The sequence below is a fragment of the Microbacterium sulfonylureivorans genome (genome assembly GCF_003999995.1).
Taxonomy (GTDB): Bacteria; Actinomycetota; Actinomycetes; order Actinomycetales; family Microbacteriaceae; genus Microbacterium; species Microbacterium sulfonylureivorans.
In genome coordinates this window covers 679,980-910,665 of record NZ_RJAD01000001.1, presented here as the reverse complement: position 1 = coordinate 910,665, position 230,686 = coordinate 679,980, and the positions used below count along the sequence as shown (strand labels likewise).

Below are 230,686 nucleotides of genomic sequence, written 5' to 3'. Positions count from 1 at the left end.
CCGCCCATGACGGGTTGGAGAGGAACGCCGACACGATGAAGGCGATGGCCATGAGGGCGACGATCGCGACGAGGACCTTCTCGACGACCCGGTAGACGTTGCGCAGGAGCAGCAGCGATGCCACTGCGACCGTGCAGATGATCGTCCACATGACCGGGTTTCCGCCGAACAGCATCGACAGGCCGAGGCCCGACCCGACGGCGTTGCCGACGGAGAAGCAGAGGGTGATCAGGAAGATGCCGATTCCGGCGAGGACGCCGACCCACTTCCCGAGGTGGTCCTTGATCGAGGCGATGAGCGAGACCGGGGACTTGATGCCGAGCCTGACGCTCATGTCGGTGAGGAAGATCATGAGGATCGTCGAGACGACGATGACCCAGATCAAGGCGTACTGGTAGCCGCTCCCCGCCTGGACGGCCGTGGTGAGGTTGCCGGGGCCGAACTGCCATGCGCCGGCGACGAAGGCGGGCCCGATGAGGGCCAGCTGCTGCCAGAAGCTCCGGCGTGTTCTGCGTGTGTCGACGATGCTCTTCATCGTCTCAGTCGAGATGCGGCCGTAGCCAGTGCCGGGCGTGGTGGATGTGTGACGGGTGGTGGTGCGCTCGCTCATGGTGGTCTCCTTCATTGGAGGGCGGCAGGGCCGCGAGTCGTCGTTGACTGGGCGCCACTCGAGTGGCGGGGTGGTTCGGAGGTTGGGGCGGCGACCTTCGCGGCCGCCGCCCCGTCGACGTGTCAGGCCGGGACGGCGACGGTGCCGAGGCCGGCGGAGGCGAACGCGGCCGCGATCTCGGCGGGCGCGCCGTCGGGCAGCGGGAGCAGCGGCGTGCGGACGGTGGCGTGGTCGAGGATGCCGCGGTTGACCAGGCCCCACTTGAGCGCCACGGTGCCCTCCATGTGCGACCCGCGGTGGTAGACGTTCTTCGTCACGGGCAGCAGGCGCTCGTGGATCGCGTGAGCCGCTGCGTAGTCCTTGGCCTTGCCGGCGGCGATGAGCTCGATGAGCGGCTCGGGTGCGATGTTGCCGTACCCGACCAGGAGCCCATCGACGTCGAACATCGTGGGGAGAAGGTACTCGTCGTGGCACGAGAGGATCTGCAGGTCGGGGTACGCGGCGCGAAGCGCGGGGATCTCGGTGTACCAGCGGCGCATGTTGCGGACGCCGTTCTTCGTGGCGAAAACGCCCTCCTGCCCGGCGATCTCGAGCTGTGTGTCGAGGTCGTAGCTGGCCTTGGTGTTGTCCGGGTACTGGAACAGGATGAGCGGCAATCCTGACTCCTCGTAGATCTCCTGGTAGCGGGTCTGCGGGGCGCCCTTCTGATAGCCGAATCGGAGCCAGCCGTGCGAGGGGTAGACGAGACCTGCGGCGGCTCCGGCATCGACGGCGGCCTTCGCCTCGAGCGCCGCGGTCTTGTTCCCCTCCTTGGTGATGCCGGCGATGACCGGCACGCGGCCGTCGGTCGAGGCGACGAACGCGCGGATGACGTCGAGCTGCTCTTCGTCGGTGAGGAACGTGCCCTCACCCGCGTGGCCGAGGACGACGAGACTCTTGACGCCGTCGATCGAACCCAGCCAGGAGCCGAGGCGCTCGATGGCCGCGTAGTCGACGTCGCCGTCTTCGGTGAACGGGGTGATCGGTGCGGGGTTCAGTCCGCGGATGTCGAGGGTCATGATCTGCCTTCCTTGTTTCTCTTCGTCGAGGCCCGGTAGCGTGAGAACGTTATCGGGAACGTTTGCAGGAACGATTGCAATTATGCGAGTAGGATGCCGTCATGTCAACTCCTCCCGCGGAATTCGTTCTGGGCGGCTCCCGCGGTCCGCGGCGGGGTGGCGCAATAGACTCGCCACAGCGATCGGAGGTGGCAGTGACGGGGAGGCGCGCGGTGACCCTTCGCGATGTCGCGGAAGCGGCCGGAGTGAGCATCTCGACCGTCAGCCGGATCCTCGACGACCGCACGCCGAACTCCCGCTCGGCGACGGCCGATCGCGTGAGGCAGACCGCCGACTCGCTCGGCTACCGTCGCAACGCCGCCGCCTCCGGCCTCCGCCGGGGTGCGACCGGCACGATCGGCGTGCTCGTACCCCGGCTGACGGACACGGTCATGGCGCTGATGTTCGAGGCGATCGAGCGCGTCGCTCGATCCCGCGGATACTTCGCCGTCGTCGCAACCGCGGGCGACGAGCCGGACGACGAGCGCCGTGCGACGGAGACCCTCCTCGACCGGGGAGTGGACGCCGTCATGCTCGCCACCGCCCGCCTGGACGACATGCTTCCCGCGTCGCTGCGGGCACGCGGCATCCCTCATGTGCTCGTCCTCCGCACGGACGGGGTGAGCCCCTCGTCGCTCGGAGACGACGAGATGGGCGGCTACCTCGCCGTGCGCCACCTCGTCGATCTCGGCCACCGTGAAATCGCCGTCGTCACCGGTCCGGACTTCACCTCCAGTGCACGGTCGCGCCTGGCCGGCGCTCGCCGCGCCGCAGCCGAGGCAGGCCTCCAGCTCGAACCGGGCCGGATCGTCTCGGGCGGCTACGGTGTTGACGACGGCGTGGTAGCCGGTGAGCACCTCTTCGCTCAGGCGAACCCGCCCACCGCCGTCTTCGCAGCGAACGACAACATCGCGCTCGGGGTCGTCAGCGCGGCAGGCAACGCGGGGCTGACGATCGGCGCAGACGTCTCCATCGTCGGCTACAACGACATCCCTCTCGCCAGCCGACTCTCCGTCCCGTTGACCTCGGTCCGGGTGCCCTTCGACCAGATCGCCGCGACGGCCTTCGACCTCCTCCACGACCCGACGAGCGCGGACGCCGCGGTGCGGCTCGCATTCCCCAGCCTGGTTCCCCGCGCGTCGACGGCACGCTTGCGCTGAGCGCGGCGCGCCCACATATTGCCCACAACCTGCGCAAACAGGTCAACCCAGGTACTTCCGGGCACCCCAACGACTGGCGATCCGTCGACGTGTCGACCGATCAGACCGGGTGCGATCGGTTGGTGAACCCGCGTGCTTCTGCGGTTGGCTGCCCGGAAACGTCGCGGACTTCGGCGGTGTCAAAGACCCGCCGGCCGGGAACTGCACAAGCCACGCGAGGGGTTCAAGTCCCTCCGTCTCCGCCCCAAGAAGGCCCCGCAATCCCTTGAAAACACTGGGATCGCAGGGCCTTCAGCATTGCGAGCAGGGTGCATTGCCCACATTAGGCCGACATTCGCCCCGCACGCGGCATCGATGGGTGAGTTCGGGCTCAAGGTGCGGGAGCGCGCCTGCCCCCCACGTCAATGGCGGGGCCACGCGGCGGTGACTAAGTCCTGACAGCAGCCTGCCCCGGCGGGGGCCGTCGGCGCATGGGAGTCGGCGCGACCCTGACGGCTGGGCGAGAATCGATGATCATGACACAACGCTGGCCGGAATTGCGGCTCGTGCTCACGCTGATCGCGGCTCAGTTCGCGGTGATGCTCGACTCGAGCATCCTGAATGTGGCGCTGCCCTCCATTGCGACCGACCTCGGACTCACGCCGGTCGGAACCGCCTGGGTACTGAACGCCTACTTCCTGACATTCGGCGGCCTGCTGCTCATCTCGGGACGTGCCGCGGACGTCTTCGGCCGACGTCGGCTGTTCCTCCTCGGAGCCGGTGTGCTGGTCCTTGGCTCGGTTCTCGGCGGGTTTGCGACGACCGAGATGGTCCTCATCGGCGCCCGGCTGATCCAGGGCGCGGGTGCGGCGATGCTGAGCCCCGCCGCCATGTCGGTGATCTTGGCCCGGTTCACCGGCCCGGGACGCGCTCGAGCCATGAGTGGCTGGGGCGCCGCATCCACCGTCGGCGGAGCCGCCGGTGTGACGCTCGGCGGCATCCTCACCGCGGCCTTCTCCTGGCAGAGCGTCCTCTTCGTCACCGGTGCGGTCGCTGCCGTCGTCGGCGTGGCCGGATGGATGCTCCTCCCGGCGGAGAAGGCTACGACGAGACGTCCATTCGACGCGGCCGGCGCGGCCCTCCTGACAGGGGCGGCAGTCGCGGTCGTCTTCGGTGTGCTGTCCGCACCGCATCGCGGACTCCTCTCTCTTGAGGTCGTCGGTGCGGCAATCCTCGCGGTCACCTGCGTGACCGGTTTCGTCCTCGTCGAGCGGCGAGCGGCGGACCCCGTCCTGCCCACCGGGGTGCTTCGCGACCCCCGTGTGAGCGGTGGCATCTCGGTGAACCTGCTCGGCGGGGCCGCCCGCATCGCCTGCTTCGTGCTCGTCGCACTGCTGCTGCAGCAGGTCCTCGAGTACGGTCCGGGCCTGGCCGGCCTCGCCATGCTCCCGACATCCCTGGCAGGGTTCCTGATCAGCGTCATCGTGCTGCCCAGGGCGCTCAACAGACTGGGCCCCGAGCGGGTGGCGCTCATCGGGCTCCTCCTTCTCGCACTGGCGCATCTCATCTTCGCGACCGTCGACAGTGGGGACTCGTATCTGCTGCGCGTCCTGCCGGCGCTCGTGATCGCTGCCGCAGGCGTTGCGTTCAGCTTCACCCCGACGACCCTCGTCATCTCCGAAGGCATCGCCGCCCAGAACTCCGGAGTCAGCTCAGGCCTCGCGTCCGCGACCGCGCAATTGGGAGGAGCCATCGGAATCGCCGTCTTCGGCGCACTCGACGCCGCGGGCCGAGCAGCCGTACTCGAGGCAGGTGGTACATCTCTGGCGGCTGCGGAAGCCGGACTTCAGGCTGCCAACCTGGCCGCGGCCGTCGCCGCTGGGCTGGCTGCGGTGATCGCACTGACCACCTTCCCTGCACTGACGACGGCGCGCACGAGTACCTGATCCTCGAGCCGGCGGAGCGATGGATGCGCCGGGCCCGAGAACATGTCCTGTGAGGCATATGCTTCGCGACGTGCAAGATGCGCGGCGACGGCCCGCTCGGGTGCCAGAATGTGCGCATGCCCAAGGACGCGCCCGACGCTCGCCCATCGGCCATTGCCCGGGATGCGCGGTACATCCCGACTCTCAACGACGTGGCTCGGGTCGCCGGCGTCTCCAAAGGCACCGTCTCCAAGGTGCTCAACGGTCGTGCAGGTCTGCGAGCCGAAACGCGCGAGAAGGTCGAGTCCGCTGCTCGGCAGTTGGGCTACCGTCCGAACCTGCAGGCTGTCAGCCTGATGGAGGGTCGCACCCGCACCGTAGGCCTCCTCACTCACGACCTCGAGGGCCGGTTCTGCCTGCCCATCCTGGTCGGAGCTGAGGACGCGCTTGGCGCGGGAAAGCTGTCGGTTCTCCTCTGCGATTCACGCGGTGACGCGATTCGCGAGCGATACCATCTTGAGGCGTTGCTCGCCCGACGCGTCGACGGGCTGATCGCCGTGGGTGATAAAGCGGCGGCGCGGCCATCCTTGGGGATTCTTCCTGTCCCGGTCGTCTACGCCCTCGGTCCTTCCCTCGAGCCGAACGACACTTCGGTTGTGACCGACGATGTGCAGGCGGGCCGCATCGGCGCGGAGCACCTCGTGAACATCGGGCGAACTCGCATCGCCTACATCGGTGGAGATGCGTCATACCGGGGTGCGCACGAGCGGGTCGAGGGTGTCGAGGGCTTCCTCCGTGAGAAGGGGATGGCGCTGATCACGCCTCCGATCTTCGGGGCATGGTCGGAGACCTGGGGGTTCGAGGCTGCGCGTCAGATTGTGACGCGCTCCCCCGACGTCGACGCGATCATGTGTGGAAACGACCAGATCGCGCGTGGCGCCATCGACTCCCTCCGTGAACACGGCCGTCGTGTACCCACAGATGTCGCGGTCCTCGGTCATGACAACTGGGAGACCCTTGCCCTTGCCGCTCGGCCCCCTCTGTCTTCGGTCGACGCGAACTACCAGGGGGTCGGCAGAAAGGCTGCCGAACTGCTGTTCCGCCTGATGGCTGGCGACTCCGTTCCTGGAGTCCATCCCGTTCTGAGTCGGGTCGTGCCACGCGGATCCACCATCTGAGACTCCACATCACGGAAACAGCGTTTCCAAGATGTAGAGACTTGTTGGTTGACACAGCGCTGGAATGGCTTCTACGGTGTTCGGAAACGCGTTGCCAAGAACGATCAAGGAGGATCATGTTCGCGAAACACAGAAGGGTGACTGGCGGCTTCGTTGCTGTCGCGACCGCAGCAGCACTGTTGACCGCGTGCTCGGGTGGCGAGGCCGCCCCCGACGCGTCCATCGACGACCCAAACCCGACGGGAACAGTCCAGTTCTGGACGCGATCGGTGCTCGATGAGTGGGCACAGAAGGTCGTTGCCGAGTTCAACGCGACCCATGAGGTTCAGGTGGAGATCACCTCGATCACGGACGATCAGATTCCTACGAAGTTGTCCGCGGCATTCCGCACCGACAACGTGCCGGATGTGATCGCCGCTGATCCGGGCCAAGCACTGCCGTACATCACGAGCGGCAACTACATGGACATCACCGAGCAGGTCGAGGCCTACGCCGGCGGTGCATCCATCACGGGGCCGCAGCTCGAGAGCACCAAGTGGGACGACAAGTACTGGGGGACACCCGCGTTCCTGGATGCGTCGGTCCTGCTCTACAACAAGGATCTCTTCGAGCAGGCAGGCATCAGCGGTCCGCCGACGAATCTCGACGAGATGCTCGACTCCGCGCGCAAGGTGAGCGCCCTCGGCGACGAGTACTACGGCCTCACTCTCGGCGGCTCGTGCGCGGGATGTCTCGCCTTCAGCACGATGCCGAACTTCTGGAGCTCGACGGGCGGGGCGCTGATCATCGGCGCCGACCTCGACGATCAGAAGGCCGGCGCCGCCGACAACCCCGGGCTCAAGGCCATGCTCGAGATGTACAAAGCAGCGTGGGCCGAGGGGCTCATCCCGCAGGCCGCGCAGGCCGAGACCGGTGCCACCTGGAACAAGGACTTCCAGGCGGGGAACATCGGCATCGCCACCGGCGGCCTCGGCAGCTACACCTCGGCTCCGGCCGAGGTCAAGGACTCCATCGGAGTGGCGCCGCTGCCGACCGCCGAGGGGGGCATCAGCACCTACCTCGGAGGCGGGAACTTCGGCATCACGGCGAAGGCGAAGAACCCTGCGGGGGCGTGGCAATTCATCCAGTTCGCTTTGGCCAAGGAACAGCAGGCCACGCTGCCTGAGGCCGGGTTCTCCCCGGTGCGCTCCGACCTGCTCGACGACGCGGCCTTCACCGCGCAGTACCCCTACGTGGTGCCGGCGATCGAGGCGGCCCAGACCGGATTCGGAGTCCAGACGAACTACCAGGCGGCGATCATGAACGACGCCACGGGTCCCTGGCTGACGATGTTCCAGAAGGCGGTGTTCCAGGGAGAGGTCGACGCCGCGATAGCGGAAGGACAGGTCGGAATCCAGACGATCCTGGACGGGAACTGACCGGGATGGCTTCATCCATCATGACGCTCCGGTCCTCGGAGGACGCCGTGACCTCGTCGGGCGGGCACCGCACATCGGTGCTCGCCCGGCGGCGGGCCCGAACCGGGTTCCTTCTTACAGTCCCGGCGCTTGTCCTGGTCGTGGGTGTCGTCGTCATCCCGATCGGATTCGCACTGTGGATCTCTGCGAATCGCTGGCCGCTGTTCGGCGAGATCAGCTTCGTCGGTCTCGACAACTACATCCGTGTCTTTCAGGATGCTCAGTTCTGGCAGTCGGTCGGTTTCACTCTGCTCTACACCGCAGTGGTCACCGGGCCGGTCCTGATCTTCGGCTACCTGCTGGCCGCCTTCGTGCGCGGAGAACGACCCGGCACGCGACTCTTCCGCACCCTACTGTTCCTCCCCACGGTCGTCGGTCTGTCCACGCTCTCGTTCCTGTGGTACGTGGAGCTGCGGCCCAACTTCGGACTCGTGAACGTCACGCTCAAAGCGCTGGGCATCACGAACGGGCAGACCGGCTGGTCGCTGCACTGGGTGACCGGACTCGCCGCGGTGAGTGTGCTCGTGATCTGGTTCGCCGTCGGCACGACGATGGTTCTGCTGCTGGGCGGGATGCAGTCGATCCCGGCCGAGATCTACGAAGCCGCGCGCATCGACGGGGTCAACGGGTGGCAGCGGGAGATGCTGATCACGGTTCCCCTCGTGCGGCGCAATCTCGCGATGGCGACCGTCCTCTCGGTCATCGCGTCCTTCCTCGCCTTCCAGCAGTTCGTGATCCTCACCAACGGAGGGCCGGGTCGGGAGACCACGACGGTCGTGATGTCGATCTTCCACGAGTCGTTCTACGCGCAGCAGCTCGGGAGTGCGACCGCGATGGGAGTGGTCGTGATGCTGATCGTCGCTGCACTCACCGCAATCCAGCTGATCCTCATGAGAGAGAGGGACGCATGAGCGCCGAGGAGAGCCTCGCCCCGCCCACGCGACGTTCCGCGGGACAACGGCGGGCAAACGTCATCTACGTCGCCGTAGGGTGCGTCCTTTCGCTCCTGTTCGTCGGCCCCCTCGTGTTGGCGGTCATCAGATCTCTGCAGACCGAGGCGCAGATCGTCCAGCCGCCGAACGCCAACAGCTTCGACGGCCTCAGCCTCGAGAACTATCTCGGCATCTTCACGAGGCTGCCCTTCCTCGAGATGCTCGGCAACAGCCTGATCGTGTCGCTGGGCAGCGCCGTGGTGACAGCGGTCATCGCCACACTGGCCGGCTACGGCCTCGGCCGATTCACATTCCGCGGTCAGAGCGTCGTGTTCGGCGTCATCCTCCTTGCCCTGATGGTGCCCTTCCAGGTGCTGTTCACCCCGATCTATCTGCAGTTCAACGCGCTCGGGCTCACCGACAGCAGGATCGGTCTGATCATCTTCTACGTCACCTTCAACCTGCCGTTCGCCGTGTTCATCATGCGCAACACCTTCGCCGCGATGCCCCGCGAGCTCGAGGAAGCGGCCTACGTGGACGGGGCCTCCACGATGGGGACCCTCATCCACGTGCTGCGTCCGCTGGCGCTGCCCGGTGTCGCGACGGTGGTGATCTTCACCTTCCTCGCGTGCTGGACCGAGTTCCTTGGAGCGTTCCTGTTCCTCACCTCCCAGGACAAGCAGACCCTTCCGGTCGGCTTGCTCACCCTGATCCAGGGCGGGTTCGGGGGAATCAGCTTCGGATACGTGATCGCCGGCAGCGTCATCTCCCTCATCCCCTGCGTCATCCTCTTCATCGCGCTGCAGCGCTACTACGTGCAGGGCCTCGCCGCAGGCTCTGTCAAGAACTGACCCACGCCCAGCCCGCACCAGAACGGATCTCATGACACACCCAGTGCCCGCCGTCTACCCGCGCGACGTGAACGAATGATCCGTCTTCGCGCGTCCGAGCAGGACGGCTCCTACCCCCGCCCGCTCCTCGTCCGCGATCAGTGGGCGGATCTGAACGGCGACTGGGGCTTCACGACCGACGACGGCGACGCGGGACTGCTCGCGGGATGGCACGCCGGGGCCGCCGGCATCTTCGATCGCACGATCCGCGTGCCCTTCACTCTGGAGGCGCCCCTGTCGGGAATCGGCGACCCCGCCCCGCACCCGGTCGTGTGGTATCGGCGTGCCTTCTCGACGGACATCCGCAACGGAGAACGCGCCATCCTGCACTTCGGGGCGGTCGACTACCGGGCGCAGGTGTGGGTCGACGGCGCTCTCGTGGCCGACCACTCCGGGGGGCAGGCGTCCTTCTCCGCCGACATCACCGCGGCGCTGTCCGATGGCAGCGATCACGTCGTCGTCGTCCGCGCCGAGGATCCGCTCGACGACCCTGACCGCCCGCGCGGCAAGCAGGACTGGCGCCGCGATGCCCACGCCATCTGGTACCGCCGCGCCACCGGGGTCTGGGGATCGGTGTGGCTGGAGTCGGTTCCCGCCCTCCACATCGACGACGTCGACTGGCGGTTCGATCCCGCGACCCGTCGGCTCGGCGTATCCGTCTGGCTGAGCGAGGCCCCGGCGCGAGAGACGAGCATCTCGGTCAGACTCGAGCACGACCATCGAGCCCTCGGACTGATCACCGCCGCAGCGGTTTCGCGACGCGTCGAGCTCAGCGTGGAGCTTCCCGCCCTTCGCAACGCGCAAGAGGCAAAGTCACTGCTCTGGTCGCCCGAGCGGCCGACACTGATCGACGCCGAGCTCGAGCTGTGCGAAGGCCCGACCGTGATCGACACCGTCTGGAGCTACACCGGCCTGCGGTCGGTGGGCACCGGCGGGGGCGCCTTCCTCGTCAACGGCATGCCGACGTACATGCGTTCTGTGCTCGAACAGGGATACTGGCCGGACGGCATCTGGACGGCGCCGTCCCCTGGCCACCTGAAGTCCGAGGTCGAGGCGATCGTCGCGCTCGGATTCAATGCGGTCCGCATCCATCAGAAGGTGGAGGATCCGCGATTCCTCTACTGGTGCGATCGACTCGGGGTCATGGTCTGGGGCGAGATCGGCGCCGCCTATGGTTTCTCGCCAGATGCCGTGGAGCTCTTCACCACCGAGTGGATGCGGTCGGTGCGGCAACGTCGCTCGCACCCCTCTCTCGTGGCCTGGGTGCCCTTCAACGAGAGCTGGGGAGTCCACGACATCGAACTGTCCACGCCCCAGCAGGACTTCGTCCGGGGCGTCACACAGCTCACGCGGGCACTCGATCCCACGCGTCCGGTCATTTCGAACGACGGCTGGGAGCACGTCGGCAGCGACATCCTCTCGATCCATGACTACGCGACCGACCCTGCCGTGCTCTCACAGCGGTACGCCACACCGGACGCAGTGGCGTTGGTCATGGCGGGTCCGGGGCCCTTCGGGAGGCGTGTCGCGCTTCCCGGTCAGCCGCTGGGGCCGAACGACGCCCCGGTCATGCTGACCGAGTTCGGGGGGATCGCCTTCAGCAACGACGACACGTGGGGATACTCCGTCGTCTCCGACGACGAGGAATTCAGCCACGACCTGCAGGAGCTGTTCGCCGCCGTGCACGGCTCGCCGATCCTGACCGGCTTCTGCTACACCCAGCTCACCGACACTGCACAGGAGGCCAACGGACTCCTCCGAGAGGACCGCACGCCCAAGCTGCCTGTCGAGATGATCCGACGCATGGTGCTCGGCGTGCACGATCCCGCACAGAAGGCCGCCGCGCCGATCGTCGCCCCGCACGCCGATGCGACGCTGGCGGGAGGGTCGGTCTGATGGCGCAGCTCGCCGCCGCACCAGCCGGGTCCGTCACGCTCGGGTCGAGTCACTGGCAGAAGCAGTACGCCGAGGCGATGGAGGTCTACTCGGGCTTCGATGACGACTCGCTTCTTCACGGCTTCCGGCTGCGGGCAGGGCTGCCCGCCCCGGGTCGGCCGTTGACCGGGTGGTGCGCGCGGGACTCGTCCATGGTGCTGGGACAGTTCCTCAGCACGCTGGCGATGTTCGGCGCGGCCCAGGGAGACGATGACGCGATCCGGCAGAAGGCCGCGCGCCTGACCGAGGGGTGGGCCCAGACGTTCGGGCTGAGCGGGTTCAGCGACCTGGACCACAGGATGTCGCCGGGCGGCCACTACGCCTTCGACAAGTTCGTCGGCGGGTTCACCGATGTCGGCTCGCTGCTCGGCGTCGACACCGCTTACGACGCGCTTCGCGAGCTCACCACGGCGGGGGAGCGGTACCTCGACTGTTCGAACGTGCCCGCCAGCCCCGTGCCTGCGCTGCACTCCGGGCGTGCGGGCGAGTGGTACACGCTGTCCGAGAACCTTTATCGGGCTGCGGTCGCGACCGGAGACGACCGGTATCGGGCCTTCGGCGACGTCTGGAACTATGACCACTACTGGGACGGGTTCCGAGACACGGACCGGCCGGCAGACGTGTGGGGCGTGCACGCGTACAGCCATCTGAACACGTTCGGAGGCGCCATCACGTCCTTCGGGATCACGGGTGATGCCGACCGGCTGGCGATCGCCCGCAACGCCTACGACTTCTTCACACAGACGCAGTGCTATGCCACCGGAGGCTTCGGGCCCGCCGAGCGGATCCAGCCATACGGATCACTGCCCGCGTCGCTGGATCGACGCATGGACGGCTTCGAGGCGCCGTGCGGATCGTGGGCCGCGTTCAAGCTCGCCCGAGAGCTCATCCTGCAGACGGGCGACGGTCGCTACGGAGCATGGATCGAGCGCCTGTTCTACAACGGGATCGGCGCGGCGCTTCCCACCAGGCCGGACGGCTCGCACTTCTACTACGCCGACTACCGCCCGACTGGCGCGGTGAAGGCGCGGGCGCGAGACACGTTCTGCTGCTGTGCGGGCACCTATGGCCAGGCCGTCGCCTCGTACCCGGGTCTCGTCTTCTTCGTCGACGACCGGTCGGTGTACGTCAACCTGTTCACGCCGGCCCAGATCGTGCACGCGGCGGGAGGCGACGAGGTCAGGGTTCGCATCGAGACCGAGTATCCGCTTCGCCCCGCTGTCCGGGTGCACGTGTCGATCCCGCGGCCGATGCGCTTCCGCCTCGCACTGCGCATCCCGACGGGAACCGGATCGATCGGTCCTGTTCGCGTCGGTGGCGATGAGGTCGTCGCCACGACGCAGGAGCGCGGCTGGCTGATCGTCGACCGCGAGTGGACAGCGGGCGCGCACGTCGTCGACTTCGAGGTCGCGCTCGATTGGCACGAGGAGCCGATCGACGAAGACCATCCGGACCGGTACGCACTCATGCGCGGCCCTGCGGTCTACGTGCTCGACGCCTGGCGTCACGAGCCGCTGCCGGGCGCGCCCTGGCCAGACGACGACACCGCCGACGGGCGCGAGGACCGAGGCGGCGTCGCGCACGCCGTCGAGCAGCGCGGCGGGCCGTACGAGGCCGCGCTGCGGCCGTACTTCGAGATACCGGAGGGCTGGTCGTATCGCATGTACTTCGATCGCTCGCCCCATGCGCATCCCATCTACTGATCGACGAACTGGAAAGAGTCCCACATTGTCGCGCTCACACGAGACCACTTCCCCCCTGGACGAACTCGCCCACTCACGGCTCCCCGTGGCCGCGCGGGGCAGCGTCAGGCCGCTCTCGATGGACGAGGTCTCGCTCTCCGAAGACGGCTACTGGGGGGTCTGGCAGGCGGTGAACGCGGCGTCCATCCTTCCGCACTGCGCATCGTGGATGGAGAGCGAGGGCTGGGTCGACAACTTCCGGGCCGCAGCCGAGGGAACCCTGCCCGAGACCCGCCGGGGGCGCGAGTTCACCGACTCCGACGTCTACAAGCTCATCGAGGCGATGAGCTGGGAGAACGGCCGACTCCCGACGCCTGCTCTCGAGGCCGAGATCCGGCAGTTGATCGACATCGTCGGGGATGCGCAGGAGCCGGACGGGTACATCAACACGAACTTCGGCCGACCCGGCCAGGTCGCCCGGTATGCCGACCTCGAGTGGGGCAGTGAGCTCTACGGCGACGGTCATCTGCTCCAGGCAGCGGTCGCGCGAGCGCGGACCAGCGGACGGGACCGCCTCTTCGAGATCGCCACGCGCCTCGCCGACCACATCTGCGACACCTTCGGCCCCGAGGGTATCCAGTCGGTCTGCGGGCACCCCGAGATCGAACTGGGGCTCATCGAGTTCGCACGCCTGACCGGCGTGGAGCGCTACCGGCGCCAGGCCGAGCTCTTCCTCGAACGCCGCGGCCACCATGTTCTCGAGGACATCGAGTTCGGCCGGGCTTACTACCAGGACGACGTGCCCATCCGGGATGCGGCGGTCTTCCGAGGGCACGCCGTGCGCGCCACCTACCTCGCGGCGGCTGCGGTCGACGTCGGGATCGATCGCAACGACACGTCACTCGTCGAGGCGATCCGGGCCCAGCTGAACCGCACCCTCGCGCGCCGCACCTATGTGACGGGCGGAATGGGATCGCGATTCCGCGACGAGGCCTTCGGAGCCGACTTCGAACTCCCCGCCGACGGAGCGTACTCCGAGACCTGCGCAGGAGTTGGCGCCTTCATGCTCGCCTGGCGTCTGCTGCTCGCTACGGATGATGCCGCCTACGGCGACCTCATGGAACGCGTTCTCTACAACGTCATCACGGCATCCCCGAGCCCCGACGGTCGCGCGTTCTTCTACGTCAACACGCTGCACCAGCGGGCCATCGACGATCGGTCCGACGGGGCACAGTCGAGCCTCCAGGTGGGACTCGGAGAGCGAGCGCCGTGGTTCCGCGTCTCGTGCTGCCCGACCAACGTCTCCCGCACATTCGCCACCCTCGAGGCGTATGTGGGCGTCGCCGATTCTCGCGGCCTCGCGGTGTCGCTGTTCGCTCGCGGACGCATCACCGCCCGGCTCGACGACGGAAGCACCGCAGAGGCCGAGATCGACACCGACTACCCGCACGACGGCCGGATCGTCGTGCGCGTCCCCGCCCGCGATGCCGGAGGCTGGCGTCTCCGGCTGCGTGTTCCTGCGTGGGCCCAGGGCGCCACCATCCGACGCGACGGAACCGCCCCGATCGTCGTTGCGCCGGGATGGGTCGACGTCGACGACGTCGGCATCCGCGAGGAGGAGATCGAGCTGCTGCTCCCGCTCGAGCCCCGGTTCGTCTTCGGAGACCCGCGGATCGACTCGGCACGAGGGGCGGTCGCGGTCGAGCGCGGGCCCCGCGTCTACTGCGTCGAGTCGCCGGACATCGCCGGTGCCCATGTCGACGGCGTGATCGTCGATACGGCCTCGCCCCCGTGGATGGCGGGGACGGACGAGGTCACCGTGTCGGCGCACGTCGAGCAGTTGGAGTCCAGCTCGTGGCCGTACGCCGCGCGGCCGGCGGCAGCCGGATCGCCGGTTGCGCGCGATGTGCGACTCACTCCCTACAACGAATGGGCACGACGCGGGCCGTCCACGATGCGCGTCTGGATGCGCACAGAATGACCCGACCCCTCCCTCCCGTCACGGTGCGCCGGCTGGGCCAGGCGGGCTATGTGCTCGCCGCAGCCGGGGCTCGCATGGTTCTCGATCCGTTCCTGAGCGACCACCCCGGTCGGCTGGTCGAACCGCCGCTGACGCCGAGCGATCTCAGCGAAGCGGATGCGATCCTCGTCACCCACGAACACCTCGACCATCTCGACCTCCCCGCGCTGGCGGCGATGCCCGCCTCTGCTGCGCGCGTGTTCGTCCCGGCACCGCTCGCCGAACGGGTGGGCGCCGCCCTCCCGGGCAGAGAGGTGATCGCGGTGCGGGCGTGGATGCCGATCGAGGTCGGCGGCGCGGTCGTCGTCCCGGTACCCGCCCTGCACGGCGTGCACATGAGCGATGCGTACAGCTTCGGCACCGAGCCCGATGGCGACCACCCCTACGTCGGCTACGTGGTCCGGATCGGGGGTCTCACCGTCTTCCACGCGGGCGATGGGCTCGACTACCCCGACCTCGCCCCTTCGCTGCGGCGACTCGGCGTGGATGTCGCGCTCCTGCCGATCAACGGCCGGGACGCCATTCGGGAGGCGGCGGACATCGTCGGCAACATGTCGGCCGAAGAGGCCGTCGACGTGGCGGTTCGGGCGGGCGTGTCGACCGTCATCCCCATGCACTACGACATGTTCGCGAACAACCCGGGACAGGTCGGCGCCTTTGTCGACCTGATGCGGGACGCCGCCCCGCAGATCCATGTGCTCGTACCGGGCCTCTCCCACGAGGTTCCTCTTCCCGCTCCACAGACGACAGGAAGCCCATCGTGAAGATCACCGCGCTCGAGAGCATTCAGCTCGCGGCCTATCCGAACCTCGTCCATGTGCTGGTCGAGACCGACGAAGGCGTCACCGGCCTGGGCGAGACCTTCCTCGGCGCCGACGCGGTGGCGGCATGGATCCACGAGAATGCCGCGCCCTACCTGCTCGGCAAGGATCCGCTGCACATCGAGCGCCATTGGCAGGCGCTCAAGGGCTTCGTGGGCATGAACAGCTCGAGCACCGAGAACCGCGGACGGTCCGCCATCGACATCGCGCTGTGGGACATCTTCGGCAAGGTCACCGGACAGCCGCTCCACCAGCTGCTGGGCGGCAAGGTGCGCGACTCGATCCCGGTCTACAACACGTGCGCGGGTCCGTTCTACGCGCGGGCGATCCCCGTTGCGGGCGAGGTCTCCACGAACAACTGGCAACTCGGTCAGGGCGACCGTTCACTCGAGGACATGGACGCATTCCTCACCGACCCCGGCCGACTCGCACGGGAGCTGGTAGCCGAGGGCATCGCCGGCATGAAGATGTGGCCGTTCGATCTCCACGTCGGCAAGTCCGACGGCCACCACATCACGGCGGCGGACCTCGAGGCGACGGTCGATCTGTTCCGCCGGATCCGCGATGCCGTGGGGGGTCAGATCGACATCATGGTCGATCTGCACACGCTGTGGGACCTGCCGACGGCGACCAAGATCGCCCGCGCGCTCGAAGAGGTCGAACCCGCGTGGATCGAGGACCCGATCAGGCCCGACGACGTGGGGGCGCTCGCCGAGTTCCGCCGCTCCACACGGATACCGACGACCGCGGGCGAGACGCTCGGCACGCGGTGGTCCTACCGCGACGTCCTCGAGGCTCGGGCCGTGGATGTCGTCATGACGGATCCGGTCTGGGCCGGGGGGGTCTCGGAGGTGCGTCGCATCGCCGCCATGGCGGAGGCGTACCAGCGACCCGTGACCATGCACGACTGCAATGGTCCCGTCCAGTTCACCGTCGGCGTGAATCTGTCGGTGCATCTGCCCAACGCGACGCACCAGGAGAGCGTTCGCGCCTACCACCGCACGTGGTACCGCGATCTCGCTGAGAACGTCGCGCCGATCCAGGACGGTCTGGCCACGCCGCTGGACACCCCCGGGCATGGCGTGGAGCTGCGGCCGGACGCCCTCGACTCGCCCGGCGCGCGACGGCGTCGCAGCACTGCGAAAGGAATGGACTCATGAAGGTGGTGGCATGGAACGCCGGCGGCGAGCGGCGCTACGGCGCGCTCGATGACGGTCGCATCCAGATCCTCGAAGGAGACTGGGGCGGCTTCCGCGCCACCGGCGCGTTCGTCGGTTCCCACGACGTCACGTTGGAGGCTCCGCTGGATCCGCGCAGCATCGTGTGCGTGGGACTGAACTACCGGCTCCACGCCGTGGAGTCGGGGCTGCCGGTGCCGGATCAGCCGGCGCTGTTCACGAAACTCGTGTCATCGGTGCTCGCGCCCGGCGGCCGGATCATCAAACCGGACGCGACGGAGAAGCTGGACTACGAGGTCGAACTCGGCGTCGTCATCGGACGCGAGACGCGCGGAGTCCGCGTCGAGGACGCCCTCGCCCATGTCGCCGGCTACGTCACCGTCAACGACGTCTCGGCCCGCGACTTGCAGAAGGGCGACGGATTCGGCTGGGTGCGCGGCAAGAGCGCAGACACGTTCTGCCCGATCGGGCCGTTCGTCCTCACCGCCGACGACGTTCCGGATCCCCAGGCACTGCGGTTGACGACCACCGTGAACGATGAGATCCGCCAGGACTCGACCACGGCCGACATGATCTTCAGTGTCGCGGAAGTCATCAGCTTCATCTCTCAGGTCGTGACGCTGCATCCCGGAGACCTGATCGCCACGGGTACCCCCAGTGGCGTTGCCGACGGCATGACACCGCCCCGCTACCTTCAGCCCGGCGATCGGGTCGCCGTCGAGATCGAACGACTCGGTCGACTGGAGAACGTGGTCGTGGCCGAGGAGTCGTCGCGTGGCTGAGTCGCTCGCCGGGCGGGTCGCGCTCATCACGGGCGGCGCGCGCGGACTCGGATTCGCATCGGCCCAGCTGCTCGCCGCGAGAGGCGCGGTCGTCACGATCGCGGATCGGGATGCCGCTGCCCTCGAGGCGGCAGGCTCGCGCCTCGACGGCGCGCAGTCCTCGGTCGTGGATGTGACCGATCCCGATGCGTGCGCTGCCACCGTGGCGCAGGTCGTCGACAGCCACGGGCGGCTCGACATCCTCGTGAACTGCGCGGGCATCGCGGGCGTGAACAAGCGGCTGTGGGAGATGAGCCCCGAGGAGTTCCAGTCGGTCGTCGACGTGAACCTCCTCGGCACCTTCCTCATGTGCCGAGCGGCGGTGCCGGCGATGCTCGAGGTCTCCGACCGACGTGGCCGCATCGTCAACGTCGCCTCGATGGCGGGCAAGGACGGCAATCCGCGCGCGGCCCACTACTCCGCGGCCAAGGCAGGCATCATCGCCCTCACCAAGAGTCTCGGCAAAGAGCTGGCGACGCTCGGGATCCTCGTGAACGTCATCGCCCCCGCGGTGATCGAGACCGAGATGGCGTCGGCGGTCACGCCGGAGCAGCTCGAGTACATGACGAGCCTCATTCCGATGGGACGCCTCGGTCAGCCGGAAGAGGTCGCGCGTCTGGTCGCATTCCTCGCGAGCGATGAGGTCTCGTTCTCGACCGGCGCCGTGTACGACATCAGTGGCGGTCGGGCCACCTATTAGAAAGAGGTGCGCCATGACCGGCTTCACCCCACCCTCCGCGATGACGCGCACCGAGGCCCTCGCCGCGATCAGCGCACGTGCTTTCGAGACCGCACGCGCGGAGGCACCCGGATTCCCCCACACCGCGAGCCCCGACGGCGAGTGGACGATGTCGGCGGACGGCGACTGGACGGGCGGTTTCTTCGTCGGGCAGCTGTGGCTCGCCGCGCGCGACGGAGCCGATGCGGAGGCGAAGGCCCTCGCGACCCGGTGGGCGCTGCGCCTCACGCCCCGCGTGGAATCGCAGACGGTGTTCCGCGGCTTCCTGTTCTGGTACGGAGTGGTGATCGGACTCGCCGGCGACGACGATGAGCGGCTCACCGACGCGGCGCTGGCGGGGGCACGGGCGCTGGCGGCTGATCGTAACCCGCACGCCGGGCTCATTCCGCTGGGCCCCGCCGCGGAGGAGGCCTCCGATGTCGGTGCGGGTGAGACGAACATCGACGGAGTTCCCGGCACCGTGCTCCTGCTCGACTGGGCCGCCGCCGCTTCCGGCGACGAGTCGCTGCGTCGCACCGCACTCGAGCACGCGAGCGGCCATCGCCGGATGTGTATCCGCGACGACGGGGGAGTCATCCAGTCCGCCTCGTTCGACCCGTCGACGGGGGCCCTCATCCGTCGATACACCCACAAGGGATACTCCGACGACAGCGTGTGGGGCCGCGCGCAGGCGTGGGGGCTTCTGGGCATGACCCACGCCGCCGTTCTCGATCCGGGCGAATTCCTCGACACCGCGCGCGCGGTCGCGGACTGGTGGATCGAGCGACTCCCCGCCGACCAGGTCGCACGCTGGGACTTCGACGATCCCGATCCGGCGGCCCCGATCGACACCTCGGCGACGGCGATCGCGGCGGCGGCGCTCCTCAAGCTGGCGGCGCTCGACCCGCGAGCGCCGGGCAGGTACCGAGCGACCGCCGAGAGCTCCGTCGACGCGCTGGTGAGAGGTCATGTCGCGCCGCCGGGCGCGGGCCGCGGCGCAGGCATGCTCCGGCACGGGTGCTACAACCGTCGCATCGGCGTGGCCGTCGACGACGAGCTCGTCTGGGGCACCTACTACCTCACCGAGGCACTCGCCTCGCTCAATGGCCGTATCGACATCTCGAGGATCTAATCGTGCTGCGCAGCAATTTCGAAGAGGGAACGACGCGCTGGGCCGTGCGGCGGGCGCAATGGCGTGCGCTGGGGATCAGCGACGACGAGATGCTCCGACCGAAGATCGCGGTGGTGAACTCCTCCTCCAGTCTGTCCAGCTGCTACGGCCATCTCGATGAGACATCCCGGGTCGTGCAGGAGGCGATCCGCGAGGCCGGAGGTCTCGCCTTCGAAGTGCGCACCACCGCACCGAGCGACTTCGTGACCAGCGCCGGCCGCGAAGCGCGGTACCTGCTGCCGACCCGCGACCTCATCGTCAACGAGATCGAAGTGATGGTCGAGGGCGCCCAGCTCGACGGCATCGTATGTCTCTCATCCTGTGACAAGACGACTCCCGCCCACCTCATGGCCCTCGGGCGACTGAACCTGCCTTCGCTGGTCGTCATCGGCGGGTACCAGGGCCACGGCTTCTGTGCGGGTGCGCCGGTGGACATCGACGACGTCTACGAGTCGGTGGGTGCTGTCGCCGCCGGGACGATGACCGTCGACGAGCTCACGGACCTCACCGAGAACGCGATCGTCGGACCGGGCGTCTGCGCCGGACTCGGCACGGCCAACAGCATGCACATGGTCGCCGAGGCGCTCGGGATGGCGCTTCCCGGAAGCGCACCGGTGCTGGCGGCGAGCCCGCGGATGTATGAGCGCGCTGAGGCCGCGGGCAGGAGGATCGTCGAGCTCATCCGCGAGGATGTCCGCGCGCGTGACGTGATCACGGCGGCCGCGATCGACAATGCACTGCGCGTCGTCGTCGCCGTCGGCGGATCCATCAACACCATCCGCCACATCACCGCGATCGCGGCGGAGACGGAGCTGCCCATCGATGTCGTCGCGCGCCTCTCGCAGCTGCAGGGGGAGGTGCCCCTCCTCGCCCGTGTGAGACCCAACGGCGCGCATCGTGTCGCCGACCTCGAGCGCGCAGGCGGCTGCGCGGCCGTCCTCGCGCAGCTCGGCTCGAGCATCGACGGGTCGGCGCTGTCGGTCGCGGGCGGCACGATCGCGGAGCACCTTCCGCCGGCGGACGCGATCGACGCCGCGGTCGTCCGGCCGATCGCTGATCCGGCGGACGTCCGGGGCGGGATCGCAGTGGTGCGCGGCAACCTCGCCCCGGACGGTGCCCTCGTCAAGCTGGCCGCGGTGCCACGCGATCGAGTGCGATTCGAGGGACCCGCACGTGTGTACGAGACGGAGTCCGCGGCCATGGCCGACGTCCGCTCGGGGGCCATTCGATCCGGCGACGTCCTCGTGCTGAGGGGGATGGGACCGCGGGGCGGTCCCGGGACCGTGTTCGCGGCAGGTCTCGTCGCCGCGCTCGTCGGCGCACGCCTCTCGGCGCACGTCGCCGTGGTCACCGACGGCGAGCTGTCGGGACTCAACAGCGGGATGACGGTGGGTCAGGTCATGCCGGAGGCCGCCGAAGGCGGACCGCTCGCGGCGGTCGAGGACGGCGACCGCATCTTCATCGATCTTGCCGAGCTCGCGGTGTCGGTCGATCTGATCGACGAGACGATCGCGGAGCGACTCGCCCGGCTCGCGACCGTTCCGCTTCCGGAAGCGCCGCGTGGGTGGCTGTCGATGTACCGGGAGCTCGTCGCCCCGATCTACCGGGGAGCGGTGCTCGTGCCGCCGCCGGCGGTGACGACGGCGGGTGACTCATGACGACACTCGCACGCGGACTCGTCGTGCGCGAGCCGGGCGACGTCACCCTCGAGGAGATCACGATCGCCGACCCCGCTGCCGGCGAGGTGCTCATCCGCGTGGAGGCGACAGGGATCTGTCATACGGATGTCGCGTGGGCTGCGGGGGCGCTCTACTCGGAGTTCCCTGTCACTCTGGGACATGAGACAAGCGGAACTGTCGTCTCTGTGGGCTCCGCGGTAACTCGGATCGCTGAAGGGGATCGGGTCGTCGTCGCGCTCACGCATCATTGCGGCCACTGCCTCCATTGCGAGTCCGGGCATCCCATGCTGTGCGCCGCACGCACGGTCGCACATCCTCGATTGACGTGGGGTGGCGCTGCGCTCGCGCAGGGATTCGGGGTATCGGGCTTCGCCAGCCATGTGCTCGTCGGCGAGTCGAGCTGCGTGCCGGTGCCCGACAGCGTTCCGCTCGAGGTCGCCGCCCTCGTCGGCTGTGCGATCGCCACGGGAGTCGGGGCGGTTCTCAATGTCGCTCAGGTGACCCCGGGTGCTCGAGTACTCGTGATCGGCGCCGGCGGCATCGGCCTGTCGGTGGTCATGGGAGCGACGGTCTCCGGGGCCGAGCAGATCGTCGTGATCGAGCCGAGCGACGTCCGCCGCGCACACGCGAGGCGACTCGGAGCGACCGATACGCTCGCGGCGCCGTGCGACGAACTCGCCGATCTCGCGGGGGACGGTTTCGACTACGTCTTCGAATCGGCGGGTCTGGTCTCGACGATGGAGCAGGCCATCGCGCTCGCTCGTCGCGGAGGAACGGTCACCCTGCTCGGTGCCCCGCCGCCGGACCAAGAATTCCGCGTCCCGGCGCTGGACTTCGTGGCCAGCCAGAAGCGACTGCTCGGCTGCATCACGGGCGATGTCAGTCCGGTCGTCGACTTCGACCGCTACTTCCGGCTCTACAGTCGCGGACTCCTGCCGCTGGATGCGCTGATCACGTCGTCGATCACGCTGGACCGAGCGGCCGAGATGCTGATAGCCGGAGCACCACCGGGCGAAATCCGTGTGGTCGTCCGCCCTTAGCTCGGGTCGTCAGCACTCGAAGTCCACGCCGCGCGCACCCAGACGGTTCAACATTGAGGGCGTGCTGGGGTTCTCCGATCCGCTCTACCAAGGCTTCCGGACCGGTTTCGCGCCAGCCGAGCTTTTCGGCGTGCGCGTGTCTCACGTCGATGTCACGATGATCGAAGCGGAATCGGCTCACCGCGGCTGGTCGAGCAGCCGTTCGAGCCATCGCACCCGCGCTGTCCGGGCATCCCGCGAGAGCGGTGCTGCGGGCACGAGTGCATCGAACCCATGCGCGCCGCCTGGCCATACGTGCAGCTCGGCATCCCCACCGGCGCGCCAGATGCGCGTCGCGTAGTCGATGTCTTCGTCTCGGAACGTCTCCGCCGACCCGACGTCGATGAACGTCGGAGGAAGGCCCGAGAGATCCACCGCGCGTCCAGGTGCGGCATAGATGGGGACCTCACTGCGCGGGATGTCACCGAGGTACGCAGACCAGCCGGTCTCATTGGCGGTACGGTCCCAAGCTCCGACGCCTGCCATCTGCCAGCCGGACTCGGAGTCGTTGCGGTCGTCGAGCATCGGGCAGATGAGCATCTGTCCCAAGAGGTGAGGGCCACCCCGGTCGCGCGCAAGGAGCGCGGCGGCCGCAGCAAGACCCCCTCCCGCGCTCACGCCGTCGATGACGATCCGATCGGCATCCAGACCAAGGTCGGCCGCACTCGCTGACAGCCACTCAAGACCGGTGTACACATCCTCGACTGCTGCGGGGTAGCGGTGCTCAGGCGCAAGACGGTACTCGACTGCTGCGATCGCCGCGCCGACCTGCACAGCCAGAGGAGCAAGCGACGGCAGCACGTCATAGGCCGTGCCGAGGACCAGGCCTCCACCATGGACGTGATAGATGACAGGAGCCGGCGCGGTTGCTGAGCGCGGGCGGAGAAGCACGATCGTCACCTCACCGTCCAGCCCCATGCTCCGATGCCGACTGAGCTCGAAGGAGCCGTCGAGTGTGATCTCCGACTCGCTGTACGTGATCATCTGCCTGCGCAGTCGGGGGATCTCGTCCGGCCGCATCGTCGTGACGATGTCGTCGCGTGTGGCCAGCGCGTGGGCGACGTCGGGGTCGAACGGCGGACGGGACGGCGTACCCACGGGCCCGAACGTGCTGTTCGTGTGATGCGACTCTGACAACGGTGTCTTCTCCAATGACGATGCTAAATCGGGTTAGCATCCATCATCGTGGGGTAACGGAAGCGCGATGTCAAATAGTCGAGCGAACGCGATCGTGGCAGGCGCGCCATCGGGGGTCGCGAACGGACGCAGTCCGCGATCAGATGGCAGCGACGGTGAGCGGGGTTGCGGAAGTGAGGTCCCGGACGGAACCTCTCCGGCGAACGGGCATGGGCAGGCGCTCGATCACGGGAGCGTGCTGGTCGTCATCCGCCAGGAGAATTTCGAGCGCGCGGCGGCCGAGTTCGTGGTGTGGAATCGCGAAGGTCGTCAGGCCCGGATGGAGCCAGCTCGCGAGCTGATGGTCGTCGAACGACACGATGGAGAAGTCCTCGGGCACGGACAGCCGCGCCTCGGCGATCGCCTGGTAGGCGCCGAAGGCCAACCGGTCGTTGAACGTGATGATCGCACCTCTGCGGATGCCGGAGGAGATCAGCTCGGCGGCGGCTGTCCAACCATCGGCGGGAAGCCAGATATGGCGAACTGTGCCGCTTGCTGCAGTCAACCCGGCGGTGTGCAGTTCGTCGAGGATTCCGGCGAGGCGCTCCCGGGCAGCGACGGTTCCTCGAGGAACATCCGACAGCGCGGGGCCGGCGCCGATGAGGTGGATCTCCGTATGCCCGGCCTCCAGGAGCAGCCGGGCCGCCTCGCGTCCTGCGGTGTACTCGTCCGGGATGACGGCGGGCGCAGTCCGTCGATGATCAGTCGGCAGGGTGTTGAGGAGCACGACCTTCTTGCCCGTCAAGGATTTCGGCAACGAGCGTTCACGGGTGAACATCGACGCCAGGATGAGCCCGTCGACCTGCCGATCGAGCATCGCCTCAATGAGTCGCTCCTGCTCCTGCTCATCGCCTTCGGACTCGCCGATGAAAAGCAGATAACCGTGCCGACGTGCGCCCTCGAGCGCGCCCTTGATCATGTCCGACGCGAGCTGCGAGGTCGCGACAGTGTCGGAGATGAAGCCGATCGTGCGAGTGGTTCCGCTTCGAAGGCTGGCGGAGAGCATGTTGGGGCGATAACCCAGCTCTGCGGCAACCCGGCGAACGCGTTCCTGGGATGCTTCTGCGATACGCAGTTCGTCGCCGCGGTCGGACAGAACGAGTGACGCCGTCGTTCGCGACACGCCCGCTGCCTGTGCGACGTCAGCGAGAGTCACACGGGTTCTGCTCACGGGTCGCCTTCCTTTCTCGCGATACTAGCGAGCCCCTTCGCACACCAGCCTTGAGCGGACGGCACGCGGTTGACAAGGGCTGGCCATGTGCCGCATGATGACCATGCTAACCCGATTTAGCATGTGCTCGACTGCACCGGGCGATCACATAAACGACAACGCGGTTTCTGGAAGGGGACACAGGTGTCTCACATGCAAGAACTCTCAACTCGTCCGCTCGTGCTCTTGGGAGTGATGGCTTTCTCGGCGGCAGCCCTGACCGCATGCGCCCCTCCCGGGGGCACCGCGTCGCCCGAGGCTACGAGCGACACGGACTTCGGCGCGGACGGACCCGACTGCGGTGACGAGGACGTCGTTCTGGACGCCTACTTCGAGACCGGCTTTCCGCTCCCCACCGCGCTCACCGAGGAATTCACCAAGCAGTTCCCCAACGTCACCTTCGACATCCGCGAGGATCAGTTCGCGGTCATCACCCAGAACGCGCCCCGTGTCCTGCAGGATTCTCCGCCGGATCTCATGCGTCTCCCGCAGATGTCCGAGCTGGCATCGGACGGACTGCTGCTCAACCTGGACCCGTACGCCGAGGCGTTCGGATGGACCGATTGGCCGCCTTCGCAGCTGGAGCAGCTTCGCGTCAACGATGAGGGCAGACGCGGCGACGGACCGCTGTACGGGATGGGGCTGAACTACTCCATGACGGGCGTGTTCTACAACAAGGAGCTCGCGGAGCAGATCGGGCTCACCGAGGCGCCGAAGACGCTGGACGAGCTGGACGCGGCCCTGCAGGACGCCAAGGACGCGGGACTGGTCCCGATCGCGCAGTTCAATGGCGGAGCGACCGGCGGCCTCGCGTTCCCGCTGCAGGCGCTGATGGCGTCATACGGAGACCCGGCCGCGATCAACGAATGGATCTTCCAGCAGCCGGACGCCACCATCGATACCGCGGAGAACCTCGCCGCCGCGGAGCATCTCCAGAAGTGGATCGATGCCGGCTTCTTCGCGGAGGACATCAACTCGCTGGACTACGCACAGATGATGAGCAGGTTCATCGGGGGCGAGTCGCTCTTCATCTTCAACGGCGACTGGGAGTCCGGAAACCTGGACAACCAGATGCCGGGTAACGCGGGCTTCTTCCTCATGCCGCCCCTCGAAGAAGGTGGATCGATCGGTGCCATGTCCGCACCGCTGACCTACGGTGTCGCGGCCGCCGCCGAAAACCCGGACTGCGCCGCGTTCTTCCTCGATTGGACCGCCACGAACGACGAGGCGCGAGCAATAGCGGTCGAGGTGGGCGGATCTCACCCGATGGGACCCGCCGACGCGTTCATGCCTCCCGTAGAGGAAGGTTCGACGACCGCGGCGACCCTGGACGCCGGCGCGGCCCTGAGCGAGGCGAACGGCGCGATGGACTTCATCGCGAACGCCACCGGGGCGATCTACGCTCAGAGCTGGACGCCGAACCTTCAGAAGATGGTCGCCGGCGAACAGACTCCGGCGGGGATGCTCGAGTCCGTTCAGGCCGACTACGAGAGCCAGGTCGGGAACTAGTCCGATGGCCGTTGTTCCAGCAGCTGCTGCGCCGGTGATCGTCACCGGCGCAGCAGCACCCTCCCAGAGTTCGCTCGAGCGGATGCGTCGGCGGCGACGAGGCATCCGCAGTCTGAGCGCATATCTGCTCGTCCTGCCAGCCGCGGCCTTCTACTTCTTCTTCGTACTGAGGCCGATCGCGCTTTCTGCCCAGTACTCCTTGTATGAGTGGAACGGGATCGGTCCGGCGACGTGGGTCGGTCTCGAGAACTACGTCGAGGTCTTCAGCAATCCGAAACTCGTCGGCTCCATCCTCAACGCGTTCGAACTCATCCTGTACTTCAGTGTCATTCCGGTCGCCATCGCGTTGTTCGCCGCGAACATGATCCGCGCGATCGCGACGAGCAGGCTCGCCGGAGTCTCGCGCACCGTCTTGTTCCTTCCCCAGGTGATCCCGCTCGTGGCGGCGGGGATCATGTGGAGCTGGCTGCTGTCGACCGACGGCCTCGTCAATCAGCTCTTGCGGCTCGTCGGGCTGGGCGGATTGACGAGAGCATGGCTCGGCGACTTCGACACTGCGCTGCCGGCGGTCGGCATGATCGGCGCGTGGGTTCTGGTGGGGTTGTGCCTGGTGCTCATCCTTGCGGGCATGACCAAGGTCGACCCCGCCTTGTACGAAGCAGCCCGCATCGACGGAGCCGGCCCCGTGCGTGAGTTCTTCGCGATCACGCTCCCGGGTGTCCGTCAGGAAGTAGCGGTCTGCGTGACCGTCACGGTGATCGCCGCACTTGCCAGCTTCGACATCATCTACATCACCACCCAAGGCGGGCCTGGCGACAGCACGCTGGTGCCGGGCCTGCAGATCTTCTACCTGGCTTTCTATGAGCGAAACATCGGCACGGCGTCCGCCTTCGCGATTGTGCTGATGTGCCTCGTTCTCATCGTCGTCCTCCCGCTCCAGCGCATCCTCCGAGGTAAAGAGTCGTGATCGTCCCCGCACGCGAAAAGTGGACGGGTCGCATCCTCCTGATCATCCTGATGCTCGTCACGGTGGTGCCTTTCATCAGTCTGTTCGTGACGGCGCTTCACGAACCGGGCACGTATCCGCGCGGCCTCGAGTGGCCAGAGACCCCTCACTGGGACAACTTCGCGGTGGCCTTCCAGGCAGCGAACATGTGGGCGCTCCTCGGTTCGAGCGCACTCATCGAGCTGGCAGTCGTCCCGACCGCTGTCATCATCGCGACGCTCGCAGGGTTTGCGCTCGGCCATCTGAAGCCTCGAGGCGGCCAGATCGTGTTCGTCCTCTTCGTGCTCGGGCTCACGCTGCCCTTCGAGGGCATCATCACTCCGCTCTACTTCCAGATCCGCGAGCTCGGCATTCTGAATACTCGTTGGGCGATCATCCTGCCGCTCATCGGACTGTTCATGCCGTTTGCGGTGATGTGGATGCGCGCTCATTTCGTCACGATGCCGACAGAACTGTCAGAAGCCGCGCGTGTCGACGGCGCTACGACATGGCAGCTGTTCTGGCGGATTCACATGCCTCTCTCTGCGCCGGCATTGTCCTCGCTCGCGATCCTGCTCTTCCTGTGGACGTGGAATCAGTTCCTGCTCGCCATCGTGCTCGTCAACGACCCGGAGAAGCGAACGATGGCGGGAGCTCTCGGGGCGTTCCAGGGGCAGTACGGAACCGACATCCCGCTGCTCTGCGCAGGATCGCTCTTGATCCTCACGCCGACGCTGATCATCTTCCTGATCTTCCAGCGCCAGTTCGTGACAGCACTGATGCAGGGATCGCTCAAAGGCTGAAGCATCCCACGACGGCACGACCGGATAGGACCGAGCCGCCGCTTCACACTTCACCGGGCGAGCGATCGCCGCGAACCGAATTGAGAGACGCACATGGCGTTCAGCCTCGACAACCACTGGGTCTGGGACTTCTGGGTCGCCGATCCAGGGGACTCCTTTCATCTCTTCTACCTCCACGCGCCGAAGTCGCTTGGTGATCCTGAGCTGAGGCATCGGAACGCGCGGATCGGTCACGCGACCTCGACGGACCTGATCGAGTGGACAGACCACGGGGAGGTGCTGGCGCCTGGGCCCGCAGGGAGCTTCGATGCGACTGCCACGTGGACCGGATCGGTCGTGCGTGGTGATGACGGGCTGTGGCGGATGTTCTACACGGGGGCGGTGTTCCCCTCGGCGACAGGCATGGCCAACGTGGAGTCGATCGGCGTCGCCACCTCCACTGACCTGCACACCTGGACGAAACAGGAGTTCGTCCTGCGCGCCGATGAGGCTCACTACGAGAAGCTCGGCGACAGCGCGTGGCCAGAGGAGGCCTGGCGTGACCCCTGGGTGTTCCAGGATCAGCGGGACGGCAGTTGGCACATGCTGATCACGGCGCGGGCAAAGGGCAGCGGCGTCGCCGGCGGAGGCGTGATCGGCTACGCCCAGTCGACAGACCTGGAGCGATGGACCGTGCGCCCACCGTTGTCGCCCCCATCAGCCGTCTTCCCTCACCTCGAGGTGCTGCAGGTCGTGGACGTCGGAGGAAAGTCCGTCGTCGTGTTCTGCGGCGCGCGCACAGCGGACGAGAATCGCACCTCGGATGCTCCTGCCGAGGGGGTGTGGGCGGTCGAGGCACCCGGCTTCCCTGCCGCGGTTCGGGTGGACGATGCTCGTCTCATCGCGCCGGCGCCCTACTACGCCGGACGCATTGTTCACGATCGCTCGGGCGCCCCGGTTCTCCTGGCTTTCATCGGGTCGCCAGGTTCGGACACACTCCTCGGCATCGCCGACCCGATTCCCATGGCAGGCGTGTGGCCATGACCACACACGCAGCGGAACCGGCGGCGGGGCACAGAAGCGAGGTTCTGGTCGTCGGGGGAGGCACGCTTAGCCTCGTTCAAGATTGCCGACAGACCCGCGCGCTTGGGTGAGGCACCTGGGCACGTGACACTGGACGCGCGTATCGGAGAGCAGGCATCGAGAGCATGATCGACGGCCGATCCGGTGATCGCTCAGAGGTGTCCGCGGCGGACGTGGCTGCGCGCGTGTTCTATGGCGGTGGGCAGGTCGGTGAACAGGTGGTTCTGGTGACGGAGCGAGGAGATGACGCCGACGCGGGTTGCGACGCGGATGTGGCGGTCCTGAACTCCTTTGATGAGTACGGTGATGTTCCTACGTTCCAAGGATTGGACGAGTTCGGTGATCACGCGGGCGCCGGTCGCGTCGAGGACTTGTAGTTGGGATAGGCGGAGGATCACGACGGAGACGTTGGTGATGTGGTTGATCTCGTCCATCATCCGGTCGGCGGCGCCGAAGAACAGAGCCCCGTCGAGGCGGAACACGGCGATCTCGGCGTCTTCGAGCTCCGCGGGTTCGGAGATTTCTTCGCGGTGGACGCCTCCTGAGGCGGCAAGCGAGCGGAGTGCGAAGAAGCCCGCGCCTGCGATTCCGATCCCGACCGCGACGATGAGGTCGAATGACACGGTGACGATGGCGGTGGTGACGAATACGATCGCGTCCGATCTGCTTGCGGAGATCACGCTGCGCACCGTGGAGGGGGAGATCATGCGCGTCGCGGTGACCATGAGCACCCCGGCGAGGGCGGCCAGCGGGATTTGTGACACCGCGGTCGTGGCCAGGTAGACGACGGCAAGAAGGATCAGCGAGTGCGTGATCGCGGCAAGTCGGGTGTGAGCGCCGGAGCGGACGTTCACGGCGGTCCGGGCGATCGCGCCGGTCGCCGGCATCCCCCCGAACACCCCGGACGCGACAGAGGCGAGGCCCTGTCCGACGAGTTCGCGGTCGGCGTCGTAGGGGCCGGTGTCCGAGATGGAGGCCGCGACTCGGGCGGACAGCAGCGACTCGATGGCGGCGAGAGCGGCGACGGTGAGCGCGGGCCCGGTGAGCGCAGTGAGCAACTCGACGCTGACAGGAGGAATCGCGGGCGCGGGCAGCGCGGACGGCAGTTCCCCGATCCGATCGATAGGCAGGCTCGCGACCGCCGCCGCGATCGTCACGATGATGATGGCGATGAGCGATCCCGGGAGGTGCCGGCTCAGGCGGGGAACGAGGATCATCGTGACCATGACGGTCGCTGTGATGGCGATCGCCCAGCCTGCCTCGGGCAATGTCATCGTGGGGAGCGCTTGGAGCGTTGCGACGAGCGCATTGCTGCTCGGCCCGGGAGCGGTGCCGAGCGCGGCGGGGACCTGCTGCAGAAAGATGATCACCGCGATCCCCAGGGTGAATCCTTCGATCACCGGCCACGGGATGTAGGAGACGATGCGACCGATTTTGAGGACGCCGGCGGCGACCACGAACACGCCTGCGAGCACGCTCAGCAGAGGTACGACCCCGGGGCCGTGGAGCGCGACGATCGGTCCGAGCACCACCACCATGGCTCCGGTGGGGCCCGAGACCTGCACGTTGGACCCGCCGAACACCGCGGCGACCACACCAGCGATGATCGCGGTGACCAAGCCGGCCTCGGGGCCGACACCGGAACTCACTCCGAACGCCAGCGCCAACGGCAGCGCGACGATCCCCACGGTGACCCCCGCGACGAGGTCGCCGCGCCAGGTCCGCGGCAGACTACGGTAGTCCGCGGTCCCCGGCAGGAGCGGTGCGAGGTAGCTTCTCAGGTTCACCGCGGTTCATTCGCCCACGAAGCGAGCGTGGGGAGGCTGTTGGTGTCCTGCAGCTGCCGCTTTGTCTGGGTGAGGATATCCACCAGCAGGCTCCGTGCGGCCCGGAGAAGGTCTGCGACCTCGGGGAACGCGGGTCGGTAGAACACCTGGCTGCCCCTGCGCTCCGACACGACGAGGTGGTGCTTGCGTAGTACTGCCAGATGTTGAGAGAGATGCGACGCCTCGATGTGGAGTTCCTCCATCAGGGCGCTGACGGCCACCTCGTCACTCGCCGTGAGGATCTCCAGGATGCGTACCCGAACCGGATGCGCCAGGCCTTTGAAGAGGTTTGCCTTTACCTCGTACAGGGGACGGTCTTCGCCCAGCAAGCTCTCCACCTCAGTCTCCCTCCGCGCGGCCTCCGCCTCGTGCAACGATGGCGGGTCAATGATTTGATAAAGTCATCATGTCACGCCAACGACGCGTGAACCAGACGCCGACGTAGTCGACGTCTCCTGGGGCCCTCTCTACCGCACTGTGAGGAAGACATGGCAATCGCTGCGCAGTTCCTGCTGTTCCTGGTGCTCTTGGTTGGAGGAATCGTCCTTGTCGGATTGGCTCAGGGTGCGCCCGTGCTGCCTGGACTGATCTTCGTCGCGGGGATCGTCTCGTTCTCCCTGGCGTTCATCGTCCCGATCGCCATCGGACGACGCGGCATGTGACAGCCGTTGGGGGCGGCCCGGTAGGCGATACGGCCCTGATATCCCGTCCCCCGCTCGTCGATCGGCGGCCACGGGTCGTTCACGCTGGATCCTCGTGGGAACGGTTCAGGAAGGCGTGAGGCGGACCACGCACATCAAGGATCGCTGTCGAAATCTCGAATCGCGCCGGGGTATGGACTCGGACCGACACAGTCCGGCCCTCCAGGCGTATCACCGACGCCTCTGGACCATGGCGCTTCCGAGTGGTGACGGACCTGAGCCGCTTTTCGGACACTCTGGTCTTGGTCGGATCGCCCGTCTTTGCGACGGCTGTCGCCGCACGCGATGAAGACGGACGGCGTCGCGATAGGTGGGCCGCCCGATCCGTGGTGTTGTCGAGTGCGGCGACGCTGCAATGGCGCCGCTATATCAAGGCGAGCACTGCGGCGCCGAGTGCGCCGAAGCTCGAAGCCGCGATAGCGGTATTGAGCGTCGTCTGGCCGATGTGTGCGGCGAAGCGGGGAGAAGCCCCGCTGATGGCCGCGAGGTTCGTGGCATGTCTGCGCGCGGATGCACGGAACATGTAGAAGGACGTGACGATGCCGATGCTCACCGAGGTGGCTGCGAGCAAGGATGTGGGTTCAGCCGCTCGGGCGGTGATGAGCGAGCACCCGAGTACAACGAGCGCGGTCCGACGCCAGGAGAGCAGCGTGCGCTCGGCTTGTCGTCCGCGGTCGGCGGCGGGTCGTGGCGTCATGGCCAGACACTCGCTGCGAGCGTGAGGGCACCGGCCGCGACGATCGCGACCGCGATCGCGACGCTCATGGTTCCGGGTCGCAGCGGTCGCTCGCGACGGAGTGCTCGTTCGTTGGCGGCCCAGTCATGCCACGCGAGGAGGGGGATGCTTGTGCCGGCCGCGATGAGTATGGTCGCAGCGATGGCTCGGAGGATGGGGTTCAGGTCGCCGCCGAGGAGTTCGAGGGCGACTCCGCCGGCGGTGAGCGCCAGCGCCGTTCGTATCCATGCGAGATAGGTGCGTTCGTTTGCGAGGCTGAAGCGAGGGTCGGGTTCCGAGCCGTGATCGAAGACGAAACGGGGGAACCTCCGCGGCGGCTGCGTGCTTCCTGTCATGCGACGGAGCCGTGCGGGGCGCGTCGGTGCTGCGCCTGCTGAGCGTGGAGGTAGTAGTCGCGATGCTGAAGCCGTGAGGCAGCGGCGTCGTCCACGATCACGGTCACGTGCGGGTGCAGCTGTACGGCAGACGCGGGGACGCGGGCGGTGACCCCGCCCTCGATCGCTTCGGCGATCGCGTTCGCCTTCTGCTCCCCGAACGCCATCAGTATGAGGTGACGTGCTTCGAGGATGGTCCCGATCCCTTGCGTGATCGCGTGGTGGGGCACGTCGTCGGGAGAAGCGAAGTAACGGGCGTTGTCATCCCGCGTTCGCGCGCTCAGCGTCTTGATGCGCGTGCGGGAGCTGAGGGATGACCCTGGCTCGTTGAAGCCGATGTGTCCGGTCGAGCCGATGCCGAGGATCTGGACATCGATGCCGCCCGCCGCCCGGATGGATGCCTCGAACGCGCGCCCTGCGTCGGTGGGGTCGGACGGATGAGGTTCGGGCACGAGGATGTGCTCGGCTGCGACTCCCAGCGCGGGTGCGATCTCGCTGTCCACGGTCGCGCGATAGCTCGAGGGATGCCCGGGCTCGAGCCCGAGGTACTCGTCCAGTGCGAATCCCCGGACGCGGTCGAGCGCGACACTGTCGCGGTCCGCCAGCTGTCCGATGAGGCGATAAGCCAGGAGCGGGGTTGCCCCGGTTGCGACCCCGAGAACGAGGTCGGGCTTCGCGTGCGCGGCCCTCAACACCAGATCGGCGACGACCGCAGCAGCGTCTCCCGGGTCTGCGAAGATGTTCACGTCTGCCATGAAACTCCCTTTCATCACGTTGCTGGTTGAAATTTTCACACAAAGTGTTGACCCATGGAAGAGAATTTCATAAGCTCCCCACATCCCGATCCCTCCACGAAGGAGCACTGAGAGATGACCCGTCCATCGTCCGGAGCACAGCGTGCTGTGCGGTGGGTGCGAGGAGCCGCGATCGCCACCGCCGTCGCGGTCGTGCTCACCGGCTGCGCCGTCGCCCAAGCCAACCCCGGCGGTTCCGCCGCCCCGTCCGCCGAGCCCGTGGAAGGCGGCACACTGCAGGTCGCCGCCGCGGCAGACGCCCAGCCCCAGTTCGTCATGGCCAACCGCGCCGGCAACTGGTCGTGGCGTCGACTGGTCTTCGATTCGCTCATCCAGCTGGACAGCGACTCGCAGCCCCAGGCCGTACTCGCAACCGACTGGTCGTACGACGACGACCGCACCCAGCTGACCCTGACGCTTCGGGACGGTGTCACGTTCCACTCCGGTCGTCCGTTCACCGCCGACGACGTCGTCTACTCCCTCGACCAGGTCAAACTCCCCGCCAACGCCTCGCAGCTGGCGGGTGTCGCCAAGAACATCGAGACCGTCACGGCGACGAGCGACACGGAAGTCGTCATCGACCTCGCCGCGCCGAGCGACAGCCTGTTCGACCTGCTCGACCTGACTCCGATCGTGGACAGCGAGACGTGGGCATCCATCGCCGATGGCAAGGAAGTCATCGGAACCGGTCCATTCACCTGGGACGAGTGGGTTCCGGGCGCATCCCTGACGCTTCAGAAGAACGACGAGTATTGGGCCGACGGTGGCCCGCACCTGGACGAGGTCGACATCTCGATCATCTCCGACCCGACCGCGCTGCAGTCTGCGATCAAGGGCGGCGCGGCCGACGTTGCGATCGGCATGGCGCAAAGCGACGTGATGCGACTCGCCGACGACCCCGCCTACGTGCTCGAGAACGCCGGCGGCGTGTTCTACCCCTTCGGCCTCGACGTCGAGCAGGCACCGTTCGACACGGCCGAGGCCCGCCAGGCTCTCGGTTATGCGATCGACCGAGAGCGCATCAGCGACCAGGTCTTCGGCGGGGATGCCCTCCTCACCGACCTGTGGTGGACTCCCGGAAGCCCCGGCTACCCGGCCGACCTGGAACAGCACTTCCGCTACGACCCCGAGAAGGCGCGAGAACTGCTCGAGTCCGCAGGCGCGGCCGGCGCCGACCTCACGATCACCTACGCCAACCTGCCGGTCATGAAGAGCCTGTTCGAGATCGTGCAGAACAACCTGGCAGAGGTCGGGTTGAACGTCACGGGCGAGGCGCTCGATCTCCCCGACTACGACAAGCGTCAGGTCGAAGGGAGCATCGGCCAGTCGTTCCTGCTCCTGCACGGCATGGTGGGCTTCTCGTCGGCGACCCTCATCGACGCGATGCCGTCGATCCGCACGGGGAATCCGTCGCACTTCGACACCCCGGAGTACAACGCGTTCAAGGATGCCGTTCGCGGCGCCGACGACTCCACCCGCGAGGCGGCACTGACCGAACTGAGCGAGTACATGCTCGACCAGTCCTTCAGCCACATCATCGCCGTCGCCCCGCAGTACCACGTCCACGCCGCCGACCTGCAGGGCCTGCAGGTCGTCTCGCTCGGAAGCCTCGTCGCAACCGACGCGTACCTCTCGGAGTAACCCATGCTGACGTATCTGGTCCGGCGGCTTCCGTCCGTCGTGTTCCTCCTGGTCGCCACGTCGATCGTCGCGTTCGCGCTGCCTCGACTGACGCCGGGAGACCCGGCGATCGCCGTCGCCGGACCGGATGCGTCACCCGAGGCGCTCGAACTCATTCGACAGGAGATGGGTCTCGATCAGCCTCCCGTCGCCCAGTACTTCGCGTGGGTGGGAGGTGTCCTCACGGGAAACCTCGGACTGTCGTTCACCACGAACCGACCGGTCGCGGAACTGATCGGCTCCCGGCTGACGAGCACCCTCGAGCTGGCGATCGTCGCCGGCATCCTGATGGTCGTCATCGGCATCGCCTTGGGCGTGGCCACCGCGACGACCCGTCGCCCCCTAGTGCGGGCAGTCCTCGACGGTGCGAACTCCGCGCTGCTCGCGGCGCCGCCATTCCTGACGGGGCTGTTCCTCATCCTGGTGCTGGGCATCCTGGTACCGATCCTCCCGATCTCGGGCGAGGTGAGCCTTCTCGAAGACCCCGTCATCGGCATCCAGTATCTGATCCTTCCTGCCCTCGCCCTCGCCCTCCCGCAGGCGGCGAGCATCGGGCGCCTGGTGGCAACATCGATGCGCACGACCGCTGAGGAGGACTTCGTCGACCTCGCGGCCGCGAAAGGCGTCTCCCGTTCACGCATCGTCAGCCGCCACATCCTCCGCAACAGCATGGGTCCCGCCCTCGTCACCATCGGTCTGCGGTTCGGCGAGCTGCTCGCCGGTGCGATCGTGATCGAAGCGATCTTCGCTCGCCACGGCCTCGGATCGCTCGCCGTGACGAGCGTGCAGACGCGCGACTACCTCGTGATCCAGGTCCTCATCCTCGGAGCGGTCGCCATCGCCGTCCTGATGCAGGTGCTGACCGATATCGGCGTCGCCTCCCTTGATCCGCGCATCCGACTGGGGGCCTCCGCATGACCGCCATCTCCGAGAAGCCGTCCAGTCCGCCGGCGATGTCGCCGATGCCCGGCGGACGTGCTGTCTTCGCCCGCTACTCCCGGGCCTTGCGCTCTCCCCGAGGTCTGGTCGGCGCGATCCTGCTCCTCCTGCTGGTCTCCCTCGCCGTGACCGCCCCGCTGCTCTTTCCCGCCGGCTACGACGTCCAGAGCCGTGACGCCCTGGCGCTGCCGACGTCGACGGCACCGTTCGGCACCGACGAGGTGGGCCGCAACGTCTTCATCCGCGCGATCTACGGCACGCGCACCGACTTGTCGCTGGTGGCGATCGCGGTCCCCATCGCCGCGGTCCTCGGCACCCTGCTCGGCCTGCTCGGCATCATCAACCGCACGGCGGGCAACCTCGCCCAGCGGTTCCTCGACCTCATCATGGGGTTCCCGTCGCTGATCCTCGGAATCTGCGTCACCCTGGTGCTGGGGCCAGGCTGGCTGGCGCTCGTCCTCGCCATGACGATCTACGCCCTGCCCGCGTTCGGGCGCCTCTCCCGCGCAACGCTGCTCTCCCAGGAGAATCGCGACTACGTTTCGGCGGCGCGGATGCTCGGGGTGAGCCGACCGCGCATCATGGGGCGCCACATCCTGCCGCACACGCTCGACACGATGATCGCGCAGATGGTGGTGGCGGCCGTCGCATCGATCTACCTCGAGTCCTCGCTCAGCATCGTCGGCCTCGGGGTGCAACCCCCCGAGCCGTCGCTCGGCGTCCTGCTGAACAACGGCGCCCGGTACATGGAGGAGCAGCCGTTCTACGTCGTCGGGCCCGCTCTGGTCCTCTTCCTCCTCGTGCTCGGATTCAGCCTTCTCGCCGACGCCGTGACCGACAAGGGAAACAAGGCATGACCACGCTGGCCCACTCATCGCAGCCCATGACACCAGACCGCCCCGCCCCCGCCGGACCGCTCCTCTCCATCCGCGATCTCCGCATCGCCTTCGGTGCGACCGAGGTCGTCCACGGCATCGACCTGGATGTCCGCCCTCGGCAGGTGATGGGCCTGGTCGGAGAATCCGGGTCGGGAAAGACCGTCACCAGTCGCGCCGTCATGAACCTCCTCCGCCCGCCCGGACGCGTGACGGGCGGATCGATCGACTTCGACGGCCACGACCTGCTCGCGCTGACCGCGAAGCAGTGGGAGTCGGTGCGCGGAAATCGCATCGCGATGATCTTCCAGGACCCGCTGTCCGCTCTGAACCCGTCGATGCGGATCGGCGACCAGGTTGCCGAGACACTCGAAGTCCACGGTGCCAGCCGTGACCGTGCCCGTGCGCGAGCGATCGAGCTGCTCGACCGGGTGGGCATCCCGCAGGCGAAGAGCCGCTACCGCTCGTACCCGCACGAGTTCTCAGGCGGACAGCGCCAGCGCGTGGTGATCGCGGCGGCGCTGGCGAACAATCCGTCCCTGCTCATCGCCGACGAGCCGACCACCGCTCTGGATGTCACAGTCCAGGCGCAGATCCTCTCGCTGCTGCGTGAGCTCAGAGATGAGTTCGAACTCGCCACGCTCTTCATCACCCACGATCTGGGAGTCGTCGCCGAGCTGTGCGACGCCGTCACGGTCATGCGTCATGGGGCGGTCGTCGAACGGGGAACCGCCTCCCAGATCTTCACTGCGCCGGCACATGACTACACGCGGCTTCTGCTGTCCGCCGTGCCGCGCATCGACGCGACCCCCGTCGTCCGGTTGAACCCCGCTCGCAGCGAGCCCGCAGCGCTCGAGCTTCGCGGGGTTCGTGTCGATGTAACCCCGCAGAAGGGCATATTCGGACGGCATCGGCCGACCTTCGCTGTCGACGGAGTCAGCCTGGAGATCCGCGGCGGAGAGACGCTCGGGCTGGTCGGTGAGTCCGGGTGCGGCAAGTCGACGCTGTCCCGGACGATCGCCGGACTCCTTCCCGTCGCCGCCGGGTCCATCCTCGTGGACGGAGCGGACGTCACAGCAACGAGAGTCGGCGACCCTGCACGCAGGTCGCTCCAGTACGTGTTCCAGGACGCTGCCGCGGCGCTCAACCCGCTGCGCAGCATCCGGCAGTCGCTCGAAGAAGCGCGTGCGGCGGCACCGGCCCAGAACCCTGCGCCAGCGTCGGCGGAACTGATGGAACTCGTCGGTCTTCCCGCGGAGTGGCTCGAACGTCGCCCCGGAACCCTCTCGGGCGGTCAGCGTCAGCGCGTCGGGATCGCGCGGGCTCTCGCGGCGCGCCCGCGGGTCCTGCTGTGCGACGAGCCGGTCTCGGCTCTCGACGTGTCCATCCAGGCGCAGATCATCTCGTTGCTCGCTCGGCTGCGAGACGAACTGGGTGTGGGCATCCTCTTCATCGCCCACGACCTCGCCGTGGTGAAGCAGCTGAGCGACCGGGTGGCCGTCATGCAGAGGGGACGCATCGTCGAGACCGGACCCGTCGCCGAGGTGTACGACCACCCCTCCCACCCCTATACGCGGCAGCTCCTCGCTGCCTCCCCCCTCCCCGAGGTGGATGCGGGTGGCGCCGAGGCGCAGACGGAAGGGACGGACCGGTGATGGCCGACGCCCCGCTCACCCGCTCCGCGTTCCTGCGCCCGGCGATCCTCGCCATCTGGTCACGCGGCCAGCTCGCGCAATGGGCATCGCGTGCGGCCGCAAGTGGGATCACCGCCGCGATCACGAAGCTCGAGGTGATCGCCCCGGAGCTGCGCGCGGTCCTGGCCGACCACGGCATCACCACCGTGGGCGCCTTCGCGTGCTACTCGGATCACGCTCGGCAGGCTCCCCTGCCCGGCACCGTGCGTCCCGTCGGTGCCGATGGTCGGCTGCTGAGCGGAATCGAGTGGTACCGCGGCATCGTCCCCGGCAACGACGAGTACGACGATGCGCTCGTCGACCGGCTGCGCGCGGAAGCAGAGCGGGCCGAGGTGGGCACGATCCTCCTCGACTTCGCGCGATGGCCCGGGCACTGGGAGCTCGAATCCCGTGCGGACGGGCATCCTCGCGCCGCATCGTTCGACCCCCAGACGATGGCCCGCTTCGCCGACCGCATCGGCCGCAGCGCACTCACGCCGCACGACATCCTCACCGAGCACCGCTCCGAATGGGCGGACTTCCGCGTCGACATCATCTCGGCGATCACCGCCCGCTTGGCCCGCGAGATCCGCGCGGCAGGGGCCGAGCCCGGGGTGTTCCTCGTGCCGGTCAGACACCGTCAGCGCCGCGCAGACTACGGCCAGGACGCCGTCGAGTTGGCCGGCTCGGTGTCGGTGTTCGCGATCATGGCGTATCAGCAGATGCTCGCGCTGAGCAGCGCCGACGTGCTCGCCATGGCGGATGAGGTCACCAGCACGACGGATGCGCGAGTGATCGCCATGACGCAGATCACGGCAGACCCGGCCTACGCAGGTCGCTGGGACTGGGGGCCACCCATCGATGCCGATGAGCTGACCGCACATCTCGCCGTTCTCGACGCCGCCACCCGCGAGGGTCGGCTGCACGGACTCTCCTACTTCCCGGGTGAAGCACCGCTGCCCAGGACCGATTTCGACGCAATGCCCCGCTTGGAAGGAACTCTTCGATGACGATCGACACCGCCGCCCCCGACCTGGTAGAGCTGATCGCGATTCGGTTGGACTCCCTCTCAGCGGCCGAGCGCGCCATCGCCGAGAGCATCCTGCAGGACCCGGCCGCCGCATCCGAGAAGTCGATCGGCCAGCTCGCGATCGCCTCGGGGAGCTCGGAGGCGACTGTCACCCGCTTCTGTCGCAGCATGGGCCTGCGGGGATACTCGCACCTCCGGCTGCGCCTCGCCGTCTCCGCGGAACGCCGCCGCGGCGGCGACGAGCCGGAAGCGGGAATGGCGATGCTAGGAGACATCGATCCCGGCGACCCTATCCCGGAGATCATCCGCAAGATCTCGTACGCCGACACCCGCGCCGTAGAGCTGACGCTCGCCCAGCTGGACATCGAGGTTCTCACCGACGTCGTCGGCAAGCTCGCCGCCGCGCGCCGCATCCTGACCTTCGGTGTCGCGGCGTCGGCCACCGCGGCGATCGACGCCGCCGCGAAGCTCACGCTCTCCGACTGCGCCGCGACGGTCGTCCATGACATCCACGGTGCTCTTATGACGACGTCGCTGTTCGGCGATCGGGATGTCGTGCTCGCCTTCAGCCACTCCGGACGTGCCAAGGAAGTCGTCGACGTTCTCACGGCTGCTCGGCTTCGCGGCGCATACACCGTTGCCGTCACGAGCGACCCGGCGTCTCCCGCTGCGCGCAACGCCGACGCGGTTCTGCTCACCGCGGCGCGGGAACTCCGGTTCAGAAGCGGCGGCGTGGCGTCGCGGATGGCGCAGCTCGCCGTCGTCGACGCGCTGTTCGTCATGCTCGCGCACGGTCGCTTCGACGCCGCCGTGGACGCCGCAGACAAGATGCACGATGCCGTCTCGGGCCACGTCATCGGCTCGGAGCGAGTGAAATGACAGTGGATCGGCTCTCTTCGACGCCCGTCCCGCCGCCGACCGAGCGGCGATCCACGCGGTCGACCCACATCGACCGAATGTCGACCCTGCAACTGCTCACACTCATCAATCAGGAGGACGCCACTGTGCCGGGGGCTGTCGGAGCACTTCTGCCGCAGCTCGCCGAGGTCGTCGACATCGCAGCCGCAGCGATCGACCGGGGTGGGCGCGTGCACTACTTCGGTGCGGGCACCTCGGGGCGCTTCGGCGTGCTCGATGCTGCGGAGGTCCCGCCGACGTACGGGGTATCGACCGACCTGTTCACCGCTCACCTCGCAGGTGGGGAGCGCGCGATGCTGGCCGCCGTCGAAGACGCGGAGGACAGCGAAACCGCCGGCGCCGCAGAAGCGGCCGCCAGCGTTTCGGCCGCCGACATCGTCTTCGGCCTCGCAGCCTCAGGTCGCACCCCCTACATCGCCGCGGCGCTCGCGAAGGCCAAGGAGATCGGCGCCTACACGATCGCGGTCACCTCGAACCCTGACGCGCCCATCGCGCGACACGCAGACACCCATCTCTGCGTGAACACAGCGGAGGAGGTCGTGACTGGCTCCACCCGTATGAAGGCGGGCACGGCGCAGAAGCTCGTCCTGCACTCCTTCTCCACTGCTCTCATGGTCAAACTCGGCCGCACGTTCTCGAACCTGATGATCGATGTCGTCCCGACGAACGAGAAGCTGCGCAGACGCGTCGTGCGCCTGCTCAGCGAGGCTTCCGGTGCCAGCAACGACGATGCGGCCGCCGCGTTGAACGAGACCCGAGGCGATACCAAGACCGCCCTGGTCATGCTGCTCGCCGGTCTCGACGCCGCCGCCGCACGCCAAGAACTGGTCGAGGGGGCAGGCGACGTGCGTGCCGCCATCGCGCACGCGGAAACCCGCGCACGCCGAGCCGCAGCCGGTACGCACTGGCTCGGCCTCGACATCGGAGCGAGCGGGTTCCGCATCGCGCTGATGGACGCAGCCCGGACGATCGCGCACGAGCGCGGCGCGTCCCGGCCCGCCATCGTCGGCGACGGGGTTCGCGTGGATGCCGTCGTGCGAGAGCTGGCTGGCGCGCTTCGGGCGATCGAGGCACGGCACGAAGCGGTCGACATCGACGGGATCGTCGTGGGCCTGGCGGGAGTAGCCCACTTCCCGGCTTTCACCGCCGCTCTGGCTCGTGACCTTCGCACGCTGACCGGAGCCCGCTCGATCTCCGTCGCGTCGGACATCGTCCCCTCCTTCGTCGGCGCGGTCGGATTCTCACCCGGCGCGGTGTTGGCGGCCGGGACGGGCGCGATCGCGGTCGGAACCGACATGCGGGACATCTATCGACGAGTCGATGGTCTCGGTCACCTCCTCGGAGACCGCGGTGCGGGAGCCTGGATCGGCCGTCACGCACTCGATGCGGCCACCGGTTCGATGACGAGCCGGCCCGGTTCGTCCGAGGCTCTCATGGATGCGCTGCGCATCCGGTTCGGCGACCTCGACGAGCTCGTGCGGGAACTGTATGGATCGACCGATCGCTCCGCGATCCTCGCATCGTTTGTGCCCTCCGTGATCGATGTCGCATCCGCCGGTGACGCGACCGCCGATCAGATCCTCCAGGACGCCGCCGCCGAACTCGCCCACACGCTGCGCGCCGCCGGCGCGGGCATCGCCGGACCAACGGTTGCCACCGGGGGTCTCGTCGCTGCGGACAGTCCGATGCGAGAGCGTCTCGCACGTCTGATCGAACTCACGCCGGCTGCAGCCCCCGCTGAGGTCGGGTCTGCGCTCGTCGCTCGAGCCCTGCGTGAGGACACGCTGCCCGCTGTGATCAACGCCCACCTGGAAACTCTCAACGAGGAGAACGACCTCTGACCCGCCGCTGCACCATGCTGCTCGCCCTGATCGCTGCGAGCGTCACCCTCTCCCCGATGTTCGTCGCAACCGCCGCGGTCGCCGCCAACGCGGCACGACTGGTCGGTCCCCGGGATCCAGGGAGTGGATGGGCGGGACCGGCTCGCTCACCCTCTCCGGCTCGTCGCGAATCGTCGTGGACCCGTCGACCGCGGACTCTGCCGCCGCCGCCGTCTCGCTGCTCGGCTCCGCACAGACCCTGAGTGAGACTGCCGAGCGCATCCGTTCTGCGACTGATTGTCGGCGGGGTTGAACCCCTGCCCATTCCATCCCGGCTGGCGACCGGGTGGTTGGGAGCGAAGATCCAGCCGTCGCCATGCGGGGTGCCGACGGAGTCGACGAGGCTGAGCTTCCAGTAGCCGGGGTAGTGGTTTGCGGTCGACGGCGTGTTCGTGCCGCGGAAGTCGTACGGGTGGATGGGTTCGCCGTCGGTCGTCGGTCGTCGGTCGTCGGCTGGTCGGAGCCACGCACGAGCGGCGATGTGGTGGTGATGCACGACGCCCCGTGGAGCGCCATCCATCAACGAACGCGCGTGCAGTTGCAGTCGGAGCTACGGCAGGCGTGCTTGCCGATCTCTCCGCCAACACCACAGGGGCCGCATGTCCCGACGACATGGAGCGCGCACGCGAAAGCTGGGCGCGATCATCGTTCCTTCGGCTGGCCGCGGCCCGGCGCGTAGTCTGAGATCCGTGGCATCGGAGACGGCTGGGCGCCGGTCGCGCGCTCGTGTGAGCGACGTGGCGGCGGCTGCTGGTGTGTCACAGACCACCGTGTCGCACGCGCTCAGCGGCGCGCGCGCCGTCAACGCCGAGACCCGCGAGCGCATCCTCTCTGTCGCCCGCGAACTCGGCTACGTCCCCGACCGCGTCGCGAGCGGTCTCCGCCGACGTCGCACCGGCGTCGTGGGGCTCATCGGCGACGATCTCGCCACGACGCCGTTCGCTGGTCGGATCATCGAGGGTGCTCGTCGTGCAGGGCTCGAGCATGACGTGCTGCTGATGGTCGCGGAGAGCGGTGGAGACGCGAATGCCGAGCGAGACCTCGTCGAGCGCTTCCTCGCTCAGCGCGTTGACGGCCTGCTCATCGCACGCATGTACCACCAGCGCGTGGACCGACCGGCGGTCCCCGAGGACTTCCCGGTCGTCCTCGTCGATGCCGCACCCGAGCGCGGATGGAATGTCGACGCCGTGGTGCCCGACGAGGCTCAGATCGCCACGCTCGCATGCGATCGCCTTGCCCGGGAGGGCCACCGCGAGATCGCCTATGTCGGCACCGTCGACGAATCGCGCGCGGCGCGCGGGCGTCTCATCGGAGTCCGCTCCGCGCTCGGCGACGTCGGTATCGCCCTCGGCGAAGGCCGCCTCGCGTTCTGCGCATCGGACGCGGTCGGCGGTCGTCAAGCAGGGGCAGAGCTGCTCGACCAGGATGTTCCGCCGACGGCGATCATCTGCTTCAACGACCAGATCGCGATGGGCGTGATGCAAGCGGCTGCGCGGCGCGGGGTCCTCGTTCCGAGCGGGCTCTCGATCATTGGGATCGATGATCTTCACCCCGTAGCCGACGCCCTCGACCCGGCCTTGACCACCATCGCCCTGCCTCACGCCGAGATGGGGCGCTGGGGGATGGATCGGCTGCTCGAGCGCATCGACGGCACGCCGCCACCCGTGGAGGAGGGGCCGCACCTGCTGCGCGGATGGCTCGTCGAGCGCGAGTCGGTGGCGCCGCCGCCCGGCCGCTAACCGCCTCGCTGATCAGGCGAGATCCGCTCCACCGGGGCGACTCGCAGCGGGGTCACGCTCGCCGCTGTCACAGCAACCGGGCCGCGAACGGCCTCGATCTGCAGCCCCCGCCTGCCCGTGGTACCGAAGGTGGCTGTGGTGAGCGCGGCCTCTCCGTCGCCGGCGAAGACCTCGATCGACGCGACGTCGACGAGGACGTCGAGACGCACCCGTCCGGCGGATGCGGAGACCGGCGCGGTGCGCACTTCCCGGTACTCCTCGGGCATCCCCGCAGCGACGGCGTCGGCATCCCGCGTCACGAACGCGACCCCCGCGTCGAAGTCGTACCCGACCGTCGCGAAGCGGCCGCCGCCCGTGTCGATCTTCAGCCGGACCTCGCCGGCCGACGCATCGCCGGCCGAGACTTCGAGCCGCAGCCGGTAGGCGTCGGCTGTCGGCGTGGCGATGTCGACGACGCTTCCGGGATCGAGGCGCATGTCATCGATGGGCTGCGGGTCGCCCTCGAGCGCGCGCAGCTCCGCCGCCGGGGTCGAGCGAAGTGCCACGCGGCCGTCGCCGGAGACGAGCCGGATGCTGCGGACGATCGAGTCGGATCCGCCCTGCCAGTCCTCGGTCGGGAAGCTTGCGGCGTAAGCCCAGTTGTTCATCCAGCCGATGCCGTAGCGCTCGGAGAGGCGCTCGTCTTCCGGGAGTCGAGGGTCGTCCCACGTCACGGCGGCGTAATAGTCGGAGCCGTGGTCGAGCCACCGGTGATCCGTCCCGTCGGCCGTGAAGCGCTCGCCGTCCCAGTCGCCGATCCAGTAGACGGTTCCGGTGGTCATCCCTTCGGCCGTCCCGTTGGCGCCGGCAGCGAGCACCCACCTGACATCTTCGGGGTCGCCGTCGACGGCCAGTGGAAAGAGGTCGGGGCACTCGAGCACGCCGAGGTCGGTGGTGATGAAGTCAGATCGGTACGTCCACTTCTTGAGGTCGGGGGAGGTGTAGAAGCCGATGCGATCGTGTTCGGCAAGGGCCATCACCCACTGCGTGGACGCCTCGTCCCAGAAGACCCGCGGGTCGCGCCAGTCCGCGACGCCGGGGTTGTCCATGACCGGGTTGCCTTCATACGACTCGAAGTCGTACCCGCCGTCACGTGACACGAAGAGCGACTGGCGCTGGACCCCATCGGTCTGCTGCGTGACCAGTGCGATCACGGCGCCCGCTCCGAATCCGGCCGTGTCGTCGTGGTCGACCACTGCGGTGCCCGTCCAGATGTCGCCGAGCCCGTTGGCGTACTTGTCGATCGCGACGCCCTGATCCTTCCAGTGGATCAGGTCGGAGGATGTCGAGTGATACCAGGCAGTGCCGTTGCCGTCGGGATGGTCGGCGTTGTACAGGTAGTAGTAATGCCAGAGCCCGTCGAGGAAGAAGGGCTTCTGCGGGTCGTTCATCCAGTTCTCGGCGGGGGTGAAGTGGATAGCCGGTCGGTTCGGTTCCCAGTCCGAGGGGCGCTCGAACGCCGTGGGTGGCGCGGAGGTCGCACTCGGCGAAGGGGCGCCGCGCCCGTCGTCACCGCGTGGAGCCAGCGCGAACACCGCGGCCAGCAGCGCCAGCGTGATGATTGCTCCCACGGTGATGATGACGAGGCTGCGTCGGCGGAAGGCCGGCGGAGAGGTCTGCGAGTCGGAGATCATGCCATCCTTCGGGGGTTCGGATTCGGGTAGGGCAGAGTCGTTCGGAGCGCGGCGGGGAACAAGCGAGCGGGTGCCGGACCTGCCCCACAGGGTCGCTGGAGATCGTCGTGCGCCAGGCGAGCGATCCGCCTGGCGCACGACGAGCGAGTTACTTGATCTTTCCGCCGCTGTTCACATTGACGTTCGCCGGGATGTCGGCGTAGCCGCCGAGTCCGTCCGTCCCGTAGGTGTAGTCCACCGCCGAGGAGGCGCCGTCGATGTCGATCTTCACGGTCGGAGCGAGCGTGCCGCCGCGGCGGAAGTCGCCCTCGGTGCCGACCGTGTCGATGAAGGACTGCACGAGGCCGCCGGGCATGACGTAGTGCGAGTACGCCTGGAAGTGTCCGATCGGCTGGTTGTAGTCCGGAGCGAACGGCTGGCCGCCGGCGAAGTTGAGGTTCGTCGGGTTTCCGAGCGCGAGGCCGGAGCCGGAGTTCATCGGCTGATAGTCGCTGCGCACACCGTCGCCGACGAAGCCGTAGACCCCCTCAGGGCCGTCGATGCCAGACGCGAAGGTGCCGCGGTGACTGATGGTGAAGAGGTAGTACTTGCCGTCCTTCTGGTAGATCTGCGGACGCTCGGTCTGGTCCGTGACGCAGTTCGCCGAGAGGATCGGGGGCAGGAACTCCCATTCCGTGAGCTCCTTGTTCTTCGCCTTCGCGAGGCCGACATTGCCGATCTGGTAGGTCGCGCCCGAGGCGTTGACCTGCTCGACGGTCTCGGCGTACGGGTCGCCATCGCGGTAGCCCAGATCCTCCGAGGTGCACGCCGCAGATTCGCGCGGCATGGCCGAGTTCCCTTCGAAGACCATGTACGTCTCACCCGGGTGCGCCGGGTCCTCGAACGTGAACGGGTCGCGGAAGTTGAAGAACTCGTTCTGCGCCCCGGTCTGGTAGTAGGTGCCGTCGGCCTGGAGGAGGTCGATCACCTTGTTGAAGCCCGTGAAGCTCACGCCCTTCTTGTTGGCGTGCACTTTGCCGACGCTGAGCGCGATGCGCGGGTCGTAGGGCTTGCGGTTGCTGCCGTCCTCGTTGCGGTAGAACGCGACATCCGTGAAGAACAGCTTGATCTTGCCGCCCTTCGAGATGCGCGCCGAACCCGACCACTGGGTCTGGTGGCTGTACGACTGGTCGGGGAAGATCTGACCGGTCACCCCCTCGTCGAAGACCAGGCCGCCGTATGTCCAGCCGCCGTTTTGCGGACGCTCGTCGGCGGGGATGCCGGCCGGGCGGTAGAAGTAGCCGATCTTCGCGAACACGTGGCGCTCGTCGAACACGAGGTCGCGGTCGGCGACGAGGGAGAAGATGATCTCCTGGCCGTTGACGCTGTACTGGTTGGCGTCCGCATCCGTCAGCGGCCAGGAATCCCAGACCCAGACCTCCTCGTTGCTCATATCCGGGAAGTCCTGCGGAATCGCGGGCATCGTGAGCTCGGCAGGCATCGAGTTCTGCTTCGATCCCGCAGCGGGGTCGGACAGACGCTTGAGCTGACGGGCGTCGGCCCGCGTCCACTTCGCGGTGAAGTCCGCCTCTGGGGCGAACGCTTCCTGGGTGTGGACGGTGGGCTCGGGGCCGTCCTGGAGATCAGGCGCGGCCGCCGCAGTCGGTGCTGCACCGGCGGCGGAGGGCAGGCCGATCAGTGCGGTGGCCACCAGGGCCGCCGCGGTCAGCCCACCTGCCAGGAGGCGGCGTGGACGCTTCGGGGGCGTGTTCATGGTCGTTGCTCCTTGTTGTGAGAGTGTGATGCAAATCGATTTGCATCACACGACCATCGTGACATGCGAGTTGAGTTCGCGCACGTCGGCCGTTCGGGGGACAGGGCTCGACGACGTGTGCCCAAGATCCCGTGCTTGACGGATGGAGCGGGGTCCGTCCATAATCGACGCAGTTGTTCAATCGATTTAGCACAAGGATGTGGGTCGGTGCCCAGGGCCAGGATCTCAGATGTCGCAGCGGCGGCAGGCGTGTCGGCATCGACCGTCTCCCTCGTCATGAACGACGTCGAGGCGCGGATCCCCGAGCAGACCCGCCAGCGCGTTCGCGACGCTGCCCGCGCTGTCGGCTACGCCCCGAGCTCGGTGGCACGCGGTCTCCGGATGCAGCAGACGCACACGGTCGGACTCATCTCCGACCAGATCGCGACCACTCCGTTCGCGGGTCGCATGCTGGCCGGCGCGCAGGACGCAGCGCGCGAGAGCGGGCACCTCGTCTTCCTCGTCGACACCGATGGCGATGCCGGGATCGAGCGTGACGCGATCAGGGCTCTGATGGCTCAGCAGGTCGATGCGATGATCTACGCCTGCATGTGGCATCGCGTTGTGGATGCTCCTGCGGGCCTCCCGGCCTCGACGGTCTTCCTCGACTGCCGCCCTGTGGCGGGCGGATATCGCAGTGTCGTTCCCGACGACCGTGCCGGGGGTCTTGCCGCGGCGCGCGAGCTCGTTGCGGCCGGTCACCGCAGGATCGCCTATCTCGACACCGATGACTCCCCGATCGCGTCGAGCCTGCGGCACGCCGGCTATGTCGAGGCGCTCACTGAAGCGGGCATCCCCGTGGATCCTGCGCTCCACGTGAACGGTGACACCTCGGCGCACGGGGGTCGTCTGGCCACCGAGAGGCTGCTCGATCTTCCGGAGCGCCGACGGCCCACCGCGATCTTCTGCTTCAACGACCGCATGGCCGTCGGCGTCTACACCGCCGCCCACCATCGCGGACTCGAGATTCCGCGCGATCTGTCCGTCGTCGGCTATGACGACCAGCAGCTCATCGCAGCGGAGCAGGATCCCCCATTGACCACCGTCGCTCTGCCCCATTACGCCATGGGGCGATGGGCGATGGAGGTCGCGCTCGGCGTCCGCGCAGAAGGGGATGAGGACGCCACGCACCTGATGGAGTGCCCCGTCATCCGACGAGACTCCGTAGGCCCGCCGCCGGCGCAAGTCGCCAAACCGAACCGGCGACGGGCTTCACTCACCGAACGGCTGCCGTAGGCAGCCTCCGATCAGTGGCCGACGCGCGCGCCGGCCACCAACAAAAGGAAACCACAACTATGCGCAGAACGACGCCGATCTTCGTATCGGTCGGGTTGGTCGGGGCGATCGTCCTGACCGGATGCGGGCAGGCGGGTCAAGGCGATGCCACGACAGAGGATGGCCGCACCGAGCTCACCATGTGGACGCATTCCGCCGGGAACCCGGCTGAGCTCGAGGTCTACGAGCGGATCATCTCCGACTTCAACGACTCGCAGGATCAGTACGAGGTCGTCCACGAGTCCTTCCCTCAAGGTGCCTACAACGACGCGATCGTCGCGGCTGCGGCATCCGGGGACCTGCCCTGCCTCCTCGACCTGGACGGCCCGATCATGCCCAACTGGGCGTGGGCGGGCTACCTGCAGCCGCTGGAGCTGCCGAGCGAGCTCACCGATTCGCTGCTGCCGACCGCCGTCGGCGTGTGGGACGACCAGATCTATTCGGCGGGCTATTGGGATGCCGCGCTCGCGATCTTCGCTCGTGAATCCGTGCTCACGGAGAACGGCATCCGAGTCCCGACGATGGAGGAGCCCTGGACCGCGGATGAGTTCGACGAAGCTCTGGCGACGCTGAAGGCCGGCGGATACGAGACGCCGATCGACATCGGCGCCGAGGACACCGGGGAATGGTGGCCCTACGCTTACTCGCCGTTCCTTCAGAGCTTCGGCGGCGACCTCATCGACCGCTCGACCATGCTCAGTTCGGACGGCGCCTTGAACGGCCCTGAGGCGCTGGCATGGGGCGAGTGGTTCGCAGGCCTGTTCGCGGACGGCTATGCCGGCAACGGCGGCACCGTCGGAAACCAGGAGTTCATCGACGACGAGGTTGCGCTGAGCTACACCGGCGTGTGGAATGCCGTCGCAGCGCTCGACGCGGTCGGCGACGACCTGCTCATCCTGCCCCCGCCGGACCTTGGCGCCGGGCCGAAGATCGGCGGCGGCTCGTGGCAGTGGGCGATCTCATCGGAGTGCAATGACGCCGACGGTGCCCGGGAGTACCTCGAGTTCAGCTTCCAGGACGAGTACATCACCGAGTTCGCCGACAAGCAGGTCGTCATCCCCGCCACCGAAGCCGCCGCCCAGGCGTCGCAGTACTTCGGTGACGACGGCGCCCTCCGCCCGTTCGTCGAATTCTCGCAGGAGTACGCGGTCCTTCGCCCGGAGACGCCCGCCTACGCCGTCATCTCATCGACGTTCGAAACGGCTGCCAAGGACATCATGAACGGCGCCGACGTGCAGGACACGCTCGATCGAGCGGTCTCCGAAATCGACGCGAACATCGCGTCGAACGACGGGTACGGCTTCCAGTGATCCGCTGCGCCGGCGGGGGCGTCGCGCCCCCGCCGGCGCACACTCAGAGAGACCCCTCATGACTGTCACACCCCCGACGGTCGCGGCCGAGCTGCCTCGGCGCGCCACCCGTCGCCTCCGCTCCATCAAGAGCCGCGAGACGTGGGCGGGGCTCGGAATGATCGCCCCCGCCGGCATCCTCCTGGTCCTGTTCCTCATCGTCCCGGTGATCCTCGCGTTCACGCTGTCGTTCACGAACGCGCGCCTCATCTCGCCGAACCCGCCGCGCTTCGTGGGATTCGACAACTTCATCCGCGCCTTCACGGCTGACCCGGTGTTCATCCAGTCCGTGGGGAACACCGCCGTGTTCGCGCTGGTGGTCGTGCCGGTTCAGGCGGGGCTCGGGCTGCTGCTGGCTGTGCTGGTGAACCGTCGGATGCGCGGAGTCACGGCGTTCCGCGTGATCTTCTTCATCCCGGTCGTCACGTCGATCGTCGTGGTGTCGATCCTCTGGAAGTTCATGTACCAGCAGGACGGTCTGATCAACTCGATGATCGACGCACTGACCTTCGGGGCGTGGTCGGGCGTCGATTGGCTCAACGATCCCCACACGGCCCTGGGCGCCATCATCGTGCTTTCGATCTGGCAGGCCGTCGGCTTCCACATGATCATCTGGCTGTCGGGGCTGCAGACGATCCCCGAAGAGCTCTACGAAGCCGCGAAGATGGACGGCGCCAGCCCCTGGCGTCAGTTCACGAACGTCACGTGGCCGGGCCTGCGTCCCACGATGGTCTTCGTGCTCGTGACCATCACGATCGCTGCGCTCGGTCTGTTCGTGCAGGTGGACGTGATGACACAGGGCGGTCCGGTGAACTCCACCTCGACGATCGTCTACTACGCGGTGCGCAAGGGCTACGAGCAGCAGGAGATCGGCTACGCCGCCGCGATCTCGCTGATCTTCTTCGTCGCCGTGCTCATCATCGCGCTCATTCAGCGCCGCCTGACGCGAGAGAAGGACTGACCGATGTCCGCCACCAGAACCCTCACCACAGCGCGGCCGCGCACGGGACGCTCGGCACGGATGCCCGTCGCCAGCGAGAAGTCGCACCGTCTGCGGGGCAAGATCCTGCTGTACGTGGCGATGTCGCTCTTCGGCGTCATCTTCCTGTTCCCGCTCGTGTTCATGTTCGTCTCGAGCCTCAAGCCGGACAGCCAGATCCTCCAGGACATCGACTCCGTGAACGCGTTCCTGCCGGTGGGCGACATCAGCCTCGACAACTACTTCGGCGTCTTCGACCGGGTCCCCGTGGCGCAGTTCATGTTCAACTCGGTGCTCGTCACGGTCCTCACCGTCGGGCTGGGCCTGATCGTGAACTCCATGGCGGGGTTCGCCCTGTCGAGGCTGGAGTGGAAGGGACGACTGGTCGTGCTGGCGCTCGTGATCGCCACGCTCATCGTGCCGTTCGAGACGATCGCGGTGCCCATGGTCTATTGGGTGGCGCAGCTTCCGACGCTCGTGGTCGAAGGCGGCGTGCCGAAGTACGACTTCGGCTGGCTGAACACCTACGAAGTGCAGATCGTGCCGTTCATCGCGAATGCGTTCTCGATCTTCCTCTTCACGCAGTACTTCTCCACGATCCCGAAATCGCTCGACGAGGCTGCGCGGATCGACGGCGCCAGCTGGTTCACGATCTACCGCCGCATCCTCGTGCCCCTCTCCGGTCCGGCGTTCGCGACCGTGGCGATCCTCACGTTCCTGCCCGCCTGGAACCAGTACCTGTGGCCGCTGATGGTCGTCCAGAAGGAGGAGCTCCGCCCGGTCATGGTCGGCATGCAGTACTTCTTCCAGCTCAACACCGCCTGGGGCGAGGTCATGGCCTACACGTCGCTCATCACCCTCCCCGTGCTGATCGTCTTCCTCATCTTCCAGCGTGCGTTCGTGAGCAGCATCGCAGCCAGCGGAGTGAAGGGATGACGGGCGAGGACGCCGCCCGAATCGTCGTGATCGGAGAGGCGCTCGTCGACGTCGTGCACCGCCAGTCGGGTGACGTCGACGAGGCTCCCGGCGGCAGTCCGGCGAACGTGGCGCTCACGCTCGGGCGACTCGGCCGTGCCCCCACGCTCGTCACCAGGCTGGCAGACGACGATCGCGGTTCCCGGATACTGGCGTGGCTGGACGAATCGGACGTCACCGTGGTGGCGGTCGCGTCGCTCCGCACCTCCGCCGCCGAGGCTCATCTCGACGAGGCAGGAGCCGCCGACTACCGGTTCGATCTGGACTGGGACCTCGACGGACTCGATGCTGCGATCGTGATGTCGGCTGATCTCGTGCATGTCGGCTCCGTCGCCGCAGTGCTCGAGCCGGGAGCGACTCAGGTGCTGGAACTGGTCCGCGCCGTGCGTGAGCGGGCATCGATCACCTACGACCCCAACATCCGCGCCGTCCTCGTGAGTGATCCGGCGTCGGTGAGGAGGCGGGTCGGTGAGCTCATCGGCCTGGCGGACATCGTCAAGGCGAGCGACGACGACGTGCGGTGGCTCGAGCCTGGGCGCGATCTCGACGAAGTGGCTCTCGAGTGGCTGGCCCGCGGTCCCTCGCTGGTGGTCGTGACTCTCGGGCCCGACGGCGCACTCGCCGTGACACGGGATGGTGTCACGCGGATTCCCGGCGAGCATGCCGTGGTCGTCGACACCGTCGGTGCCGGAGACACGTTCATGGGGGCGCTCATCGACGGGGTGGCGGCTCTTGACGGAGTCGGGGCAGCCCTGCGACGGCCGGGGGGCGGCATCCCACCGGCAACCCTCGAGGCGATCCTCACCCGCGCTGCCCGCGCGGCGGCGATCACAGTGTCGCGACCCGGCGCCGATCCTCCCCACTTCGCCGAACTGGCGGGTGCAGCGCGCTGAGCCGATCCGCCGCGCGGCGCGAACCCGCCCGCCACCACTGACCCACCGACACGGACAACCGTGCCGACGAGATGAAGGAACACTCTTGTTCGACCTCCCCGGCTCCTGGGTATGGGACTTCTGGTTCACCGACGACGGCGACCGCTACCACCTCTACTTCCTCTACGCCTCCCGAGCGCTGCACGATCCGGAGGCGCGCCACTATCGTGCGTCCGTCGGCCACGCCGTGTCGGCCGACCTCGTCGAATGGACGCAGGTCGCCGACGCTCTCGTTCGGAGCGACGCTCCATCGTTCGACGATCTCGCCACGTGGACGGGGTCGGTGGTGCGGCATCCCGACGGCACGTGGTTCCTCTTCTACACGGGTTCGTCGCTCGCGCCGGACGGGAAGAACATCCAGCGGATCGGGTACGCCACGTCGACGGACCTCGAGACCTGGACGAAGTCCGGCACGCCCGTGCTCGAAGCGCGCGGCCCGTGGTACGAGACACTGGACAGCGGCGCGTGGCATGACGAGGCCTTCCGTGATCCTTGGGTGTTCGCCGACCCGGACGGCCGTGGCTGGCACATGCTGATCACCGCGCGCGCGCCCGAGGGCCCAGTCGACGGGCGCGGTGTCATCGGCCACGCGTGGTCGGCCGACCTCCGGAACTGGGAGCTGCGCGAACCGCTCACCGCACCGAGTGCCGAGGGCTTCGGCCAGCTCGAGGTGATTCAGGTGGAAGTGGTCGACGGAAGACCCGTTCTGATCTTCTCGTGCCTCGACGAGCACGCGACCGAGGGCCGGAAGGGGCAGGCGGGCGGCACGTGGGCGATGCCGGCCCAGTCCCTGCTCGGGCCCTTCGATGTCGCCGCCGCGTACCCGTTGACCGACGAGAGTCTCTACGTCGGTCGGCTCCTCCGACGGCGGGACGACGGACGGTGGCTGCTCTTCGCGTTCCGCAACATCGGCGAGGACGGGACGTTCGTCGGGGGAGTCACCGACCCGATGCCGGTCAGGTGGGAGGGGGACCGGCTCATCGTGGATCACGACGAATAGTCGCCGGGCTCAGCGAACCCGGGCTCGTGATGGCGCGAGCCCGGCACAGACAGACAGCCAGCAGATTGGATGACGATGACGTCAGCTATCCCTCTGAAGTACGTGCGCTCCCTGATCGGCGCCTCCGCAATGGCAGCGATCGGCCTGTCCGCCGGCGTGGCGGGCGGCGCAGTCTCGCCCGTTTCGGCTGACGCCTCGGCGGTCGGGTCACCGGACGAGTACCGCGCCCAGTATCACTTCACCGTGCCCGACGACTGGAAGAACGATCCCCAGCGCCCTGTCCACGTCGACGGGAAGTTCAACTACTACTACCTCTACAACGGCGACTACGACGCTGACCCGTCCGCGAACTTCGGCACGGCATGGCGGCTGGCGACGAGCTACGACGGTGTGCTCTTCGCCGACCAGGGCATCGCCGCACCCAAGAACACGAACGCGAACTACGACCTCTGGTCGGGCTCGGCAGTCGTCGACCACACCGACACCGCCGGGTTCGGGGCCGGTGCCGTGGTCATGCTCGTCACCCAGATGGATCACCCGACGCTCGCGCAGCAGGCGACGGCATCCGGTCCTCAGGCCCAGTTCCTCTGGTACTCGACCGACGGCGGGCGCAACTTCCGACCGCATGGCGACCAGCCCGTGATCCCCAACGACGGCCGGAGGGACTTTCGCGACCCGAAGGTGGTGTGGGACGCCGACCGTGGCCAGTGGATCGCCCTGATCGCCGAACGCGATCGGGTGAGCTTCTACACCTCACCGGACCTCAAGACCTGGACGCGGACATGGGAGTACGTCAACACCGGGATCGGCACGATCGAGTGCCCCGACCTGTTTCAGATCCGCGCCGATGACGGAACGGTCAAATGGGTGTTCGGGGTCAGTGCGAACGGGTACGCCACCAACGAGCCGGCCACTTTCGCATACTGGACGGGCTCCTTCGACGGCACCGCGTTCTCGCCCGACCACGCCGCACCCCAGTGGCTGGACCATGGATTCGACTGGTATGGCGCCGTGACATGGGAGGATCCTGCCTCGCCGCTCGATCGGCGGTACGCCGTCGGGTGGATGAACAACTGGGACTATGCGCATTCGACGCCGACCTGGGATGCGGACGGCTTCAACGGCACCGACTCGATCACTCGAGAGATCCGATTGAAGAGGTACGGGTCGACGTTCAGTCTCGTCTCTCAACCGCTCGACGCGCTGCAGGACATCCGGACGAGCCGCGTGGATCTGGGCGACGTGACGGTCGACGGATTCCTGCCACTCGCCTACGAAGGCGACGCATACCAGCTCGAGACCACGGTGACATGGGACACCGCCACCAACGTCGGGCTTCAGCTGCGTCGATCGGCAGATGGATCGCGCCACGCGGACGCCGGTGCGACCGCGGGCTACGCGTACCTCAATCGGGGTCAGACCGGCTACCCCGCCGGAACGTGGAAGACGGAGAGCCGGACCCCGCGTGATGGCGCGGCCGGGACGGTGCGACTGAGGATCCTCGTCGACCGCACCACCATCGAGCTCTTCGTCGACGACGGCAGGTTCGTCCACTCGAGCCAGGTGTTCGCGCCACCGGGCGACGAGGGGATCGCGCTCTACACTTCCGACGGGGCGGCGACGTTCCACGACCTCTCGATCACCGAATACGGCAGCGTCGTGCAGCGCCCCGCGAGGATCCTCGGCGACTTCGAAGGCACGACGTGGGGAGACGGCTGGACAGCGACCGGGAGCCTCGCGGCGGCAGCTCCCTCGTCGTCCGCGCTCCCGGGCCAGGTCGGATCGCGGACGGCGGACACCTTCGCCGGTGGCGGGGATGCCGCAACAGGGGCGATCACCTCGCCGCCATTCGCGATCGACCGCAACTTCGTCCACTTCCTTATCGGCGGCGGCGAACACGCGCTCGGCGTGGAGCCGGCGACATCCGTCCAACTGCTCATCGATGGAATCCCGGTGCGGACGGCGACCGGGGCCGACTCGGCTTCGCTGCGGCACGTGGAATGGGACGTGCGCGAATTCGCCGGGCGCACCGCGCACTTCCAGATCCTTGACGACGCGACGGGGGACTGGGGTCATCTGATGGTCGATCATGTCACCCTCAGCGACTGATCTGGCATGGGCTGAGCAGATGCTTGCGGAAAAGAGGTCGACAGAAGCAGTGCGTCGCAGCCCAGCCTCGAGAGGTCGGCCGGGTCAGCTCTGCGCGGCCGACGAGTCGTCGTCGACAGACAGCGTGTGCCACGTATCGAAGGTCAGGTCTGACGCCCCTTGGACGTCACCGCTGATCAGCAGCGCGATGAGCTGCTCGTGCCGTTCGCGGGATGCCTGCCCGTCCGCGGCGAAGCGGGCGCGCTCCGCACGGCGGATCACGGGCCCGAACTGATCGAGCACCGACGCGATCGCGCCATTCCCGAGTGCCGTCACCGGAACCCGGTGGAACTCTTCGTCGGCGTCGATCGCCGCGCCGATGTCGCCCGCGCTCAGCGCCGCCGCGAACCGGCGATTCGCATCCTTCATGCGCTCCACCTCAGCGTCCGTGAGGTTCCCTGCCATCTCCCGAACAGCCAACACATGCATTGCGGCCACGACATCACGGGCATCGCGGACTGCCTTCGGATCGATGGTGCTCACCGTCGTTGATCGGCCTGGTCTGGCGACCACCAGCCCGCTCGTGCCAAGACGCAGCAGGGCTTCTCGCACCGGCGTCCGACTCACCCCGAGCCACGCGGCGAGATCCGCGTCTCTCAGCTGCTCGCCGGGGAGGAAGGTGCCGTCGACGATGGCATCGCGCAGTCGGCGGAAGACGTCATCCCGCAGCAGTGAGCGGTCCACCCCTGGAGCATTCTGTGGAATCGGCATGCAATATATTCGGCTTCCGCGAGGGGCTGATGGCAAGTCGACACGCGTACTGCGGCTTGAAATCTAATGTGCAATATATTGCGTATCACCGGTGTTACACCTCCTAACGCAACCCGCGCGGCTCTGCGGAGCCGAATCTGGAAGGAAGAGTCATGTCCACCGAAGAGATCAAGAACGTCGTCCTCGTGCACGGTGCCTTTGCGGACGGATCCGGCTGGCGCCGGGTATACGAGCTGCTGACGGCGCGCGGCTACCGCGTCTCGATCGTGCAGAACCCGCTCACTTCTCTCGAGGCCGATGTCGCCGCGACCACCCGCGTCCTCGACCTCCAGGACGGCCCCGCCATCCTGGTCGGCCACTCGTGGGGTGGCACGGTCATCACCGAAGCAGGTGTGCACCCCAAGGTCGCCGGCCTCGTCTACGTGTCTGCGCTCGCCCCCGACGCCGGCGAGACCACCGCTCAGCAGTACGAGGGATTCGCGCCAACCCCCGATTTCGTCATCGACGTCGGCGACGACGGGTACGGCTACATCAACCGCGACGCCTTCCAGGCAGGGTTCGCCGCCGATGTCAGCGACGCCGACGCGGCCTTCATGGCCGACAGTCAGGTTCCGATCGACATGGCCGTCTTCGGCACAGCGGTCAGCGCGGCCGCGTGGCGCGACAAGCCGAGCTGGGCCGTCATCGCCACCGAGGACAGGGCCTTCGATCAGGCGATGCTGCAGCACATGGCCAGCCGCATCGGCGCCGACATCACCAACGTGCCCGGCAGTCATGCCCTGTTCATCACGCAGGCCCGCACCGTCGCCGACGTGATCGTCACCGCCGCGAGCTCCGCAGCCCCTGTGGCCCTCGGCGCCGGCACACGCTGACGTCTTGCCGTCAGCCGGGGGTCATCGCACGCCCACTCAGCGAGGTGACCCCCGGCGCGAATCCTGTGACCTCGACCCGCTCGCTGGGTGCTGCCGCCGGCGGGGTCCGGACGATCCCGACCGGCGCCATGCCGGTCCAGTTCGCGGTCGAGGTCGTGCAGGTCTGACGCAGCGTCAGGGTCAACCCGGCTCACATACGATCGTGTAGCGCCAGGCCAGGACCTTCGGCCTCAGCCTCCAGGGTCTGGGGGCCGAGGATCGTGGCATGGGCTCCACGCCATCCCGCCGCGCAGGTGCTGGACTGCGCCCGGGAACGAGGCTCGCCGCCGCCGACGAGGCGAATCTGACCCTTGACCATGCCGGCCAGGTGAATGTCTTCCTCATCGCCGGGCTGCTCGGGCCCGGTGGGTTCCTCAGTGCCCGCGGCATCCCGGATATGGATCTGTTGCGTCGCGCCGTGAGCACCCGCATCGCGACTCTCCCCGCACTGCGGCGCGTGGCTGTCCCTGTGGGCCGCAGGCACATGTGGACGGACGTCGCCCCCGACCTCGACCACCACGTCCGGCTCGCTCCCGCGGTGGAGGGTCTCGCCGGACTCGAGCGCGTCTGCGCCGCGCTCATGGACACGCCCCTCCCTATGGATCGACCGCTGTGGGAGCTGCTGATCGTCCCGGGTGCGAGCGCGGACAGGAACGGGATGGTGCTTCGCATCCATCACGCGATCGCCGACGGGATCGCGGCTGTCGCGATCGTCCGGCAGCTCTTCGAGGAGAGCGCGCCGGTGCCGTCCGTCCCCCGACCCGAGCACGGCAGATCACCGGAGACATCGCTCGGCACCCCACTCAGCGCTGCCCGTCGATGGCGCGGGAATCTGCACCGCATCCGTGTGACCTTCATCCATCGCCGTGCGGGGCGGACCGTCCTTCTCGGGCGCCGCAGCGCCACTCACGGCGTCGAGTTGGTCGATTGCGATCTCGCGAATCTGGCATCGCACGCACGCACGGTCGGCGCCACGGTGAACGATGCCCTCCTCTGCGCGGTCGCAGCCGGGTATCGGGCGCTGCTGCCGGCCGTGGGTGAGCCGGTTCCGGACTGGCTGACGGTCTCGGTCCCGGTCGGACTCAGGCGGCGCGATCGGTCGGCGAACCAGGTCGGAGTGATGCTCGTGCGTCTGCCGCTCAGTGAGCCCGACACCGACCGACGCCTACGGCTCATCGCCCTCCAGACGACGCGGGACAAGCCCCAGGCGAGGGCGCTCGGAACGCTGGAGCTCATGCGCGGCCCGATCGGCGCGCGCATCATGGACGGCTTCGGCAGGCACCAGCGACTCGTCGCGGGATTCGTCACGGACGTGCCCGGACCGAGCGGCATGCTCCGCCTGGGCGGCGCTCCGGTGGCGGCGATCTGGCCCGTTGCGGTGCTCGCGGCCAACGTCCGGTGCGGCGTGGCGGCGGTCTCCTACGCGGGGCGGCTGTCGTGCGGCATCCATTTCGATGCCGCTCACATTCCGGGCGCGGCGTTCGCCACCGGCATGAGACAGGCGTTCGCCGAACTGAGCGCGTGACCGGCAAGACGGCAGATCGTCTTCGGCCATGCCCGAATGAAGGCTGAGCGCATCAGTCCCGCAGTCTTTCCTCGGAGTACTCGCAGCGGTCGGGGATGCGGGGGCGCATCGAGGTGGGACCTTCGTCCTCTTGCCTCACCGGCCGCACCGCCACGCTGGTGGCAACACGAAGGAGACGGTCGTGGCCAGGGCGCTCAGAATCCGCGACATCCGAATGCCCGACCTGCCCCGGAACCGCACGACGTCTCGCTCGGTTGAACTGCGGGAGCACTCCGCATCGGTCGGCTAGGACGAGCTCATGAGAATCCTGGTCTTCGGCGCGGGCGTGCTGGGCAGCCTTTACGCCGCCCGCCTTCACGAGGCGGGTCACGACGTCACCCTGTTCGCCAGGGGAAACCGGCTTGCGGTGCTGACCGCGGACGGCGTCCAGCTTGAGCGTGCCTCGACCGGAGTGAAGGAGACGGTACGGGTTCCGGTGATCGGGGTGGTAGGCGCCGAAACCCCCTACGATCTGGTGCTCGTGTTCGTCCGAGGCGACCAGTTGGCGGAAGCCGCCCGCCACCTCGCCGAGCATCGAGCAAGCGGAAGCCTCCTGTTCATGGTCAACAATCCTGCGGGCTACCAGCCGCTCTCGCGAACGGTTGGGGCGGGGCGGCTGATGCTGGGCTTTGCCGGCGCGGGCGGGTACAGGGAGGGGGACACCGTGAAGTACGTCGTCCTGCCGAGGTTGCTTCAACCCACGACAATCGGCGAACCCGGTGGTTCCGAGACCCCCAGGATTCGCGCAGCCCGCGCCGCGCTTCGATCGGCGGGGTTCCCTGTGGCGGTCGAGCGGAACATGGACGCCTGGTACAAGTACCACGCCGCTTGGGTGACACCTGTCGCCTACGCCATCTATTCGGCGCGGGCTTCGGGGTCATCGCTCGCCGAGCGCCCGGACCTGGTGCGCGAGTTGGTGGATGCGGCGCGGGAACTCTGGCGAGCTCTGCAGGACCGGGGCCACAGGCTCACACCCACCCGACTTCTCCTCGTCCGCTTTCTGCCTCGGTGGATTCTCGTCCCGGTCGTCAGACGCCTGTTGCGCACGCGACTCGCAGAGACCGCGGCCATCCGGCACGCCGTGACAGCGCCGCAGGAGATGGGCCTGCTCGCGGAACAGATCTCCGACGTCACGCGGGCGGCGAGAAGCCCGACGCCGACGTGGTGCAGGCTGTTCCGAGCCGGCGAAGCGACCCGGTTAGCGCTCGTCATCGATGCAGCCGTATGACGGCGCCGTCGCCGTGCTCGCTCAGCTCGGTCGTCGCACGCGCGAGCAGTCCTCCGGTTACCGCGTGACTGCGTCAGCCGCCGATGCCTTCGCCGCCGACTGCTGTTCCCGAGCCACCGCGACCATATCGCGCGCATTCTTGAGGCTGTGCGCGAAGTCGGGCCGCTGCGGCGTTCCCCTTCCTCCGCGAGGCGGATTCCGGTCGAGCTTGTCCTTCCTCACTTTCGCCTGCTGGAACACGGCGACCGCGGCGTGCGCCTTGTGCTGATCGATCGTCCCGTCCGCGACGGTCAGGTCGAGAAGGAGCCCGAGCGCCTGGCCGTACAGGCCCGCCAACTCCTGTCCGCGTTCGGCCATCTCGGTGTACCGATTGACCTTGAGCACGAGTGCGCAGATCGCCGATGCGAACGCGATGGCCGATACGAGCCCCGCAGCGACGAGAGGGGGTGTCTGCTCGTTGATCAGCGGCCAGACGGCGAGGCCGGTCAGCGCTGCGAGAGCCCCCGACGAGATGGCCCAGCCGTTGCCTTTCCGCTTCTCGCGGGCTGCGTACTTCGGCATCTCCTCGGCCCAGTGCGCTGCGCTCTCCAGGCACACGAGGAGCCGCGCCATCGTGACATCCGTCTCCTGTTCGGCCTTGGCGATCAGTGCCGTCGCCTCTCGCACGAGCTTCTCGGTCTCGTCTTTTGCGCTTTCCGCGTGGGCTGCTGATTCCGCCGCCTGAGCCGCTGCGTCCGCCGCCGTCTTCGCCGCGATGGTCGCATTCTCCGTTGTCGTCATGGCGAGCCGCCTTCCGATGGTGCGTCGATGGAGCACGCTTGGGTGATCCCCCATGTTCAGTTGAGGCCCACTCGAGCGGGCCGGGTAGTGCCGAAGGTCCCGAGCCAACGCTCTCGCTTTCGCTGTCGAGCCGGGCAAGAACGGTGTACCATGTCGAATCGTATGTCCTATAGGAAAGGATTCGCGATGCAGCGATTCGCCTCCGTCATCGGGCTGCCGCCCGAGAACCGCGCCGAGTACGAGCGGCTCCACGCCGATGCGTGGCCCGCAGTGCTCGAGCGCCTCACGGCCAGCAACGTCGTGAACTACTCGATCTATCGCCACGGCGATCTTCTGTTCTCCTACATGGAGTACGCGGGAGACGACTTCGAGGGCGACATGGCCGCGATGGCCGCCGATCCGATCACCCAGCAGTGGTGGGATGCCTGCAAGCCGCTGCAGCGGCCGCTCGACGACCGTGCCGAGGGCGAGTGGTGGAAGGCGATCCCCGAGGTCTTCCACCTCGACTGAGGGCGAGCACGGCGATGTCTGGGCGGAGCAACATGAGTGGAGCGGCCATGAGGCCCCTGGGCAGAGCGGGTTTGACGGTCGGATCGCACTCCTTCGGAGTCGCGGCGCTGGGCAATCTCTACCGCGCCGTGTCGGCCGCCGACGCGGCCGAGTCGGTCGATGCCGCGTGGCAGGCGGGCGTCCGCTATTTCGACACGGCGCCCCACTACGGCCTCGGGCTCGCCGAGGAGCGGCTCGGCGCCGCGCTCGCCGAGCGGCCACGTGACGAGTTCATCGTGTCGACGAAGGTCGGCCGGCTCATCGTCGACACCGACGCCTTTCCCGGCGAGACGGACGACCAGGGCTTCGACGTGCCGAAGGACCGCATCCGCGTCCTGGACTACTCGCGCGACGGCGTGCTCCGATCGATCGAGGACTCGCTCGGCCGGTCCGGGCTCGACCGGATCGACATCGTGCTGGTGCACGATCCCGACGATCACTACCGGGAGGCGATGGACGGAGCCTTCCCCGCCCTCGAGGAACTGCGTGCGGCCGGGGTGATCCGGTCGTATGGGGCCGGGATGAACCAGTCCGAGATGCTCGCCGACTTCATCCGCAACACCGACCTCGACGTCGTCATGGCAGCAGGGTGCTACTCCCTGCTCGACCAGCCGGCGCTCGACGATCTGCTGCCCGTCGCGCTCGAGCGCGGTGTCTCGGTCATCGCGGCGGGCGTGTTCAACTCGGGCATCCTCGCCTCCGAACGGGCCACCGCCGCGTCGCACTACCGCTACCAGCCTGCCGCCCCGGAGATCGTCGAGCGCGTGAACAGAATCGCGGAGATCTGCGAGGCCCATGGGGTGACGCTGCCGGTCGCGGCTGCGCAGTTCGTGCGGGGGCATCCGGCGATCGCCACCGTCTGCCTCGGCGCCCGTTCGCGCGCGCAGGTCGAGCGCAATGCCTCGCTGTTCGAGAAGGCCGTCCCGGACGCGCTCTGGGCGGAGCTGGTGAGCGAGGGCTATCTGGATGCCGCAGCCCCGCTCCCGCAGTTCGCCTAGCTCGCGATGGCGTTCAGCGTCGGCGAGAAGCGCCGGCGTGAGGACTGGATGTGGTCGAGCATCAGCGCCGAGGCCGCGTTGGCCTGGCCGGACAGGACCGCGTCGGCGATCGCGGCGTGCTCCCGAACGGCGAGGAATCCGCCCTCGGGCTCGTAGTACGCGCTGAACAGCGTGTCGACGAACTCGGAGTCGGGGGAGTCGCGCACCTCTGCCTGACCCGCCTGGTACAGGCGGAAGAGGTGAAGGTGGCAGTGGGTGCGGATGAACGCCTCTTCGACGAACTCGCTGCCCGACATGCGCGCGATGAGCTTGTGGAACCGCTCGTCGTGCTCCGCCATCGCCGCGTACGCCTCGGTCAGCTCGAGCTTGCTGGTGCCGCGCCCCGTCTCGATCTCCGCCGAGAGCGCGGCGGCGTCTTCGTCGGAATGCCGCTCGGCCGCCTGGGCTGCGGACCAGGGCTCGATCAGAGCGCGGAACTGGAAGAGGTCGTCGATCTGGTCGACCGTGAGGAGTTCGGTCGCGCTGTACCCGCGCAGCGCTCGCTTGACGACGAGGCCGTCGGATTCGAGGCGTGCGAGGGCTTCGCGCACCGGCGTCTGCGACACGTCGAGCTGCCGGGCGAGGGCATCGATGTTGATGTGCTCGCCGGGCTGGATGCTGTGATCGAGAAGCATCCCGCGGATCGCTTCGTGGGTCTCGTCCGACAGAACGGAGCGGGAGGGTCGGCGAACTCCACCGGTGGCTGCTGCATTGTTCGTCATCGTCGCATCACTCCTGAGGCTCGTCGCCCCGGTGGGGCCTGCGGTCAGCCTTACCACACTGGCGCATTTCCTATTGTATTCGCGTGACTGAACGCGCGGGCCGCGAGAATCGAGTTCAGGCGGGGAGGCGCAGCCCGTTCATTCCGCCGTCGACGGCCAGAGCGATGCCCGTCGTGGACGCCTGGGCCGGGTTCGCGAGGTAGGCGACGGCCGATGCGACCTCGTCCGCCGTGATCAGGCGCCCGATGGGCTGCCGGGCGGAGAGCCGCGCCTTCTCGGCAGCAGGGTCGGCGGCCTGATCGAGGAGTCGGTTCACCCAAGGGGTGTCGGCAGTGCCCGGATTGACGCAGTTGACGCGGATCCCCTCACGGGCATGGTCGGCGGCCATCGCCATGGTCATCGACTGGATCGCGCCCTTGCTGGCGCTGTAGACCGCACGGTCGGGAAGTCCGACGGTCGCGGCGATCGAGCAGATGTTGACGATGGACGCGTGTGAGCTCTTGCGCAGCAGGGGGAGCGCGGCCCGCGAGACGCGCGCGACGCCCATGACGTTGACGTTGAAGACACGCACCCAGTCGTCCTCGACGGCCGACTCGACGTCTCCCACGGCGCCGATGCCCGCGTTGTTCACCAGGATGTCGATGCGCTCGACGTGGTCGGCGACCTCGCGGAACGTCTTCTCGACCTCTTCGGCCGAGCCGACGTCGCAGCGGATCCAGGTCGCGAACGTGTCGACGGCGCCGGGCACCAGGTCGAGTCCGATCACTCGCGCGCCCTCGCTGTGGAGGCGTCGTGCGGTGGCGAGGCCGATTCCGGAAGCCGCGCCGGTCACCACCGCGATCAAGCCCTGCAGTCCGTCAGTCATCGAAGCATTCCTTCCTCGCGCGGAGGGGGAGTAGCCGCAGCGATTTCAAATAGGATACAGGATTCGGAGCACAATATGCGGGAAACCTTGTTTGGTAAACCGTTTTAATATAGGATTTCGAATCATGAGTGACAACGTAGACGCCCAGACGACACCGATCGTCCTGCAGGGCATGACCTGGGATCACCCGCGGGGAGTCGATGGCCTCCGCGCATCGGACGAACTCGTCACCGAGCTCCACGGTGTCCGTGTGGAATGGGAGGCCCGGTCGCTCCTGGCCTTCGGCGACCAGCTCATCGGCGAGTTCGCCTCCGATTACGACGTCATGGTGATCGACCACCCGCACGTCCCCGACGCCGTCCACAGCGATGCGATCATCCCGCTCGACGAGCTCCTCGACGCCGAGACCCTGGCGACGCTGCAGCGCGAGAGCGTCGGCGGGTCGCACGATTCCTATCTCTATCGAGGTCGGCAGTGGGCGCTCGCCGTCGACGCCGCCGCGCAGGTCTCGGCCTTCCGGCCCGACCTCGCCGATGGCGCAGCCGTCTACTGGGACGACGTGTTCGAGATCGCGCGTCGAGGCAGGATGCTGTGGCCGTACAAGCCCGTCGACGCCTTCAGCACCTTCGCCACCCTGCTGGCGCAGCTGGGTGCCCCGCTCGCCGAGCCCGATCGCTTCCTGGACGGTGATGCCGCGGCCGTCGCTCTCGACACGATGATCGAACTCGCGGCTGTCGTCCCCTCCTGGTGCAAGGACGCCAACCCGATCGATGTCGCAGAGGTGCTCTCGACCGAGTCCGACTTCAGCCACGCGGTGGCGCTGTACGGCTACACGAACTATTCGCGTCCGGGCTTCCGGCCGCACGAGCTGGCGTACGACGACATCGCGTCCTACGACGGGCGCGCCACCGGCGCCACTCTCGGCGGCGCCGGCGTCGCGGTGTCGTCGGCCACGAAGCATCCCGAGCTCGCCGCAGCGGTCGCGGTCACGCTCGCCGGCGCGGGCGCCCAGGTCGGCTCGTACACGGTGGGCGGGGGTCAGCCGGGAAACCTCCGAGCATGGAAGAGCGCGGCGCTCAACGACCTCACCCGAAACTTCTTCGGCAACACGCTGCGCACTCTGGAAGGGGCGTGGATCCGGCCGCGCCGGCTCGGCTGGCCCGAGATGCAGTTGGCGATGTCGCACATCGTCCACGACTGCCTCGTCGAGCGCCGGGTCGCGCCCGGGGCCATCGACCGACTCGAGGCGCTCGCGGACCTCCACCTGAGAGAGCCCGTCGCATGACGTACTTCGAGGAGTATGTCGTCGGAACCGAGCGGACGAGCTTCGGCCGGACCGTGACCGAGGCCGACATCGTCGCCCACGCCGGCCAGACCGGCGACTTCTACCCCCACCACGTCGACGCCGAGTTCGCGAAGTCCCTCCCGTCCGGTCAGCGGATCGCCCACGGCACGCTCATCCTCTCGATGGCGGTCGGAATGCTCGCCGGCGAGATCAATGAGAAGGCGATGAGCTACGGCTACGACCGGGTGCGGTTCGTCCGTCCCGTGCTCATCGGCGACACGATCCGCGGGCGCGCCACCATCGTCGCCACGCGCGATCACGCCAAGCGCGCCGACGCCGGGATCGTCGAGGAGAGCCTCGACGTCGTGAACCAGCGCGGCGAGACTGTGCTCGCACTGGTGAAGCTCTACATCGTCGACCGGCGAACAGTCGCCGCATCGCCCTCACAAGAAGGAGAACTCCGATGACCGATCCGAACCAGGCGACCCGAGTGGTCGACACCCACCAGCACCTGTGGATGATGTCGGAGCGAGCGTACGACTGGATCGTGCCGGCGTACGGCCCGCTGTACGCCGACTTCGGTCCGGAGGACATCGCGGACGAGGCCGACGCGGTCGGCATCAGCGCCACGGTGCTCGTCCAGGCGGCGGACACATACGAGGACACGTTCTACATGCTGAGCGTCGCCGCCCGCGAGGAGCGCGTGAAGGGCGTCGTCGGCTGGGTTCCGCTCGACCGCCCCGGTGAGGCCGAGGCAGCCCTCGACCTCTACGCGCCGTCGCCGTACGTCAAGGGCGTGCGCGCGCTCACCCACACCTACGAAGACCCCCGGTGGATCCTCCGGGACGACGTCGCCGAGTCGATCTCGCTCCTGGCGCCCCGGGGTCTCGCACTCGACTATGTGGCCACGACCGCGGAGCACCTCGAGCTCGTGCCGGAGCTCGCGGGCAGGCATCCCGATCTCAAGATCGTGATCGACCACATGGCCAAGCCCGACATCGCCTCCGGCGCGTGGGAGCCATGGGCGACCCAGATCCGCGCCGCCGCCGCCCTCCCGAACGTCTTCATCAAGATCTCGGGCCTGAACACGGCGTCCGGCGCCGAGTGGACCGCCGCCGACTGGCAGCCGTACGTCGACCACGTGCTCGAGGTCTTCACGGCCGACCGAACGATGCTGGGCAGCGACTGGCCTGTCATCATCCTCGCCGGCGACCTCACGCGCGTCTGGAACGCGCAGCTCGAGGTGATCTCGGGCCGCACCGAGGCTGAGCGGGAGGCTGTCCGCTGGGGCACGGCGGCCTCGGTCTACGGCCTGGAGTTCTGATGAGCACGCACGAGCGATCCCTGCCGCTCGACGGCATCCTGGTCCTCGACTTCACCCAGTTCCTCGCCGGCCCGCTGTCGACGACCAGACTGGCGGACCTCGGCGCACGCGTGATCAAGATCGAGCGCCCCCAGGGCGGCGACATCGGCCGACGGCTCGCGTTCGGCGGTATCGAGCGCGACGGCGACACGCTCTCGTTCCACATCGCCAACCGCGACAAGGAGAGCTTCACCGCCGACCTCAAGGTCGCCGACGATCGCGACGAGGTGCGCGCCCTCATCGAACGGGCCGACGTGATCGTGCAGAACTTCCGCCCCGGCGTCATGGAGCGACTCGGCTTCGGATACGAGCAGGTGCGCGAGATCAACCCCGGCATCGTCTACGCCAGCGCGACCGGCTACGGCGCGACGGGCCCGATGAAGGATCGCCCCGGGCAGGACCTCCTCGCTCAGTCGATCTCGGGACTCCCGTGGCTCAACGGGTCGTCGGAGGATCCCCCGATCCCGGTGGGCATCGCACTGGCGGACATCATCACCTCGATCCACATCGCGCACGGCGTGACCGCGGCGCTGCTGCGCCGCGAGCGAACCGGTGAGGGCGGCCGGGTGGACGTGAGCCTGCTCGAGTCCATGCTCGACCTGCAGTTCGAGCTGGTCAGCGCGCATCTCACCGACCCGTCGGTGGTGGTCAAGCGCGGACCCCGCAACGCCGCCCACGCATTCCTCCAGGCGCCGTACGGCACGTATCCGACGAGCGACGGGTACCTGGCCATCGCGATGACGTCGGTTCCCGACCTCGGCCGCCTGATCGGACTCGACCTCGAGCAGTACGTCGATCCCGACACGTGGTGGACCGCGCAGGCCGAGATCACGGCATCCCTCGCGGCGCATCTCGCCACTGAGACGACCGGGCACTGGCTCGAGATCCTGGATGCCGCCGACGTGTGGTGCGCCCCCGTCTTCAGCCTCCCCGAGCTCGTGCAGCACGAAGGCTTCACCGCGCTCGACATGGCCCAGCGGGTCGATCGGGATGCGCTGGACGGCGGCGATCCGGTGTCGATCTACACGACGCGCTCGCCGCTGCGATTCGACGGCGAGCCGATCAAGAACCCCACGGGCGCGCCCCGGCTGGGCGAGCACACCGATGCGCTGCGGCGCGAGTTCATCGTGAAGGCAGGATGAGGATGAAGAACCAGAACACCGACCCGCAGGCCCGCTACGCCGTGCCGGTGTGGAACCAGGAAGTCAATCTGTACGAGGACTTCGTCGTCGGCGACGTCGACCGCTCGATCCGGCGCACGATCTCCGAGGGCGAGAGCATGCTCTTCAGCAGCCTGCTCATGGACCTCCACCCCTATGTCGCCGACGACATCTTCGCTCGTGAAGAGGGGCTTTTCGGCAAGCGGCTCGTCCCCGGCGCGCTGGTCTTCACGTTCGGGATGGGCCTCTTCGCCCACAACAACGTGAACACCTTCAGCTACGGCTACGACAGGCTCCGCTTCATCAAGCCGGTGTTCCTCGGCGACACGATCTACGCCATGCGGACCCTCCTCGAGAAGACGCCGAAGTACGACGACCTGGGTCTCATCAGGGTGTCGTACGAGGTCTTCCGGGCCGACGATGAGGAGCTCGTGCTGTACTGCGAGCACCTGCAGACCGTGAAGTACCGGGATGCCGCGACCGCTCGCCTCGAGATCCCCGGGGAGTCCTCGTGATCGACCAGTTCCGCGAGATCTCCGACTACTGCCGGCTCGAGATCCCCGAAGCGCAGCGCCGGCCGATCGCGATCGTCGGCGCCGGCGGCATCGTCGACGGCGCCCATCTCCCGGCCTACGCGCTGGCGGGGCTGAGCGTCGTCGGGATCACCGATGTCGACCTCGACCGTGCGCGTGCCGTCGCCGAACGACACGGCATCCCGAGGGTCTACGGGTCGCTCGAGGAACTGCTCGCGGACGCCGACGTCGAGGTGGTCGACATCGCCGTCCCGGCGAGCGAGCAGCCCGCGATCTTCCGCGCGGCGATCGCCGCGGGCAAGCACATCCTCGCGCAGAAGCCCTTCGCGGTCTCGCCCGAGATCGCGAAGGAGCTCGCGGACCTGGCCGAGGAGGCGGGCCTCGTCGCCGGCGTCAACCAGCAGCTGCGGTTCGACGAGGGCATCGCCGCGGCGCATCGCATGGTCCAGCTCGGGTGGATCGGCGAGGTCACCTCGTTCTCGCTCACCGTGAACATCGCGACGCAGTGGGAGCTGTGGGAGTGGGCGAGGCAGCTCGAGCGACTCGAGATCATGGTGCACTCGATCCACTACCACGACATCGTCCGGTGGTTCCTGGGTGAGCCGACGTCGGTGTACGCCATGGCGGGGAGGACTCCCGGTCAGTTCCCGATCGGGGAGACCCGCACGGTGAGCTCGTACCGGTTCGCCGACGCGACCGCCGTCGTGCACGTGAACCACGTCAATCGCGGTGGCGACAACTCGGCCGAGTTCCGCATCGACGGCGTCGCCGGCGCCATCCGCGGCACGCTGGGTCTCCTCTACGACTACCCCGACGGCCGGACCGATACGCTCGAGGTCTTCAGCTCTTCGCTGCCGACGGACGGCTGGGTGCCCTACCCGGTCACCCAGCGGTGGTTCCCCCACGCATTCATCGGCACGATGGGCTCGGTGCTCGACGCGATCGCGACGGGCTCCACCCCGCGGAGTTCTGCGCGGGACAACGTGAAGACGGTGGAGCTCGTGGAGGCGCTCTACCGTTCGATGGACACGAATCAGGTGGTGCGGCTCGAATAGTGGCGAACATACGTGACGTGGCTGCGCTCGCCGGCGTCTCGGTGGGCGCGGTCTCCCGGGTGCTCTCGCGCGATCCCACGCTGCGAGTGGGAGACGAGACCCGCCGTCGTGTCGAGGAGGCGGCGGCATCCCTCAACTACGTGCCCAGCCACGCGGCGCGCGCGCTGCGCACCTCACGGGCGAGCGCCCTCGCGCTGGTCCTGCCCGAGGTGACCAGCGCCGTCGTCGCGGAGCTCGCGCGGGGTGTGGAGTCGGCGGCGGGGGAGCGGAGCGTCAACCTCGTGCTCGCCCGCGCCGCGCGACTCCAAGAGGACGAGACGTGGCTCCGGAGCGTCGTCGCCTCGGGGCGCGTCGACGGTGTGATCCTCCAGCTGCCGGACGGAGTCGCGCCGGAGCGGATCCTCGAGATGATCGGCGAACCGCTTCCGATCGTGCTCATCAACTCCGCGGACACCGGGCCGATCACGACAGTCGTGCTCGATGACGCGCTGAGCATGCGTCCCGCGGTGGCGCACCTGCACGATCTCGGCCATCGCTCCATCGGCTTCATCGGCGGTACGGCGGGCACACCGACCGCCGATCGCCGGCGGGAGGGGTTCCGCGCGGCGATGGCCGAGCGGGGCCTCGACGTTCCCGGCGATCTGCTTCTCGAGCTCGGCTTCTCCGGCGCGGACGGACGCCGAGCCGCAGAGGTCCTCGTCGAGCGCGGCGAGTTGCCGACGGCACTGGTGGTCGCGAACGTGGATGCCGCACTCGGGGTGCTCGCGGAGCTGCACAAGCGCGGGTTCCGGGTGCCCGACGACGTATCGCTGGTCGCCCTGCACGACGTCTGGTACGCGGACGCGACCTGGCCGCCGATCACGACCGTGAAAGCACCGCTCGCCGAGCTCGGCGCGACGGCGGTGGCCCTCCTGCTCGATCAGGGAGTCGACGGCGATGTGGTGCACCACGTCGTCAGCGAACCGCCGTTCGCGCTGACGATCCGAGCGTCGACGGCGCCCCCGCGCTGACTCGGGGGCGCCGTCGGTGGGCCGGACGTCAGCGCGGCGCGATGACGGTCTGGCGCTGCACGCCGAGACCCTGGATGCCGAGCTCCATCACGTCGCCGGGGGCGAGGTAGACGGGGGGCTTCATGCCCAGCCCGACGCCGGGCGGAGTCCCGGTGTTGATCAGGTCGCCCGGCTCGAGCACGAGGAACCGGCTCAGGTATCGCACGATGAAGTACGGATCGAAGATCATGGTGGAGGTGGACCCGGTCTGTCGCCGCTGACCGTTCACGTCCAGCCACATGCCCAGGTCGAGGACATCGTCGATCTCGTCGGGCGTGGCCAGCCACGGGCCGGTGGGGTTGAACGTCTCGGCGGACTTGCCCTTGGACCACTGGCCGCCGCGCTCGATCTGGAACTCGCGCTCGCTGACGTCGTTGACCAGCACGAAGCCGGCGACGGCATCGCGGGCCTCTTCCTCCGAGTCGAGGTAGCTCGCTCGCCGTCCGATGACGATGCCGAGCTCGACCTCCCAATCGGTCTTGGACGATCCGCGGGGGATGCGCACGTCGTCGTTCGGGCCGATCATCGTGTTCGGCGACTTCGTGAAGAGGATCGGCTCGGCGGGGACCTCCGCGCCGGTCTCTGCGGCGTGGTCGCTGTAGTTGAGGCCGATGCACAGGATCTGGTGGGGACGGGCGATGGGGGAGCCGATGCGCTCGTCGGCGAGCCGACGCACCTGGCCGGCGGCTGCGCGCTCGTCGGCGAGCGCCTCCAGCTCGTCGATGCGACCGCTGCCGAAGAACGCCTCGTCGAAGTCATCGACGACATCGGAGACGTCGACGTAGCCGTCGTCGCCGACCGCGACGGCCGGCTTCTCGGCACCGGCGGCGCCAATTCGCATGAGACGCATGGGTTCCCCTCACCCCGACGAATCGGGAACAGAAATGTGGTTGGATCCTATACTATAGGACGGTGAAGATCATCGCCGTCGAGGTCGTTCGTGTCCGCATCCCCGCCTACAGCCCCGCATTCGTGTGGCGAGACGGGCTTCCCGGCTCGGAGCCGGAACTCGACGGCGCGTGGCTCGTGGTCCGCACCGACGAGGGGATCGACGGTCTCAGCTTCACGCTGCGCGGCGCGATCCTCCAGGACATCGTGGATCGGCGACTGCGTGCCGAGCTCCTCGGCCAGGATCCGCTGGCCCGCGAATACCTGTGGCATCGCCTGTGGGAGATCGATCGCATCGACCGCTTCCCGGTGCACATCATCGGGGTCGTCGACATCGCGATCTGGGACATCGGCGCGAAGGCCGCGAAGCTCCCGCTCGCACAGCTGCTCGGCTCGTTCCGCACATCGATCCCCGCCTACGCGTCGACCGTCACGTTCGGGTCGATCGAGGAGTACCTCGATGTGGCCGATCAGTGCCTCGAGCTGGGCTTTCCCGCGATCAAGCTGCACGCGTGGGGGGACGCGCGGCGTGACGCCGAGCTCAGCCTCGCCCTGCGCGAGCACGTCGGCCCCGACGTTCCGCTGATGTACGACGGATCGGCCGCCTTCGACCTGCTCGATGCGACGTATCTCGGCCGTGCGCTGAGCGAGGCGGACTACCTCTGGTACGAGGAGCCGATGAAGGAGTTCAGCGTCACGGCGTACCAGAGGCTCGCCGAGCGGGTCGATGTGCCGCTTCTCGTGTGCGAGGTCGCCGAAGGCGCCCATATGGCGACGGCCGACTACATCGCCAGCGGCTGCGCGTCCGCCGTGAGGGCCGGCTCGCTGCTGCGTGGGGGAGTCACAGGTGCGATGCGCATCGCCCATCTGGCCGATTCGTTCCACCTGCGTGCGGAGGTCCACGGCGGCGGCCTGGTGAACACGCACCTGTGCATGGCGATCAAGAACACCACCTACTACGAGGCGCTCGTCGACTCGCCGCAGGTCGTGCGCCCGGCCGAAGTCGACGCGAACGGCGACGTTCACGCCCTCACCGCGCCGGGGGTCGGGTGGGAGTCGCAGTGGGCGGTCGGCGGCGCTCCCCAGGAACTCCTGGACATCGGAATCCGCAGCCCCGAAGATGAGAAGTAAACGGATTTACCGAAATAGGATATAGGAAACGCGATTTTGGTGTACAGTCCTTTCCAGTGAGCGAAGGAGCTTTCCTTCGTCCCTGCACAGCACCGCACGAAAGGGAAGCCCATGAACAAACGTCTTGCACTTCTGACGGCCGCCGTCGTGGCCCTCGGGGTCACCGGCTGCGCCCCGTCCGGTGGCCCGGACGCCACCACCGACCCGGGTGCCACGCCCGAGGTCCTGGTGTGGACCGACTCCGTCCGCGAACCGGCCGCGAAGGCGTACAAAGAGGCCGTCAAGGGCGAGGTCGACGTCACGATCGAGGTCGTCGACGTCGCCGATCTCCCGACGAAGATCGCGCTCTTCAACACGACCGGCAGCGGCTGGCCCGATGTGGTCTTCGCGCAGCCCAACGACGTGGCGGCATGGGCCGACCCGTCCAACGGCTACGCGGCCGATCTGACCGACCTGGTCGACCCGGCCGTGTTCGAGGCCTACAACGGCGCCAACGACTGGTGCCTCATCGACGACAAGTTCTACTGCCTCAAGAACGACCTCGCCCAGAGCGTGCTCTGGTACGACGCCCCGCTCATGGAGGAGCTCGGCCTCAGCGTGCCGACGACGATGGACGAGTTCGCGACCGAGGCGATGAAGCTCGAGGGCACCGGCTACGTCGCCGGAGCGATCGGCGACCAGAACTTCTACTCCAGCTACCTGTGGCCCAGCGGCTGCCCGATGGCCGAGACCCTCGACCAGTCGACGGTGCGCATCGCCCCCGAAGCCGTCGAGTGCACGCGCGTGTCGGAGCTCGTCCAGCCGCTCGTCGACGCCAAGGTGCTCGACACCCGTTCGTCCTTCGACGCCGGCTTCCTCGCCGACGTCGCTCAGAAGGGCAAGGTCGTCATGACCCTCGGCCCGTCGTGGTTCGGCGAGTTCGTGCTCAAGCCCGAGAGCTCGTGGGCGATCCCGGCCGGACACGTCGCCGCGGCGCCGATGCCCATCTGGGACGGCAACGACAAGGCGTACTCGGGCGAGTGGGGCGGCGGCATCTGGGTCGTCTCGTCGCACGCGAAGTTCCCTGAGGCGGCCGCCGAGGCAGCGACCTTCCTCTCGACCGACGTCGAGGTGATGGCGGCATCTGTGACGTTCCCCGGCTCGGGTCCGGCCTTCGAGGCCTGGGCCGAGCGCATCAGCGGTGACGAGTACTACGCGTCCGACATCGTGCCGGCGCTCGTCGAGCAGGCGACGCTGATCAACCCGACCGAGCGCCCGGTCCGCTACGCCAACCAGGCGCAGATCGGTGCCGTGCTCCAGACCGAGATCAACGCGGGAGCCCCGATCGCTGACGCGGTCGTGGCCTTCCAGGAGTCGCTGATCCAGCTCGCACCGGGCTCGGGCTACAAGGTGGTCGAGGAGTAAGACCTCGCCAACGACCGGAGAGTCGGCGTAGCCAGGCGCCGACTCTCCGGTCATCAACAGAAAGGACCGGCTGCCGCGATGACGCGCTCCAGAATCCGGCGGATGGGGGCCCTCTCGGGGGCGCTCATGTTCGCCCCGTACTTCATCCTCCTCATCGCATTCGGGCTCGTTCCGGTCGTGCTGGCGTTCTTCACCGCCCTCAAGCCGTCGCTCGCGAACCCGGCGGGCGGCTTCCAGAACTACCTCCTGGTGCTCCAGGACTTCCGGTTCCTCCCGGCTCTCACCAACGTCGCCACGTTCCTCGTGATCTACGTGCCCCTGATGGTGGTCGTGGTGGCGTTCATGTCGCTGCTCCTCGACGCCGTCCGCGCTCGCTGGACCGTCTCGCTCCGCGCCGCGTACATCGTCCCCGCGTCCATCTCGGGCGCCGTCGCGATCCTCGTGTGGTACTTCATGCTCGAGCCGACCTACAGCCCGTTCGCGCCGCTGCTGCATGCGCTCGGCATCACGGAGGGCAGCCAGATCTGGAACACCGGCAACCTCGTGTGGATCTTCGTGCTCATGGCCTTCTTCACCGGAGCGGGCAACTGGATCATCGTGCAGTACGGCTCGCTCCAGTCCATCCCCGACGACATCCTCGAAGCGGCGCGCATCGACGGCGCCAGCAGCTGGCAGATCGGTCTGAAGATCAAGCTGCCGCTCATCCGTCGCTACCTCATCTACATGGCGATCCTGACGTTCGCCGCCGGCCTCCAGATCTTCGTCGAGCCGTACCTGATCTCCTCCACCGTCTATCCGGGACTCGCCGACAACTGGTCGCTCAATCAGCTCAGCTACTCGTTCGCCTTCGAATCGGCCAACCTCGGTGCATCGGCGGCGCTGTCGCTCATGCTCCTCGTCGTCTGCATCATCGCGGCACTCATCGCGATCTTCCGGACCGACTTCTTCGAGGAGGCGCGTTCGGCGAAGACCAAACCCAAGAAGGAAGCCCGACGGGCCGCCATGCAGGCAGGGAGCGCGATATGACCACCTCGACGATGACGCTGCGCACCGTCACAGGGCGCAGCACGCCGGAGCGGACGCGAGGGATCAGCATCCGCCGCGCCCCCGGCCGCATCTTCACGTGGGCGATCCTGCTCGGATTCGCCGTGGTGAGCATCATCCCGATGCTCTGGCTCATCCTCGCGCCGTCCAAGACGGCGGCGGAACTGACCTCGCTGAGCCCGTTCGCTTTCGGCTCGTTCGATCAGTACGTGATCGCGTGGAACAACCTCATGCTGTTCCAGGACGGACGGCTCCTCACCTGGGTGTGGAACTCCGTCTGGTACACCGCGACGATCGTCTTCCTCTCGTGCGCGACGGCGATGCTCGCGGGCTACGCGCTCGCCACCGCACCGCTGCCGTTCCGCCGGGCACTGCTCATGACGACGCTCATCGCGATGATCGTGCCCCCTGTCGCGCTCGTGCTGCCGCTGTTCATCGAGGTGACGGCGATCGGCATCTACAACACGCCCTGGGCGATCATCCTGACCAGCTCGTTCTATCCGTTCGGCGTCTTCCTCGCCTACATCTACTTCGCGACGTCGATCCCGAAGGAGCTGTACGAGGCGGCCCGCATCGATGGATGCGGCGAGTTCTCCACCTTCTGGCGCGTCGCGCTGCCCCTCTCGAAGGGCCTTCTCGGAATGCTCGCATTCTTCAGCTTCACGGGCGCATGGGTGAACTACTTCCTGCCCTACGTGATGGTCAACTCGGGTGAAGTGCTGACGCTGCCCGTCGGGCTCGGCGTGCTCTTCAGCGCGACGCCGGCGCTCAACCCCGGCCTCGGTGCGAGCATCCTCCCGATCCGGCAGCCCGAGATCGCACTCGCGGGTCTCATCGTCGCGCTGCCGATCCTGATCGTGTTCGTCGCCTCGTCGAGGCTGCTGGTGCGAGGCGTCCTCGCCGGATCGGTGAAGAGCTGACCGCTCGCTCCGGGCCTGGCCGCCCCTCGACTCGAAGAATGGACCGTAAGTGAAGATCACAGACATCGAGATCCGCGCCGTGCGCGTGACCGACGACTCGGGCGCCGTCGATCGCGCGAAGCTCCGCGGCGGCAAGACACCGGACGCCGTCGTCCTCTCCATGAAGACCGACGAGGGCGTCACGGGCGTATCGTTCGGGCTCGGCGGGCTCGACTCGCGATTGAACGCGCGCGTGTTCGCGCAGGTGCGGCCCTTCTTCATCGGGCGCGACCCGATGGCGCGCGAGCAGAACGCCCGGGAGTTCCGCCACTTCGACCGGCGGTGGAACCACACCCCGATCTACGCGTACGGGCCGTTCGACGTGGCGACCTGGGACATCGCGGGCAAGAAGGCCGAACTGCCGATCCACCAGCTCCTGGGGTCGAGCGCGGAGAAGCGGGCGGTGTACGTGAGCTCGATGTTCCACGCGGATCCGGCCCAGTATGCCGTCGAGGCGCGCGAGGTGAAGGCGCGCGGCATCCGCGGCTACAAGGTGCACCCGCCGGGGCCGACCGAGGTCGACCTGGAGGTCTACACCGCGGTGCGGGATGCCGTCGGCCCCGACTATCCGCTGATGGCGGACCCTGTCGCCACCCACACCTTCGAAGAGGCGCTTCGCGTCGGGCGTCACCTCGAGTCGCTCGGCTACCTCTGGTTCGAGGAGCCCGTCTACGACTACGACGTCGCGACGCTGATCAAGCTGACCCGAGAGCTCGACATCCCGATCGCGGGCACCGAGACGATCGTGGGCGGCAGCCAGCTGACCGCCCAGTACATCGCGAGCGGCGCGGTCGACATCGTGCGCACCGATGCCTCGTGGCGTGGCGGGATCACGTCCGCGCTCAAGACGGCGCACCTCGCCGAGGCGTTCGGGATGTCGTGCGAGCTGCACACCACGATCGCCCACCCGCTCGAGCTCGCGAACCTGCACGTCGCGCTCTCGATCTCGAACACCGAATGGTTCGAGCTTCTCTATCCGCTCGAGGACTTCTCCTTCGGCCTAGCCGAGCCGCTCGACATCCGAGACGGCTACGCGTACGCCCCCGAGTCCGCGGGACTCGGTGCGGTCTACGACTGGGACGCCATCGACGACGCCACCGTGGAGGTGCTGTGAACATCCATCCGTCACTGACGACCGCGATTCTCTCCGATTCGCTCGACAAGGTCGGTCGACGCGACCAGGTGCTCTCGCACCGCCTCACGTGCGTCGTCCCCGGGACGCGGATCGTCGGGCGCGCGCGCACCGCGCAGTTCGTGCCGACGCTCGAGGTCGATCCCGCGCATCCGTATGACGCCGCGATCGACTTCATCGACGCGACGGCCCCGGGTGACCTGATCGTGATCGCCACTGCGGAGTCGAATGCCTCGGCGTTCTGGGGCGAGCTGTTCAGCGCCGCGGCTCGCGGCCGCGGTGCGGTCGGGATGATCACGGACGGCAACCTCCGTGACGGCGACAAGATCCAGGCACTCGGCTTCGGAGCCTTCGCGCGCAGCGCGCGCCCGATCGACTACCGCGGGCGCATGGTGATCTCGGCGACGCAGGAACCGGTGACCATCGGCGGCGTCGTGATCTCGCCGGGCGACCTCGTCATGGCCGACGACGACGGTGCCGTGGTGGTTCCCCAGGCCGTCGAAGAAGAGGTCCTCGCGATCGCGAACGCTCGCGCCGCGGGGGAGTCTCAGGTGCTCGGTGACCTCCTGTCCGGCGTGACCCTCCGGCAGGTATGGGAGCAGTACGGCCTACTCTGACGGCGCGCGAGCGGACGCGAGCGCCGGCGGTCACACCATCGCCGGGACGGGGCGATCGGGATAGAGCTCCCGCATCGCCCGGTTGTACCGGCGCTTCATGAGAAGCAGATACAGCACCCGGATCGGTGCGGGAACGTTCGCGCGGAACCAGTCCTCCCGGTCGGCCTCGGGAACGCTCGCGAGCAGCAGGCCGAGCTGAAGCGACATCACGTCCTTCGGCAGCTCCTTCCGACGCGCCATCAGCGTGGCGCGCGTGTGTGCCTCCAGCTGGTCCCACTCCTGTTGTGAGAGGACGGAACCGGCGACCGGGAGGATGTCCTGCTCCTCCTGCCCGAGATGCCCGAACAGGGTGTCGCGGAGCACCTCGATGTCGCCGGCGAACGCATCGCGAAGCCCGGCATCCGCCGATGCGACCCAGGGGGCGAGCTGCGGCTCGATGCGGGCGAGCTGCCTGCCGACCTCGGCGTGCTGTGCGCGCATCTGGTCGACGTGCGCGACGCACGCGGGATCGCGCGCGGCCAGCCGATCCCACAGCACGGTGTCCTCCGTCTCGTGATGGAGGTGGAGCGCGAAGAAGTCGAGCCTCGCGTAGTCGCCGACGATCGCGGCACGGTCGAGGTCTCCGGCCCTGACCTCGCGGACGAGCTGCGGGAGCTGGCCGTACAGCCAGCGGAAGATGCGATGAACGAGGATCATGCCGGACGTGTCGCAGCCGGGGATCTGACCTTCGGGCACCGACCCGGATGACGGCAGCTTCGTGGCCATGTCGGATCCCCCGATCTCGCCGGGGGCATCGACACAGACGCCCCGTACGTCGCGGACAGCGGCATCCTACGCCCGTGGCCTCGCCGCCGCATCAGCCGGAGCGTCAGGCGACGGTGTGCGGCCGCCGCGCCGACCTTGCCCGTCAGGCGGAGTGCGCCGTACGCTCTCGACCGTGGAGAACCACGCTCCTGGGGGGCGAGACCTCGATCGACGGTCGGCGACCGTCCGGTTGCGCGTGAGAGCGACCGAGAGCCGCTGGGCCCGCCGCGTGGTCGTCGACGCGACGGTCCCCCATCGGACAGAGGCGGTCTTCCCCTATTTGGCCGACCCCGATAAGTGGCACGACTTCGCGCCCGCCGTGGTCTTCCGGAGGCGGATCGACACCGGGCCCATCCGGGTCGGCGCAACGTGGATGGCGACCGACCGCATCGGCCCGTTCCGGATCCACTTCATCGACCGCCTCGAGGCGCTGGACGAGAACCGGCGCGTGGTCTGGCTGTCGTCGGCACCCTGGAACTCGCGCGTCGAGTACGCCTGCGGACCGTCCGCCGACGGCACGCGCATCCGCGCGGACTACGCCGGGGAGCTCAGCGATTCGCTCCGCTGGCAGCTCGGCTGGGTCCCGGGGCGGGTGATGCAGAGGATCCTGGCGCGGGACTTCGTCCGGCTCGATCGGCTGCTGACGCACGATGCCCGTGCGGCCGGCCGCTGGGAGCTGGGGCACCCCGCTTCTGCGGACGCCGCCGGACGCTGACACGTCACGGCACGGCCGGTGCCCTCGCCGATCCGCCCGCCGTTGTCAACCCTTGCCTCCCGCAGCAGGGCCCGGCGTAGTGTGGGCGCCGCGGCGAACCAGTGCACCGGGCATCGACTGGGATCATCACGATCGCACCCGCACGCTGTTGACCGCCGCGACGTCGCATCGACGAGACGGAGCCCCCGCCGTGTCCGGCGTGGGTGCCGAGGATGCGCGCTCGCTCTCCCGATGTGAGGTGAAGTGATGTCGAAGAAGAAACCCGCGAAGTCGTCCGTCAAGCGCATCCCCAAAGGTCCGTACAAGGACGAGCTGCAACGGCTCCAGGTCGAGCTCGTCGACATGCAGCAGTGGGTGGTCTCCTCCGGCGCTCGGGTGCTCGTGATCTTCGAGGGCCGGGATGCCGCGGGCAAGGGCGGCGCGATCAAGCGGGTGCGGCAATACCTGAACCCTCGTCATGCCAGGGTGGTCGCGCTCCCGAAGCCTTCGAAGGAGGAGCGCGGGCAGTGGTATTACCAGCGATACATCGCGCGGCTCCCCGCCGCCGGCGAGATCGTCCTGATGGATCGCTCGTGGTACAACCGGGCGGGCGTCGAGCGCGTCCTGGGCTTCTGCACGGACGCGGAGTATCAGACATTCCTCCGCCAGACGCCGATCGTGGAGCACCTCCTCATCGAGGACGGCATCATCCTGATCAAGTACTGGTTCTCGGTCTCCGACGACGAGCAGCAGGCCCGCTTCGCGTCGCGGCTGGAAGATCCGCTGCGCCGGTGGAAGCTGTCTCCGACGGATCTCGAGTCGATCCTCCGGTGGGAGGACTATTCCCGCGCGAAGGATGCGATGTTCGCCGCGACCGACACCACGGAGTCGCCGTGGTGGACGGTCGAGAGCGACGACAAGCGCAGCGCGCGCCTCAACGTGATCAGTCACCTGCTGAGCAGCATCCCGTACCAGAGCCTCGAATCGGACGACGTCGAGATCCCCGACCGGCCCGGCGCGGACGACTACGAGCGCCCGCCCGTCGATCAGTTCCGCTACGTCCCCGACATCGCCGCCGACCTGGGCGGCACGAAGAAGCAGAAGGGGTCCTGATGCGGATCGCGATCGTCTGGAATCCGTCGAAGACCGAGAAGGGCGCGCTCGAGGCGGGACTCGCCGACGCCGTCGGCGAGTCGCCGGTCGAGGTGGCGTGGTGGGAGACCACCGAGGAGGATCCGGGGCAGGGCGTCGCCGCGGCGGCGCTCGCCGGCGGTGCGGAGCTGCTCGTCGTCGCGGGTGGCGACGGCACGGTTCGGGCGGTGGCGGAGCATCTCGCCGACGTGTCGGCCGATGTCAAGATGGCGATCATCCCCCTCGGCACCGGCAACCTCTTCGCCCGGAACCTCGACGTCCCCATCGACGATGTTCCCGCGGCCTTCGTGAGGGCGATCGCCGGCGAGGCACGCACCGTCGACGTCGGGTGGGTCGAGGTGGAGTCGACGGCCGGGTCGGAGCGGCACGGCTTCGTCGTCATGGTCGGGTTCGGCATCGACGCCCACATGATCGCCGAGACCGACGACGCCCTGAAGGACAAGGCGGGGTGGCTCGCCTACGTCGAGTCGCTCGGACGCGCGCTGTCGGCCAGCGACGTCATCCCGTTCACGATCGCCGCGGATGACGAGCCCGCGAGGAACGCCGAGGCGCACACGTTCCTCGTCGCGAACTGCGGAACGCTGCAGGGCGGTGTGACGCTCCTGCCCGAAGCCGACCCGGCGGACGGGGAGCTGGACTACCTCCTGCTGAGCGCCGAGGGGCTCGCCCAGTGGATGGGGACGCTGAAGACGATGATGTGGGACAACGGGCTGAAGCGGCTGATCGGCAAGTCCGACGATGTCACCGACACCGACTCGCTCGAGCACGGCCGGGCATCGAGCGTCACCGTCACGCTGCCCGAGCCGCGCGCGTTCGAGATCGACGGCGAAGAGGTCGGCGAGACCACCGCGTTCACCGTCACGATCCAGCCTTCCGCGATCCGGGTGAGGTGACGGATGCCCGGACAGCTGCGCGGCCCTGACACCGGCGCCGAATCGACCGGAGTCGAGGCACGATGACTGCGAAGATCGCCCGCGTACAGCCTCCCCACGAGCGCCCCGATCTCTCGCGGCTCACGCCGATCATCATCGGCGCGGCCGCCACCATCGCCGCGATCATCGTGCTGTGGGTGGTGACCTCGGTCCGCCGGGACCAGCCGTTCCCGGTCGACCTCTGGTGGCACGAGCTGATGGTGGCGAACCGGACGGATGCCGGACTCGTCCTCGCGTGGATCCCCGGCCACCTCGGCGGCCCCGTCCTTGCCGCCGTCACCGGCCTGGTGATCGTCGGAACCCTCCTGATCCTCCGGTGGTGGTGGGCTGCCATCACCGTCGCCGCGGCCCTGGTGCTGTGCATCGCGATCGCCGCGCCGCTCGCAAGGGTGGTGGCGCGGATCCGGCCGGAGGACTCGCTCGCCGAGGTGGTCCCGACATCGTTCCCTTCGGGTCACGTCGCGTTCGCGGCCGCCATGGCGACGGTGCTCGCGCTGCTGTTCCGCCATTGGCTGTGGTGGTTGCTCGGAGCGGTGTGGGTCCTCTGGATGGCCTGGAGCCGCACCTACCTCGCGGCGCACTGGCTGACCGACGTCATCGGCGGCATCTTCCTGGGCGTGGCTGTGGGGATCCTGGCGTGGGCGGTCGTCGAGACGATCCGCCGGCGCCGTGCCGCGCGCACCGCGACCGCACCGCCGGACTGAGCACCATGCCGCCCGGCGCCCGGGCCCGAGGGCCGCAGCGGCGCCCTCACGCGGGTGCGAGCTCTCCGCGGACGATCGAGTTGCCGGAATGGAGGGGGTCGCCGTCGAGCGGTTCGACGGAGATGTCGACGAGGCTGTACTCGGTCAGGTCGATCCCGGCAGGCACCGTGAAGGACCCGGCATCGCCCTCCAGCACACCGAGGCTGATCAGCGCGGACGCGTCGCCGCGGATGAGCCACACCTCCCGGTAGCCGTCCGGATCGGTGTCGCCGTCGAGGGTCACGGTGAGGCGGACGGTGCCGTCTCGCGACTCCTCCGCGACGGCGGTGCCGGCCGCGCCCTGATGCTCGGGGAAGGCGATGAGGGATGCCGCGGCCACCTCTGTCGGGAGCAGCGTGCGCGACACCGTCCACGCGCCGGCCGCGATCGCCACGACGAACGCCAGGCATGCGGCGAGGACCCAGGCGGTCCGCCGGCGCCGCCGGGGCCGGGCGGCGGGCGTGGGCTCGGCGGCGCTGCCAGGGCCGGGTTCCGGGTCCGGTGCCGTGTGGCGTGCGCCGAGCTCGAGCTCGTCGGCGATGCGGTCCCATACCCGCTCGTGGGGGACTTCGAGGTTCGCGCCGTCGACCGCCGCCCGGCCCACGACGGCGGCGTGGCGCAGCGCGGACAGGTCCGCGGTGCACGAGGGGCACGAGGCGAGGTGCGCGCGATCGGCGTCCGTCTCGACGGGCTCGTCGAGCGCGAGCAGGGCGAGGAGCTCCGGGTCAAGGTGCGACACGGGAGGCCTCCAGACGATTGCGCATACGGGTGAGACTCCGCCGGATGTGACTCTTCACGGTACCCAGCGGCATCCCCAGCCGATGGGCGATCTGCTGGTGGGTGAGGTCGTCGAAGAACGCCAGCCTCATCACCGCCTCCGCGTCGGGCTCGAGATGCTCGAGCTCGCTCGCCAGCAGCAGGGTCTCGGCGAGATCGGGCGGCTCGCGCACGAGGTCGTCGGGGCGGGTGATCCGCTGGATCTCCGCCTGTATCGCGCGGACCTTGGCGCGAGACTCGTGCGTGTCGGCGATGCGGCGCTTCGCGATCGCGATCAACCAGGTCGAGAGGCGCCCCTTGTGCGGGTCGAACGTGGCCCGCGAGGCCCACGCCGACACGAAGGTGCGCTGTGTCACGTCCTCGGCGTCGCCGCGGTCTCCGAGAGAGCGGAGTGCGAGCGTGTAGACCACGGGAGACCACCGCCGGTAGAGCTCCTCCAGAGCGCGCTCGTCGCCGGCGGTGAAGCGCGCGTCGAGAAGCGCCTCGTCGTCGGCGTTCCGGTCCATGCGATCCTCGCTCCCCGATCCACGCTAGCCCTCGGCGGTCGTCCGCACAGTGGTGCCGCCGTGACGCGGTCGGCCGTCGAGAAGGGATTCCGCCGCCGATGACGTGGCGGATGCACCTGGGCCCGATCGATTCCCGAACGTGCTCCTCCGCACGATTCGCCGGAAGGTGCATCCGTGCCGGCCCTCGCGGGGGAATACCCCAGTGCGCCCTCCATCGGGACGGCGTGACGTCATCGCATCGAAGGAGCTGAACGATGAAGAAGACCCGTATCGCCGTGGCGGCGGTCGCCGCACTCGCACTGGTGTTCTCGGCCACCCCCGCGCACGCGACCGGCGGCACGCCGTCGCGAACGATCGTCGACGTCGCGGTGGCCGCGTCCGGAGGCGGCACTCCGGACGGCAATCCGCGGGACTACGACATCCTGGTGCAGGCAGTGCTCGCCACGGGGCTCGACGGCGCCCTTGCGGACACCACGCAGAAGTACACCGTGTTCGCGCCCAACGACCGAGCCTTCCTGCGACTCGTCACCGATCTCACCGGAACCGCCCCGGCCAGCGAGGCGGCGGCTCTCGCGACGATCACCTCGGCCTTCACGACCGAGCAGATCGCCGACATCCTGCTCTACCACGTGGTCGCGGGCAAGAAGCTCGGCCCGGTGAAGGTGCTCATCTCGCGGTCGCTCACCATGGCGAACGGCGGTGTGGTGCAGCCGCGCGGCATCACCCTGCGCGACGAGACAAGCTCACTGCGGGATCCGCGGCTGGTGCTGTGGGCGCTCAACATCCCGGCGTCCAACGGCGTCATCCACACCATCGACCGGGTTCTCGTCCCGGCGCCGTAGTGGTTCGCCCCCAACGGGCCGCACGGCCTCCCTGGGTCCGTCGACGCGCATCCCCGAATGCTGCGTCGGCGGGCCCGTCCCGCGTTCGGCGCTCCGCCTACACTGGACCGGATGCGCGAATTCGCCCGAGGAGCCGTCCTGCTGGGTCGCGGGTTCGCCTACTGGCCTCGCCGGCCGGGCCTCATGGCGCTCGGCCTTCTGCCCGCTGCGATCGTGGCGGCGTTCTTCCTCGCAGGGCTGGTCGCGCTCGGGGTTTCGCTCCCGGGCATCACCGAGGCGGTGACCCCGTTCGCCGACGGATGGCCCGGCCTTTGGGCGACCGTCATCCGCGTCGCGGTCGGCACCGCGCTCATCGGTGGTGCGCTGGTGCTCGTCGCGGTGTCGTTCACCGCGCTCACGCTCCTCATCGGAGAGCCCTTCTACGACCGCATCTGGTCGGCCGTCGAGGCCGATCTCGGCGCCGACGACCTCACCGCCGACGACGGCTTCTGGCGATCGCTCGGCGACGGGCTGCGGCTCCTCGTGCGCGGCCTGGCCGTCGCTCTCGCCGCCGCGTTGATCGGGCTCGTGCCGGTGGTGGGCGGAGTCGTCGCCACGGTGTTCGCCGTCGTCTTCACGGGCTGGCTGCTCGCGTACGAGCTGACCTCGCGTGCGCTCACCGCGCGCGGGCTCGCTCCGGCCGATCGGCGGAGGCTGATGCGCCGCCACCGCGCGCGGGCGCTGGGCTTCGGCGTCGCCACGCAGCTCTGCTTCCTCGTGCCGCTGGGCGCGGTCGCCACCATGCCGGCAGCTGTGGCGGGAGCGACGCTCCTCGCTCGATCGTTCGTCGAGGACTCTCCTGCACACGCACGGTAGCCGGCGACGGGCTCGCCGCCCGGTCACCGGCTACCGCGGTGGGATCCTCCGAGGATCAGGCGCGTGCGGCGCCGCGGCGGGCGAAGAACACGTAGAGGCCGAGCACGATGATCGAGCCCAGAATCGAGCCGATGATGCCGGAGGGCTGCAGGAACCCGCCGTTCGGGTCGCTTCCGAAGATCAGGAATCCGAGGAAGCCCCCGACGAACGAGCCGACGATTCCGAGCACGATGGTGAGCAGGATGCCGAGGCTCTGCTTTCCGGGGATGATCGCGCGCGCGATGAGGCCCGCGATGAGGCCGATGACGATGAGGCCGAGAATCGTCCAGAGCATGATTTCTCCTTCGGGTTGTGCGCGCCGTCTGGGGGGTGCGGCGCACGCACTGAGATGCGGATGACAGGCTAGGGCGGGGTCGCCGAACCTCGATCTGCCCTTCCGCTCAGCCGCTCGGGGCGGTACAGTGCCGTCCTCGCGATGCCCGGTCATCTCGCGTTTCCGGCGATCGGGAGAGTTCTCCGCGCGACCGGCGATCGTGACGCCCGCTGCCGGGCACCGTTGCGCGGGGCTGGTTGACTGGACGAGTGACGATCGGTCGGGAGCCCGCGGAAGCACACACGGATGCCGATGTGGCTGTGCGCGCGGCGCGGGCGGGCGCCGCTGTCGCCCGAGCCCGCTACGGCACCGGCCTGCGACGCGTCGAGCACGGCGGAGTCGACTTCTCGACGGACGCCGACGTCGCCGCGGAGCGGGCCATCCGCGGCGTCCTCGCCGAACTGCGGCCCGGTGACGGGATCGTCGGCGAGGAACTCGGGGCGAGCGGCGGGGCTGCCCGGCGCTGGCTGGTCGACCCGATCTGCGGCACGCTCAACTTCGCCGCAGGGCTGCCGCTGTTCGCCGTGAACGTGGCGCTCGATGTCGACGGCGTCACCGCCGCGGCGGCTGTCGTCGACCCGGTCGCGGAGGAGACGTACTGGGCCGACGGCGCGGGCGCATGGCAGCGGGATGCCTCAGCCGTGGCCGGCGGCGGCACGGACCGGCCCCTCGCGCCGACCCCGGCCTCGCGGCTGGTGACCGTCAACCTCGAGAGCGGCTACCCCGGTCCGGTCGTCACGCGGCTGCTGGTGGACGAGGCGTTCCGCTCCAGGTTCAGCCCGCGATGCCTGTCGAGCACGCTGGCGCTCGCATGGGTGGCCACCGGCCGGCAGGCGGGCTACCTCACCGGCGGCGAACTCCGCGGCAGCGTGCACTGGACCGCCGCGATCGCGCTCTGCCGCGCCGCCGGCGCGGTCGTCACCAACCTCGCCGGTGGAGAGCTGCACACGGGCGGGCACGGACTGATCGCCGCTGCCGATGCCGATACCCACGCGTTCCTGCTCGAGACACTGGAGCGGCTGCGCTAGCCCGCACCGGACGCGGACTGTCGACCCCTGTCGACGCACGCTCCCGGCGGTAGCATCGGACCGGCGGCGCAGGAGGCGCCCGTGCCCTCCGCCGTCATGGGTGAGGGGAGTGCGCGTGAGCGACGTCGAGCTGTGGTGCGTGGGCGAAGCCCTGGGGCTCATCGACCCGTGGTCGATCGGGCCGCTCTCGGCGACGAGCGCGACTCGGATCTCCTTCGGAGGTCCCGAGTCCAACGTGGCGATCGCCGCGACGCGCCTCGGTCTGCGCGCCGGATGGGTGGGCGTGCTCGGGCAGGACCCCTTCGGCCGGATCGTGCGTGACGGCATCCGCGGTGAGGGTGTGACGGTCATCGCCCGGACGACCCATGCCGCGTCGACCGGGCTGATGGTCAAGGAGCGTCGTCTCGAGGACCGCGTGCGGGTGACCTACTACCGCACGGGCAGCGCGGGATCGATGCTGGGCCCGTCCGATGTGGTTGCGCTCCCGCTGCGCCCGTCGAGCGTCGTCCACACGACCGGCGTCACGATGGCGATCTCCGAGTCGGCTCGCAGGGCCGCCGTGCAGGCCGCCGATCTGGTGGAGTCGGTGGGTGCGCGCCTGTCGTTCGACATCGACCACCGGCCGGGGCTGATCAGCCCGGCCGACGCGGCCGAGCTGTATATGACGATGGTCCGACGCGCGCAGGTCGTGTTCGGCAGCCTCGACGAGTTCCGGCTGCTGCTCGGCGGAACGCCGTCGGTCGACGAGGTGATCGCCGCGGTCCTCGCGCTGGGACCGAAGGAAGTGATCATCAAGCAGGGCAAGGACGGCGCGACCACCGGTGCCGCCGAAGGACGGTGGGATGCCGCCGGCCACCCGGTGCGGGTGCTCGACCGGATCGGTGCCGGCGACGCGTTCGTCGCGGGGTACCTCTCCCGCCGCATACGCGGGGGGACGATCGAGACGGCTCTCGAGATGGCGAACTCGTGCGGTGCGCTGACCTGCATGGTCACGGGCGAGTGGGAGGGCGCGCCCACGCTGCAGGACGTCGCGCTGCTCGAGAGCGGCGTTCCGGTCGACCGCTGAGCGGAGCATCCGTCCGCCCTGCGCCGTTCAGGCGCGAGCGCCGCCGTGCGTCGCGATCCGGGCGGCCATGAGCGTGACGAGCTCGTAGACGACGTGACTCGCTGCGATGCCGGTGACCTGGGCGTGGTCGTACGCGGGGGAGACCTCGACCACGTCCGCGCCGACGATGTCGCAGACGCTGAGGCTGCGGAGCATCCGGAGCAGCTCACGGCTCGTCATCCCGCCCGCCTCCGGCGTTCCGGTGCCGGGTGCGTGCGCGGGATCGAGCACGTCGATGTCGATCGAGACGTACACCGGTCGATCGCCGAGGCGGCGCAGCATCCGGTCGATCGCGGCCTCGACTCCCTGCGTCTCGATGTCGACGCTCGAGACGATGGAGAAGCCGAGGCGCTCGTCGTCCTCGAGATCCTGCTTCGAATACAGCGGGCCGCGCGTGCCGACGTGGCAGCTCGCCGTGAGGTCGATGAGCCCCTCCTCGCTCGCGCGGCGGAACGGCGTGCCGTGCGTCACGGGAGCGCCGAAGTAGGTGTCCCACGTGTCGAGGTGCGCGTCGAAGTGCAGCACCGCCACGGGGCCGTGCTGCTTCGCCACTGCGCGCAGGAGGGGCAGGGCGATGGTGTGATCGCCGCCGACGGTGACGATGCGCTGCACCCGCCCGCCGAGGTCGAGTGCCGCACTCTCGATCTCCTCGACGGCCGCGTCGATGTCGAACGGGTTCGCCGGGATGTCGCCGGCGTCGACCACCTGCGCCGCCGAGAACGGCGACACGTCCTGCGCCGGGTTGTAGGGACGCAGCAGGCGCGACGATTCGCGCACGTGCGAAGGCCCGAAGCGTGCGCCCGGGCGATAGCTCACCCCGGCGTCGAACGGGACGCCGACGATCGCGATGTCGGCGCTCGCGACGTCCTCGATGCGGGGCAGTCGTGCGAATGTCGCGATGCCGGAGTAGCGCGGGTTGGCGGATGCATCGACAGGGCCGATGTTGTCGGTCATGACGTTCCTCTCGTCTCGATGGCCGCTCGTGGCGGGTTCGGTGTTCAGGTGGCCTGCGGCACGTGCACGAGCTGCACACCGCCCGCCGCCACCGCGGCGTGTATCGCGTCGGCGATCTGAAGGGCGGACTCCGCGCGTCGGCCGGTCGCACCGAACGCATCCGCGAGGGCGACCCAGTCCGGCTGGACGAGGTCGACTCCGATGGGGCGGATGCCTCGATCCACCTCGTTCTGGCGGATCTCGGCGTAGCCGCCGTTGTCGACGCACACGACGGTCAGGTCGAGGCCCTGCTCGACGGCGGTGGCCAGTTCGTTGACGCAGAACATGAGCGCGCCGTCGCCGATCACGCAGACGACCGGGCGCTCGGTCTGCGCCACGCGGGCGCCGATCGCGGCGGGCAGCCCGTACCCGAGCGTGGCGTAGGTGGGGGTGTAGAGCATCGAGTGCGGGCGCGGCTGGCGCAGCACGTTCGCGAGCCCCAGGTACACGATCTGCGACGAGTCGCCGGCGACGATCGCGCCGTCGGGCAGGGCCGCGGCGATGACCTCCGCGAGGGCCGCCGTCTCGGGGGCGGCGGCTCGGATCTCGGCGGTGATCGCGGCGCGGAGTTCTTCGAGATCCGGCTGGGCGCGCCCCGAGGCGGGGAGGGCGGCGAGGAGCGCCTCGACGACGGCGGCGCAGTCGCCGGCGATGCCGACCGTCGCATCGAGGTTCTTGTGGAGCTGCGCGGGCGAGATGTCGACGCGCACCACCCTGCCGCGGGCGGCCAGCGAGGGAGCCCACAGCTCCGCCTCGCCCAGTTTCGAGCCGAGGACGATGAGCACGTCGGCCTCCTCGGCGACCTCCCGCGCGGCGGCGAGGCGCAGGTTGGAGCCGAGCGAGAGCGGATGCCGCTCATCGACGGCGCCCTTGCCGTTGAGCGTCGTCACGACCGGAGCGCCCAGCCGCTCGGCGAGCGCGGTCACCTGCCGCCCGGCGCGCGCGGCACCGCCGCCGGCGACGATGACGGGCGACTGCGCGGTCGCGATGAGGGCCGCCGCCTCGCGGACGGCGGCCGCCTCGCCGCGCGCGGGTGCCGGCGCGGGGCGCGCCGCCCGCGCGTCGGCCGCGACCTCGGCAGGCGCTTCGAGCACATCCAGCGGGACCTCGATGTGCACGGGGCGGGGCCGGCCCGACCGGAAGAGCGCGAACGCGTCGTGGACGGCGTCGACGGCATCGGCGGCCGTCTCGACACGACGCGACCACTCTGCGATCGCGCCGACCATCGCCGTCGCGTCCTTGGTCTCGTGGAGGGTGCCGATGTCGCGGAACTCCGCGCCGAGCGGGACGCCGGGCGAGATCACGAGCAGCGGACGGGACTCGCAGAACGCCGTGCCGATCGCGCTCATCGCGTTCTGGAGTCCGGGTCCCGACGTCGTGATGACGACCCCCGGCAGCCCGGTCTGCTGCGACCATCCGTCGGCGGCATAGCCGGCGCCCTGCTCATGCCGGCTGGTGACCGCGCGGATGCCGAGCTCGGCGAGCGGGCGGTAGAGCTCGAGGTTGTGCGTGCCCGGGATCCCGAAGATCGTGGTCACACCGTACGCGCGGATCGTCTCCAGGATCGCGCGTCCCGCGGTGTCGGCGTACTGCTGTGCGGTCATCGGTCGGCCCTTCGTCAGGCGGCCCGGTGGCGACGCTCGCCGCCGACCCAGGTCTCGAGCACGGCGATCTTCGCGATGTCCTCGTGCGCTGCCGTCAGCGGGTCGTCGCCGAGCACGGCGAAGTCGGCGTACTTCCCGACCTCGAGCGACCCCAGATCGTCTTCGCGCCCGAGCGACACCGCCCCCTCGATGGTGTGGGCCCGCAGCGCGGCCGATGCCGACACCCGCAGGTCGTCGGCGCCCAGCTTGTGGCCCCGTCGTGTGACGCGCGTCGCCGCGGTCTGGATGGCTTCGAGCGGGAGCGGCTCGGCGACCGGCGCGTCCGATGAGATCGTGAAGGGCACGCCGGCGGCCTCGAACTCTCCGAGCGGGTTGAAGCGCTCGCCGGGGGTGCCGATCGCCTGCTCGACGCCCTCGCCCCAGTTGAAGTAGTGCTGAGGCTGGTTGACCGGCCGGATGCCGGAGGCGGCCATGCGGCGGATCTGCTCGGGCGTCGGCAGGCCACAGTGCTCGATGCGGTGCCGGGCGTCGGCATCGGGACGCTCCTCGAGTGCCGCCTCGATCGCCGAGACCACCATCTCGATGGCCGTCGGCGACTGGGCGTGGGTCGCGGTCTGCAGTCCCGCCGCGTGCGCCTTGCGGATGAGCTCCGCATAGTCCGCCGGCTCGTGGTACAGCTGGCCGGTGCGGCACGGATCGCCGACGTAGCCGTCGGGAAAGTAGGCCGTCCAGCCGCCCAGCGTGCCGTCCGCGTAGAGCTTGATGCCGGCGAAGCTGAGGTGCGCGTTGCCGAACTGCCCCACGAGGCCCATCTCCAGCGCGTCGTCGAGGAGGTGCGAGAGCAGGTACATCGACACGCGCACGTCGAGGCGTCCGGCCTCCGCGAGGCGCAGGTACATGTCGAACTCGCGGCGCGACACCTGCGCGTCGCCGATGGTGGTCACGCCTCCGGCCAGGAACCGCTGCGTCGCCACGTCGAGCTGACGCAGGTGCTCCTCCGGCTCGTCGGCCAGGTGGAAGTTGGGGCCGTGATGGCCGATCTTCACGCCGTGGACTCCCGTGAGCATGTTGCACGCGGCATCCGAGATCTCTCCCGTCAGCTCGCCCTCCGCGTCGCGGAAGATCTCGCCGCCGTCGGGATCGGGAGTGTCGCGCGTGACGCCGTTCTTCGCGAAGGTGAACGAGTTGACGACCCCGCCGTGACCCGACGCGTTCATGAGGTACACCTCGCGGTCGGTCGCCACCGCGTCGAGTTCGAAGCGGGTGGGATGCCGCTGCTCGGCCAGGTTGCGGTGCTCGTAGCCGTAGCCGCGCACCGGTCGGCCGGCCGGGAGGCGTTCCGCCGCGGCCCTGAGCAGGGCCACGATCTCGGGGATGCTCGACGCCTTCGCCGGCCCGCAGTCCACCCACGTCATCAGCTGGCCGTACATCAGCGGATGGGCATGGGCGTCGACGAAGCCCGGGACGATCACCGCGTCGCCGAAGTCGACGTGCTCGGCATCCAGTCCCGACCGCTCGGCCACCGCGGCGCACTCGTGGCGCGTGCCCGTGGCGAGGACCCGGCCGCGATCGATGAGCATCGCGGTGGCGGCGGAGTCGCCGGAGTCGAGGGTGCGGATGACGCGCGCGGTGACGAGGCGGGTGACCGACTGCGACGGCCGGTCGAAGGCTGCGAGCTTCCTCATGCGACGCGGTTCGTCGTGGTGTCGGTGCGGGCGGTGAACGATTCGGTCACCGGTGCCTCGTCGGAGTGCTGCGGCGCGAGCTTCGTGCAGATCGCCGCGAGCACGGCCATGCCCGTGAACATCGCGATGACCGACCACACGCTGCCCGTCCACGCGATCAGCTGCGTCGCGAACCAGGGGGAGAAGCCCGCCCAGATCGCGGCGCCGACGCCGTAGGACAGTGCGAGCGACGTGTAGCGCGCCTGCGGGCGGAACATCTGGGCCAGCAGGGCGGCGAGGGGGGCATAGGTCGCGCTCATCGCGACGCGGGTCAGCGAAGCGAACAGGAAGATGAGCGGAGCGACCTCGCCCGGCAGGATGAGCAGGAACGGCACGAAGGTCAGCACCGACGTCGCGAGACCGATGTACATGATGTTCTTGCGGCCCCACTTGTCTCCGAGCCACGCGACCGGCAGGGTCACCACGAACTCGATGAACGAGGCGATCGTCATCGCGTCGAGGATCAGCTGGGGGCTCATCGCGATGGGCTCGCCGGTGGCGTACGCCGTGGCGAAGGTCGTCGCGAGGTAGTAGCCGCCGGTCGAGATCGGCAGGATGCCGATGCCGAGGAGGATCGGGCGCCAGTTGACGCGCAGGGCGTACGCGAGGGGCATCGACTGCTTGCGGCCCTCGATCTTGCTCTCGAAGACCGGCGACTCCTCGACGCGGTAGCGGACCCACAGGCCGACGGCGATGAGCACGATCGACAGCAGGAACGGGATGCGCCATCCGCCGTTCATGATGAAGTCGTCGCCGAAGCGCGACATGATCGCGAAGATGCCCGAGGCCAGCAGTGCGCCGGCGGGGTTGCCGAGCTGGGTGAAGCCGCCGTAGAAGGTCTTGGACTTCTCGGGGGCGTGCTCGACGCTCATGAGAACCGCACCGCCCCACTCGCCGCCGACCGCGAGGCCCTGCAGCGCACGCAGCAGGATCAGCAGGATCGGGGCCAGGATGCCGATGCTCTCGTACGTCGGGAGGCAGCCGACGAGCACCGTCGCCACGCCCATCAGGAGAAGCGTGATCACGAGGGACACGCGCCGGCCGAGCTTGTCGCCGATGTGGCCGAAGATGATGCCGCCGAGGGGCCGCACGAGGAAGGCGACCGCGAACGTGGCGAACGCCGCGGCGGTCTCGGCGAGCGGGTCGCCGCTCGGGAAGAAGAGGGGTCCGAAGACCAGCGCGGCCGCCGTCGCGTAGACGTAGAAGTCGTACCACTCGATGGTGGTGCCGACGAACGCGGCGAATCCTGCGCGCCGTGCCCGGGTGGAGGTGGAGGTCATTGCCGCTCCTTCGCGGTATGTCGAGTTGCGTTGGATGCTAGGGAGCCCGGAGCGGCATGGCAAGCGCACAACTCCAGCACGGGACGCTGTTCAGTGGACTTCTGGTCGTCGCGGATGCCAGAATCACGCGGAGCGTCCTATCAAGCGGTTCCTCGACTGGACTATTGTCGTCCGGGTCAAGCGTTCCACGGAAAATCGCCGATCGACGGGAATCATGGACTTCGACGCCGAACTCATCCGCGCCCTCCAGGTCAACGGGCGCGCCAGTATCCACTCGCTCTCGACCGAGCTGGGCCAGTCGCGCGCCGCCGTGTCGGCCCGCCTGAACGCGATGCTCGCCGACGGCACCGTCCGTGTCGTCGCGGCCGTCGACCCGGTCTTCCTCGGCCAGCATGTGCTCGCCCATGTGTCGGTCCGCACCGACGGCCCCGCCGAGCCTGTCGCCCAGCACCTGCGCGGTGTGAGCGAGACCGTCCTCGTCTCGGCCGTCGGCGGAGCGCACGACCTGGTCACCGAGGTGCGGCTCGGATCGATGTCGGCCCTCCACGACCTGCTCGCCCAGTTCCGCGCACTGCCTCGCGTGGCCGACATCAATACGCTGATCTACTCGACGGTCGTCAAGGGCTTCTTCGTCTCCGACTACCAGGGCGACGTGACGATCGACGCGACCGACACCGCCCTCATCGAGCAGCTCCAGCGCGACGGGCGCAAGAGCTTCCGCGCGCTCGGCGAAGCGGTGCGCCTCTCGCCCTCGGCGGTGACGACCCGCGTGCAGCGGCTCATCGACGGCGGTGTCATCAAGATCAGCGCCGTCGAGGCGCGCGGGCTCGCCCATCGCCAGCTCTCGATGGGCGTCGGCCTGAGCCTCACGGGCGACGACGACACGGTCATCGACGCGCTCCGCACCTGGCGCGGCATCGACTTCGCCGCACGGACGCTCGGCCGCTTCGACGCGATCGCGACACTCGTAGAGCCCACCGCAGGTGCGCTCTACGCGAGCCTCGAGCGCATCCGCGCGCTGCCGGGGGTCGCACACCTCGAGGCCTGGTTCCACCTCGCGGTTCTCAAGGAGGACTATGCCCGCACGCTCCGGCCGGTGGTCGCGGGCTGACACGCGGCACGCGCTCCGAGACGCGGGCGCGCGCAGAACCGGCGCAGGCGGAACCGTGCACCCGGTCCCGCCCACGCCGGCAGCCTGCGCCGTCGCTCAGGGCCGGCGTCCGCCTCCACCCGGTCCGCCGGTCGACGCGACGCCGGTTCCCTCGGTGGCGGTGGCCGCGATCACGCCGTCGACCGCGATCGAGTAGCTCGCGCCGTCCTCGAGACCCGGGCCGCTGTAGAACACGGCCGCGAAGGACTGGTCGGCGCTGAACGACGCGATCACGCTGCCCGCGGCATCCGTGATCTCGATCGTGTCGCCGACCGAGCCGCTCGCGGTGCCGGCGACCCACTGCTGCGCCCCGTCGGGGGTCTTCAGCACGCTCCCCGCGACGAAGAGCTCGCCGCCGTCGAGCGTGACGGCGCCGTTCGCGTCGACGGCTCCCTGCCCTCCGGCCGAGCTCGGTCCCGAGACCGTGGTCGTCCCGCCGGTGATCGCGATGGAGCCGTTCGAGTCGAGGCCGTCGCCGACCGCGGCGACCCGCACGGTTCCGCCTGCGATGGTGATCGTCTCGCCGGTGTCGGTCTCACCCCCGCCGCCCATGCCGCCCTGGCCGTCCGTATCCGAGGAGGCCGCGCCGCTCGCGGCGTTGATGCCGTCGTCGCTCGAGGTCACATCGACCGCGCCGCCCGCGACGACGACGCTCTGCGCCTCGAGGCCTTCTACCGCGTCGGTCACCGTCACGGCCCCGTCGCGGATCTCGAGCGTCTGCTCGGCATGCACGCCGTCGTCTCCGGCCGTGACCGTCACCGAGGCGCCGCCGAGGCCGATCGATCCGTCGGAGTGCACCGCGTCGTCGGCCGCCTCGACGGCGATCTCGCCGCCGTCGAGCGCCACGACCACGCCGGCCGAGATGCCCTGGGGCGAGGCGTCAGCGGCGCTGCCGGAGGTCCCGGCGGTGAGGTCGAGCGTTCCTCCGGTCACGACAACGTCGGTCGCCGCGGCGAACCCGTCGTCGCCGCTCGTCGCGGTGATGTCGCCGCCCGCGACGGCGATGAAGCCCTGCGTGACGTCATCCGCCTGATCGCTCTTGAGCGCATCTCCGCCGGCGGCGAGGTCGAGCGTGCCGCCCTCCACCGTCAGCGAGTCCTTGCCACGCAGGGCATCGTCGGCCGCGTCGACGGTCACCTCTCCGGAGAGGACGACGAGGTCGTCGGTCGAGGTGATCCCGTCGTCGCCGTTGCCGTCCACGGCGAGAGATCCGGTGCCCGAGATCGTCAGGTCTGCGTCGCTGTAGATCGCTGCGTTCGCCTCGGCGTCGTCGGCGTAGGACGAAGCATCCGACACCGTGTTCTCACTGCCGTCGGCAAGCACGATCGCGACATCGTCGGCGGTCTGCACGGTGATGGCGGGTGAATCGGATGCCGCGATCTCGGCGTCGTCGAGGAGCAGCACGACCTGGGCGTCGTCGGGCGCGGCGACGAGCACCTGCCCGTCGAGCGAGCCCGAGAGCCGGAAGACCCCGGCCGCGGTGATCGTGACGGTCGAGCCGTCGACCGTCACGGCGGGCGAGTCGGAGGACGCCGTGACGCCGGTGAGGTCGACGTCGACGGCATCGTTCGCCGACCACTCGTCGTCGTTCACGGTGGTGACGTCGGCGTTCGCCGCGAGCACCGCGTCGGCATCGAGGTCGGAGTCGATGGTGACGGCCGCCTCGGTCGTCGTCTCGTCGACGGCGGACGTGGTCGGCGTGGTCGAGCCGGCGGTGGCGGTCGCGCATCCGGCGAGCACGACGGCGGCGAGGGTCAGGGGGACGGATGCCAGGATCAGGCGGCGACGGAGCATGATTCCTCCTCGGAACGATGGTCGGGTGAGAACAGGCCGCGCAGGAGGCGGGCCCAGCGGTTGCGGGGGAGTTCGCGGTGGAGGGCGGCGAGGCCGGTCGCGTATTTGCTGACGGGCGCGGGGCGATGGCCGGTCCGCCACAGCAGGCGATCGACATCGGAGGCCGAGGAGCCCGACTTGGTCTCGACGATCGCGACCCCCGGGAGCCCGAAGCCGCTCCCGTCCGGCTCGATCCATGCGAGCCCCGTGTCGACGGTGGCCCGGGCCGCGCCGTCGGCGGAGAGGAGCGTCGCCCGGCTGTACCGGGTCGTGAGCGTCGCTTCGAGGTCGCCGGCGCGGTCGGCCTCGACCCCGATCGCCTCGAGGGCGTCGCCGACGTGGTGGCGGGCATCCGGTGTCAGTTCTCCTCGGAGGGCGAGCTCGTAGTCGTCGCGCTCCTTCACCGTCGTGCCGCGCGCGCCCCGGGTCTTCAGCTCGAGGTACGCGGAGCCGGTGTCGAGGTAGCTGCGCGTGCGCACCTTGAACCGCCGCCGGCGCGGCTGCGCCGCCATGCGGAAGCTCAGCAGGTCGGGGGTGTCGAAGTAGACCGACTCGTACGCGAAGGCGCGGCGGCCTTCGATCTCGAGTACGCGGGTGCGCTCGTCGAGCCGGGAGAGGACGCGGTCGACGTCGGCGGCGGGGACGACGTACTTGCGGTCCAGGCGGGTGAGGAGGGATGCCTCGGCGACGAGCTCGTCGAGTCCGACGCCGTCGAAGCGGTCGAGCGCGCTCATCGCCCCGCTCCCTGCAGGCTGCGCGTCTCGGACGGCGCAGCGGAGGCGAGGGCCGCTCCGGCGCCGCGTCGTGGAGCCCGGAACCGCACGTCGACGAGCGTGGTGTCGTTGACGAGGTCGAGCTCCTGGACGATCAGCGAGGTGACCGGTCCGCCGAGGCTGGTCTCGAGCTCGGCGCGCAGCTCGTCCTCGTCGGCGACGGCGCGGTCGAGGCGCACCACCTGGTGGCGGCTCCGAGCCAGCAGAGCCGGGTGGTCGGCGGCCCACAGCGCGGCGAGGACGAGCGCGATGAGGCCGGCGACCGGCCAGGGGTCGGTCTGGGGGAGGCCCGCGACGAGCCCGATCGCAAGGGCGGCGAAGTAGTACGCGACCTCGCGCTGCGAGATCTCGGACGACCGCAGCCGGATGATCGACAGCACGCCGAACAGCCCGAGCCCCAGGCCGAGGGCGACCTCGGCGGTGCCGAGCACGGCGGCCACGGCCATCACGCCGACGTTCACGCCGAGGAAGGCGACGACGAGGTCGCGCCGGTGGTGGCGGCGGTAGTAGATCCCGAAGCTCAGGATGGTGGCGGCCACGAGGTCGATGCCGACCAGGATGAGGGCGCTGGGGGTCATGGGTTCCTCCCGGATGTCTGACTGTCTGCTTCCATCCGAACGCCCGCGCCTATGCGGCTGCTATGCCCCGCGACGGCGCCGCCTACGAGGGGATACGGACCCGACGTGGGGCCGCCGTCGCCGGACGCTGTGCGGCGGCAAGGGATCCCGGGTCTTGACGGCAATATCTGTTGGGTACAAAACTATGTGGACAACATCCGATCTCGACACGGGAGTCGTTCATGGGAATCGCCATCGTCGGCGCCGGCATCGGCGGACTCGCCGCGGCTCTGAGCCTTCACGCGGTCGGCCGGACGGACGTCACGGTGTACGAGCGGGCCACCGCACTGCGCCCGCTGGGCGTCGGCATCAACCTCCTCCCGCACGCGGTGCGCGAACTCACCGAGCTGGGCCTCGCCGACCGGGTCGCCCGGTGCGGCATCGCGCCGTCGACGCTGACCTACGTGAACCGCTTCGGCCAGCCGATCTGGAGCGAGCCGCGGGGGAGAGAGGCCGGCTATCGCTGGCCGCAGCTGTCGGTCCACCGTGGCGAGGTGCAGATGGTGCTCGCAGACGCCGTGCGCGAACGGCTCGGCCTCGACGCCCTCCGCCTCGGTCACCGCCTCATCCGCGTCGACCAGGGAGCGGATGCCGCGACCGCGGTGTTCGCCACCGCCGAGGGCGAGGCATCCGTCACAGCCGATCTCGTGGTCGCCGCCGACGGCATCCACTCCGCGGCCCGCGCGGCGCGGTACCCCGACCAGGGTCCGCCGATCTGGAACGGGCTGACGCTCTGGCGCGGCACCGCGCGCGTTCCGGCATTCCTCGACGGGCGCACCATGGTGATGGCCGGCGACGGCGAGCAGAAGTTCGTCGCCTACCCCCTGAGCGGGCCGGATGCCTCCGGCCTCGCCCGGGTGAACTTCATCGCCGAGCGGCGCGGCGCCGGAGCCGAGACGGTCGACTGGAACCTCTCCGTCGACGCCGCTCCCATCGTCGAGCTCTTCCGCGACTGGCGCTTCGAGGGGCTCGACGTGCCCGGCGTGATCGCGGCCGCCGACGAGCTGCTCGAATACCCGATGGTCGACCGTGACCCGATCCCGCGGTGGACGTTCGGGCGGATGACGCTCCTCGGCGACGCGGCGCACGCGATGTACCCGAACGGCTCGAACGGCGCGTCGCAGGCCATCCTCGACGCCCGGACGCTCGCGTTCCACCTCGCGACCGCGCCGTCGGCGGATGCCGCGCTCGCCGCATATGAGGAGGACCGCCGCCCCGCGACCTCGGCTCTCATCGAGAGCAACAGGGCACAGGGTCCCGAGCGGGTCATGCTCCTCGCACACGAGCGCGCCCCCGAGGGCTTCGCCGACGTCCACGACGTCATCTCGGCCGAGGAGCTGACCGACATCGCGGCGAGCTACAAGCGCGCCGCAGGGTTCCACCCCGACGTGCTCAACGTCCGCTCGTCGCTCACTCCGGTGCTGCCGTGAGCGCCGACGGCGGGCTCGACGCGTCCCGACTCGCCTCCATCATCGGGCCGCTTCGCCGCGCCCTCCTCGCCGGAGCCCGCGCGGCCGAGCACCTCCCCGACATCCCCGACGCGCAGATCGAGGTGATCCGCGCGCTGCCGCGGGGGGTCGTATCGTCACCCGGTGAGCTCGCCGACCGCCTCCGGCTCAACAGGTCGACGGTCAGCAACCTGCTCACGGCGATGGAGAGCGCCGGGCTCGTCGCACGACGCCCGGCGGAGGGCGACCGCCGCCGGGTCGAGGTGCTCGCCTCCGCCAAGGCGCTCGCGCTCTTCGATCGCTTCGACGAGGCCAGCGCCGTCCTCGTGGCGGAGGCGGCGGCATCCCTCTCCGTCGCGGATCGCTCCGCGCTCGCCGCGGCCGCGCCCGCCCTCGAGCGCCTGAGTGCCGCGCTCGCCGACGTCCGGGCGGCCGGTCGACCCGAGACGCATCCGGCACCGTCGATCCGTGAGGAGGCGGATTGATCGCGAAACCCGTCGGCGCACATCGCCCGGCCCGAGTGAGAGCGACCTGAGCCGGGCGGTCGCGGCCGCGGCGGCGGCCTCAGCCCGCGAGGAGCCTCGACGCCGAATTGGCGAGGTGCGTGCGCATTGCGGCGCTCGCCGCGAGAGGATCGCCGGCGGCGATGGCCGCGTGCACGGCGGTGTGCTCCTCGAGAGCATGGCGGTGGGCATCCGATCCGCTCCGCAGGCGCTCCTTCGGGATCACGAGAGCCCCGGTCCCGAGGGAGTCGAGGATCGCCGCGAAGTGCGGATTCCCGCTCGCCCGTGCGACGCGCAGATGGAAGGCGAAGTCGGCGTCGACGGCCGCGCCCGGCGCATCCCCGGCAGCACCGAAGGAGTGCAGGGCCCGCTCGATGGCGCCGAGCTGCGGGCCGGTGCGGCGGCGCGCGGCGAGCGCCGCAGCCTCGACCTCGACGGCGACGCGGAACTCCAGCAGCGCGAGCGTCCCGGGCAGGTCGGTGACGTCGGCCTCGGCGAGCGCGAGGCGACGCTCGCCCGGAGCGGCGAGGACGAAGGTGCCGCGCCCCTGCGACGACCGCACGATCCCGTCCGACCTCAGCTGCGCGATCGCCTCGCGCACGACGGTGCGACTCACCCCGAACCGCTCCGACAGCTCGGCCTCCGTCGGGAGGCGCGTGCCGGGGCGCACGACGTCCTGCTGGATCATCTCGAGCAGGTCCGCCACGAGCTGCTGCGACCTACGCGGGCGCGGGGACGGGTCGATGGGCGGCACAAGCGCCATGCTAGCGACGGCGCCGGGGACGGATGCCGCGACCTCCGCGGATCCGCGCGGGTCAGTGTGCGACCGTGACATCGGCGACGGTCCATCCCGCGACGGCGTCGCTGAGCGTGAGGCCGACACCGGGTGCCGTGGGCACCCGCATGCGGCCGCCCGAGATCGAGATCCGCTCCTCGAACAGCGGCTCGAGCCACTCGAAGTGCTCGACCCACGGCTCGCGCGGGTACGTCGCCGCGAGGTGCACGTGGAGTTCCATGGCGAAATGCGGGGCCAGATCGAGGCCCTGCTCGTCGGCGAGCGAGAGCAGGCGCAGGAACTGCGAGGTGCCGCCGACGCGCGGGGCGTCGGGTTGGATCACATCGGCGGCGCCCGCCTCGATGAGGTCGCGGTGCTCGCGGACACTGGTCAGCATCTCGCCGGTCGCGATGGGAGTGTCGAGCGCCCGGGAGAGAGCCGCGTGCCCTGCGGTGTCGTAGGCGTCGAGCGGCTCCTCGATCCAGACCAGGTCGAACTCCTCGAGGGCGCGCCCCATCCGGATGGCGGTGGCGCGGTCCCACTGCTGGTTCGCATCGACCATGAGGGCGGCATCCGCGCCGATGTGCTCGCGCACCGCGCGCACGCGGCGGATGTCCTCGGCCGTGTCGGGCTGCCCGACCTTGATCTTGATGCCCCCGATCCCGCGCTCCAGCGCCTCGGCGGCGTTGTCGATCACCTGGCCGATCGGAGTGTGGAGGAACCCGCCGGACGTGTTGTAGCACCGCACCGAGTCGTGGTGGGAGCCCAGCAGCTTCGCGAGCGACAGGCCCGCGCGCTTGGCCTTGGCGTCCCACAGCGCGTTGTCGATGGCGGCGATCGCCTGGGTGGAGGCGCCGCTGCGCCCGACCGACGCACCTGCCCACACCATCGATGTCCACAGGCGCTGGATGTCGCTCGGGTCCTCGCCGATGACCGCCGGCGCGACCTCGCGGGCGTGGGCGAACTGGGCGTCGCCGCCGGCGCGCTTGGAGTAGCTGAACCCGATGCCCTCGATGCCTGACTCCGTCGTCACCTCGGCGAACAGCATGGCGACCTCGGTCATCGGCTTCTGCCTGCCGGTGAGGACCTTGGCGTCGCTGATCGGCGTCGGCAGCGGAAGCCGGACCGATCGCAGGCGGACGGATCTGATGGCGTCGGACGTTGACATGGAGCTCCTTCGGTCGGCATTGATCATACAAGTCGTGAATATGTACGACAACACCCGCTCGAGCTCATCACTGCGGCGACGGCACCTGCCGATCCGTGAGGATGACGAGCTGCTGCGTCGCGCGGGTCATGGCCACATAGCGATCCACCGCCCCTTCGATGCCCTCCCCGAAGCCGTCGGGGTCGACGACGACGACCAGGTCGAACTCCAGTCCCTTCGCCAGCTCGGGGGTCAGGGAGCGCACCCGGGATGTCGGTGCGAACGTCGGGTCGCCGATCACGCAGCCGATGCCCTCGGAGTGGTTCGCGAGCCATCCGTCCACGACCGCATCCCGCTCGGCGACCGTGGCTCGGAGGACGGGCAGGCCGCTGCGGCGCACCGACGTGGGGACGTTCGCGTCCGGGATCGCCGCACGGATGATCGGCTCCGCCACGGCCATGACCTCCTCCGGTGTGCGGTAGTTGACGGTGAGCGCGGCAAGCTCCGCCCGCTCCAGACCTGCGCGTGTCAGACGCTCCTGCCAGGATTCGGTGAAGCCGTGACGGGCCTGCGCCCGATCGCCGACGATCGTGAAGCTCCGCGACGGGCACCGGAGAAGCAGCATCTGCCACTCGGCATCCGTGAGCTCCTGGGCCTCGTCGACGACGATGTGCGCGAACGGCCCGGCCAGCTCGTCCGACGGGGCGCTCGGCAGGGCGGCCTCGTCGACCAGCGAGTTCTGGAAGTCCTGGCCGCGCAGCATCGACATGATCATCATCTCGGAGTCGTCGGCCGCGATGAGATCGTCCATCACGCGGTCGCGGAGCTCGCGCTCGGCGGCGAGCGCGGCATCCCGTCGTCGCGCGCGCTGCACCGCGTCCGGGTCGCCGATCCGCTGGCGTGCCGCGTCGAGCAGGGGGAGGTCGGCCACCGTCCAGGCGTGCGGCTCGGACCGTTGCAGCGCCTCCACCTCGTGCGGCTCGAGCCACGGCGCGCACAGCCGGAGGTAGGCGGGGACCGACCACAGGTCGGCGACGACGTTCGCGGGGTCGAGAGTGGGCCACGCCGCCGTGAGTGCGCGGGAGAGGTCGGCGTTCTGCAGCAGCGAGCGCCGCAGGAGGGCCGGCGGAACCGACTCGTCGAACTTCGCGCCGAGGATCGACAGCAGCTCCTCCTGCACCTGCTCGCGTGCGTCGTTGTGGGGCGTCGTGCGGTCGGCGGCGTCGAAGGCGTCGGCCCAGTCCTCGGCGGTGAGTCGGACGTCCGCCCACGGGGTCTCGACGAGCATCCCCCTGGAGGGAGGCTGCTCGTGGTAGCGGACCGCCCGGTCGACCGCCGCCACGAGGCGCGCGGAAGACTTCAGGCGCAGTGTCGCCGGGTCGGTCTCGACGCCGGCGACGGCGCCCTGGGGGACGAGGTCGCGGAGGGTGCAGGTCTGGACGCCCTCCTCACCGAGCCCGGGGAGGATGTCGGACACGTAGTCGAGGTAGGGCCGGTGCGGCCCCACGAAGAGCAGGCCGCCACGGCTGCGGTCGACGCGCGGGTCGGCGTGGAGGAGGTAGGCGGCGCGGTGAAGGGCCACCACGGTCTTGCCGGTGCCGGGCCCGCCGTCGACGACCAGCGCGCCGCTCGAGCCGGCCCGGATGATGGCGTCCTGGTCGGCCTGGATCGTCGCGAGCACGTCGCGCATCCGCCTCGAGCGCGTGTCGCCCAGGCTCGCGATGAACGCCGACTGGTCGTCGAGGGCGGCGCGTCCTTCGAGTGCGCCGGGCGTGAACACCTCGTCCCAGTAGTCCGTGATGCGCCCGTTCGTCCAGCGGTAGCGCCGCCGACTGGTGAGACCCATCGGGTTCGCGTGCGTGGCGCCGAAGAACGGCTCGGCCGCCGGCGAGCGCCAATCGATCAGCAGCTGCCCGCCGTCGCGGTCGCTCAGCCCGAGGCGGCCGATGTAGAGAGGCTCGGACCCGTCGTCGGGCACGATGTGCCCGAGCACGACGTCGAGGCCGAAGCGGCGCAGGGTCCTCAGCCGGGAGGTGAGCCGATGGATCTCGAGGTCGCGGTCGAGGGCGTGCTGCCCCGTTCCGCCCGGCGCCTTCCGGGCCTCATCGAGGCGCCTCGCGGCGTCGGCGATCGATGCGGCGAGGCTGCGGGCGATCGCCGTGAAGCGCTGCTCGTCGGCGGTGATCAGGGTCGGGTCGGCCTTCGCGGCCAGGCGTTCGGGCAGGTCGAAAGTAGTCGTCATCTGGGGATTCACCGCTCAGCTCCATCTCGCGCACGCGACCGTCCGCTCCGCTCGGGAAGTCACGGCCGACCAGTATGCGCCCTCAGGGGGGCCTTGTGGCAAGGCCCCCTCCCTCCGTTATCCTGGAAGTGCGGGAAGGTCCTCCTCTGCGTGACGCGGAGTCGAGCATCCCGCATCGAGACATCCTCCAGGCGGGCGGGATGCCTGCTCCCGCCCGGTGGATCACGACCCCGGCTGGCCGGCCTCCGACCGCCCCGACGACACGGCGAGGCCCGGACGCCCTCGGAGGGTCGCCCGGGCCTCGTGGTCCGTGGACGAGGGTCAGTGGTGGAAGCTGCCCGCCTCCTCCTCGGTCATCGAGTTGACGATGGGGTGCCTGTCGAAGTGCTCGATGGCCGCACGGTAGTCGTCCATCAGCAGCGACGCCTCATCGCGACCGAATCCCTGCCGCACCAGGATGCGCTGAACGGGAAGATCCTGTCGGTCGGCCGGCATCGTGTACGCGGGTACCTGCCAGCCCCGTGTGCGCAGGCGATCGGCCAGGTCGAAGAGCGTGAAGGGATGGTCGACGCCGTCCTTCAGCTTCCACGAGACCGCCGGGATGCCGGACTCGGCGCTGCCGTCGTTGATGATGTCGAAGTGGCCGAGCTTCGAGATCTCCTGGGCGAGGAACACCGACGTGTCGTGGCACGACTGGTGCACCTTGCGATAGCCCTCGCGTCCGAGCCGGATGAAGTTGTAGTACTGCGCGACGATCTGGCCGCCCGGACGCGAGAAGTTCAGCGCGAACGTCGGCATGTTGCCGCCGAGGTAGTTCACGTTGAAGATCAGGTCCTCCGGGAGCTCCGCGGCATCGCGCCACACCACCCAGCCGACGCCCAGCGGGGCCAGGCCGAACTTGTGACCCGATGTGTTGATCGACTTCACGCGAGGCAGCCGGAAGTCCCACACCAGATCCGGCAGTGTGAAGGGCGCGATGAAGCCGCCGCTGGCGCCGTCGACGTGGATGGGGATGTCGAGCCCCGTCTCCGCCTGCAGCTTGTCGAGCGCGTCGCTCACCTCGTGCACCGGCTCGTACTGCCCGGTGAAGGTGACGCCGAGCGTCGGCACGACGCCGATGGTGTTCTCGTCGACCCGCTTGATCACCTCGTCGGCGTTCATGATGAAGCGGTCGCCCTCCATCGGGATCTCGCGCAGCTCGACATCCCAGTAGCGCGCGAACTTGTGCCAGCACACCTGGACCGGACCGCAGATCATGTTCGGCTTGTCGGTCGGCTTGCCGGCCGCCCGCTGCCGGGCGCGCCAGTTCCACAGCAGCGCCATGCCGCCGAGCATCGCGGCCTCGCTCGAACCGGTCGTCGACGTGCCGAGCGTGTTCGCGGCGTCGGGCGAGTTCCACAGGTCGGCCAGGATGTGGACGCAGCGCGCCTCGATCTCGGCCGTCTGCGGGTACTCGTCCTTGTCGATCATGTTCTTGTCGAGCGTCTCGGCCATGATCGCGCGGACCTCGGGCTCGAGCCACGTCTGGCAGAACGTCGCGAGGTTCTGGCGGGAGTTGCCGTCGAGCATGAGCTCGTCGACGACGACCTGGTACGCGTGCGCGGCGAGGTGCTCCTCCTTCGGCATGCGGTACTTCGGCAGCGACACCGACAGGTCGCCCGAGGCGAACACCTCGTCGAGCAGCTCGTCTCTGACGTCATCCTTCTTATGCAGCATCGTCATTCCTCCGGTGTCAGTTCGCGGTCTTGGGGTCGGTCGACGGGGCGGCGTCGGTGACGCCCGCCTCTTCGGCGCTGTGCTGATGGTCCTCGTCGGCGTACACCTTCCAGCTCTCCTTGCGGAAGGCGTAGATGATGAACGGCCAGATGCCGAGCACCACGATGCCGCCGACGAGCAGGAGCGTGTAGCTCAACTGGCCCATGGTGCTGCCGCTGTCGGTGGGCTCGATGAAACCGATGAAGAAGGCGAGCAGGCTCGCGAGGAACCCGACCCAGCCGATGAGCCCCATGGCAGGCGTCCGGAAGCCGCGCTTGACGTCAGGGTGCGAGCGACGCAGCTTGAGCGCCGCGAGGAACATCATCATGTACATGATCAGGTAGAGCTGCACGGCCATCGCGGAGAAGATCCAGAACACGCTCTGCACCGATGGCACGATGGCGAACAGCACAGCGAGGATCGTGACGAGGATCCCCTGGATCACCATGATCGGCACCTGCATGCCGTTCTTGTTGGTGCTCTGCAGCTTGGGAGGCAGGTAGCCCTGGCGGCCGACCAGCAGGAGGCCCTTGCTGGGGCCGGGGATCCAGGTGACGACCGACGCGAGGATGCCGAACACGATGAGCAGGGCCATCACCGTCGTCATCCAGGGGATGCCGAGCTGACCGAAGAACACGTCGAACGCCTGCAGCACGCCCTGCGTCAGGTTGATGCTCGTCGAGTCCACGCCGACCGAGATCGCGAGGGTCGGGAAGATGAAGACGATGAGGATGATGATGGCCGACAGCAGGATGGCCTTCGGGAACTGCTTGCCCGGCTTGTCGAGCTCGTTCACGTGCACCGCGTTCATCTCCATACCCGCGTAGGAGAGGAAGTTGCTCACGATCAGCACGATGCTCGCGATGCCCGTCCACGTCGGCAGCCACTGCGCCTCGGACGCCGGCGGAAGCTCGGACGTTCCTCCTGAACCGAGGAACATGAGGGCGAACACCACCAGGCCGAGCGACGGGACGATCGTGCCTGCGATGAAGCCCCACTTGCTGACACCGGCGAAGGACTTCACTCCGCCGAAGGCGATGAACGTCGACAGCCAGTAGATCACCAGGATCACGAGCCCGGTGAACAGGCCGTTGTTGGCCAGTGCGGGGTTGAAGACGTAGGCCAGGGCCGACGCGAAGAAGGCGAGCTGGGCCGGATACCAGACGACGTTCTGCATCCACTGCTGCCAGATCGCGCTGAAGCCGATCCGATCGCCGAACGCCTCCTTCACCCAGACGAAGACGCCGCCCTTCCACCCGCTCGCGAGCTCCGCGGCGACGAGCGCCACGGGCACCATGAACACGATGGCGGGCAGGACGTACAGGAAGATCGATGCCCACCCATACCCCGCCATCGCCGGCAGGCCGCGCACACTCGCGACCGCGGTGGCGATGAGGATCGCCATGGTGAACCAGGACATTCCCGTGGTCTTCGCATGAACCGAAGTCGCGGGTCGCTTGACGTCGCTCATTCCTTCTCCGTCCCTAGAGCCCTTTCGGGCGCTCCCGATTCGTCGGGCCCGGCAGCCAGGAGGGTCGTCGACGAGGTAACGAGGGTAAGGATTCCGGATGCTCCGCCCTGTGTCAACGACCCGCATGGGTGATCTTCGGCCGCCGCCGGATCCGCGCGCGGGGTCAGAGCACCCAGCCGCCCATCATCCCCATGCGGGGCCCGATCACGATGATCCACGTCGCGGCCGAGACGATGAGGACACCGGTTGCGAACCGTCGCCAGCGTCGCGAGAACATCAGCGCCCCGGCGAGCACCGGGATGAGGATGAAGGGCCAGAGGAAGCCCCAGATCGAGCCGATGAAGCCCATCGTGCCGAGGAAGAGGACCACGCCCACCACCTGGAGTCCGTATCCCGCCGCGACTCCGACCCCGACCCCCGGTCGGCGGTCCGCGGTCGGGGCATCCGCGCTCCAGCCACACCCGCGGTCAGACGTAGCCGAATGCCGGCGGGAAGACGAGCACGACGATCGTCGCCCAGGCGAGGTAGACCGGAACGTACCCCGTCTGCCAGCGCTCGAGCCGGTCGTATGTCGTCCTGCCCATCACGAACCGCAGCTGCAGCCAGGCGGCTCCGGTGAGGTTCGCCAGCAGGATGAGGTTCAGCCCGAGCGAGGCGAGCTTGTTCGGGCTCGCGCCGTACTCCGCGATGCGCCCGATCATCGCGATGAGCACCAGCAGGTCGACGAGGATGGCGGCGAGGACCATCACGAGCTGCAGACGGTCGAACCACGACGCCGGTGCGATCGGGTCGCGGGCCGACAGTGCATAGAGGAGCAGGCCGAGCACGACCACCAGCACCACGTCGAAGATGATGAGCAGATCGCGCTGGCCGAACATCTCGGGGGCGCCGTCGACGGGCTCCACGAGCGCGCCCTGCATCAGCCCGGCGACGAAGAACGCCACCAGGAGCAGGGTGAACAGCGGGGTGAAGAGCTTCGTCAGCACCGGCGCGATGTTCTCGATCACGCTCTGCTTGGCCTCGACGAGCCATCCGGCGATGACGACCGCCCCGGCGATCCCGCACGGCAGGAGCCAGTCGTTGACGAAGTCGGCGGCGTCGAGCCCGATCGCGCTGAACACTCCCATCGTCAGCCCGATGAGCACCGCCCCGCCGAGGGCGATCAGCACGAAGTACACGAACCACTCGCCCGTGAAGCGGATGAAGTCCATGCGCGCGCGGCTCGATCGCACGTCGCCGTTCGCGTAGGCGATGCCCGCGACGATCCACAGGGCGACGACGGCGTGGATCGCCGCGAGGACGAGGGTCGCGGCATCCGGTCCGAATGGATAGAGGTTGAGCGCGAGCGCCGCCACGGCGAACGGGACGGCGACCATCGCGACGGTCGCCGCCGACGAGCGGCGTCGCACCAGGAAGTACGCGGCGAGGAACGGAAGGACGAGGACCGCGAGGTTGCGCGCATAGAAGTCGCCGTCGCTCGAGAAGTCCGCCCCGAACAGCGCGGGGACCTTGATGGCGACGGCAGCGGCGACGGCGAACCCGACCGCGAGGAGCATCGGCCCCGACCGCGACGGCGCCGCCTCGGGCTCGGCCACGACGAGCTGCTTCCACAGCCGCTCGGAGTGCTCGCGCGCGTACTCGCGAGAGAGGTCGTCCAGCCCGCCCATGCGCTTGACGGCGACGAGGAAGGCCTCGTCGGGCGCGAGCCCGGATGCCTCGAGCCGCTCGATCTGGTCGCGGAGATGGTCCTCCAGCTCATCGACGTCACGCCCGGCGATGGCGTCGCGCCGGCCGACATACTCGCGCCAGGCGGTGATCTGCTGCTCGACCTGTGGTTCGAGATCGGGGGTCATGCGGGCGCACCTCCCAGCGCGAAGGCGCTGCGATCCCCGCCGTCGCGGTCGGCCCACACCTTCTGGAGCGCCGTGCTGACGACGCTCCACTGTCGGCGCTGCTCGGCGAACGCCGCCTGACCGCTGCCGCTGAGCCGATAGTGCTTGCGGGGACGCCCGGTCGGCGAGGCGCTCCATGTGGCCTCGACGTGGCCGAGGCGCTCGAGGCGGTGAAGAAGGGGGTACAGCATCCCGTCGCTCCACTCGAGCTCGCCGTCGGACAGCTCGCTCACCCGCTGGAGGATGGCGTAGCCGTACGACTCGCCTTCCGCGAGGATGCCCAGCACCATCGGCGTCGCGGCTGCCGCGACGAGGTCTTTGCCGATCTTCACATCCGTCTCCTATACCTAGATCAACAAGGTACGTAGAGGTACAAGGTAACACGACCGACCGCTGAGCGGTGGGGCCGGGTGGAGCGATCAGCGCGGCCGGGTGGAGGCCCGCACGACCAGCTCGGGCTGGAAGACGGTCTGCCGTGCGATGCTCTCGGGGTCGGCCGCCTCTTCGAGCACGATCCGCAGGGCCGTGCGCCCGATCATCCGGCTCGGCTGACGGATCGACGACAGCGGCACGGCGGCAGCGGCCGCGAACGGGATGTCGTCGAACCCGATGATCGCGATGTCGTGGGGCACGAGCATCCGTCCGTCGACGACCAGTGACTGGAGCAGGCCGAGCGCCAGCAGGTCGTTGGCGGCGAAGAGCGCATCCGGCCAGTCCCGGCGGGGGCGTGCGAGGATGCGCGCCCCGGCGGCGACGCCGTCTTCGACGGTCATGGCGGAGGTGGCGACGACCTCGACCTCGACCGGCGCGCTGGCGTTCTCGGCGGCGACGCGCGCGCCGGCGAGGCGGTCGTTCACCTGGCGGATGTCGAACGGGCCGCCGACGAAGGCGATGCGGCGTCGGCCGCCCTCGATGAGGTGCTCGACGGCCATACGCCCGCCGACGACGCTGTCTACGGAGACCGACGAGAAGCGTCCGTCTCCGCTGAAGCGGTCGACGAGCACGGCGGCGATCCCGCGGGCGCGCAGGCGCTGCAGTCGCGCGGTCACGTCACCGTAGGGGGCGATCAGGAGGCCGCGGACCTGCTGCTCCTCGAAGAGGTCGAGGTAGAGCTTCTCGCGGGCGAGGTCTTCGTCGGTGTTGCCGTAGAGGATGGCGATGCCGTGCTTGGTCGCCTCGTCCTCGGCGCCGCGCACCACGTCGTTGTAGAACGGGTTCTGCCCGTCGAGCACGACGAACCCGACGGTGGTGCTCACGCCGGCGCGGAGCTTGCGCGCGGCGTCGTTGCGCACATACCCGAGCTCCTCGATCGCGCGGCTCACGCGGTCGACCGAATCGGCCGACACCTCGTCGGGGCGGTTCAGGACGTTCGAGACGGTGCCCACCGAGACTCCCGCGCGCAGCGCGACATCACGGATGCTGACGGGCACGGCGCCTCCTACTCCCTTGTCGGATCACGATTCGGTCACTGTCGCCCTTCGACTTGACCGGTCACGTCGGTGTACTTAGAGTAGCCTGAAACCCGTCTGAATCGATTCATCAACTTTCACCTCAACGAGGAGGCCGCCGTGGCAGCAGATGTCGCACCCGCCGCGCCGCACCCCGCGCTCGAACTCCGCCGGGTGGTGAAGTCCTTCGGTCCCGTGGTCGCACTGCGCTCCGGAAGCCTGACGCTCGACCGCGGTTCCATCCACGCCCTCATCGGCGAGAACGGGGCCGGCAAGTCGACGCTCGTCAAGATCGTCGCGGGACTCTACCGCCGCGACGCCGGGGAGTTCCTCCTCGACGGCGAGTCGGTCGACTTCACGAGCACCGCACAGTCGAAGGCCGCCGGAATCGCCGTGATCTACCAGGAGCCGACGCTGTTCCCCGACCTGTCGGTCACGGAGAACATCTTCATGGGCCGCCAGCCCACGAACCGCTTCGGCCGCATCGACCGCAAGGCGATGCGCACCGAGGCCGTCGAGATCTTCCAGCGGCTCGGCGTCGCGCTCGACCCCGACCGGGTCACCGAGGGTCTCTCGATCGCCGACCAGCAGATCATCGAGATCGCCAAGGCCATCTCGCTCGACGCCCGCGTGCTCATCATGGACGAGCCGACCGCCGCGCTGTCGGGCGTCGAGGTCGAGCGGCTCTTCGCGGTGGCGCGGAGCCTCCGCGACGAGGACCGCGCGCTGCTGTTCATCTCGCACCGCTTCGACGAGGTCTTCGCGCTGTGCGACACCGTCACCGTGATGCGCGACGGCTCGTACATCGACACGACCCCGATCATCGACACGACCGTCGACGACCTCGTGCGCCAGATGGTGGGACGCGACGTCACCGAGATGTTCCCCAAGCTGCCGGCCGAGGTCGGCGACGTGGTGCTCGCCGTCGACGGCCTCACCCGCAGGGGTGTGTTCCGCGACATCTCGTTCACACTGCGGGCCGGCGAGATCGTCGGCCTCGCCGGCCTCGTCGGCGCGGGTCGCAGCGAGGTCGCGCGAGCCGTGTTCGGCGTCGACGTGTACGAGAGCGGATCCGTCACCCTCGAGGGTCGTGCGCTCCCCAAGGGCAACCCGCGCCTCGCCACGAATCGGGGGATCGCTCTGGTGCCCGAAGACCGCCGCAAGCAGGGACTCGTCCTCGACGACGGCGTCTCGCGCAACATCACGCTCGCCATCCGCTCGAAGCTCGCCAAGTGGGGGCTGCTGTGGTCCGGGCTCGAGAACGAGGCGGCCGCCGTGTGGGCGAGTCGGCTCGAGGTGAAGACCGCGGCGCTGGATGCCGAGGCCGGAACGCTCTCGGGCGGGAACCAGCAGAAGGTCGTGCTCGGCAAGTGGCTCGCGACCGAGCCGAAGGTGCTCATCGTCGACGAGCCGACGCGCGGCATCGACGTCGGCACCAAGGCCGAGGTGCACCGACTGATCTCGCAGCTCGCGCAGCAGGGCATGGCGATCCTCATGATCTCGTCGGAGCTCCCGGAGGTGCTGGGCATGGCAGACCGCGTCCTCGTGATGCGCGAAGGCCGCCTCACCGGCGAGTTCCCCCGCGCCGAGGCCACTCCGGAGGCCGTCATGTACGCCGCGACCGCCGATGCGGAGGTGGCCCGATGACCGCCACCGTCACGCCCACCGTGCAGCCGGGCTCCAGCGCGGCATCCAAGCTCGTCAAGCGCATCGCGACCGCGCGGGAGACGGGCATCCTCGTCGCCCTCCTCCTCGTGATCCTGTTCGCGACCATCAGCAACCCGACGTTCCTGTTCTCCGGCGACGGGTTCCGCGACCTGCTGCTCACCCCGTCGCTCCTCCTGCTCGTCGCGGTCGGATCGGCGATCGTGATCATCACGCGCAACGTCGACCTGTCGGTCGGCTCGATCGTCGGACTCACCGCCTACCTGACCGGGCGCCTGTTCATCGACATCCCGGGCATCCCGCTCATCGGGGTCTTCGTGGGCGGCGTCCTCCTCGGCGGTCTCCTAGGACTCATCAACGGCTCGCTCGTCGCGTTCGCCCGCGTCCCCGCCCTCGTGATCACGCTCGGCACGATGTATGTCTACCGCGGCATCAACGTCGCCTGGACCGGCAGCGACCGCATCAACGCGTCGGATCTGCCGCCGGACTTCCGCGCCCTCGGCACCGATCGGATCCTCGGCATCCCGATCCTCACGATCATCGCCGTCGTGGTGCTCGTCGTCGCCGCCTGGTATCTGCGGAACCTCCGCAGCGGCCGCGAGCTCTACGCCATCGGATCCGACCCCGCCGCCGCGCACCTCTACGGCCTGCGCGTCACCCGTCGGGTGATCGGCGCCTTCGTCACCAGCGGCGCCCTCGCCGGGCTCGCCGGGGTGCTCTACGCCGCGCGCTACGGCACCGTCAGCTCGGGCGCCGGGTTCGGCTGGGAGCTGCAGGCGATCGGCGCGGCCGTGATCGGCGGCGTCGCGATCTCGGGCGGCGTCGGCACGGTGTGGGGCGCGGCGATCGGCGCGTTCCTGCTGCTGACGATCAACCGCGCCCTGCCGATCCTCGGGATCGACGACTTCTGGCAGCGCGCCGTGGTCGGCGTGCTGATCCTCGGCGCCATCGTTCTCGACCGGGTGCTCGCGGTCCGCCAGCACCGACGACTCATCGCACAGAGGGAGGAGACCCGATGACCGCTCTGACGGATGCCGCGCCCGCGCGCACCTACAAGGCCCACGCGAAGCCCGCCTGGCGTCGGGTCCTGCTCACCCGGGAGTCGGCGATCATCGCGATCCTGATCCTGGTGATCGTCGTCGCCCTTGCGACGGTGCGGAACTTCGACAGCCCGCTCACCGTGACCTACCTGCTGCGCGACATCGCGCCGATCCTGCTGATCGCGCTCCCCATGACGCTCATCATCATCACGGAGGAGATCGACCTCTCGGTCGCGAGCATCGTCGGCCTGTCGAGCGTCATGACGGGCATCCTCACTCAGGCAGGTGTGCCGTTCCCGCTCGCCGCGCTCGTCGCCGTCCTCGTCGGGACCATCGCCGGCGCGTTCAACGGGTTCCTCATCACCGTCGTCGGACTGCCCTCGCTCGCCGTCACGATCGGCACGCTGGCTCTCTTCCGCGGCATCGCCGTGGGCCTGCTCGGAACGACGGCGATCACCGAGTTCCCCGAGGAGTGGACCGACCTCGCGAAGGCGAACCTCCCCGGCACCCCGATCCCGATGATCATGATCCCGTTCGTGGTGCTCGCGATCATCTTCGCGGTGGTCCTGCACTTCACCCCGTTCGGCCGCTCGCTCTACGCGATCGGACTGAGCAAGGAGGCTGCGGCGTTCTCCGGCATCGACGTCGGCCGCACCAAGTTCCTGCTGTTCGTCGTCAGCGGCGCCGTCTCCGGCTTCGCCGGGGTGTACTTCACGCTCCTCTACTCGAACGCCCGCGGCGACAACGCCATGGGCATGGAGCTGCAGGTCATCGCGGCAGTGCTCCTCGGCGGCGTCTCGATCTTCGGCGGCCGCGGAGCGCTCCACGGCGTGATCGCCGGCGTCCTCCTCATCGGCACGCTCGGCAGCGCACTGCGCCTCGCGAGCGTGTCGAGCGACATCATCAACGTCATCACGGGACTGCTCCTCATCGTCTCCGTGGTCTCGTCCAGCCTGCTCGCATGGCTCCAGGTCCGGAGGGCCTCCGCCATCGGGAAGAGGAAGGGGCGAGCCGACGCGTCATCAGACCCGTCGTGATCGCCCCAGAGCACCACACACCACCGCAGCTACGCATCCGCAGACTGCACCAAGGAAGGAAACAATGATGTTCGGACTTCAGCGCAAGGGGCGCGTGGCACTGGCCGCGGCCGCCCTCACCGTCGGGGTCGCCCTCGTCGCGACCGGTTGTGCCGGTGGCGGTTCGGGTGGCGAGGCGACGGACGGCGGGGATGGCGGCGACGCGAGCCTGTCGATCACGATGCTGCCCAAGAACCTGGGCAACCCGTACTTCGACACCTCGACGGGTGGTGCGGAGCTGGCCACGGAGGAGTTCGGCGGCACGTTCGAGGAGGTCGGCCCGACCGAGGCGACCCCGACCTCGCAGGTGCAGTACATCCAGACCGCGGCGCAGCAGGGCGCCGGGGGTCTGATCGTCTCGGCGAACGACCCCGAGGCGATCTGCGACGCGCTCGACGAGGCCCGCTCGGCCGGTGTCAAGGTCGTCACGTTCGACTCCGACACCAACCCGGACTGCCGTGACCTGTTCATCAACCAGGCCACCGCGGAGGGCATCGCGAAGGTCCAGGTCGACCTGATCACCGAGCAGATCGGCGACGAGGGTCAGATCGCGATCCTGTCGGCATCGGCGAACGCGACGAACCAGAACGCGTGGATCGAGATGATGGAGGAGGAGCTGGCCGCGAACCACCCGAACGTGGAGCTCGTCGAGGTCGTCTACGGCGACGACGACGACCAGACGTCGTTCGACAAGACCGCGGCGCTGCTGCAGACCTACCCGGAGCTGAAGGGCATCGTCTCGCCCACCACGGTCGGCATCGCCGCCGCGGCCCGCTACCTGTCGACCTCGGAGTACAAGGGCCAGGTCGCGCTGACGGGCCTCGGCACCCCGAACCAGATGCGCGAGTACGTCGAGGACGGCACCGTGACCGCGTTCGCGCTGTGGAACCCGGCCGACCTCGGATACCTCGCCGCGTACGCGGCGCAGGCCCTCATCACCGGTGAGATCACCGGCGAGGAAGGCGACACGTTCGAAGCCGGCGAGCTGGGCACGTTCGAGGTCGGCCCCGACGCCGGCGTCCTCCTCGGCGACCCGTACGAGTTCAACGCCGACAACATCGGCGACTTCGACTTCTGAGTCGAAGCGCCCTCGAGCGCCCGGTCCGCATCACGCGGGCCGGGCGCTCGGTCGTCTCGGCACGCCTCGATAGCCTGGAGGCGAGGACGAGGCATCCGTCCACCTGATCTGAGGAGACACCCGTGCCGCTTGTCGTGATGGGGGTCGCCGGGTCCGGCAAGTCGACGGTCGCGATCGCGCTGGCCGCCGAACTGGGCGGCGCGTACCTCGATGCCGATGACTTCCATCCCGCCGCGAACGTGGCGAAGATGGCGGCCGGCATCCCGCTGACGGACGACGACCGGATGCCGTGGCTGCGCGTCGTGGGCGAGGCGATGGCCGCGGAGACCGCGCAGGACCGGCTCGCGGTCGTCGCGTGCTCGGCCCTGCGCCGCTACTACCGCGACACGCTGCGCCGGGCCGGTGGCGATGTCTTCTTCGTGCAGCTCGACGGCTCGCCCGAACTGCTCGCGGCCCGGATCAACGCCCGCACCGACCACTTCATGCCGCCGTCGCTCCTCGCCTCGCAGCTCGCGGCGCTCGAGCCGCTGGAGGCCGACGAGCCAGGAGTGGTCGTCTCGATCGACGCGCCGGTGGACGCGATCGTGGCGGAGGCCTCGGCGCGCTGGGCGGATGCCGCGAACTCTGACATCCTGTAGCGACCCCGGCACCGCGGCCGGGCCCACGAGGGAGAGCACATGGCCGGCAAGTACGACCTCGACACCACGACGCTCGGGCAGCTGCTCGACGATCCGGAGGCGCGCGGGATCATCGTCGAACTGGTGCCCGAGCTGCCCGAACACCCGATGATCGGCTTCGCCAAGGGCATGCCCGCCGCCGCCGTGCTGAAGATGGCGGGCAGTCAGCTCCCCTCCGAGACTCTGAGCGAGCTCACGACGCGCATCGCCGCGCTCTGACCCGCATCGCCTAGGGCGGCGAAGCGCCGAGCTCGGTCTTCCGGCGCTCGCGCATCGCGAGGAACAGCGGGAAGGTGAAGGCGAAGGCGGTGACCGCTGCGCCCACGACGTAGAGCCACCCGAGCCGCATCCCGAGGCGCCGGGCCTCGACGATGACGAAGACGCTTCCGGCCACGGCCACGACCAGCAGATCGACGCCGATCGACGACACCGCGGGGCCGCTCGTGAGCAGGTCTCCGACGAAATCACGCAGCTGCACGATCGCGAGGACGTTGAACCACCACGTGCCCACGAGCCCGGCCGCGGCGAGACACAGGTAGACGACGGCGAGCGGGCTCCAGTGGCGGGTCATGTGCCGATCATCCGACGGATGCCGCGGCATCCGTCGGCGCACACGCTCGGGTGGTCGCGACCGGCGTCGTCAGCCGCGACGCGACAAGCCTGCGTTGACCACGCCCGCCCCCAGCACCACGGCGGCGGCCGCGATCGGCGCGACGAGCGCTGCCTGCGCTCCGGCGGCCTCGCCGACGAGGCCGGTGACAGCGGATGCCGCCGACTGGCCGACGACGATGCCCGAGCCGAGCATCGTCATGACGGTCGCCGAGCGGCCGAGCGGGCTGCGCCCCGCGGCGAGGCTGTACTGCGTGACGAGCGTCGGGCCGATGCCGATGCCGATCACCAGGAGGCAGAGGGTCATCGCGCCGACGCTGTGCACGAAGGGGAGCGCGAGCGTGCCGGCGACGAGGATCCCGGCGAAGACGAGCCAGCGCGCCGTGAGGGTGAATCGAGCCGGGAAGAGAGCGACGCCCAGGGCGAGCGCCGCGGAGCCGATCCCCATCGCGCCGTAGACGAGGCCGGCCTGCTCGGGTGCGCCGCGCTCGGCCATGAACGCCGTGAGCGAGGTCAGCATCGCGCCGAAGAAGAGCCCCATGCCGAGTGCGCCGACGACGGTGGTCAGGAGCGCGGGACGCGCCAGCTCTCGCGCCGGCGCCTGCGGCGGCTTCGCGGCGCCCGCCGCCGCGGACACGGCGGCGGTCGGATGGAGCGCGAACGCGCTGACGAACACGAGCGCCAGCACGGCGGCGCCGATGACCGGGGCCGCGGGGCTCATCGTGGTCGCGAGGAGGCCGACGATCACCGGTCCGAAGACGAAGACGATCTCGTCGGCGGCCGACTCGTACGCCATCGTGCCCCCCACGACGGACTCGCGGCGATCCTTCGAGAAGGTGCGGCCGATGATCCCCACGAGTCGGCTGCGCGAGAGCGGAGCGACCTGCGGCATCGACGCGCCGATGAGGAACGCGACGGCGAGGAGCGCGGCATCCGGCACCGACGCGAACGCCAGCCAGGCGATCGCGAGGAGGAGCACGCTGTTGACGGTTCCCGAGATCAGGAGCACCCGGCGCTGGCCGAAGCGGTCGGCGGCGGCGCCGAGCAGCGGCCCGATGAGCGCGGTGCCGAGGCCCGTCATCGCCGAGGTCAGGCCGCCGAGCGCGAGCGACCCGCGCGCCGAGACCACGAGGGTCAGGATGCCGACCACCATCATGGCGAACGGCAGCCGGGCGATCAGCGCGATCGGGAAATAGGCGAAGCCGGTCTCGCGGACGAGACTCGTGCGGCGCGGTGCGGCCAGAGTGGTGTGCATCGGAGGTTCCTGTGTGTGTCCGCCGCGATTCGCGGCAACTCGTGCCGCCTTGGTCCGCGTCGGGCCAGGTAGATACACATCGGGGATGGTGCCCCCAGTCTATCGGAGGCGTCGGGCAGGAGCCTGGACGGCTCTCAGGGGGCCTCCGGGATCCACACGCGCATGGTCGACGGACCGCGCTCCGCCCACTCGTGGTACGGCACGAGCGCGACTTCGGCGATCGCGGCACCCCGTTCGTCCGGCTCTTCGCCGTACGGCCAGCGCCCGTCCTCGAGCGGCAGGCGCGACACGGTGATCCACACCCGGCCGTCGCGCTCGACCGGGTCCGCCCCGGCGACGATCCCCACCCGGCCGACGTCGTCGACCCCCGCGGGCGCGAGGTCGATCGACTCCAGCGCGAGCACCTCGGGGCCGCGCTCGACGGCGATGCAGCCGCGCACGGCGTCGATGCGTCCGTCGGGCTCCGACACCCGGGGCGCCATCGGCAGGTCGAGCTGCACGACGTCGCCCGCGCGGAAGGCGTGACGGATCTCGACCATGCCGGGATCCACCGAGCGCTGCTGCACGAAGTCCGCCGCGACGACGCGCAGCGTCGCTCCCGCGGCCCAGGACGGCACGCGCAGGCTGAGGGTCCAGGGCGCGTCGGAGTCGGTCGTGTGCGTCACCACGACGCGGCCGTCCGCGGGATACGCGGTGTCGACCTCGAAGGCGACCGGGCGCCCGTCGTCGAGCGTCGTCCGGATCGAAGCCGGGGCGTACTGGTGCAGCTGGATGCCGTCCGAGTCCGCCGTGGCCAGGTAGGCGTCCAGGCTCGCGAGCGTGCGCGCGACGTTCGGCGGACAGCACGAGACCTCGAACCAGGGGGCTCGCAGCGACGACGATGCGCGGGGCGACGTGCCGTCCGGGTCGGCGGGGACGCCGGGAACCCGCTGGTGCAGGGTGTTCGCGTAATAGAAGGAGCGACCGTCGGGCGACGGGGAGGTCGCCACGACGTTGTAGAGCGTCCGCTCGATCAGATCGGCGTGACGCGCGTCGGCGCCCGCGAGGAGCAGCCGCCACGTGAACATGATCGAGCCGATGCCGGCGCACGTCTCCGAGTAGGCCCGGTCCGGCGGCAGCTCGAAGTCGTCGCCGAACGCCTCGTCCTGGTGGTGCGATCCCTGCCCGCCCGTGATGTACGTGCGGCGGGCAACGGTGCGGTCCCACTGTCGGCGCAGCGCCTTGAGCAGCTCGGTGTCGCCGGCATCCACCGCCACGTCGACGGCGCCCGCCGACAGGTAGTTGGCGCGCACCGCGTGGCCACGCAGCACCTTCGCGTCGCGGACGGCGACGTCGTCCTGGAAGTACTTGCGGCCCCACTCGATGTCGCGGAGCGTTCCCCGGCCGTGGCGCTCGACGAACAGCCGCGCCTGCGCGAGGTACCGGCGGTCGCCCGTCGCGCGCGCCAGTTCGGCGAGGCCGACCTCGATCTCGGCGTGGCCGCAGATCGCGTCGCGGCCATCGGGCCCGAACTCGGCGCACACGAGATCGGCCGCGCGCCGGGCGACGCCGATGAGCCCATCGTCGGAGCCCGGACGTGTGCGCTCGCGCGCGACGGCGGCCTGGAAGAGGTGCCCGAGGCAGTACAGCTCGTGACCCCACTCGAGGTCGGACCACCGGGGCGCCTGCCCGTCGCGACCGAACCTCGTGTTGAGGTATCCGTCCTCCTCCTGGGCGGCGGCGACGCGGGCTGCGACCGCCCGGAACCGCTCCTCGAGCGCGTCGTCGTCTGTGCGTCCGATCTCCCACGCCAGGGCCTCGAGGTACTTGTAGACCTCCGAGTCGGAGAACTCCCGGCCGCGGCGGCCCGCGACGAGCCCGCCGGTGACGGCGAGGTCGAAGTTCGGCAGCCAGCCCTCCGACTCGAGTCGTGAGCCGATGTGATCGAGCGTCTCCCGCCCGTTCACCGCCTGCCGCTCGCCCCAGAATCCGCCGGTGATGCGGACGTCGCCGAGGCCGAGCGGCCTGAGCCGGCCACGGCCGGGGACGACGGGCGCCAGCGGCGCCGGGGTGATGGTGTGCATGGTCATCCCTTGAACGCTCCCGACATGAAACCGCGGACATAGTGCCGCTGGAGGATGAGGAACAGCACGATGCAGGGGAGGGCGAGCACGACGACCCCCGCCTCGGTCGCGCCGTAGTCGACGACGCCCTGCACCTGGCCGCGGAGGTTGGCGACGGCGAGGGGCAGCGTCATCCGGTTCGTGTCGCTGATGAGGATCAGCGGCGCCATGAAGTCGTTCCAGGCAGTCAGGAAGGCGAAGAGTCCGACCGTCACGAGCCCCGGCTTCACCGCGGGAAGCAGGACGCGCCACAGCGCACCGAAGCTGGAGCATCCGTCGACGAGTGCGGCTTCGTCCATCTCGCGGGGGATCGACTCGAACGAGATGCGCATCATGAACATCGAGAACGGCAGCTGGAACATCGTGATCACCAGGGCGACGCCCACGAGCGAGTTCTGCAGGCCGACCTCGTTGAGGATCACGTAGAGCGGGATCAGCAGCGTCGCGTACGGCACCATCAGGATCGCGAGCGTCACCAGGAACAGCACGTTCTTGCCGGGGAACGAGAAGCGCGCGAACGCGTAGCCCCCGAGAAGCGAGATGAACAGCGTCAGCGCCACGGTGAGGCCGGACACGATCAGCGAGTTGCCCAGGTAGACCCAGATGCCGGCCTGGTAGTCGGCGAGGGCGAGGTAGTTGCCGAAGCCCCAGCCGTCGGTCTGGCTGGTGCCCGCGAGCGGCTGGAAGGACGACACCCCCGTCCAGATCAGCGGGTACAGGAAGATGACCGCGAGCGCCGCGGTGAACACCCAGTAGGGGATGCCGAACGCGATGCGCGCGGCGCGGCTGCGGCCGTGCCGAGGGCGGGTCGGGCGGGACTTCGGCGCCACGATGCTGCGGGTCAGTGTCTCGGTCATGGCGTCAGCTCTCCTCGGGGCGGCGGAACGCGCGCAGCTGGAAGACGTTGATGATGATGAGCGCGATGAGCACCAGCACCGACAGCGCCGCGGCGATGCCCAGGTTGTTCTGCCCCTGGAAGGCCACGTTGTAGATCAGCTGGACGATGGTCATCGTGCTGTTGTCGGGGCCGCCCTTGGTGAGGATGTAGAACTGCTCGAAGGCGAGCAGCGACCCGGTCACGCACATGATCGTGGTGAGGGCGAACGTCGGCCGCAGCAGCGGGACGGTGATGTCGCGGAAGGTCTGCCACCGTGAGGCGCCGTCGATGCGCGCCGCCTCGTAGATGTCGTCCGGGATGCCCTGCAGACCGACGAGCATGAGGAGCATGTAGAACCCCGCGTAGCGCCAGACGATGAGGAAGATCGTCGACCACAGCGCCCCCTCAGGGGTTCCGAGGAACGTGATCCCCCACGACGCCATGAGGTCGGCGAATGGCCCGGCGATCGGCGAGTACAGCACGTAGAAGAGGAGGGATGCCGAGGCCAGGCCCAGTGCGCTGGGCACGAGGAAGGCCGTGCGCAGGAATCCCTTCCAGCGGGTCGACTCCTGCACGAGGAGCGCGAGCCCGAGCCCGAGCCCGATCAGGATGACCGTCGTGATCACCGTGTAGAGCAGGGTGAAGCGGATCGATTCCCAGAACAGGCGCAGGTTGACCGCGTCGACGTAGTTCTCGGGGAAGTTCGGCCCCTGGTTGCCCGTCATGAGAGGCCAGTCGCTGCCCGACATCTGGAACACGAGGGCCAGCGGCACCAGGAACAGGAGGATCACGAAGATCGCGGTGGGGGCGGCGTAGAGCCAGCCCTGCACCGGACCGCCGAGGGCGGTGCGATGCCGACCGCGCCTGTTCCGTACGCGGGCGTTCGCGAGGGCGCTGACGACCATGTCGCGGCCTTTCTCGGGGAGGTTCGGGGACGAAGCGGGGCGGTCGCAGGCGCGCGACCGCCCCGCTGTGGTTTCGGTCCTACTGGCTGAGGACCGCAGTGATCTCTTCGTTGTCGGCGTCGACGGAGTCGTCGTCGCCGAGCACGGCGTTTCGCACCAGTGTCAGCCACGGGCTGCCGGGGGCGTTGAACGCCTGCTGGAACTGGAGGGCGACGGGGGTGTCGCCCATACCGGCGACCTCGTTGATCGTCACGAGGCGGGGGTCCTCCGCGGCGTACTCGTTGTCGGCGAGGTCCGAGCGCGAGACGGCGTTGTTGTCCTTCGCCAGCACGTCGACCTGCGCCTCCTCCGACATCATCCACTGCAGGAAGTTCCAGGCCTGGGCCGAGAGCTCCGAGTCCTTCGAGATGCCGATGCCGTCACCGCCGACGAACGTCGATGCTCCGCCGTCGACACCGGGGAGGCCGGCGACCCCCGCGTCGAACTCGAGCGACGACAGCAGCGTGGCGGGGAACGGCATGACGCCGACCTTGCCCTCGCTGAAGGCGGCCGTCCAGGTCGGGCCGGTCTCCTCGGCGGAGCCGGGGAGGACGGCGCCCTCGTCGACGAGATCCTTCCACGTGGAGTAGACCTCCTTGGCGGTGTCGCTCGCGAGCAGGGACTCGGTGCCCTCCTCGTTCATGACCTGGTCGCCCGAGGCCCAGATCGACGGGAACCACGTGAAGACGAGGCATCCGCCGCAGTTCAGGCCGGAGGCCGTCCCGTAGGTGTCGGGCTTGTTCAGCGCCTGCACGGCCTTGGCCGCGTCGGCGAACTCCTCGAGCGTCGCGGGGGCGACCTCGGGGTCGAGCCCGGCCTCGGCGAAGAGCTCCTTGTTCCAGAACAGCATCGACAGGTCGAGCACGAAGGGCAGGACGTGCTCCTGGCCCTCGTAGGTGCCGGCCGACAGGTGGCCCTTGTTGATGTAGTCCTTGTAGTCGAGGCCGTCGATCTGCGCCGTGATGTCCTGGAACAGGCCCTGCTGGACCCAGTTCGGGACGTAGACGATGTCGGCGGCGAACAGGTCGGGCAGCCCGTCCGAGCCGGCGGCGGCGCCGACCTTCGCGACGTAGTCGTCGTTCGGGACGACCGTGAGCTCGACCTGGTTCTCGTGCGAGGCGTTGTAGGCGTCGACGAGGAGATTGGCCTGGCGCTCCATCGGCGCACGGGTCCACAGGGTCAGCGTCGAGCCGTCATCGACGCCCTCGGCCGGGATGGACTCTGCGGGGGTGGGGGTGTCGCTGCTGCCGGCGCAGGCGGTGAGACCGCCGACGAGGGCTCCCGCAGCCACGAAGGCCGTGGCTGCACGCAGTGCGGCACGGCGTCGGGTAGTGAACATGCAACTGTCTCCTCTAGCTCATCTTCGAGCGGATGACGCCGGCCCCAGGGTCGGCACCGCTGCGTTGGTGCGTGGTGGATTCGAAATCTACGAAATCCCTTTCGGCAAGGTATCGTCGCAAATGCCGAGGAGTCAAGTACTCTCAGCGATAACCTTTCCGCACCACAAGGAGGTGCCCGTGACATCTCATGAGAACGGGTCGCGAGCAGCGACGCTCAGCGACGTCGCTCGACTGGCGGGCGTGTCGATCGCGACCGCCTCGAAGGCGCTCAACAACCGCGGCGACGTCGCGGTCGCGACCCGTCAGCGCGTCATACACGCCGCCGACGAGCTCGCCTTCACCCCGAATGCGATGGCCAAGGGACTCCTCGCCGGCCGCACCGGCACGGTCGGGCTGCTCACGAGCGACCTCGAGGGCCGCTTCATGATCCCGATCCTCATGGGAGCCGAAGACGCCTTCGGCGCCGGGCAGATCAATGTCTTCCTGTGCGACGCCCGCGGCGACGCCATCCGCGAGCAGCACCATCTCAAGGCTCTGCTGAGCCGGCGGGTCGACGGCATCATCGTCGTCGGACGCGCCACCGACCCCCGCCCCTCGCTCGGGCAGGACCTCCCGGTGCCGGTCGTGTACGCCTACGCGCCGTCCGACGATCCGCGAGACCTCTCGCTCACGCCCGACAACTACTCGGGCGGCCGCCTCGCCGTCGAGCACCTCCTCGCCTGCGGACGCACGCGCATCGCGCACATCACCGGCGATCCCTCGTACGCCGCCGCGCAGGACCGTCTCGCCGGCGCTCGCGCGGGGCTCGAGGCGGCCGGGCTCGCGCTGGTCGGCGAGCCGATGTTCTCGGAATGGACCGAGCACTGGGGGAGGGATGCCGCGGCCATGGTGCTCGAGCGTCACCCCGACGTCGACGCGATCTTCTGCGGCTCCGACCAGATCGCCCGCGGTGCGCTCGACACGGCGCGCGACCTCGGCCGGCGCGTGCCCGACGATCTCGCGATCATCGGCTACGACAACTGGGAGGTCCTCGCCACGAACTCGCGCCCCGAGCTGACGAGCATCGACGCCAACCTGCAGATGCTGGGCCGCCAGGCCGCGCAGCGGGTGTTCGACGCGATCGACGGCGTCGACATCGGCAGCGGCGAGCACCACTCGCCGGTGCGCCTGGTCATCCGCGGATCGACGATCCCGCGACGCTGATCAGCCGCGGCCGGCGCGTCCCCACCATCGGCGCCGGCGAGCGGGATGCTCCGGCTCGGACGCGGCCGAACGGGCGCGCGCGTCGCGCCGCTCCGCCCACGCGGCGACCTCGGCGTCGGCATCCCGAGTCGGAGTCACCACGGGCGGGCCGCCCTGCAGCTGCCGGCGCGCCTCGACAACGCGGCGATTGAAGTCGTCCACGGCGTCGCGCACCTCGGCCTCGCGTGACAGGGCGTCGAGACGCTGCGCGAACTCGGCCGCCTCCACCCGGAGCATGAGCGCCGGCGGTCCGAGGCCGCTGAGCTGCTCGCGCTCGATCTTGCGCCGGATCCACCAGTCCGGGTCGTGGCTCTCGCCGAGTCCCGGGATCGGCTTTCCCGCACCGGGAAGGTCGTCGAACTCGCCGCGGCGGATCGCCTGCTGGATCGCCGTCTCGACGTACGCTGCGCGGTCCACGGCGTTGGCGGCGGACGTGCGGTCCGCGTCGGGCGGGGCGGGGGACACGGCATCCGGGTCCTGCGCCCCGCGCAGCTCTTCCCGGTAGCGGGCGGCGGCCACCCGCGGATCGTCGGTCATCTGCGCACCTCCCTGAGCCGAGGGTCCGCTTCGAGCCTACGACGGCTCTGCCCGGTCGCGAGGGGAGCCGGACTCGCGGGTCAGACGTGGTCGCGCCACGAGTGCCGGGGCTCGTAGCCGAGGAGGCGGCGCGCCTTGTGGATCGAGAGGAGCGTCTCGTGGTCGCCGATCTCGCCCGTCACCGGCACCCCGGGGAAGACCTCCGCGATGAGCTCGGCGTTCGGCCGTGTCATCACCGTGTCTGCAGCTGCGATGAGGAACTGGTCGAAGCCCGGGGGCGCGACCTCGAGCGCACGCTCCACCGCCTGGGCGCCGTCGCGCGCATCGATGTAGCCCCACAGGTTCCACTTGCGCAGGAGGGCGTCGGCGTCGAACGAGGGGAACTCCGCGTAGTCCTCCGGCACCATGACATTCGAGAACCGCAGGGCCGTGACGGACAGGTCGGGGTGCCACCGCACGAGCTCGACGGCGAGCTGCTCTTCGAGGGTCTTGACGAGCGAGTACACGGACTCGGGTCGCGGCGGGTAGGCCTCGTCGACGGGGATGTAGGGCGGCGGGGCGTCGAACGGCAGGCCCTGCACCGTCTCGCTCGACGCGTAGACGATGCGACGGATGCCGAGTCTCACGGCCGCCCAGAAGACGTTGAACGTGGCCGTCATGTTGTTGTGGAAGGTGGCGATGTCGCTGCGGATGCCCGGGGCGGGGATCGCGCCGAGGTGCACGACCGCGTCGATCCCGTCGTGGCGGTCGCCGACGCCTCCGAAGGCGTCGATCACCTGCCCGTAGTCGGTGAGGTCGACCTGGACGAACGAGGGACCGCGCTGACCGACGACGTCCATTCCGACGACCTCGTGTCCGGCTGCGATGAGTTCGCGGAAGACGACGGTGCCGAGCTTTCCGGATGATCCGGTGAGTGCGATGCGCATGATCCCAGCATGGCACCGCCGGCGGAGGCGGGGTCCGTCACTCCGCGACGGCGGCAAGGCGCAGAATCCCCGAAAACTTCGAAAACCATTGCGTTAATCGAATCGACCCTGCTTGACTGTGCCCGACTCGCCCTGGCGCCCTTCCCTCGTCGCGCGACTGCCGGGTCATCCGATTCCCCGATGGAGAGGAAAGGCGATGGCGCCTGCAGCTTGGAGAACACCGGTCGCCGGAGCAGCGATACTCGCGCTCACCGCGGCCACGCTCGCGTTGGCGCCGACGGCCGCCTCCGCCGATGTCGCGCCGGGCAACGAGTCCGACATCGGCGTGTACACGAACGGCCAGACCGACTCGATGGACATCGGCGACCCGACGTACTCGAACATCGACGAGGTGGTGCAGAAGCTGGCACCCGGGGTCGACTGGACGGCGAGCAGCATGCACGACCGGATCTTCGACGAGGACCTGGCTGCCGGCGGCACGGACTACTACCTCGACAGGATCCTCGGCGTCTCCGGCACCGCGAACAACACCGTCCTCCAGACACGCGGCCGCTCGCTCTACATGCGCGGCGGAAGCAACTGGGCGGTGATGGGCTTCGCCGGATCGGCCTTCGCGGGCGGGCCGAACAACCTCGGGAACCTGTACACGGTGGTCGTCCCCGGCCAGACCGTGGCCGAGGTCGGCGCGCAGCGATTCAACGCCCCGAGCCACGCGCGATCGCGCTACACCATCGGCTCGACCGGGGTCGTCGCCGAGCTCCGCAAGTTCGTCACGCACGACAACGCCGCCGTCACGGCGATCACCTTCCAGAATCCCGGCGCCCAGCCCCAGACCTTCACCGTGCGCGCTGCCTCGCCGTTGGCGACGGGCGCGGGTTCGGCGTCCGACGAGCTCGCGGGGACGCGCACGCTCACCAGCGGAGCCAACAACGGGCTCGTCGACACGCCGTGGTCGACGGTCCAGGTCGGCCTGAAGGCGGCAGGCTTCGAGCGAGCCGGCGCGAACCTCGACCGGGTCGTCACGGTCCCCGCCGGAGGCTCCGTCGACCTGTCGGTCGTCGGGACGCTCTACAGCCAGGGGATGCCCGACGGCCTCGAGGAGATGCGCACCTACGCGGAGCTCACCCCGGCCGACGCCTTCAAGAAGGGCGTGACCGACTTCAACCGCCGATGGGCCGAGGACATCCCCTACATCGACGTGCCCGACGCGGCGATCGAGAAGGCGATCGTGTACCGGTGGTGGGGCGAGCGCTACAACGTGCTCGACACGAACGAGTCCGGCTACGTCTACCAGTACCCGACGACGATCGAGGGCGTGAACCTCTACCAGAACTCCGTCGTGCTCACCCAGCCGATGCATCTGCAGGACACGAAGTGGATCCGCACGCCGTACCTCCCGTACGGGCAGATCCTCAACGTCGGCGAGCTCTCCGGCTCGTCCGCGTTCCTCGACAGCCCCGGACACACGAGCTGGAACAACCACTACTCGCAGTACCTCGGCACTGCGGGCCTCGAGGCGTACAACGTCCACGGCGGCGGCGCGGAGATCGCCGAGCGGTTCGCACGCTACTTCGAGGGCGACGGGGTCGGCCAGCTCGAGCACTACGACGGCAACGACGACAAGCTGATCGCGTACGACACGAACTACATGCCGGGCAACGACTCCGACGCCATCACCTTCGGGTACCCGCGGATCACTGCGTCCGCACCCGGCGCGCGGACGATCGAGCGCCCCGAGTCGGCGTACGTCTGGGGCGCATTCGATGCAGCGCGCCAGCTGTACGAGATCGCGGGCGCGGATGCCGAGAAGGTCGACGAGGTCGGCGACACCGCCGACGAGATCCGCGACGCCATCCTCGGGCGGCTGTGGAGCGAGGAGATGCGGACGTTCCTCGCGGGCACCTCGCACGGCGCCCAGGCGGCCGCATCGTCCAACGGCGGCGCCAACCCGCTCTCGGAAGCGGAGCGCGACCTGATCCCCGCCAAGGAGTCGAACCTGTTCGACATCTACGCCGAGGGCCTGATCCCGACCGAGGACGCCGACACCTACGTGGACGGGCTCCGGTTCCTGCGGTACGGCGACAACTTCCCGATCTTCCCCTTCTACACGGCCAATCAGTACGACCGGGCCAAGTTCGGGATCGGGGGCTCCAACAACTTCTCGAACATCAACTTCACCGTGCAGTACCGCGCCGTGCGCGAGGCCCTGCGCCACTACGACCCGGACGGCAAGTACATCACCCCCGAGTACGCTGCGCGCCTTCTCGACTGGATGGCCTGGAGCATCTACCCGGGCGGCGACGCGCGCGTCGCCAACCAAGCCGAGTACTACTCCAATTGGAACGCGACGGCGAAGACGTTCAACCGCAACAACCCGAACCACGTGATGCTCGGCAACATGAACTACATCTACGTGGAGGACATGGGCGGGATCCAGCCGCGGTCGGACGACAAGATCGAACTGTGGCCGATCGACCTCGGCTACGACCACTTCATGGTGAACAACCTGCGCTACCACGGTCACGACCTCACCATCGTCTGGGACGACGACGGCTCGCACTACGGGCTCGGCGAGGGATACAGCCTCTTCATCGACGGCGAGCGCAAGGCCTCGGCCGACGCTCTCGGCCGGTTCGTGTACGACCCCGCGGCCAACGAGATCGTCGAATCCGACGACGGGCTGGCCGTGGAGATCGTCGCGGACGAGGGAGCCGACCTGCCGAGCGCGGTCGACACGCCCATCGAGGACGACCGCGTGGTCGACTACCTGAAGACCGCCGGCATCGATCTGGGTGAGGAGGCCTCGAACCTCGCCGCGGACGCCACGCTTACCTCGTCGTACACGCAGGTGGGCACGCGGCCCACCCCGTGGCGCAACTTCCACACTCCGGGGATGTCGACGGGCTCGATGAACTACACGCCCGGAGCGATCGCCGAGACCGAGCGGCCCGTGTCGCTGGCCGCCGTGGCGGACGATCTCACCACCAATGAGCCGTACTGGGGCAACTACGGGACGACGACCGCCAACGGCTACGTCGACCTGGACTTCGGTGAGCCGAGGCGGTTCGACAACGTGAAGATCTGGTTCGTGAGCGACCGGCAGGCCGGGGGCTACAGCCAGCCGCAGCGGTACTCGATCCAGGTCCAGAACGGCGGCGGAGAGTGGGTCACGATCCCCGAGACCTTCAAGTCGCCGAAGATCGCCGTGCCGAAGTTCAACGAGGCCCTGTTCGAGCCGGTGACGGCGAGCAAGGTCAGGATCGCCTTCACCAACACCCCGACGAAGTTCACCGCGATCTCCGAGATCCAGGTGTTCGACTCCGGGCGCGATGTGCCGCCGGTGGTCAACGACGCACCCGTCGTGACTGCGGCGGCGGATCGATCCCGAGACGGGAACCTGTCGACCACGCTCGTCGGCACAGCGACGGATGACGGCATCCCGGAATCCGGTGAGCTGACGGTCGGCTGGTCGACGGTGTCCACTCCGGCGGGCGCGGGTGTCATCTTCGCTGACGCCTCGGCCCTGACCACGACGGTCACCGGCACGGCAGCGGGCATGTACACGTTCCGGCTGACGGCCTCCGACGGCGAGCGCACGACGCAGAAGGACGTCGAACTGGAACTGCGCGAGAAGGCCACCTCGGCCGAGTTCGGCGCGGTCGCGACCATCACGACGAGCGGCACGTCGTCGTGGGAGAACCACAACCGGGTCAACGAGGCGACCACTCCCGCGAGCTCCGCACCCGGTGCGGGCAACGGGTGGGGCAACTGGGGGCAGCCGGCCAACGGCACGTCCCCGGCGGCCGCCGCCTGGATCCGCTACCAGTGGCCCTCCGCCGTGCGGCTGCAGTCGACCGAGATCTACTGGTACGACGACAACGGCGGGACGCGGATGCCGCGCCCCGACACGTACGCGGTCGAGTACTCGAACGACGGGACCACGTGGACGCCGGTTGCGCTCTCGGGCACGTCGACGTACGCCGGTGCGCTCGTGCGCAACGCCTACAACCGGCTCGAGTTCGAGCCGATCGAGGCGACGCAGCTGCGGATCCGCATCACCGGGGTGCAGGGGTCCGGTGCCGGCACCGGCGTGCTGCGCTGGCGGGCGAACGGCGAGACCGTGGCGTCGGTGGACGCGCCGGTGATCATGCGGACCGTCGTGGGCGAGATCCCCGAGCTGCCGTCGGAGCTGGACGTCGTCTACTCGAGCGGGCAGCGAGGATCGGTGCCGTTCACATGGCAGGCCATCACCGCCGACCAGGTCGCAGAGGCGAACGTCGAGCCGTTCGTGGTCTACGGGACGAACACCACCAACGGGCTCATCGCCCAGGCGCAGATCTACGTGCGGCCCGAGAACTCGCAGGGCGGCATCGCCATCCAGGGCGCGGAGCAGTTCGAGCAGACGGTCGAGGTCGGCGAGCAGCCCTGGCTTCCGGAGCGCGTGCTCGTGTCGTACAACGACGGCTCGCGCGACAACAGGGCGATCGGCGTGGAGTGGGACTACGACGAGTCGGTGGTGGATCGACCGGGCGTGTACACGATCCGCGGCGAGCTGGTGCTGCCGTCCTACGTGAGCACGGCGGGCACGACGTCCACGGTGCTGACGCTGACCGTCGGCGACGGCGTATCGCCTGGGCCGCTGGTCTCGGCGACGGCGACCACCCGATGCGTGGCGGGCAAGGTGACGCTCGTGACGCGAGCGGTGAACGACGACGATGAGCCGATCGCCATCGAGCTCACGTCCGCGTTCGGCACCAAGCAGTTCGCCGCCGTGCAGCCGGGCAAGGCCGTGAGCCAGTCGTTCACGACCCGGACCGCCGGGATCGCCGCCGGCGAGGTGACGGTGACGGCCACCGCCACGGGCGGTGAGAGCAGCACCGTGAAGGCGACGTACCCCGCCGCCACCTGCGGCTGACGCGCCACGGAGGCGGCGCCGGATGCCGGCGCCGCCTCCCTCGTCGGTGCGATCGCCCTGTCCGCCAGGACACGTGAACCGTCCATTGTTTCCGCTAACTGTTAGCGCTACCGGCATCCGTCCTCTCCGCCCCACTGAAAGGAATCACGATGACACCCGAAATCGACACCGGGATCTCACGACGCAAAGTCGTCGTCGGAGGAGGTATCGCGCTCGCCGGCATGGCCGCCGCGGTCGCGATCCTCGACCCGACCCAGGCACGCGCCGCCTCCGCGGCGCGTGAGAGCGCCGCTCCCTTCCGCGCGGCCGGCATCGCCCGCTCGGCACAGGTGGTGCGCGCCGGCCAGACACTGGTCTACCCCGACGCATGGAGCGTGCGGCCGTTCCCGCTGACCTCGGTCGCGCTGGGCCAGAGCGTGTTCACCCGGGCGCTCGACCAGCACCTCGTGCTGTATCGCGCGTACTCGGTCGACAAGATCCTCGCCGTCTTCCGCCGCAACGCCGGACTCCCCACCAACGGAGCCACTCCGCCGGGTGGCTGGGAGGAGTTCGGCCCCAACCCCGACGCCCAGCGCTGGGGACCGGCCGAGTACACTCGCGGCCAGAACACGGCCGGAGCCGGCGGATGCCTCCGCGGCCACTACGGCGGCCACTTCCTGAGCGGCATCTCGATGGCCTACGCCGCGACCGGGGAGCTCGCCCTGCTCAACAAGGTGAACGCGATCGTCGCCGGGCTCGAGGAGTGTCGCGCCGCGCTCGCCGCGCAGCAGTTCGAGGGTGCGCCGCGCTACTCGCACCCCGGGTTCCTGTCCGCCTACGGCGAGTGGCAGTTCTCGGCCCTCGAGGAGTTCGCGCCCTACGGCGAGATCTGGGCGCCGTACTACACACTCCACAAGATCCTCGCGGGGCTCCTCGACGCCCACGCCCTCGCCGGCAGCGACCAGGCGCTCGCCCTCGCCGAGGGCATCGGGCACTGGGTCTTCAGCCGTCTGTCGCAGTGCACGCCGGCACAGCTCGCGCGCATGTGGGGCTCATACATCGCCGGCGAGTACGGCGGCATGAACGAGGTGCTCGTCGAGCTCTACTGGCGCTCGGCCGACCCGCAGAAGAGCGAGTTCCTCGATGCGGCGAAGCTCTTCACGCTGCACACCCTCGTCGACGCGTGCGCCGCGGGAACGGACACGCTCAACGGCAAGCATGCCAACCAGCACATCCCGCAGTTCCCCGGGTACATCAAGCTCGCCGCCGAGACCGGCGACGACCACTACCTCGACGCCACCAGGGGCTTCTACGACATGGTCGTTCCCGGCCGGTCCTACGCCCACGGCGGCACAGGGGAGGGCGAGCTGTGGGGGCCCGCCGGTGCGGTCGCGGGTGACATCGGCCCGCGCAACGCCGAGTCGTGCGCCGCGTACAACATGCTCAAGGTCGCGAGCTACCTGTTCTTCAACGTGCAGGACCCGAAGTACATGGACTACTACGAACGCACCGTGCTCAACCACATCCTCGGCGGCCGGCGCAACCAGGAGTCCACCTCCGGCCCCGAGAACCTGTACATGTTCCCGGTGCACCCCGGCGCGCGCAAGGAGTACGGCAACGGCAACATCGGCACCTGCTGCGGCGGGACCGGACTCGAGAGCCACGTGAAGTACCAGGAGGGCATCTACTTCCGCTCGGCCGACCAGTCCGAGCTGTACGTCAATCTCTACATCGCGTCGACGCTCACGTGGGACGAGACCGGGCTCGAGCTCGAGCAGGTGTCGTCGTACCCCGAGGCCGAGACGTCGACGCTGACCGTGAAGGCGGCGCCGTCGGGCCCGCTGACCGTGCACCTGCGCGTCCCGTCCTGGTCGTCGGGCGTCGAGATCGAGGTCAACGGGGCGCCCGCGGGCGCGGACGTCGAGCCGGGCACGTACGCGACGATCGCACGCACGTGGGTCGTCGGGGACACGATCACGGTGCGCATCCCGCTCGCCGTGCGCGTCGAGGCGGCGCCCGACCGCGCCGACATCCAGACGCTCATGTACGGGCCCGTGGTGCTGACCGCCACGAGCTCGGCGTCGAGCTATCTCAAGGTCTCGCTGGCCGACCGCCTCGATCTGGCCGGCAACGTCACGCGGGGCATCTCGAAGACCGCCGCGAATGTGTTCACGATCGGCGGCCAGTCCTATGAGCCGGCATACAACGGGCGGGATGTCGCGTACCACATGTACTTCCAGCGCACCGAGCCCACGGTGACCTTCGCCGGCAGGGACGCGGGCGTGCCGAACCCCCGCCGATCGGGCTCGACGCTGCTCGACGACATCTGGGAGCAGGCGCCCTTCGCCGATCGGTCGGCGTTCCTCGACACGGTCGGGGAGGTCACGGCGTCCTATGTCGCGGACGGGCTGCTCACCAGCCGCAACCGCCAGAAGATCCTGCTCGCCGCAGGACGCGCGCCGATCGACGCGGCCAACTGACATGTCGACGATGGAGAGGAAACCCATGCACACGCTTCGTTCCGGCAGGTCCGGTGTGAAGAGGAGGCTCGCCGTGCTGGTGGCGGTGTCGCTCGCGCTCGCGGGCGCCGCGGCGACCGGGATGCCGGCGACCGCCGCCGACGAGCCCTTCAACGTCGCCCTGGCGTCGGGGGAGAACGCGCCGACCGTCGAGGTCAGCTACGTTCCCGGGTGGAACTCGTCGGCGGCGCTGAACAACGGCGCCTCTGCCCCGACCAACACGCTGTCCGCGATGTGGGGCACGTGGGGAGCGCCAGGCAGCCCGACGCAGGACGTCGCCACGTACACGTGGGAGAACGCCGTCACGGTGAGCTCCTCCAAGCTCTACCTGTGGCAGAACCACCTCACGCCGGGCGGCGACTCCGGCGTGATGATCCCGGCGGCGTGGAAGCTCGAGTACCGCACCGCCGCAGGCGAGTGGGCGCCGATGACCGGCGCGAGCCTGACCTACCCGCTCCCGGAGCTGAACACCGCGGCGCCCGTCACCTCGCAGCCGGTCGTGCAGGCGAACTTCGACGCCGTGACCACGACGGCGGTGCGCCTGGTGCTCGACCGGGTGCTCTTCTCGGGCCAGCGCAAGGCGACCAGCGTGATCGAGTGGGAGGTCTGGGGCGTGAACGCTCCGGTCGTCGAGCCCGAGCCCGAGGACCCGCACGCCTTCATCGACGCCGAGCAGGTCGCGGTGCGCACGGTGACCGGAGCCGCTCCCGACCTGCCCGAGCAGGTCTGGGTGATCGGCGAGAACGGGCCGCTCCGCTATGTCGACGTCGAGTGGGCGCCGGTCGCCGCGGCGAGCTACGCCGCCGCCGGCGAGTTCGAGGTGCTGGGCGATCCCGCCGGCTACGACGGCCAGTCCGTCACCGCCTCGGTCGCCGTCGCCGACGAGTTCTCCGACGTGATCGAGAGCGTCGACTACGCGGCGACGATCACCACGCCCGGCGTCGAGCCGGTGCTGCCCGACACGGTGCACGCGACGTACGACGACGGCACGGCGAGCAGCGACGTCGCCGTCGAATGGGACGCGATCGAGCCCTCGGCCTACGCCGAGGCCGACGCCATCTTCGACGTCGAGGGCGCTGTCGGCGGGTACGAGCCCGGCGCGGTCGCGACCGTGTTCGTGGTCGAGCCGCTCGACCAGACCGAGCCCATCGTGTCGATCGAGTTCGACTCGGCGCCGCAGGGATCGGGCTGGTACACCACCGCCCCGACGGTGACCGTGGCGGCCGAGGAGACCGCGAGCCCTGTCGCCACGATCGAGTACAGCCTCGACGGCGAGACCTGGACCTCGTACGACGAGCCCTTCGAGGTCTCGGCGCAGGGCGAGGTCACCGTCAGCGCGCGCGCCACGAGCGAGGACGACGCGGTGGGGGAGGCATCCGAGACCATCAAGGTCGACACGATCGCCCCGGAGACCGGCATCGACTGGATCGTCGTGGACGGCACGTCCGCTCTCGTCACCCTGACGCCGACCGACGACGAGCCCGGCTCGGGCGTCACGCGGACGGTGTGGTCGGACGGCCCCGACGGCTCGCCGACGGGGGAGACGAACAACATGTACGCCACGTACGAGGAGCCCTTCTCGGTGCAGCTCACCGAGGAGCCCCGCTACGTGCACGTGCAGGCTCAGGATGCCGCGGGCAATGTCGAGACCCACGTCACGGTAGAGCTGCCGACGCTCGTCGGCGACACGCTCGACCTGCAGCCGAGCGTCTCCCAGCGGTGCGTGGCCGGCAAGGTGTACCTCGCGGTGTCGGTGAAGAACGCCGGCGACACGGCCGCCGAGGTCACGATCGAGTCCGCGTACGGGTCGAAGACGATCGCGTCGCTGAAGGCCGGCGGCACCACGACGACGACCTTCGCCGCACGCACGCTCGGTGTGCCGGCGGGCGAGATCACGGTCGCCGGATCTGCCGGCGACGACGCGATCTACGAGGGGACGGTGACCTACCCCGCGTTCAGCTGCGGCTGACGCGCGGCGCAGACGGACGGCCCGCGGTCTTCGGACTGCGGGCCGTTCCGCATCCCGGCGGCCCGGACGCCGGCGGCTCAGACGCCGGAGTCCGGGGGTTCGGCGGTCGCGGCATCCGCTCTCTCGAGCCGGCGCAGCCGACGGCGGGCGAAATCCTGCGCGCGGGGGCCTGCACCCAGCGCCCGCTCGGTCACGGCGAGGATCGCGCGGGTGAGCGTCACCACGGGGAGCCACGTCCTTCGCAGGCCGAGCAGCTTGCGGTACCGCCGGGGAATGGTCGCCACAGCGCTCGCGAACAGCACCCGGTACGCCAGCGACATGGCGGGGGAGTCGCGGAACGGCGGACGTCGCAGGAAGCGCACGACGTCGTCGACACGCTCATCGCGCCGGAGCACGCCCTGGTCGAGGTGGGCGTCGAGGCGGCGCCGCAGGTCGGCCTCGGTCAGCGGGGGGTCGCCCACGCGCATCAGCCGGCCGGCCGTCGCCCACTCGGCGACGTACGCGTCGGGACCGCCCGGGATCGGTCGCCCCCACCTCTCGTGGCAGGTGAGGAACGCGTCGGTGAACGCCAGATGCACCCAGTCGACGAGGTCGGCATCGGCGGCGGAGTACGAGCGCTTGCGGCCGCCGGCGGAGACGTACGTGCCTTCGACGCGCCGGTGGAACCGGCCCACGCGCGCGGTCTCGCGCTCCGCCTGCGCGCGTGATCCGTAGGTCAGGCAGATGACCCAGCGCACGGTTCCCGTGAGCCGGCCGATCGGGTCGTCACGGTAGCGCGACCAGTCGTGCACGCCCGCCAGCGCCCCGGGGTGCAGTGCCTGGATGAGCAGGGCCCGGATGCCGGCGACCATCGTCCCCATGCCGGCGTGCACCGTCCACGCCGGGCCGCCCTCGACGAACCATCCGGCGTCGTCTCCGTCGGCGAGCTCCCGCACCCACGGGGGAGTGCCGTCCGGGTCGCCCGACAGCGCCGTGAGCAGGCGCGCCCGCAGGCGCATCGTGGGCCCGCCGCTCTTCGCGGCGGGCTTCTCAGGGGCGAACCTCGTCACCCCACCAGCGTGACACGGCGGACGGATCCCTCGGCCCATTGGCGGCCGACCGCGCGCGACCGAGGCCCCGGCGTGATCCGCCGGGGCCTCGGTTCCTCGGAGCGGCCAGGTACAGCTAGGCCCGAGGCATCCGCTCGCTCAGCCGCAGCTGCGCGCGGCGTACGACGCCGTCACCGTGCCGGTGCCGTCGCCCTGCACGACGGCGACGCTCACCTCTCCCGCCGGCAGCGGGGCGACGCGGGTGGTGAAGGAGTACGAAGCCGACTTGCCCGCCGCCACGGTGGCGGACTTCGAGCCGTACGCCGTCGAGACCTCGAGCTGTGCGGCCGCCGTGCCGGTGTTGACGACCTTCACAGTCAGCGTGGCCTTGCCGGCGACGCAGCGCGAGTCGGCCGTGACGTCGACGTCGATCGCCGCCTCCACCGTGACCGTCGCCTCGACCGGCATGCGCGAGTCGTCCTGCGCGATGCCCGAGACGGTGAACGTGCCGGGGGTCGCGTAGTCCGATGCGTCGACGTCATCCCACGCCACGGCGACCGTCTGCTGCGAGCCGTCGGCCTTGGTCAGCTTCGCCTGCGGCAGCACCGGCGCGACGCCGGCGACCGTCGTCACGTCCATCGCCGCGACAGAGGCGACCGCGATGTTCGGTGCATACGCCTCGAGCACCCTCTGGTACTCGGCGCGCGTCACCGGGATGACGGTGCCGTGGCGCGGCTTGCCGCCGTCGGCGTTCTGCGGAAGGCCCACGCGGAGCTTGGCGCCCAGTGCCTGCCAGGCGTCGCCGTCATTCAGGTCGTCGGTTCCGAACGGCACGTAGTGGTTGGGTCCGCCGTGGTAGTCCGGCTGGTCGATGAAGAGGAACCAGTCGAGCCCGTTCACATCGCCCTCGTTGGCGGCGAAGATGTTCGCGCCCTCGCCGCTGGAGTAGGTGCCGCCCGGCTCGCCGTTGGGCAGGCCGCTCGCGACGCGCTCCTTGACGAGCGTCCACTGGTCGGCCGGCCCGGTGGTGCCCGGAAGGCTGCCGGTGATGGTCGCGAGCAGGTTCGTCGACTTCTCGTGACGGATCGTCATGCTCGCCTCGTCCTTGGTGAAGCGGTGGTACACGCCGTCCACCTTCGCGACCGTCGAGTCGATCATGCCTCGACCGGTCCCGCGGGGCACGTCCGTCCAGATCCTCGGCTCCGAGAACGTGACGAAGTCGTCGGTGGTCGCGTACATCATGCGGTTGTAGGTGACCGCGGTGCGATCGGCGACGTTGGTCGTCGGGTAGAGGTTCGACGCCCAGAACACCACGAAGGTGTCGAGCTCCTCGTCCCAGTACGCCTCGGGCGCCCACGTGTTGCCGGCGAAGTCCGTCGACACCTTCACGTGCCGCTGCGCCGACCAGGTGACCAGGTCGTCCGACTCCCACACCTCGATGTACTTCGAGCCCGAGATCTGCGCCGTCGTGAAGCCGCCGGCGAGACCGGCGACCTTCAGGTCCGTCGCGATCATGTAGAACTTGTCGCCCTCGGGTGCGCGGACGATGAAGGGATCGCGCAGGCCCTGCGTGCCGACCGTCGAGGTGAAGATCGGCTCACCGCCATTGAGGGTGTTCCAGCTCAGCGCGTCGTTGCCCTTGGATGCCGCGATGCTGACGCGCTCGGCTCCCTGGCCCTCGCCGGTGAAGAAGGTCCAGAAGTACGCCTCGGTCTTGTCGGTGCCACCGGGCATCGGCTGGATCCGCGCTGCGAACGTGCGGCTCGCCGACGCGGAGCCGTTGGTCGCCGTTGCGGTGAGCTCGACGACGACGGCGTCCGAGCCGGCCGCCGGCCGCTGCACCTCGACCGTGCGCGAGTCCTCCCGCACGCCGGCGCGCAGCTCGGCGTAGGCCGCTCCCGCGGGGGCGACGGTCCAGGCGATCGCCGAACCCTGCGCACCCGCGGCGGGCACGGAGAAGTTGCTGCGGATCTCGTCGAGGTTGAGGATCTCGATCGCGGCCAGGTCCTGCGCGACCTTGTCCGCGTCGGGGATCTCCTGCGGCACGAGCACGGCATACGTGCGTGTCCGCGTCTCGGAGCCCACGGTGAACGTCGCCGTCAGCGTCACGGTCGCGTCGCCTGCGCCCGCGGCGGGCCGCGTGACGTCGGCGGTCGCGCCGGTCAGGGCGATCGCCGGGTTGTTCGACGTCCACGTCACGGCGACGCCGGCGCTCGTGAGCGGCACGGTGAAGTCGGTCGTGGCGGAGGCGGGCACGGAGACGCCGGCCACGGCGCGGTCGAGCGCCTGAGAGCTGTAGAGCGACTGCACGTCGGCGTCGGTCAGCGCGGACGCGTAGACGGCGAAGTCGTCGACGAGCCCGTTCCAGCTGGTGTCGTTGTAGGTGGAGCGGCCGAGGCTCGCCACGAGGGCCGAGCCGAAGGCGGCGACGTCGCGTGCGATGGCGTTCTGCGCGATGCGGACGCCGTTGACGTACACGCGCAGCTGGCCGGTCGTGCCGTCGATGACGGTCGTGTAGAGGCTGAGGCCAGCCGGAGTCCGCGCCCCGGTCGTGGCCGAGTTCGTGCCGCCGGGGCCGACCTCGGTGCCCCAGGGAGCAGCGGCGTTGACGGAGTCCGTGACGACGGACTTCACATACCCGCTCGGGTTGGCGGGGTTGAGCAGCCAGTAGCCGGAGGAGTAGGAGGCGCCCGAGGCGACGGGCGCGCCGATGAACGCGGCCGCTGTGTTGCCCGCACCCGAGCGCGGCGAGAGCCACGTCGAGATGGTGAGATCCTTCTTGCCCACGAGGGGCGCGGTCGGGATCTCCAGGTACGCCGCGGTGCCGCGGGCTCCGCCCGGGAGCGACAGGCTGCCGTCCGAAACGCTGCCGCCGCTCTGGCGCAGGATGGCGTTGTGGCCGTTGCCGCTGCTGTCGCTGATCGTGGTGCCGGCGGCGGCGTCGAAGCTGTAGTGGATGAGGGGCTGCGCGCTGATGGCGGCGTTGGCCGACGTCGGCACGACGGCGCCGGTGAGGGCGAGGGCGATCGCGGTCGCGACCGCACCGCCCTTCGCCAGGAATCGGGATCTGTTGCGCGTTGTCACGCTCTGCTTCCTCGCTCTCGTCGATTGCGGCGATGCGAGGAACCCCAGGCCGTGGACGTCGCCGTCTCGGCAGACTCGTTGTGCGTCATCGCGCAATCCTGTGAACCGCGGCTGCGCGGTCTCGGGACTCTCAGTGTTACCGGAAACACTCCGGATCGCCCCACGCTAGATCCGGCGCCCGACTGATGTCAAGGGTGCGTCCACCGAAACCGTTATCGGTAACAGACTTCTCATGCTTGACGCACCCCATTGTGAGGTTTGGGCACAAGAAGCCTGTCGTCCGTCGTCGCGTTAGCGCTAATGTGAGCGATAACAGTCTGTTCGATGATGTGCAGTCACTTGACGGAGAGTGGATATGAGTCTGTCTTCACGCGCTCGAAGAAGCGCACTGGTCTTCACCGCCGCCGGGGCGATGGTCCTCGGCATGGGCGTGACGGCCGCAGCCGCCGATGCGCCCACCGAAGGCCTCATCGCCGCCTACGCCTTCTCGCAGGCGTCGGGCGGCGAGGTGCCCAACGGCGCGAGCGGCTCGGGCCTCGGGCCGGCGACGATCCGCAACCTCCAGCCGTCGGACTGGACCGGTTCCGCCCTCACCCTCCGCGGGGGCGCCAAGACCTCGACGGGCAACTGGGTGGAGCTGCCCGACGACCTGCTCGCGGGGGCGGAGTCCGCGACCGTCGTGGCCGAAGTCCAGGCGTCGCAGGCGATGCTGAACGGCTTCCACTTCCTTTGGAACATCGGAAACGAGTCTTCGGCGACCGAGTACTTCTTCGCCTCCCTGAACTGCGGTTCCGGGCGAGCGCCCCTCGTCGGCATCAAGGCCGGCGGCGTCGAGCGCCTCGTCTCGTCGAGCTCGTGCGGCATCACCGCGGGCCAGTGGGTCAACGTGGCATCCGTCGTCGATGGCGCGGCGGGCACGGCATCCCTCTTCCTCAACGGCACGCGCGTCGCTCACGGCCCGATCGAGTTCACGCCGGGCGACGTGGTGGACCAGTCGCTCAACACCATCGGCCGCGCGCCGTGGCCGGACCCGCTCTTCCAGGGCGCGATCTCGTCCTTCCGCGTGTACGACCGCGCGCTCTCGGCGACGGAGGTCACCGACGTCTCAGCCGCCGATGCGACACCGCACGCTGCGGTGCTCGAGGCGCAGGCACAGGCGATCCTCGACGCCCTCGCTCTCGCCGACCGTGAGACGTCGACCGACATCGACCTTCCGACGGCGAGCGGGCGAGTGACGTGGACCTCGAGCGACGCGTCGATCGTCGCCCCCGACGGCACCGTGAACGCACCGCTGGCCGGGCAGCCCGCCGTCGAGGTCGAGCTCACCGCCTCCGCCTCGGTGCGCGGCTTCACCGCCACCAAGACCATCACCGTGACGGTGCTGCCGTCGACCGAGTCCGCGGCAGATCGTGCGGCGCGGCTCGCGTCCCGCTTCGTCATCCCCCCCGTCGTGGAATCGGGCACCCCCCTTCCCGCCGCTCCGTCCGGCACCGCCGTCGAGGTCACGTCCGTCAGCGCGGGCGTGACCGTCGACGACGCGATCGTCTCCGACTCGGAGGTCGAGACGGATGCCGAGATCACCGTCCGCGTCACCGATGAGTCGACCGGCGCCGGGGTCGACCGGACCTTCGACGTCCGAGTGCTTCCGGCCGCCACGACATCGCAGCTCCTCGCGTACAGCCGCGTTCCCACGTCGGTCACCGAGGCCAACAACGCCGACGTCGCGCTCAGCATGCACCTCGCGCTGGATGACGGCGACGGCTGGACTCCGCTGAACGAGAACTACGGCATCTTCTTCGCCAAGACGTCCACGCCGCCGCCGGCGAACGGCACGAGCGAGGGCATCATCCGGAGTCTCAAGGACCCGCACCTCTTCCGCCTCGCCGACGGCGGGTTCGGCGTCGTGGCCACGCGCACCGCACGCGGCGGCGCCTCCGACGGCACCCAGACCTCGCGCGTGCTGTTCGCGCGGACGGCAGATCTGCGCTCGTACGAGGAGGTCGGCATGATCGACCTCGGTGTCACGAGCGGCGTGAACCAGCCGGCTGCCGTCTACGACACCGCCGCCGACCGGTACGTGGTCAGCTGGACATCCGACGCGGGCGCGGCGATGTACACGACGTTCACCGAGCTGGCCGGCGGCGTCGGCCGCACGGCGGAGCAGCGCGGGACGATCGAGGCCACGGCGGGTGCCGCCGGCACCGGCATCCCGAACTACTCGACCGGCAACGCGCTTCCCGTCGAGGCCGACACGGTCGAAGCCCTCCAGGTGCGCTTCGGCCGCATCCTCAACACCGGGGTGGCCGAGCTCGACGACGTCACGATCGACGAGGGCGACGCGTTCGGCGCGGCCGACCTGCCGCAGCGTGTCCAGCTGGCGTACGACGACGGCTCCGACGCCTCGCGTGCCATCGCGTGGGACGCGGCATCCGTCGACGCGGTCGACACCGGCGCCCCCGGAACCTACGAGGTCACAGGCCGCGTGAAGCAGACGGAGTACGCCACGCCGTTCGCGGACGAGCGGGCCGACCCGTCGGTGTTCCGCTACGACTGGAACGGCCAGGAGAAGTTCCTGATGATCGCCACCGAGGACATCTACGGCGGCAACATCAACCCCCAGGGCGGCGGGCACATGCCCATCCGCATCGCCGACAGCATCGAGGACCTCTCGGATGAGGCGATCGACGCGGGCCGCAACGTCGAGATCGACCTGCTGCGCCGGGGCGACACGGACGCCGACGGCGGTGTCATGACCGGATGCTTCTGGGCTCCGGAGTACCACGTCATCGGCGGGAGGCTCTCGATCCTCTTCATGCCCTGCTACAACGGCTCGAACGGGCAGCCCGACATGTGGACCGGCCGTGCGAGCATCATGCAGCTGGAGCAGGATGCCGCGGGCGACGACCTGGATCCGGCCGTCCCCGCGAACTGGAGCAAGCCGCAGAAGGTGCTCCGCTCGGGCGGCGGCGCGCTCAACACGGTGCAGGGGATCTCGCTGGACATGACGTACCTGGAGGACTCCGGGCAGTCGTACTACATCTGGCAGATGCTCGGCTCGCTGTTCATCGCGAAGATGGATCCGGCCAACCCGACCCGCCTCACGTCGGAGCCCGTGCGCATCCTCGCGCCGGAGTACGCATGGGACAACACGATCGCCGAGGGGCCGAACGTGTTCGCCCACGACGGTGTGCTGAACCTGATCTACTCCGGATCCACGGTCGGCGACAGCTACACCACCGGCCTCGCGACCGCCACGGCGGGAGCCGGGGTCGACCTCACCGATCCCGCCGCGTGGTCGAAGCTCAACTACCCCATCCAGAAGTCGGGCGTCTTCAACGGGGCCTGGCAGCTCGGCACGGGTCATGGCATGTGGTCCCACGACGAGGACGACAACCTCCTCTACGTGTTCCATGCCCGCACCGACAACAACGGGCTGTCCGGCCGCGACATGTTCGTGCGTCGGGTCCACTGGGCCGCCGACGGCCTGCCGGTCTTCGACATGGAGGGCGACGAGGAGGTGGCTCCCGACAACCGGACCGTCTCGGTGACGGTCGAGGTGGTGGCCGACCCTGCGCCGGAGCTCGACGTGACCGCGGTCGTCGGCGCGCGCTGCGTCGCCGGAAAGGTCGTTCAGACCCTCTCCGTGTCGAACGCGGACGACGTGCCGGTGGCGATCACCGCCGTAGGGCCGTACGGCACGAAGACGTTCGCATCTGTGCCGGCGGGGAAGACCTCGTCGGCGACCTTCACGACGCGCCTGCAGGCGATCCCCACGGGGTCGATCACACTCACGGCATCGGCCACCGTCGGCGGCTCTCCGGTGACCGACACCACGGAGATGAGCACCGCGCCCGCCTCGTGCGGGTGACCTGACCCGGCCGCCCTGCGCGGCCGTCGCGACGCGCGCCGCGGGTGACGACACACCCCGCGGCGCGCTGTCGCGCGCTCAACGACCGGGAGCGGTGGCTCGCTGAGGGAGGAGCGCAGCGACGCGACGAAGGCGTCTCGAGGGCGCGGGCGTCGTCCCGTCCGCCCGCTCGGCGACCGGTCCGCCCGTGCGCGGGCATGCACGGCGTCGGACATCGTCGTCGACACGCCGGATGCGGCGCGGCCAGGTCGGCGTGTCCGGCTCGCGGTCTGATTCTGTGCCCGCCGGCTCGACACGACGCAACGCCGAACGCCCGCGACCCGGAGGGCTCGACACGGTGCAACGCGAGCGCCCCGCCGACCGAGGTCGACGGGGCGCTCGGGCATCTGTCCGCGGCCTAGCCGCAGGCAGCGGCTGCGTAGGAAGCGGATGCCTCGGCGCTGTCACCCGCGGCGGTGACGTCGACCGTCACGGTGCCGCCGGTGATCGAGCCCTGACGGGTCGAGAACGCGGCGGCGGTGCCGTTGCCGGGCTGCACGACCGCGATCGACTTCGAGCCGTACGTCGTCGACACCTCCAGCGCCACCGGCGCCGCGCCGTCGTTCGTCGCCTTGACCGTGAGCGTGACCTTGCCGGCGATGCAGCGCGTGTCGGCGGTCACGGTGACCGGAAGCACGGGGGCGGCGACGACGACGTCGGCCGTCACCGTGACCGCGGTCGAGCTGTACAGCGCCTTGCCCGGTGCGTTCCACGCCGTCGAGCCGCCGGTGCCGACCCACTGATTGGGGTTCGCGCCGATCGTGCGCACCGTGCCGGTCACTTCGTATGTGCCGGCCTCGGACGTGTCGACGTCGGACAGATCCCACGTCACGGGCTGCGACGCCGTCCCTCGACCGTAGGCGAGCTCCACGTCGGCTTCGGCCGGCAGCTCCGCGCGCACCGCGTCGGACGTGCTGTCGGCCTCGACCTCGACGGCGCCCAGGTCGGTCACGACGGCGGTCGCGGCATCCGCTTCACGGATCTCGTCGTACTGTGCCTTCGTGAGCCCGACGATGCCGCCGTGCTTGGTGCTCGGCGCCATGAAGAAGCTGCTGCTCACGAGCTGCGTGAAGCCGGCGTCGAGGTCCGTCGTCTCCATCGGACGGTATCCGGTCGACGGGATGACGTCGACGTAGAGGTACCACTTGTCCTCGCCGTGGCGCTGGAAGACCGCGGGGCCCTCCACGCCGCCGGCGTTCCCGCCTGCCCACACCGCGCCGATGCGCGTCTGCAGCTGCGTCCATGTCGCCGCGGGCTTCCACCACTCCGCCGCCGGCGTCGACTCGAGGTAGATGCCCTTGCCGGCCGAGTTGTCCTTGGTGATGCGGTAGGTCTTGCCGTCGTTCTGGATGATCGTCGTGTCGATGGTGTTGCCGCCCGCATCGATGAACACCCCGCCGTACTCGTACGACTCCTGGCTGAAGTCCGGCGTCGCGCCCCACAGGATGCGGGAGTACGACGATCCGGTGTGCTCGGCGTTCGCGTACACGTTCGACGACCAGTACACGACGAACGCGCCGCTGCCGTCGGGGTAGTAGTCGTCGACCCACGTGGCCTCGGGCGCCCACGCCATGCCGAACTCTCCGACCTTCGCGCCGTCGGACAGTGCGACGTCGAACTGTCGCAGATCGCTCCACGTCACGAGGTCCTTGGACTCCCAGACGTTGAGCTTGGTGCTGCCCTTCGAGCTCCAGTGGCACCACTCGGTGCAGCCGGTCACGCCGCGGTCGCCGCCGAAGACCCGCAGATCGGTGGCGATGATGTAGTACGTCTCGGTCTCGGGGTTGTAGGTCAGGTAGGGGTCGCGGATGCCGGTCGTGCCGAGGTCGGACGCCAGGATCGGCCGGCCCGCGTTGAGCGGGTCCCACTGCTCGGGGTCGTCGCCGCGCGAGACATCGAGGTAGATCTTCTCGGCGTAGCCCGCGGAGTCCTCGATGAAGTGGACCATGGCGTAGCCGAACGCGTCCTCGGCCGCAGCCTCCGGCTGCACCGTGACCGGGACCTGACGCGTCGCGGTCGCGCCGCGCACCGTGGCGGTCGCGGTGAGCGTGGTCTCGAGCGGCTGCCCGCCCGCCGCGGGCTGCTCGGCGGTGGCCGTGACGCCGTCGGCGCCGATCTCGATCGCAGGATCGCCGGACGACCAGGTCACGCGTCCACCGTAGGTGGGGAGGGTCGTGACGGCCTCGTCGAACGTCACGGCGGCGACCCCGTCGGCGACGGTCTGCGCCGCCTGCTGGAACGATGCGGCATGGATGGCGGCATCCGCCACCGACACGTCGGTCACCTCGGCGGCCGTGAGGGCACGGTCGTACACGCGGAACGTCGACACCTCGCCCTTGTACATCGGGTCGGGGTACGGAGCCCGGCCGATCGCGTTGAGCGTCTGATCGGTGATGGATGCCGGGGTCAGGGTCGTGCTGGTGCGGGCGACCTGCACGCCGTCGACATAGAACGTGATGTGACCGGCCGCGCCGTCGATGACCGACGTCAGGCTGTACCAGCGGTCGGCATCCAGAGCGGCGCCGGAGCGGGCGTTGACCTCGCCGCCACCGCCGTTGGTCGTGATCGTCGTGCGAGGGTTGTCGCGCACCGAGGCGAAGTAGTACTGCGTCGTCGAGTCGCTGCCGATGTTCCAGAGGAAGTTCCAATTGCTCTTCATGGTCAGGTCGAGCTTCGTCTCGATCGTGACGGTCGCCGAGGTCTTGCCGCTGAGGATGTTGTCGGGCAGGCGCACCCAGTTCGCGCTCGCGCTCGTCTTCGCTCCGCCCGCGAGCACCAGAGATGATCCCGTCCACTGCGCGTCGGTGCCGTTGACGACGGCGGCGGCGGCACCGCCGCTGACGCGGTTCGGGATGCTGGCACCCGCCGTCTGATCGAAGAGGTACTCGGCGAGAAGCCCGGAGGTGGGTGCCGCGGCGGTCGCGCCTGCCGCGGCGGCTCCGCCGAGCGGGACCAGCGCGGCGGTGACGAGCGCGGCGCCGACCAGAGCGGCCACGGCGCGGCGCCCGGGGCTGCGGCGTCGAGTGAGCGAGGCAGATCGAGGCGTGGGGTTCACTCCAGCTCCTTTGCTGTGCGCGGCCGGGTCGAAGCACGAGAGTCGTGCGGGAGGCGCGGGGGAATGTTAGCGCTCACTTCGCGCTCGGGCAAGGGTTGTCCTTCCTTTGCCCCGATGCTTGACACGCGCGGTAGTGCGCGCTAACAATTGTCCCAACCCATCTGATAGCGCTAACAGCAGCGCGCGCGATGGGACAGGACGAAGGGGCCCTGACCATGGCGAGGAAGCACACGCTCTCACGGGACGCTGCGACGGCGGCAGACGCCGGGGGCGGCGCCCGCGTGCACAAGCTCCGCAAGGCGGTGGCGCTCGCCACCGCGACCCTCCTCGCCGCCGGCGGTCTGGCGTTCGTCGCCCCCGCCGCGGCGCTCGCGGCGCCCCTGTCCATCGAGTCGGCGAAGGTGCTCGACCTCCGGTTCGACGGTGACCTCGCCGACACCAGCTCGAACGCGGCCGCCGTGACGATGCAGAAGGGATCGGCGGCCTACGGCACGGGCGTGCGCGGGCAGGCGTTCAACCTGAACGGCACGAACGCCATCCGTCTCGGCACCGCCGCGTACCTTCAGCCGGCAGACCTCACCGTGTCGTTCTGGTTCAAGCCGAACGCGACCATGACCGGTGAGCAGGTGTTCGCGTGGAGCAAGCTGCCGTACAACTCGGCCGGCTGGTACCTCACGTCGGAGAGCGACGCGTCGCCGCTCGTGCTCTCGGTGGGTCCGGCATCCGGCCAGCCCTACAAGGTCGCGGTCGACACCGCGCGGGCGGGCTTCTTCCCGACAGGTCAGTGGACCCACGTCGTCGTGACGTACGACAAGGCGACCAAAGGCGTGACGTTCTACCGCAACGGCGTCCGCCAGATCTCGACCGTGAAGAACGCGGCGACCGGCACCGCCACCGGCGTGATCACGGGCGAGAGCACGACCGTGAAGACGCTCGGCTACAACGGGCCGCAGTACAACGGCGCGCACGTCAACGGCCTGCTCGACGACTACACGCTGTACAACGGCGTCGCCACGGTGGCGGATGTCGTCTCCCTCACACAGCAGGGCGACCCGGCGTTCGATCCCTCCACCGTCGCGCAGAGCGCACTCGACGGTCTGTCGGTGCCCTCGAGTGTCGCCGCCGACTTCGGACTCCCGACCGATTCGGTGAACGGCTCCACCATCGCGTGGGAGTCCTCCGACAGCGACGTCATCTCGATCGAGGACGGCGCGGCGTCCGTCACGCGGCCCGACTCGTCCGACGCGACGGTGACGCTCACCGCGACGGCGACCTATGGAGGAAGTGCACCCGTGACGAAGACCTTCGAGGTCACCGTCCCCCAGGAGGGCGCGTCGACCTCGATCTATCTCGAGGAGACCCAGCTCAGCGAGGTGCTGCTCGAGGACCCGTACCTCATGAACAGCAACGAGAAGATGATCGAGTACCTGCTGAGTCTCGATCCCGAGCGCTTCCTGTACTCCTTCTATACGCAGGCGGGCCTCCCCACGACGGCGCAGCCCTACGGCGGGTGGGAGCGCACCAGCGGCACCCGCTTCCAGGGGCACTTCTTCGGCCACTACATCTCGGCGCTCTCGCAGTCGTATGCGACGACGACCGACGCCGCGATCAAGGCCCAGCTGCTCGCCAAGCTGACGACCGCGGTCGACGGGCTCGACCGCGCCCAGAAGGCGTACGCACTGCTCGACCCGGCGAACGCCGGCTACGTGGCGCCGTTCGCGACGAGCGTGCTGCCCAGCGGCGGCTCCGGGCTCCTCGTCCCGTTCTACAACCTGCATAAGGTGCTGGCGGGGCTCCTCGACGCCCACCAGCAGGCTCCCGAGGCGGTGTCCGCCAAGGCGCTCGCCGTCGCGAGCGGGTTCGGCACCTGGGTGCGCGACTGGGCCGGGCGTCAGGCGAACCCCTCGAGCATCCTGGCGACCGAGTACGGCGGCATGAACGAGGCGCTGTACGAGCTCTACAGCATCACCGAGAACCCGGTCCACAAGCGCGCGGCCGAGTACTTCGACGAGGTCACGCTGTTCCAGCAGCTCGCCGCCGGGCAGGACGTGCTCAACGGCAAGCACGCGAACACGACCATCCCGAAGCTCATCGGCGCCCTCAAGCGCTACACCGTCTTCACCGACAACCCGCACCTCTACGCGACGCTGACGGCGGCGGAGAAGAGCAGTCTCGGGATGTACCGCACCGCGGCGGAGAACTTCTGGCAGATGGTGGTCGACGACCACACCTACGCCAACGGTGGCAACAGCTACTCCGAGCACTTCCACGCGCCCGAGACGCTGTACGAGCACGCGACGAGCGGAACGACGTCCGGCTACGGCGAGAACTCGACCTCCGAGGGCTGCAACGAGTACAACATGCTCAAGCTGTCGCGGGCGCTGTTCCAAGTCGACCCCGACGTGAAGTACGCGGACTTCTACGAGTCGACGTACATCAACACGATCCTCGCGTCGCAGAACCCCGAGACCGGCATGATGACGTACTTCCAGCCGCAGACGGCGGGGTACGCGAAGATCTTCGGCCGTCCGTTCGATGAGTTCTGGTGCGACCACGGAACGGCGACCGAGAGCTTCACCAAGCTCGGCGACTCGATCTACTTCCGCAAGGGCTCGTCGGTCTACGTCAACATGTTCCGCTCGTCGGAGCTGACCTCCGAGGAGCAGAATCTCAGGCTCAGCCAGACCGCGGACGTCCCGGCCGACGACACCGTGACCTTCTCGGTGGATTCCCTCGACGGCGGCGCGCTCGCCGACGGCACGACCCTTCGGCTGCGCGTCCCCGCCTGGGTCGCGGGAACGCCGACCCTCACGGTGAACGGCGAGGGTCGGGATGTCGCGTCCCTCGAGTCCGACGGCTACCTCGCGGTCGAGGTGGCCGCGGGTGACGAGATCACCTACGTGCTCCCGGCCGAGGTCGCCGTCGACGACGGCACCGAGAACCCGAACTGGGTTGCCTTCACGTACGGCCCGGTGCTGCTGGCGACGGAGCTCAACCGCACCAACGTCGACGCGTCGTACGTCGCCGGCGTGCTCGTGCGCATGAGCCAGGCCGACAAGTCCGTGAACAACAACATCGTCACGGCCGACGCCGAGGCGTTCAAGGCCGGCATCGCCGACAACCTGGTGCGCATCGCCGACGGCGTGAACGCCAACGGCATCGAGACGATGCGGTTCAAGCTGCAGGGTGTGGATGCGGCATCCGAGGCCCTCACCTTCGAGCCGTACTACTCGCTGTACGACGCACGCTATGCGACATACATGAACCTTGCACAGCCCGACTCCGCCGAGGCGCAGGCGCTCATCCGCAAGGGCAAGGAGCAGCTGCGCATCGACGAGACGACGATCGACTCGCTCACGTCGTTCGACAACAACAACAGCGAGGCCGACAAGAACTACGAGTTCAACAAGTCCGGCGTCGGCGTCTGGCTGGGCGAGGGATACCGCGACGGCCAGATCGCGACCGACGCGTACTTCCAGTACGACATGATCGTCGATCCGACGCTTCCGAAGAACTACCTCGGGGTGCGCTACTTCGGGGGAGACAACGGGCGCACGTTCGACGTCTACGTCAACGACGTGCTCCTCAAGCACGAGCGTGTGACCAACGCCAACGGAGCGACGAGCTTCTACATCCAGTACGACGAGATCCCGGCGGCGGTGCTGGACGGCATCGAGGCGACCGACAGCTACAAGCGGAACCAGAACGGCGACTACGTCCTCGACGAGGACGGCGAGAAGATCCCGGTCGTGACGGTGCGCTTCCAGGGCAACGGAACGAGCTACGTCGGCGGGGTGTTCGGCGTCTACACGACCTCGAAGACGACGTACGGGACGGATGCCGATCTCACCGGTCTCTCGTTCGAGGACGGTGTGCTCGCCCCGGCGCTGACGGACGGCGTCTACGCGTACACCGCCACCGTGCCCGAGGACGCGACGACCGCCACGTTCGACGCCGATCCCGCTGTTCCGAGCGGACTGGTGTTCGTCGGCGACATCCTGATCGACGACACGCTGCCGCGGACCGTCGCGCTCGCGGAGGGCGATGCGCCCACGGTGCTCACTCTCCGGGCGACCGCGCAGGATCACACCACCACGGCGACCTACCGCATCGAGATCGTGCGGGAGGATCCCGCTCCGCCGCTGACGGTGACCGCCGTCGCCTCGGCACGCTGCGTGGCGGGCAAGGCGGTGCTGACCGTGCAGGCGTCCAACGCGTCGGACGTCCCCGTGGCGCTGACGATCTCGACCGCGTACGGCTCGAAGCAGATCGCGACACTCGCTGCGGGCAAGACCACCGCGGCGGCATTCACGACGCGCACCGCGTACCTCGCCGCGGGAACCGCGACCGTGGTCGGGTCGGCGACGGTCGACGGTCAGGCGGTCTCGGTGACCTCGACCGCCGCCTATCCCGTGCTCAGCTGCGGATGATGCGGGATCGAAATATCGAAAACCATTTCGGTACTTGTTCCCGCTAACTGTTCCCGGTAACATTCACTACGAGCCAGGCGATCCGATGTCGGATCACGAGCAAAGGTGCAACATGCTCAGAACGTCCTCCTACCCGTCGAGGCACGGTGTCGCGGTCCACGCGTCCGCAGCCTCGTCGCGCACGGTGACGCGTGGGGCGGACCGGCACCCGGCGGACACCGATTCGGAGCCCCGCTTCGCATCGTTTCACACCCTTTGGTACATGGGGCGATCGGCGACCGCCGATGCTCCGGCGAGACCCGACGGCCGGACAATCCGGTCACTCGCAGATTCGGCGCGGCAGGGATGCCGGCCGGGGAATGGAGAGAACCAATGAACAAGCGAGGACTGTTCGCGCGCACCGCAGCCGGTGCACTCGGCGGGATGCTGCTCCTCGGCGTCGCGGGTGCCGCGATCGCCGATGAGCTGGGCAGCGACGACGTCGACGTCAATGTCAACATCGAAGCCCTCGAGCCGGTCGGAGCGCTGACGATGAGCGTCGGCGCCGACACGACGGCGCTCACCGAGGTCGACTCGGGTGACCCCGAGGTCCGCCAGTTCAACGGCGTGCTGCCGACGGTGACCGTCACCGACGACCGCGAAGAGGTCCCGGCCGACACGTTCTGGTACGTCACCGGCCAGTCGTCGTCGTTCACGGCCGCCGGGGCTCCGGCCATCGGCCCCGAGCACCTCGGCTGGACGCCGGCGCTGACGAGCGACGACAGCGACGGCGACGTCGCCGCGGGCGAGCAGGTCGACACCGTCCTGGACGAGGGCCCCGACGCCGTCGGTCTCGTCGCGGAGGAGCTCCTGGCCATTGCGCCGAACTACGGCGAGCTGCCCAGCGGCTCGTGGTCGGCCAACGCGGACCTGTTCCTCAAGACGCCGGTCGACGTCGCGCCGGGCGCCTACCAGGCGACCATCACGCTGACGCTGTGGGAGGACGCCCTCCAGTAAACCTGCAGTTCGTGTTGAATCGGGTCGGGGCCGTGATCTCACGGCCCCGACCCTGACGTCTGGATCCCACCACCGTGTCTCATCTGACCCCGCGCATCGGCCGGGCCGGCCGCGCGATGCTCGCCGCCCTCCTCGCTGTCGCGTTCGCCTCGGGCTCCGCCGCGTCGGCGACCGCGGCCGACGACGCGGACGACCCTTCGACGATTCGCTGGTCGGTCACGCCGGCGGACGAGTCGGGTCCCGACGGCCGCACCGCGGTCGAGCACGACATCGACCCGGGCGACTCCGTCGACGACCACTTCGCGGTGCGCAACGTCAGCGATGTCGACGTCACCTTCCGGCTCGCCGCGGCCGACGGGTTCTACACACGCGCCGGCCGCTTCGACATGCTTCCGGCCGACCAGGAGTCGGTCGATTCGGGAACGTGGATCTCGCTGCCCGACGAGGTCGCCGTACCGGCGGGGGAGACGGTCGTGATCCCCTTCGAGATCACGGTGCCCGACACCGCGGAGCCGGGCGACCACGCAGCCGGCATCACCGCGTCGATCCTGTCAGTGCAGTCGGGAGACGACGGCGCGAGCGTCGGCGTCGAGAGCCGCGTCGGCTTCCGCGTCCTCACCCGGGTCACCGGCGAGATCACGCCGGCCGCCGCCGTGGAGTCCCTCGTGGCCGGCTACTCGCTGTCGTGGAATCCGCTGCGTCCCGGCGAGATGACGGTGACCTTCGACGTCGTGAACGAGGGCAACACCCGGCTGATCGCCGAGGGCGTGGTCGAAGCCGGCGGGCAGCAGGCGGCCTTCCCCGCCGAGGGCGAGATCCGCCAGGAGCTCCTGCCCGGCGACACCCGCAGCATGGCCGCCGTCGTCGACGACGTGTGGCCGCTCTTCCTGGTGCCGACGAAGGTCGTCCTCCGCCCGATCGTCGTCACCATGGACGGTGAGACCGCCACGATGACACCGGTCGTGGCCGAGGTCGTCGTGTGGGCGGTGCCATGGCCTCAGCTTCTTCTGCTCGCGGGCGTCGCCCTGGTGATCGGCGCGATCGTGTGGGGCCGCATCCGCTCGCGTCGTCGGCTCGACGCGCTCCTCTCCGACGCGCGCGAGGCCGGCCGCCGTGAGGCGGATGCCCCGGTGGACGCCTCGTGAGGGGCATCCCGCGTCTGCTCGGCGGAGCGATCCTGTTGATCTCGCTCTCCACGTTCGCGGTGCCGTCGCCCGCGTCGGCGGATGAGCCCGACGCGGATCCCGAGGGCGTCGCAGTCACGGTCGTGATCGCTCCGCTCGAGTGCACCTCGCGATGCCACCCCGAGCATCCCGGCCACCCCGGGCATCCCGGGCACCCGGGGCATCCCGGTCACCCGGGCCACCCCGGTCACCCGGGGCATCCCGGTCACCCGGGCCATCCGGGCCATCCGGGCAATCCCGGCAACCCGGGCACCCCCGGAAACCCGCCGGGAAAGCCGGGAAAGCCCGGTAAGCCCGGCAACCCGGGCAACCCCGGAAACCCGCGACCTGGCAGTGGCTCGGCCCCCGGCGCGAGCGGCGAAGGAGGCGAGCAGCCGGTCGGCTGGATCATCGCCGGTGGCGCGGCTGCGGCTGTGGCCGCGGTCGGCGGCGCCTCCCTGGCGCTCCTGCGGTCGGCGGGGCGTCGCCCGTGAGTCGCGTCGGCACGGCCTACGATGTGGTCAGCATGAGCGAACGAGGTGAGCGGCAATGTCCGAACAGGTGACACGGGGCTGGCAGCGGCCGAGCATCTACGACGTGGCGAAGCAGGCCGGCGTCTCGCACATGACCGTCTCGCGCGTGCTGAACGGGCATCCGAACATCCGCGAGTCCACGCGCGAGCGCGTTCTCCAGGCGATCGACGAGATGAACTACACGCGCAGCTCGATCGCGCGTGCTCTCGCCACGCGGCGGGCGATGCGCATCGGCGTCCTCGTCGACAGTCCCGTCCAATGGGGCCCGAACAGCACCCTGCGCGCCATCGAGAGCGCCGCCCGCGACGCCGGCTACGCGATCAGTGCGTTCTCGATCTCCGACGACGAGGAGTCGCAGATCGACACCGGAGTGGTGGAGCTGGTGACCCAGGGCGTCGACGCACTGTGCGTCATCGCCCCGCGCGCCTCGTCGCTCGACATGCTGCGCCAGCAGAGCACCGGTCTTCCGACCCTCGTGATCAAGGCCGAGCCGGATGCCGAGATGCACACCGCTGCGGTCGACCAGCGCGCCGGTGCCATGGCCGCCGTGATGCACCTGATCGAACTCGGCCATCGGTCCATCGCGCACCTCTCCGGTCCCCTCGACTGGTACGACGCCCGTGCCCGGGAGCAGGGCTGGCGCGACGCCCTCGCCGACGCCGGGCTCACGATCGCGCCTCCGGTGGTCGGCGACTGGACGTCGGACTACGGCTACACGTTCGGCAAGACCTACGATTTCGCCGACGCGACCGCCGTGTTCGCGGCCAATGACCAGATGGCGCTCGGCCTCGTGCACGGCCTCTCCGAGCGGGGGCTGCGGGTCCCGGACGACATCAGCGTCGTCGGTTTCGACGACCTGCCCGACGCCCGGCACTTCCTGCCGCCGCTCACCACGGTGCGACAGGACTTCGCTGCCCTCGGCGCGCTCGCGCTGCAGATCATCATCTCCGCGATCGAGGGTGACGACATCGCGGAGCACGACATCATCGAGCCGCGGCTCATCGTCCGCAGCTCGACCGCGCCGCCGCGGGCCTGAGCGACGCCACGCCCCGCGCACCGGGTGAGGACGTTCGGCGTGCGCGCGCGGGGGATGTTGCCGCTCACGGCCGCGTGTTAATGTTCGCGGTAACGGAGAAGTAACGAATCTCGCGAAATGAGTTGCGCGCAGGGATGTTAGCGCGCACAATGGATTCGCACACACCCGAGAGTGTCCCGCTGGGGCACAGGGACTTCTCCCCGACCGAGAGCGTCGGGGAGTCTCAAGGAGGAGAAGAGATGGCAAACAAGAAGCGGATGCTCGGCCTGATCGGCTTCGTCGGCGCTGGGGCGCTCGCGCTCGGTCTCGCCGGCTGCGCAGGCGGCGGCGACGGCGACACCGGCTCCGAAGGCAGCGGCGACGGCGAACTCACCACCGTCGGCTTCGTCGCGGTCGGCCCCGAGGGCGGCTGGCGCGACGCCAACGAGCAGGCGATCAAGGACGCGTTCTCCGAGGACGCCGGCTTCGACCTGAAGTACGCTCCCGCGGCGAGCCCGACCGATCAGAAGTCGCAGCTCGACGCGTTCGCGACGTTCGTGAACGACGAGGTGGACGTGATCCTCCTCACCGCGACCGAGGCTTCCGGCTGGGACGACTCGCTCGCGCTGGCCCAGGAGGCCGAGATCCCCGTCATCCTGCTCGACCGCGGTGTCGACTCCAGCGACGACCTCTACGTCACGCGCATCGCTCCGGACAACGTGAACGTCGCCGGCACCGTGGGCGACTGGGCTGTCGAGACGTTCCCGGAGGGTGCGAGCTACTTCACGCTCGAGGGCGTCCCCGGCCTCTCGGTCGTGAACGAGCGCAACGAGGGCTTCGAGGCAGCGATCGAGGGCAAGGACGGCTGGAACAAGATCGGCGCGCAGACCGCCAACTGGACCGCTGACGAGGGCAAGTCGGTCATCGAGACCGTGCTGAAGGAGAACCCCGACCTCCAGTTCGTCTTCGCCCAGAACGACGAGATGGGCATCGGAGCGGCTGCTGCCGTGACGGCCGCCGGTCTCACTCCGGGAACCGACGTCAAGATCGCCACGATCGACGGCACCACGCCGGCCCTCGAGGCGCTCGCCGCGGGTGAGCTGAGCTTCGTCGCTCAGTACAACCCCTTCTTCGGCGACCTCGCCGTCGAGGCCGTCAACTCCGCGCTCGCGGGCGACAGCGTCGAGAAGACCATCATCGTCCCCGGTGAGACCTTCGACTCGCCCGAGGCCGGCCAGGCCGCGATCGACGACGGCAAGGGCTTCTGATTCGACTCAGCCTCGACGAGACGAGAAGTGATGCGAGCGGGGGTTGCCGTTCCGGCGGCCCCCGCTCGTGCTCGTCTCCATCCAGCACGAGCTCCCCGCAGCAAAGAGGAATGAAGCAGCCATGATCGAACCGATCGCGATCGTCGAGGTCCGCAACGCGTCCATCACCTTCCCAGGAGTGAAGGCGCTCGACGACGTCAGCTTCCGGCTGCTTCCCGGCGAAGTCCACACGCTCATGGGCGAGAACGGCGCCGGCAAGTCCACCCTCATCAAGGCGCTCACCGGCGTCTACCAGATCGACTCCGGCGAGATCGTCGTCGCCGGGCAGGTGCGGCACTTCAACGGCACCGCCTCCGCGCAGGACGCGGGTATCTCCACCGTCTACCAGGAAGTCAATCTGTGCACGAACCTCACCATCGGTGAGAACGTCATGCTCGGGCACGAGGTGCACGATTGGACCGGCATCAATTGGCGCAAGACGTACGCTCGCGCCCGTGAGGCCCTCGCCCGCATGGGTCTCGGCGACCTCGACCCCCGCGCTCCTCTTTCGTCGATCTCCATCGCGATCCAGCAGCTCGTCGCCATCAGCCGCGCAATGGTCACCGACTCCAAGGTGCTCATCCTCGACGAGCCGACCTCGAGCCTCGACGCTCACGAGGTCGAAGTGCTCTTCGACGTCATCCGCCGGCTCCGCGACCAGGGTGTCGCGATCCTCTTCGTCTCGCACTTCCTCGACCAGGTGTACGCGATCAGCGACCGCATCACGGTCCTGCGCAACGGCGCCTTCGTGGGCGAGTACCTCAAGCGCGACCTCGATCGCACGCAGCTCATCTCGAAGATGATCGGCAAGGACTTCGAGGCGCTTCGAGCCCTCGGGTCCAACAGGCAGACTCAGCAGCGCGACCGCACGGTCACGCCGCTCTTCGCCGCCGAGGATCTCGGTCGCAAGGGAGCGATCGAACCCACGGATCTCGAGATCCACGCCGGCGAGGTCGTCGGATTCGCAGGGCTCCTCGGGGCCGGGCGCACCGAACTCGCCAGGCTCATCGCCGGCGCCGACAAGGCCGACACGGGGACGACCCGGCTCCGCGGCAAGAAGATCTCGCTGAACTCTCCCGTCGCGGGCCTCTCCCACGGAATCGCCTATTCGACCGAGAGCCGTCGCGACGATGGCATCGTCGGCGATCTGAGCGTCCGCGAGAACATCATGCTCGCCGTCCAGGCCCGCCGCGGCTGGCTCCGTCGTGTGCCCGCTCGCGAGGTCGACCAGCTGGTCAAGACCTACATGGAGCGCTTCAGCGTGCGGCCGAACGACCCCGACCGCCCCATCCGTCTGCTCTCGGGCGGCAACCAGCAGAAGGTGCTGCTCGGCCGGTGGCTGGCCACCGATCCCGATCTGCTCCTTCTCGACGAGCCGACCCGCGGCATCGACGTCGGCGCCAAGGCCGACATCCAGGAGACCGTGGCCGAACTCGCCGAGGGCGGGATGAGCGTCGTGTTCATCTCCTCCGAGCTGGAGGAGGTCGTCCGCCTCTCCGAGCGGATCGTCATCCTCAAGGACCATCAGAAGGTGGGAGAGGTCATCAACGGGCCGGAGGTCACGGCCGAGAGCATCGTCTCGGTCATCGCCACCGAGTCGGGCGATGAGGCAGAGAAGACCGCCGAGGCCCTCGCCGAAGAGGTCGCCGCGGGAGAGACCGCAGCCAACCAGGAAGGGAACGCGTCATGAGCCGCGTCAAGATCGCGCTGCGCACGCCCTGGTTCTGGGCCATCGTCGGCATCGCGGTGCTGCTGCTGATCAACTCGATCAAGAATCCGGCATACCTCGCGATCAGCGTCAACCCGACGACCGGGATGCTCACGGGCAACGTGCTCGACATCCTGCGCGTCTCGGCGCCGATCATCATGATCGCGCTCGGCATGACATTCGTGATCGCGACGGGCGGAATCGACCTCTCCGTCGGCTCGATGATGGCCGTCGGCGGAGCGGTGGCGATGCAGACCCTCTCGGGCATGGACGGTTCGACGCCGGTGGCGGCGATGCTGACGGCGATCGGCCTCGCGCTCGCGCTCACGATCGTCCTCGGCGCGATCAACGGCTTCCTGGTCGCAGTCGTCGGGCTGCAGCCCTTCATCACCACGCTGATCATGATGCTCGCCGCGCGCGGCATCGCGCGCGTCATCACGAGCGGGCAGAACACCGACGCCACCAACGAGCCGTTCCGTCTCCTCGCGAACGGACAGATCCTCGGCATCCCGACGAGCTTCGTGCTCGCCATCGCGATCGTCGTGCTCATCGCCCTGGCGATGCGCCGCACAGCGCTCGGACTCATGATCGAGTCGATCGGCATCAACCCGCACGCGAGCCGGCTCGCAGGCATCCGTCCTCGTCCCATCCTGATCGGCGTGTACATCCTCTCGGCCGCGCTCGCCTCGGTCGGCGGTCTGTTCAGCGTCTCGGAAGTGATGACCGTGAGTGTGGGCGGCACCGGGAACCTGATGGAGCTCGATGCGATCCTCGCCGTGGTCATCGGCGGCACATCGCTCGCCGGCGGGAAGTTCTCGATCGTGGGCTCCACGGTCGGCGCGCTCCTGATCGCGACCCTCAATAAGACCGTGCTGTTCCTCGGCATCCCCGCCGCGGCGACGCCGGCGTTCAAGGCTCTCGTCATCATCGTCCTCGTGCTGCTGCAGTCCGAGCGGGTGCGCTCGTGGGCACTCGGGCGCACGAAGTCGCCGGGCACGCCCAGCCCGCCCGCTCCGCCCGCAGCGGAACAGGCCGCACCCGTCTCGAACGAGGTCGTCGCATGAGCTCTTCACGCACGCTCGCCGAAGCAGTTCCGCCCGTCCCCGACCTGCCGGAGAGCAGGAACACCGCCAGCGCCGCTCGCCTGTCACGACTGTGGGAGCGCAATCAGACGCTGATCCCCACGCTCGCCGCACTCGTGCTGCTGTTCGGAATGCTCATCTACGCCGAGGTCGCGTACGGCAGGGTCTTCCACGCGGGAACCATGTCGAGCCTTCTCATCAGCTTCGCGCCGACGATCATCCTGGCTGTCGGCATGACCATCGTGATCGTCTCGGGCGGCATCGACCTGTCCGTCGGCGCGGTCGTCGCGTTCAGCTCGGTGGCGGGCGTCATGCTCATGAACATCGGCATCAACGGCTGGGTCTCGATGCTGCTCATGATCCTGTTCGGTGCGATGTTCGGCGTGATCGCGGGCGTCATGATCCAGTACTTCAACGTGCAGCCGTTCATCGCGACGCTCGCGATGATGTTCCTCGCGCGCGGACTGGCCTCGATCCTCTCGACCACGCCCGTGCAGGCGCCCGAGGACTCGCCGATCCACCTGCTCGCCACGGACTGGAAGATCCTCGACGGGCCCAAGGTCAACGACCTGACCGTCACGCCCGGGCTGCTCATCGCCGTGCTCGTCGTGATCGGCGGCATGTTCTTCATGCATCGCAGTCGCAGCGGGCGCACGGTCTACGCGATCGGCGGCAGCGAGTCGTCGGCGGGACTGATGGGTCTGCCGGTCGCACGGACACGCGTGGGCATCTACATCATCTCGGGCGCGCTCTCGGGTCTGGCGGCGATCGTCTACACGGCGGAAGTCGGCGGCAAGGCTCAGAACGTCACCGGCATCGGCTGGGAGCTCGACGCGATCGCAGCCGTCGTCATCGGCGGGACCCTGCTCACGGGCGGCTACGGCTATGTGCTGGGCTCGGTCGTCGGCGTCTTCGTGATCGCGGCGCTGCGTCTCATCATCACGAAGGACGGGACGATCAACCCCGAGTACCTCACGATCATCACAGGCGCCGTCCTGCTCGTGTTCGTACTGCTGCAGCGCGCGCTGACGCGGCGAAGGGCGAGCTGATGGCGGCCCTCACGCCTGAGGTGCAGGCATCCGTCGACGCCGTCCGCGAGGACGTGGCGAAGCTGCACGGCGAGCTGGTCCGGTACGGCCTGGTGGTGTGGACCGGCGGCAACGTCTCGGGCCGCGTACCCGGCGCGGACCTGTTCGTGATCAAGCCGTCGGGCGTCTCGTACGACGACCTCGCGCCCGAGAACATGATCCTCTGCGACCTCGACGGCAACGTCGTCCCGGGCTCGCCAGGGAGTGACCGCAGCCCGTCGAGCGATACCGCGGCGCACGCCTACGTCTACCGCAACATGCCCGCCGTCGGGGGAGTGGTGCACACCCACTCGACCTACGCGGTGGCGTGGGCGGCGCGCGGCGAGGAGATCCCGTGCGTGATCACGGCGATGGCCGACGAGTTCGGCGGCCCGATCCCGATCGGCCCGTTCGCGATCATCGGCGACGATTCGATCGGCCGCGGCATCGTCGAGACACTGTCCGGCCACCGGTCGCGCGCCGTGCTGATGCAGAACCACGGCCCGTTCACGATCGGCACCTCCGCGAAGGACGCGGTCAAGGCCGCGGTCATGGTCGAGGACGTCGCCCGCACCGTGCACTTCGCCCGTGAGGCCGGTCCGCTCATCCCGATCCCGCAGGAGGCGATCGACAGCCTCTACGACCGCTACCAGAACGTCTATGGCCAGAGCGGGGACGAACGGCGATGACCGAACAGACGCAGACGGCCCCGGATGCCGCGGCCGCCGCGATCGTCGCGGGTCGCACCGCGCTCGGCATAGAGCTCGGGTCAACACGGATCAAGGCGTGCCTCGTGCTCGCCGACGATCCGTCCACCGTCCTCGCAGTGGGCAGCCACGAGTGGGAGAACCAGTTCGAGGACCGGGTCTGGACGTACGCGCTCGACGCGGTGTGGGCCGGCCTCCAGGCCGCGTTCGCCGACCTCGCCGACGACGTGCAGGAGCGACACGGAGTCACGCCGACCACGTTCGGCGCCATCGGGATCTCGGCCATGATGCACGGGTACCTCGCGTTCGACGCGGAGGGCGAGCTGCAGGTTCCGTTCCGCACCTGGCGCAACACCACGACCGGCCGCGCCGCGGGCGTGCTGTCGGAGCTCTTCGGCGTGAACATCCCGCTGCGCTGGTCGGTCGCGCACCTGTACCAGGCCGTGCTCGACGAGGAGCCGCACGTCACGGACGTGCGCTTCCTGACGACGCTGGCCGGGTACGTGCACTGGCGCCTGACGGGCCGCAAGGTGCTCGGGGTCGGGGACGCGTCGGGCATGTTCCCGATCGACGCGGCGACCAACGACTACGACGCACCCATGCTCGACAAGTTCGACCGTCTCGTCTCCGAGCGGGCGTTCGGGCTGCGCGTCTCGGAGCTGCTGCCCGTCGTGCTCGTCGCGGGCCAGGCTGCCGGCGAGCTCACCGCGGAGGGTGCGGCGCTGCTGGATCCGACCGGCGCGCTGCAGCCGGGCATCCCGCTCTGCCCGCCCGAGGGCGACGCGGGCACCGGCATGGTCGCGACCTGCTCGGTCGCACCGCGCACCGGCAACGTCAGCGCCGGTACGAGCATCTTCGCCATGGTCGTCCTCGAGCGACCGCTGGAGAACGTCCACCACGAGCTCGACCTCGTCACCACCCCGGCAGGCGATCCGGTGGCGATGGTCCACTGCAACAACGGCGCGAGCGAGCTCGCGGCGTGGGTCGGTCTGTTCGGCCGCTTCGCCACGGTGAGCGGCGGCCAGCTGGGCTCGGACGACGTCTTCGAGGTGCTCTTCCGTGAGGCCCTCGACGGAGATCCGGACGCCGGCGGACTGATCGCGTACAACCACCTCGCCGGCGAGCCGATCGCCGGCATGTCGGAAGGGCGGCCGCTCTTCGTCCGCACGCCCGACAGCCGCCTGACGCTCTCCAACTTCATGCGCGCGCAGATCTACGGCGTGTTCGGCACGCTTGCACTCGGCATGCGTGTGCTCCAGGGCGAAGGGGTCGAGCTCGACCGCATGTTCGCGCACGGCGGGATGTTCCGCACCGCGGGGGTTGCGCAGCGGTTCCTCGCCGGAGCGCTCGACGCGCCCGTGGCCGTCGGTGAGACGGCATCCGAGGGCGGCGCGTGGGGGATCGCCGTGCTGGCGGCCTACCTGTCCGCGGCATCGGAGACCGACCTCGACGGCTTCCTGCGCGAGCGCGTGTTCGACGGCGCCGAGTTCCACACGGTCGAGCCCGACCCCGAAGACGTCCCGGGCTTCGCCGCCTACCTCTCGCGCTATCGCGCCGGACTCGCCATAGAGCGAGCCGCCGTGCAGGCGCTCTGACCCAGACCTCCCCCCTCCCCGGAAAGACCCAGAAGGAACCTTCATGACCCGTCAGCCACTCGCCACCTCGCTCGATTCGTACGAGGTGTGGTTCGTCACCGGCAGCCAGAACCTCTACGGCGAGGAGACGCTGCGTCAGGTGGCCGAGCAGTCGCAGGCGGTCGTCGACGGCCTGGCGGGGCTGCCGGTGAAGATCGTGTGGAAGCCGGTCCTGAAGGACTCCGACTCGATCCGCCGTCTCGCGCTCGAAGTGAACACCCGAGACGACGTGATCGGCGTGATCGCGTGGATGCACACGTTCAGCCCGGCGAAGATGTGGATCGCGGGTCTCGACGCGCTGCAGAAGCCGCTGCTGCACCTTCACACGCAGGCGAACGTCGAGCTGCCGTGGGCCGACATCGACTTCGACTTCATGAACCTGAACCAGGCCGCGCACGGCGACCGGGAGTTCGGCTACATCCAGACCCGCCTGGGCGTGGCGCGCAAGACCGTGGTCGGTCACGTGTCGAACCCGGTGGTGCGGCAGCAGGTCGAGGACTGGCAGCGCGCAGCCGCCGGCTGGACCGCGTCGCGCACGCTCAAGCTGGCCCGTTTCGGCGACAACATGCGCTACGTCGCCGTCACCGAGGGCGACAAGACCGAGGCCGAGCTGCGGTTCGGCGTGCAGGTCAACACGTGGGGCGTCAACGAGCTCGTCGAAGCGGTCGAGGCCGCCTCCAACGCCGACATCGACGCACTCGTCCAGGAGTACGTCGACGCGTACGACGTGGCCGACGAGATGCTGCCGGGAGCCGCGCGCCACCAGTCGCTGCGCGACGGCGCCGCGATCGAGCTCGGCCTGCGCTCGTTCCTGGAGGAGGGCGGCTTCGGCGCGTTCACGACCTCGTTCGAGGATCTCGGCGCGCTGAAGCAGCTGCCTGGTCTCGCCGTGCAGCGGCTCATGGCCGAGGGCTACGGGTTCGGCGCCGAGGGCGACTGGAAGACCGCGATCCTGGTCCGCGTCGCGAATGTCATGGGCTCCGGCCTCCCCGGCGGCGCGAGCCTCATGGAGGACTACACGTACGACCTCGTCCCCGGTGCGGAGCGCATCCTCGGCGCGCACATGCTCGAGGTCTCGCCGTCGCTGACCACCGCGAAGCCGCGCCTCGAGGTGCACGAGCTCGGCATCGGCGGCAAGGACGACCCGGTGCGCCTGGTCTTCACCGCCGACCCCGGCCCCGCCCTCGTCGTCGCGATGAGCGACATGCGCGACCGCTTCCGCCTCGTCGCCAACGTCGTGCAGAACGTCGACGCCCCCGATCTGCCCAAGCTCCCCGTCGGCCGAGCCGTGTGGGAGCCCGCACCCGACTTCGCCACCTCGACGGCGTGCTGGCTCGCCGCCGGCGCCGCGCACCACACCGTGATGACCACCGCCGTGGGCATCGAGGTGTTCCGCGACTTCGCCGAGATCGCCAAGACCGAGCTCGTCGTCATCGACGAGGACACCACCGTCCGCGGCTTCCAGCGCGAACTGCGGTGGAACCAGGCGTACTACCGACTCGCTCAGGGCCTCTGAGCGGGGCACGCACCACCAACCCGACCCGAGGGGGGTTCTCGCCGATGAGAACACAACTGCATCCGCCCATCACGGGACCGCGGCGGCGCTCACTGCGCCGCGCGGTCGCCTCGACAGCCGTCGCCGCACTCGCTGTGTCGCTGATGGGGCTCTCCGCCCCGCTCGCGGCCACCGCCGCCGTGGGGCCCGCGCCGACGGCGCACTACGACATGTCGTACTCCGGCACGTCGCTGCTCGACGTCTCGGGCAACGGCCGCCATGCGGCGCTCACCGGGCTGACCGCGAACTCGTTCGTGAACGTCGCGGGCGACAGCGTGCTCCGGTTCAACGGCGACGGATATGCATCCCTGCCGCAGGGACTCGTCACAGGCACCGACAACAGCTTCACCGTCGAGTACACGGTGACGACGCAGACCGCCCGCAACCAGTTCGGCTGGGTCATCGGCAACGGAATCGGCGCCTGGAACACGACGCAGCTGGGCAACCATGTCTTCGTCAACCCGCGGTCGAGTGACGCGCCCAGCGGCCGGGTGCTTGCGGGCATCCGCGTGAAGGACTCGGGTAACGGCGAGACGCGCCTTCCTGACGGGGGCCAGCTGAACCCAGGGCTGACGACGCTCACGATGGTCGGCAACGGCAACGTGCTGACGCTCTACCGCGACGGCATCCAGATGTCGACCGTCACGCACACCAAGCTGATGAGCGCGATCGTGCCCGCGACCGGAGTGCTCGGCTACCTCGGCCGCTCGCTGTACACCGGCGACGCGCTGGTGAAGGCGGATGTCTCGGACGTGAAGTTCTGGGACGTCGCGCTCACCCCGCAGGAGGTCACCGACAGCATGCCCACCGCCGCGCAGAAGGCGGCGGCGACCGACGGGATCATCCGTCTCGACATCCAGTCCACGGTCCGCGGCGCGAACCCGTCGCTCGACAACGTGACGAAGAACCTGACGTTCCCCGCCTCCGCCAACGGGATCACCCTCACGTGGGCGAGCTCCAACACGGCGGTCGTGTCCAACTCGGGCGTCGTCTCGCGCAGCAGCCTCACCGTCGACGCACCCGTGACGATCACCGCGACCACGTCGCTGGGCACGACCATCGCGTTCGACGTGGTCGTGAAGGCTCCCGTGCTGTCGGCCGACCTCGACGCGATCTCGCTGACGGCGCGCACCACCGAGAACCTGCCGCTGATCACGACGGGCGCCGTCAACGGCGCACCGATCACCTGGACCTCGTCGGATGCGTCGCTCGTGACCCCCACGGACGCCTCGTACGCGGCACCCGCCGTCGGCGGCGCCGATCCCTTCAAGGGCGGCGGCCTCATCCACCGGCCCGCGTACGGCGAAGGAGACGAGTCCGTGACGCTCACCGCCACCGCGACCCTCAACGGCGCCTCCGCTTCGCGCAGCTTCACGGTCGCCGTCGCGGAGAAGGGGCGCTGGGCGCCCGACGCCGGCTACGCCGCGGCGTACTTCAAGGCCGACAACGACGAGAAGATCTATCAGGCCGCGACCTCGGGCAACGACTTCTTCTCGTTCGCGCCGGTCAACGGCGGTGCTCCGACGATCGTCTCGACCGCCGACACCACCGGTCTGCGCGACCCGTACGTGATCCGCTCCGCGGAGGGCGACAAGTACTACATGATCGCGACCGACCTCTGCATCGGCTGCACCGGCGACTGGGGGGCTGCGCAGTCCAACGGCAGCCTGAAGATCGAGGTGTGGGAATCGACCGACATGAAGAACTGGGTGCGCACGAACGGCCAGAATGCCGGCATCCCGATCAACCAGCCCGAAGCCGGAATGACCTGGGCGCCGGAGGCGTACTGGGACGACGACCTGCAGTCGTATGTGGTGTTCTTCGCATCGCGCCTGTACAACGACGCGGCCCACACGAGCGGGCCCGGGCACGCGCGCATGTTCTACGTGCTCACGCGTGACTTCCATACGTTCACCTACCCGCCGACGACCTGGCAGGACACCGGATACGCGCGGATCGACTCGACCGTCACCAAGATCGACGACTACTACTACCGGTTCACCAAGAACGAGGACGGTGGGGCCGCGGGCACGCTCGAAGCGGGCAAGGACATCTTCCTGGAGCGCTCGAAGGTGCTGACCGCGCCGACGACGCAGTCCAGCTGGACCGCCGACCCGAACACCACGTGGCAGTTGACCGACACGAACATGACGCGTCTCGAGACCAACCAGGTCGGCGAGGGCCCCGAGATCGTCAAGCTCAACGCGGGCGACCCGAACAACACGGCAGAAGGGGACGGTTACGTCTTCCTCGTCGACAACTACGGGGCCGGCGGCTATCGCGCCTTCCTCACCGATGCCGACGCGATCGCATCCAGCAGCCAGGCCGACCGCCTGTCGAAGCGCGCCGAGTGGGTCGTCCGGCCGCAGGGCGGGCTCCCGGCCAGCCCCCGCCACGGCTCGTTCGTCAGTGTGTCGCAGTCGGTGCTCACGGCGCTGAACACCTGGAGCGCGGTCGAGGCCGTGGACTCGACCACGCAGCTCACCGCCGACGGCCGCACCGCGACCGCCGAGGTCGCCGCAGACGACGACGGCGACGTCGTCGGCACGGTGACGTTCTCCGGCGGCTCGTGGACCGAGACGGTCGACCTCGAGGAGCGCTCGGCGTCGGTCACGGTTCCGGCAGGCGTCGGCGCGGTCACCGCGCACTACGACGGCTACGCCGACGGGCTCGTGAGCCCCTCGACGTCGTCGGCGGTGACGTTCGGCCTCGAGCTGACCGCGGCGGCGACCACGCGGTGCGTCGCCGGCAAGATCACCGAGGTCGTGAGCGTCACCAACGCGGACGACGTCTCGGCGACGGTCACCGTCGCGGACGCGTACGGCACGAAGACGGTCACGATCGCCGCGGGCAAGACCGCATCGGTCACCTTCTCGACCCGTGCGATCGCGGTCGCGGCCCACACCGTGTCGATCACCGGACAGTCCACCGACGGCCGCAGCCACACCTCGACGGTGTCGCTCGCAGCCGCCACCTGCCAGTAGCCCGTCGACGGGGGCCCGCGACGTCTGTCGCGGGCCCCCGTCTGTCGCGGGATACTGGGAGTCTCCGCAACAAATGACCCCGAGGACTTGAATCCATGGCACGCATCCCGACGTCCGGCACCCAGCACGCGCTCCGCGCGGGCGATTACGAGGCGGTCATCGCAAGCGTCGGCGCGACCCTGCGTTCGCTGACCCACGCCGGGCGGGACCTGGTCGTGCCGTTCGAGGCCGACGAGGTGCGACCGGCCCACCGCGGCGCGACGCTGGCACCGTGGCCGAACCGGGTGGTCGACGGCCGCTACACATTCGGCGGGGTCGAGCGGCAGCTCGCCCTCACGGAGCCTGCCCGCTCGCACGCCCTGCATGGGCTGGCGGCGTGGCTGGACTTCGAGGCGATCGACAAGGGGCCCGACCACGTGACCCTGGCGGCCGTCATCCAGCCTCAGACCGCGTACCCGTGGCGCATCGTGGTGACGACCACCTTCTCGCTCGGCCCCGACGGGCTCACGCAGTCCGTCACGGCGCGCAACGACGGCGCCGAGGCGGCGCCGTGGGGGGCCGGGCCGCACCCGTACCTCGTCGCGGGCGAGGGCAGGGTCGACGACTGGACGCTCGAGCTGCCGGCGAACGAGGTGCTCGCCGTGACCGTCGACCGGCTCATCCCCACCGACCTCGTCGCCGTCGACGCCGTCGAGCCGGAGCGATTCGACTTCCGCACCGCCCGCCGGATCGACACCGCCGAGATCGACCATGCATTCTCAGGTCTCCAGCGCGATGCGACCGGCATCGCCGTCGTCCGGGTGACGGTGGCCGACGGCACCGGCGTCGAGATGGCGTGGGATGCCGCGTGCCCCTGGGTGCAGGTGCACACCGCCGATAAGCCCCAGGCGGCGCAGAGCCGTCTCGGCCTCGCCGTCGAGCCGATGACGTGCGCGCCCGACGCCTTCAACGCCGAGCGCTACGCATACGACGCCGGACTGATCGTCCTCGAGCCGGGTGCGTCGTCCGAGGCGTCCTGGCGCATCGCCGCGATCGCCTGACGCGTTCCACCGCGCTAGTGGTGTCCGGGGTCCACGATCCCGTGCGTGCCGTGGTCGGGTGCGAGGCGCCCGGCCTCGGTCGCGCCGAGCGCCGGAGTGACCAGCGCCGCGACGACGGCGGCTGCGACGAAGAGCATCGACAGGCGCGGGGGCGCGGCATCCGCTCGCCCATCGTGCACGGCGCGCAGCCGGGCGGCGCACGCGAGAGCCACCGCGACCAGCAGAACGGTCGACACCGCGAAGGCGACGACGCTCGACCGCGCGGGGTCGGCGGCGAGCGCGACCGTTCCGGCGATGACGCCGGCCAGGGCACCGACGACACCCGACCGCGGGACGACGATGCGTCCGCGGCCGAGCGTCGTGGCTCCCCACACGAGCCCCGCGGCGCCGACGGCTACCAGGGCGGCGCCGGCCCCCCGGGCGGCACCTCCTCCGGTCAGCGCGCCGGCGCCGAGCGCGAGCTCGATCAGGCCCGCGCCCCACGCCGCGACGGCCGCCCACGACGGGGCGGCGCCGCGCTGCGCCGGAGCTGCCCGGCGCGTCGGCGGCGACGCTCCCGGGACGCTCTGGGCCGTGGTGGCTGCGGAGTCCATGTGCACGTCCGTCAGGCGGTGCGACCGGCCAGGTCGGCCCGTGCCGTGCGGTCGGCGGCGAGGCCGACGCCCAGCAGCACCAGGGCGCTGGCCAGGTGCAGGAAGTGGTCGAAGGTGTTCAGCGCCAGGACGTTGAGGGCCGTTCCCACGAGGAAGAACCCGACGACACCCAGGAGCAGGTAGGCCGCGCCGACGATGATGTTGACCGTCTTGGCGGCGACCGCGGAGCTGAGTCCGCCGATGAGCAGGGCGGCTCCGATCAGCAGGTGGGCGACGTTGTGGAGCGGATTGACCTCGAAGATGCCGAGGAGCAGTCCGCCCTCGGTCGCGATGAAGCCGACGCCGCCGGTGACGGCGAAGCCGAGTGCCCCCACGACGAGGTAGACGGCGCCGAAGATCGTGGCGACGAGACGGTTCGGTGACGAGCGCATGAGCGTTCCTCCTGTTCGTAGGCGGCGGGTGCCGCGTCTGCGGGTTCTTCGGACCACCGGTCTGATCGGTTTGGACGGCAGGCGCCGAACGCGACGAAGGGCCCCGGGGGATGGTCCGGGGCCCTTCTGCCGGAGCCGCGGCGTACCGCGGCGCACGCGGGGTCAGCTGCTCTCCCGCAGCTCCTCCTTGATGGAGTTGCGCGTCTTCACCGAGTCGCGCTCGGCCTCTGCCTTCTTCACGTCGGCATCGGCCTTCATCTCGTCGACCTTGTCGCCGACGCGGTCGGTGGTGTCTTCCCACGTGTCCTTGATCTTGTCGCCGACGGCCTCGGCCGTCTCCTTGGCGTCATCCATGAATCCCATGCACCGCTCCCTTCGTGAAGGACTGTGCCATCGACGCTACGTCGGCCGAGCCGTGCAGGCCGGGGGGTTGCGCGCGGAGGCGGCGGTTGCTAGATCGTCGGCCGCGCGGCACGGATGCCTCAACCTGTCCGGGCCGCGGCATCCGGTGCCACACTCGACCCATGCGATTCGAGACGACGCTCCTCCTGAACGGCAACAACACGGGGATCGAGGTGCCCCCCGATCTCCTCGACGAGCTCGGCGGAGGAAAGCGCCCGGCGGTCACCGTGAGCGTGGACGGATTCGAGTACCGCAGCACGGTGGCCGTCATGGGCGGGAGGTTCCTCATTCCCTTCAGCTCGGACAAGCGCGCGGCCACCGGGTTGAAGGGCGGGGAGCGGATCACCGTGGAGCTGTCGCTCGACACGGCCCCGCGCACCGTCGAGGTCCCGGCCGATCTCGCGGCCGCGCTCGACGCGGCGGGGATGCGCGAGGTGTTCGCCGAACTCGCCCCGAGCGCACAGAAGGCGCACGTGACGAACGTCGAGACGGCCAAGGCGGACGAGACCCGCGCGCGCCGGATCGCCGCCATCGTCACGAAGCTCCGCGCCTGACGGAGCCGGCTCGTCCTCACCCCTATGCTGAGCGCATGATCTCTGCGAACGTCGTCACCGATACAGCCGATCTGACGACCCTCTGGGGCCCGTACAGCATCGTCGGGCTGATCTTCTACGTCATCACCGTCGTCGCCCTCTGGAAGGTCTTCAGCAAGGCGGGGTACCCCGGCATCCTTGCGATCATCCCGATCGTGAACTTCTTCATCCTCGTGAAGATCGCGGGCTACTCGGCGTGGCTCGGTCTGCTCTACTTCATCCCGATCGTGAACATCGTGTGGTCGATCATCGTCGCGATCCGCGTGGGCAAGGGCTTCGGCAAGGGCGGCGCCTGGTCGTTCTTCCTGCTGTGGCTGTTCGCCTTCATCGGCTTCTTCATCCTCGGCTTCGGCCGGGCGACGTACACCAAGCCGGCCTGATCCCTCAGCGGATCGGTGTCGTGGTGTCGATCGCCTCGCGGAGCGGGCGTCGCATGGGCGCCCAGTAGCGGGTCGGCGTCACGCGCGTCAGCACGTCGACGAGGCGCGCCTCGCGCCCGATCATCACGCGCGGCTTGCGGCGCACCGTCGCCTCGACGATTCGCACCGCGGCGTCGGCGGGCTCGGTGTGGTACATCGCGGCCTGCGCCGCCGCGGCGCGATCGGCGACGGCCGGATCGATCGCGGCAGCGTAGCGACCGCGTCCGATGATCCCGGTCTTGACCCCCGCCGGGTAGATCGCACCCACGCTCACCGTCGAGCGCTCCAATTCGTGCCGCAGCGACTCCGTGAACCCGCGCACGGCGAACTTGCTCATGGCATACGGGATCCGCCCGGCGGGGGCGGCGAGGCCGTAGATGCTGACCAGGTGCGTGATGTGCGCGGCGGGCTCGCGACGCATCGCGGGCAGCAGCGCCTGGGTGATGTTCACCGTGCCCCACAGGTTCACGTCCATCAGCCATCGCATCTCGGCCATCGTCAGCTGCGAGATGTCGCCGAGCATCGACGATCCGGCGCAGGTGATCAGGGCCTGCACGTGGGGGTGGGATGCCTCGATCGCGGTGGCGAGCGCGGACACGGCTCCGTCGTCGGTGAGGTCGATGACGTGGGTCGTGTGCCCGGTCCCGGTCAGCTCGGCGCCCAGCGCGGACAGACCGTCCGCGTCGCGGTCGACGAGTGCGAGACGCGCACCGCGCCGGCCCAGCTCGCGGGCGACTTCGGCGCCCATCCCGCTCGCCGCACCGGTGATCACGGTCGTCCTGCCGTGCACCTCGAGCCGCTGCATCCTCGCCATGTCCGTCCCTCTCGTCTTCGTCGACCGACGTCTACGATTCTCGCGGACTCGGGGGCCTCCGCCGGACGCTAGCCTCGATGCAGGAGGTGCGATGGGCAAGACCGCTGAGGCGATCGCCGAAGGGGTGTCGATCGCGTCCGCCGCGGCCCGGCTGGCCGTGCGAAACCACATCCTCGTCGAGACCATCGCGCACGACGAGGCCTTCGACTTCGTGCGCGTCGCTCCGTTCGCGCACGACACGCTCGTCTCGCTCGCCGAGGAGCAGGAGGAGGCCGCCGCGCTCGCGAGACGTCAGCGCAAGAAGGCGTTCGGCAAGTTCACCGATCCCGACGGCACCCACGACTACCGCGATCGCGACATGCGCAATCTGCGTCGGCGCTACCGGCAGTACATCGGGGTGGCCAAGGAGCTGCGCCGCGTCGCCGACGACCCGCACGCCGTGCGGACCCTGGTCGAGCAGGCGAGGGATGCCGCGTGGGGCGACGTCGAGGCGAACCTCGAGCGGCGCCTGAACGTCGAAGGCATGCGCCCCGACCTCGACCCCGACTACGACATGATGCGCGCCGCGCGGATGCAGTCCCTGCGGCTCGTCGATCTGCCACGGCTGGCGGCGCACCGTCGGCGGTCCCCCGAGGGCGACGAGCCCGAATCGGCTGCGCACGACGTGCCGTCGGCGCCGCGCGCCGGTGGCATCGACCTGAGCGAGCTCGACGCCTGACGCGGCCTTCGTCCCGGTCGGTACCATCGTGCGATGGACGTCGTCGACGCCGCCGGACACCCGATGCACTTCCCGCCGGAGCATCCGCTCGTCGTCCGCGTGCGCGCGCTGTGCCTCGCGTATCCGGAAGCGGTCGAGGCGATCTCCCACGGGCGATGCACGTTCCGGGCCGGCAAGCGCCAGTTCGCGCTGGTCGGCGTGCGGGACGCCGGTGCGGTCCTCTTCATCCCGGACGGGTCCGAGCGCTTCGCGCTGGTCGAGCGGGACGACGTCTTCGTGCCGCCGTACGAGGGTGCCTACGGCTGGCTCGCGCTGCGGGTCGAGGCGGACTCGGGCGACTGGAGCCTGCTCTCCGAGCTGCTCGACACGTCGTACCGGCAGGTCGCGCTGCAGCGTCAGCTTCGGGCGCTCGATGCCCGCGACGAGGGCGCCATCACGGGCCCGGCCTGACCCCGCGCCACCCGGACACGCCCGGGATTCGGGCATCCGGCACCTCGATTCGCTCCGGGGGACGCCGTCGGGTATTCTGGACGCTGGCTTGCGCGAGAGTGCGAGCCGGGCGCCTCTAGCTCAATGGATAGAGCATCTGACTACGGATCAGAAGGTTGGGGGTTCGAGTCCCTCGAGGCGCACACTGTGTTGAGACAGTGAGGAACGGCCTGCGCAAGCGGGCCGTTTCGCTTTTCCACAGGTCGCCGGCGATGGTGACGCCGGCGACGTCTGCCTGCGATGATCGCTCCATGACGACGGTCGAAGCGGATGTCAGAGCGCCGGCGGATCTCGCGCCCCCGGAGCCCTCGACCCCCCGCGGGCGGGCGGCCGGGCTGGTCTTGGGCGTCGTCGCCGTCTTCGCCGCCGCCGCCCTGGCCGGGTGGCACGTGACGGCGAGCGCTGCGCTCGCCTCTGTCTCACTCGAGTACGACGCCGAGCCGATCGTGTGCGACGGCGCCGATGTCGGCACGCTGCCGTCGCCGATGAACGATGAGTTCCTCTGGCCAGCGGTCGCACTCGAACCCGGTGCGACGTGCGAGCTCCGCATCCACGTGGTCAACGGGGGCCCGCAGTCGGTCATGGTCGACGCCGTCACCCTGGCGCAGCTCGCTCCCGGCGGGCCGACCGGCCTGGAGGTGTCGTTCGTCAATCCGAACGCGCAGCACGGCGAGGCGGTCGACGGCGACCACCGCTTCCCGGTCGAGGGCGGTCTTCCCGTGGACGCCGGGACGATCCAGACCTTCATCGCCGTGCTCACCTTCGCCGGCGAGTCGCGGTACGCGGAGTGCAGCAGCACGGCGTGGGCGATCCCGTCCGTGACCGTGAGCGCGCTCGGCCAAAGCCGCACGGTCGCGGCGCCCGCCGGCAGGGAGATCTGGTTCCATTACGGCGGCTTCGAAGAGTGTGCGTCGTGACCCGAGAGGAATCAGCATGAGACTCGCTCAGATCGCCCAGCACGCCGACGACCTCGACCGCGCCGCCGATTTCTACACGGTGCTGCTCGAGACCGAGCCCACCGCGCGGTTCGACCCGCCGGGACTCCTTTTCTTCGACCTCGACGGGGTCCGACTGCTGCTCGACCGCAACGCGCCGTCGTCGCTGATCTACCTGCAGGTCCACAACGTCCACGAGGCGCTCGAGCGGCTCGACGGCATCGTCGACGTCGTCGCCCATCCGCACGTGATCTTCACCCACGAGGACGACACGCTCGGACCGGCCGGTCATCAGGAGTGGCAGGCGTTCATCAAGGACTCCGAAGGCAACACGGTCGGCCTGATCGCGCACCAGCGTCCGTAACCCGGAGCCGCGGCATCCCCTCTCGGGTGAGAATGGGCGAGTGGATGCCGCGTTCCCTGCCCTGACCGAGATGCCCGACCCGCAGTTCGTGATGTCGGCGGAAGGCCACCGCGTCGCCACGTACTCGTGGGGCGACGACGATCTGCCGACGGTGCTGTGCGTGCACGGCTTCGCCTCGAGCTGTCGCGACAACTGGGTGAACACGGGATGGGTACGCGATCTCACCCGTGCCGGGTTCCGCGTGCTGGGCGTCGACCAGCGAGGGCACGGTGCGAGCGACAAGCCCCACGAGCCGGAGGCGTACGGGATGGAGGCGCTCACCGGCGACCTGATCGCGGTGCTCGACACGTACCTCCTCGACTCCGTGCTGTACGCGGGCTACTCGCTCGGCGCACGCGTCGGGTGGCAGCTCGCGGTGAACGCGCCGGAGCACGTCGAGCGCGCCGTGCTGGGCGGCATCCCCGACGGCCGTCCGCTGGCCCGGCTGCAGATCGAGCAGGCTCGGGCGTATGCCGACCAGGGAACACCGGTCGACGACCCGGTGACCCGCAACTACGTCACGCTCGCGGAGCGCGTCCCCGGCAACGACCTGCGCGCGCTGGTGGCGCTCGCCGAGGGCATGCGCCTCGGCGACGCCGACCCTGACGTCGCGCACCCGCCGCAGCAGACCATCCTCTTCGCCACCGGCTCGGAGGACGCGATCCTCGAGCGCTCGCGCCTGCTCGCGGACGCCACGCCGCACGGGGAGTTCGTCGAACTCCCCGACCGCCACCACTTCAACGCCCCGGGATCGCGGGTGTTCCGCCAGGCGGCGGTCGAGTTCTTCGGACAGCGCTGACGCCACACTGCTCGCAGGGATGCCGAGCGCCGAGGCATCCTGCTCATCTCGATGTGATCACGGTGCGCAGTCTGCCTGCGGGACGGCGTAGCCTGGAGGTGTGAGCGCCTACGTCTCGGCGTTCGAGCTGTTCTCCATCGGAGTAGGACCCTCGAGCTCCCACACGGTCGGCCCCATGCGGGCGGCCCTCGACTTCGTCGTGCGCCTGCGCGCGGCCGGACTCCTCGAGTCGGTCGGTCGCGTGACGTGCACCCTCTACGGCTCGCTCGGTGCCACGGGCATCGGTCACGGCACCCCTGACGCGGTCGTCGCGGGCCTCATGGGCCTCGAGCCGGAGACGGTGGACCCGGATGCCGTGCGCGCGGCGTGGAGCGGCTGGACCGAGGGTCGCGAGCTTCCGCTCGCCGGCACCCACGCGATCGGGTTCGCCAAGGACGACGTGATCTTCGAACCGCGCACGCGGCTGCCGGGGCATCCGAACGCCATGACGCTCGAGGCGTGGTCGACCGCGTCCGCCGGTCGCCCGCGGAGGATCGGGACGGATGCCGCAGCCGGTGTCCGCGAGACCGGCTCCGCGTTCGCACTGGGGGCCACCACCGCCGTCGCGCTCGCCGACGACGCGGGTCTGGTGCTGCGCGAGACGTACTACTCGGTCGGCGGCGGCTTCATCCGCCGCGACGGCGAGCCGCCGAAGGTGCGCGCCCACGGCTTCCCCCTCGACTACGGCACGGCCGAGGAGATGCTTGCGCTGTGCGACGAGCACGGGCTCACGATCGCCGAGCTCGCCCGCATCAACGAGGAGGCGCTGCGCGACGACGAGGAGATCGCCGCCGGGCTCGACGCCATCTGGGACGCGATGGCCGGCTGCGTCGAGGCCGGACTCCATGCCGACGGCGTGCTGCCCGGAATGCTGAAGGTGAAGCGCCGCGCCGGCGCGATCCGCGCGCAGCTGGACGACGCCGAGGCCGACGGCCGGCGCGAGCTCCCCGGCGAGTGGCTCGGGGCGTTCGCGCTCGCGGTGAACGAGGAGAACGCCTCCGGCGGGCGGGTCGTGACCGCCCCCACGAACGGCGCGGCGGGAATCGTCCCGGCGGTGGCGATGTACTGGTGGCGCTTCCTGGCCGACTCCGGCCTCGGGGCGGGCAACGCCGTGACGCCCTACGGTGAGCTCGTCGGCAGCGCCCTGCTCGGGTTCGGCGAGGGCGAGCACGCTCCGGCGCCCGATTCGGTCATCGACGAGGGTCTCGTCGCCGAAGCGAACCGGAGGCGAGGCATCCGTCGCTTCCTGCTCACCGCGACCGCGCTCGGGTCGCTCTTCAAGGCGAACGCCTCGATCTCGGGCGCCGAGGGCGGGTGCCAGGCCGAGGTCGGGTCGGCATGCGCGATGGCCGCGGGCGGGCTCACCGCCGTCATGGGCGGCACCACCCGCCAGATCGAGAACGCGGCCGAGATCGCGATGGAGCACCACCTGGGCCTCACCTGCGACCCCGTCGGCGGGCTCGTCCAGATCCCGTGCATCGAGCGCAACGCCATCGCGGCCTCGACGGCGGTCACCGCCGCCCGGCTCGCGCTGCGCGGCGACGGCAGCCATTACGTCTCGCTCGACGCCGTCGTCGAGACCATGCGCCAGACGGGCATCGACATGTCGCACAAGTACAAGGAGACCAGCGAGGGCGGCCTCGCGGTCAACGTCATCGAGTGCTGACGGACGACGAGCGCCGCGGTGCCTAGGATCGTCCCGTGCCCGAACGCGAACTGACCTCCCCGGTATCCCTCACGCTCCCGGACGGCAGGCTGAATCCCGACGCGGTCGGCTGGGCGCGCCGGCCGCTCGTCGACACGAGCGGGATCGGCCGCGGGTGGGGACGGAACAAGCGCTGGGAGTACTGGAACGTCATCACCCCGACGCACATCCTCGCGCTGACGGTGTCGTCGATCGACTACGCGGCCGTGAGCGAGGTGTGGGTCTTCGACCGGGCGACGCAGCGCGAGATCAGCACGAGCGTCTCGGCCGTGCTCGGCCGGGCGACGCTGCCGGCTTCGCTCGAGGGTGGACCGTCACGCTCGCGGGCGAAGGATCTCGCGATCGACATCGACGAGGTGCCCGGCGGCACGCGGCTGCGTGCTGCGACGCACCGGGCGTCGTTCGACGTGATCGCCGGGCTGCCCGCCGGGCACGAGCGGCTCGCAGTCGTGGTGCCGTGGAGCACCCGCCGCTTCCAGTACACGGTGAAGGACCTCGCGCGCCCGGCGTCCGGGCGCGTCGCCTTCGACGGCGAGATCTTCGACGTGCCGGCCGGGGAGTCCTGGGCGGTGCTCGACCATGGCCGGGGGCGCTGGCCCTACGACGTCCGATGGAACTGGGGCGCGGGATCGGGCGTCTCGGACGGTCGCGTCATCGGAATCCAGGTCGGCGGGAAGTGGACCGAAGGCACCGGATCGACCGAGAACGCCGTGTTCGTCGACGGCAGGCTCCACAAGATCCACGACGAGCTCACGTGGGAGTACGACATCTGGCGCTGGCAGCAGCCGTGGCGCGTGGCGGGCGGGGGGCTCGAGGCATCCTTCACCCCCTTCTTCGACAAGCGGACCCGCACCGATCTCGGTGTGGTCGCGTCGAGCACGGATCAGTGCTTCGGCCACTGGAGCGGCACGTTCCGCACCGCAGACGGCGACGAGGTCGCCTTCGACGGCATCGCGGGTTGGGCCGAAGAGGTGCACAACCGCTGGTGAGCGGATGCCGCGCCGCGCGGTGCGGTCAGCCGCCGCTGCGACGCCCCCGTCGCAGGCGTCCGCGGGTCTCGCCGATCGCCACCCCGACGAGGACGACCGCGGCGGCGACCGACAGTGTGAGGGAATCCAGTGGAACGGCGGTCAGCGCCAGCGCCAGCGCGGCGAGGAGCGCGAGCGCCGTGACGCCCGCCAGCTGAGCGCGCGCCCACCGCCGCTCGAGCAGGCGGCGGAACAGCACGGTGCCGATCAGGAAGAGGAACGGTCCGCCCAGCGAGGCGGCCGTCGGGGCCAGGCCCTGTTCGTGCGGGTGCGAGAGCGACTCCTTGTCGCCGACGCTCAGCAGCACGAGCCCCGCGATGATCGCGAGGTGGATCCAGGTGTAGGCGGTGCGCGCGACGCGCCCGGGCTCGTCTGACGCCTCGATCACCTCGGACCCGATGCGCTCGCCGTGGTCGAAGTAGATCCACCAGGTCGCGGCGGCTGCCACGAAGGCGGTCGCCATCGCCGCGATCGAGGCGGGGGAGGACTCCTTCGCGACGAACGCGAAGCCGGTCACGAGCAGTCCCTCGCCGAGCGTGATGAGCACGAACAGGGCGGTGCGCTCGGCGATGTGCGGGCCCGACAGGTCCCACGCGCCGATGAGCACCCGCCCGTGTCGGGGCACCGGGAACCCGAGGACCGTGCCGAGCAGCTCGAGCCCCAGTGCGGCGGCCCACAGCGGCAGCTGCCACTCCAGTGGCAGGAGGGCGCCGACGATCCACAGAGCTCCGCCCGCGACCGTCCAGGCGAGCACGCGTGCGAAGTCCCGGGCGACGGGCGGGTCGTGGCGGGCGGTGGCCCAGACGATGAAGCCTGTGCGCCCGACCTGCAGGACGACGTAGGCGATCGCGAACGCCCATGCCCGCTCGCCGAAGGCCTCGGCGATCGACACGCTCATCACGAGCGCCACGAACGCGAGTGCGATGACCGCGCCGCGCACGGGCAGCGTGACCGGATCGAGCCAGTTCGTGACCCAGGTCGTCGACACCCACGCCCACCACAGCGCGCAGACCATGATCGCGCCCTCGAGGATGCCGAGCGCCGTCTGGTTCTCGTACAGGTAGGCCGACAGCTGGGTCAGGGCGAACACGAAGACGAGGTCGAAGAACAGCTCGACGTACGTGACCCGGTCGGCGCGCGGCGAGTCGGTCGGTCGCATGACGTCGCGTCTCATCCCGAAGGGCATGCCCCATCATGGCACCGCGAGCGTCGGCCGCCGGTGGTCGGACGCGCCGCCCCGCTGCGCCCGCGGGTGCCGGCCCGACGGCACGGCCGTAGGCTGAGGCCGTGGTGGAGTACGTCGTCCCCGCGCCGAAGCGGCGCCGCGGCCGTCCGCGCGCCGGCGAGTCCGACGCGCGGGAGCGGATCCTGTCCGCGGCCATCGAGGAGTTCGGCGAGGCGGGCTACGACGGTGCGACGATCCGCGGCATCGCGGCACGGGCGGGCGTGGACTCCGCGCTCGTGCACCACTACTTCGGCACGAAGGCCGACCTGTTCGGCGAGACGATCGGGGCGCCGATGCGCCCCGACCTCGCCCTCCCCGAGATCCTCGAGGGTCCCGAGGACGAGGTCGGCGAGCGCATCGTGCGCTACATCCTCGAGGCGTGGGAGCAGCCTGAGGTGCGCCGACGGGGCGTGGTGCTGCTGCGCACCGCGATCGGAAACAAGCTGACGACGCCGCTCCTCGCGGGCTTCCTGTCGCGCGAGCTGCTCTCGCGCATCGCCCGCGCGCTCGATGTGCCCGACGCCGAGCTGAGGGCCACCCTGGTGGCGTCGCAGGTCGCGGGCATACTGATCGCGCGGTACGTCCTGCGACTGCCCGCGCTGGCGGAGGCATCCGTCGACGACGTCGTCGAGCGGGTCGGGCCGACGATCCAGCGCTACCTCTACGACCGACCCTGACCAGCGAAGGCGAACATGACGTTCCAGGCATATCTCGACAACATCGAAGAGAAGACAGGGCTGACGCCGCGTCAGTTCGTCGACCTCGCGTCCGAGAAGGGCTTCGGTCCGGGTACGAAATCGGGCGAGATCGTGGCGTGGCTCGGCGAGGACTACGGGCTCGGACGCGGTCACGCGATGGCGCTCGTGCACGTCATCACGAAGGGGCCGACGATCAGCTCGAAGCATGTCGGCACCGGCACGGCGCACTCCGATCCGTCCGACACCCTGTGGCTCGACGGCAAGGCGACGAACCCGAATGCGTAGGGCTTGACCGTCGCGACCGGGTGGGCGTTTAATTCATCGTGTGATGAATAATTCGCCGGGCAATGCGGTCGAGGTGCGCGGACTCCATGTGCGGCGCGACAAGACCGAGGTGTTCGCGAGCCTCGATCTCGATGTCCCGCGCGGTCAGATCACCGGGCTGCTGGGGCCGTCCGGGTGTGGCAAGACGACGCTCATGCGGGCGATCGTCGGTGTGCAGAAGGTCGCCGCGGGCACGGTCACCGTGCTCGGCGATCCCGCCGGCACCGCCGCCCAGCGTCGTCGCGTGGCGTACGACACGCAGGCCGCGTCGGTGTACGACGACCTGACGATCGAGCAGAACCTCCGCTACTTCGCCCGGATCATCGGGGCGCCGCGATCCGACGTCGCGCGGGTCATCGAGCAGGTCGGGCTGAGGGGTCAGGCGCGACAGACCGTCGGCTCCCTCAGCGGCGGGCAGGAGAGTCGTGTCTCGCTCGCCGTCGCGATGCTCGGCAGCCCCGAGCTGCTCGTCCTCGACGAGCCGACGGTCGGGCTCGATCCCGTGCTCCGCGCCGAACTCTGGGATCTGTTCCGCGGGCTCGCCGAGGCCGGCGCGACGATCATCGTCAGCAGCCACGTGATGGACGAGGCGCTGCGCTGCGACCGGCTGATCCTCCTGCGGGCCGGCCGGATCATCGCCGACACCACCCCGCAGGGTCTGGTCGCCTCGACCGGCTTGACCGACCCGGATGCCGCATTCCTCGCGCTGATCGAGCGCGACGCCGCCGGCACGGCCGGAACCGCCGGCCACCATCCGGCCACCCGGCGCGAGGCGCGAGAGGAGGCGGGCGAATGAACGGCGGGCGCACCTTCGCCACGGCCGCACGCATCCTGCGGCAGCTGACGCACGACCCGCGCTCGATCGCGCTGATGCTCGTCGCCCCCAGCCTGCTGGTCGGTCTGTTCGCCTGGCTCTTCAGCGATCAGGACGGCGTCTTCGACATCTACGGACCTCCGATCCTGGCACTGTTCCCGTTCATCATCATGTTCCTGATCACCTCGATCACGACCCTGCGCGAGCGCCGCTCGGGCACGCTCGAGCGGCTCATGACGACGCCGCTCGGCAAGGCGGACTTCATCGTCGGCTACGCGCTGGCATTCGGCCTCATGGCGATGCTGCAGGCCGTCGTGACGGTGTCGTTCGCCGTGTGGGTCTGCGGGCTCGAGACGGACGGGCCGGTGTGGCAGCTCGGACTCGTGGCCGTGATCGACGCCGTGCTCGGCATGGCGCTCGGCCTCCTCGCCAGCGCATTCGCCCGCACGGAGTTCCAGGCGGTGCAGTTCATGCCGGTCATCGTCTTCCCGCAGATCCTGCTGGGCGGGCTCTTCATGCCCCGCGAGGACATGCCCGAGGCGCTCTACGTGATCTCGAACTTCCTTCCGCTCAGCTACGCGATCGACGCGATCAACGCCGTCACCGCGGGTGACGAGGGCTGGGACGTCTACGGCCCGCTGCTGATCGTCGGCGCATTCCTCCTCGGCGCGCTCATCCTCGCGTCGCTGACCCTGCGCCGGCGCACTCCCTAGCCGGGGCGATCGTCAGCAGCCGGGCTGCGGCTTGCGGAGCTTGCCCGTCAGATCGCGCAGCTGGGCGAGCTCGTCGTCGCTGAGCAGCGACATCCGCTCGGCGATCGCGCGGCCGTGCGCGCTCGCCAGCCTGCGGAAGGCGGATGCGCCGGCATCGGTCGCCCGCACGAGGGCCCCGCGCCCGTCGTCGGGGTCGGCGCACTTGTCGATCAGACCGCGCGCGGCCATGCGGTCGACGAGGCGCGACACGCTCGGCTGACTGATGAGCATGTTCGCGGTGACGTCGCGCAGGCGCGCGGTCATGTTGTCGCCGCGGGTCACGGTGAGGAGCACGTCGTATTCCGCCTGGCTGAGCGTGTCTTCCTGGAAGTCGTCGTTGATGTCGCCGAACACCTCATGCTGGGCGCGGAAGAGACTCTCCCACGCGTCGATGGCGAGGCGGCGATCCGTCATGTCGACAAGATTACGACCAAACCCGCCCCCTAGGCTGGGGCCCATGGGGACAGTCGCGTCCGTGTCTCGTGACGCACATCGGATGTGGCGCGCGCTCGCCGCAGCTCTCGTCGCGCTCGCGCTGGGGTTCGGCGGCGTCGTACTGGGGGCCGGGCCGGACGCCGCGCGCGCCGATGTGAACGACTTCGTCTTCGAGAGCCTCGACGTCGAGTACCGCCTCGACCGGGCCGAAGACGGCTCGAGCTCGCTGACCGTCGTCGAGACCTTCGTCGCCGTGTTCCCCGAGTTCGACCAGAACCGTGGGATGCAGCGGCGCATCCCCGACTCGTATCTCGGAGCGCCGCTGAACCCCGAGCTCGTCTCGATCACCGACGCCGGCGGACGGACTCGCGAGAGCGAGGTCGAGTCCGAGGACGACTACTACATCATGACCTCGCGCGCCTCGGATTTCGTCCACGGGCGGCAGACGTACGTCTTCACGTACACGCTCGACAACGTCACGCGATTCTTCGGCGACACCGCCGTGGACGAGTTCTACTGGAACGTCAACGGAACCGAATGGCAGCAGCCCTTCGGGCGGGTGACGGCACAGGTCACGATGCCGAGCGAGCTCGCCGACGCCCTCACGGGGGAGCAGGCCTGCTACGTCGGCTACGAGGGCTCGACCGCGACGTGCCCGATCTCGGCCGACGGCGACGTGGTCGCGGCATCCGCTTCGCCTGTCCTGCAGTACCAGACGATGACGATCGCGATCGGGTTCGAGGAGGGCACGTTCACCGCCTTCGACTCGTCGTACCTCGCTTCTCCGTGGGGCTGGCTGCAGGGCCTCGCCGCGCTCGGGATGGGCGGGGCCGTGGTCTTCGCCGCCGTCACGCGCGCGAGGCGGCTGCGCGACGAGCCGGGACGGCCGGTGATCATCGCCGAGTACACGCCGCCGCCCTCGGTCGACGCGCTCGAGAGCGCAGTGATGCTCGGGCTCACGACGAAGGCGATCCCGGCGGAAGTGCTCGAGCAGGCGGTCGCAGGGAGCATCCGCATCATCGAGGGCGAGAAGAAGTTCTTCGGCGGGGCGAAGCTGAAGGCGCAGCTCGTCGATCCCTCGAAGGCGGACGGCGACGGGCGGATGCTGCTCGACGGCCTGTTCCCGTCGGGATCGCCGGGCGAGGAGTTCGAGTTCGGACGCAGCGACACGAGGCTGTCGTCGGCGGCGCAGAGCATCCTCAAGGCGGCGAATCAGGAGCTCGTGAACCGAGGGCTCCGGCGCGCGGTGCCCGCACGGGTGCGGGTGTGGCCGCTGCTCGCGGCGATCGCGGCCGCCGTGCTGATCTTCCTCACGGGGTTCGCCGCGCTCGACGGCATGGTGGACCCGCTGATCCCGATCGTGCTGATCGTGGTGTCGGTGCTCGCGACGATCTGGGTGGGCGGGATGGTGTCGCGAAAGCCGCTGACCGCCGCCGGCGCCGAGACCCGCGATCATCTGCTCGGGCTGAAGGTCTTCATCGAGTGGGCGGAGGCGGACCGCATCCGGATGCTGCAGTCCCCGCAGGGTGCGGAGCGCGTGCAGGTGGACACCACCGATCCGCGCGTGATGCTGCGGCTGTACGAGTCGCTGCTGCCGTACGCCGTGGTCTTCGGGCAGGAGAAGGAGTGGTCGCGCGAGCTCGCGGTGCTCTACGGGCCCGGGAACTCGCCGGGCTGGTACTCCGGCTCGAGCGGCTTCAACGCCGCATCGTTCTCGTCGGGCATCTCGACCCTGTCGTCGAGCACCGCGTCCTCGTCGTCGACGTCGGGCGGATCGGGCGGCGGTGGATCGGCCGGAGGCGGCGGCGGAGGCGGCGGCGGCGGGGGAGTCTGAAGTCCGCTCCTGCGTCGCGCGGGCAAGAGTAAGGGCCGGTCGGAGAGGCTACCGACCGGCCCTTGTCCCTTGCACCAAGAGTGTCCTGCAATCACATGCCGGGTAGCTGCCACAGCAAAACAGCTAACCGTTGAGAGGACTCTATAACGAGAAGGTAACGACGACAAGGGGCGGGCGTTATCTTTTTGTGATTCATCTCGGGGGCATCGGAAACTCCCAGGGATCGCGTACGGGGCGATGGCCGGGTGCGCCGGATCGAGATCGATCGCCGGCTCCTCTTGACGCGCGCCGGCCAATGTGTACAGTGTGAACATCGCTCGCTGACACCAGGAGGCTCCGATGCCGACCACGACCGCACGTCCCCTTCCCCAGGTCGTCGATGCCGAGACGTGGCGTCGCGAACTCGACGCGCTGCGCGTGCGCGAGAAAGCGGCCACGCGCGAACTCGATGCCGTCGCGGCGCAGCGTCGCCGTCTGCCGATGGTCGCCCTGCCCGACTACACGCTCGTCGGAGAAGACGGTCCGGTGCGCCTCGCCGACGTCTTCGAGGGCCGATCTCAGCTGATCGTGTACAACCACATGTGGTTCGCCGGCAAGGAATGGCACTGCCCGGGGTGCACGGGCCTCACCTCGCAGTTCACGCGCCTCGAGTTCCTCGAGCCGTACGACGCACGCTTCGTGATCGTGACGCAGGGGCCCATCGACGAGGCGCTCGCCTATCGGGAGAGGACCGGCAACCGGATGGAGTGGTACTCGACCTCCGAGAGCCCGTTCGGCGCCGACATGGACGCCCCTCCGGGCGGCGGCTTCGCCGTCAACGTGTTCCTTCGAGACGGCGACACCGTCTACCGCACCTGGCACACGACCGGACGCGGGACCGAGCAGCTCGCCCACACGTTCGGCCTCGTCGACGTGCTTCCCTATGGTCGGCAGGAGGCCTGGCAGGACTCACCCGAAGGCTGGCCTCAGGACGAGCCCGGCGCGGGCTGGCTCAGCTCGAAGCAGGTCGCCGCCCTGTACGGACCCGGCGGGCGCGCCGCCGACTGACCCGCCTCAGTACCAGTCGGTCGCCTGCGAGTGGCCCCACGCGCTGCAGGGGCTGCCGTACGCGGACGCGATGTACTGCAGTCCCCAGGTGATCTGCGTGGTGGCGTTGGTCTGCCAGTCGGCGCCGGCGCTGGCCATCTTGCTGCCGGGCAGCGACTGCGGGATCCCCGTCGCGCCGCTGCCGGCGTTGTACGCCTGGTAGTTCCAGCCGGACTCCTTGGTCCACAGCGACTCGAGGCACGAGAACTGGTCGGCCCCCCAGCCGTAGTTCGCCGAGGCCAGACGCCGCGCGGTCGCCTTGGCGCCGTCGACCGTGTTGGCCTCCGCGGCCGCCTTCGCGGCTGCGGCGGCTGCGGCCTCTGCTTCGCGCTTCGCCTTCGCGGCCGCCTCCTCGGCGGCCTTCTTCTCGAGTGCGACGTCGAGGCGCTCTCGCAGATCCGCCACGCGCGCGTCCACGATGTCGGTCTGGGTCGCGGCCTCCTCCGCGGCGCCCGGGAGGAGCAGCAGGGGCAGCACATCGAGGCTCGAGAGCTGCGCCGTCGCGTCGAGGAGGGGGACGGTGTCCACGGACGTGCTCTCCGTGCCGAGGTCGAGCCCGGCCGCGGCGATGTCGGCCTCGACCGCGCCGGCGTCCGCGAGCGTCGAGCGCGCATCGCCGAGCGCTGCGCGCGCCTCGGTCGTGATGTCGTGGAGGGTCTCGGCGCCCACTGTTGCGGCGAGGGACAGCGGGGTCACGGCGAACGCCGGGCTCGCGGCGGCGAGTCCGGTCACGGCGACGACGCCGGCGACGAGGCCCGTGACGAGGGAGACGGACGCGATTCGGCGCCGGCGGGGCGAACGGGCAGGCGTGGACGACGGGTTATCGAGCATGGGGAACGCAGGATCCTTCGGGTGCTTCACGCCGGCGAACCGGCGTCCTGCGCCCTCGGGCCGGGCGCAAAGCATCGAGTCTGCGCACTCCGTCTGGACGGTTCCCCAGGTTTCCCTGGCAGAACCGTGGGAGGCGCCGGCAGGGAAAGGCCTGATCACAGCACAGCGTCGTCGCCTCTGGACGGGCGGCTGAAGCCTGTCCTGAGGTGCCGCTGAGGCGTTTCCTGCGCTTCGGCGAACCCTCGTGGATCTCTTGCGGAAACGTTGCGGATGCCGTGCGGGAATCACGAGATCGGTTTTCCAGACTGTTCTCATCAGGCAGGCGCACCGCGCAGAGGCCGAAAGATAGCCGGGCCCCAGACCCGCAGATCCCTTGGGGGGAACAGACATGAAGAAGTCCATGAAGGGCACGATCGCCATCGCCGCCGGAATCGCACTGCTGCTGGGCGGCGGCGGCTCGCTCGCCTACTGGCAGGGCTCGGCCCAGGTCAGCTCCGCGACCATCCAGACCGGCGAGCTGAGCGTGGCGCTCACGCCCGGCGCGACCTGGCAGGTCAAGCGCGGCAGCACGACGACCGACATCACCAGCACCCTCGCCTCGTTCAAGATGGTCCCCGGCGACACCGTCGTCTACACGGTGCCCTTCCAGACCAAGGCGAACGGCACCAACCTCACCGCGAGCGGCGCGATCAACTGGGGCGGCTACGCGACGGTTCCCGCGCACCTCACCTCGACCGCCGCCGGCACGTACAACAGCACCGCCATCACGGGCGGCGCCTTCACGGCCGCCAGCGGCACAGCCAACGGTCAGCTCGTCTTCACGCTGACCTGGCCCTTCGGCGCCAACGCGACGAACGACACCGCCGCCGCGACGATGAACCAGTCCTGGAACCTCGCCTCGACCACGGTCACGGTCACGCAGACCGCCAACGGCGCCTCCTGATCGGCTGCCGGACACGCTGAACGGAAAGGGGCCGGCCGAGTCGTTCCCGACCGGCCCCTTCCTTCACCACCGCTCACCACCACGCAGAGGACAGGCAGACAGATGTCGCGCAAGAAGGCAAAGGCTCCCCTCGGGGTCGCCGGGCTGATCGCCGGCGTCGTCGCTCTCGCCGTCGTGTTCGCCCCGGGCACCCTGAGCTACTTCGTCTCGAGCACGCAGACGCAGGCCGTCTCCATCTCGACCGGGGAAGCCGCCCTGTCCATCTCGGGCACGGGTGGCTCGAACTCGGGCGTCTACCCCGGCGGTCCGGCCCAGCTCATCGCAGCGCGGAGCATCGCCAACACGGGGGACGTCTCACTCGGTCTCGCCTCCGCCTTCTCGGCGACCGGCGGCCTCGCCGCGAGCGTCATCATCACCGTGAGCGTCCAGGCCGCGGCCTGCGCGTCCACGCCGCCCAGCTCGTGGCCCGCCGACTCCGGGCACTGGCAGGGCACCACGGCGGGGCTTACGACCGCCGTGCCGACGACACTGGCGACGGACGTCAGCCGCACGCTGTGCGTATGGCAGGGTCTGGACGCGAACGCGCCGAACGGCACGCAGGGCAAGACCGCCGCAGTGAACATCACGCTCACCGGCACCCAGACCGCCCCGTGACATCCGCGCCGCATCTCCACGACACGATCTCTCGACGAAGGCACATCATGACGAAACGCGCGAAGCTCATCACGGCGCTGGTCGCCGCGATCTGCCTGGTCGTCGTCACCCCGGTCGCCGCGGTCGCCTACTGGGCCGTGAGCGCGCAGCTGACTCTCACCGCGCAGGCCAGCCCGTTCTCGATCGCGCCCTTCGCGGTTGCGCCGGCCTCGGCCGCGTCGACCACGAGCTTCACCGGATGGAAGACCACCCAGTACTACACCGCGCCCTTGGCGAACAACGGCGCGACCCCGTGGGCGACCGAGACGGTAGCGGTGGCGGCGGCATCGGGGTTCGGGCCGGCGGCGGTCGCGACCGTCCAGGTCTCGTTCAAGACGACGTCGAGCGCCTGCCAGACCGAGGCAGCGTACGCCGCCGTGCCGTCGCAGAGCGCGCTCGCAGGGTCCTCCTGGTCGTCCACCACGGCGATCGCGGCGGGCGCCACGGCGTACGCGTGCATCAAGCTCGTCGTCACGGACACGGACACGCATACGCTGTCCGGTCAGGCGGCACCGGCTCCCAGCCTGACCATCACCGTCACGGCTACGGCGGCGCAGCGCAACTGGACCGATCAGGAACAGGCACAGCTCGCCATCACCAGCACCGGCTGGGCGTCGTGCTCGACGACCGGCAACAACGCCGTCCTCACGCTGCCCTCCGCCGTGCCTTCCGGCACGTACACCGTGACCCGCAACGACACCGGGGCGAGCTTCACGGCCACGGCCAGCCCGAACGGCAAGACCCTCACCCTGACGAACCCGGCCACCTCCGGCACGGAGACGGCCGAGACGTATGTCACGGTGAAGAACTCGCAGGGGGCGGTGGTCGCCGTCGCGAACCTCACCTTCCGCTCCTCCTACTTCCTCGTCATCTTCTTCACCAAGAGCCTGGTGTGCGCGTGAGTGCGGGGATCGCGGCGACCGGTTCGGCGCACGACAACGAGGCAGCCATCGGGCACCTCCTGGACGAGAGGCGTGATTCCATGACGGATGCCGCATCCCCCGCATCCCGGTCCACCGGCCGTCGATCCGTCGACGAGCGGGTGTCGGTGCCGCGGATGATCTTCGCCGCCGTCTCCTGGGTCCTCCTCGCGCTGGTCGCGCTTCTCGCGATCGCGGTCGTGATCGTTCCGCTCGTGACGGGCTCGAAGCCGTACACAGTCCTGACCGGTTCGATGGCGCCGCAGTACCCGCCGGGCACGCTCGTCATCGTCACGCCCGTCGACATCTCGGAGATCGACCTCGGTGACGTCGTCACCTACCAGCTCGAGTCCGGCAAGCCCGCCGTGGTCACCCACCGCGTCGCCGCGGTCGGCGCCGCAGCCGATGGCGAGCCGCTCCTGATCACGCGCGGCGACGCCAACGACGCCGACGATCCCGACCCGGTCCGGCCCGTGCAGGTCGTGGGCAGGCTCTGGTACGCGGTGCCCTATGTCGGCTGGATCAACAACGTCGTCACGGGCGAGGCGCGCGCCTGGGCGCTGCCGATCGTCGTCGGCCTGCTGTTCGCCTACGGGATCGCCACGATCGTGGTGGGTGCGCGTGACCGCCGCCGTGCGAAGGCCGCGCTCGCGCGCGGCACGCGACGGGACTTCGCCTCGGCCGAGCCGGAGCGCACGCACGCCGCCGGGTGAGACGTCTGGGACGGGGAGGGATGCTGCGGCCCGCGGCATCCCTCCCCGTCACCGCTGCGCGGCCCCGGTACGCTCGCCGCATGGCCCTCAGTCAGACCCGTCGCGCCCGTGCGTCGCGACGCCGCGCCCGCAGAGTCGCGGCCGCCGACAACGACCTCACGCCCGACGAATGGGAGTCGATCCTGGAGGCATGGGGGGCGTGCGCGTACTGCGGCGGAGCCGCCGGGCCGTTCCAGAAGGACTGCGTGCTGCCGATCTCGCGGGGCGGCCGCTACACCTTCGAGAACGTCGTCCCCGCGTGCGGCTCGTGCAATGCCAGCAAGAGCAACGACGAGGTCACCGGATGGCTGCGCCGCAAGCGCCTCGACGAGCGCGCGTTCCTCCTGCGCCACGTCGAGATCCTCCACGCCTGGCGTTCGGGGGCATCCGCGTGAGCATCGTCATCCGGCCGTACGAGTCTCGGGACTGGGGTGACATCTGCCGCATCCACGACGCGGCCCGCCTGGACGAGCTCGGCGGCGCGGGTCTGCTCGAGGCGTACCTCGACCTCGCCGCGACCTACGAGAATGAGGGGCTCTTCGACGACGAGGTCTGGGTCGCCGAGGTCGACGGCCGCGTCGCCGGTTTCATCGCCGGCTCCCGCGACGAGATCACCTGGGCCTACGTCGATCCCGGGCTCTACCGCCGCGGCGTCGGGCGCGCGCTCGTCGAGCACATGCTGAGTCTCGCGACCGGACCGGTCGAACTCGAGGTCCTCGACGGCAACAGCGCCCGTGCGTTCTACGAGGCACTCGGGTTCGTGCTCGAGACGACGACGACGGGCAAGCTCGCCGGCAACGAGGGTTTCCAGGCGACGGGCCACACGATGGTGTGGCGGCCGGGCGCGGCATCCGACTGATCGATCACGCGGGAGATCGCGGACCGATGCTGCGCTCACCCCGCTGCGAGGAGCGCGACGCCGTCCCGTACGGCCTCGTGGGTCTTCGGCGATGCCAGCACCCGGAAGTGACCGGCTGCGGGGACCTCCAGGTTCGTGGCTCCGTCGAGCGCGCTCCCCTCGGGGATGTGGGGGTCGTAGGGTCCGAACACGGACACGATGCGGCCGTTGATCGAGGTCTCGCGCCCGAGCATCACGATCGTCTCGTCGCCGGGCAGGAAGGCGCGGATGCTCGGATCGGCGAACAGCACACGCGCGCGCCGGGCACCCCCGAACGGCGTGGCCACGGCCACGAGGCCCAGGATCCTGAGCGGTGGGCCGCCGTCCTCCGTTGTCGCGGTGGCCGCGGCATCCGCCGGATCGCCGCCGGTGGATGCCTCGACCGCCGCGGCGGCCGCCGCACCGGATGTCACGAGGAGGTGCTTGGCGATGAGCCCGCCCTTGCTGTGCGCGACGAGCACGCGCCCCGCAGCGGGCGGCGGCAGCTCGGCGAGCACCCGCCCGAGGCGCTCCGACGTCTCCGGGATGCTGCGCCGGTTCATGCCGAGGCCGTGGACCACGGCGACGCGGTGACCCGCCGCCGCGAGGGCGTCGCCCAGGGGTCGGAGGAACGTCCAGTGCTCATAGACGCCCGGGAGGAGCACGACCTCCGGCAGTTCCGGCCTCCCGCGCCCCCACGCCGCAGGCACCGGCCGGGGACGGCCGATGGACCACGGGAGCGACAGGACCGCGAACTGCCGACGCGCCGCGTAGATGTAGTCGGACGCCCACCACAGCGCGCGCGTGAGGGGGCCGGGCCTCGCCGGAGGCTCGGCGGTCGCGGGGCTGCGCGTCATGGGCCGCAGTCTACGAGTCCGCAGCCGTCGGGGACCTCGTGTGTCACGTACGCGGGCCGACGATGCTCGCTCGTCAGCTCCCGCCGGCGCCGGCGGCGACCGGCGTCGTCGTTCCGCGCACCGCGACGATGGCGGACTCGACCACGGCGGCGGCGAGGGCGTCGATGACCGGCGCGGGCTGCCACTGCACCGGACCGTGGACGGCGATGTCGGCGAAGCCGTGCACCGCCGACCAGCACGCCCATTCGGCGTAGGGCCGCCGCTCCGGAACGAGGGCGCCGGCGTCCACCATCGCGTCGAGCGTGTCGAGGAGGAGCTGGAACGGCGCGACGACCTCGTCGTCGAGCGTGACGATCGCGGCGCTGCCCTGCGGGTCCTGCGTGGCGAACGCGAGCTCGAACCACCCGCGCTCCGCGCGCGCGAAGTCGATGTAGGCCAGGCCCACGCGGCGCAGCCGCTCGATGGATGCCTCGGCGGCCGGCAGCCCGGGCGGGGTCGCGTCGACGCGGGCGATGATCGCTCGGGCAAGGGCGAGCTGCGCCTCTGCGGCGACGGCGCGCACGAGGTGCTCGCGGTCGGCGAAGTGGCGGTAGGCGGCGTTGGGGGAGACGCCGACCGCACGGGTCACCTCGCGCAGCGAGACGGCGGCCGGACCACCCGTGCGGGCGAGGTGGAGGCCCTCGTCGATGAGCGCACGTCGGAGGTCTCCGTGATGATAGGTCCGCGTCTGTGCGGCCATTGCATCGCCTCCCCGCAATGTGTACGGTGTGAACATCCAAAGTACACGGTGTCCACATCGAGCGTAACGCCCTCGGTCGCGCCAGCCGTCGCCCCACGCGGAAGGAACCCCATGAGCCAGCCGACGTCCGCCTCGCAGACGAACGACGACCCGGCCCAGGCACCTCCCGGGCCCCGCACGATGCGCACGTTCCACCAGGTGCTCGCGAACACCGCGGTGGCGAATGTCACGTCGAGCTACCTCTGGTGGGCGCTCACGTTCTGGGCCTACCTCGAGACGCGCTCGGTGCTGGCCACCGCGATCATCGGCGGCTCGTACATGCTGCTCGTGGCGGTCTTCGGCGTCGTGTTCGGCGTGCTCGTCGACCACATGAAGAAGAAGGCCGTCATGGTCCTCTCGAGCGTGGTCACCCTCTCCACCTACCTCATGGCCGGCGCCCTTTACCTCGCCTTCCCCGAGAGCGTCCTCGTCGACTGGGGCGGGCCGTGGTTCTGGGTCTTCGCCGGCGTCATCCTCATCGGCGGGGTCGTCGAGAACCTCCGCAACATCGCTCTGTCGACGACCGTCACCCTGCTCGTCCCCGGCGACCGCCGCGACAAGGCGAACGGCCTGGTCGGAGCGGTCCACGGGATCGCCTTCATGGTGACGAGCGTGTTCTCGGGCCTGTCGGTCGGGCTCCTCGGCATGGGCTGGACGGTCGTCATCGCGATCGCAGCGACGGCGCTGGCGCTCCTCCATCTGTTCTTCGTGCACATCCCCGAGCGCGGCATCGCCCACGTCGAGGGCGAGGCGCCCAAGGGATTCGGCTTCAAGGGCGTGATCCCGGCGGTCATGATCGTCCCCGGCCTGCTCGCCCTCATCCTGTTCTCCACGTTCAACAACCTGGTCGGCGGCGTCTTCATGGCGCTCATGGACCCGTACGGCCTGACGCTGTTCTCGGTGGAGGTGTGGGGCATCATCCTCGGCATCACGAGCTTCGGCTTCATCATCGGCGGCGGCCTGGTCGCCAAGTTCGGCCTCGGCAAGAATCCTGTGCGCACGATGCTCCTCGTGAACATCGGCATCGCCTTCCTCGGCATGACCTTCGCGATCCGCGAGTGGTGGTGGCTCTATGCCGTCGGCATCCTCGTCTTCATGTGCCTCATGCCCATCGCCGAGGCGGCCGAGCAGACGATCGTCCAGCGGGTCGTGCCGTTCGAGAAGCAGGGACGCGTCTTCGGGTTCGCAGCCAGCGTCGAGTCGGCCGCGGCGCCGCTCTCGGCGTTCCTCATCGGCCCGATCGCGCAGTTCTGGCTCATCCCGTACATGAACTCGCAGGCGGGCCAGGACTCGCTGGGCTGGCTCCTCGGCCCGGGCGAGGCACGCGGGATCGCCCTGGCATTCCTCGGGGCGAGCGCGGTGCTGCTCATCGTCGTGCTGGTGGCCTTCATCTCCAAGCCGTACCGCGAGCTGTCGGCCGCGTACGCGGCGGCACCTCCGTCGCTGCACACCGAGGGTGACGACGCAGCGGATGCCTCGGCCGACGCGGAGCGCGAGCCGGTGCGGTCGCGCGAGATCGAGCCGGAGTCGGCGGCGGAGGCGCTCAGCCCGCAGCCGTGATGAGCGGCACGCGATACCTCTTGCGATAGGCAGCAGGGCTCAAGCCGGTCACGCGCTTGAACAGTCGCCGGAAGAACGCCGGGTCCTCGTATCCGATGTGCCAGCCGATCGCTTCGACGGAGTCCTCGGTGCGCTCGAGGCGACGTTTCGCCTCCTCGATGCGGATCCGCTGCGCGTACACGAGCGGGCTGACGCCCGTAGCATCCGTGAACCGTCGCTTGAAAGTGCGCTCGGCGAGGCCCGATCGCACGACCATCTGCTCCACCGGGGTCGCCACCGAGAAGTGGGTGCGGAGCCAATCTTGGGCGTCGGCCACCACCGCATCGCCGTGGTCGGATCGTCCTTCGAACACCATGTAGGGCGCGAGCCCGTCCTGATGCCACTGGAGTGCGAACATGCGGGCGGTCTCCTGGGCGACGGATGCCCCGGCGAAGCGACCTGTGAGGTACAGCACCAGGTCGTGCCATGTCGTCGACGCCCCGGAGGTGATCAGCTCGTCGCGGATTCCGGCGACCAGGAGCGCGCGCTCGGGGTGGATGCGCACGGCGGGATGCGCGGCCTGCAGATGCGAGGCGTAGTCGTAGTGCACGGTGACGTCGCGATCGTCGAACAGCCCGGTCTCGGCAAGCAGGAAGATGCCCGAACATGCCGAGCAGAGCAGCGCGCCCTGGTCGTGCATGCGCGTCGCCCACTCGACGATCTCGGGGTAGCGGCCGCGTTTCCAGCCGGCCGGCCCCAGCACGATCGACGGCACGATGACGATGTCGGTCCGGTCGATGTCGGCCACGCTTCGGGCCACAGGCACCGGCACGCCGCTGACGCCCATGAGCGGGCCCGCCTCCGTCCCGACGATCTGGGCGTGGAACGGAGGCGCGGCGTCCGGGTCTCCGATCCCCATGATGCCGAACGAGTTGAGTACGTCGAGTACGCCGAACATCGTGGCGACGCCCGTGTCGGGCAGCGCGACGACGCTCACGCTCATCGTCTGGTCTGACGTCATCGGGTCCTCCTGAGACCACATGGTGGCACGAATGGACCGAACGAGGGTCGGGATGCCTCTGAACCGGCGGCCGCGGCATCCCGAGCATGGAAGGACACCGATCCAACGGACCTGAAAGGACCGATGACATGACGACGACAACCGTGGACGAGACCGCCCTGCAGGCGTTCGTCCTGAAGGCAGTGGACGACCTCGGAGCGGGCTACCTGGGGGTGATGGTCAGCCTCGGATCGCGGCTGGGCCTGTACCGTGCGCTCTCCGAGAGCGGACCTCTCACCTCCGCCGAACTCGCCCGGACGACCGACTGCGCCGAGCGCTACGTCCGTGACTGGGCCGCATCGCAGGCGGCCGCCGGCTACCTCGTGTATGAGCCGACGGCGCAGACCTTCGCGCTCACAGCCGAGCAGGCGCTCGTGCTCGCGGACGAGACCAGCGCGGTCTACCTCCCTCCGGCGTGGAACGTGCCCGCCGCGATGTGGGCGGACGAGGCCAAGGCCCTTCATGCCTTTCGCACCGGCGAAGGCATCGCCTGGGGGGATCACGACCCCCGACTGGCGCACGGCACCGCCGCGTTCTATCGCAACGGTTACCGTGCGAGCCTGACCTCGCAGTGGCTGCCGGCGCTCGACGGCGTCGTCGCGGCCCTCGAACGCGGCATCGCCGTCGCCGATGTGGGGGTCGGTCACGGACACACGACCGTGCTGATGGCCGAGGCCTTCCCGAACTCCCGCTTCCACGGGTACGACAGCCACGCGCCGTCGGTGTCGGAGGCCCGTCGCAATGCTCGGGCGGCCGGCGTCGACGAGCGGACGACGTTCGCCCAGGTGCGCGCCGACGAGTACGACGTCCTCGGGTTCGGGCTGATCTGCTTCTTCGACGCGCTGCACGACATGGGCGACCCGCTCGGCGTGCTGCGTCACGCGGCGAAGTCGCTGAACGCGGACGGCACGCTGCTTCTCGTCGAGCCGAACGCCGCCGATCGCCTCGAGGACAACCTCACCGTCGTGGCGCAGACGTACTATGCGGCGTCGAGCATGATCTGCACGGCGCACTCGCTCGCCGACGGCGGTGAGCTCGTGCTCGGCGCGCAGGCCGGACCGGCCCGGCTCACCGAGGTGCTCAACGCGGCGGGCTTCTCACGCGTGCGGGTCGTGGCCGAGACGCCGTTCAACCTCATCATCGAGGCGAAGCGCTGATCCGAACCCCTCGACAGCGGCCTCTCCCGGCATCGGGAGGGGCCGCCGTCGTGCGCCGCTACGCTCGGACACGTGCCGCACGAGCTCGCTGATCCGGTCGTCGTGGAGTTCCCGCTCCGGGGCGACGGCTGGATGGCGGTCACCACCCCCGCAGCGCGCGTGCCGAGTCATGGCGTCGACATCCTCGGACAGCGCTACGCCTACGACTTCGTGAAGGTCGACGATCGGCCCGGGGTGCACGTCCACCCGACGTCGACCCTCGTGGCATCGACGGTCGGCGGCCGCACGGACGAGTGCTACGCGTGGGGAGCGACCATACACGCGCCCTTCGACGCGGAGGTGGTCGCCGCCGTGGACGGCGTCCCCGAGCGCGGGTGGATCAACCCCTTCCGTGAGGCGGCACGCCAGATCTGGAACGGGCTGACGTTCCGCCCGGAGAAGATCCCGTCGATCCTCGGCAATCACGTGGTGCTCCGCACGGGCGACGTGTACGCGGGCTTCGCCCACCTCGCCCCCGGCACTCTCCAGGTGTCCCCTGGCCAGCGCATGCGCACCGGCGACGTACTCGGCCGCGTCGGTCACACCGGCAACTCGACCTCGCCCCACCTGCACTTCCAGCTCATGGACTCGGCCGAGCTCATGAGCGCGCGCGGGATCGCGTGCGCGTTCGCGGCCTACGAGGTGCGGACCGCCGACGGCTGGGTCCGCGTCGAGCGGGGCATCCCCGGACCACGAGAGCGACTCCGGTCCGCCGGAGCGGACTAGCCTTCGTCGCCGTCCTCGAAGTCGGCCCATGCGGCGATGTCGATGCCGTGGTTGTCGGGCGACGCGATCGTCCACCAGTGCGGGGCATTCGAGCGGACGATCCTGCCACCGGCGGCGACCGCGGCGGCCACCCGCCGCTCGGCCACATCGCGCGGGACGGACACGTCGATATGCGTCCGTCCGCGCCCGGGCTTCGCGGGGTCGAGCTGGTGGAACCACAGATGCGGCCCTCGGCGGTGGGGATCCAGCGCGTCCTCGTCGCCGACGTCGTCGTAGCCGAGCGCGGCGGTCCAGAACGGGCGCGTGTCGACGCCGTCGTCCTGCGCCACTGCGATGCCCACCGTCTGGAGGTGGCTCGGGTCGGGCTCGAGCCCGAGCGCACGCGCTGCCCGCTGGATGCCGGCGGCGAGCTCGGCGTCGACCGGGCTCAGCGCGCCGTCCGACCGCGAGAAGGTGCGGACGGCCACGCCGTGCGGGCGCACGTCGAGATCGGGCGCATGACCCACCGCCGCCACGACGTCGGTGATCGCCGCGACCAGCGCCGCCGCCTCGGCGAACGACGCCGTGCGGTAGAACACGTGCGCGCCCCAGAACAGCACTCGCCAGTCCTCGACGCCCGGCTCGTCGTGGAAGCCCTTCGCAGTCATCCTCGCCGGACGCCCCGGCGCGGCATCCGATCCGGTCTCTTCGCTGGTGGACTCGTCAGCCATCGTCGACCTCCGCATCGTGGCGGGCGGTTTCGCCCGCGGCGCGACGATATCCCCGACCGCCGACACCGGCAAGGTCGACGAGCATTCGTTATCTCGCAGCCCGGCGCAGCGCGATCCGGGCCAGGATGGAACCATGATCCCGATCCCCACCGTGACCCTCAACGACGGCGTGGCCTTCCCCGAGCTCGGCCTCGGCACCTACAACCTCCGGGGCGAGGAGGGGATCGCCGCCATCGTCGCCGCGATCGACACCGGCTACCGGCTGCTCGACACCGCGGTCAACTACGAGAACGAGCGCGAGGTCGGTGAAGCGGTCCGGCGCAGTCCCGTCGACCGCGACGAGCTGATCGTGACGTCGAAGATCCCCGGACGCCACCACGGCTTCCAGCAGGCGATCGACAGCATCCGGGGCTCGCTCGGGATGCTCGGGCTCGATCGCATCGACCTGCAGCTGATCCACTGGCCCAATCCCAGCGTCGGAAAGTACGTGGAAACGTGGCGCGGCATGGTCGAAGCGCGCGAGCGCGGCCTCGTCCGCTCCATCGGCGTCTCCAACTTCACCGAGGCGATGCTCGCCGAGCTCGTCGATGCGACCGGGGTCACTCCCGCCGTCAACCAGGTCGAGCTGCACCCGTACTTCCCGCAGAGCGCCCTCCGCGCGTTCCACGCCGAGCACGGCATCCGCACCGAGAGCTGGAGCCCGCTCGCCCGCCGCAGCGAGCTCCTGCAGGAGCAGCTCCTGCAGGAGCTGGCGGTCGTGCACGACGCCACCCCGACGCAGGTCGTGCTGCGGTGGCACGTGCAGCTGGGCAGCACGCCGATCCCGAAGTCGGCCGGCCCCGACCGGCAGCGGGAGAACGCCGACGTCTTCGGCTTCACCTTGACCGACGATCAGGTGGAGGCGATCTCTGCCCTCGAACGGGGTCGCCTCTGGGACGGCGATCCCGAGACCCACGAGGAGATGTAGCCCCGCGCCCGCGGGCCACCGGACGCGGGCTAGAAGTCGGTGTGGCCGAGATCGGGCCAGGGGACGAACTCGACCGCCGCCGAGCCCGAGTGCAGCTCGAGTGCGATGATCTCGTTGCGTCCGGCCCGCAGGATCGAGCCGGGCACCGAGAGCGTGTGCTGCGGCCCGCGCGACCAGTACCGGCCGATGTTGAAGCCGTTGATCCAGACCACACCCTTGCCCCACGCGCGCGTGGCCAGGAACAGGTCGGCCGGCTCGTCGACATCGAACGCGCCGACGGCGAACACCGGGCCCGACAGGGCCGGGAGCGCCGCGTCGACAGGGGCGGCGGCATCCCGGACCGGCGACACGTCGGTGAGATCGAGCGCCTTCGCCTCCCAGCGATCGAGGGGGACGCCGTTGAGGAGAGCCGGCCCGATGAGGCCCTTCGCCTCGCCGATGCGTTCGCCGTAGTTCACCCGGCCCTGGTCTTCGAGGAGCACCTCGAGGGTGCCGCGTGCGTCGTCGGGGAGCGCAAGGGTCCGGTCGTGATGGTCGCGCGCGAGAACCCCGACGTGTCGCCCGTCGAGCGAGACGATCGCGCGGTCGCGCACCTCGCCGACCTCCAGCACGCCCGGACCGGCGACGTCGACCTCGGTGCGGTAGAGCGCGAAGCCGTCATACCGGCCGAGCTCGTCCATCGTGGGCACCCGGTCGTGGGAGCTCCAGGAGCCCAGTGACTCGGCCACGGTGCGCAAGGGCACGGAGCGGGTGAATCGGGCCGAGAGCTCGGGGGCGGCGGATGCCTCGGCCGGCGCCTCGTCGTCGGCGACAGGGTTGTGCCGTCGCAGGATCTCTCGGAAGGCCCAGTACTTGGCCGTCGGGTTGCCCGCCTCGTCCAGCGGGGCGTCGTAGTCGTAGCTGGTGACGATGGGCTGGTAGACGCCTTTGTCGTTCGCGCCGCTGGTGAATCCGAAGTTCGTGCCGCCGTGGAACATGTAGATGTTCACCGACGCACCCGCGGCGAGCAGGTCTTCGAGGTCCTTCGCGGACTCCTCGACAGGAGTCGTGTGGTGGTGCGCGCCCCAGCTGTCGAACCAGCCGTCCCAGAACTCCGAGCACATGAGGGGGCCTGTCGGCTGGTGCTCGCGCAGCGTGGCGAGCCGTTCGGTCGAGCGCGACCCGAACGAGGCCGTCTTGTGCAGGCCCGGGATGCTGCCGCCGTCGAGCATCGCGGGCTCGGGCTGGTCGACCGTGATGAACGGCACCGTGAAGCCGATCTCGCGGTTGAGGGCGACGAGCTTCTCGAGGTACACCGGGTCGGAGCCGTAGGCGCCGTACTCGTTCTCGATCTGGACGAGGATCACCGGCCCGCCCCGGTCGATCTGGCGCGGGACGATCACGGGTGCGAGCCGGCGCAGGTAATCGGCGACGGCGGCGAGGTACTGCGGCTCGTCGCGCCGCACGCCCACGCTGGGGTCGGTGAAGAGCCACGCGGGGAGGCCGCCGTTCGTCCACTCGGCGCAGATGTACGGGCCCGGCCGGACGATCGCGCGCATGCCCTCGGCGGCCACCTCGTCGAGGAAGCGGCCGAGGTCGAGACCGCCCGAGAGGTCGAACTCGCCCTCGTGTGGCGCGTGGGCGTTCCACGCGACGTACGTCTCGATGGTGTTGAGCCCCATCTGGCGCGCCTTGCGGATGCGGTCGCGCCACTGATCGGGGTGGACGCGGAAGTAGTGGAGCGCCCCCGCGAGGATGCGGAACGGCTGCCCGTCGAGCAGGAAGTCGTCGTCGCCGATGCGGAAGTCGCTCATCGAAATCGTTCTCTCGTGTCTGGTCTCGGTGTCGTGGCGTGGAGGAGGGGAGGGCGGATGCGGCGACCCGGGCGGGTCGCCGCATCCGCCCTCAGGGGTTCACTCGACGGTGAAGCCCTGCTGGTTGCCGTAGTCGATCAGCTGGTCCTGCCACGCCTGCAGGCCCTCGTTGAGGTCGCCGGAGTTCAGGTAGGACTGGCCCACCGTGTCGCCGTAGATGCTGTTCGCATAGACCTGGTACGGCAGGTACTGCCATCCGCTCGGCACGTTCTTCGCGGCGTCGACGAGCACCTCGTTGATCTTCTGGCCGCCGAAGTACTCGGACTCGGCCCCGAGGAACTCCTCGGACTCGAGCTCGGCCGTCGTGGCGGGGAAGCCGCCCGAGGCGAGGAAGACCTCGATCGACGCCGGGTCGGCGTTCAGCCACTTGAGGAAGGCCGCCGCGAGCGCGGGGTTCTTGCTCTGCTTGAGCACGACCTGGCCGCCGCCGCCGTTCTCGGCGGTCACCGGGGTGCCGTCGTAGGTCGGCATGGGGGCGACGCGCCAGTCGCCGGCGGCGTCGGGCACCGACGACTCGAGCACGCCGGGCATCCATGCGCCGGTGAGCAGGGTCGCGATCGTGCCGTCGCCCAGGGCGCGGTACCACTCGTCGCTCCAGCCGGGGGTGGTGGCCAGCAGGCCGCCGTCGACCAGGCGGTTCCAGCTGTTGGCCCACTTCTTCGAGCCCTCGTCCTGGAGGTCGATGCTCACGTTCGTGCCGTCGGCCGAGAACGGGCGGCCGCCGGCCTGCCAGATCATGCTCGTGGTGAAGCCGGCGTCGCCGGTGTCGGACGTGATGTACGCGTCGGGGTTCGCCGTGTGAAGCTTCTCGGCCGCCGCGACGTACTCGTCGTACGTCGTCGGAACCTCGATCCCGTAGGTGTCGAAGACCGTCGCGTTGTAGAACATCGCCATCGGGCCCGAGTCCTGCGGGAGGCCGTAGACGGCGTCGCCGACGGTGACCGCGCCCCACGGGCCGGGGGTGTACTGGTCCTCGAGGTCGGCGAAGCCGTACGGAGCCAGGTCGACCAGGGAGTCCGACAGCGCGAACTGGGGGATGGCGTAGTACTCGACCTGCGCGACATCGGGAGCGCCCGAGCCGGCGGTGATCGCGTTCTGGAGCTTGGTGTACTCCTCGGTGTTCGTGCCGGCGTTGACGAGCTTCACGTCGACGTTCGGGTAGGCCTCCTCGAATGCGGCGACCTGCGCCTCGGCGGAGGGCGTCCAGCTCCAATAGGTGAGCTCGCCGCCCTCTTCGAGCGCCGCCTCGAGCTCGTCGGCGCTGCCGCCGGCCGCGTCGTCAGAGTTTCCGCCCGATGCGCACCCCGCGAGGGTGAGACCGAGGGCGAAGACGGATGCTGTGGCCACCGCGACCGTGCGAAGGCGCCGTGAGCGTGTGATGGTCGACATCGTTGTTCCTTTCGTTGTTCACTCCGTTGTCAAACGGGTGGGCAGGACGCCCGTGGGAGCGGATGCGGATTCGAGCGGTGATCTCCCGGTCACTGCTTGACGCTTCCCGCGCTGAGGCCGGACTGCCAGAAGCGCTGGAGGACGAGGAAGGCGACGACGATCGGGATGATCGTCAGGAGCGACCCGGTGATCACGAGGTTGTAGATCGGCTGCGCCGCGACACCGCTCGCCTGCGCGCTCCACTGGCTGAGCCCCACCGTGAGCGGGTACCACGTGGGCTCGCTCAGCATGATGAGCGGCAGGAAGTAGTTGTTCCAGGTCGCCACGACCGCGAACAGCAGCACCGTGACGATGCCGGGGGCGAGCAGGCGCAGCGAGATCGTGAAGAACGTGCGGAACTCGCCCGAGCCGTCCATGCGCGCCGCCTCGAGCAGCTCGGTCGGCACGGCGTCGACCGCGTACGTCCAGATCAGGTACAGGCCGAACGGGCTGATGAGGGAGGGGAGGATGACCGCCCACGGCGTGTTCGTCAGTCCGAGCTGGCTGAACATCAGGAAGGTCGGGACGGCCAACGCGGTGCCCGGGATCGCGATCGCACCGAGGACGACGGCGAACACGGCGCGGCGGCCGGGGAAGTTGTACTTCGCCATGCCGTAGCCGGCGACCGTCGCCAGCGCCGTCGCCCCGCCCGCGCCGAGCACGACGTAGAGCAGGGTGTTGCCGAACCACTGGACGAAGATGCCGTCCCGGTACGTGAGCGTGTCCACGATGTTCTGCCACAGGTTGAAGTCCGAGCCGAACCACAGTCCGAACGACGAGAAGAGGTCGCTCTGGTCCTTGGTGGCGTTCACCAGCAGCCAGATGAGCGGAACGATCGAGTAGATGACGAACACGGCCATCACGATGGTCAGCACGACCGACTTGCGGTGACGCGACGGGGTGCGGCGCACGTAGTTCGGTCTGCGGCCGCCGGCGCGGCGGCGAGGCGGGGCGGTGAGGGTGGCGGTCTCGGTGGCCATGTCAGCGCACCTCCTGTCGGGAGCCGCGCAACTGCACGATGTAGGCGATGGTCGCCGTGATGATGCCCATGACGATCGCCACCGTGGCCGAGTAGTTGAACTGCTGGCCGGCGAACGACAGGTTGTAGGCGTACATGTTGGGCGTGAAGTAGCTCGAGATGACGTTGGGGGCGAGGTTCTTCAGCAGGTTCGGCTCGTTGAAGAGCTGGAAGCTGCCGATGATCGAGAAGATCGTGGCGATGACGATCGAGCCGCGCAGGGCGGGGATCTTGATGCCCGAGATGATGCGGAACTGACCGGCGCCGTCGATCTCGGCTGCTTCGTAGAGCTCGGTCGGCACCACCTTCAGCGCCGCATAGAAGATGAGCATGTTGTAGCCCATGAACTCCCAGGTGACGATGTTCCCGATCGAGGCGAGGATCCACTGGCCGCTGAACGGAAGGATGACCTCGGCGCCCAGGAAGTCGTTGATCGATCCGGTCAGCCCGAACTGGTTGCCGTAGATGAAGCCCCAGATGAGTGCGGCGACGACACCGGGCACGGCGTAGGGCAGGAAGATCGCGATCCGGAAGAACCCCGCGCCGTGCAGGCGCGCACTGTCGAGGGCGAGCGCCGCGACCAGGGAGAGTGCGAGCATGATCGGCACCTGGATGAGCAGGAAGAGCGTGACGCGCAGGAGCGACTCCCAGAACTTGGGGTCCTGGAAGAGCTGGCCGTAGTTCGCGAGACCCACGAAGGCCGTGCCGCCGACGAGCTGCTGGCGGAAGAGCGTGAGGATCAGCGCGTAGACGACGGGTGCGACGAGTACGGCGAGAAAGACGACCATGAAGGGCCCGACGAACGCCCAGCCGCGCCAGTCCCGCTTGGCACGGGACGACCGCCGTGGCAGCGGGCGTGCGGTGGGTGGTGCTGACGCCGTCGTCATGTCGAAGTCCGTTCGTTGACTCGATGGGCCATGTTTACGCGAACATGTCGTCGGTGAGCCTAGCATGTTTGCGTAACCATGCAAGACTGTCATCCACAATGGCGTATCGGGATCGGGGAGAGATGACGAGCACGGGACAGAGCGACGCCGCACGGCGGCGGCCGGCGTCCATGGCGGATGTCGCCCAGCACGCGGGCGTGTCGTCGCAGACCGTGTCGCGCGTGGCGAACGGGATGACCAACGTCGACGACTCCACGCGCGACCGCGTCCTCGCCTCGATGCGTGCCGTCGGCTACCGTCCGAACGGCGCGGCGCGGGCGCTCAAGTACGGCCGGTTCCACACCATCGGCGTCATCATGTTCACTCTCGAGACGCTCGGAAACGTGCGCACCCTGGACGCCATCGCGACCGAGGCCGCGGCCGCCGACTACACCGTGACCCTCATGCCGGTCCCCGATCCGACGATGGGCGCCGTGTCGGGCGCATACCGTCGGCTGAGCGAGCAGGCCGTCGACGGCATCATCATCATCTTCGAGGCATCCCTCCTCGACCGCGTCGAGATCACGCTGCCTCCGGGACTGCCGGTCGTCGTGATCGACTCCAACGCAGGGTCGGGCTTCGCCGTGGTCGACACCGACCAGGCTCTAGGCGCGCGCCAGGCCACCGAGCACCTCCTCGGCCTCGGGCATCGGCAGGTGTGGCACATCGCCGGCCCCACGTCGTCGTTCTCGGCCGGTCACCGCGCCGAGTCGTGGCGCGCGACGCTCGAGGCCGCGGGCATTGCCGCCCCGCCGCTCATCCACGGCGACTGGACCACCGACTCCGGCCACCGCGCGGCCCTCGAGCTCGCGACGCGCGACGACGTCACCGTGATCTTCGCCGCGAACGACCAGATGGCCCTCGGCGCGATGAAGGCCCTCCACGAGCTCGGTCGCGACATCCCCTCCGATGTCAGCGTCGTGGGCTTCGACGACATGGACGAATCGCGTGCGTTCTGGCCGCCGCTGACCACCGTGCGGCAGAACTTCCGCGAGGTGGGGCGCATCGCGATGGAGCGCCTGCTCGCGCAGATCGATGATCCGGATGCCGCGCCGCAGACGACGCTGATCCCGACCGAGCTCGTCGTGCGTGAGAGCAGCGGTCCCGCGCGCATCCGCTGAGGTGTGCGAGCAGCGGCTCGGACTCCGCTCGCGGGAGGGTGCCGGTGGCCCCTCGTCTCCGGGTCAGAGCAGCCTCGCCCCGATGAGATGCCCCGGGTTCGGGGCGCGGTCCGTCTCCGACGCGCCGGTGGTGGCGGCGTGTCCGGTCCGAGCCGCGCCCCGAACGAGCGACGACGCGGGGGTCAGGCGGTTCGTGCCAGCCATTGCGCGAACGTCTCGGTGCCGAGCGTCGCGTCGGGTCCCGGCAGCGCCAGACCGGCGCGCATCCCCTTCATCTGGGCACCTGGAAGGCTGATCGAGGGGATCCAGGCGCGGCTTCCGGCGCGTCGCGCGAACGCCTTCACCATCTCGTCCAGCTTCTCCTCGCGGGGCCCGGCGAGGTCGGCGGCGCGGCCCTGCGCCGCGCTCGTCGCGAGCGAGACCAGGTGTGCGCCGACCTCGCGCGCCGCGATCGGCTGCACCCGCGCGCGCGGCGCGATGTGGAGGGGTCCGACCTTCGCCCGCTCGAACAGCTGCCCGGCGAACTCGTGGAACTGCGTCGCTCGCAGGATCGTCCACGGCACGCCGGATGCCTCGACCACCCGTTCCTGCGCGACCTTGCCGGCGTAGTAGTCGTAGGGGATCCGGTCGATGCCGACGATCGACAGCAGCACGACGTGGCGCACCCCCGACCGCTCGGCGGCCGCGACGAGGTTGCCGGTGGCAGCCGTGAAGAAGGTCACGGCGTCGTCGGCGGAGAGCGTCGAGACGTTGGCGGTGTCGATGACGGCGTCGACCCCCTCGAGCGCCGCGTCGAGTCCCGCGCCGCTCACGAGGTCGATCCCCGCGCTCCGGGCCAGCACGACGGCCTCGTGTCCTGCGGCGCGGACGGCGTCGACGGTCGGAGCGCCGACCGTCCCGGTTCCACCGGCGATGGCGATTCTCATGGATGACTCCCTTCCGGAGCGATTCTCGCGCTCCTCCCTCTCCGACGACACAGCGCTTCAGAATGTGAGGTGCGCACTCACGTCCGGCACCGCTGCGTCGTCGAGGATGTGAGGGAAGGAGATCCATGGACGACGTCGAGATGCTCGAGGCCGAGCGCCGCGGCCTGCTCGGGCTCGCCTACCGGATGCTCGGGACGGTGACCGACGCCGAGGACGCCGTGCAGGAGACCTACCTCCGCTGGTACCGGCTCGCCGACGAGGAGCGGGCGGCGGTCAGAAACCCCGGCGCCTGGCTCACGAGGGTCGCCAGTCGCGTGTGCCTCGACATGCTGGGCTCTGCGCGAGCGCGGCGCGAGAAGTACGTCGGCGAGTGGCTCCCCGAGCCGGTGCCGGGCGAGTCGGCGATCGCGGCATCCGTGCCCGTCGATCCGCTCGATCGGGTGACCCTCGACGAATCGGTCTCGACCGCGCTGCTCGTCGTGCTCGAGTCGCTCACCCCGGCGGAGCGTGTGGCGTTCGTGCTCCACGACGTCTTCGGCATGCCGTTCGCCGAGATCGCCGAGGCGGTGGGACGAACTCCGGATGCCGCGCGCCAGCTGGCCTCGCAGGCCAGGCGACGCGTGCGCGAGCGCCGGGCGGGAGCGGCGAGCCGCGAGCAGCACGACGCGGTCGCGCGGGCGTTCGCCGCCGCCACGGCGACCGGCGACATCGCCGGGCTCGTGGCTCTCCTCGACCCCGATGTCGTCCTGCGCGCGGACGGCGGCGGACGCGTGTCTGCGGCGCGGCGTCCCGTGTTCGGCGCCGACCGCGTCGCGCGGTTCCTGCTCGGCCTGCCCCACCTGCAGCCGTCGGCGACGGTCGAGCCGACGTTCACGGCCGACGGGCTGGCGTTCCTCGTGAGGATCGACGGACGCGCCGACGCCGTCATCTCGCTCGAGGTGTCGGGCGAGCGGATCACCGACGTGTACATCGTGCGCAACCCCGACAAGCTCACCCTCTGGCGCTGAGCGGGAGGGCGCCACCCGGGCTAGCGTGGACCCATGGCGACGCCCTTCGACTCCCTCGACGACTACATCGCGCTTCCCCGGGTGGAGGCCCTCGCGCTCTCTCCGGACGGGCGCACGGCCGTGCTCACGGTGGCGGCTCTGAAGAAGGACGCCACCGGTTACGAGAGGTCGCTGTGGAGCGTCCCCGCCGACGGGACGGGGTCGCCGAGGCGGCTCACCCGCTCCGCGAAGGGCGAGACCGGTGCCGCGTTCACGGCGAGCGGCGACCTGCTGTTCGTCTCGGCCCGCCCCGACGCTGAAGGCGACGCCGACGACGAATCCGGTCAGCTGTGGCTGCTGCCGGCGGCGGGCGGCGAGGCGCGGCCCGTGACGAGGCTCGCGGGGGGAGTGGACGCCATCGCCGCGACCGCCGAGGCGAGCGACCGGCTCGTGATCTCGGCATCCCTCCTCCCCGGCGCCGACACCCTCGAAGCCGAAGCCCGCCTCCGTGCCACGCGCAAGGAGAACAAGGTCTCCGCGATCCTGCACGAGACGTACCCGGTGCGCTTCTGGGACCACGACCTCGGTCCCGCCGAGCCTCACCTGCTCACCATCGACACCGGCGCGCTCGCCGACACCATCGCCGCCGCCGTCGCCGACTCGGCGGCCGAGGACGACGAGAAGGCGGATGCCGCCACCGACGCCGCGGGCGTGCCCGCGGTGTCCGGTGCCGACGAGAAGCCGTACCCGGCCACCCTTCCCCGACCCAACGACCTGACCCCGAAGCCCGGGCGCTCGGCCGACATAGCGGGGGCCTCGCTGACGCCGGACGGCGCGACGCTCATCGCCTCGATGCAGCGGCACGAGCAGCGCGGCGCCCGGAACGTGCTGGTGTCGATCGACACGACGACGAGGGCGCACACGACCCTCTTCGACGACGTCGGCGTGGACTACCAGAGCCCTGCAGTGAGCCACGACGGCACGACGATCGCCTACCTCCGGGCGGACAAGGCCACTCCCGCCGGACCGGCCGACGTCGAGGTGTGGCTCGCCGACCTCGATGGCGCCCGCCCGCGCCGCGTGGCAGCGGAATGGGATCGCTGGGCGACGAGCCTCGCATGGGACGCCGACGACGCCGCGATCGTGGCGACCGCCGACGACGACGGCCGAGGCCCGGTGTTCCGGCTGCCGCTCGACGGCGGAGCCCCGGAGCGCGTCACGGCCGACGACTTCACCTACACGCACGTCTCGGTCGACCGCAGCACCGGCGACCTCGTCGCGCTGCGCTCGTCGTGGGTCGTGCCCTCGCACCCGGTGCGGATCGCCCGCGACGGCGCGACGACCCCGATCGCGACACCGGCCCCTGCGCCGACGGCGGCGGGTTCGATCACCGAGGTCGAGACCACCGCCGAGGACGGCGCGCGCGTGCGCGGCTGGCTGCTGCTGCCGGAGAGCGCGTCGGCGGATGCTCCGGCCCCGCTGCTCCTGTGGATCCACGGCGGCCCGCTGAGCAGCTGGAACGCGTGGAGCTGGCGCTGGGCGCCGCTGCTCGCGGTGGCGCGCGGCTACGCGGTGCTCCTGCCCGACCCGGCGCTGTCCACCGGATACGGCCTGGAGTTCATCGCGCGCGGCTGGAACGCGTGGGGAGCGGCGCCATACACCGACCTGCTCGCGATCACGGATGCCGTCGAGGCCCGCGCCGACATCGACGAGACGCGCACCGCCGCCATGGGCGGCTCGTTCGGCGGATATATGGCGAACTGGGTCGCCGGGCACACCGACCGGTTCCGGGCGATCGTCACGCACGCGAGCCTGTGGGCGCTCGACCAGTTCGCCGGCACGACCGATCTGTCGGTGTACTGGCAGGAGATCTTCACCCTCGAGGCGATGGCGGAGAACTCTCCGCACCGGTTCGTGCGCGACATCCGCACGCCTCTCCTCGTCGTGCACGGCGACAAGGATTTTCGCGTGCCCATCGGCGAGGGTCTTCGGCTGTGGTCGGAGCTCGCCGAGCACCACGCCGACGACGACGGTCGCATGCCCCACCGATTCCTGTACTTCCCCGACGAGAACCACTGGATCCTCAAGCCCCAGCATGCCGTCATCTGGTACCAGACGGTCTTCGCGTTCCTCGCCGAGCACGTGCTCGGCGAGGAGCCGACGCGCCCCGAGCTGCTCGGCTAGTCAGGCCTCACGAAGGCGCTGATCCCTTGCCGAAGGCGCGGGTCTTCGGCAAGGAGTATGCGCGCGTGCGACGAGACCTGCGCTTTCTCGTCGCGGACCGGTCAGGTCTCGTGGCGGATCTCGCAGTCGCTTCCGGGCTGCAGAATCGCCTCGTGCCCGTCGTCGAAGCGCACGACGAGCAGCGGGATCTCTTCACTGCCGCGGATCTCTACGACCTCGCCGGCGCGTTCGGTCGCCCCGACGATGCGTCCGTGGATGATCACGCGGTCGCCGACAGTGGCACGCATTCGGATCACCTCCTGGCGCACACGATACGGCGCGCGTCGCCGGAGCGATAGGGATGCCGCTACAGCTGCGCGCCGTTGTCGTCGCGGTTCTCGAGGCCGACGTTGCGGCCCCGCCACGACTCGTACGCGATGAGCCATCCGATCGACACCGCGAAGGCGAGGAACAGGCCGACGAGGAGCTGCCCCCAGATCATGCCGAAGATGATGCCGAGCGCGAAGATCAGCGCGGTGCCGAACGCCCAGCCGGAGTGGCCGCGCGTCCAGCGCTTGCGAGGTGTGGTCATGGGCAACAGCCTAGAGGTCGGAGCGACCCGGCGGCCCGCTTGCCGATCGCCTCGTCCGCGCCGGAGTCGCCTATGGCTGCTCGGCGTTGAGCGCGACCATCCAGTCGATGCCGAATCGGTCGGTCAGCATGCCGAACCGGCCGCCCCATGGCGGGGTGTCGAACGGCATGACGACCGTGCCGCCGTCGGCGAGCTTGTCCCAGAAGCCCTGCAGCGAGGACTCGTCGTCTCCGCTGACGGAGACCGAGATGCCCGCCGGCTTCGTATACTCCATGCCGGTCGGGGTGTCGGCGGCCATCAGCACGAAGCCGTCGGGACTGGTCAGCTGCGCGTGCATGACGAGGTCGTTCTCGGCGGGATCCTGCACCATGCCCTCGTACTGGCCGAACGTCGAGATGTCGAGGTCGCCGCCGAAGACGCCCTGGTAGAAGGTCATCGCGTCGCGAGCCTCGTTCTTGAACGAGAGGTAGGGGTTGAGGCTGGGCATGTCGCACTCCTTAGCGAGGGTGGGGGAGGGATGCCGCGTCCGGCCGCGTGGCGAGACCCAGTGTCGTCGGGGCCTCCGACATCCACAAGGGTCCGTCGGGGCTCCGGGTCAGGGCGTCTTGGGGCCCTCTCCTGCCCACGCGATCGCATCGTCCAGCGCCGACACCGCGAAGATCCGCAGCTCGCAGGGGAAGAGGAAGGCGATGCCGTGGATGATCTCCCCGATGACGGTGTGGTCGGTCACCAGCGCGATGCGCCCCCAGGCGTGCGCGGGCTTTCCTTCGAGCTTCGCGTCTTGCCACAGGGCGCCGAGCGAATAGCCCTCGAACTCCTCGCCGAGGACGAACACGAGGTTCACCTTCGCTCCGGCGTCGATCGCGGCGTCGATCGCCGGATCCAGGACGGCCTCGTAGTCGGATGCCTCGACCGCCCCGACGGCTCGGAACCCGAGCACGCCGTCGGGCAGCCCCTGCAGTGTCTCGATCATCGCCCCATCCTGGCCTGCGGTCGGGGATCGCGCCAGGCTCGCTTTCGATCGCTTGACCCGACAGCGCTCCGTCCACTAAGTTGGCGAGTCCGTGCCGGTCGGCACGGCACCACAGGTGAGCCGAGAGGACGACGGATGAACGCGCAGCGCACACTCCGTTTCGAGCCGGTCCTGGGTCAGAAGCCCAGCGACCGTCACGAGTCGTCCCCTCCGGCGCGAGCCGTGTAGCAGCATCCGCTCTTCCACGCCCCGCACCGCACAGGTCCGGGGCGTTCTCCTTTTCAGGAGGGCACCGGGCCGTGAGCCCACCGCTCTCACGCCCGTCCTTCGGGCCCGAACAAGGAAAAGGAACATGGAGAGGCTCTCCACCCGGCTGCTGTCGTGGGCGAGCCTGCTCGACGAGAAGACCGTCGAGCAGGCGCGCACCTCGGCACGCATGCCGTTCATCCACCCGCATCTCGCGCTCATGCCCGATGCGCACCTCGGGAAGGGCGCCACCGTGGGGTCGGTCATCCCGACCCTCGGTGCGATCATGCCCGCCGCCGTCGGCGTCGACATCGGGTGCGGCATGATCGCCGTCCGAACCCAGTTCACGCGGGACCAGCTGGTCTCGCGCGACCTCGGCCTCCTCCGGGAGCAGATCGAGCGCGCCATCCCGCTGTCGGCGGGCCACGCGAACCGCAAGGTCGTCGCGACGGCGGAGCCGCGCGTGGCCGAGCTCGAGATGCTGGCCGAGAAGGCGGGCTTCGACCCGTCGGCGTATGCGGGGCACTGGCGGCTGCAGCTGGGGTCGCTCGGCTCGGGGAACCACTTCATCGAGGTGTCGGTCGACGAGCTCGACCGGGTGTGGATGTTCCTCCATTCCGGATCGCGGGGCGTCGGCAACAAGATCGCCACGCACCACATCGCGGTCGCGCAGCGGCTGGCGAAGCAGTGGTGGATCGAGCTCCCCGATCCCGATCTCGCGTACCTCGTCGAGGGCACGCCCGAGTTCACCCGGTACATCCGCGAGCTCCGGTGGGCGCAGCACTTCGCGCTGCTCAACCGGGAGGAGATGATGGACCGGGTCGCGCGGCAGCTCTCGGAGGTGATGGGCGAGCCGGTCGTCGAGCACGAGCGGATCAACTGCCACCACAACTTCACCGAGTCCGAGAGGCACTTCGGCAAGCAGGTGTGGGTGTCGCGCAAGGGCGCGATCCAGGCGGACGCCGGCCGTCCCGGTCTGATCCCCGGGTCGATGGGCACGGCCTCGTACGTCGTCGACGGGCTCGGCAACCCGCTGTCGCTCAACTCGTCGCCGCACGGCGCGGGCCGCGAGTACTCGCGGTCGGCCGCACGGCGGACCTTCACCCACGCACAGCTGCGAGAGGCGATGGCAGGCATCGAGTTCCGCGACACGGATGCCTTCATCGACGAGATCCCGCAGGCGTACAAGCCGATCGACCAGGTCATGGCCGACGCGGCCGACCTCGTGACGATCCGGCACACCCTGCGTCAGCTCGTCAACGTGAAGGGCGACTGAACGGATGCCGCGGTCCCGCCTCCCGGAGGGGCCGCGGCACTCCGCGCCGCTCAGCGGTCGCGGTGGTCTTCGGGGTGCAGGCGCGGGGCGCGACGCGGCTCGCTGACGCCGCTCGCGTACAGCAGGCGGATGACGCGCTGACGCTGACCCGCCCACGGGGCGAGGAGGCGCAGCATCCCGTCGTCGTCGACCCGCTCACCGGTCAGCGCGTAGCCGACTTCGTACGCGAGGTGGAAGTCGCCGACGCTCACCGCGTCGGGATCGCCGAGGGCGCGGATGCGGGTCTCCGCCGACGTCCACGGGCCGATGCCGGGCTGGCTGACGAGCACGCGGTCGACCGCCTCGCCGTCTTCGGCGGCGAGCACGGCCCGCACCAGCGCGTCGCCGCGGCGGGCGGACCGCACGATGGTCTTCGACTGAGGCGGTTCGAGACCCGCCCGGTGCCAGGCCCACGAGGGCACGTGACGCCAGCCGTCGACGGTGGGCGGGGCGAACATCGGCCGCGGGGTCGGCCCGGGCGCGCGCTCTCCGCACCATGTGACGATGCGGCGCCAGGCCGCGAACGCCTGCATGCCGGTGACCTTCTGCTCGAAGACGGCGCACGCCAGGGCATCGAACACCAGCCCGGTGCGCCCCATGCGAAGTCCGGGGTTGCGGCGGTGGGCCTCTTCGATCAGCGGATGCCTCGACCCGTCGAAGGCTGAGGGATCGTCGTCGGCACCGCACAGCGCCGGCAGCTGCGCGATCGCCCACTCCCGACCGGGACCCCAGGCGGCGCCGCGCACCACGCCGGGACGCGTCTCGCGGATCGCCAGGGTCGCAATGCCCTCGGGGGTGCGGCTGGCCCGCCAGATGACGGAGCCCGACACGACCATCGTCGGGTCGCCCGCGCCGCGACGGAAGAACAGCACGCTGCGATGCAGATCGAGGGGATGCCGCGGCCGATACTCGGTCTCGAGCGGCCTGTCGGGGGCGGGCCGCGGATCGCGCACCCCCGAGCGCAGCGGCCCGGGCGCGATCGACGTCATGCGCTCACGATACGTCGTGGGCGCGACATCCGCTCGCCCGTCGGCACTCAGGCTCCTCAGGAAGCTCCGCAGTCGTGTTCCGCGGATCCGCAACCCGGCGGTCCGCCGCGTGTGACCGTGGAGCGCGCGCGGTTCAGGTGCGGAGCGCGCGGTGCCGGGTCAGCTGTGAGATCAGAAGCGGTCCGGCGAGGGCGTGCCGTGGCCGTAGCGGATGACGACGTCTGCGTGACGGTCGAAGCGGTAGCCGACGCCGCGGACGGTGCGCACGATGTCCTCGTAGCGGCCGAGCTTGGCGCGCAGACGACGCACGTGGACGTCGATCGTGCGCTCACCCGGAGCCTCGTCCTCCGTCGCGCCCTGCCACAGCGAGTTCACGAGCTCGGTGCGCTCGATCGTGCGGCCCTCGCGCAGGACGAGGTACTGCAGCAGCTCGAACTCCTTGAACGTGAACGCGGCCGAGTCGCCGTCGATGAGCACGCGCTTGCGAGAGATGTCGACGACGACGCCGCCGGCCGCGCGGTCCTCGTCCTCGGGCTCGTCCTGCTTCGTGCGGGAGATCGCGGAGGGCTCGTGCAGCGCGAGACGCACGACGTCGACATCGCGGCCGCCCGAGCCGACGGGGGCGAGTGCGACCGTCGCGTACGTCTCGGCGTCGGGGGCGAGTTCGCCCAGCGTGCGACGGAGGGCTTCGACGAGCACGCCCAGCGAGACACCGGATGCCGCGGCCTTCGCCTCGTCGATCCCGACGTACAGGGCGAAGCCGCGCGGGGCGGTTCCCGGCGGGAGGTTGCGCGGGGCCGGGGCGGCCGGGGTGGCCGGGGCCTCCGCGACCGGAGACTCAGGCGCGTCGATCGTCGTGATGGGGCTGGTCACCGCGCGCAGGTGGCGGGCGGGGGTGCGCGCCAGCGAACCGGGGGTTTGGGGCGTCGCGCCATCGGGAGCGGCGACGGTGGGTCGTTCGAGAAGGGCGGTGGTCGACATGATGATGGTCCTTGCGGGAGGGAACCCGGCCTGGATGCGGCGCGAAAAGGGTTCGGATGTGCTGATGCCCGGTGAGGGCTGTGCCCGTCTTCGGGCGATGTGCGAGGCATCCGGGTGCGCGTGATCGACGCACGAAACCGGTGCTTCGGGGGACTCGCTGGGCCGTTGTTCAGAAGCGGCGTGCGGGTCCGGCGGGGGTCACCGTGCTAGTGGCACATTCGACAACACATGGCAACGCGGCCGGCCATCATCATGCCGGCAGCTCCGTTCGCCTCCCAGGCGGACAGTGAGCGTGCGTTGTCAGTCATGAGGCCGATTATGACGGAGTGCGTCGGCATGCGTCAAATCGCCCGCCCGGGGCATCCCGATCATGACGAAATGTGACACTTTGCTCAATCGGCCAGGGGAGGAGGCTCGAGAGATATGTTGCCAAATTCCACAAATGCCTTGCGCATCGATCCGAAGTCTGCATAACATTCGTATCGAAGCGTTTCCGCGAAGCGCTTCGCAGCAGAACTTCCGACAGACGACGAGGTCGACGTGGCGAACATCACCGAGGTGGCAGAGGCCGCCGGCGTGTCGATCAGCACGGTGTCGTACGCATTGAGCGGAAAGCGACCCGTCGCTCCCGACACGCGCCGCCGCATCGAGGCCGCCGTGCTCGAGCTCGGCTACAGCCCGAACGCCGGCGCCCGCATGCTCGCCGGCTCACGCACGCAGATCTTCGCGCTGACCGAGCCGCTGCGGAAGGACACGCACGCCCCGACGCATATGGCCTTCGTGCTCGCGACCGCCGTCGCCGCCCGCCGCAACGACTACGACATCCTGCTCCTGACGGACGAGCAGGCGCAGGCCGGCATGAGCCGCGTGGCCGCGAACGGACTCGTCGACGCGATCCTCGTCCTCGATGTCGCACCCGACGACGCCCGTGTGGCGCTCGCCCGCCAGATCGCCACCCCGACGGTCTTCATCGGCATCCCCGACGACCACGACGGGCTGATCTGCGTGGACCTCGACTTCGAAGCCGCCGCAGCGCGAGCCGTCGATCTGCTGGTCGAGGCCGGGCATGTGTCGATCGGGCTGGTGGGCCAGGCCGAGACCGCGTACCTGAAGTCGAACTTCCCGCCGAGGGTGCGCGCGAGCGTCCTCGCCCGCGGCGCCGAGCGCGGCGTCGACGTCGCGTATGGGACGTCGGGTGGGAAGCGCGCCGAGCGGGCGGCGGCCCGCCGCACCGCGGGCCGGCTGCTCGACGACGGTGCCACGGCCCTCATCCTGCACTGCGCCGACGAGGCCCACGCCGCTGTCCTCGCCGAAGTGGACTCGCGCGGCCTCCGCGTGCCCGAGGACGTCTCCGTCATCTCGGTCGGCGCCTCGTTCGACACGACGACGCTGGCGATCGCGGTCGACTCCATCCCGCTGATCCCCGAGGCCTCGTGCGACCTCGCGGTCGACCTTGCCCTTCAGTGCCTGGGCGCCGACCGTCCCGAGCCGGGGCTCCGGCTCATCCCTCCCGCCTACAACCCGGTCGGGTCGATCGCCCCGCCGCCGGGCTCGCCATCGTCGGGAGTCGCGGCGGACTGAGCGCCGCGGCATCCGATCCTCGCTTCGTGCCCGTTATCGAAGCGCTTCGACAACTGAATCCCACCCCCCTTCGACCAACGCTGGTCACTGAGAAAGGAATGCCACCGATGGCACGATTCACACGCACGAACGGCCGACGCGGCCTCGCCGCCGTCGGCGCCCTGACGATCGGAGCACTCGCCCTCTCCGCCTGCGCGGGCGGCTCGTCCGACGGAGGCGACGGCGACACCCTGAAGCTCTGGCACTACGAGGGCGAGGACAGTGCCATGGCCAAGGCCTGGAACGAGGCCATCGCGGTCTTCGAGGAGGAGACGGGAGCGACCGTCGAGTTCGAGCAGAAGTCCTTCGAGCAGATCCAGAAGACCGCGAGCCAGGTGCTGGACTCGGATGCCGCGCCCGACCTCATGGAGTTCAACAAGGGCAACGCGACCGCGGGCTTCCTGGCTTCGACCGGACTCATCGCCGACATCTCCGACGCCGTCGACGAGTATGGCTGGGCGGACAAGCTCGCCCCGTCGCTGCAGACGACCGCGAAGTACTCCGAAGACGGTGTCATGGGCGGCGACACCTGGTACGGCATCCCGAACTACGGCGAATTCGTCGGGGTCTACTACAACGAGGACGCGTTCGCCGAGGCGGGGCTCGAGATCCCGACCACCTACGACGAGTTCGTCGATGTCCTCGACGCGTTCGTCGCGCAGGGGATCACCCCGCTCGCCGAGGCGGGCGCCGAGTACCCGCTCGGGCAGCTCTGGTACCAGCTCGCGCTGGCGCAGGCGGATCGCCAGTTCGTCAACGACTACCAGCTCTACGAGAACCCCGTCGACTGGCAGGGACCGGAGCTCACCGCCGCGACCGAGACGCTCAAGGAGTACGTCGACAAGGGCTACATCTCCTCGGACGTCTCCTCGGTCAAGGCCGAGGACGCCGGTGTCTCCTTCATCAACGGCACCGCACCGATCTTCGTGTCGGGCTCGTGGTGGTACGGCCGCTTCGTCGAGGAGGCAGGCTTCGACTGGTCGCTTCAGGCATTCCCCGACTCGAAGCTCTCGCTCGGGTCGTCGGGCAACCTGTGGGTCGTGCCTGAGAACGCGGCCAACAAGGAGCTCGCGTACGAATTCATCGACATCACGATGCGTCCCGAGATCCAGGCGATCATCGGCAACAACGGCGGCGTCCCCGTCGCCGCGGAACCCGCCGACATCACCGACGAGAAGAGCGCCGAGCTCATCGCGACGTTCAACGGCGTCCTCGACAACGACGGACTGTCGTTCTACCCCGACTGGCCCGCCGCCGGCTTCTACGACGTCATCGTCCGTGAACTGCAGGGTCTGGTGACCGGCACACAGGATGTCGAGGCGACGAACGCCAACCTCGGCGCCGAGTACGAAGAAGGCACAGCGGACTTCCGCTGATCGATCGGCGGTGGGTGGCGGCGACGCCACCCACCGCCCTCAGAAGGAGTCGCACCATGTCTGTCATCACCCGCGCCGAACCCGGCGCGCGCACGAAGCTTCCCCCCGAGCAGCCCTCCATCCCGCAGCGCAAGGGCGGCACCGCAGGCTACTGGCTCTATCTTCTGCCGGGGTTCGTCCTTCTCCTCGTCATCGTCATCATCCCGCTCATCTTCAACATCTATCTGACGTTCACCGAGTGGCGCGGCGTCCGGACCCCCGAGTTCATCGGCCTCGAGAACTGGTTCAAGATCTTCACCGACGAAGACTTCTGGACCTCCTTCACGAACTCCGTCTGGATGGTCCTCGCGATGGTCGTGATCCCCACGACGATCGGACTCATCGTCGCGGCTCTCCTCTTCGACGTCGTCGGCCGCAAGTTCGGCGGCAAGGTCGGCAGCTTCCTGCGGGCCACCTATTACCTTCCCCAGATCCTCCCCATCGCCGTCGCCGGCATCGTGATCGGCTGGATGTTCCGCCCGGGTGCGACGGGGTCCGTGAACCAGATGCTCGCGGTGTTCGGCATCCCCGCCTATGACTGGCTGGGGCAGATGCCGTCCGCTCTGCTCGTGCTCATGGGCGTCCTCGTCTGGGTCCAGCTCGGCTACCCCATCGTCGTGTTCATGGCGGCGCTCCAGCGCGTCGACCCGGAGCTGTACGAGGCGGCGGAGCTCGACGGTGCGAACTGGTTCCAGCGGTTCTCGGCGATCACGATGAGCATCATCAGGCCCGAGATCTTCGTCGTGACGCTCACATGCACCATCGCGGCACTGAAGGTCTTCGGGCCCGTGTACATCATCACGCAGGGCGGTCCCGCCGGGGCGACGCTCGTGCCCGCCTACTACGCGTACACCGAGTTCTTCACCAAGCGGAACATCGGCTACGGCGCGACCATCGCAACGGTCCTCACGGTCCTCGTCGTGGTGGTCTCCATCATCTTCATCCGGGTGCAGAACTCGATGGAGCGCAAGGAAAGGGCGGGACTCTGATGGCTGCGACGACCGCGATCGTCACTGCGGGCAAGACCCGCGAGCGCCCCCGCGGCGGCATGACGAAGAAGCGCGCGATCGACTGGCTGCTGTTCATCGCCGTCATCCTCGGCGCCCTCGTCGTGATGGTGCCCTTCTACCTGATCCTCGTCAATGCGTTCAAGTCTCCCGTCGACTACGCGACGTCCGGCCCGTTCGCACTGCCGCAGGCGATCGACTTCACGGGCATCCAAGCCTTCTGGGAGCGCGTGAACTTCCCGCAGAAGGTGTGGAACTCGATCTTCATCTCGGGCACCGTCGCGGTGCTCGCGGTGGTCATCTCGCTGCTCAACGCCTTCGCGATCGGCATCGGACGGGTACGTGGACGCTCGTGGATCGTGCTGCTGTTCCTGATGGCGAACCTGCTGCCCCAGGAGGCGCTGCTCTACCCCCTGTACTACATGTTCAAATCGGTGGGCCTCTATGACAGCGTGTGGTCGGTCATCATCGTGTTCACGGTGATCCAGGCGGCGTTCGGCACGTACCTCCTCGCGTCGGTGCTCGGCACGTTCCCCAAGGAAGTGCTCGAGGCCGCTTCCATCGACGGCGCCACCCGCTGGCAGATCCTGTGGCGGGTCGTCTTCCCGATCACGCGCCCGACGCTCTCGGTGCTGCTCATCTTCTTCTTCATCTGGACGTGGAACGAGTTCCTCATACCGCTCACGTTCCTGCCGTCGAACGCCAGCCAGACCGTTCCCGTCGCGATCAGCGTCCTGACCGGAGATCGGCTCATGGACGTCACGACGACGGCGGGAGCCGCGCTGCTGAGCATCATCCCGACCATCATCTTCTTCCTCATCTTCCAGCGCACCCTCACGCGCGGCATCACGGCAGGAGCAGTCAAGTAATGAAGTTCACCGACGGGTTCTGGCAGCTCCGACCCGGAGTCACCGCGCTCTACGCGCAGGAGGCGTACGACATCTGGCAGACCGACACGACCCCCGACGGCCCGGGTCTCGTGATCACGGCGCCGACGGCCGTCATCGCCAAACGCGGCGACACGCTCAACCGCCCGGTCCTCACCGTGACGCTGTCCTCACCCCTCGAGGGCGTCGTGCGCGTCCGCATCGCGCACCACATCGGCGGAGCGTGGCACGGCGGGTTCGGACTGCCCGGTGCGATCGCCGGCGGGGCGGGTGCGGGCACCGTCACCGCCGACGGCGGGGTGCTCACCACCGGGGGGCTCACTGCGCGAGTCGCGGCGGGGGAGCCGTGGTCACTGGTCTTCGAGCACGACGGCCGGGTCCTCACGTCGAGCGGACTGAAGTCGCAAGGCTACGTGCGGCTCGCCGCGGACGCCCAGGTCGACACCGGCATCGTCGACAATGCCCGCACCGGAGCACCCGCTCCGGTCGAGCGCGTGTTCGTGCACGAGCAGCTCGACCTCGGCGTCGGCGAGCTCGTCTACGGTCTCGGCGAGCGGTTCGGCCCGGTGGTCAAGAACGGCCAGAGCGTCGAGATCTGGAACGCCGACGGCGGCACGTCGAGCGAGCAGGCCTACAAGAGCGTGCCGTTCTACCTGACCGACCGCGGCTACGGCGTGCTCGTCAACGACCCCGGCCACGTCTCGTTCGAGATCGGGTCGGAGGCGGTCGAGCGGGTGCAGTTCTCGGTGCCGGGCGAGGTGCTCGAGTACTTCGTGATCGACGGTCCGACGCCGAAGGACGTGCTGGAGCGCTACACCGCTCTCACCGGGCGCCCGCCGGTCGTGCCTGCCTGGTCGTACGGGCTGTGGCTGTCGACATCCTTCACCACCGACTACGACGAGGCCACGGTGACGTCGTTCATCGACGAGATGGCCGCCCGCGAGCTGCCGGTGTCGGTGTTCCACTTCGACTGCTTCTGGATGCGCGAGTTCAACTGGTGCGACTTCGAGTGGGATCCGCGCACCTTCCCCGACCCGGACGGCATGCTCGCGCGCCTGCACGAGAAGGACCTGCGCGTCAGCGTGTGGATCAACCCCTACATCGGCCAGCGCTCGCCGCTGTTCGCCGAGGCGGCCGAGCAGGGATTCCTGGTGAAGCGCCCCGACGGCTCGGTGTGGCAGTGGGACCTGTGGCAGGCGGGGATGGGCCTCGTCGACTTCACGAACCCCGATGCGACCGCGTGGTACCAGGCGCACCTCCGTCGCCTCATCGACCAGGGTGTCGACTGCTTCAAGACCGACTTCGGCGAGCGGATCCCCGTCGACGTCGAGTGGGCCGACGGCGCCGACCCGCAGCGCATGCACAACCTCTACGCCCAGCTCTACAACGAGGCCGTGCACGCGGTGCTCGCCGAGGAGCGCGGCGAGGGCGATGCCGTGGTGTTCGCACGCTCGGCGACGGCCGGCGGCCAGACGATGCCGGTGCACTGGGGCGGCGACTCGACCTCGACGTTCACGTCGATGGCGGAGACCCTCCGCGGCGGCCTGTCGCTCGCGTACAGCGGCTTCGCCCACTGGAGCCACGACATCGGCGGCTTCGAGGGCACACCGGATGCCGCGGTCTACAAGCGGTGGACCGCGTTCGGCCTGCTCGGCAGTCACAGCCGATTCCACGGCTCGGGCTCGTACCGGGTGCCGTGGGCATTCGACGACGAGGCCGTCGAGGTCACCCGCATCTTCACGCACCTCAAGATGCGCCTGATGCCGTACCTCTTCCAGGCGGGGATGGATGCCGCGACGACGGGTGTGCCGCTGCTCCGGCCGATGCTGCTCGAGTTCCCCGACGACCCCGCCGTGCGGCACCTCGACCGGCAGTACATGCTCGGCGGCGACATCCTGGTCGCGCCGGTGTTCTCGGCCGCCGGCGAGGTGGATTTCTACCTGCCCCCGGGCGAGTGGACCGGCCTGCTCACCGGCGAGACGGTCACGGGCGGTGCCTGGCGCCGCGAGACCCACGGGTTCGACAGCCTCCCGCTGTACGTCCGGCCCGGCACGGTGCTGCCCTGGGGGGCGCGCACCGACCGGCCGGACTACGACTACCTCGAGGGGCTCGACGTGCGGGTCTTCCCCGGAGGGACGGGCACGCGCACGATCACCGTGACCACGCCCGACGGGAGCTCGCAGGAGTTCACGGCCGACCTCGGCGAGGTGACACGATGATCTCCGTGACCTCTCCCTCTGCGATCCAGGGCTCGCCGGACTACCGCGATGCAGGCCTCGCGTTCCCCCCGGGCTTCACGTTCGGGTCGGCGACCGCCTCGTACCAGGTCGAGGGAGCCTTCGACGAGGACGGCCGCGGTCCTTCGATCTGGGACACCTTCAGCAAGACCCCCGGCAAGGTCTGGAACGGCGACACCGGCGACGTCGCGTGCGATCACTATCATCGGCTCGACGCCGACCTCGACCTCATGAAGGACCTCGGGCTCGGCGCGTACCGCTTCTCGATCGCGTGGCCGCGGATCATGCCCACGGGCACCGGCGAGGTGAACCAGGCAGGGATCGACTTCTACTCCCGACTCGTCGACGGACTGCTCGATCGCGGCATCCGTCCGGTCGCGACGCTGTACCACTGGGACCTGCCGCAGACGCTGGAGGATGCCGGAGGCTGGCCCGTGCGCGCGACGGCCGACGCCTTCGAGCGCTACGCCGAGGTGATGGGCGCGGCGCTGGGCGACCGCGTCCACACCTGGACGACCCTCAACGAGCCGTGGTGCTCGGCGTATCTCGGCTACGGCCAGGGCGGGCACGCGCCGGGGCGCCATGAGCCGGCCGCCGCGCTCGCCGCCGTGCACCATCTCAACCTCGCCCACGGGCGCGCCGTCCAGGCGCTGCGTGCGACCTCGACCGGCGATCCCGACTACTCGATCACGCTGAACTTCCACGTCCTGCGGGGTGTCGGCGACGGCGCGGCCGAGGCGATGAGACGCATCGACGGGCTCGCGAACCGCGCCTTCACCCACCCCCTGCTGAAAGGCGAGTACCCCGCGGACCTGCTCGAGGACACGGCATCCGTCACCGACTGGTCGTTCGTCCACGACGGCGACCTCGCGTCGATCAATCAGCCGATCGACGTGCTCGGGGTCAACTACTACTCGACCGCGACCGTGCGGCTGTGGGACGGCGTCTCGCCGAAGCAGATGAACGACGGCCACAAGGGCGCGGCGGGCGGGACGGCCTGGCCGGGCAGTGATCAGGCGGTCGAGTTCGTCGAGCAGCCGGGGCCGTACACGGCGATGGGCTGGAACATCGCGCCCGAGGGCCTCGAGGAGCTGCTCCTCTCGCTCACGGATCAGTTCCCCGATCAGCCGCTCATGGTGACCGAGAACGGCGCGGCGTTCGACGACGTGGTGGCGGCGGACGGGACGGTGCCCGATCCCGAGCGCCTCGACTACCTGCGCCGTCACTTCACTGCGGCGCACCGGGCGATCGAGCGGGGCGTCGACCTGCGCGGGTACTTCGTGTGGTCGCTCCTCGACAACTTCGAGTGGGGCTACGGCTACGCCAAGCGGTTCGGCATCGTCCGCGTCGATTTCGACACCTTCGAGCGCACGGTGAAGGACAGCGGGCGCTGGTACGCCGAGCTCGCCCGGACGGGCGTCCTTCCGGCCTGAGCGTCGGGGAGGGGATGCTCCGCGCAGCTCCCGGGCACCTGAGCGCGGGCCGGGAGGTCGCCGGACGAACGCCGCGACATCCCGGCCGCGCGCGCCCCGGTGGGGGAGACCGGGCTTAGCCTGTCGGGGTGACTGAGCTGCGCTTCACACACGAATCGGATGCCTCGCGCTACACGCTGCATCGCGGCGACGACCTGGTGAGCGTCCTCGACTACCGCGACGACGGTCGCAGCGTCGCGATGACCCGCGCGTACACCGTGCCCAGCTTCCGCGGCCACGGGTACGCGGGCGAACTGGTGGATCTCGCAGTCGCCGACCTCGAGCGCAGCGGCGGTCGCACCGTGATCCCCGTCTGCTGGTACGTCGCCGACTGGTTCGCGGCGAACCCCGGCCGCGAAGGCATCCTCGGCGGGCGCCGGTCCGCCTAGCGTTCCCACGAGCACCGCGGCCCTATGCTGGCCGCGTGCACATGGAAGAGGTGTTCACCGCGGTCGCCGTGGCCTTCGAAGCCGTCGGCGCGGCGGCCATGATCGTCGGGTTCACGATCGCGGTGGTGCTCGCCGCGCGATCTCTGACCCGCCACGAAGGCGGGGCCGCCGCGTTCACGGTGCTGCGCACGACGCTCGGCGCGGCGATCCTGCTCGGCCTGGAAGTCCTCGTGGCCGCCGACCTCATCCGCACCATCACGTCGAAGCCGTCGCTGGAGGACGCGCTGATCCTGGGCATCATCGTGCTCATCCGGACGCTCCTGTCGATGTCGATCCAGATCGAGATCGAGGGGATGCTTCCATGGCGTCGTGCTCTCATGCGCAGCGGCGGACAGATGCTCGGCGACGCCGTGGCCCGTGATCGAGCGGCGTCCCAGCCCGCGGTGGCGGGCTCCGCCGGGGCATCCGCCGTCGAGCGTCACTGACTGTCGTTGTCAACCCCCTCACGCCGCGCGACCTGCGGCACGAGGGTGGAGCATGACGAGAGGAGCGACTCATGGACCGTGAGCTGCCCGATGGAGTGATCGACGCCGACCCGCCCGGTGGATGGGACGAGGTCGACGACACCGAGACCGCAGAGCGCGACGCGGAGGCCGCCGATGCCGCGATGCTCATGACCGACGCCGCGCTGCGGCCCGACGACCCCGTCGAGGGTGAGGCGGCGCGACAGGGCGCCGACCCCGACATGGGGCTGTCCACAGAGCGAGGCGAGGAGGAGCCGTGATGAGCGCCGCAGAGAACGAGTCCGAGCAGCCCGGCGTGAACGATCCCGCGGGTCCCGCACCGTCGACCGCGGAAGCTCCGACGTCCGACCCCGCTCCGGCGGCGGCGACCGAGCCGAGTCACCAGGCCGTCGGGATCGGCGTCGTCGAGGACGAATCGGACCATCACGGCCAGGACCAGGGTCGCGAGACGCTCACGGCCGGTCAGGCCCAGCGCGAGCCCGGTGGGCTCGGCACGGAGCAGGAGCAGCGCCTTCCGGCCATGTCGCAGAACGACGCGTCGGCGATCGAGAAGGTGTCGGGGATCGCGGCTCAGACCCGTGCCGACGTCGGCACCGAATCGGTGTCCCGCATCGCGGAGGTGCTGGCTCAGCGCCTCGAGCAGTCCGGCATCGCCCTGCCCGACGACGAGGTCGAGGAGTTGGCGCGTCAGATATCGACCGGCGACGCGGCTGCGCCGGATCACCCCTGAGGCGCTCCCCCGAGACACCGCTGCCCGCCCTCTTACGGGGGCGGGCAGCGTGGCGTCAGGCGACGGCGCAGGATGTGGTGCAGGAGTCGGCCTGCGAGAAGTGCGCGCCGATCGGCCTTGCCCACACTGCACGCTGCGGGCGTGCTGTCGCGGGAGCGGCGGCTGCGGCTCGCGCGGCGGCCTCCGATGCGCGGCGATCGCGGATCGAGGCGAGCAGGGCGAGTTCGCGGTCACGCCACAGGGTCTCGTGGCGGTACTGCTGTTCGGCGGCGGTGACGAGCGAGAGCATTGTTTCCTCCGTTGGTTCCGATGACTTCAACGTAGGCGGGGGCTCCGACATTCTCGGGTGGAGCGGAGGTGGCAGGAATCCGCTCGAAGGCGGCAGTCGTCAGCGTCCCCGGACGAACTCCGCGATGAGCGCGGCGGCGGGCGCGGCATCCCGGATCATCGTCTCGTGGCCGTGGCCGGCGACCTCCGCGAGCCGCGCATCGGGCATGGCCGCGACGATGCTCTCGCACCACGCGCGCGGCGCGACCACGTCGTCCTCGCCGCGCAGCACGAGGGTCGGCGCCGACACCCGGGGGAGCACATCCTCGGGACGGTGGGCGAGCATCGCGCGGAATTTGGCCCGCAGTCGAGGCCCTGCCCGGACGTACTCGCGGGCACCGAGGGCGATGACCCGCGGGCTCTCGACGGCGAGGTCGCGCAGCAGGCGCGAGATCTGCCTCGGGGCGGAGCGCGCGGCCGGGTCGATCGTGGGACCGACGAGGACGAGCGCGGCGACGGTCTCGGGATGCCGGGCGGCGACCTCGAGCGCGATCTGCGCACCCATCGAGTGCCCGATCACCACCGCCGGAGTGCGGACGTGGGCGTCGAGAAAGGCCGCCACCAGGTCGGCGGTGCGCTCCATGGTGAGGACGCGCCGCGGCTCCGGTGCCTCCCCGTAGCCCGGCAGATCCACGGCGATGACCTGGGCATCGTCGTCGAGGTGAGCCGTGAGGTCGCCGAAGACGCCGCGGCCCATGCCGATCCCGTGGATGACGACGAACACCGGCTCGCCCACGCCGCGGCGCTCGACGACGAGCGTCGCGCCGGCGAACGTGAAGTCGTGCGTGGGCGCCACCCCGTCAGGCCGCTCCGGACTGATCGCGCAGCCCGATCCGGTCGGGGATGTCGAACTGCACCCGCCGCAGCCAGGCCGGGTCCGGCCACGGACGCGACGACGGAAGCGCACGCAGCCGGGCGCGGAGGGCCGCTCCGGACGCTTCGACGGGCAGCACCCGCGACGGCGCCCGGTGCGCCAGGGCTCCGAGCCACCAGTGCCGCCAGGTGCCCTCGATCGACTCCGGTCCGACCACCACGTAGTAGTCCGGCATGACGGCGTCTCCTGCGGCGAACAGGCCGAGGAGCGTCTCGACCTCCACCTCGAGGGTGCCCAGCGTCGCCTTCTCCTCGTAGAGCTCGACCCACGCTGCGGCGACGTGCTCGAGGGGGTCGGCGTCGTGGACGACGTAGGGGCAGGATGCCGAGGCCACCGCGCGGGTCGCGGCGGCGGGCTCGGCCTCGCGCAGCGACAGCGCGCGGACGGCCGGCACGTCCGAGAGGCCGCTCAGCAGCGGCTCGCTGTCCGCGCCCACGAGTGCCACGACGGTGGATCGGGGGGCGGGTTCCGAAGAGGGCGCCATAGTCCACGATACGTCCGCCCGGCGCCCCGCGGCGCGGCACACGCGGCGGTGAGGCGGCAACCGCTCAGCTGGCCTCCAGCACGACCGTCGAGAGGTCGGGGCCGAACGTGAAGCGCGCGTCGACCGTCCCGCCGCGCAACACGCCGGGGAGCCAGCGCGCCGCGTCGTCCCACATGCGGGCGTACGGGACGTCGGCCAGGGTGTACCACCGCGGGGTGATCTCGTCCGTCTCGACGGGCTCGCCGAGCCAGCGGCGGCACACGAAGACCGTCGACCGCTGCGACCACGCGGGGCGCGTGGGGAAGTGGTAGTCGATCACGCCCGCTTCGCGGAGATCGGATGCCTCGACCTGCACGCCGATCTCCTCGAAGACCTCGCGCACCGCGGCGTGCCGCGGCGTCTCGTCCCGGTCGAGCTTGCCGCCGATGCCGACGATCTTCCCCCGTCCCAGACCGGTCCGCTTGTCTCCGAGGAGCACCTCGAGGCCGCTCGCGCCGGTGCGCATCAGGTACACGACGCACACCTCGGGCAAGGCCATGCCAGCAGGGTAGCCCCTGGTGGAGGTGGCATCCGCTCGGCCCCTCGCGGCCTGCCTCGGCCCGGATGTCGGCAGGCGAACGTACGGTGTGAGCATGCGGATCCTGCACACCTCGGACTGGCACATCGGGCGGTCGTTCCACGGCCACGCCACGCTCGATGCGCTCCGCGGCGTGCTCGGCGCCCTCGTCGATCAGGTGCGCGGGAACGAGGTCGACGCCGTGATCGTCGCCGGCGATGTGTTCGACTCCGCGGCGCCCGCCGCCGCCTGCTACGCGGTGCTCACCGAGACCCTCGGCGCCCTCTCCAGCGCCGGCGCCGCCGTCATCGTCACGAGCGGCAACCACGACTCCGCCGCGCGTCTCGGGTTCCAGTCGTCGCTGCTGCGCGACGGCATCCACGTGGTCACCGATCCGCTCGCGACCGGCACCCCGATAACCCTCGACGACGAGCACGGGCCGGTCCACTTCTACGGCATCCCGTTCCTCGAGCCCGCGCTCGTGCGCCACCTCTGGCCCGACGCCGGTCTGCGCTCGCAGCGCCTCACGATGGAGCACGCGATGGGGCTGGTGCGGGCCGACGCGGCCCGGCGCGGAGGCCGATCGGTCGCGATCGCCCACTGCTTCGCCGCGGGAGTGGATGCCACCCCCGGCGTCGAGCGCGAGATCCGGCAGGGCAGTCTCGACGTCGTGCCGATCTCGGCGTTCGACGGTCCCGACTACGTCGCGCTGGGGCACATCCACGGCCGGCAGAGACTCTCCGACCGGGTCCGCTACGCAGGAGCTCCGCTGCACTACAGCTTCGGCGAGGCCGACAAGCCGCGGGGGTCGTGGCTCGTCGAGCTCGACGCCGACGGGTTCGCGGCAGCGGAGTGGCTCGACCTCCCGGTGCCCCGCCGGCTGGTGACGATCCGCGGCGCCCTCGACGACCTGATCGCCGACGAGCGGTTCGCCCACGCCGCCGACGCATGGGTGTGCGCGCAGTACACCGACTCCACCCCGCAGTCCGATCCCATGCGCCGGCTCCAGGCCCGTTTCCCGTTCTGCGCGACGGTCCTGCACACGCCCGAGGGCGCGCGCGGCGACGACGGACTCACGTATGCCCGCCGGGTGCGGCAGGCACGGTCCGACGCCGAGCTCGTCGACGCGTTCCTCGGGCACGTGCGCGACGGCGAAGGGGCATCCGAGCGCGAGGCCGAGGTCATCCGCGACGTGATCGACGAGCGGTCGCTGGTGGAGGCGACGGCGTGAGGCTCCACCGGCTCGAGCTGACCGGCTTCGGCCCGTTCCGCGAACGGCAGGTCGTCGACTTCGACGCGTTCGCCGACGACGGCATCTTCCTCATCGCTGGCCGAACCGGCGCGGGCAAGTCGAGCGTGCTCGACGGCGTCACGTTCGGTCTGTACGGCGGCGTGCCGCGCTACGACGGGTCCGAGCGGCGGCTGCGCAGCGACCACTGCGCGCCCGAAGACCCCACGAGCGTGAGCGTCGAGTTCAGCGCCACCGGCCGCCGATGGCGCGTGACGAGGTCGCCTGAGTATGAGCGGCCCAAGCAGCGGGGCACGGGCATGACGACCGAGCCGCACCGGGCGCAGCTCGACGAGCTCGTCGACGGCGACTGGATCGGCCGTGCCGCGCGACCGGTCGACGTCGCGCGAGAGCTCGACGAGATCCTGGGGCTGAGCCAGCAGCAATTCCTGCAGGTCATCCTCCTCGCCCAGAACCGCTTCGCCGAGTTTCTGCTCGCGAAGAACGACGACCGGCAGAAGCTGCTCCGGCGACTCTTCGGCACCCGCACCTACGAGGGCTACCAGGCGGCCCTCGAGCAGCGCCGAAAGGACGCCGAGCGAGACCTTGCATCCGCGGGCGACGGTGTCGCGCTGCTCCTCGGAGAGGCCGAGCGACTGCTCGCAGCCGAGGGTCTCGAGGGCGCGGTCGAGGGCGAACCGTCGATCGCCTCACGTCTCGATTCCGCAGACCTCGGCGTGAAACGAGCGCAGTACCGCGTCGAGACGCTGCAGCGCGAGCGCGACGAGGCGGACGCCTCGCACCGGGCGGCCGAGGCATCCCATGCGGCCGCGAGGACGCTGCGTGAGAAGCACGACCAGCGGACTCGCTCCCGGGCGGCGCTGGCCGCAGTGGAAGACGCGGAGCCGGGCATCGCCGCCGATCGCGTGACGCTCGCCCGCGCGATCGCCGCAGAGGCGCTCCGCACGCCGATCGAGTCCGCTGCCGATGCCCTCGCCGCGCAGAACCGAGCCGAAGACGGCGTACTGCGCGCCGCCGACGCGTGGCGTGCCCACACCGGCGGCGATGCGCCCGTCCGCGCCGAGCTGGAATCGCTCGTCGAGCGGCTCACCGGCGACGTGGCGGTGTGGGCGGCCGCCGAGACTCGCGAACGCGACCTCGCCCGCACCGTCGACGAGCTCGCCGCCGGGGCTGCGCAGGAGGCGGAGTTCGATGAGCTGCTCGCCGGGCTCGATGTCGTCCGCGACGCCTTTCCCGCACGTCTGGCCGAGCTCGAGATCGAGCTCGCCGCCGCACAGGGCGCCGCAGGCGGGGCGGATGCCGCGATCGCCCACCGCGACGAGATCGCCCACCGGCTCGCCGCAGCCCGTGACGCCGAGAGACTGCGTGTCGCCGCGCGCGACGCCGACGCCGCCTATCTCGCCGCCGGCGCCGAGCACGACGCCGCGCGGCGCCTCGTCACCGACCTTCTCCGGCGCCGGATCGCAGGTCACGCGGGAGAGCTGGCGGCCGGCCTGGTCGACGGCGATCCGTGCGTCGTGTGCGGTTCGACGACTCACCCGTCTCCTGCGCCGTCGTCGGACGACCCCGTCTCCGACGACCAGGTAGCCGAGGCCGAGGCGCTCCGCGACGCGGCGGCGGCGGTGGAGTCCGCGGCCAATGCGCGGGCGACGGCCTCGCGCGAAGAACTCACCGCGGCGGCGGCGCGCGCCGGCGGCGAACAGGTCGCCGCCCTGACGACGGCGCTCGCGAGCGCCGAGGCCGCCGTTGCCACGGCGACCGAGGCCGCCGCGCTCCGCGACCGGCTGACGACGCGGCGTGATGCGCTCGTCGTCGCCGAGGCCGACGCGCGCGCGGAGCGCGAGGCGCTGGCCGCGCGGCTCGCGGCGCTGCGCGAACGGCTCGCCGGACTCGCCGCGCGTGCCGAGTCCGCTCGCATCGCCGTCGACGACGCCCGGGGCGGGTTCGACACCGTCGCGGCGCGCATCGCCGAAGCGACAGGTCGGCGTCGCCTCGCCGCAGCGCTCATCGACGCCCTGAGCGCGGCCGAGACGGCAGGCGACGCCGCGCGACGCGTCGAGCGCGACCGCGACGCGAGGGTCGCGGCATCCGACTTCGCCGACGCAGCGGAGGCGACCGCCGCGCTGCTCGGACCCGCCGAGCGCGCATCGCTCGACGGGGCGATCCGCGAGCACGAGGTCACGCTGCGCACCGAGCGCGATCGGCTGCGCGATCTCGAGCTCGACCTCGCGGGTGAGCCGGAGGAACCCGTCGACGTGGCGGGGGCCGCAGCGGCGCTCGCGACCGCCCGTCAGCGGTGGATCGACGCCGTCGACAGGGCTGCCCAGGCAATGCAGGCGGCCCAGCGCCTCGCCGATCTCGTTTCACGGGCGGCCGGCGCCCACGCGGCCATCGGCGGTCTCGTCGACGACCACGCGGTGATCGAGCGCCTGGCGAACACGGTTGCCGGGCGAGCGCCCAACACCCATCGCATGACACTCGAGTCGTTCGTGCTCGCGGCCGAGCTCGAAGAGATCGTCGAGTCGGCGAACCTTCGCCTGTCCGACATGTCGGCGGGTCGCTACCGGCTTCAGCACAGCGATGCGCTCGCGGCACGCGGGGCGTCCTCGGGTCTCGGGCTCGAGATCATGGACGCCCACACCGGCATGGCCCGCCCCCCGCAGTCGCTCTCCGGCGGCGAGACGTTCCTCGCGTCGCTCGCCCTCGCGCTCGGTCTCGCCGAAGTCGTCACGGCCCGCGCCGGCGGTGTCCGTCTCGACACGCTCTTCATCGACGAGGGGTTCGGCTCGCTCGATGACGACACCCTCGAGCTCGCGATGCGAACTCTCGACGAGCTGCGACAAGGCGGACGGACGGTGGGCCTCATCAGCCACGTCGCCGCGATGAAGGAGCAGATCCCCGCGCAGCTCTCGGTCCAGGCCACCCCGCACGGACCGAGTGTGATCCGGCAGGACGCAGTCACCACCGTCTGACGGCCGTCATTGCCCGGATCGATACGCGGGTGTATCGTTCGCGCCAGGTCGGTCCCTGGGGCACCGATCGAGTTCGACAGCCGGCATGACCGGCCGCGGCGTCGTGCCGCGCCAACTCCATCCACAACGCCGTACGGAGTACACACATGCGCATCTCAGTCCGGGCGCGTCGCGCCGTCGCCACCCTCGCCGCTTCGGCGGTCATCCTCACCGGAAGCCTGTTCACGGCGAACTCGGCGCACGCGGCACCGCTGCCGCCTGACAACGTGAACGTCATGGCCGCGCTCGGTGACTCGATCACGCAGGCGTCCATGACCTGCAGCAGCCTCGTCAACTGCCCGGCCAACAGCTGGGCGACCGGCACCACGACATCGGTCGCCTCGCACCTGCTCCGCCTCCGGCAGACGGCGGCGCCCGACAACGCCGTGGGCTACAACAACTCCGTCGCCGGCGCCGCGTCGAGCGCGCTCAACGCGCAGGCGCAGAAGGCCGTCACGCAGGGCGCCAAGTACGTCACCATCGAGATCGGTGCGAACGACGCGTGCACGAAGACGGTGACGGCGATGACACCGACGACCACCTTCAAGGCCAACGTGCAGGCCGCACTCGCGACGCTGTCGACGAGCCCGGCCGCTCCGCGCGTGTTCGTGGCGAGCATCCCGAACCTGCAGCGGATGTACGACCTCAACAGATCGAGTCTCAGCGCGCGGTTCGCGTGGGGTCTGCTCAGGACCTGCCAGTCGATGCTCGCGAACCCGACGAGCACCAAGGCGGCCGACGTCCAGCGCCGCGCTGCGGTGCAGCAGCGCGTCAACGAGTACAACCAGGCACTCGCCGAGGCGTGCGCCGCCTACGCCGCGTGCCGCTATGACGGCGGTGCCGTCGCCGGCTACGCGTTCACCAAGGCCGACATCTCGACGCGGGACTACTTCCACCCGTCGCTGTCGGGCCAGGCGACGCTGGCAGCGATCACCTGGGCGAAGACGCAGTGGGTGTCATGACGCGCTGAGCCCTATGCGGAGAGCGGGCCGGTTCGTGCGAATCGGCCCGCTCTCGTTCCGCGTCGGACTACTCGACCAGGTGCTGCTGCGCGGCGTCGTACACCGTGTCGTAGAAACGGGTGGCCTGCTCCTCGGTGAAGACGCCGCCGCTCGCCGCGGAGAGAGACGTGATGATCG

206 protein-coding genes and 1 tRNA gene (2 of these 207 only partly in view) are annotated in these 230,686 nt (G+C 69.5%); 133 read left to right on the top strand and 74 right to left on the bottom strand.

What is annotated here, in order from left to right:
• On the bottom strand, positions 1 to 610 hold the beginning of the coding sequence (locus EER34_RS04100) for an Nramp family divalent metal transporter (RefSeq protein ID WP_127473274.1). 704 nt of this gene lie to the left of the window's left edge; the window shows 610 of its 1,314 coding nt (coding positions 1-610); the start codon lies at positions 608 to 610; its stop codon lies beyond the left edge, outside the window.
• A gap of 122 nt (positions 611 to 732) precedes the next feature.
• A complete protein-coding gene (locus EER34_RS04095) occupies positions 733 to 1,668 on the bottom strand; it encodes a dihydrodipicolinate synthase family protein (RefSeq protein ID WP_205791356.1) in 936 nt (311 codons plus the stop codon).
• 212 nt (positions 1,669 to 1,880) lie between these two features.
• Between EER34_RS04095 and EER34_RS04090 the strand changes: the two genes are divergently transcribed.
• The 16 genes from EER34_RS04090 (at position 1,881) to EER34_RS04015 (ending at position 22,293) form a co-directional block, all read left to right on the top strand.
• Positions 1,881 to 2,867 (top strand): LacI family DNA-binding transcriptional regulator, encoded by a 987-nt coding sequence (locus EER34_RS04090; RefSeq protein ID WP_240642107.1) that lies wholly within the window; start codon positions 1,881 to 1,883, stop codon positions 2,865 to 2,867.
• 515 nt (positions 2,868 to 3,382) lie between these two features.
• On the top strand, positions 3,383 to 4,792 hold the full coding sequence (locus EER34_RS04085; RefSeq protein WP_164743441.1) for an MFS transporter: 1,410 nt from the start codon (positions 3,383 to 3,385) through the stop codon (positions 4,790 to 4,792).
• Between the two features lie 116 nt (positions 4,793 to 4,908).
• Positions 4,909 to 5,949 carry a LacI family DNA-binding transcriptional regulator gene (locus tag EER34_RS04080; RefSeq protein WP_127473270.1) on the top strand — a complete coding sequence of 347 codons (1,041 nt, stop codon included), beginning with the start codon at positions 4,909 to 4,911 and terminating at the stop codon, positions 5,947 to 5,949.
• A gap of 116 nt (positions 5,950 to 6,065) precedes the next feature.
• Positions 6,066 to 7,367 carry an ABC transporter substrate-binding protein gene (locus EER34_RS04075; RefSeq protein ID WP_127473269.1) on the top strand — a complete coding sequence of 434 codons (1,302 nt, stop codon included), beginning with the start codon at positions 6,066 to 6,068 and terminating at the stop codon, positions 7,365 to 7,367.
• Between the two features lie 20 nt (positions 7,368 to 7,387).
• The gene (locus EER34_RS04070; protein ID WP_164743440.1) at positions 7,388 to 8,317 is read left to right on the top strand and encodes a carbohydrate ABC transporter permease; all 930 of its coding nucleotides are present in this window, start codon (positions 7,388 to 7,390) and stop codon (positions 8,315 to 8,317) included.
• Entirely contained in the window at positions 8,314 to 9,189 is an 876-nt protein-coding gene (locus EER34_RS04065) for a carbohydrate ABC transporter permease (protein WP_127473267.1), read from the top strand. The genes EER34_RS04070 and EER34_RS04065 overlap by 4 nt, the downstream gene beginning before the upstream one ends.
• A gap of 75 nt (positions 9,190 to 9,264) precedes the next feature.
• A complete protein-coding gene (locus EER34_RS04060; RefSeq protein WP_127473266.1) occupies positions 9,265 to 11,124 on the top strand; it encodes a glycoside hydrolase family 2 protein in 1,860 nt (619 codons plus the stop codon).
• Positions 11,124 to 12,866: a beta-L-arabinofuranosidase domain-containing protein gene (locus EER34_RS04055; RefSeq protein WP_127473265.1), complete on the top strand. Its 1,743-nt coding sequence runs from the start codon at positions 11,124 to 11,126 to the stop codon at positions 12,864 to 12,866. The genes EER34_RS04060 and EER34_RS04055 overlap by 1 nt, the downstream gene beginning before the upstream one ends.
• Before the next feature lie 25 nt (positions 12,867 to 12,891).
• A complete protein-coding gene (locus tag EER34_RS04050) occupies positions 12,892 to 14,826 on the top strand; it encodes a glycoside hydrolase family 127 protein (protein WP_338067927.1) in 1,935 nt (644 codons plus the stop codon).
• Positions 14,823 to 15,629, top strand: coding sequence for an MBL fold metallo-hydrolase (locus EER34_RS04045; RefSeq protein WP_164743439.1), 807 nt, complete (start codon positions 14,823 to 14,825; stop codon positions 15,627 to 15,629). The genes EER34_RS04050 and EER34_RS04045 overlap by 4 nt, the downstream gene beginning before the upstream one ends.
• On the top strand, positions 15,626 to 16,846 hold the full coding sequence (locus EER34_RS04040) for a mandelate racemase/muconate lactonizing enzyme family protein (protein ID WP_127473262.1): 1,221 nt from the start codon (positions 15,626 to 15,628) through the stop codon (positions 16,844 to 16,846). The genes EER34_RS04045 and EER34_RS04040 overlap by 4 nt, the downstream gene beginning before the upstream one ends.
• Complete coding sequence (locus tag EER34_RS04035; protein ID WP_127473261.1) at positions 16,843 to 17,646, top strand: fumarylacetoacetate hydrolase family protein; 804 nt, start codon at positions 16,843 to 16,845, stop codon at positions 17,644 to 17,646. Before EER34_RS04040 ends, EER34_RS04035 begins: the two co-directional genes overlap by 4 nt.
• Positions 17,639 to 18,385 carry an SDR family oxidoreductase gene (locus EER34_RS04030; protein WP_127473260.1) on the top strand — a complete coding sequence of 249 codons (747 nt, stop codon included), beginning with the start codon at positions 17,639 to 17,641 and terminating at the stop codon, positions 18,383 to 18,385. The genes EER34_RS04035 and EER34_RS04030 overlap by 8 nt, the downstream gene beginning before the upstream one ends.
• Positions 18,386 to 18,398: 13 nt before the next feature.
• Positions 18,399 to 19,535: a glycoside hydrolase family protein gene (locus EER34_RS04025; protein ID WP_205791354.1), complete on the top strand. Its 1,137-nt coding sequence runs from the start codon at positions 18,399 to 18,401 to the stop codon at positions 19,533 to 19,535.
• Between the two features lie 2 nt (positions 19,536 to 19,537).
• The gene (locus EER34_RS04020) at positions 19,538 to 21,232 is read left to right on the top strand and encodes a dihydroxy-acid dehydratase (protein ID WP_205791352.1); all 1,695 of its coding nucleotides are present in this window, start codon (positions 19,538 to 19,540) and stop codon (positions 21,230 to 21,232) included.
• Complete coding sequence (locus EER34_RS04015) at positions 21,229 to 22,293, top strand: alcohol dehydrogenase catalytic domain-containing protein (protein ID WP_127473259.1); 1,065 nt, start codon at positions 21,229 to 21,231, stop codon at positions 22,291 to 22,293. Before EER34_RS04020 ends, EER34_RS04015 begins: the two co-directional genes overlap by 4 nt.
• A 177-nt stretch (positions 22,294 to 22,470) precedes the next feature.
• Here EER34_RS04015 and EER34_RS04010 read toward each other — a convergent pair whose 3' ends face one another.
• Both EER34_RS04010 and EER34_RS04005 read right to left on the bottom strand, forming a co-directional pair.
• Complete coding sequence (locus EER34_RS04010) at positions 22,471 to 23,430, bottom strand: alpha/beta hydrolase (RefSeq protein WP_240642106.1); 960 nt, start codon at positions 23,428 to 23,430, stop codon at positions 22,471 to 22,473.
• A gap of 178 nt (positions 23,431 to 23,608) precedes the next feature.
• Positions 23,609 to 24,664, bottom strand: coding sequence for a LacI family DNA-binding transcriptional regulator (locus tag EER34_RS04005; RefSeq protein ID WP_127474277.1), 1,056 nt, complete (start codon positions 24,662 to 24,664; stop codon positions 23,609 to 23,611).
• 207 nt (positions 24,665 to 24,871) lie between these two features.
• On the opposite strand from EER34_RS04005, the gene EER34_RS04000 reads away from it, so the two are divergent.
• The 4 genes from EER34_RS04000 (at position 24,872) to EER34_RS03985 (ending at position 29,038) form a co-directional block, all read left to right on the top strand.
• Positions 24,872 to 26,227 carry an ABC transporter substrate-binding protein gene (locus EER34_RS04000; protein ID WP_127473258.1) on the top strand — a complete coding sequence of 452 codons (1,356 nt, stop codon included), beginning with the start codon at positions 24,872 to 24,874 and terminating at the stop codon, positions 26,225 to 26,227.
• Positions 26,228 to 26,231: 4 nt separating this feature from the next.
• On the top strand, positions 26,232 to 27,194 hold the full coding sequence (locus EER34_RS03995) for a carbohydrate ABC transporter permease (protein WP_127473257.1): 963 nt from the start codon (positions 26,232 to 26,234) through the stop codon (positions 27,192 to 27,194).
• Positions 27,191 to 28,015 carry a carbohydrate ABC transporter permease gene (locus EER34_RS03990; RefSeq protein WP_127473256.1) on the top strand — a complete coding sequence of 275 codons (825 nt, stop codon included), beginning with the start codon at positions 27,191 to 27,193 and terminating at the stop codon, positions 28,013 to 28,015. The genes EER34_RS03995 and EER34_RS03990 overlap by 4 nt, the downstream gene beginning before the upstream one ends.
• 93 nt (positions 28,016 to 28,108) lie before the next feature.
• Positions 28,109 to 29,038: a glycoside hydrolase family 68 protein gene (locus EER34_RS03985; RefSeq protein WP_127473255.1), complete on the top strand. Its 930-nt coding sequence runs from the start codon at positions 28,109 to 28,111 to the stop codon at positions 29,036 to 29,038.
• 191 nt (positions 29,039 to 29,229) lie between these two features.
• Here EER34_RS03985 and EER34_RS03980 read toward each other — a convergent pair whose 3' ends face one another.
• Both EER34_RS03980 and EER34_RS03975 read right to left on the bottom strand, forming a co-directional pair.
• Positions 29,230 to 30,864 carry a SulP family inorganic anion transporter gene (locus EER34_RS03980; protein ID WP_127473254.1) on the bottom strand — a complete coding sequence of 545 codons (1,635 nt, stop codon included), beginning with the start codon at positions 30,862 to 30,864 and terminating at the stop codon, positions 29,230 to 29,232.
• Positions 30,861 to 31,241 carry an ArsR/SmtB family transcription factor gene (locus tag EER34_RS03975; protein WP_127473253.1) on the bottom strand — a complete coding sequence of 127 codons (381 nt, stop codon included), beginning with the start codon at positions 31,239 to 31,241 and terminating at the stop codon, positions 30,861 to 30,863. The genes EER34_RS03980 and EER34_RS03975 overlap by 4 nt, the downstream gene beginning before the upstream one ends.
• A 150-nt stretch (positions 31,242 to 31,391) precedes the next feature.
• On the opposite strand from EER34_RS03975, the gene EER34_RS17400 reads away from it, so the two are divergent.
• Positions 31,392 to 31,565, top strand: coding sequence for a hypothetical protein (locus EER34_RS17400; RefSeq protein ID WP_164743438.1), 174 nt, complete (start codon positions 31,392 to 31,394; stop codon positions 31,563 to 31,565).
• 403 nt (positions 31,566 to 31,968) lie between these two features.
• Here the strand turns inward: EER34_RS17400 and EER34_RS03970 are convergent, their stop codons facing one another.
• The 3 genes from EER34_RS03970 to EER34_RS03960 are packed head-to-tail and all read right to left on the bottom strand — an operon-like array spanning position 31,969 to position 33,469.
• Complete coding sequence (locus EER34_RS03970) at positions 31,969 to 32,301, bottom strand: DUF202 domain-containing protein (protein ID WP_127473252.1); 333 nt, start codon at positions 32,299 to 32,301, stop codon at positions 31,969 to 31,971.
• Complete coding sequence (locus EER34_RS03965; RefSeq protein ID WP_127473251.1) at positions 32,298 to 32,675, bottom strand: YidH family protein; 378 nt, start codon at positions 32,673 to 32,675, stop codon at positions 32,298 to 32,300. Before EER34_RS03965 ends, EER34_RS03970 begins: the two co-directional genes overlap by 4 nt.
• Positions 32,672 to 33,469 (bottom strand): glucosamine-6-phosphate deaminase, encoded by a 798-nt coding sequence (locus EER34_RS03960; protein WP_127473250.1) that lies wholly within the window; start codon positions 33,467 to 33,469, stop codon positions 32,672 to 32,674. Before EER34_RS03960 ends, EER34_RS03965 begins: the two co-directional genes overlap by 4 nt.
• Before the next feature lie 114 nt (positions 33,470 to 33,583).
• Between EER34_RS03960 and EER34_RS03955 the strand changes: the two genes are divergently transcribed.
• From EER34_RS03955 to EER34_RS03920, 8 genes are all read left to right on the top strand, one after another.
• Positions 33,584 to 35,149: an ABC transporter substrate-binding protein gene (locus EER34_RS03955; protein WP_127473249.1), complete on the top strand. Its 1,566-nt coding sequence runs from the start codon at positions 33,584 to 33,586 to the stop codon at positions 35,147 to 35,149.
• Positions 35,150 to 35,152: 3 nt separating this feature from the next.
• A complete protein-coding gene (locus tag EER34_RS03950) occupies positions 35,153 to 36,106 on the top strand; it encodes an ABC transporter permease (protein WP_127473248.1) in 954 nt (317 codons plus the stop codon).
• Positions 36,103 to 36,984 (top strand): ABC transporter permease, encoded by an 882-nt coding sequence (locus EER34_RS03945; RefSeq protein ID WP_205791350.1) that lies wholly within the window; start codon positions 36,103 to 36,105, stop codon positions 36,982 to 36,984. The genes EER34_RS03950 and EER34_RS03945 overlap by 4 nt, the downstream gene beginning before the upstream one ends.
• Positions 36,981 to 38,657 (top strand): dipeptide ABC transporter ATP-binding protein, encoded by a 1,677-nt coding sequence (locus EER34_RS03940; RefSeq protein ID WP_240642105.1) that lies wholly within the window; start codon positions 36,981 to 36,983, stop codon positions 38,655 to 38,657. Before EER34_RS03945 ends, EER34_RS03940 begins: the two co-directional genes overlap by 4 nt.
• On the top strand, positions 38,657 to 39,685 hold the full coding sequence (locus tag EER34_RS03935) for a hypothetical protein (RefSeq protein ID WP_127473247.1): 1,029 nt from the start codon (positions 38,657 to 38,659) through the stop codon (positions 39,683 to 39,685). The genes EER34_RS03940 and EER34_RS03935 overlap by 1 nt, the downstream gene beginning before the upstream one ends.
• Complete coding sequence (locus EER34_RS03930; RefSeq protein WP_127473246.1) at positions 39,682 to 40,584, top strand: MurR/RpiR family transcriptional regulator; 903 nt, start codon at positions 39,682 to 39,684, stop codon at positions 40,582 to 40,584. Before EER34_RS03935 ends, EER34_RS03930 begins: the two co-directional genes overlap by 4 nt.
• Positions 40,581 to 42,464 carry an N-acetylmuramic acid 6-phosphate etherase gene (murQ, locus tag EER34_RS03925; RefSeq protein WP_127473245.1) on the top strand — a complete coding sequence of 628 codons (1,884 nt, stop codon included), beginning with the start codon at positions 40,581 to 40,583 and terminating at the stop codon, positions 42,462 to 42,464. Before EER34_RS03930 ends, murQ begins: the two co-directional genes overlap by 4 nt.
• Positions 42,465 to 43,102: 638 nt before the next feature.
• Complete coding sequence (locus EER34_RS03920; protein WP_127473244.1) at positions 43,103 to 44,242, top strand: LacI family DNA-binding transcriptional regulator; 1,140 nt, start codon at positions 43,103 to 43,105, stop codon at positions 44,240 to 44,242.
• Here the strand turns inward: EER34_RS03920 and EER34_RS03915 are convergent.
• Together EER34_RS03915 and EER34_RS03910 are read right to left on the bottom strand one after the other, a co-directional pair.
• Complete coding sequence (locus EER34_RS03915) at positions 44,239 to 45,915, bottom strand: glycoside hydrolase family 32 protein (RefSeq protein WP_127473243.1); 1,677 nt, start codon at positions 45,913 to 45,915, stop codon at positions 44,239 to 44,241. The genes EER34_RS03920 and EER34_RS03915 overlap by 4 nt on opposite strands.
• Before the next feature lie 148 nt (positions 45,916 to 46,063).
• Entirely contained in the window at positions 46,064 to 47,668 is a 1,605-nt protein-coding gene (locus EER34_RS03910; RefSeq protein ID WP_127473242.1) for a glycoside hydrolase family 68 protein, read from the bottom strand.
• A gap of 207 nt (positions 47,669 to 47,875) precedes the next feature.
• Here EER34_RS03910 and EER34_RS03905 point away from each other — a divergent pair, with 207 nt between their 5' ends.
• From EER34_RS03905 to EER34_RS03875, 7 genes are all read left to right on the top strand, one after another.
• A complete protein-coding gene (locus EER34_RS03905) occupies positions 47,876 to 48,943 on the top strand; it encodes a LacI family DNA-binding transcriptional regulator (protein WP_127473241.1) in 1,068 nt (355 codons plus the stop codon).
• A gap of 59 nt (positions 48,944 to 49,002) precedes the next feature.
• The gene (locus tag EER34_RS03900) at positions 49,003 to 50,292 is read left to right on the top strand and encodes a sugar ABC transporter substrate-binding protein (RefSeq protein WP_127473240.1); all 1,290 of its coding nucleotides are present in this window, start codon (positions 49,003 to 49,005) and stop codon (positions 50,290 to 50,292) included.
• 58 nt (positions 50,293 to 50,350) lie between these two features.
• Positions 50,351 to 51,292, top strand: a complete 942-nt coding sequence (locus EER34_RS03895) for a carbohydrate ABC transporter permease (RefSeq protein ID WP_127473239.1) — start codon at positions 50,351 to 50,353, stop codon at positions 51,290 to 51,292.
• Between the two features lie 3 nt (positions 51,293 to 51,295).
• Positions 51,296 to 52,246: a carbohydrate ABC transporter permease gene (locus tag EER34_RS03890; RefSeq protein ID WP_127473238.1), complete on the top strand. Its 951-nt coding sequence runs from the start codon at positions 51,296 to 51,298 to the stop codon at positions 52,244 to 52,246.
• A complete protein-coding gene (locus tag EER34_RS03885) occupies positions 52,243 to 53,178 on the top strand; it encodes a carbohydrate kinase family protein (protein WP_127473237.1) in 936 nt (311 codons plus the stop codon). Before EER34_RS03890 ends, EER34_RS03885 begins: the two co-directional genes overlap by 4 nt.
• 85 nt (positions 53,179 to 53,263) lie before the next feature.
• Positions 53,264 to 54,217 carry a family 43 glycosylhydrolase gene (locus EER34_RS03880; protein WP_127473236.1) on the top strand — a complete coding sequence of 318 codons (954 nt, stop codon included), beginning with the start codon at positions 53,264 to 53,266 and terminating at the stop codon, positions 54,215 to 54,217.
• A 69-nt stretch (positions 54,218 to 54,286) separates the two neighbouring features.
• Positions 54,287 to 56,326, top strand: coding sequence for a glycoside hydrolase family 32 protein (locus tag EER34_RS03875; RefSeq protein WP_240642103.1), 2,040 nt, complete (start codon positions 54,287 to 54,289; stop codon positions 56,324 to 56,326).
• A gap of 84 nt (positions 56,327 to 56,410) precedes the next feature.
• Here EER34_RS03875 and EER34_RS03870 read toward each other — a convergent pair whose 3' ends face one another.
• The gene (locus EER34_RS03870; RefSeq protein WP_127474273.1) at positions 56,411 to 57,076 is read right to left on the bottom strand and encodes a GntR family transcriptional regulator; all 666 of its coding nucleotides are present in this window, start codon (positions 57,074 to 57,076) and stop codon (positions 56,411 to 56,413) included.
• Positions 57,077 to 57,228: 152 nt separating this feature from the next.
• Here EER34_RS03870 and EER34_RS03865 point away from each other — a divergent pair, with 152 nt between their 5' ends.
• From EER34_RS03865 to EER34_RS03855, 3 genes are all read left to right on the top strand, one after another.
• Positions 57,229 to 57,948, top strand: coding sequence for an alpha/beta fold hydrolase (locus EER34_RS03865; protein ID WP_127473235.1), 720 nt, complete (start codon positions 57,229 to 57,231; stop codon positions 57,946 to 57,948).
• A gap of 265 nt (positions 57,949 to 58,213) precedes the next feature.
• Entirely contained in the window at positions 58,214 to 59,512 is a 1,299-nt protein-coding gene (locus tag EER34_RS03860; protein ID WP_127473234.1) for a wax ester/triacylglycerol synthase domain-containing protein, read from the top strand.
• A 298-nt stretch (positions 59,513 to 59,810) separates the two neighbouring features.
• Entirely contained in the window at positions 59,811 to 60,779 is a 969-nt protein-coding gene (locus tag EER34_RS03855) for a ketopantoate reductase family protein (RefSeq protein WP_127473233.1), read from the top strand.
• Positions 60,780 to 60,836: 57 nt separating this feature from the next.
• On the opposite strand, the gene EER34_RS03850 is transcribed toward EER34_RS03855, so the two are convergent.
• Positions 60,837 to 61,559, bottom strand: a complete 723-nt coding sequence (locus EER34_RS03850) for a hypothetical protein (RefSeq protein WP_127473232.1) — start codon at positions 61,557 to 61,559, stop codon at positions 60,837 to 60,839.
• A 186-nt stretch (positions 61,560 to 61,745) separates the two neighbouring features.
• On the opposite strand from EER34_RS03850, the gene EER34_RS03845 reads away from it, so the two are divergent.
• Both EER34_RS03845 and EER34_RS03840 read left to right on the top strand, forming a co-directional pair.
• On the top strand, positions 61,746 to 62,069 hold the full coding sequence (locus EER34_RS03845) for an L-rhamnose mutarotase (RefSeq protein ID WP_127473231.1): 324 nt from the start codon (positions 61,746 to 61,748) through the stop codon (positions 62,067 to 62,069).
• Between the two features lie 47 nt (positions 62,070 to 62,116).
• Complete coding sequence (locus EER34_RS03840) at positions 62,117 to 63,106, top strand: aldo/keto reductase (RefSeq protein ID WP_127473230.1); 990 nt, start codon at positions 62,117 to 62,119, stop codon at positions 63,104 to 63,106.
• Here the strand turns inward: EER34_RS03840 and EER34_RS03835 are convergent.
• A complete protein-coding gene (locus EER34_RS03835; RefSeq protein ID WP_127473229.1) occupies positions 63,103 to 63,867 on the bottom strand; it encodes a GntR family transcriptional regulator in 765 nt (254 codons plus the stop codon). The genes EER34_RS03840 and EER34_RS03835 overlap by 4 nt on opposite strands.
• Positions 63,868 to 63,982: 115 nt before the next feature.
• Positions 63,983 to 64,732: an SDR family NAD(P)-dependent oxidoreductase gene (locus tag EER34_RS03830; protein WP_127473228.1), complete on the bottom strand. Its 750-nt coding sequence runs from the start codon at positions 64,730 to 64,732 to the stop codon at positions 63,983 to 63,985.
• 124 nt (positions 64,733 to 64,856) lie between these two features.
• Between EER34_RS03830 and EER34_RS03825 the strand changes: the two genes are divergently transcribed.
• Genes EER34_RS03825 through EER34_RS03795 form a run of 7 tightly spaced genes read left to right on the top strand, consistent with a single transcriptional unit; the run spans position 64,857 to position 71,138 of the window.
• Positions 64,857 to 66,017, top strand: a complete 1,161-nt coding sequence (locus EER34_RS03825) for an extracellular solute-binding protein (RefSeq protein ID WP_127473227.1) — start codon at positions 64,857 to 64,859, stop codon at positions 66,015 to 66,017.
• Positions 66,014 to 66,484, top strand: coding sequence for a MaoC/PaaZ C-terminal domain-containing protein (locus EER34_RS03820; RefSeq protein ID WP_127473226.1), 471 nt, complete (start codon positions 66,014 to 66,016; stop codon positions 66,482 to 66,484). Before EER34_RS03825 ends, EER34_RS03820 begins: the two co-directional genes overlap by 4 nt.
• Positions 66,481 to 67,341: an amidohydrolase family protein gene (locus EER34_RS03815; protein WP_127473225.1), complete on the top strand. Its 861-nt coding sequence runs from the start codon at positions 66,481 to 66,483 to the stop codon at positions 67,339 to 67,341. Before EER34_RS03820 ends, EER34_RS03815 begins: the two co-directional genes overlap by 4 nt.
• A complete protein-coding gene (locus EER34_RS03810; RefSeq protein WP_127473224.1) occupies positions 67,341 to 68,522 on the top strand; it encodes a CaiB/BaiF CoA transferase family protein in 1,182 nt (393 codons plus the stop codon). Before EER34_RS03815 ends, EER34_RS03810 begins: the two co-directional genes overlap by 1 nt.
• Positions 68,523 to 68,524: 2 nt before the next feature.
• The gene (locus tag EER34_RS03805) at positions 68,525 to 69,055 is read left to right on the top strand and encodes a MaoC family dehydratase (RefSeq protein ID WP_127473223.1); all 531 of its coding nucleotides are present in this window, start codon (positions 68,525 to 68,527) and stop codon (positions 69,053 to 69,055) included.
• Complete coding sequence (locus EER34_RS03800) at positions 69,052 to 70,128, top strand: Gfo/Idh/MocA family protein (RefSeq protein WP_127473222.1); 1,077 nt, start codon at positions 69,052 to 69,054, stop codon at positions 70,126 to 70,128. The genes EER34_RS03805 and EER34_RS03800 overlap by 4 nt, the downstream gene beginning before the upstream one ends.
• A 17-nt stretch (positions 70,129 to 70,145) precedes the next feature.
• Positions 70,146 to 71,138 carry a LacI family DNA-binding transcriptional regulator gene (locus EER34_RS03795; RefSeq protein ID WP_127473221.1) on the top strand — a complete coding sequence of 331 codons (993 nt, stop codon included), beginning with the start codon at positions 70,146 to 70,148 and terminating at the stop codon, positions 71,136 to 71,138.
• A 28-nt stretch (positions 71,139 to 71,166) separates the two neighbouring features.
• Here EER34_RS03795 and EER34_RS03790 read toward each other — a convergent pair whose 3' ends face one another.
• Positions 71,167 to 72,027 carry a fumarylacetoacetate hydrolase family protein gene (locus EER34_RS03790; protein ID WP_127473220.1) on the bottom strand — a complete coding sequence of 287 codons (861 nt, stop codon included), beginning with the start codon at positions 72,025 to 72,027 and terminating at the stop codon, positions 71,167 to 71,169.
• A 62-nt stretch (positions 72,028 to 72,089) separates the two neighbouring features.
• Here EER34_RS03790 and EER34_RS03785 point away from each other — a divergent pair, with 62 nt between their 5' ends.
• From EER34_RS03785 to EER34_RS03760, 6 genes are all read left to right on the top strand, one after another.
• Entirely contained in the window at positions 72,090 to 73,196 is a 1,107-nt protein-coding gene (locus tag EER34_RS03785; RefSeq protein ID WP_127473219.1) for an enolase C-terminal domain-like protein, read from the top strand.
• Positions 73,197 to 73,307: 111 nt separating this feature from the next.
• Positions 73,308 to 74,600: an ABC transporter substrate-binding protein gene (locus EER34_RS03780; RefSeq protein WP_127473218.1), complete on the top strand. Its 1,293-nt coding sequence runs from the start codon at positions 73,308 to 73,310 to the stop codon at positions 74,598 to 74,600.
• A 102-nt stretch (positions 74,601 to 74,702) separates the two neighbouring features.
• Positions 74,703 to 75,626, top strand: a complete 924-nt coding sequence (locus EER34_RS03775) for a carbohydrate ABC transporter permease (protein WP_164743436.1) — start codon at positions 74,703 to 74,705, stop codon at positions 75,624 to 75,626.
• Positions 75,623 to 76,564, top strand: a complete 942-nt coding sequence (locus EER34_RS03770) for a carbohydrate ABC transporter permease (RefSeq protein ID WP_127473216.1) — start codon at positions 75,623 to 75,625, stop codon at positions 76,562 to 76,564. The genes EER34_RS03775 and EER34_RS03770 overlap by 4 nt, the downstream gene beginning before the upstream one ends.
• A 49-nt stretch (positions 76,565 to 76,613) precedes the next feature.
• Positions 76,614 to 77,717, top strand: coding sequence for an enolase C-terminal domain-like protein (locus EER34_RS03765; protein WP_127473215.1), 1,104 nt, complete (start codon positions 76,614 to 76,616; stop codon positions 77,715 to 77,717).
• A complete protein-coding gene (locus tag EER34_RS03760; protein ID WP_240642102.1) occupies positions 77,714 to 78,352 on the top strand; it encodes an RraA family protein in 639 nt (212 codons plus the stop codon). Before EER34_RS03765 ends, EER34_RS03760 begins: the two co-directional genes overlap by 4 nt.
• A gap of 30 nt (positions 78,353 to 78,382) precedes the next feature.
• Here the strand turns inward: EER34_RS03760 and EER34_RS03755 are convergent, their stop codons facing one another.
• Positions 78,383 to 79,117, bottom strand: a complete 735-nt coding sequence (locus EER34_RS03755; RefSeq protein WP_127473214.1) for a hemerythrin domain-containing protein — start codon at positions 79,115 to 79,117, stop codon at positions 78,383 to 78,385.
• 235 nt (positions 79,118 to 79,352) lie between these two features.
• On the opposite strand from EER34_RS03755, the gene EER34_RS03750 reads away from it, so the two are divergent.
• The 4 genes from EER34_RS03750 (at position 79,353) to EER34_RS03735 (ending at position 82,638) form a co-directional block, all read left to right on the top strand.
• The gene (locus tag EER34_RS03750; protein WP_164743435.1) at positions 79,353 to 79,871 is read left to right on the top strand and encodes an SRPBCC family protein; all 519 of its coding nucleotides are present in this window, start codon (positions 79,353 to 79,355) and stop codon (positions 79,869 to 79,871) included.
• Between the two features lie 246 nt (positions 79,872 to 80,117).
• Positions 80,118 to 80,963 carry a polyphosphate kinase 2 gene (ppk2, locus tag EER34_RS03745; protein WP_127473212.1) on the top strand — a complete coding sequence of 282 codons (846 nt, stop codon included), beginning with the start codon at positions 80,118 to 80,120 and terminating at the stop codon, positions 80,961 to 80,963.
• Positions 80,963 to 81,895 carry a diacylglycerol/lipid kinase family protein gene (locus EER34_RS03740; RefSeq protein ID WP_127473211.1) on the top strand — a complete coding sequence of 311 codons (933 nt, stop codon included), beginning with the start codon at positions 80,963 to 80,965 and terminating at the stop codon, positions 81,893 to 81,895. Before ppk2 ends, EER34_RS03740 begins: the two co-directional genes overlap by 1 nt.
• Before the next feature lie 62 nt (positions 81,896 to 81,957).
• Complete coding sequence (locus tag EER34_RS03735) at positions 81,958 to 82,638, top strand: phosphatase PAP2 family protein (RefSeq protein ID WP_127473210.1); 681 nt, start codon at positions 81,958 to 81,960, stop codon at positions 82,636 to 82,638.
• A gap of 46 nt (positions 82,639 to 82,684) precedes the next feature.
• Here the strand turns inward: EER34_RS03735 and EER34_RS03730 are convergent, their stop codons facing one another.
• Together EER34_RS03730 and EER34_RS03725 are read right to left on the bottom strand one after the other, a co-directional pair.
• Positions 82,685 to 83,416, bottom strand: coding sequence for an anti-sigma factor (locus EER34_RS03730; RefSeq protein WP_127473209.1), 732 nt, complete (start codon positions 83,414 to 83,416; stop codon positions 82,685 to 82,687).
• A complete protein-coding gene (locus tag EER34_RS03725) occupies positions 83,403 to 83,960 on the bottom strand; it encodes an RNA polymerase sigma factor (protein ID WP_127473208.1) in 558 nt (185 codons plus the stop codon). The genes EER34_RS03730 and EER34_RS03725 overlap by 14 nt, the downstream gene beginning before the upstream one ends.
• 254 nt (positions 83,961 to 84,214) lie before the next feature.
• Here EER34_RS03725 and EER34_RS03720 point away from each other — a divergent pair, with 254 nt between their 5' ends.
• On the top strand, positions 84,215 to 84,802 hold the full coding sequence (locus tag EER34_RS03720) for a fasciclin domain-containing protein (RefSeq protein WP_127473207.1): 588 nt from the start codon (positions 84,215 to 84,217) through the stop codon (positions 84,800 to 84,802).
• Between the two features lie 111 nt (positions 84,803 to 84,913).
• Entirely contained in the window at positions 84,914 to 85,657 is a 744-nt protein-coding gene (locus tag EER34_RS03715; RefSeq protein ID WP_127473206.1) for an EI24 domain-containing protein, read from the top strand.
• A 55-nt stretch (positions 85,658 to 85,712) separates the two neighbouring features.
• Here EER34_RS03715 and EER34_RS03710 read toward each other — a convergent pair whose 3' ends face one another.
• Complete coding sequence (locus EER34_RS03710) at positions 85,713 to 85,991, bottom strand: GlsB/YeaQ/YmgE family stress response membrane protein (RefSeq protein ID WP_127473205.1); 279 nt, start codon at positions 85,989 to 85,991, stop codon at positions 85,713 to 85,715.
• 248 nt (positions 85,992 to 86,239) lie between these two features.
• Here EER34_RS03710 and EER34_RS03705 point away from each other — a divergent pair, with 248 nt between their 5' ends.
• Positions 86,240 to 87,058 (top strand): inositol monophosphatase family protein, encoded by an 819-nt coding sequence (locus tag EER34_RS03705; protein ID WP_205791346.1) that lies wholly within the window; start codon positions 86,240 to 86,242, stop codon positions 87,056 to 87,058.
• 115 nt (positions 87,059 to 87,173) lie between these two features.
• The gene (locus tag EER34_RS03700; protein ID WP_164743434.1) at positions 87,174 to 88,124 is read left to right on the top strand and encodes a sugar kinase; all 951 of its coding nucleotides are present in this window, start codon (positions 87,174 to 87,176) and stop codon (positions 88,122 to 88,124) included.
• Positions 88,125 to 88,151: 27 nt separating this feature from the next.
• Here EER34_RS03700 and speB read toward each other — a convergent pair whose 3' ends face one another.
• From speB to EER34_RS03680, 4 genes are read right to left on the bottom strand one after another with little or no spacing between them, the layout of a single operon-like run.
• Complete coding sequence (gene speB, locus EER34_RS03695) at positions 88,152 to 89,117, bottom strand: agmatinase (protein ID WP_127473203.1); 966 nt, start codon at positions 89,115 to 89,117, stop codon at positions 88,152 to 88,154.
• Positions 89,118 to 89,161: 44 nt separating this feature from the next.
• Complete coding sequence (locus EER34_RS03690) at positions 89,162 to 90,760, bottom strand: thiamine pyrophosphate-binding protein (protein ID WP_127473202.1); 1,599 nt, start codon at positions 90,758 to 90,760, stop codon at positions 89,162 to 89,164.
• Between the two features lie 14 nt (positions 90,761 to 90,774).
• The gene (locus EER34_RS03685; RefSeq protein WP_127473201.1) at positions 90,775 to 92,445 is read right to left on the bottom strand and encodes an amidohydrolase; all 1,671 of its coding nucleotides are present in this window, start codon (positions 92,443 to 92,445) and stop codon (positions 90,775 to 90,777) included.
• Positions 92,442 to 93,764 carry an MFS transporter gene (locus EER34_RS03680; protein ID WP_127473200.1) on the bottom strand — a complete coding sequence of 441 codons (1,323 nt, stop codon included), beginning with the start codon at positions 93,762 to 93,764 and terminating at the stop codon, positions 92,442 to 92,444. The genes EER34_RS03685 and EER34_RS03680 overlap by 4 nt, the downstream gene beginning before the upstream one ends.
• 214 nt (positions 93,765 to 93,978) lie before the next feature.
• Here EER34_RS03680 and EER34_RS03675 point away from each other — a divergent pair, with 214 nt between their 5' ends.
• Positions 93,979 to 94,875: an Lrp/AsnC family transcriptional regulator gene (locus EER34_RS03675; RefSeq protein ID WP_127473199.1), complete on the top strand. Its 897-nt coding sequence runs from the start codon at positions 93,979 to 93,981 to the stop codon at positions 94,873 to 94,875.
• 96 nt (positions 94,876 to 94,971) lie between these two features.
• On the opposite strand, the gene EER34_RS03670 is transcribed toward EER34_RS03675, so the two are convergent.
• Genes EER34_RS03670 through EER34_RS03660 form a run of 3 tightly spaced genes read right to left on the bottom strand, consistent with a single transcriptional unit; the run spans position 94,972 to position 98,098 of the window.
• A complete protein-coding gene (locus EER34_RS03670; RefSeq protein ID WP_127473198.1) occupies positions 94,972 to 96,708 on the bottom strand; it encodes a carbohydrate-binding domain-containing protein in 1,737 nt (578 codons plus the stop codon).
• Entirely contained in the window at positions 96,690 to 97,481 is a 792-nt protein-coding gene (locus tag EER34_RS03665) for a polyphosphate polymerase domain-containing protein (RefSeq protein WP_127473197.1), read from the bottom strand. Before EER34_RS03665 ends, EER34_RS03670 begins: the two co-directional genes overlap by 19 nt.
• On the bottom strand, positions 97,478 to 98,098 hold the full coding sequence (locus EER34_RS03660; protein ID WP_127473196.1) for a DUF4956 domain-containing protein: 621 nt from the start codon (positions 98,096 to 98,098) through the stop codon (positions 97,478 to 97,480). The genes EER34_RS03665 and EER34_RS03660 overlap by 4 nt, the downstream gene beginning before the upstream one ends.
• A gap of 221 nt (positions 98,099 to 98,319) precedes the next feature.
• On the opposite strand from EER34_RS03660, the gene EER34_RS03655 reads away from it, so the two are divergent.
• Together EER34_RS03655 and EER34_RS03650 are read left to right on the top strand one after the other, a co-directional pair.
• Positions 98,320 to 99,567, top strand: coding sequence for a flavin-dependent oxidoreductase (locus EER34_RS03655; protein WP_127473195.1), 1,248 nt, complete (start codon positions 98,320 to 98,322; stop codon positions 99,565 to 99,567).
• Positions 99,564 to 100,070: a MarR family winged helix-turn-helix transcriptional regulator gene (locus tag EER34_RS03650; protein ID WP_127473194.1), complete on the top strand. Its 507-nt coding sequence runs from the start codon at positions 99,564 to 99,566 to the stop codon at positions 100,068 to 100,070. Before EER34_RS03655 ends, EER34_RS03650 begins: the two co-directional genes overlap by 4 nt.
• Before the next feature lie 79 nt (positions 100,071 to 100,149).
• Here the strand turns inward: EER34_RS03650 and EER34_RS03645 are convergent, their stop codons facing one another.
• The 9 genes from EER34_RS03645 to EER34_RS03605 form a co-directional block, all read right to left on the bottom strand.
• The gene (locus EER34_RS03645; RefSeq protein ID WP_205791344.1) at positions 100,150 to 100,842 is read right to left on the bottom strand and encodes a FadR/GntR family transcriptional regulator; all 693 of its coding nucleotides are present in this window, start codon (positions 100,840 to 100,842) and stop codon (positions 100,150 to 100,152) included.
• A gap of 61 nt (positions 100,843 to 100,903) precedes the next feature.
• On the bottom strand, positions 100,904 to 102,031 hold the full coding sequence (locus tag EER34_RS03640) for an L-talarate/galactarate dehydratase (RefSeq protein WP_205791342.1): 1,128 nt from the start codon (positions 102,029 to 102,031) through the stop codon (positions 100,904 to 100,906).
• A gap of 67 nt (positions 102,032 to 102,098) precedes the next feature.
• On the bottom strand, positions 102,099 to 104,252 hold the full coding sequence (gene helR, locus EER34_RS03635) for an RNA polymerase recycling motor ATPase HelR (protein ID WP_205791340.1): 2,154 nt from the start codon (positions 104,250 to 104,252) through the stop codon (positions 102,099 to 102,101).
• Positions 104,253 to 104,573: 321 nt separating this feature from the next.
• On the bottom strand, positions 104,574 to 105,968 hold the full coding sequence (gene gad, locus EER34_RS03630) for a glutamate decarboxylase (RefSeq protein ID WP_127473191.1): 1,395 nt from the start codon (positions 105,966 to 105,968) through the stop codon (positions 104,574 to 104,576).
• 16 nt (positions 105,969 to 105,984) lie between these two features.
• Complete coding sequence (gadC, locus tag EER34_RS03625) at positions 105,985 to 107,427, bottom strand: glutamate/gamma-aminobutyrate antiporter GadC (RefSeq protein WP_127473190.1); 1,443 nt, start codon at positions 107,425 to 107,427, stop codon at positions 105,985 to 105,987.
• Positions 107,428 to 107,641: 214 nt separating this feature from the next.
• Positions 107,642 to 107,857, bottom strand: a complete 216-nt coding sequence (locus tag EER34_RS03620; RefSeq protein ID WP_127473189.1) for a hypothetical protein — start codon at positions 107,855 to 107,857, stop codon at positions 107,642 to 107,644.
• Between the two features lie 88 nt (positions 107,858 to 107,945).
• Positions 107,946 to 109,331 carry a permease prefix domain 1-containing protein gene (locus EER34_RS03615; RefSeq protein WP_127473188.1) on the bottom strand — a complete coding sequence of 462 codons (1,386 nt, stop codon included), beginning with the start codon at positions 109,329 to 109,331 and terminating at the stop codon, positions 107,946 to 107,948.
• Complete coding sequence (locus tag EER34_RS03610; protein WP_127473187.1) at positions 109,328 to 109,702, bottom strand: PadR family transcriptional regulator; 375 nt, start codon at positions 109,700 to 109,702, stop codon at positions 109,328 to 109,330. The genes EER34_RS03615 and EER34_RS03610 overlap by 4 nt, the downstream gene beginning before the upstream one ends.
• Positions 109,703 to 109,789: 87 nt before the next feature.
• Positions 109,790 to 110,800, bottom strand: coding sequence for a LacI family DNA-binding transcriptional regulator (locus EER34_RS03605; protein WP_127473186.1), 1,011 nt, complete (start codon positions 110,798 to 110,800; stop codon positions 109,790 to 109,792).
• A gap of 138 nt (positions 110,801 to 110,938) precedes the next feature.
• Here EER34_RS03605 and EER34_RS03600 point away from each other — a divergent pair, with 138 nt between their 5' ends.
• The 6 genes from EER34_RS03600 (at position 110,939) to EER34_RS03575 (ending at position 116,573) form a co-directional block, all read left to right on the top strand.
• Positions 110,939 to 112,465, top strand: a complete 1,527-nt coding sequence (locus EER34_RS03600; protein WP_127473185.1) for a sugar ABC transporter ATP-binding protein — start codon at positions 110,939 to 110,941, stop codon at positions 112,463 to 112,465.
• Entirely contained in the window at positions 112,462 to 113,502 is a 1,041-nt protein-coding gene (locus EER34_RS03595) for an ABC transporter permease (protein ID WP_127473184.1), read from the top strand. The genes EER34_RS03600 and EER34_RS03595 overlap by 4 nt, the downstream gene beginning before the upstream one ends.
• A complete protein-coding gene (locus tag EER34_RS03590) occupies positions 113,499 to 114,560 on the top strand; it encodes an ABC transporter permease (RefSeq protein WP_127473183.1) in 1,062 nt (353 codons plus the stop codon). The genes EER34_RS03595 and EER34_RS03590 overlap by 4 nt, the downstream gene beginning before the upstream one ends.
• Positions 114,561 to 114,627: 67 nt before the next feature.
• Entirely contained in the window at positions 114,628 to 115,677 is a 1,050-nt protein-coding gene (gene rhaS, locus EER34_RS03585) for a rhamnose ABC transporter substrate-binding protein (protein WP_127473182.1), read from the top strand.
• 122 nt (positions 115,678 to 115,799) lie between these two features.
• The gene (locus EER34_RS03580) at positions 115,800 to 116,315 is read left to right on the top strand and encodes a gluconokinase (RefSeq protein ID WP_240642101.1); all 516 of its coding nucleotides are present in this window, start codon (positions 115,800 to 115,802) and stop codon (positions 116,313 to 116,315) included.
• Between the two features lie 39 nt (positions 116,316 to 116,354).
• A complete protein-coding gene (locus EER34_RS03575; RefSeq protein WP_127473181.1) occupies positions 116,355 to 116,573 on the top strand; it encodes a hypothetical protein in 219 nt (72 codons plus the stop codon).
• Between the two features lie 10 nt (positions 116,574 to 116,583).
• Here the strand turns inward: EER34_RS03575 and EER34_RS03570 are convergent, their stop codons facing one another.
• The 6 genes from EER34_RS03570 to EER34_RS03545 all read right to left on the bottom strand — a co-directional run bounded on the left by EER34_RS03570 (position 116,584) and on the right by EER34_RS03545 (position 123,480).
• The gene (locus tag EER34_RS03570; protein ID WP_127473180.1) at positions 116,584 to 116,925 is read right to left on the bottom strand and encodes a DUF2834 domain-containing protein; all 342 of its coding nucleotides are present in this window, start codon (positions 116,923 to 116,925) and stop codon (positions 116,584 to 116,586) included.
• Positions 116,926 to 116,994: 69 nt separating this feature from the next.
• On the bottom strand, positions 116,995 to 118,218 hold the full coding sequence (locus EER34_RS03565) for an MFS transporter (protein ID WP_127473179.1): 1,224 nt from the start codon (positions 118,216 to 118,218) through the stop codon (positions 116,995 to 116,997).
• A gap of 134 nt (positions 118,219 to 118,352) precedes the next feature.
• Positions 118,353 to 120,287, bottom strand: a complete 1,935-nt coding sequence (locus EER34_RS03560) for a glycoside hydrolase family 127 protein (RefSeq protein WP_127473178.1) — start codon at positions 120,285 to 120,287, stop codon at positions 118,353 to 118,355.
• The gene (locus EER34_RS03555) at positions 120,284 to 121,177 is read right to left on the bottom strand and encodes a carbohydrate ABC transporter permease (protein WP_127473177.1); all 894 of its coding nucleotides are present in this window, start codon (positions 121,175 to 121,177) and stop codon (positions 120,284 to 120,286) included. Before EER34_RS03555 ends, EER34_RS03560 begins: the two co-directional genes overlap by 4 nt.
• Positions 121,178 to 121,181: 4 nt before the next feature.
• Positions 121,182 to 122,102 carry a carbohydrate ABC transporter permease gene (locus EER34_RS03550; protein WP_127473176.1) on the bottom strand — a complete coding sequence of 307 codons (921 nt, stop codon included), beginning with the start codon at positions 122,100 to 122,102 and terminating at the stop codon, positions 121,182 to 121,184.
• Positions 122,103 to 122,181: 79 nt separating this feature from the next.
• On the bottom strand, positions 122,182 to 123,480 hold the full coding sequence (locus EER34_RS03545) for an ABC transporter substrate-binding protein (protein ID WP_127473175.1): 1,299 nt from the start codon (positions 123,478 to 123,480) through the stop codon (positions 122,182 to 122,184).
• A gap of 172 nt (positions 123,481 to 123,652) precedes the next feature.
• On the opposite strand from EER34_RS03545, the gene EER34_RS03540 reads away from it, so the two are divergent.
• The gene (locus EER34_RS03540; protein WP_420845958.1) at positions 123,653 to 124,684 is read left to right on the top strand and encodes a LacI family DNA-binding transcriptional regulator; all 1,032 of its coding nucleotides are present in this window, start codon (positions 123,653 to 123,655) and stop codon (positions 124,682 to 124,684) included.
• Here the strand turns inward: EER34_RS03540 and EER34_RS03535 are convergent, their stop codons facing one another.
• Positions 124,685 to 125,260, bottom strand: a complete 576-nt coding sequence (locus tag EER34_RS03535) for a DnaJ family domain-containing protein (RefSeq protein ID WP_127473173.1) — start codon at positions 125,258 to 125,260, stop codon at positions 124,685 to 124,687. It abuts the gene before it with no gap.
• 80 nt (positions 125,261 to 125,340) lie between these two features.
• On the bottom strand, positions 125,341 to 126,186 hold the full coding sequence (locus EER34_RS03530) for an NAD-dependent epimerase/dehydratase family protein (protein ID WP_127473172.1): 846 nt from the start codon (positions 126,184 to 126,186) through the stop codon (positions 125,341 to 125,343).
• 196 nt (positions 126,187 to 126,382) lie between these two features.
• Between EER34_RS03530 and EER34_RS03525 the strand changes: the two genes are divergently transcribed.
• The 3 genes from EER34_RS03525 to EER34_RS03515 all read left to right on the top strand — a co-directional run bounded on the left by EER34_RS03525 (position 126,383) and on the right by EER34_RS03515 (position 135,568).
• On the top strand, positions 126,383 to 131,101 hold the full coding sequence (locus EER34_RS03525; protein ID WP_205791338.1) for a discoidin domain-containing protein: 4,719 nt from the start codon (positions 126,383 to 126,385) through the stop codon (positions 131,099 to 131,101).
• A gap of 149 nt (positions 131,102 to 131,250) precedes the next feature.
• A complete protein-coding gene (locus EER34_RS03520) occupies positions 131,251 to 133,560 on the top strand; it encodes a glycoside hydrolase family 127 protein (RefSeq protein WP_127473171.1) in 2,310 nt (769 codons plus the stop codon).
• A gap of 25 nt (positions 133,561 to 133,585) precedes the next feature.
• Positions 133,586 to 135,568 carry an OmpL47-type beta-barrel domain-containing protein gene (locus tag EER34_RS03515; RefSeq protein ID WP_164743433.1) on the top strand — a complete coding sequence of 661 codons (1,983 nt, stop codon included), beginning with the start codon at positions 133,586 to 133,588 and terminating at the stop codon, positions 135,566 to 135,568.
• 77 nt (positions 135,569 to 135,645) lie between these two features.
• Here the strand turns inward: EER34_RS03515 and EER34_RS03510 are convergent, their stop codons facing one another.
• Entirely contained in the window at positions 135,646 to 136,566 is a 921-nt protein-coding gene (locus tag EER34_RS03510) for an oxygenase MpaB family protein (protein WP_127474267.1), read from the bottom strand.
• A gap of 189 nt (positions 136,567 to 136,755) precedes the next feature.
• Positions 136,756 to 139,680 (bottom strand): immunoglobulin-like domain-containing protein, encoded by a 2,925-nt coding sequence (locus EER34_RS03505; protein WP_127473169.1) that lies wholly within the window; start codon positions 139,678 to 139,680, stop codon positions 136,756 to 136,758.
• 355 nt (positions 139,681 to 140,035) lie between these two features.
• On the opposite strand from EER34_RS03505, the gene EER34_RS03500 reads away from it, so the two are divergent.
• Positions 140,036 to 143,548, top strand: coding sequence for a family 43 glycosylhydrolase (locus EER34_RS03500; protein WP_127473168.1), 3,513 nt, complete (start codon positions 140,036 to 140,038; stop codon positions 143,546 to 143,548).
• A gap of 397 nt (positions 143,549 to 143,945) precedes the next feature.
• On the opposite strand, the gene EER34_RS03495 is transcribed toward EER34_RS03500, so the two are convergent.
• Entirely contained in the window at positions 143,946 to 146,642 is a 2,697-nt protein-coding gene (locus tag EER34_RS03495) for a LamG-like jellyroll fold domain-containing protein (RefSeq protein WP_127473167.1), read from the bottom strand.
• A gap of 215 nt (positions 146,643 to 146,857) precedes the next feature.
• Here EER34_RS03495 and EER34_RS03490 point away from each other — a divergent pair, with 215 nt between their 5' ends.
• The 14 genes from EER34_RS03490 (at position 146,858) to EER34_RS03425 (ending at position 167,863) form a co-directional block, all read left to right on the top strand.
• The gene (locus tag EER34_RS03490) at positions 146,858 to 151,072 is read left to right on the top strand and encodes a beta-L-arabinofuranosidase domain-containing protein (protein WP_127473166.1); all 4,215 of its coding nucleotides are present in this window, start codon (positions 146,858 to 146,860) and stop codon (positions 151,070 to 151,072) included.
• A 372-nt stretch (positions 151,073 to 151,444) separates the two neighbouring features.
• Positions 151,445 to 152,068 carry a hypothetical protein gene (locus EER34_RS03485; protein ID WP_127473165.1) on the top strand — a complete coding sequence of 208 codons (624 nt, stop codon included), beginning with the start codon at positions 151,445 to 151,447 and terminating at the stop codon, positions 152,066 to 152,068.
• A 74-nt stretch (positions 152,069 to 152,142) separates the two neighbouring features.
• The gene (locus EER34_RS03480; RefSeq protein ID WP_240642097.1) at positions 152,143 to 153,213 is read left to right on the top strand and encodes a DUF916 domain-containing protein; all 1,071 of its coding nucleotides are present in this window, start codon (positions 152,143 to 152,145) and stop codon (positions 153,211 to 153,213) included.
• Complete coding sequence (locus EER34_RS17605) at positions 153,210 to 153,725, top strand: hypothetical protein (RefSeq protein WP_205791336.1); 516 nt, start codon at positions 153,210 to 153,212, stop codon at positions 153,723 to 153,725. The genes EER34_RS03480 and EER34_RS17605 overlap by 4 nt, the downstream gene beginning before the upstream one ends.
• Before the next feature lie 55 nt (positions 153,726 to 153,780).
• Positions 153,781 to 154,800: a LacI family DNA-binding transcriptional regulator gene (locus tag EER34_RS03470; protein WP_127473164.1), complete on the top strand. Its 1,020-nt coding sequence runs from the start codon at positions 153,781 to 153,783 to the stop codon at positions 154,798 to 154,800.
• 239 nt (positions 154,801 to 155,039) lie between these two features.
• On the top strand, positions 155,040 to 156,047 hold the full coding sequence (locus EER34_RS03465) for a substrate-binding domain-containing protein (protein WP_127473163.1): 1,008 nt from the start codon (positions 155,040 to 155,042) through the stop codon (positions 156,045 to 156,047).
• Positions 156,048 to 156,168: 121 nt separating this feature from the next.
• On the top strand, positions 156,169 to 157,776 hold the full coding sequence (locus EER34_RS03460) for a sugar ABC transporter ATP-binding protein (protein ID WP_127473162.1): 1,608 nt from the start codon (positions 156,169 to 156,171) through the stop codon (positions 157,774 to 157,776).
• Complete coding sequence (locus EER34_RS03455; RefSeq protein ID WP_127473161.1) at positions 157,773 to 158,858, top strand: ABC transporter permease; 1,086 nt, start codon at positions 157,773 to 157,775, stop codon at positions 158,856 to 158,858. Before EER34_RS03460 ends, EER34_RS03455 begins: the two co-directional genes overlap by 4 nt.
• On the top strand, positions 158,855 to 159,925 hold the full coding sequence (locus EER34_RS03450; RefSeq protein WP_127473160.1) for an ABC transporter permease: 1,071 nt from the start codon (positions 158,855 to 158,857) through the stop codon (positions 159,923 to 159,925). Before EER34_RS03455 ends, EER34_RS03450 begins: the two co-directional genes overlap by 4 nt.
• On the top strand, positions 159,925 to 160,632 hold the full coding sequence (locus EER34_RS03445) for an L-ribulose-5-phosphate 4-epimerase (RefSeq protein WP_127473159.1): 708 nt from the start codon (positions 159,925 to 159,927) through the stop codon (positions 160,630 to 160,632). Before EER34_RS03450 ends, EER34_RS03445 begins: the two co-directional genes overlap by 1 nt.
• Positions 160,629 to 162,245, top strand: coding sequence for a xylulokinase (locus EER34_RS03440; protein ID WP_127473158.1), 1,617 nt, complete (start codon positions 160,629 to 160,631; stop codon positions 162,243 to 162,245). The genes EER34_RS03445 and EER34_RS03440 overlap by 4 nt, the downstream gene beginning before the upstream one ends.
• A 43-nt stretch (positions 162,246 to 162,288) precedes the next feature.
• On the top strand, positions 162,289 to 163,800 hold the full coding sequence (gene araA / locus EER34_RS03435) for an L-arabinose isomerase (RefSeq protein WP_127473157.1): 1,512 nt from the start codon (positions 162,289 to 162,291) through the stop codon (positions 163,798 to 163,800).
• Positions 163,801 to 163,844: 44 nt separating this feature from the next.
• A complete protein-coding gene (locus tag EER34_RS03430; RefSeq protein ID WP_127473156.1) occupies positions 163,845 to 166,823 on the top strand; it encodes an immunoglobulin-like domain-containing protein in 2,979 nt (992 codons plus the stop codon).
• 95 nt (positions 166,824 to 166,918) lie between these two features.
• Positions 166,919 to 167,863: an aldose 1-epimerase family protein gene (locus EER34_RS03425; RefSeq protein ID WP_127473155.1), complete on the top strand. Its 945-nt coding sequence runs from the start codon at positions 166,919 to 166,921 to the stop codon at positions 167,861 to 167,863.
• Positions 167,864 to 167,877: 14 nt separating this feature from the next.
• Here EER34_RS03425 and EER34_RS03420 read toward each other — a convergent pair whose 3' ends face one another.
• The 3 genes from EER34_RS03420 to EER34_RS03410 all read right to left on the bottom strand — a co-directional run bounded on the left by EER34_RS03420 (position 167,878) and on the right by EER34_RS03410 (position 169,250).
• Complete coding sequence (locus EER34_RS03420) at positions 167,878 to 168,456, bottom strand: hypothetical protein (protein WP_127473154.1); 579 nt, start codon at positions 168,454 to 168,456, stop codon at positions 167,878 to 167,880.
• 11 nt (positions 168,457 to 168,467) lie between these two features.
• A complete protein-coding gene (locus EER34_RS03415) occupies positions 168,468 to 168,887 on the bottom strand; it encodes a DUF4383 domain-containing protein (RefSeq protein ID WP_127473153.1) in 420 nt (139 codons plus the stop codon).
• 162 nt (positions 168,888 to 169,049) lie between these two features.
• A complete protein-coding gene (locus EER34_RS03410) occupies positions 169,050 to 169,250 on the bottom strand; it encodes a hypothetical protein (RefSeq protein ID WP_127473152.1) in 201 nt (66 codons plus the stop codon).
• 161 nt (positions 169,251 to 169,411) lie between these two features.
• Between EER34_RS03410 and EER34_RS03405 the strand changes: the two genes are divergently transcribed.
• Positions 169,412 to 169,843 carry a YdeI/OmpD-associated family protein gene (locus EER34_RS03405; protein WP_127473151.1) on the top strand — a complete coding sequence of 144 codons (432 nt, stop codon included), beginning with the start codon at positions 169,412 to 169,414 and terminating at the stop codon, positions 169,841 to 169,843.
• 35 nt (positions 169,844 to 169,878) lie between these two features.
• Complete coding sequence (locus EER34_RS03400) at positions 169,879 to 170,262, top strand: DUF5684 domain-containing protein (RefSeq protein ID WP_240642096.1); 384 nt, start codon at positions 169,879 to 169,881, stop codon at positions 170,260 to 170,262.
• A gap of 4 nt (positions 170,263 to 170,266) precedes the next feature.
• On the opposite strand, the gene EER34_RS03395 is transcribed toward EER34_RS03400, so the two are convergent.
• Positions 170,267 to 171,115, bottom strand: coding sequence for an SDR family NAD(P)-dependent oxidoreductase (locus EER34_RS03395; protein ID WP_240642095.1), 849 nt, complete (start codon positions 171,113 to 171,115; stop codon positions 170,267 to 170,269).
• Between the two features lie 91 nt (positions 171,116 to 171,206).
• On the opposite strand from EER34_RS03395, the gene EER34_RS03390 reads away from it, so the two are divergent.
• The 8 genes from EER34_RS03390 (at position 171,207) to EER34_RS03355 (ending at position 177,192) form a co-directional block, all read left to right on the top strand.
• Positions 171,207 to 171,833 carry an asparagine synthase gene (locus EER34_RS03390; RefSeq protein ID WP_127473150.1) on the top strand — a complete coding sequence of 209 codons (627 nt, stop codon included), beginning with the start codon at positions 171,207 to 171,209 and terminating at the stop codon, positions 171,831 to 171,833.
• Between the two features lie 33 nt (positions 171,834 to 171,866).
• The gene (locus tag EER34_RS03385; protein ID WP_127473149.1) at positions 171,867 to 172,283 is read left to right on the top strand and encodes an MmcQ/YjbR family DNA-binding protein; all 417 of its coding nucleotides are present in this window, start codon (positions 171,867 to 171,869) and stop codon (positions 172,281 to 172,283) included.
• Between the two features lie 109 nt (positions 172,284 to 172,392).
• Positions 172,393 to 172,465: transfer RNA gene (locus EER34_RS03380), tRNA-Arg, on the top strand.
• A gap of 108 nt (positions 172,466 to 172,573) precedes the next feature.
• Positions 172,574 to 173,239 (top strand): hypothetical protein, encoded by a 666-nt coding sequence (locus tag EER34_RS03375; RefSeq protein ID WP_127473148.1) that lies wholly within the window; start codon positions 172,574 to 172,576, stop codon positions 173,237 to 173,239.
• Positions 173,240 to 173,255: 16 nt separating this feature from the next.
• Positions 173,256 to 173,621, top strand: coding sequence for a VOC family protein (locus EER34_RS03370; RefSeq protein WP_127473147.1), 366 nt, complete (start codon positions 173,256 to 173,258; stop codon positions 173,619 to 173,621).
• A gap of 40 nt (positions 173,622 to 173,661) precedes the next feature.
• On the top strand, positions 173,662 to 174,459 hold the full coding sequence (locus EER34_RS03365; RefSeq protein WP_127473146.1) for an alpha/beta fold hydrolase: 798 nt from the start codon (positions 173,662 to 173,664) through the stop codon (positions 174,457 to 174,459).
• Positions 174,460 to 174,559: 100 nt separating this feature from the next.
• Positions 174,560 to 176,164, top strand: a complete 1,605-nt coding sequence (locus EER34_RS03360) for an L-serine ammonia-lyase, iron-sulfur-dependent, subunit alpha (protein WP_127473145.1) — start codon at positions 174,560 to 174,562, stop codon at positions 176,162 to 176,164.
• Between the two features lie 35 nt (positions 176,165 to 176,199).
• Positions 176,200 to 177,192 carry a DUF2804 domain-containing protein gene (locus EER34_RS03355; protein WP_127473144.1) on the top strand — a complete coding sequence of 331 codons (993 nt, stop codon included), beginning with the start codon at positions 176,200 to 176,202 and terminating at the stop codon, positions 177,190 to 177,192.
• A gap of 25 nt (positions 177,193 to 177,217) precedes the next feature.
• On the opposite strand, the gene EER34_RS03350 is transcribed toward EER34_RS03355, so the two are convergent.
• Positions 177,218 to 178,390: a low temperature requirement protein A gene (locus tag EER34_RS03350; RefSeq protein WP_164743432.1), complete on the bottom strand. Its 1,173-nt coding sequence runs from the start codon at positions 178,388 to 178,390 to the stop codon at positions 177,218 to 177,220.
• 128 nt (positions 178,391 to 178,518) lie between these two features.
• Between EER34_RS03350 and EER34_RS03345 the strand changes: the two genes are divergently transcribed.
• The 4 genes from EER34_RS03345 to EER34_RS03330 are packed head-to-tail and all read left to right on the top strand — an operon-like array spanning position 178,519 to position 181,005.
• Entirely contained in the window at positions 178,519 to 179,133 is a 615-nt protein-coding gene (locus tag EER34_RS03345) for a TetR/AcrR family transcriptional regulator (protein WP_240642094.1), read from the top strand.
• Positions 179,134 to 179,148: 15 nt separating this feature from the next.
• Entirely contained in the window at positions 179,149 to 179,439 is a 291-nt protein-coding gene (locus EER34_RS03340; protein ID WP_127473142.1) for a DUF4287 domain-containing protein, read from the top strand.
• 43 nt (positions 179,440 to 179,482) lie between these two features.
• Complete coding sequence (locus tag EER34_RS03335; protein ID WP_127473141.1) at positions 179,483 to 180,274, top strand: ABC transporter ATP-binding protein; 792 nt, start codon at positions 179,483 to 179,485, stop codon at positions 180,272 to 180,274.
• On the top strand, positions 180,271 to 181,005 hold the full coding sequence (locus EER34_RS03330; RefSeq protein ID WP_127473140.1) for an ABC transporter permease: 735 nt from the start codon (positions 180,271 to 180,273) through the stop codon (positions 181,003 to 181,005). Before EER34_RS03335 ends, EER34_RS03330 begins: the two co-directional genes overlap by 4 nt.
• Positions 181,006 to 181,017: 12 nt before the next feature.
• On the opposite strand, the gene EER34_RS03325 is transcribed toward EER34_RS03330, so the two are convergent.
• Positions 181,018 to 181,458, bottom strand: coding sequence for a MarR family winged helix-turn-helix transcriptional regulator (locus tag EER34_RS03325; protein WP_127473139.1), 441 nt, complete (start codon positions 181,456 to 181,458; stop codon positions 181,018 to 181,020).
• 43 nt (positions 181,459 to 181,501) lie between these two features.
• On the opposite strand from EER34_RS03325, the gene EER34_RS03320 reads away from it, so the two are divergent.
• Complete coding sequence (locus EER34_RS03320) at positions 181,502 to 183,313, top strand: DUF2207 domain-containing protein (RefSeq protein ID WP_127473138.1); 1,812 nt, start codon at positions 181,502 to 181,504, stop codon at positions 183,311 to 183,313.
• A 339-nt stretch (positions 183,314 to 183,652) separates the two neighbouring features.
• Positions 183,653 to 184,360, top strand: a complete 708-nt coding sequence (locus tag EER34_RS03315) for a DUF899 domain-containing protein (protein ID WP_127473137.1) — start codon at positions 183,653 to 183,655, stop codon at positions 184,358 to 184,360.
• A gap of 6 nt (positions 184,361 to 184,366) precedes the next feature.
• Here the strand turns inward: EER34_RS03315 and EER34_RS03310 are convergent, their stop codons facing one another.
• Positions 184,367 to 185,230: an aggregation-promoting factor C-terminal-like domain-containing protein gene (locus EER34_RS03310; RefSeq protein ID WP_205791334.1), complete on the bottom strand. Its 864-nt coding sequence runs from the start codon at positions 185,228 to 185,230 to the stop codon at positions 184,367 to 184,369.
• 388 nt (positions 185,231 to 185,618) lie between these two features.
• On the opposite strand from EER34_RS03310, the gene EER34_RS03305 reads away from it, so the two are divergent.
• From EER34_RS03305 to EER34_RS03285, 6 genes are all read left to right on the top strand, one after another.
• On the top strand, positions 185,619 to 186,173 hold the full coding sequence (locus EER34_RS03305) for an alternate-type signal peptide domain-containing protein (RefSeq protein ID WP_127473136.1): 555 nt from the start codon (positions 185,619 to 185,621) through the stop codon (positions 186,171 to 186,173).
• Positions 186,174 to 186,275: 102 nt separating this feature from the next.
• A complete protein-coding gene (locus tag EER34_RS03300; RefSeq protein WP_127473135.1) occupies positions 186,276 to 186,827 on the top strand; it encodes a hypothetical protein in 552 nt (183 codons plus the stop codon).
• A gap of 47 nt (positions 186,828 to 186,874) precedes the next feature.
• Positions 186,875 to 187,768 (top strand): hypothetical protein, encoded by an 894-nt coding sequence (locus tag EER34_RS17395; RefSeq protein ID WP_164743431.1) that lies wholly within the window; start codon positions 186,875 to 186,877, stop codon positions 187,766 to 187,768.
• An 80-nt stretch (positions 187,769 to 187,848) separates the two neighbouring features.
• On the top strand, positions 187,849 to 188,499 hold the full coding sequence (locus EER34_RS17390) for a signal peptidase I (RefSeq protein WP_164743430.1): 651 nt from the start codon (positions 187,849 to 187,851) through the stop codon (positions 188,497 to 188,499).
• 80 nt (positions 188,500 to 188,579) lie between these two features.
• Positions 188,580 to 188,933: an HNH endonuclease gene (locus EER34_RS03290; RefSeq protein ID WP_127473133.1), complete on the top strand. Its 354-nt coding sequence runs from the start codon at positions 188,580 to 188,582 to the stop codon at positions 188,931 to 188,933.
• Positions 188,930 to 189,397: a GNAT family N-acetyltransferase gene (locus EER34_RS03285; protein ID WP_205791332.1), complete on the top strand. Its 468-nt coding sequence runs from the start codon at positions 188,930 to 188,932 to the stop codon at positions 189,395 to 189,397. Before EER34_RS03290 ends, EER34_RS03285 begins: the two co-directional genes overlap by 4 nt.
• Positions 189,398 to 189,432: 35 nt before the next feature.
• Here the strand turns inward: EER34_RS03285 and EER34_RS03280 are convergent, their stop codons facing one another.
• Positions 189,433 to 190,272, bottom strand: a complete 840-nt coding sequence (locus EER34_RS03280; protein ID WP_127473131.1) for an esterase/lipase family protein — start codon at positions 190,270 to 190,272, stop codon at positions 189,433 to 189,435.
• 73 nt (positions 190,273 to 190,345) lie between these two features.
• Complete coding sequence (locus tag EER34_RS03275; RefSeq protein WP_127473130.1) at positions 190,346 to 191,011, bottom strand: TetR/AcrR family transcriptional regulator; 666 nt, start codon at positions 191,009 to 191,011, stop codon at positions 190,346 to 190,348.
• A 111-nt stretch (positions 191,012 to 191,122) separates the two neighbouring features.
• Between EER34_RS03275 and EER34_RS03270 the strand changes: the two genes are divergently transcribed.
• Positions 191,123 to 192,610 carry an MFS transporter gene (locus EER34_RS03270; protein ID WP_127473129.1) on the top strand — a complete coding sequence of 496 codons (1,488 nt, stop codon included), beginning with the start codon at positions 191,123 to 191,125 and terminating at the stop codon, positions 192,608 to 192,610.
• On the opposite strand, the gene EER34_RS03265 is transcribed toward EER34_RS03270, so the two are convergent.
• Positions 192,594 to 193,610, bottom strand: a complete 1,017-nt coding sequence (locus EER34_RS03265) for a GlxA family transcriptional regulator (RefSeq protein WP_127473128.1) — start codon at positions 193,608 to 193,610, stop codon at positions 192,594 to 192,596. The genes EER34_RS03270 and EER34_RS03265 overlap by 17 nt on opposite strands.
• Before the next feature lie 128 nt (positions 193,611 to 193,738).
• Here EER34_RS03265 and EER34_RS03260 point away from each other — a divergent pair, with 128 nt between their 5' ends.
• Positions 193,739 to 194,806 carry a class I SAM-dependent methyltransferase gene (locus tag EER34_RS03260; protein ID WP_127473127.1) on the top strand — a complete coding sequence of 356 codons (1,068 nt, stop codon included), beginning with the start codon at positions 193,739 to 193,741 and terminating at the stop codon, positions 194,804 to 194,806.
• Between the two features lie 72 nt (positions 194,807 to 194,878).
• A complete protein-coding gene (locus EER34_RS03255) occupies positions 194,879 to 195,571 on the top strand; it encodes a M23 family metallopeptidase (RefSeq protein WP_127473126.1) in 693 nt (230 codons plus the stop codon).
• Here the strand turns inward: EER34_RS03255 and EER34_RS03250 are convergent.
• Positions 195,568 to 196,281, bottom strand: a complete 714-nt coding sequence (locus tag EER34_RS03250; RefSeq protein ID WP_127473125.1) for a VOC family protein — start codon at positions 196,279 to 196,281, stop codon at positions 195,568 to 195,570. The genes EER34_RS03255 and EER34_RS03250 overlap by 4 nt on opposite strands.
• A 133-nt stretch (positions 196,282 to 196,414) precedes the next feature.
• Here EER34_RS03250 and EER34_RS03245 point away from each other — a divergent pair, with 133 nt between their 5' ends.
• Positions 196,415 to 197,248, top strand: a complete 834-nt coding sequence (locus tag EER34_RS03245; protein WP_127473124.1) for an aldo/keto reductase — start codon at positions 196,415 to 196,417, stop codon at positions 197,246 to 197,248.
• Between the two features lie 29 nt (positions 197,249 to 197,277).
• Here EER34_RS03245 and EER34_RS03240 read toward each other — a convergent pair whose 3' ends face one another.
• The 4 genes from EER34_RS03240 to EER34_RS03225 form a co-directional block, all read right to left on the bottom strand.
• A complete protein-coding gene (locus EER34_RS03240) occupies positions 197,278 to 199,041 on the bottom strand; it encodes a glycoside hydrolase family 35 protein (RefSeq protein ID WP_127473123.1) in 1,764 nt (587 codons plus the stop codon).
• A gap of 99 nt (positions 199,042 to 199,140) precedes the next feature.
• Entirely contained in the window at positions 199,141 to 200,490 is a 1,350-nt protein-coding gene (locus tag EER34_RS03235; protein WP_127473122.1) for an ABC transporter substrate-binding protein, read from the bottom strand.
• An 89-nt stretch (positions 200,491 to 200,579) separates the two neighbouring features.
• Entirely contained in the window at positions 200,580 to 201,509 is a 930-nt protein-coding gene (locus tag EER34_RS03230) for a carbohydrate ABC transporter permease (protein ID WP_127473121.1), read from the bottom strand.
• A gap of 1 nt (position 201,510) precedes the next feature.
• Positions 201,511 to 202,434 carry a carbohydrate ABC transporter permease gene (locus EER34_RS03225; protein WP_127473120.1) on the bottom strand — a complete coding sequence of 308 codons (924 nt, stop codon included), beginning with the start codon at positions 202,432 to 202,434 and terminating at the stop codon, positions 201,511 to 201,513.
• Positions 202,435 to 202,556: 122 nt separating this feature from the next.
• On the opposite strand from EER34_RS03225, the gene EER34_RS03220 reads away from it, so the two are divergent.
• Positions 202,557 to 203,594 carry a LacI family DNA-binding transcriptional regulator gene (locus EER34_RS03220; protein ID WP_240642093.1) on the top strand — a complete coding sequence of 346 codons (1,038 nt, stop codon included), beginning with the start codon at positions 202,557 to 202,559 and terminating at the stop codon, positions 203,592 to 203,594.
• Positions 203,595 to 203,776: 182 nt separating this feature from the next.
• On the opposite strand, the gene EER34_RS03215 is transcribed toward EER34_RS03220, so the two are convergent.
• On the bottom strand, positions 203,777 to 204,520 hold the full coding sequence (locus EER34_RS03215; protein ID WP_127473119.1) for an SDR family oxidoreductase: 744 nt from the start codon (positions 204,518 to 204,520) through the stop codon (positions 203,777 to 203,779).
• 125 nt (positions 204,521 to 204,645) lie between these two features.
• Between EER34_RS03215 and sigJ the strand changes: the two genes are divergently transcribed.
• Entirely contained in the window at positions 204,646 to 205,527 is an 882-nt protein-coding gene (gene sigJ / locus EER34_RS03210; RefSeq protein ID WP_127473118.1) for an RNA polymerase sigma factor SigJ, read from the top strand.
• Positions 205,528 to 205,560: 33 nt separating this feature from the next.
• A complete protein-coding gene (locus EER34_RS03205; protein WP_127473117.1) occupies positions 205,561 to 207,690 on the top strand; it encodes a S9 family peptidase in 2,130 nt (709 codons plus the stop codon).
• 101 nt (positions 207,691 to 207,791) lie between these two features.
• On the opposite strand, the gene EER34_RS03200 is transcribed toward EER34_RS03205, so the two are convergent.
• The 4 genes from EER34_RS03200 to EER34_RS03185 all read right to left on the bottom strand — a co-directional run bounded on the left by EER34_RS03200 (position 207,792) and on the right by EER34_RS03185 (position 209,234).
• The gene (locus EER34_RS03200) at positions 207,792 to 207,977 is read right to left on the bottom strand and encodes a DUF1918 domain-containing protein (RefSeq protein WP_127473116.1); all 186 of its coding nucleotides are present in this window, start codon (positions 207,975 to 207,977) and stop codon (positions 207,792 to 207,794) included.
• A gap of 59 nt (positions 207,978 to 208,036) precedes the next feature.
• Positions 208,037 to 208,261 carry a hypothetical protein gene (locus EER34_RS03195; RefSeq protein ID WP_127473115.1) on the bottom strand — a complete coding sequence of 75 codons (225 nt, stop codon included), beginning with the start codon at positions 208,259 to 208,261 and terminating at the stop codon, positions 208,037 to 208,039.
• Between the two features lie 70 nt (positions 208,262 to 208,331).
• Complete coding sequence (locus EER34_RS03190) at positions 208,332 to 208,748, bottom strand: VOC family protein (RefSeq protein ID WP_127473114.1); 417 nt, start codon at positions 208,746 to 208,748, stop codon at positions 208,332 to 208,334.
• A 108-nt stretch (positions 208,749 to 208,856) separates the two neighbouring features.
• On the bottom strand, positions 208,857 to 209,234 hold the full coding sequence (locus EER34_RS03185) for a SpoIIAA family protein (RefSeq protein WP_127473113.1): 378 nt from the start codon (positions 209,232 to 209,234) through the stop codon (positions 208,857 to 208,859).
• Positions 209,235 to 209,586: 352 nt separating this feature from the next.
• Between EER34_RS03185 and EER34_RS03180 the strand changes: the two genes are divergently transcribed.
• Positions 209,587 to 210,756: an RtcB family protein gene (locus EER34_RS03180; protein ID WP_127473112.1), complete on the top strand. Its 1,170-nt coding sequence runs from the start codon at positions 209,587 to 209,589 to the stop codon at positions 210,754 to 210,756.
• A gap of 50 nt (positions 210,757 to 210,806) precedes the next feature.
• On the opposite strand, the gene EER34_RS03175 is transcribed toward EER34_RS03180, so the two are convergent.
• On the bottom strand, positions 210,807 to 211,784 hold the full coding sequence (locus tag EER34_RS03175; protein WP_240642092.1) for a DNA-3-methyladenine glycosylase family protein: 978 nt from the start codon (positions 211,782 to 211,784) through the stop codon (positions 210,807 to 210,809).
• 171 nt (positions 211,785 to 211,955) lie between these two features.
• Positions 211,956 to 212,765, bottom strand: coding sequence for a winged helix-turn-helix domain-containing protein (locus EER34_RS03170; protein WP_127473111.1), 810 nt, complete (start codon positions 212,763 to 212,765; stop codon positions 211,956 to 211,958).
• A 540-nt stretch (positions 212,766 to 213,305) separates the two neighbouring features.
• On the opposite strand from EER34_RS03170, the gene EER34_RS03165 reads away from it, so the two are divergent.
• The 10 genes from EER34_RS03165 to EER34_RS17700 all read left to right on the top strand — a co-directional run bounded on the left by EER34_RS03165 (position 213,306) and on the right by EER34_RS17700 (position 223,046).
• Positions 213,306 to 214,346, top strand: coding sequence for a LacI family DNA-binding transcriptional regulator (locus EER34_RS03165; protein ID WP_127473110.1), 1,041 nt, complete (start codon positions 213,306 to 213,308; stop codon positions 214,344 to 214,346).
• Positions 214,347 to 214,453: 107 nt separating this feature from the next.
• On the top strand, positions 214,454 to 215,761 hold the full coding sequence (locus EER34_RS03160) for an ABC transporter substrate-binding protein (protein ID WP_127473109.1): 1,308 nt from the start codon (positions 214,454 to 214,456) through the stop codon (positions 215,759 to 215,761).
• A gap of 56 nt (positions 215,762 to 215,817) precedes the next feature.
• Positions 215,818 to 216,789 (top strand): carbohydrate ABC transporter permease, encoded by a 972-nt coding sequence (locus EER34_RS03155; protein ID WP_127473108.1) that lies wholly within the window; start codon positions 215,818 to 215,820, stop codon positions 216,787 to 216,789.
• Positions 216,789 to 217,676: a carbohydrate ABC transporter permease gene (locus EER34_RS03150; RefSeq protein WP_127473107.1), complete on the top strand. Its 888-nt coding sequence runs from the start codon at positions 216,789 to 216,791 to the stop codon at positions 217,674 to 217,676. The genes EER34_RS03155 and EER34_RS03150 overlap by 1 nt, the downstream gene beginning before the upstream one ends.
• Positions 217,676 to 219,913, top strand: coding sequence for an alpha-xylosidase (gene yicI, locus EER34_RS03145; RefSeq protein WP_127473106.1), 2,238 nt, complete (start codon positions 217,676 to 217,678; stop codon positions 219,911 to 219,913). The genes EER34_RS03150 and yicI overlap by 1 nt, the downstream gene beginning before the upstream one ends.
• A complete protein-coding gene (locus EER34_RS03140; protein ID WP_127473105.1) occupies positions 219,910 to 221,364 on the top strand; it encodes a GH1 family beta-glucosidase in 1,455 nt (484 codons plus the stop codon). Before yicI ends, EER34_RS03140 begins: the two co-directional genes overlap by 4 nt.
• Before the next feature lie 128 nt (positions 221,365 to 221,492).
• Positions 221,493 to 221,792: a GNAT family N-acetyltransferase gene (locus EER34_RS03135; RefSeq protein WP_127473104.1), complete on the top strand. Its 300-nt coding sequence runs from the start codon at positions 221,493 to 221,495 to the stop codon at positions 221,790 to 221,792.
• 41 nt (positions 221,793 to 221,833) lie between these two features.
• On the top strand, positions 221,834 to 222,277 hold the full coding sequence (locus EER34_RS03130; RefSeq protein WP_205791499.1) for a DUF1622 domain-containing protein: 444 nt from the start codon (positions 221,834 to 221,836) through the stop codon (positions 222,275 to 222,277).
• 71 nt (positions 222,278 to 222,348) lie between these two features.
• Positions 222,349 to 222,576 carry a hypothetical protein gene (locus tag EER34_RS03125; protein WP_127473102.1) on the top strand — a complete coding sequence of 76 codons (228 nt, stop codon included), beginning with the start codon at positions 222,349 to 222,351 and terminating at the stop codon, positions 222,574 to 222,576.
• Positions 222,576 to 223,046: a hypothetical protein gene (locus tag EER34_RS17700; protein WP_240642091.1), complete on the top strand. Its 471-nt coding sequence runs from the start codon at positions 222,576 to 222,578 to the stop codon at positions 223,044 to 223,046. The genes EER34_RS03125 and EER34_RS17700 overlap by 1 nt, the downstream gene beginning before the upstream one ends.
• A gap of 55 nt (positions 223,047 to 223,101) precedes the next feature.
• Here the strand turns inward: EER34_RS17700 and EER34_RS03115 are convergent, their stop codons facing one another.
• The 4 genes from EER34_RS03115 to EER34_RS03100 form a co-directional block, all read right to left on the bottom strand.
• Positions 223,102 to 223,335 (bottom strand): hypothetical protein, encoded by a 234-nt coding sequence (locus tag EER34_RS03115; RefSeq protein WP_127473101.1) that lies wholly within the window; start codon positions 223,333 to 223,335, stop codon positions 223,102 to 223,104.
• Between the two features lie 99 nt (positions 223,336 to 223,434).
• Positions 223,435 to 224,169, bottom strand: coding sequence for an alpha/beta fold hydrolase (locus tag EER34_RS03110; protein ID WP_127473100.1), 735 nt, complete (start codon positions 224,167 to 224,169; stop codon positions 223,435 to 223,437).
• 4 nt (positions 224,170 to 224,173) lie between these two features.
• Positions 224,174 to 224,731, bottom strand: a complete 558-nt coding sequence (locus EER34_RS03105) for a hypothetical protein (protein ID WP_127473099.1) — start codon at positions 224,729 to 224,731, stop codon at positions 224,174 to 224,176.
• Positions 224,732 to 224,795: 64 nt separating this feature from the next.
• The gene (locus tag EER34_RS03100) at positions 224,796 to 225,269 is read right to left on the bottom strand and encodes an 8-oxo-dGTP diphosphatase (RefSeq protein WP_164743429.1); all 474 of its coding nucleotides are present in this window, start codon (positions 225,267 to 225,269) and stop codon (positions 224,796 to 224,798) included.
• 94 nt (positions 225,270 to 225,363) lie between these two features.
• Here EER34_RS03100 and EER34_RS03095 point away from each other — a divergent pair, with 94 nt between their 5' ends.
• The 3 genes from EER34_RS03095 to EER34_RS03085 all read left to right on the top strand — a co-directional run bounded on the left by EER34_RS03095 (position 225,364) and on the right by EER34_RS03085 (position 230,509).
• Entirely contained in the window at positions 225,364 to 226,518 is a 1,155-nt protein-coding gene (locus EER34_RS03095) for an exonuclease SbcCD subunit D (protein ID WP_127473097.1), read from the top strand.
• Entirely contained in the window at positions 226,515 to 229,508 is a 2,994-nt protein-coding gene (locus tag EER34_RS03090; RefSeq protein WP_127473096.1) for an AAA family ATPase, read from the top strand. The genes EER34_RS03095 and EER34_RS03090 overlap by 4 nt, the downstream gene beginning before the upstream one ends.
• A gap of 146 nt (positions 229,509 to 229,654) precedes the next feature.
• Positions 229,655 to 230,509: an SGNH/GDSL hydrolase family protein gene (locus tag EER34_RS03085; protein ID WP_127473095.1), complete on the top strand. Its 855-nt coding sequence runs from the start codon at positions 229,655 to 229,657 to the stop codon at positions 230,507 to 230,509.
• Between the two features lie 67 nt (positions 230,510 to 230,576).
• Here EER34_RS03085 and EER34_RS03080 read toward each other — a convergent pair whose 3' ends face one another.
• Positions 230,577 to 230,686, bottom strand: partial view of a hypothetical protein gene (locus EER34_RS03080; RefSeq protein WP_127473094.1) — the end only. 907 nt of this gene lie beyond the right edge of the window; 110 of the gene's 1,017 nt are visible here — the last part of the coding sequence; its start codon lies beyond the right edge, outside the window; it ends in the stop codon at positions 230,577 to 230,579.

Coding starts and splice junctions, on each gene's coding strand:
- EER34_RS04095 (WP_205791356.1), bottom strand. CDS start 1,668: ATGACCCTCGACATCCGCGGACTGAACCCCGCACCGATCACCCCGTTC.
- EER34_RS04085 (WP_164743441.1), top strand. CDS start 3,383: ATGACACAACGCTGGCCGGAATTGCGGCTCGTGCTCACGCTGATCGCG.
- EER34_RS04080 (WP_127473270.1), top strand. CDS start 4,909: ATGCCCAAGGACGCGCCCGACGCTCGCCCATCGGCCATTGCCCGGGAT.
- EER34_RS04075 (WP_127473269.1), top strand. CDS start 6,066: ATGTTCGCGAAACACAGAAGGGTGACTGGCGGCTTCGTTGCTGTCGCG.
- EER34_RS04070 (WP_164743440.1), top strand. CDS start 7,388: ATGACGCTCCGGTCCTCGGAGGACGCCGTGACCTCGTCGGGCGGGCAC.
- EER34_RS04065 (WP_127473267.1), top strand. CDS start 8,314: ATGAGCGCCGAGGAGAGCCTCGCCCCGCCCACGCGACGTTCCGCGGGA.
- EER34_RS04060 (WP_127473266.1), top strand. CDS start 9,265: ATGATCCGTCTTCGCGCGTCCGAGCAGGACGGCTCCTACCCCCGCCCG.
- EER34_RS04055 (WP_127473265.1), top strand. CDS start 11,124: ATGGCGCAGCTCGCCGCCGCACCAGCCGGGTCCGTCACGCTCGGGTCG.
- EER34_RS04045 (WP_164743439.1), top strand. CDS start 14,823: ATGACCCGACCCCTCCCTCCCGTCACGGTGCGCCGGCTGGGCCAGGCG.
- EER34_RS04035 (WP_127473261.1), top strand. CDS start 16,843: ATGAAGGTGGTGGCATGGAACGCCGGCGGCGAGCGGCGCTACGGCGCG.
- EER34_RS04025 (WP_205791354.1), top strand. CDS start 18,399: ATGACCGGCTTCACCCCACCCTCCGCGATGACGCGCACCGAGGCCCTC.
- EER34_RS04015 (WP_127473259.1), top strand. CDS start 21,229: ATGACGACACTCGCACGCGGACTCGTCGTGCGCGAGCCGGGCGACGTC.
- EER34_RS04000 (WP_127473258.1), top strand. CDS start 24,872: ATGCAAGAACTCTCAACTCGTCCGCTCGTGCTCTTGGGAGTGATGGCT.
- EER34_RS03995 (WP_127473257.1), top strand. CDS start 26,232: ATGGCCGTTGTTCCAGCAGCTGCTGCGCCGGTGATCGTCACCGGCGCA.
- EER34_RS03985 (WP_127473255.1), top strand. CDS start 28,109: ATGGCGTTCAGCCTCGACAACCACTGGGTCTGGGACTTCTGGGTCGCC.
- EER34_RS17400 (WP_164743438.1), top strand. CDS start 31,392: ATGGCAATCGCTGCGCAGTTCCTGCTGTTCCTGGTGCTCTTGGTTGGA.
- EER34_RS03970 (WP_127473252.1), bottom strand. CDS start 32,301: ATGACGCCACGACCCGCCGCCGACCGCGGACGACAAGCCGAGCGCACG.
- EER34_RS03965 (WP_127473251.1), bottom strand. CDS start 32,675: ATGACAGGAAGCACGCAGCCGCCGCGGAGGTTCCCCCGTTTCGTCTTC.
- EER34_RS03960 (WP_127473250.1), bottom strand. CDS start 33,469: ATGGCAGACGTGAACATCTTCGCAGACCCGGGAGACGCTGCTGCGGTC.
- EER34_RS03955 (WP_127473249.1), top strand. CDS start 33,584: ATGACCCGTCCATCGTCCGGAGCACAGCGTGCTGTGCGGTGGGTGCGA.
- EER34_RS03950 (WP_127473248.1), top strand. CDS start 35,153: ATGCTGACGTATCTGGTCCGGCGGCTTCCGTCCGTCGTGTTCCTCCTG.
- EER34_RS03945 (WP_205791350.1), top strand. CDS start 36,103: ATGACCGCCATCTCCGAGAAGCCGTCCAGTCCGCCGGCGATGTCGCCG.
- EER34_RS03940 (WP_240642105.1), top strand. CDS start 36,981: ATGACCACGCTGGCCCACTCATCGCAGCCCATGACACCAGACCGCCCC.
- EER34_RS03935 (WP_127473247.1), top strand. CDS start 38,657: ATGGCCGACGCCCCGCTCACCCGCTCCGCGTTCCTGCGCCCGGCGATC.
- EER34_RS03930 (WP_127473246.1), top strand. CDS start 39,682: ATGACGATCGACACCGCCGCCCCCGACCTGGTAGAGCTGATCGCGATT.
- murQ (WP_127473245.1), top strand. CDS start 40,581: ATGACAGTGGATCGGCTCTCTTCGACGCCCGTCCCGCCGCCGACCGAG.
- EER34_RS03920 (WP_127473244.1), top strand. CDS start 43,103: ATGTCCCGACGACATGGAGCGCGCACGCGAAAGCTGGGCGCGATCATC.
- EER34_RS03915 (WP_127473243.1), bottom strand. CDS start 45,915: ATGATCTCCGACTCGCAGACCTCTCCGCCGGCCTTCCGCCGACGCAGC.
- EER34_RS03910 (WP_127473242.1), bottom strand. CDS start 47,668: ATGAACACGCCCCCGAAGCGTCCACGCCGCCTCCTGGCAGGTGGGCTG.
- EER34_RS03900 (WP_127473240.1), top strand. CDS start 49,003: ATGCGCAGAACGACGCCGATCTTCGTATCGGTCGGGTTGGTCGGGGCG.
- EER34_RS03895 (WP_127473239.1), top strand. CDS start 50,351: ATGACTGTCACACCCCCGACGGTCGCGGCCGAGCTGCCTCGGCGCGCC.
- EER34_RS03890 (WP_127473238.1), top strand. CDS start 51,296: ATGTCCGCCACCAGAACCCTCACCACAGCGCGGCCGCGCACGGGACGC.
- EER34_RS03885 (WP_127473237.1), top strand. CDS start 52,243: ATGACGGGCGAGGACGCCGCCCGAATCGTCGTGATCGGAGAGGCGCTC.
- EER34_RS03875 (WP_240642103.1), top strand. CDS start 54,287: ATGACGATGACGTCAGCTATCCCTCTGAAGTACGTGCGCTCCCTGATC.
- EER34_RS03870 (WP_127474273.1), bottom strand. CDS start 57,076: ATGCCGATTCCACAGAATGCTCCAGGGGTGGACCGCTCACTGCTGCGG.
- EER34_RS03865 (WP_127473235.1), top strand. CDS start 57,229: ATGTCCACCGAAGAGATCAAGAACGTCGTCCTCGTGCACGGTGCCTTT.
- EER34_RS03860 (WP_127473234.1), top strand. CDS start 58,214: ATGGGCTCCACGCCATCCCGCCGCGCAGGTGCTGGACTGCGCCCGGGA.
- EER34_RS03855 (WP_127473233.1), top strand. CDS start 59,811: ATGAGAATCCTGGTCTTCGGCGCGGGCGTGCTGGGCAGCCTTTACGCC.
- EER34_RS03850 (WP_127473232.1), bottom strand. CDS start 61,559: ATGACGACAACGGAGAATGCGACCATCGCGGCGAAGACGGCGGCGGAC.
- EER34_RS03845 (WP_127473231.1), top strand. CDS start 61,746: ATGCAGCGATTCGCCTCCGTCATCGGGCTGCCGCCCGAGAACCGCGCC.
- EER34_RS03840 (WP_127473230.1), top strand. CDS start 62,117: ATGAGGCCCCTGGGCAGAGCGGGTTTGACGGTCGGATCGCACTCCTTC.
- EER34_RS03835 (WP_127473229.1), bottom strand. CDS start 63,867: ATGACGAACAATGCAGCAGCCACCGGTGGAGTTCGCCGACCCTCCCGC.
- EER34_RS03830 (WP_127473228.1), bottom strand. CDS start 64,732: ATGACTGACGGACTGCAGGGCTTGATCGCGGTGGTGACCGGCGCGGCT.
- EER34_RS03825 (WP_127473227.1), top strand. CDS start 64,857: ATGAGTGACAACGTAGACGCCCAGACGACACCGATCGTCCTGCAGGGC.
- EER34_RS03820 (WP_127473226.1), top strand. CDS start 66,014: ATGACGTACTTCGAGGAGTATGTCGTCGGAACCGAGCGGACGAGCTTC.
- EER34_RS03815 (WP_127473225.1), top strand. CDS start 66,481: ATGACCGATCCGAACCAGGCGACCCGAGTGGTCGACACCCACCAGCAC.
- EER34_RS03810 (WP_127473224.1), top strand. CDS start 67,341: ATGAGCACGCACGAGCGATCCCTGCCGCTCGACGGCATCCTGGTCCTC.
- EER34_RS03805 (WP_127473223.1), top strand. CDS start 68,525: ATGAAGAACCAGAACACCGACCCGCAGGCCCGCTACGCCGTGCCGGTG.
- EER34_RS03790 (WP_127473220.1), bottom strand. CDS start 72,027: ATGCGTCTCATGCGAATTGGCGCCGCCGGTGCCGAGAAGCCGGCCGTC.
- EER34_RS03780 (WP_127473218.1), top strand. CDS start 73,308: ATGAACAAACGTCTTGCACTTCTGACGGCCGCCGTCGTGGCCCTCGGG.
- EER34_RS03775 (WP_164743436.1), top strand. CDS start 74,703: ATGGGGGCCCTCTCGGGGGCGCTCATGTTCGCCCCGTACTTCATCCTC.
- EER34_RS03770 (WP_127473216.1), top strand. CDS start 75,623: ATGACCACCTCGACGATGACGCTGCGCACCGTCACAGGGCGCAGCACG.
- EER34_RS03755 (WP_127473214.1), bottom strand. CDS start 79,117: ATGGCCACGAAGCTGCCGTCATCCGGGTCGGTGCCCGAAGGTCAGATC.
- ppk2 (WP_127473212.1), top strand. CDS start 80,118: ATGTCGAAGAAGAAACCCGCGAAGTCGTCCGTCAAGCGCATCCCCAAA.
- EER34_RS03740 (WP_127473211.1), top strand. CDS start 80,963: ATGCGGATCGCGATCGTCTGGAATCCGTCGAAGACCGAGAAGGGCGCG.
- EER34_RS03735 (WP_127473210.1), top strand. CDS start 81,958: ATGACTGCGAAGATCGCCCGCGTACAGCCTCCCCACGAGCGCCCCGAT.
- EER34_RS03725 (WP_127473208.1), bottom strand. CDS start 83,960: ATGGACCGGAACGCCGACGACGAGGCGCTTCTCGACGCGCGCTTCACC.
- EER34_RS03720 (WP_127473207.1), top strand. CDS start 84,215: ATGAAGAAGACCCGTATCGCCGTGGCGGCGGTCGCCGCACTCGCACTG.
- EER34_RS03715 (WP_127473206.1), top strand. CDS start 84,914: ATGCGCGAATTCGCCCGAGGAGCCGTCCTGCTGGGTCGCGGGTTCGCC.
- EER34_RS03710 (WP_127473205.1), bottom strand. CDS start 85,991: ATGCTCTGGACGATTCTCGGCCTCATCGTCATCGGCCTCATCGCGGGC.
- speB (WP_127473203.1), bottom strand. CDS start 89,117: ATGACCGACAACATCGGCCCTGTCGATGCATCCGCCAACCCGCGCTAC.
- EER34_RS03690 (WP_127473202.1), bottom strand. CDS start 90,760: ATGACCGCACAGCAGTACGCCGACACCGCGGGACGCGCGATCCTGGAG.
- EER34_RS03685 (WP_127473201.1), bottom strand. CDS start 92,445: ATGAGGAAGCTCGCAGCCTTCGACCGGCCGTCGCAGTCGGTCACCCGC.
- EER34_RS03680 (WP_127473200.1), bottom strand. CDS start 93,764: ATGACCTCCACCTCCACCCGGGCACGGCGCGCAGGATTCGCCGCGTTC.
- EER34_RS03675 (WP_127473199.1), top strand. CDS start 93,979: ATGGACTTCGACGCCGAACTCATCCGCGCCCTCCAGGTCAACGGGCGC.
- EER34_RS03670 (WP_127473198.1), bottom strand. CDS start 96,708: ATGCTCCGTCGCCGCCTGATCCTGGCATCCGTCCCCCTGACCCTCGCC.
- EER34_RS03665 (WP_127473197.1), bottom strand. CDS start 97,481: ATGAGCGCGCTCGACCGCTTCGACGGCGTCGGACTCGACGAGCTCGTC.
- EER34_RS03660 (WP_127473196.1), bottom strand. CDS start 98,098: ATGACCCCCAGCGCCCTCATCCTGGTCGGCATCGACCTCGTGGCCGCC.
- EER34_RS03655 (WP_127473195.1), top strand. CDS start 98,320: ATGGGAATCGCCATCGTCGGCGCCGGCATCGGCGGACTCGCCGCGGCT.
- EER34_RS03640 (WP_205791342.1), bottom strand. CDS start 102,031: ATGTCAACGTCCGACGCCATCAGATCCGTCCGCCTGCGATCGGTCCGG.
- helR (WP_205791340.1), bottom strand. CDS start 104,252: ATGACGACTACTTTCGACCTGCCCGAACGCCTGGCCGCGAAGGCCGAC.
- gad (WP_127473191.1), bottom strand. CDS start 105,968: ATGCTGCATAAGAAGGATGACGTCAGAGACGAGCTGCTCGACGAGGTG.
- gadC (WP_127473190.1), bottom strand. CDS start 107,427: ATGTCCTGGTTCACCATGGCGATCCTCATCGCCACCGCGGTCGCGAGT.
- EER34_RS03615 (WP_127473188.1), bottom strand. CDS start 109,331: ATGACCCCCGATCTCGAACCACAGGTCGAGCAGCAGATCACCGCCTGG.
- EER34_RS03595 (WP_127473184.1), top strand. CDS start 112,462: ATGACCGCCACCGTCACGCCCACCGTGCAGCCGGGCTCCAGCGCGGCA.
- EER34_RS03590 (WP_127473183.1), top strand. CDS start 113,499: ATGACCGCTCTGACGGATGCCGCGCCCGCGCGCACCTACAAGGCCCAC.
- rhaS (WP_127473182.1), top strand. CDS start 114,628: ATGTTCGGACTTCAGCGCAAGGGGCGCGTGGCACTGGCCGCGGCCGCC.
- EER34_RS03575 (WP_127473181.1), top strand. CDS start 116,355: ATGGCCGGCAAGTACGACCTCGACACCACGACGCTCGGGCAGCTGCTC.
- EER34_RS03570 (WP_127473180.1), bottom strand. CDS start 116,925: ATGACCCGCCACTGGAGCCCGCTCGCCGTCGTCTACCTGTGTCTCGCC.
- EER34_RS03565 (WP_127473179.1), bottom strand. CDS start 118,218: ATGCACACCACTCTGGCCGCACCGCGCCGCACGAGTCTCGTCCGCGAG.
- EER34_RS03560 (WP_127473178.1), bottom strand. CDS start 120,287: ATGACCATGCACACCATCACCCCGGCGCCGCTGGCGCCCGTCGTCCCC.
- EER34_RS03555 (WP_127473177.1), bottom strand. CDS start 121,177: ATGACCGAGACACTGACCCGCAGCATCGTGGCGCCGAAGTCCCGCCCG.
- EER34_RS03550 (WP_127473176.1), bottom strand. CDS start 122,102: ATGGTCGTCAGCGCCCTCGCGAACGCCCGCGTACGGAACAGGCGCGGT.
- EER34_RS03545 (WP_127473175.1), bottom strand. CDS start 123,480: ATGTTCACTACCCGACGCCGTGCCGCACTGCGTGCAGCCACGGCCTTC.
- EER34_RS03535 (WP_127473173.1), bottom strand. CDS start 125,260: ATGACCGACGATCCGCGGGTGGCCGCCGCCCGCTACCGGGAAGAGCTG.
- EER34_RS03530 (WP_127473172.1), bottom strand. CDS start 126,186: ATGCGCATCGCACTCACCGGATCATCCGGAAAGCTCGGCACCGTCGTC.
- EER34_RS03525 (WP_205791338.1), top strand. CDS start 126,383: ATGGCGCCTGCAGCTTGGAGAACACCGGTCGCCGGAGCAGCGATACTC.
- EER34_RS03520 (WP_127473171.1), top strand. CDS start 131,251: ATGACACCCGAAATCGACACCGGGATCTCACGACGCAAAGTCGTCGTC.
- EER34_RS03515 (WP_164743433.1), top strand. CDS start 133,586: ATGCACACGCTTCGTTCCGGCAGGTCCGGTGTGAAGAGGAGGCTCGCC.
- EER34_RS03510 (WP_127474267.1), bottom strand. CDS start 136,566: ATGCGCCTGCGGGCGCGCCTGCTCACGGCGCTGTCGGGCGACCCGGAC.
- EER34_RS03500 (WP_127473168.1), top strand. CDS start 140,036: ATGAGTCTGTCTTCACGCGCTCGAAGAAGCGCACTGGTCTTCACCGCC.
- EER34_RS03490 (WP_127473166.1), top strand. CDS start 146,858: ATGGCGAGGAAGCACACGCTCTCACGGGACGCTGCGACGGCGGCAGAC.
- EER34_RS03485 (WP_127473165.1), top strand. CDS start 151,445: ATGAACAAGCGAGGACTGTTCGCGCGCACCGCAGCCGGTGCACTCGGC.
- EER34_RS03470 (WP_127473164.1), top strand. CDS start 153,781: ATGTCCGAACAGGTGACACGGGGCTGGCAGCGGCCGAGCATCTACGAC.
- EER34_RS03465 (WP_127473163.1), top strand. CDS start 155,040: ATGGCAAACAAGAAGCGGATGCTCGGCCTGATCGGCTTCGTCGGCGCT.
- EER34_RS03460 (WP_127473162.1), top strand. CDS start 156,169: ATGATCGAACCGATCGCGATCGTCGAGGTCCGCAACGCGTCCATCACC.
- EER34_RS03455 (WP_127473161.1), top strand. CDS start 157,773: ATGAGCCGCGTCAAGATCGCGCTGCGCACGCCCTGGTTCTGGGCCATC.
- EER34_RS03450 (WP_127473160.1), top strand. CDS start 158,855: ATGAGCTCTTCACGCACGCTCGCCGAAGCAGTTCCGCCCGTCCCCGAC.
- EER34_RS03445 (WP_127473159.1), top strand. CDS start 159,925: ATGGCGGCCCTCACGCCTGAGGTGCAGGCATCCGTCGACGCCGTCCGC.
- EER34_RS03440 (WP_127473158.1), top strand. CDS start 160,629: ATGACCGAACAGACGCAGACGGCCCCGGATGCCGCGGCCGCCGCGATC.
- araA (WP_127473157.1), top strand. CDS start 162,289: ATGACCCGTCAGCCACTCGCCACCTCGCTCGATTCGTACGAGGTGTGG.
- EER34_RS03430 (WP_127473156.1), top strand. CDS start 163,845: ATGAGAACACAACTGCATCCGCCCATCACGGGACCGCGGCGGCGCTCA.
- EER34_RS03425 (WP_127473155.1), top strand. CDS start 166,919: ATGGCACGCATCCCGACGTCCGGCACCCAGCACGCGCTCCGCGCGGGC.
- EER34_RS03420 (WP_127473154.1), bottom strand. CDS start 168,456: ATGGACTCCGCAGCCACCACGGCCCAGAGCGTCCCGGGAGCGTCGCCG.
- EER34_RS03415 (WP_127473153.1), bottom strand. CDS start 168,887: ATGCGCTCGTCACCGAACCGTCTCGTCGCCACGATCTTCGGCGCCGTC.
- EER34_RS03410 (WP_127473152.1), bottom strand. CDS start 169,250: ATGGGATTCATGGATGACGCCAAGGAGACGGCCGAGGCCGTCGGCGAC.
- EER34_RS03405 (WP_127473151.1), top strand. CDS start 169,412: ATGCGATTCGAGACGACGCTCCTCCTGAACGGCAACAACACGGGGATC.
- EER34_RS03400 (WP_240642096.1), top strand. CDS start 169,879: ATGATCTCTGCGAACGTCGTCACCGATACAGCCGATCTGACGACCCTC.
- EER34_RS03395 (WP_240642095.1), bottom strand. CDS start 171,115: ATGGCGAGGATGCAGCGGCTCGAGGTGCACGGCAGGACGACCGTGATC.
- EER34_RS03390 (WP_127473150.1), top strand. CDS start 171,207: ATGGGCAAGACCGCTGAGGCGATCGCCGAAGGGGTGTCGATCGCGTCC.
- EER34_RS03385 (WP_127473149.1), top strand. CDS start 171,867: ATGGACGTCGTCGACGCCGCCGGACACCCGATGCACTTCCCGCCGGAG.
- EER34_RS03375 (WP_127473148.1), top strand. CDS start 172,574: ATGACGACGGTCGAAGCGGATGTCAGAGCGCCGGCGGATCTCGCGCCC.
- EER34_RS03370 (WP_127473147.1), top strand. CDS start 173,256: ATGAGACTCGCTCAGATCGCCCAGCACGCCGACGACCTCGACCGCGCC.
- EER34_RS03350 (WP_164743432.1), bottom strand. CDS start 178,390: ATGCGACCGACCGACTCGCCGCGCGCCGACCGGGTCACGTACGTCGAG.
- EER34_RS03340 (WP_127473142.1), top strand. CDS start 179,149: ATGACGTTCCAGGCATATCTCGACAACATCGAAGAGAAGACAGGGCTG.
- EER34_RS03335 (WP_127473141.1), top strand. CDS start 179,483: ATGAATAATTCGCCGGGCAATGCGGTCGAGGTGCGCGGACTCCATGTG.
- EER34_RS03330 (WP_127473140.1), top strand. CDS start 180,271: ATGAACGGCGGGCGCACCTTCGCCACGGCCGCACGCATCCTGCGGCAG.
- EER34_RS03325 (WP_127473139.1), bottom strand. CDS start 181,458: ATGACGGATCGCCGCCTCGCCATCGACGCGTGGGAGAGTCTCTTCCGC.
- EER34_RS03320 (WP_127473138.1), top strand. CDS start 181,502: ATGGGGACAGTCGCGTCCGTGTCTCGTGACGCACATCGGATGTGGCGC.
- EER34_RS03315 (WP_127473137.1), top strand. CDS start 183,653: ATGCCGACCACGACCGCACGTCCCCTTCCCCAGGTCGTCGATGCCGAG.
- EER34_RS03310 (WP_205791334.1), bottom strand. CDS start 185,230: ATGCTCGATAACCCGTCGTCCACGCCTGCCCGTTCGCCCCGCCGGCGC.
- EER34_RS03305 (WP_127473136.1), top strand. CDS start 185,619: ATGAAGAAGTCCATGAAGGGCACGATCGCCATCGCCGCCGGAATCGCA.
- EER34_RS03300 (WP_127473135.1), top strand. CDS start 186,276: ATGTCGCGCAAGAAGGCAAAGGCTCCCCTCGGGGTCGCCGGGCTGATC.
- EER34_RS17395 (WP_164743431.1), top strand. CDS start 186,875: ATGACGAAACGCGCGAAGCTCATCACGGCGCTGGTCGCCGCGATCTGC.
- EER34_RS17390 (WP_164743430.1), top strand. CDS start 187,849: ATGACGGATGCCGCATCCCCCGCATCCCGGTCCACCGGCCGTCGATCC.
- EER34_RS03290 (WP_127473133.1), top strand. CDS start 188,580: ATGGCCCTCAGTCAGACCCGTCGCGCCCGTGCGTCGCGACGCCGCGCC.
- EER34_RS03280 (WP_127473131.1), bottom strand. CDS start 190,272: ATGACGCGCAGCCCCGCGACCGCCGAGCCTCCGGCGAGGCCCGGCCCC.
- EER34_RS03275 (WP_127473130.1), bottom strand. CDS start 191,011: ATGGCCGCACAGACGCGGACCTATCATCACGGAGACCTCCGACGTGCG.
- EER34_RS03270 (WP_127473129.1), top strand. CDS start 191,123: ATGAGCCAGCCGACGTCCGCCTCGCAGACGAACGACGACCCGGCCCAG.
- EER34_RS03265 (WP_127473128.1), bottom strand. CDS start 193,610: ATGACGTCAGACCAGACGATGAGCGTGAGCGTCGTCGCGCTGCCCGAC.
- EER34_RS03260 (WP_127473127.1), top strand. CDS start 193,739: ATGACGACGACAACCGTGGACGAGACCGCCCTGCAGGCGTTCGTCCTG.
- EER34_RS03250 (WP_127473125.1), bottom strand. CDS start 196,281: ATGGCTGACGAGTCCACCAGCGAAGAGACCGGATCGGATGCCGCGCCG.
- EER34_RS03245 (WP_127473124.1), top strand. CDS start 196,415: ATGATCCCGATCCCCACCGTGACCCTCAACGACGGCGTGGCCTTCCCC.
- EER34_RS03240 (WP_127473123.1), bottom strand. CDS start 199,041: ATGAGCGACTTCCGCATCGGCGACGACGACTTCCTGCTCGACGGGCAG.
- EER34_RS03235 (WP_127473122.1), bottom strand. CDS start 200,490: ATGTCGACCATCACACGCTCACGGCGCCTTCGCACGGTCGCGGTGGCC.
- EER34_RS03230 (WP_127473121.1), bottom strand. CDS start 201,509: ATGGCCACCGAGACCGCCACCCTCACCGCCCCGCCTCGCCGCCGCGCC.
- EER34_RS03225 (WP_127473120.1), bottom strand. CDS start 202,434: ATGACGACGGCGTCAGCACCACCCACCGCACGCCCGCTGCCACGGCGG.
- EER34_RS03220 (WP_240642093.1), top strand. CDS start 202,557: ATGACGAGCACGGGACAGAGCGACGCCGCACGGCGGCGGCCGGCGTCC.
- EER34_RS03215 (WP_127473119.1), bottom strand. CDS start 204,520: ATGAGAATCGCCATCGCCGGTGGAACCGGGACGGTCGGCGCTCCGACC.
- sigJ (WP_127473118.1), top strand. CDS start 204,646: ATGGACGACGTCGAGATGCTCGAGGCCGAGCGCCGCGGCCTGCTCGGG.
- EER34_RS03205 (WP_127473117.1), top strand. CDS start 205,561: ATGGCGACGCCCTTCGACTCCCTCGACGACTACATCGCGCTTCCCCGG.
- EER34_RS03200 (WP_127473116.1), bottom strand. CDS start 207,977: ATGCGTGCCACTGTCGGCGACCGCGTGATCATCCACGGACGCATCGTC.
- EER34_RS03195 (WP_127473115.1), bottom strand. CDS start 208,261: ATGACCACACCTCGCAAGCGCTGGACGCGCGGCCACTCCGGCTGGGCG.
- EER34_RS03190 (WP_127473114.1), bottom strand. CDS start 208,748: ATGCCCAGCCTCAACCCCTACCTCTCGTTCAAGAACGAGGCTCGCGAC.
- EER34_RS03185 (WP_127473113.1), bottom strand. CDS start 209,234: ATGATCGAGACACTGCAGGGGCTGCCCGACGGCGTGCTCGGGTTCCGA.
- EER34_RS03180 (WP_127473112.1), top strand. CDS start 209,587: ATGGAGAGGCTCTCCACCCGGCTGCTGTCGTGGGCGAGCCTGCTCGAC.
- EER34_RS03175 (WP_240642092.1), bottom strand. CDS start 211,784: ATGACGTCGATCGCGCCCGGGCCGCTGCGCTCGGGGGTGCGCGATCCG.
- EER34_RS03170 (WP_127473111.1), bottom strand. CDS start 212,765: ATGTCGACCACCGCCCTTCTCGAACGACCCACCGTCGCCGCTCCCGAT.
- EER34_RS03160 (WP_127473109.1), top strand. CDS start 214,454: ATGGCACGATTCACACGCACGAACGGCCGACGCGGCCTCGCCGCCGTC.
- EER34_RS03155 (WP_127473108.1), top strand. CDS start 215,818: ATGTCTGTCATCACCCGCGCCGAACCCGGCGCGCGCACGAAGCTTCCC.
- EER34_RS03150 (WP_127473107.1), top strand. CDS start 216,789: ATGGCTGCGACGACCGCGATCGTCACTGCGGGCAAGACCCGCGAGCGC.
- yicI (WP_127473106.1), top strand. CDS start 217,676: ATGAAGTTCACCGACGGGTTCTGGCAGCTCCGACCCGGAGTCACCGCG.
- EER34_RS03140 (WP_127473105.1), top strand. CDS start 219,910: ATGATCTCCGTGACCTCTCCCTCTGCGATCCAGGGCTCGCCGGACTAC.
- EER34_RS03130 (WP_205791499.1), top strand. CDS start 221,834: ATGGAAGAGGTGTTCACCGCGGTCGCCGTGGCCTTCGAAGCCGTCGGC.
- EER34_RS03125 (WP_127473102.1), top strand. CDS start 222,349: ATGGACCGTGAGCTGCCCGATGGAGTGATCGACGCCGACCCGCCCGGT.
- EER34_RS17700 (WP_240642091.1), top strand. CDS start 222,576: ATGAGCGCCGCAGAGAACGAGTCCGAGCAGCCCGGCGTGAACGATCCC.
- EER34_RS03115 (WP_127473101.1), bottom strand. CDS start 223,335: ATGCTCTCGCTCGTCACCGCCGCCGAACAGCAGTACCGCCACGAGACC.
- EER34_RS03105 (WP_127473099.1), bottom strand. CDS start 224,731: ATGGCGCCCTCTTCGGAACCCGCCCCCCGATCCACCGTCGTGGCACTC.
- EER34_RS03100 (WP_164743429.1), bottom strand. CDS start 225,269: ATGGCCTTGCCCGAGGTGTGCGTCGTGTACCTGATGCGCACCGGCGCG.
- EER34_RS03095 (WP_127473097.1), top strand. CDS start 225,364: ATGCGGATCCTGCACACCTCGGACTGGCACATCGGGCGGTCGTTCCAC.
- EER34_RS03085 (WP_127473095.1), top strand. CDS start 229,655: ATGCGCATCTCAGTCCGGGCGCGTCGCGCCGTCGCCACCCTCGCCGCT.